This is a genomic window from Pseudomonas sp. BS-2016, from assembly GCF_001806145.1.
Taxonomy (GTDB): domain Bacteria; phylum Pseudomonadota; class Gammaproteobacteria; order Pseudomonadales; family Pseudomonadaceae; genus Aquipseudomonas; species Aquipseudomonas lundensis.
Map to the genome: position 1 here is coordinate 1 of NZ_MLCT01000013.1, position 230686 is coordinate 230686.

A 230686-nucleotide genomic window follows, 5' to 3' on the forward strand; every position below is an offset into this window, starting at 1 on the left:
GTCCGTTTCCGAACGTTATCCCCCACTACCAGGCAGATTCCTAGGTATTACTCACCCGTCCGCCGCTCTCAAGAGGTGCAAGCACCTCTCTACCGCTCGACTTGCATGTGTTAGGCCTGCCGCCAGCGTTCAATCTGAGCCATGATCAAACTCTTCAGTTCAAACATCTTTGGGTTTTGAGAAAACCCTAAACTTGGCTCAGCAATCGTTGGTTACATCTTTGATTTCTCGCGGAGTAACTTGTGATGCTGATAATCTTTTTGACTATCAGCCTGACTCCACAAGCACCCACACGAATTGCTTGATTCAGTTGTTAAAGAACGGTTGGTTAAGCTTTCGCTCAACCGAGGCGCGCATTCTACAGCAGCCCCTGTTGCTGTCAAGCGGTTATTTTAAGATGTTTTCAAAGTTTCCTCTGTAACATCAACCACTTGCGCTTCCGATCTCTCGTTAGCGGGAGGCGAATTCTACAGCGTTACACGCTGCTGTCAACACCTCATTTCCTGCTTCGATGATTTGAAGCTGGCATCGTCAAAACCGTCTAACTCATTGAAACTCAAGGAGTTTTTCGTTTCGACTGCGCCGGAAGTGGGGCGAATTATAGGCCGCTGAAATTCTGAGTCAAGCCCTAATTGAGCGACTCTATCAATTACCCAAAAAAGACTTAAAACCTAACTATATAGAGAGGCACTAGCGCCCCCTCTGCAAAGACCTAAACAACGCCAGACGTGCGCAGCCCTTCCAGCGCCCCCGCAGTCATCCCCAAGACACGCTGCAAGACCTCCTGCGTATGCTCGCCCAGCAATGGCGGCGCATTACGGTATTCAACCGGGGTGGCCGACAGCCTGATGGGGCTCGCCACCTGCGGCACAAGCCCCGCCAACGGGTGAGGCAACGCTATCGCCAAGTTACGCGCCTGCACCTGAGGATCCTCAAATACCTGCGCCAAATCGTTGATAGGCCCGCAAGGCACGCCGACCGCTTCCAACTCAGACACCCATTGCGCCGTCGTCCTGAACACAGTCGTCTGACGAATCAAAGGCACGAGCACCGACCGATTCGCCACCCGCGCGGTATTAGTCGAGAACCTGGGATCGTCAGCCCACTCACTGCAACCCGCCACCTGCGCAAACTTCCTGAACTGACTGTCATTCCCGACGGTAAGAATGAAGTCACCATCTGCCGTAGGAAAATCCTGATACGGCACGATATTCGGATGGGCATTGCCTAAGCGCTTAGGTGAAACACCTGTCGTCAGATAGTTCATGGCCTGATTCGCCAAGCAGGCAACCTGGACATCCAGCAACGCCATATCAATGTGCTGCCCACCCCCATCATGTTGGCGATGAGCCAGCGCAGCCAGAATCGCAACCGTCGAATACAACCCGGTCAGTATATCGGTCAGCGCCACACCTACTTTCACCGGCCCCGCACCCTCTTCCCCCTCAGGCCGCCCAGTCAGACTCATCAGGCCGCCCAAGCCCTGAATCATGAAGTCATAACCGGCACGCTTGGCATACGGCCCCGTTTGACCGAACCCTGTAATTGAGCAGTAGATCAAATCAGGGTTAACGTCTTTTAGCGACGCATAGTCCAGACCATAAGCCTGCAACCCACCCACCTTAAAGTTCTCGATCAAAATGTCGGACTTCGCCGCCAGCTCGCGCACCAGTCGCTGACCTTCTGGCTTGGTGAAATCGATCGTCACAGACTGTTTATTGCGATTAGCAGACAAGTAGTACGCCGCCTCGCCAGTACTCTCTCCATAGGCATCTTTAAGGAAGGGTGGCCCCCAGGCGCGCGTGTCATCTCCATTGCCCGGACGCTCGACCTTGATGACCTCAGCCCCAAGGTCGGCCAGAATCTGGCCCGCCCACGGACCTGCCAGTACCCGCGACAAATCCAGCACCCGCAAATGCGATAAAGCCCCCATGAGCCACCCCCCTCTATTAATAGAACGCCTGAAGACCGGTCTGCGCCCGACCCAGAATCAGGGCGTGCACGTCATGGGTGCCTTCATAGGTATTCACCACTTCAAGGTTGACCAGGTGGCGCGCCACACCAAACTCATCAGAAATGCCGTTCCCCCCCAGCATGTCACGCGCCATGCGAGCGATGTCGAGCGACTTGCCGCACGAATTACGCTTCATGATGGACGTGATCTCCACCGCCGCCGTGCCCTCGTCCTTCATTCTCCCCAGACGCAGGCAACCCTGCAGCGCCAACGTAATCTCAGTCTGCATATCCGCCAGCTTTTTCTGAATCAACTGCGTGGCAGCCAGTGGCCGGCCAAACTGCTGACGATCGAGGGTGTACTGGCGTGCGGTATGCCAACAAAACTCGGCAGCCCCCAGCGCCCCCCACGAAATACCATACCGGGCCGAGTTCAAACAGGTGAAAGGCCCCTTCAGACCACGCACATCCGGAAAAATGTTCTCTTCAGGTACAAACACGTTATCCATAACGATTTCGCCAGTGATCGATGCGCGCAAACCTACCTTGCCGTGAATTGCAGGCGCACTCAGACCCTTCCAACCCTTTTCCAGCACAAAGCCACGGATATCCCCGGCATCATCTTTAGCCCACACCACAAATACATCAGCAATCGGGCTGTTGGTGATCCACATTTTGGCGCCCGTCAAGCTGTAGCCGCCTTCGACTTTGCGTGCACGCGTAATCATCGCACCAGGATCAGAACCGTGATTTGGCTCAGTCAGACCAAAACAGCCAATCCATTCACCCGAAGCCAGCTTGGGCAGGTATTTCTGCTTTTGGGCTTCAGTCCCAAACTCATTGATAGGCACCATCACCAGCGACGACTGCACACTCATCATTGAACGGTAGCCAGAGTCCACACGCTCCACTTCCCGCGCAATCAAGCCATAGCTCACATAATTGAGGCCGCTGCCGCCGTATTGCTCGGGGATCATCGCCCCCAGCAAACCGGTCTCGCCCATTTCACGAAAAATGGCCGGATCAGTCTTCTCATGACGGAAAGCTTCAAGCACTCGAGGCGCCAACTTGCCCTGCGCAAACTGCTCAGCACTGTCGCGCACCATGCGCTCTTCTTCAGTGAGCTGCTGATCCAGCAACAGTGGATCGATCCAGTTGAAGCTTGCCTTACCCGCCATGAGTGAGTCCTCGAGATATAGATCAAATGTCGTGGGCCGATCGTAGGCCGCACCTATATAGAAGGACAAACGAGGATTCGGCACTCTCTTGTGATAATTTCTCACTCCGTGAAGATCAAAAACGCCATATCTGACGACCTTTAGTGAGGAAGCCGTACATGCGCCGCAAGATTCCCAGTACGGCCGCACTCATCAGTTTTGAGGCGGCAGCTCGGCACGAAAGCTTCACCAAAGCTGCGCAGGAGCTTTCTCTGACCCAAGGAGCGATCTGCCGACAAATAGCCAGCCTCGAAGAATTCCTTGGCATCGAACTTTTCAGACGCTCAAAACGCGGTGTGAAGCTGACGGAAGCAGGGCTTTCTTACAGCCGACGTGTCGCAACCCAACTGGATGCCGTCGAGCGTGACACCCTCTCGATCATGGGCCAGCAAGGCGCCAACGTGATTGAACTGGCCGTCGTCCCCACCTTCGGTACGCAATGGCTGCTACCGCGACTCAAAGACTTCCAGCAGCAACACCCCGACGTCACGGTCAACCTCACCAACCGCACGCGCCCCTTTCTGTTTGCTGACACCGACTTTGACGCCGCCATCTATTTCGGCGATGCCGACTGGTCAGGCACTTCGTCCTATCGCTTGATGGGTGAAAATCCCGTTCCCGTATGCAGCCCCCGTCTGCTGCCAGCCGAGAAAACCCTCACCCCAGACGCACTCGCAGAACTTCCATTACTGCAACAAACCACGCGCCCCTATGCGTGGCGGCAATGGTTTAACGCGCAAGGCCTGAACGTCCCCCGCGACATGACCGGGCCACGCTACGAACTGTTCTCGATGCTGGCCCAGGCCGCTATGCACGACATGGGCATCGCGCTGATCCCACCCTTCTTGATTCAACGCGAATTGGCCGAGCAACGACTGGTAATCGCTAACGCTGCAACGCTCGCGAGCACCAAGTCTTATCACTTGATGATTCCTGAACGCAAAATTGAGTCCGCCTCGCTTCAGGCGTTTCGCGACTGGCTCATCCAGAAAGCCCAGCAATACAGCCTTGATTAGCGCATTACATCGTCCAGACGAGTTATGTAGTGACCAATAAAAACACCCTACATATATACGTAAATGTCGCTTTTAAGCAGCCTAAACTTATGTCTATCTGGACAAACCTGTAAGCCAGTAACCACGTGGCTTACAGGGTATTTCTGAAAGTTATGGCCAGATAACTAAAAGAAATGTGAAAAAAACTCTAAAACATCCTTTAATCCCTGAAAGCCACGCCGTTACTGGTCTCCAAAGGAACCTTGCGACATTCGGTCACGGCATGACTTGTAGTAATTATTCCGTCACCCTTCATAAGTTCTTGAAGGGCCAAATAATCGCCTGCATTATGCGGCGCCCCACCCTGATTCCGGTGGGATCGTGCTGATCGGCCGCCCCAGCCGCGCCATCCGAAGTGCGCTGGATTTCTTATAAAAGATCACGCAGGAGATATGACGTGCACATTGGTGTTCCTCTCGAAACCCATCAGGGTGAAACGCGGGTTGCTGCAACCCCGGAAACCATCAAGAAGCTGATCGGCCAAGGCCATAAAGTGACTGTTCAAAGCGGCGCAGGCATTAACGCCAGCGTCATCGACAGCGCTTATGAAGCCGCCGGCGCAACCATTGGCAGTGCCGGCGACGCGCTGGGCGCCGAGCTGATCCTGAAAGTGGTTGCTCCCAACGACAGCGAACTGGCCCTGATAAATCGCGGCGCAGTGCTGATTGGCATGCTCAACCCGTTCAGCGATGAAACCATTGCCAAACTGGCCAGCCATGGCATTACGGCGTTCTCACTGGAAGCCGCCCCACGCACTTCTCGGGCGCAAAGTCTTGATGTGCTGTCGTCCCAGGCCAACATTGCCGGCTATAAAGCCGTGCTGCTGGCCGCTCACCATTACCCGCGCTTCATGCCGATGCTGATGACCGCCGCAGGCACTGTAAAAGCTGCCCGCGTGCTGATCCTCGGCGCAGGCGTTGCTGGCCTTCAGGCCATTGCAACCGCCAAACGCCTGGGGGCCGTGATCGAAGCGTCTGATGTGCGCCCTGCCGTAAAAGAGCAGATCGAGTCGCTGGGTGCCAAATTTGTCGACGTGCCTTACGAAACCGACGAAGAACGCGAATGCGCCGTAGGGGTTGGCGGCTATGCGCGTCCTATGCCTGCAAGCTGGATGCAGCGTCAGGCACTGGCCGTTCACGAACGTGCCAAGCAGGCCGACATCGTCATTACTACCGCACTCATTCCGGGCCGCAAGGCGCCAGTGCTGCTCAGCGCTGAAACCGTGGCACAGATGAAACCGGGCTCAGTCGTTATCGACCTCGCCGCTGCCCAAGGGGGCAACTGCCCGCTGACCGTCGCGGACCAAGTGGTGGTCGAGCACGGCATCACCATCGTGGGCCATACCAATCTGGCCGCCATGGTTGCCGCAGATGCCTCCGCACTGTACGCCCGCAACCTGCTGGACTTCCTCAAACTGGTCTTCACCCCTGAAGGACAGTTCCAGATCAACCTAGAAGACGACATCGTCGCCGCGTGCCTGATGTGCCGCGACGGTCAAGTCGTGCGCAAAAACGGCTGAGGATAAAAACAATGGAAGAGCTGATCTCCCCCGGCGTCTACAACCTGATCATCTTTGTGCTGGCTATCTATGTGGGCTATCACGTGGTCTGGAACGTCACACCTGCCCTGCACACGCCGCTGATGGCGGTCACCAATGCCATTTCGGCCATTGTGATCGTAGGTGCCATGCTGGCCGCTGCACTGACGGTCACCCCACTGGGCAAAACCATGGGCACCCTGGCGGTGGCCTTGGCCGCCGTTAACGTATTTGGTGGATTTTTGGTCACCCGGCGCATGCTGGAAATGTTCAAGAAGAAAGCACCTAAAGCCAAAGAAGAGGTGCGCAAGCCATGAGCATGAACCTGGTCACCGTTCTGTATCTGATCGCGTCAATATGTTTCATCCAGGCCCTCAAAGGCCTGTCGCACCCCACAACCTCACGTCGTGGCAACTTCTTCGGCATGCTCGGCATGGCGCTGGCGGTCATCACAACCGTAGGACTGGTCTTCAAGCTAGGCGCTGAAATAGCTACAACCGGTATCGGCTATGTGATCGTAGGCCTACTGGTCGGCGGCACGGCGGGGTCGATCATGGCCAAGCGCGTTGAAATGACCAAAATGCCAGAGCTCGTCGCCTTCATGCACAGCATGATCGGTCTGGCGGCGGTATTTATCGCCATCGCCGCCGTGGTCGAGCCGCAATCGCTGGGCATCGTCAAGCAACTGGGCGATGCCATTCCTGCGGGCAACCGCCTGGAACTGTTCCTGGGCGCTGCGATTGGTGCCATCACGTTCTCCGGCTCTGTGATCGCCTTCGGCAAACTGTCAGGCAAATACAAATTTCGCCTGTTCCAGGGCGCTCCCGTGCAGTTCAGTGGTCAGCACACGCTGAATCTGGTGCTCGGGCTGGCCACCCTCGGGCTGGGCATCACCTTTATGCTGACCGGCAACCTCAACGCCTTCGCACTCATGCTGGCACTGGCGTTCGTGCTGGGCGTGCTCATCATCATCCCGATTGGCGGGGCGGACATGCCGGTTGTCGTATCGATGCTCAACAGCTATTCGGGCTGGGCGGCAGCCGGGATCGGCTTCTCGCTGAACAATTCGATGCTGATCATTGCCGGTTCGCTGGTGGGCTCGTCGGGCGCGATCCTGTCTTACATTATGTGCAAGGCGATGAACCGTTCGTTCTTTAACGTGATCCTGGGCGGCTTTGGCGGTGCCACGGATGCGGGCGGCCCGGCGGGTACGCAAGAAGCCCGTCCGGTCAAATCAGGCTCGGCTGACGATGCCACCTTCCTGCTGACCAACGCCGACACGGTCATCATCGTGCCGGGATATGGCCTGGCGGTTGCACGTGCTCAGCACGCCCTGAAAGAACTGACCGAAAAGCTGACCCACCGCGGCGTCACGGTGAAATACGCGATCCACCCGGTGGCAGGTCGTATGCCCGGCCACATGAACGTCCTGCTTGCCGAGGCAGAAGTGCCTTACGACCAAGTGTTCGAGATGGAAGACATCAACTCCGAATTCGGACAGGCTGATGTCGTGCTGGTGTTGGGTGCCAACGACGTGGTCAACCCGGCCGCGAAAAACGATCCGAAATCGCCGATTGCGGGCATGCCGATTCTTGAGGCTTATAAAGCCAAGACCGTCATCGTCAACAAACGCTCGATGGCCAGTGGCTACGCCGGACTGGATAACGAACTGTTTTATCTGGACAAAACCATGATGGTCTTCGGTGACGCCAAGAAAGTTATTGAAGATATGGTCAAGGCGGTCGAGTAACATCCCCCGCCACTGCCACACCGAGAACCCCGGCGCTGAATTGACCGGGGTTTTTTATTTCAGCAAAGATCCCGACCAAAGGGTCTAAATCGCCGTCAGGCATTCGACCATGGTAGCGGGACGCCAGCCTTTGAAAATGAATAGACTGCGCATCTTGCTTCCGTTGCCCGAGATAACAATCCATGTACCGTGAACGTATTCGCCTAAATTCCCTACACGATAAGGTCATGAGCGCCGAAGAAGCCGCCGCCCTTATCCAAGACGGCATGACCGTTGGCATGAGCGGTTTTACCCGTGCCGGCGAAGCCAAGGCCGTTCCGCACGCGCTGGCCGAACGCGCCAAACTGGCGCCGCTGAAAATCACCCTGATGACAGGCGCCAGCCTGGGCAACGACCTGGACAAGCAATTGACCGAAGCCGGCGTGCTGGCGCGTCGCATGCCGTTCCAGGTAGACAGCACACTGCGCAAGGCGATCAACGCCGGCGAAGTCATGTTCATCGATCAGCACTTGTCCGAAACCGTAGAGCAACTGCGTAACCAGCAGCTCAAGCTGCCGGACATCGCGGTGATTGAGGCCGTCGCGATTACCGAGCAAGGCCATATCGTGCCGACCACCTCCGTCGGCAACTCGGCCAGCTTCGCGATTTTTGCCAAACAGGTGATCGTTGAGATCAACCTGGCGCACAACCCGAACCTGGAAGGCCTGCACGACATCTACATCCCGACTTACCGCCCAACGCGCACGCCTATCCCGTTGGTAAAAGTCGACGACCGCATCGGCAGCACTGCAATCCCGATTCCGCCGGAAAAAATCGTTGCGATCGTCATCACCAACAAGCCTGATTCGCCGTCCACCGTTTCGGTACCGGACAGCGAAACCGATGGCATTGCGTTCCACCTGATCAACTTCTTCAAACAAGAAGTGGCAGCCGGGCGTATGACCAACAAGCTGGGTCCGTTGCAGGCCGGTATCGGCAACATCGCCAACGCCGTGATGTGCGGCCTGATCGACTCACCGTTCGAAGACCTGACCATGTACTCCGAAGTACTGCAGGATTCGACCTTTGACCTGATCGACGCCGGCAAAATGAGCTTCGCATCGGGCAGTTCGATCACCTTGTCGGAACGTCGCAACTCGGACGTGTTCGGCAACCTGGAGCGTTACAAGGACAAACTGGTCCTGCGCCCGCAAGAAATCTCCAACCACCCTGAAGTCGTGCGTCGTCTGGGCATCATCGGCATCAACACCGCCCTGGAATTCGACATCTACGGCAACGTGAACTCCACCCACGTCTGCGGCACTCGCATGATGAACGGCATCGGCGGTTCGGGCGACTTCGCCCGTAACGCTCACCTGGCGATCTTTGTCACCAAGTCCATTGCCAAGGCCGGTGCGATCTCCAGTGTGGTGCCAATGGTCAGCCACGTTGACCACACCGAACACGATGTGGACATTCTGGTAACCGAACAGGGTCTGGCCGACCTGCGCGGTCTGGCGCCACGCGAGCGCGCCCGAGTGATCATCGACAACTGTGTGCACCCGGACTTCCGTGAAGCCCTCAATGACTACTTCAGCAAAGCCTGTGCAATCGGTGGCCACACCCCGCACATTCTGCGCGAAGCGTTGAGCTGGCATATCAACTTGGAAGAAACCGGCAAAATGCTCCCGTAACACGCGAGCTAGACAGCCGCCGATGAAAACACTGTTTTCTCGGCGGCTTTTTTATCGCCGCAATTTCAAAAACTGTACTGCTGTACTGGTCATTTCCTACCCTTACAGCCGCCTTTTCACACAAAAATGGCTAAAAATGCACCAACTTAGTGCCTACCGGTACAGTTGCAGTCATTTGCGCCCGTACAGCCCCCATAAACAGTTAACTGGCTCTGCACAATACAGATGAACTGTATCTAGAGAGTCTCGACGCACAAGAGGATCATGGGCACCAGTTAAACCACTAGCCAATGCCGCCACAAGCGGAAGGATGCCATCATGGAACGTACCCTCAGTTCCGATTTGTTCACTGAAAGCAACACTGTTAACAACCAGGCTTCGATGCCTTTGCGCGTACTTGCCAACCTCATGTTGTGGCAGCGCCGTATTTCCAGCCGCCATCAACTGGCTCGCCTGGACTCGCGTCTTCTGGCTGATGCCGGGATTAGCGAAGCACAGCGCTACGAAGAGCTGAGCAAGCCGTTCTGGCGCTAACAAGCGCTCGCTGGCCTTGATTCACGATTTACCGCCAGCACCCAGAATTTGTAAAACAGAACCCGTCGCGGGAAACCGCTGACGGGTTTTGTCGTTCTGGAAGAGCATTTTGTATTCGCAGACCGTCACAGGTACAGTTTTAAAAATAATCGAAACATACAGGTACAGTTTGCGCATTCCTTGGCCCAATGCCTCAAAACGGCGTGTCACCGCAAAACGTTCTTTGCCATACGCGACGCCGGGCCTACTATTCGGCTTATAAACGTCTAACTTATAAGCTCATGCCAAGGAGTATCACCATGTCCACTCTTCGCCTACTTAGCGCGGCGGCGCTGCTGACTGTTGCGGCCAGCGCCCATGCTTCCAGCTTCATCGCGACCACCGATGCCATCGTAGGCACGCTCAAGGCCACGACCGACCTGACGTCCGACGCCACGAACTCCATCCGCGACAACAAAATCGTGCGCGCCGCCCGTGACGACGCCGCCAGTTTTGTCGCCAGCGAAGGCAGCATCCGTGGCGTCAAGCTCGAAAGCGCGCTGGACTTCATTCGTCAGCAGGCGCCACAGCTGCAAGCGTCCGATGCACAACTGGCCCAGGCGATCCTGACCCTCTGATTTGCCGTGTCATCGCTGCCGGGTAGTGCGAGGCTATGTGCGACGTAAGCCGAGCACAGCTTCGCCCCCGGACAGCGGGCACATCCGCTTTGCCCTGCCCCGCCCATTACGCTAGCCTTGGCCCTCGCTCAATTAACGTCGAGACCCATGCGCTTTCTCTCAATTGCCCTACTTGCCTTTAGCTGGACTCAAACTGCAGCCGCCTTCGACACGAGCACACAAACCACCGTGCTCTCTGGCTATGTCACCAGCAAAGTGACCTCAACACCGTTCGAAAACAAACTGATTCGTGCCGCTCAGGATGACGCTGCCGCATTTATCGCCAGTGACGGCCAACTACGAGGCTCACAGCTGGAATCGGCCTTGAGCTACCTGCGCCACGACCAGCCAAAATTGACTGCCAGCGACCTTGAACTGGCACAGGCAATTCTCGTCCAATAAGCACCCGCGTTTTCTGGAGAATATTCATGCGTAACCCGTTGATTGTCGCCACCCTTGGCCTGCTGTTGCTGGCCGATGTGGCTCAGGCACAAACCCTGGTGCAGACCAGTAACATCATTGTTCGTGCATTCGGACGCGCCATTGACTTCACTTCCGACACCACCACGTCGATCCGTGACTCTAAAGTGGTGCGTGAAGCCCATGATGACGCCGCCACTTTCGTCGCCAGCCAAGGCGACATTCGCGGCGCCCAGTTGGAATCCGCTTTCAATACCTTGCGTGAGCGCGTGCCAGAAGCCCGCAGCGCCAGCGATCAGGAACTTGCCGAAGCCATCCTCGCACTGTGAGGCCGCTCGCGCGTTGGCTTGCCGCCTGCGGCCTGCTGCTGATCGGCAGCAGCGCCCAGGCCGCGTTGCATCTGCAACTCAAGACCGAAGGCTTGAGCCCGGCTGAACAGCAGGCCAGTCAGGCGCTGCTGGACGAGGCCATGCGCAAGCTGCCACCGCGCTTTATCGAGCAACTGGATCGCCAGATCCTGGTGGGCTGGACCGATGACATGCCAAGCAATGCCTACGGGCAAGCGTCGCTGGTCTCCGAGCTGGACCTCAACCGCAAACTGCTGGCGAGCTTGACCGACGGCTCGGCCGCGACCGAGCAAACCAACCGCCCCCACGGCACCGTGCGCCGGGAAATGCTCGCCACCGTCCTGCACGAACTGACCCACATTTATGACCGCGCCCGTGTGTGGCCGCACGCCCAACGCGCCCTCATCCAGCGCTGTACACGTCAGCACAACAGCGCCGGGCTGATTGGCCTGCCGGACGAGTGCCGGGGCCAGACCGAACGCCGTTTCACCCTCAGCGATGACCCGCGCCTGCTCGACCTCGCCGGCTGGCAACAATATGTCGGTCGACGCGGTGAACGCGAACAAGACAACCACCAGATCGTGCGCAGCCCCGATCTGTACGAAGTCACCAACCCCAGAGAGTTTGTCGCGGTCAACATGGAGTACTTCCTCCTCGACCTGGCTTACGCTTGTCGGCGCCCTGCCCTGTATCGCTACTACCGGGATCACTTCGGCTGGGCCCCGGCTGCCCGGGATGAATGCCCCACAGGCTTTGCCTTTCTGAACGCCGGTAACGATTTCGCCAAACAGCCCCTCGGCACCGTCGACCCCGAGCGTGTGTACGCCGTTGATTACCTGCTTGCCGAGGCCAATCAGGAATGGGCAAGCCGCTGGGGGCACAGCATGTTGCGTTTGGTGATTTGCGCGCCCGGACGTCCGCGCGGGCCCGATTGCCGACTCGACCTGCAAGAACACTTGGTGTTGTCTTACCGGGCATTCGTCAACGACGTACAGCTATCAAGCTGGGACGGGCTGACCGGCGCTTACCCCTCGCGGCTTTTCGTCTTGCCGCTGGCTCAAGTGATCGATGAATACACCAAAACCGAACTGCGCAGCCTGGCCTCCGTGCCCCTCACCCTGAGCCGCCCGGAAATCAAAGAAGTGGTCGAGCACGCGGCAGAAATGCACTGGAGTTATGACGGCAACTATTACTTCATCTCCAATAACTGCGCGGTCGAAACCCTGAAATTACTGCGCAGCGGCAGTGACAACGCACAACTCAAAGGTCTGGACAGCATCATGCCCAATGGCCTGCTGGAAGTGCTCAAGGCACGCGGGTTGGCCGACACCCGTGTGCTGGACGACAAAAAAGAAGCGCTGAGGCTCGGCTATCGCTTTGACTCATACCGTGATCGCTATCAGGCGATGTTCGATGTACTCAAGACCCGTCTGCCGATCCAGCAGGCCAGCGTCGAAGACTGGCTCGCCCTCAGCCCGGATGCACGGCGCCCCTGGATCGAGCAGGCCGACCTGCGCGCCAGCGCAGCGTTGTTGCTACTTGAGCAGGCCGCCTTTCGCCGCCAATTGCTGCTGGCCCAGGACGAGGTCAAACAGAAGTACTTGAAAGTGCGCGGGATCGAAGGGGCCGGCATGGACAAGGCCAACAAGACGTTGCAAGAAATTCTCGCCAGCAGCGGCTTTCTCAGTCGCCCGGCTGAATTGCTGGGCAGCAGCGGTTATGGCCTGCCGCAAGCCAAAGAATGGGAAATGCTCGAATCCGAAAGCAGTCAGCGCCAGCAACAGTTACTGCGCCTGACCGGGGACCTGGACAAGGAAGTGCGCAGCTTGCTGGAACCCGCCCGCGCCGCCGAGATTGCCGCGACCGAAGCCAACGTCAAACAGATCGGCGAGCATTTGCGGGCGATTCACAAGGCTTCCGGCGGCCTGCAATTGCCGTAAGCCTGTGTTCGGGTGTTACGCACCCGGCACAAAGTGTTTCTGGGCGGTGCCATGGGCAATCAGGCGCGAGAGGTAGCCCATTTTCGCGGCATCCTGATCGACAAAGCGGAAGGTCAGTTGCAGCCAGTCGCTGTCGGGCTTGGGCTCGTACGCCACGATAGCGTGCAAATAGCCATTAAGGCGCGCCACCTCGGCGCTCTCGCCCTGCTCAAGGTCAAGCACGGCACTTTCCAGTACCTGCGGCAGCACGTCGCCACGGCGCACCACCAGCAGCGCTTCCTTGAGGCTCAAGGCCTTGATGACACACGCCTGGGTGCCGCTGGACAGACGCAGTTGCCCTTGGCCCCGGCCAGCCGGCGCATGGGCTTTTGCCGCAGGTTTGGCGGCCGCCACCGGGCGGGCAACCGGCGCAGCGGCTGGCGTTGGCGCTACCACTTGAGCCTTGCCGCCGGTCAACGCGCTAAGCGAATCATTACCGAATGCCGAGTTCATCCGCGTCGGCGCACTGGCCAGGAGGGTTTCAAGTTTGCCGGCCTTGTTCAGGGCGTGTTTGACCTTGGTCAGCAACTGTTCGTTAGTGAACGGCTTGCTGACGTACCCCGACACACCGGCCTGAATCGCCTGCACCACGTTCTCTTTGTCGCCACGGCTGGTGACCATGATGAACGGCAGGGTTCTCAGGTGATCTTGCTCGCGGCACCAGGTCAGCAGCTCAAGGCCGGACATTTCAGGCATTTCCCAGTCACACAGCACCAAATCGAAGGTTTCGCGGGCCAGTATGGCCTGGGCTTTGCGACCGTTAACCGCGTCTTCGATCTTGATGCCCGGGAAGTAGTTACGCAGGCACTTCTTGACCAAATCGCGAATAAACGACGCGTCATCCACCACCAACACACTGACCTTGCTCATCGACTGCTCCTCTGAAATCTTGACTAGCATGCGCCGAATGATGGCCATGTGCCAAATCTTGGGGGCACCCCGAATGACTTTACGTTCGCAGAGCGCCTGAATGTGAACGCCGAAACGCAAAACGCCCGGCCAAAGCCGGGCGTTTTTAATCTCGGGCAGTCTTATTTATCGTCAGGCACCTGCGGAACATTAGCGTTATCGGCACCGGTGCCTTCAACTTCTTCGCGCATGCGCTTAAGGCCCATGTGGCGCACATCCGTTCCGCGCACCAGGTAGATCACCAGCTCCGAAATATTGCGGGCGTGATCGCCAATGCGCTCCAGTGAACGCAGTACCCAAATGATGCTCAGCACCCGCGAAATTGAACGCGGATCTTCCATCATGTAGGTGGCCAACTCGCGCAGCGCCGTTTTGTATTCGCGGTCGATGATTTTGTCGTACTGCGCCACAGACAGCGCCAGGTCAGCGTCGAAGCGGGCGAACGCGTCCAGCGCATCGCGCACCATGTTGCGCACCTGATCGCCGATGTGGCGCACTTCGACGTAACCGCGTGGCGCTTCGCCCTCTTCACAGAGCTGGATCGCCCGGCGAGCAATTTTGGTCGCCTCGTCACCGATGCGCTCCAGGTCGATCACCGACTTGGAAATGCTGATAATCAGCCGCAAGTCAGACGCCGCAGGTTGGCGACGGGCCAGAATGCGCAGGCATTCTTCGTCGATGTTGCGCTCCATCTGATTGATCTGTTCGTCGATCTCGCGCACTTGCTGCGCCAACCCGGAGTCGGCCTCAATCAACGCCGTAACCGCGTCGTTAACCTGCTTCTCGACCAGTCCGCCCATGGCCAGCAAGTGGCTGCGCACTTCTTCGAGTTCCGCGTTGAATTGCGCGGAAATGTGATGGGTGAGGCCATCCTTTGAAATCATGGTTCTGCTCCGCAAAATCTGTGAGCGGCACGCGCCAGGCGGCCAGCCAAATGTGTCATTACGCCAAGCGGCAGAGGCCGCGCCAACTAGCCGTAGCGCCCGGTGATGTAGTCTTCGGTCTGCTTTTTGGCCGGGTTGGTGAACAGCGTGTCGGTGTCGCCGTATTCAACCATCTTGCCCATGTACATGAAGGCGGTGTAATCCGACACCCGCGCCGCCTGCTGCATGTTGTGGGTCACGATCACGATGGTGAACTTGGACTTGAGCTCGTAAATCAGCTCCTCAACCTTCAGCGTCGAGATCGGGTCAAGTGCCGAGCACGGCTCATCGAGCAGCAATACTTCAGGTTCGACCGCGATGGTACGGGCAATCACCAGACGCTGCTGCTGACCACCGGACAAGCCGAGTGCCGAGTCGTGCAAACGGTCTTTAACCTCATCCCACAACGCCGCGCCTTTGAGGGCCCACTCCACGGCTTCGTCGAGGATGCGTTTTTTGTTGATGCCCTGAATGCGCAGGCCGTAAACCACGTTTTCGTAGATGGTTTTGGGGAACGGGTTAGGCTTCTGGAACACCATGCCCACGCGGCGACGCAGCTCGGCAACGTCTTCGCCCTTGCGGTAGATGTTATGACCGTAAAGGTTGATTTCACCTTCAACGCGGCAGCCGTCTACCAAATCGTTCATGCGGTTGAACGTACGCAGCAGGGTGGACTTGCCGCAACCCGACGGCCCGATGAACGCAGTCACGCGTTGTTTCGGAATGTTCAGGCTCACGTCGAACAGCGCCTGCTTTTCGCCGTAATAAAGATTCAGCCCCGGGACTTCAATGGCAACTTCTTCATTGGCCAGGTTCAAGCTTTGTTTGGTGCGACCCAAGGCGGACATGTTGATGCCGTGGGACGTGGATTCATGCTGCATGGGTTGCTCCATACGCTAAAAATTCGTTCCGGTTGTCTACAACCGGGCTTCTCGTGGGCGGGAGGGCCCATGGGCCGCTCCTGCCGTCAGTGTTCGTTATCAGCTTTCCAGCGCCTTGTACTTCTCGCGCAGGTGGTTACGAATCCACACCGCCGACAGGTTCAGGGTCGCGATCACCAGCACCAGCAGCAGCGCCGTGGCGTATACCAGCGGCCGCGCCGCTTCAACGTTCGGGCTCTGGAAGCCCACGTCATAAATATGGAAGCCCAGGTGCATGATCTTCTGGTCCAGGTGCAGGTACGGGTAGTTACCGTCCAGCGGCAGCGAAGGTGCCAGCTTGACCACACCCACCAGCATCAACGGTGCCACTTCGCCCGCTGCCCGCGCCACGGCGAGGATCATGCCGGTCATCATCGCCGGGCTGGCCATGGGCAATACGATCTTCCACAAGGTCTCGGACTTGGTCGCACCCAGCGCCAGCGAGCCTTCGCGCACCGTACGCGGAATACGCGCCAGGCCTTCTTCCGTGGCCACGATCACCACAGGAACCGCCAGCAGCGCCAGCGTCAGCGAGGCCCACATCAGGCCCGGCGTGCCAAACGTCGGCGCGGGCAGTGCCTCGGCAAAGAACAGACGGTCAACCGAGCCGCCCAGCACGTACACAAAGAAGCCCAGACCAAACACGCCGTACACAATCGCCGGCACACCGGCCAGGTTATTCACCGCAATACGGATCACCCGGGTCAGGGTGTTCTGCTTGGCGTATTCACGCAGGTACACCGCCGCCAGCACACCGAACGGCGTGACGATCACGGCCATGATGAGGGTCATCATCACGGTGCCGAAAATCGCCGGGAAGATCCCGCCCTCGGTGTTGGCTTCACGCGGGTCTTCGCTCAGGAATTCCCAAATATTGCTGAAGTACATCGCCAGTTTCTGCCAGCTGTTCATGGCGTTCGGCTGGTAGGCCTTGACCACTTTGCCGATGTTGATTTCGAGTTCTTTGCCGTTGGCATCGCGGGCCGTCAGGCTGTCGCGATTGAACTGGGCATGCAGATCACCCAAGCGGTCTTCAATCGCTTTGTAGCGCGCATTCAGCTCGGCACGTTCGGCTTCCATGTCCGCCTGGGCTTGCGGTGTCAGTTTGCCTTCCAGCTCCAGCTTGCGACCCTGCAGACGGATCCGTTCCAAGCCATAGTTGATGGCGCCAATGTCTTTCTTTTCCAACTGGCTGAGTTGCTTGGCCAGATCGTTGACGCGCTTGACCCGCGCTTGCAGCTCAGGCCACGCCGCTTCACCTTCGGCAATCACCTTGCCGTTTTCTTTCACATTGACCAGGTAGCCGTAGAAGTTGCCCCACTCACGGCGCTCAATGGCCAGTAACTCGGGCGGGGTCTTCAGGTCAGTCAGCCACTCGCCCACCACCCAGGAAAAGTCGTTGCCGTTCAGGTCGCGGTTGCCGACCTTGATCAGCTCGCGGGTCATGAACTCCGGGCCTTGCTCCGGCACCGGCAAACCGGCGCTTTTCAGGCGCTCGCGGGGTACTTCTTCCTTTTGCACCACTTCGCCCAGCACCACGTGATGGGCAGAACCCGGCACGTTGTACTGCGCCAGCACCAAATCAGCTGGCCAAAAGTGGCCCAACCCGCGCACCGCAATCACGGCCAGCAAACCAATGGTCATGATGACCGCGAGCGACACTGCGCCACCGCTGATCCAGACGCCCGGGGCGCCGCTCTTGAACCAACCTTTGAGGGAATTCTGTTTCACAGACTTCTACCTTCCTTAAAGCGACGAATATTTCTTGCGCAGACGCTGACGGATCAGCTCAGCGAGAGTGTTCATGATGAAGGTGAACAACAGCAGCACCAGCGCCGAGAGGAACAGCACACGGTAGTGACTGCCGCCCACTTCGGACTCCGGCATCTCCACCGCTACGTTCGCCGCCAGGGTACGCAAGCCTTCGAACAGGTTCATTTCCATGACCGGCGTGTTGCCCGTGGCCATCAGCACGATCATGGTCTCGCCCACCGCACGGCCCATGCCGATCATCAGGGCCGAGAAAATCCCCGGGCTGGCGGTCAGGATCACCACGCGGGTCATGGTTTGCCACGGCGTGGCACCCAGCGCCAGCGACCCCAGCGTCAGGCCGCGCGGCACGCTGAACACGGCATCTTCAGCAATCGAGTAAATGTTCGGGATTACGGCAAACCCCATCGCCAGCCCGACCACCAGAGCGTTGCGCTGGTCATAGGTGATGCCCAGGTCGTGGGAGATCCACAGGCGCATGTCACCGCCGAAGAACCAGGCTTCCATGAACGGGCTCATGTACAGCGACAACCAGCCAATGAACAGAATCACCGGGATCAGAATCAGGCTTTCCCAGCCATCCGGTACGCGCAGGCGGATCGAGTCCGGCAGACGGCTCCAGGTGAAGCCCGCCAGCAAAATCCCGATCGGCAGCAGCATTAACAGGCTGAAAATCCCCGGCAGATGCCCCTCGACATACGGCGCCAAAAACAGACCGGCGAAGAAGCCCAGAATCACTGTCGGCATCGCTTCCATCAGTTCGATCACCGGCTTGACCTTGCGGCGCAGGCTCGGGGCCATGAAGTAAGCGGTGTAGATCGCGGCGGCCACTGCCAGCGGTGCAGCCAGCAACATCGCGTAGAACGCCGCTTTCAACGTACCGAAGGTCAGCGGTGCAAGGCTCATCTTCGGTTCGAAGTCGGTGTTGGCCGCGGTCGACTGCCAGACGTATTTCGGTTCGTCGTAGTTCTCGTACCAGACCTTGCTCCACAGCGCGCTCCAGGACACTTCCGGGTGCGGGTTCTTCAAGGTCAAGGGCAGCAGCTTGCCGCCCTCTTCCACGATGACGCGGTTGGCACGAGGCGACAGCGCCATGATGCCCGGGCCTTCAGCGACCTTCTCGACCAGCAGGGTGCGATGCGCGGTGCTGTGGAACACACCGATGTCACCGGCAGCGTCCAGCGCCAGGAAACCCTTGCGGCGTTGTTCGGCGGTGATTTCAACAATCGGAGAGTCGCCCATCTTGAAGCTGCGGATGTGCTTGAAGCGCTGTTCGCCATCAGGGTCGCGGGCCATGAACCACTGGCTCAGGCTGCCGGTGGAGTCACCCAGGATCAGCGAAATGCCACCCACCAACTGCGTACTGGCAGTGATTTCAGTGGTGGCGTCTTCGGCCAGTTTGTAACGGCCATTCAAGCTTTTGTCGCGCAGGCTGAACACGTCGGCCTGAGCGCGGCCATTGATGACATACAGCCACTGCTGACGCGGGTCGATGTACAGCGCTTTGACCTTCTCGGTCATCTGCGGCAGCTCGATGCGGGTCTCGGAGTTCGTGACCTCACCCGTCATCATGTTTTCTTCACTGGCCAACGACAGCACGTGCAATTGCGCGCCGGTCGAGCCCGCCAGCACCAGCGTCGAATCGTTCACGCTGAGGTTCACGTGATCCAGCGCACGCCCTTGAGGGTCAAGCGCGACGGGCGCCTCGCCGTACGGGTATTCGATGGCCGGGCTGATGGTCTTTTTGCCATCCGGGTAGCTGACTTTATACTTGTGGCGAAACACCAGCGCCTGGCCGTTGGACAAGCCCAAGGCCACCACCGGGTTACCCGGCTGATCCTCGCCCAGCGACGTCACATGGGTGTCGGCGGGCAGCGGCAGGTTCACGCGGGAGAGTTCTTCGCCGCTCTTGGCATTGAAGAACAGCACCATGCCCTGATCGGACACGCGCATACCCACCTGATTTTGCTCTTCGACCGACAGCATCAACGGCTTGCCTGCGTCCTGCATCCACACGGGCGTAATCGCCTGTTTGGCATTCAGGTCGGCGCCCTGGAACAGCGGCAGCACCACATAACCGAGGAAGAAGAAAATCAGTGTGATCGCGCCGAGCACGGCGAGACCGCCGATAAATACATACCAGCGGGTCAAGTGATCTTTGAGCGCACGCATGCGGCGCTTGCGTTGCAGTTCAGGCGTATTGAAATCAATGCGCTTGGGAGCGGATGTCGTAGTCATTGGGGAATTGGCCAGATCATTCATGCGCACACCCTAGCGGTCCTGTATGACAAAAAGATGACAAAGCAGTGACGCAAAAAAGCCGCTGCCCAGTGGTGCTGGCAGCGGAATGGAAAATTGAGTAGTTACCGGGCCCACAACCTGTGGTCGCTGGCGCAGGCTGCGCGTCGTGCTCGCAGCCTGCGCCAGCCGTTACAGGGTTATGCGCCTTCTTTCAAACCCAGGTCAGCCAAGGCTTTGGCAGCGACTTTGGCTGGCAGCGGGATGTAGCCATCCTTGACCACGACCTCTTGACCTTGCTTGGACAGCACCAGCTTGATGAACTCGGCTTCCAGCGGGTTCAGTGGCTTGTTCGGTGCTTTGTTCACGTACACGTAGAGGAAACGCGACAACGGGTATTTGCCGTTCAAGGCGTTTTCTTCGGTGTCTTCAACGAACTCCGTGCTGCCTTTCTTGGCCAGCGGTACGGTTTTCACGCTGGCGGTTTTGTAACCGATGCCCGAATAACCGATGCCGTTGAGCGAGCTGCTGATCGACTGCACCACCGAGGCCGAGCCCGGCTGTTCGTTCACGTTTGGCTTGAAGTCACCTTTGCACAGGGCTTCTTCCTTGAAGTAACCGTAGGTGCCGGACACCGAGTTACGACCAAACAGTTGCACCGGCTTGTTGGCCAGATCGCCGGTCACCCCCAGGTCACCCCAGGTTTTGATGTCCGATTTGCCGCCACACAGACGCGTGGAGGAGAAGACAGCGTCAACTTGCTCCATGGTCATGTGCTTGATCGGGTTGTCTTTGTGCACGAACACCGCCAGGGCATCGACAGCCACCGGGATAGCGGTCGGCTTGTAGCCGTACTTCTGCTCGAAGGCCGCCAGTTCGTTGTCTTTCATCTTGCGGCTCATCGGGCCCAGGTTAGCGGTGCCTTCAGTGATCGCCGGTGGCGCGGTCGAAGAACCGGCAGCCTGAATCTGGATATTGACGTTCGGGTATTCTTTTTTGTAAGCCTCAGCCCACAAGGTCATCAGGTTCGCCAGGGTGTCGGAACCAACGCTGGAGAGGTTACCCGACACACCGGTGGTCTTAACGTACGGCTGGATTGCCGGATCAACACCCGCGGCAACCGCATTCGCAGTTGCAACGCCTGCGGCGACAAAAGTCAGGGCCGCCATCACACGCTTCAGTCTCATGCCTTACTCCTAGCAAACGGGGTTAGATGAATCGGGGGCCAGTATCTGCAGGCCATGTGACTACTCTATGAACCGATTGTGACAATTAGATGAAAGGCCAGCATTCGCAATGAATGGCTGGCCTTTTAAAGAGAAGTGTTGTGATGCGCAAACGCTATAGCCTGCGGGTCAGCGCCCTTTCTTCCAAAGATAAGCACCCACCAGCAACCCCATCGTACAAATGATTGCAACGTAATACGCCGGGCCCATCGGGCTTTCTTTGAGCAATAAGGTCACGGCCATCGGGGTCAAACCGCCGAAAATGGCATAGGCCAAGTTGTAGGAAAACGACAAACCGCTGAAACGCACAACCGGCGGGAACGCCTTGACCATGACATACGGCACGGCGCCGATGGTTCCTACGAACAAACCACTCAACGCGTACAACGGAAACAGCCAATCCGGGTGTTGCAACAGGCTGTGGTAGAAGGTCCACGAGGTGATCAACAGCGCAGCACACCCGAAGACAAACACCTTGCCCGCCCCAAACCGATCCGCCAGCGCACCCGACGCAATACACCCCAGGCTCAAAAAGACAATCGCCAGGCTATTGGCTTTCAGCGAAACCGTGGCCGAGAAGCCATAAATGGTTTGCAGCACGGTCGGGGTCATCAAGATCACCACGATGATCCCGGCCGACAGCAACCACGTCAGCAGCATCGACACGGCGATGGCGCCACGGTGATCGCGCAGTACGGTTTTGAGCGGCACTTCTTCTGCCAATGCCTTGCGCAGTTGCAACTCGGCAAACACGGGGGTTTCGTGCAACCAGCGACGCAGGTAGACCGAAAACAAACCAAACACACCGCCCAGCAGGAAGGGAATACGCCACGCGTAGTCCGACACCTCCACCGGGGTATAAATCGTGTTGATGGCCGTAGCCACCAGCGAGCCCAGCAAAATACCCGCCGTCAGGCCGCAGGTCAGCGTGCCGCAGGCATAGCCCACATGCCGTGGCGGCACGTGCTCGGCCACAAAGACCCAGGCCCCCGGCACTTCACCCCCAATGGCTGCGCCCTGAATCACTCGCATCAGCAGCAACAGGATCGGCGCCCACATGCCAATCTGCGCATAGGTGGGCAACAACCCCATGATCAGTGTCGGCACAGCCATCATGAAAATGCTCAAGGTGAACATCTTCTTGCGCCCCAGCAGGTCGCCAAAGTGCGCCATGACAATGCCACCTAGCGGCCGCGCCAGATAACCGGCCGCGAAAATACCGAAGGTCTGCATCAACCGTAGCCACTCGGGCATGTCGGCCGGGAAAAACAGCTTGCCGACCACCGTGGCAAAGAACACAAAAATAATGAAATCGTAAAACTCCAGCGCACCACCCAAGGCGGACAGCGACAAGGTTTTGTAGTCATTACGGGTCAGGGGACGCGAGGGAGGCGCAGCACTGGAAGGCTCGGTGATCATCGGATTTGGGCATCTCTTATTAGGCTAGGCAAAAGCAGCAACACCGCCGGCATCGGCCGGGCGGTCCCGAACGATAACAAATTGTCTGCAAAAGCACAGAGGTAGACGTGTCGGCCTTTTAAAAAGCAGAATCAGACGGTCGTCGACGGCGTTGCCGACCGATATACTCGCGGACCGTAAGCAACGACCTACGGATGGTGAGTGGCTGTACGAAACGCCCTAATGCGTCCCTTCAGCCGATACATCGACGATGTTTCCCCTTGGTGCGGCTTGGGAAGAACGTGACGAACGGAGTATGTTCGGGCTGAATCGTTTTTCTAAAGACGCTTTTTCACCCGCAATACACATGATGAATCACGGGTCAGAGGCCCTTCGGCATGCTAGAGCTCGAACAAGAAGATCCAATCCCGCAAGGCGACCTGGCCTTGCAAATTACTGCCCTGCCACGCGAAACCAATGGTTTTGGCGATATTTTCGGCGGTTGGCTGGTGTCCCAGATGGACCTCGCCGGCACGGCCATGGCCAGCAAAGTGGCGGGCGGACGTGTCGCCACCGTCGCCATCGACCGCATGGCGTTTCTGGTCCCGGTCGCCGTCGGCGCGCAATTGTCCTTCTACACCCAGGCCCTGGAAATCGGCCGCAGTTCGATTCAGATGATGGTCGAAGTGTGGAGCGACGACCCGCTCTCCAGCGAATGGCGCAAAGTGACCGAAGCGGTATTTGTGTTCGTCGCCATCGATGGCAGCGGCCGCACGCGCTCAGTGCCGCCACGCCGTTAAACCTGACGGCGTTTTGCCGGTCTACTGCTGCCCCTGTCCTGTCATAGAGAGCCTGTCATGCCCAGCCACACGTCACTCCCGAGCACTTCACTGAAATTGGGCGAGCTGGACTGCTGGCACTTTATCCACGGGCACGCGCAACTGCTGATCGCCAAACAGGGCGCACAGGTGCTCAGTTATCAGGTCGGCAAGGACAAGCCGGTGATCTGGCTGAACGAAAAAGCCCAATACACCCACGGCAAAGGCATTCGCACCGGCGTACCGATTTGCTGGCCCTGGTTTGGCAACCTGGCCCTCAACCCGCCCAGCGTGCAAGCCATGCGCGTCAGCGCAGAACCCGCCACGGCCCATGGTCTGGTGCGCACGCGAGAGTGGGAGCTGCACGATTACGATGACGCCGGCGAGGCGCTGCATATAGCGCTGCGTTTGCCTCAGGTTGAGGGCGGCCTGCCCGGCTGGCCGCACGACGTGACCCTGACCCTGCACATCCGCCTCGACACTCAACTGCACCTGAACCTCGTCAGCCATAACCGCAGCGACACCGCCGTGAGCATCAGCCAGGCGCTGCACAGCTATTTTGCGGTCAGCGATGTGCGCCAGGTGCATGTCGAAGGCGTGGAGGGGCTGACCTACATCGAAACCCTGGATGACTGGAAACGCGTCAAGCAGTCAGGGGATTTGACCTTCAGCGGCGAAACCGACCGCATCTACCTCGACACCCCTGACACACTGAGCATCGTTGACCCTGAATGGGAACGTCGCATCACCCTCAAGAGCTGTGGTTCACGCAGCGCCGTGATCTGGAACCCGTGGATCGACAAGACCGCGCGTTTCAACGACATGGCCGCCGACGGCTGGCAGCGCATGCTGTGCATCGAAACGGCCAACGTGATGGACGACGTGATCACACTGGAACCCGGCGCCAGCCACACGCTGGGCGTCAGTATCAGCGCAAACGCGCTTTAACCTCTGCAGTCGCTGACGCGCAGCCGCGATCACTGCGCGGCCCGTCAGCGACTGGCAACAGCCTTACAGATCCTCTTCCTTCACCACCCGCACCTGCCCGGCGTCCAGCGCATACGCCGCATCGGCCAGATCATTGCTGACCTTTTCAACCTTCAACGTCCCCGTGACCCACAGCGGTGTGTAAATGTCATCCAGCTTCAAGCCTTTTGGATAACGCACCAGCACCAGTTGATTGGGAGGCGGCGGCGGAACGTGGATACAGGCACCCGGATAAGGCACAAGGAAAAACAGCGTGCTGCGCCCTTTCGCGTCGCTTTCCAGCGGCACCGGATAGCCGCCCAGACGGATGTGCTTGCCGTTCATGCTGGCCACTGTCTTGGTGGAATACATCACGGCCGGCAGGCCTTTGCTTTGTTTCAGGCCACCCTTATCGGTAAACGTCCCCTGAGCTTCAGGCGAGTCGTGGTCGATTTCAGGCATCTGTTCAAGGGCCATTTGATCCGACTTGGGCATCAGGTCAAGCCAGTCGGTTTCCGGCAGGTCTGCCGCGTGTACCAGGCTTGCGCCCAGCAAAAGAAAGGTCATTACAAGACGGCGCATGGCGGACTCAATTAAGAAAGACGTAAGACGCCGCGCATTCTAGCGCTCTCTGCGCCGGGCGCAGAGAGCACCCACGTCCAATCAGCTCTTTTTTGAGACCAGGCCGTAAATGACCAGCAGAATCACGGCACCGACCACGGCACCAATAAAGCCGGCACCTTCGCCCGCCTTGTAGATACCCAGCGCTTGGCCGCCATAGGTGGCTGCCAACGAACCGCCGATACCCAGCAGGATGGTCATGATCCAGCCCATGCTGTCATCGCCCGGCTTCAGGAAACGGGCCAGCAGGCCAACGATCAAGCCGATAAAAATGGTTCCGATAATGCCCATGGACGCTTCCTCTCTTTAAATGGCGTTAAACCAAAGCCTAGTCAGCACTTTGGCATCACGCCATCAGAGGGCGGCGGCAACCGAATGGTTCCCGCCGATGTACCGCTCAGGCTTCGTCGATCAGCGCTTCGACCCGCAGGATCTGCGCTTGCAGGGTCGCCATGTCCGCACAACGCAGGTTGGCGTGACCCACTTTGCGGCCCGCCTTGAACGCCTTGCCATAGTGATGCAAATGGCAGTCGGCAATCGCGATCACCTTCTCAACCGGTGGCACCGTGCCAATAAAGTTGAGCATGGCGCTCTCGCCCACTTTGGCGGTCGAGCCCAATGGCAGCCCGGCAATGGCACGCAGGTGGTTTTCAAACTGGCTGCACTCGGCGCCTTCGGTTGTCCAGTGGCCCGAATTGTGAACGCGGGGCGCGATTTCGTTGGCCTTGAGGCCACCGTCGACTTCAAAGAACTCGAACGCCATCACGCCCACGTAATCCAGCTGCTTGAGGACCCGGCTGGAGTAGTCTTCAGCCAGTGCTTGCAGCGGGTGATCGGTGCTGGCAACCGACAGCTTGAGAATGCCGCTGTCGTGGGTGTTGTGCACCAACGGGTAGAACCGGGTTTCGCCATCACGACCGCGCACGGCAATCAGCGACACTTCACCCGTGAAGGGCACAAACCCTTCCAGCAGGCACGCGACGCTGCCCAGCTCGGCAAACGTACCCACCACATCGGCCGGGTTGCGCAGCACTTTCTGGCCCTTGCCGTCGTAACCCAGGGTGCGGGTTTTGAGCACGGCTGGCAGGCCAATACTGGCCACCGCTGCATCCAGATCCGCCTGGGACTGAATGTCGGCAAAGGCCGGGGTAGGAATACCCAAGTCCTTGAACAGGCTTTTTTCGAACCAGCGATCACGGGCAATGCGCAGCGCATCGGCACTCGGGTACACCGGTACGAATTGCGACAGGAACGCCACGGTTTCGGCTGGCACGCTTTCAAACTCAAAGGTCACCAGATCGACTTCGTCCGCCAACTGGCGCAGGTGATCCTGATCCCCGTAGTCCGCACGGATATGCTCGCCCAAAGGCGCCGCACAGGCGTCGGGCGCCGGGTCAAGGAAGGCGAAGTTCATGCCCAGCGGAGTGCCCGCCAGAGCCAGCATGCGACCCAACTGGCCGCCACCGATTACACCGATTTTCATCGTCAGAAACCTCAGGCCAGGCGCGGGTCTGGATTGTCCAGCACGCTGTCAGTCTGTTCAGCACGGAATGCTTTCAAAACGGTATGGAATTGCGGGTGTTTGGCGCCCAGGATGCTGGCGGACAACAACGCGGCGTTGATCGCACCGGCCTTGCCGATGGCCAGCGTCGCCACCGGAATGCCCGCGGGCATTTGCACGATCGACAGCAGCGAGTCGACACCCGACAGCATCGACGACTGCACCGGCACGCCGAGTACAGGCAAATGGGTTTTAGCCGCACACATGCCTGGCAAGTGGGCTGCGCCACCGGCACCGGCAATGATGACCTCGATTCCGCGGCCTTCGGCCTCTTCGGCATACTGGAACAGCAAATCCGGCGTTCGGTGGGCAGAGACCACTTTCACTTCATAAGGGATGCCGAGTTTTTCCAGCATATCGGCGGTGTGGCTGAGGGTGGACCAATCGGACTTGGAGCCCATGATCACGCCTACCAGTGCACTCATCGTCGCGCCTCTTCTCTTGGGCGCCCGCAGGCGCGTCAAAAAACAACAAGCCACGTGGGGGATCCGACGTGGCTTGTTATAGGAATTAAGGCCGGTCAAGCCAGCCGAAGGCCGCGCAGTATACCCCAAAGAAGTGCGTTAAAAGCACCTTTGACGACCATCTGTCCGCGGCCGTTTAAATCCGGCAAACACCCGGTTTTACTGACCCTTGGGTCAGGCCACAGGCATGCCCGCGATCCCGCCACCACGCCGGCAAACAATCGAAAAAGCCTACGGCTACAGGCGAAATAAACAGGTCGACTCACAGACACCCCCGCGTCGTTAAAACCACCCACTGAGCCTTAACTGATGAAGTCACCTTGAAAACTGACATGACACCGCGTTCCGCACCCGCTGCGAGGCGCTCTTCATACATAAAAGGATTTATCGATGAAGCCCATCACGTTTCATATTTTTGTTCACGACGATGTCACCCTGAGCGACCGCGTTCTCGGCCTTCAATATTTCAAAGCCTTCACTGAAGAAATCTCCGCCATCACAGGACGCACGTTCGAATTCAACATGCTCAGAAACATCCCGGGCGTCACGAACTTCAAATACGCCTCTCAAAATGCCCAAGCCGTCGCTGACCGCTGGATGGCGGTGGCGGCCGACTATAGAAACACCCACAACTTGGGCTGGACCCGCACCGACCGTTACATTCTGGTCACCCAGGGCAAAATTAATGACCAGGTATTAGGTGCGGCCCTCCCGCGACAACCCGCCCTGATTGCCAGTGTCAGCAGCTATCAAGTGATTGCCCATGAAGTTGGGCACAGTTTCACAGCGACCCATGAAGATGCCGAAATCGGCTGGAACGCGTGGGGTTTGCCGTGTGAAACCTATGTGTACCCCGAGGTGAGTAAGGGCCGCGCCAATTGCTATCGCTATACACCCAAAAACCGTGAGCACATTGTTAATTACCTGAGGGACGCCCCTTAAAAAGACACGGGCTGTCTTTCCATCACGCCTAAAGCGGGCACGACACATTCAAGTGAACGCGCGCTACGTGCAGGTTAACCGGCTAACTAACGGCGTTTTTTAGCCCGTCTACACGGCTGGAAAAAGCGGCCAATTAACACCCCTACGTTTTTTCACGATTGCGCTCACGCAGTGAACGACACAACTGAAATACCCCGTTGTGTGGAGGGGCAAAGCCTGATCCAGAAGCCTTGCCCTTCACGTCGCTGCAGGCGCGGCGCCACCTTCAAGCTTGCGCCACAACAACCGCACGTTGGCCTTGCGCACCAAGGCACAGCGGTACAAGCGAATCTCCAGCGGCACGTGCCATTGCGGCCCGCCACACACCACCAGTTCGCCGCGTGCCAGCTCGGCGCGCACACTCAAATGCGGCACCCACGCAATGCCCAACCCTTCCAGCGCCATGCTTTTGAGGCTGTCCGCCATGGCGGTTTCATAAATAGTGGTAAAGCGCAGGCTGCGCTGGCGCAGCAACAAATTGACCGAACGGCCTAAAAACGCCCCCGCGCTGTAGGCCAGCAAGGGCACGCTTGCATCGCCTTCCAGGTCGAACAGCGGCTTGCCGTCCGCATCCGCGGCGCACACCGGCAACATCTCGGTATTGCCTAAATGCAGCGACGGGAAAATCTCCGGGTCCATCTGCAACGCCGCGTCCGGGTCGTAAAACGCCAGCATCAAATCGCAACCGCCCTCACGCAATGCGTGCACGGCGTCTCCGACGTTAGTCGCAACAAGACGTGTCGCAATGTTCAGCCCTTCGTTACGCAATTGGGCGATCCAGCGCGGGAAAAACCCCAGCGCCAACGAGTGAGCGGCAGCCACTTGCATGACCTCACCCTGGCCGCCTTCGAGGTGATGCAGGTGACGCAACACCTCCCCAAGCTGCTCGACCACTGTGCGCGCCGTGACCAAAAACAACTGACCGGCCGCGGTCAACTCCACCGGGGTGCGGGAACGATTCACCAACGTCAGCCCCAAGGCCGCTTCGAGGCTGCGAATACGTCGACTGAAGGCCGGTTGCGTCACAAAACGACGCTCAGCCGCTTGAGAAAAACTGCGCGTGGCGGCCAGGGCACTGAAGTCCTCCAGCCATTTACTTTCGAGATTCATCGAGCCTCCCAGAGGCGCACCAAATTGGGTCACACGTTCGACGCGCCCGTCGCGTCACGTCGGCATTATGCCGTTTCTGCATAGGATAGTGTTTAAAGGCATTGGCCCAAAATACCCCGCAAGCCTAGGATTCGCAGCGTTCCGGCCTATACCGGGTCCTTATCGAGATGATTTCTATCATGTCCTCCGCTGCATCTTTCCGCACTGAAAAAGACCTGCTTGGCGTACTCGAAGTACCCGCTCAAGCGTATTACGGCATCCAGACCCTGCGAGCGGTGAATAACTTCCGTCTCTCCGGCGTTCCGATTTCGCATTACCCAAAGTTGGTTGTGGCCCTGGCCATGGTCAAGCAAGCCGCGGCAGATGCTAACCGCGAACTGGGCCACCTGAGCGCGCCAAAGCATGCGGCCATCAGTGAAGCCTGCGCCCGTCTGGTGCGCGGCGACTTCCACGAAGAGTTCGTGGTGGACATGATTCAAGGCGGCGCTGGCACTTCAACCAACATGAATGCCAACGAAGTCATCGCCAACATCGCGCTGGAGGCCATGGGCCACCAGAAAGGCGAATACCAATACCTGCACCCTAACAACGACGTGAACATGGCGCAGTCCACCAACGACGCCTACCCGACGGCCATCCGTCTGGGCCTGTTGTTGGGTCACGATGCGCTGTTGGCCAGCCTCGACAGCCTGATTCAAGCGTTCGCGGCCAAAGGGGTTGAATTCAACCACGTCCTGAAAATGGGCCGTACCCAGCTGCAAGACGCCGTGCCGATGACCCTCGGCCAGGAATTCCACGCTTTCGCCACCACCTTGGGCGAAGACTTGGCTCGCCTGAAAACACTGGCGCCAGAGCTGCTGACCGAAGTGAACCTGGGCGGTACTGCCATCGGGACCGGCATCAACGCCGACCCGCGCTACCAGAACCTGGCCGTGACCCGTCTGGCCACCATCAGCGGCCACCCGCTGGTGCCGGCCGCCGACTTGATCGAAGCCACCTCGGACATGGGCGCATTCGTCCTGTTCTCCGGCATGCTCAAGCGTACCGCGGTCAAACTGTCGAAGATCTGCAACGACCTGCGCCTGCTGTCCAGCGGCCCACGTACCGGCATCAACGAAATCAACCTGCCAGCGCGTCAGCCCGGCAGCTCGATCATGCCTGGCAAGGTCAACCCGGTTATCCCGGAAGCCGTTAACCAAGTGGCGTTCCAGATCATCGGTAACGACTTGGCACTGACCATCGCCGCCGAAGGTGGCCAACTGCAATTGAACGTGATGGAGCCCTTGATCGCCTTCAAGATCTTCGACTCGATCCGCCTGCTGCAACGTGCCATGGACATGCTGCGCGAACACTGCATCGTCGGCATCACCGCCAACGAAGCGCGCTGCCGCGAACTGGTCGAACACTCGATCGGTCTGGTGACTGCACTGAACCCGTACATCGGCTATGAAAACGCCACCCGCATCGCCCGTATCGCCCTCGAAAGCGGCCGCGGCGTGCTGGAACTGGTGCGCGAAGAAGGCTTGCTCGACGACGCCATGCTCGACGACATCCTGCGCCCGGAAAACATGATTGCTCCGCGTCTGGTGCCTCTGAAGGCCTGATGCGGTAACACGATCACCAGGTCGAGGGACTAGACACCTCTCACCTTTTGAGGACTTGCAGATTTATCTGCAGGTCCTTTTTTTTTTGCTCGCCTGTCGTTGCACCCAACAGGGGTTTGACGCGCCTGTCGCCAAGCAGGCGCGTGCGGCTTAGTGCGCCACCAGACAGTCCAGCGATTTGTCGACGTACGCCTTGGCCAGCTCCGCCAAATGCACAATCGACAACACCACATCGCGCGGCGACCCGTTCAATCCATTCCCCGCCTCGCTCGCCGTTGCTCCCATGCAGCGCAACAAGTCTGACGCCTGGGCCAGGGCCGCTTCTAAATTGACACTGTCGGGTATGGCATACGTGGCAGTGCCCACGGGGCGAGCAGGCTGATGGTCGTTAAGGTAGTAATTGAGCGCGCGCTCGGCGGCCGCACGGTCAAGTGACAGGGCAAGGCACTCAGCCGCATCCGGCAGGCCGGACGAAGGGGGATCTGGAACAATTTTTTTCATGACATGACTCCCGGTTTCGATAAAGGAGCTGTCACCGGTCGCGACTAAACGATGGGTGGCAGCCGTACGCAGGTTAGTCGACCGGAGAAACCAGGAACCCGGCGCGCTCGAAGGCGCCCTGCGCACGGCCACCATAAAACGTGAGGCCGAAAAAAAGCGCCTCGCGGAGGTGGCGCCTTGCGCCTGGTTTCATATCGGGCGACTAAACCCGACCGCTGAGTGTGCAGCGGTGGGCCGAGACTAGTCCCCGAAATTGGCAGGCGCAAGCGAACGGGATTTTCAAGGAAGTTTCTGCGGAATGAAAGGGAAGCATCGTACGAAAACCCTGATTTTCAGCGGTTTTCAGCCACGCTGGCGTGGCCTTGAGCAGCGTTCTGCGGGCCTCATGCGGCCTGCCGCAGCTCTCGGGTGAACAATGCCCGTCCATCCGATGTTCAACCCCCTCCACACGAAGGTTGCGGCCGGTGCTCGCACCCTCTGAATCGCGGTTAATTCCTACATCTAAGCAGCGCTTTTCAGACGTATGCAGATGAAAAATCAATGGCTTATGCAGACGCTTCCACTGCGCCTAGGTATAGTGCCCGCCCTCTTGCCATGCATCGGCCCCGCAACAGCGGCCAGTGGCACTGCGCAAACAGCATCGTAAACCAAGCAGCAACATGGCCAGGGTCGCCTTGATCGCCTACGTTTTCGCCCTGCACACACGGGTGTAACGCGATATTTCGATCCGGCCGTATTGCCATCAGATAAAAACAGCGAGGAATAATCCATGCTTGAAGTCATCAATGACTTCCTCTCAGGGAAAGTGCTAATCGTGCTCATGGTTGGGCTCGGTGGCTACTTCACGATCCGCTCGCGTTTCGTTCAGTTTCGTTACTTCCTGCACATGTTTGCGGTGTTCAAAGACAGCTTGCGCAGCAGCGCCGGTCAACTGAGCTCGTTTCAGGCATTGATGCTGAGCCTGGCGGGCCGCGTGGGCGCGGGCAACATCGCCGGCGTCGGCATTGCCGTGACCCTCGGCGGCCCCGGCGCCGTGTTCTGGATGTGGGTAACCGCGCTGGTCGGCATGTCCAGCAGCCTGATCGAATGCTCGCTGGGCCAGCTGTACAAACGCCGCGATGCCGAAGGCCAACTGCGCGGCGGTCCTTCCTTCTATATGAAGCACGGGCTGGGCAAAGCGTGGATGGGTAAATTGATGGCAGTTTTGCTGCTGATCACCTTCGGATTTGCCTTCATGGGCCTGCAAGCCCACGCCGTGACGCACTCGCTGCAAGACGCGTTCGGGTTCCAGGTCAACTACACCGGGTTTGCCATCGCCGTGCTGCTGGGCCTGGTGTTCATCGGCGGTATCAAACGCATCGCCTCGGTGGCCGACCTGCTGGTGCCGGTCAAAACCCTCGCCTACATCGCCGTGACCCTGTACGTGATCGTGCTGCAGTTTGACCAAGTGCCAGCCATGCTCGGCCACATCGTCAAAAGCGCCTTCGGCATGGACCCGGTGTTTGGCGGCCTGATCGGCAGCGCGATTGTGATGGGCGTCAAACGTGGCGTATTCGCCAACGAAGCAGGCTTGGGCAGCGCCCCGAACGTGGCCGCCGTGGCAGACGTTGAGCACCCGATCGCACAAGGCGTGGTGCAAGCGTTCAGCGTGTTCCTCGACACCTTCGTCATCTGCACCTGTACGGCGCTGCTGATTTTGCTGTCGGGCTTTTACACGCCAGGCTTTGAAGGCGACGGCATTGCCCTGACCCAAAACTCGCTGGCCGCGGTGGTCGGTGAATGGGGCCGCATTTTTATCAGCGTGGCACTGGCGTTGTTCGTGTTCACCTCGATGCTCTACAACTACTACCTGGGCGAAAACAACCTGCGTTTCCTGGTCGGTGAAAACCGCAAGGCGCTGATGGGCTACCGCGCACTGGTGCTGGTGTTGATCTTCTGGGGCTCGATTGAAAACCTGCAAACGGTCTTCGCCTTCGCTGACATCACCATGACCATGCTGGCGTTCGTGAACCTGATTGCCTTGGCCATGCTGTTCAAAATCTGCATGCGCGTGCTCAAGGATTACGACGACCAACGTCGCGCCGGGATCAAGACACCGGTGTTCGATTCCAGTAAATTCCCGGACCTGGACCTGGACTTGAAGGCCTGGCCGCCGACACCGGCCGCCAAGGTCGAAGACACAAAACGCTGACACTGACGCGGCGGTTCTGAACAGAACCGCCGCGTTTTTGCTTATGGGGACTCCACATGACTGCTGCCACTTCCTACCCTGCCAAACGCGTGATGGTGCTGTACACCGGCGGCACCATCGGCATGCAAGCCAGCGCCAACGGGCTTGCACCCGCTTCGGGTTTTGAAGCGCGCATGAGCGCGTTTCTCGCCAGCCAGCCGGACCTGCACGTGCCGCAATGGCGCTTTCGCGAGATGAGCCCACTGATCGACAGCGCCAACATGACGCCCGCCTACTGGTTGCGCCTGAGCGCGGCCATCGTCGAAGCGGTTGAGCAGGAGGACTGCGACGCCGTCTTGGTCCTGCATGGCACAGACACGTTGGCCTACAGCGCGGCAGCAATGTGCTTTCAACTGATCGGCCTGCCGGCGTCGGTGCTGTTCACCGGTTCCATGCTGCCTGCGGGCGTGCCTGACAGCGACGCCTGGGAGAACGTCAGCGGTGCGCTGTCGGCGTTGGCCGAGGGTCAACCGTTCGGGGTTCAGCTGTACTTCCACGGCCAACTGATGGCCCCGACGCGCTGCGCCAAAGTGCGCAGTTTCGGGCGCCACCCGTTTGTAACCCTGGCCCGCAACGGCGGCGGCACCCCGGCCGCTGACATCCCCGGCCAGCTGTTCTATACCCGGCCCAAGCACGTGGCCAGCGTGGGTGTGCTGCCCCTGGTGCCGGGCATTGGCGCGCCGCAGCTCGAGGCGCTGCTCAACAGCGGCCTTGAAGCCCTGGTGCTGGAATGTTTTGGCAGCGGCACCGGCCCCAGTGACGACCCGGCTTTCCTTACCAGCCTGCAACGGGCGCAGGAAAACGGCATCGTGATTGTCGCCATCACCCAATGCCATGAAGGCGGTGTGGAGCTGGACGTGTACGAAGCCGGTAGCCGCCTGCGTGAGGCGGGTGTGCTCTCGGGGGGCGGCATGACCCGCGAAGCGGTGTTCGGCAAGCTCCAGGCGTTACTGGGCGCCGACCTGTCATTGACCGACGTGCGCCGCCTGATTGAACTCGATCTGTGCGGGGAGCTGGTGTAACGCCGGTCATCACTGCGCGACTCGGCACACAATTTGCTCCCTTCCAGCATCCCCCCGCTGGAAGCGAGCATGCTGCATTCCCATCTCACTACCCTGAACGCAGTTTCGTTGGTGCTCAGCACCTTCCAGGCCGAAGGCTGGTCGAGTGAGGCGCTACTGGCCGGCAGCGGCATACGCGCCGCCGACTTGAGCCGCGCCGACACGCGCATCACCACCAATCAAGAAATGCGCGTCTGCGCCAACGCCGTGGCCCTTCGTCGCGAAATCGGGCTCGAATTGGGTCAGCGCATGCACGTGTCGTCCTACGGCATGCTGGGTTACGCCTTACTCACCAGTGCCACCTTAGGTGACGCTTTACGCCTGGCTTTGCGCTACCCGGCGTTGCTGGGAACACTTTTTGAACTGAGCCTGGCCCTTGAAGACGACGTCGTCTGGTTCTGCGCAACGGGTTATCGCGAAAGCCCGCACCTGGCGGTGTTCAACGCCGAGCTGTGCCTGACGTCGCTCAAGGTCATTTGTGAGGATTTATTGGGCTGCTCGCTGCCCCTCGTCGGGGCACGCTTCGCTCACCCTGCCCCGGATTATCACGCCCATTACGCCCACAGCTTTGACTGCCCGCATGCCTTCCAGGCCTGTGACAACGCGTTCGGCTTCGACTCGCGCTGGCTCGATGAGCCCTTGCCGCTGGCCGATGCCGTGACCCATCAGGCCATGGCCGAGCGCTGCCGCAAACAGAACCTGGAGTTCACGGGCCGCCAGTCGTGGCTCGATCGCATCCGCCAGCTGTTGACCGCGCAACTGCAGGCCGCCCCGGGGCTTGAGGGCCTGGCCGAGCAAATGAACTGCTCGCCGCGCACGTTGCGCCGCCACCTGCACGACATGGGGTGCAGCTATCAAACACTGCTCGACGACCTGCGCTTTGAACGCGCCAAACGGCTGCTCAACGACACGGAATGGCCGATCTACCGGATCGCCGAACACCTGGGCTTCAGCGAAACCGCCAGCTTTCGCCACGCGTTTGTGCGCTGGAGCGGCGTTTCACCCAGCCAGTTTCGCGCGTAAACACCCCGCCATGCCCTGCCCGCTGAGGGTGATGCCTGCAAATGGCGCACGCCCGCGCCGAAAAGGGGCGAATTCAGGTCAATCATATTGGCCATATCCATCCCCTTTTGGCCGCTCCTGCCGTTCTCTGAAACGTTCAGGGCCGCAAAACTGTAGGTCACCGATCAAGCCTGCGGAGAATAAGAAAAATGCTGACGATCTATTCAGACGATCACCACCTGCATCACGGCCGTTGCGAGTTGATGGACGGGCAACTGATGCCTTGCTTCGAAATGCCTTCGCGTGCCGATCACATCTTGCAACGGGTGCACACCCGCGAACTGGGCCCGGTGCAGGCCCCGCAAGACTTTGGCCGCGGCCCCCTCGAACGCATTCACACCCCGGCCTATCTGGATTTTTTTCAGGGCGCCTGGGCGCGCTGGACCGAGCACGGGCGCGACGGCGACCTGTTGCCCTACACCTGGCCTGCCCGCACCTTGCGCGCCGTGATCCCCACCAGCCTGCATGGGCAATTGGGTTATTACAGCTTCGACGGCGGCGCACCCATTACGGCGGGTACGTGGAAAGCGGCCTACAGCGCGGCGCAAGTGGCGCTGACAGCACAGGCAGAAATCCAGCGCGGCGCACACAGCGCGTTCGCCTTGTGCCGGCCACCGGGCCATCACGCCGCCAGCGATTTGATGGGCGGTTATTGCTACCTCAACAACGCCGCCATCGCGGCGCAGGCGTTCCTCGATCAGGGTCGCAGCAAAGTGGCCATCCTTGACGTGGACTACCACCACGGCAACGGCACGCAGTCGATTTTCTACGCACGCAGCGACGTGTTGTTCACCTCGATCCACGGCCACCCTGAAGCGGAGTTTCCGTTCTTTCTGGGCTACGAAGACGAAGTGGGTGAAGGCGCGGGCGAAGGCTTCAACTTCAACTACCCGCTGGCCGCAGGCTCGGCCTGGGATCGTTGGAGCGCTGCACTGGAAAAGGCGTGTGCTGAAATCGAGCGCTACGACGCCGAGGTGCTGGTGATTTCGTTGGGCGTGGACACGTTCAAAAACGACCCGATTTCCCAGTTCAAACTCGACAGCCCGGACTACCTGCGCATGGGCGAACGCATTGCGCGCTTGGGCAAGCCAACGCTGTTCGTGATGGAAGGCGGGTACGCGGTAGAAGAGATTGGCGTCAATGCCGTCAACGTACTTGAAGGCTTTTTGAGCGCTCAATAAGGATTTAATAACAATGAAAGCTCTTACGCGTTTATTCGCTCCCGCGCTGTGTGCCGCGGCGCTGGCCAGCGCCGCCGTCCATGCCGAAGAACGTACGTTGCGGGTGTACAACTGGTTCGACTACATCACCCCGCAGACCTTGGTGGATTTTAAAAAAGACACCAAGGTGAAGCTGATCTACGACATTTTCGACACCAATGAGGCCCTGGAAGCCAAGCTGCTCACCGGCAACTCTGGCTATGACGTGGTAGTGCCGTCGAATGTGTTTTTGGCCAAACAGATCGAGGCGGGCGTGTTTCAGCCGCTGGATCGCAGCAAACTCCCGAACTGGAACCATCTTGATCCCAAGCTGATGAAGCTGATCGAGGCCAACGACCCCGGCAACCAGTTCGCCGTGCCGTACATGTACGGCACGATTTTGATCGGGTTCAACCCGGACAAGGTCAAGGCGGCGCTGGGTGAACAGGCGCCTGTGAATAGCTGGGATCTGATTTTCAATGAAGAGAACATCAGCAAACTCAAGCAATGTGGTGTGGCGTTACTGGATTCGCCGTCTGAAATTTTGCCGCTGGCGCTGCAACATCTGGGGCTTGATCCCAACAGTACCAACCCAAAGGACTACGCCAAGGCTGAAGCCCTGCTGCTGAAGATTCGGCCGTACATCACGTACTTCCACTCCTCCAAGTACATGGCCGACATCGCCAATGGCGACATCTGCGTGGCGGTGGGGTATTCCGGCAGTTTCTCGCAAGCAGCCAACCGGGCGAAGGAAGCCAACAATGGCGTAACCGTGGACATGCGCTTGCCTAAAGAAGGCGCACCGATCTGGTTCGACATGCTCGCGATCCCGAAAGGCGCTAAAGATAAAGAAGACGCCTACACCTTCATCAACTACTTGCTACAACCCCAGGTCATTGCACCGATCAGTGATTTTGTCGGGTATCCCAACCCGAACAAAGATGCGACCGACCTCGTGGCCCCGAGCATCCGTAACAACCCGAACCTGTACCCGACGCAAGCGGCAATGGAAACGCTGTACACCCTGACCCCATTGCCCCGAGAAGCCGAACGCGCCCGCACGCGGGCCTGGACCAAAATCAAGTCGGGCACCTGAGTCGACCTGCTGCCGCTGGCGCCACCTGCGCCAGCGGCGACGGGCTTTATCGCCACACGTGGCTGAGGCGCGCGAGTGCGGCTTTGATAGCCACCTCGGGCACGGCTGCAAACCCCAGCACCAGACCGGCGCGGTTATCCACAGGCTCGGTGGAATCACGCAGCCAGTAGCGGCTCAGCCCATTGATTTCTACGTCCACCTGACTGGCCAGCGCCAGCAAGGCCTGTTCACGTTCAAGGCTGCTGACCGCAACGGTCACATGCAGGCCCGCGACGATGGCCGGCAGTTCTCCAAGCCCTTCTACCCCCTGTGGCCAGTGCGCCAGCAACGTATTGCGACGGCTCAAGGCGGCACGCCGCATGCGCCGGATATGGCGTTGAAAATGCCCGGATGCCATGAATTCAGCCATGACCGCCTGAGTGCTGACTTCAGAGTGACGCATGTCCAATGAGCGGCGCTGGGCAAACGGTTCGATCAGGGCCTTGGGCAGCACCAGATACCCCAGGCGCAGGGCCGGAAACGCCACCTTGCCGAAGGTGCCGACATAAATGACTCGCCCTTGACGATCCAGCGCCGCCAGTGGCGACAAGGGCGCGCCACTGTAGCGGTACTCGCCGTCGTAATCGTCCTCGACGATCCAGCCCTGGGTGCGCTCGGCCCAATCGAGTAACGCCAGCCGCCGTGCCAGGCTCATGGTCACGCCGGACGGGTACTGATGGGACGGCGTGACATAGGCCAGGCGGCAATGGGGCAAACCTGCCAGTGCGTCGCATTGCATGCCCTCTTGGTCCACCGGTACGCCCAACACTTGCGCCCCCGCAATAGCAAAGGCTTGAGCGGCAGCGTGGTAGCCGGGGTTTTCCACAGCCACCCCTTCGCCCAGCTCCACCAGCAACTGTGCACAAAGGCTAATTCCCTGCTGTGCGCCGCAGGTGATCAAAATTTGCTCAGGCGTGCACGCCAAACCCCGCGAGGTACGTAAATAGGCGGCAATCAGCCCACGTAATCGCGCATCCCCTGCCGGATCGCCATAACACAACTGCTGCAAATCCGGTTTTCGCCAGAAACCCGCTTGCAGCTTGCTCCATACATCAAAAGGGAATAAGTCGAAGGCCGGAACACCCACCCTAAAAGCACGCGGCGGACCACTTGGCGGGCTGTCCAGTGAGTGTCGGGCGACCTTGTGCAGCGCGCTGCTGTGGATAACTTTACTGGATGTAATCACAGGTAAAACAGGCGTTTTTGTGGATAAACCTGTGGGTAAGCCTGTTGAAAACCCTGTGGACAAGTTGGTGGACAACTTTTTTGGCGGCGAGGTTTTTTCAGGTAATTGCGTCACGTAGGTGCCATCCCCGATACGCCCTTCGATAAAGCCTTCGGCGTACAACTGATCGTAAGCACGTACCACGCTGTTGCGCGAAATACCGAGCGCGGCCGCCAGATCGCGGCTGGCCGGTAAACGCGCCCCGCCACTCAGCCGCCCGTCCAGCACGCGCGCACGCAGGGCGTGATAGAGCTGACGGCTCAGCCCTTTTTTAGGATCAAGGAGGATACCCGCAGGGTTGAAGGCGATGGGCAGCGGTGAATCCGACATGCATTGGACCTACGAAATTGACCAAGAGTGGCTCTTACAACGAACCAATAGCCTGCCTAGGATGCAGGCATTCGCCAAGGAATTCTTCCATGTACGTACCTCGCGCATTTGCTGAAAACGACCTTGAAGCCTTGCAGGCCCAGATGCTCGCCACCCCGCTGCCCGTGCTCGTGACTCAGGGCGAGTGCGGCCTGATCGCCAGTCATATCCCCTTGTTGCTGAACCCGGACGAAGGCAGCCACGGCACACTCTACGGGCATTTAGCCCGTGCCAATCGGCAGTGGCAGGCGCTGGCCGAGGGGGCAGAAGCGATGGTCATTTTTGCCGGGGAACAGGCGTATATCAGCCCGGCGTTCTACCCCAGCAAAGCCGAACACGCCAAGGCTGTTCCGACCTGGAACTACGTTGCCGTCCATGCTTACGGCCACGCCACCGTCTTTGATGACGCGCCAGGGCTGTTGCGGGTGGTCACTCAATTAAGTGAGCGCCATGAGGCCAATCGACCCGCGCCGTGGGCGGTCAGTGACGCGCCCCGCGACTACATCGACAGCCTGCTCAAGGCGATTGTCGGCTTCAGCCTGCCCATCAGCCGCCTGACAGGTCAGCGCAAACTCAGCCAAAACCGCAGCGCTGCCGATCAGGCTGGCGTGCGCGACGGCCTGTTGGCCAGTGACAACCCGTACGACCACGCACTCGCTCAATTAATCGCCAAGGAATAGCCCCATGACCCAGCCCCTTCAAATCAAACCCGCTACCGCCGCCGATCGTGATGCCTGGATGCCGCTCTGGCAGGCGTACCTGACGTTTTACAACACCGAGCTGGGCGACGACGTGAGCGAGAGCACATGGCAGCGCTTCATGGACCCGTCCGAACCGACCCATCTGGCACTTGCCTGGCAAGGTGATAAGGCGGTGGGCATGGTGCAGACGGTGATTCATCGCTCCAACTGGAGCGTGGGTAATTCGTGCTACCTGCAAGACCTGTATGTCAGCCCACAGGTACGCGGCACCGGGGTGGGCCGCCAGTTGATCGAACATGTGTACGCCCAGGCCCGCGCCCTGGATTGCGCCAAAGTGCACTGGCTGACGCAGGAAACCAATGCCACGGCTATTCGCCTGTACGAACGCATCGCAGATCGTCCAGGCTTCATTCAATTTCGCAAAGTCTTGTCGTAATCAAGGAGCGCGCCATGTCCGAATATCTACAACACTGGCAACCGGCCAAAACCCCGGATAACCGAACACTTGAGGGGATTTACATTCGCCTCGAAAAACTCGATCTGGCCCGGCATGGCGACGATTTGTGGCTAGCCTTACAAGGGCCCACGAGCGATCCCAAGCTGTGGGATTACTTGCCGTATGGGCCTTTCAACGAACGGTCTGCATTTGATCAATGGCTGACCAAAAACGCCGCCAGCCGCGACCCGCATTTTTATGCGGTCATCGACAGCGTCGCTGAACAGGCACAGGGTTTGCTGAGCCTGATGTGCATCGTGCCGGAACATGGGCGTATCGAAATTGGCCATGTGGCATTTGGCGCGCCGATGCAGCGCTCGCCCAAAAGCACCGAGGCGGTCTACCTGCTGGCCAGAGAAGCCTTCCACTTGGGCAATCGTCGGTTGGAATGGAAATGCAACAACGACAACGCTCGATCAAAACGTACCGCAGTACGATTGGGATACACCTTTGAAGGCGTTTTTCGCCAGCATATGGTAGTCAAAGGCAAAAATAGGGATACCACGTGGTACAGCATTATTAGTACGGAATGGCCAGCTGTCGCGGCAGGCTTCGAAAAATGGCTGGCACGTGATAACCAGCCAAAAACCGGCCAAATCAAGACGCTGGAAGCCTGCAGAGCATTAGCTGTATAAAAAATGATCAGAACGCCCAACAAGGACTGTCGGGCGTTTTTGCGTTGAGAAAGGATTAAAACGGGCGCGGTAATCGAACGACGCCCATTTGCAGCCGATGGGTTTGTTGATGCAGCGCTGGAATGCACACGGAGCGCGAGCACATTTGAATCCAGCTTCCTGTCCTCTTCGCCATTGCTTTTAAGCCCGTTCATTCAGCCTCGTAAACGCCCATACGCAAACACTACGTAAATAGTCTTTTCCGCGATTTTCATGCGTTATTTTTTAGCCTCACATGAAAAGTTTGTTTAACGCTAAAGGACTAAAGAATGAAAACCCCAACAGTTAATACTGCACTGATCTGGCTGCTGTGTGGCTGGAGTGTCATGGCCGCGAGCTTCGTACATGCCAATTCAGTCACGGTGAATGTTCAAAATGCCACGCCTGAAGTGCTCCTGCTTGTATCCAGCTACCCTCCTGGCCATTTTCCAATGAGCATTGCCCCGGGCCAGACGAAACCTGTGAGCTTTGATATCGGGGGCACTTCATCTGAAGTGACGGCAACCTACAGACGCGCACGCGCGGGCACTGCCTGCAGGTTTTCAGCGTCGCATGTCGTGCATGTTTCAGGCCCGCGCTTTAATAAAAGTGCCGTTTCCACAGGCACCACTTCGGCAACGTGCCTGACCTTTCAATCGCCAACGTGGAGAATCCCCTACAACTACACGGCAACTTTCGCGTTTTATCATTAATGAATAACGCCCCTTATTACGTATCAATGTAAGACGCTTCTTTAAATCAATTAAACCCGCGCAATGACTTAAAGTTAATAAAACCGGCTGTCGATGTACTGCTCGAACAGGCATTTACTCACTGTACGTTTTAACAACCGTTGCAGACTGCCGCTGTCTGCCACTCTGAGAGGCGTCATGATGAACCCACTTCGAGCAGACTTTCTGATGACCCATCGGGCCATTGCTGCGGGTGCCACCTTAAAGTGGCCCGATAAACCCCCAACCGACGCCTCAGACGCAGCCGCGACCAAGGTGCTACCCACCCAGGCGGGTATCCAGGTGACGTTGTCTGCTGCCGCAATGGAAATCAGCGCTCTGCTGCGTCGTACATCGGTGACGGATCCTGGCGCCACGGCGCAGTTCGGTTGCTTGACTCAAGACCTTCATCAGCAACTTTCAATGCACGGCAAGGAGGCAAGTGCGCTACAGGAATTACCCGAAGAGCGCACACCGCAGCGCGTCATCATGTCTATGCAGGCCAGTAACTATCTTCTGACGTCGCTGTATGACAAAGAAAAACTGCATGACAATGTGGCCACAACCAACCCATTCAAAGGCATGGACAGGCTTTCGCTTTCCCATATCGCCTTTGAGGGTGGCCAGGCATTTACAGCCATTGAACGCCAGGTGGCGTTTATGACGTTGACCGACCGCGATCTCGAATTTCGTAACCAGACCTTTGACCTTTCAGACCCCTTGAACCCAGGGGACGAGAATGCGTTGTGGGGCATTCTGGCCAGTTACTTGAGAGACGCCCAAATGGCATCCGGGATGAGTGAAAGTGAGCGCGCGTGGCGGGGCTGGATGCCCGCCGATGCGCTGCATGCACAGGCCCGGTCAATTCTGGATCGGCATGGGCAAAAGACCGTGGATTTTCCCGCTTACTCAAACCTCAAGGGCGCAAGCGACACGGTGCTGGTGGCGATGATTGATCAAGACGGGATCAGCGGTTGGGTCAATGTGCCGGTTGAGATGCTGAAACCACAAGGGTTGTCTCTGCGCCTGATCGAAGCAGCAACGAAACAAAAGAACAGGACGTTTTAACCGCATCAGCCCTTGATACGTGGTTGAACGCGAGCAGCCGCGACAGGCAGGGTGAACAGCGCGGTATAGGCGCGCAAAAAAAAAGGGGAGCACGTGCTCCCCCGAGGTTTAAAGCGTTTGAATCAAAGGCGTATCAGGCTTCGATTTCGATCAGGATTTCGCCCGGGTTGACGCGGTCGCCTTTGACTACATGGATGGTGATGATTTTGCCGGCAATGGCCGCCTGTACTTCAGTCTCCATTTTCATGGCTTCGGTAATGAGCACCGATTGGCCTGCCTTGACGGTGTCGCCGACGCTGACCAGTACATCGACGATGTTGCCCGGCATGGTGGTGCTGACGTGGCCCGGTTCGCTGGCTTGCTTGCGCTTGCCAATCGCGCTGCCGACGAATTCGTTGAGCGGCTCGAACACCACTTCTTCCGGCATGCCGTCGATGGAGAGGTAGAAGTGACGCTTGCCTTCGGCTTTGACGCCCACTCCGGTGATGTCCACGCGGTAGCTTTCGCCGTGTACGTCGATCACGAACTCGGTCGGTACGCCTTCGCCACCGGCCTTGGTCACGCCGCCCGCTTCCGGGATCGGCAGCAGGGCTTCAGGCACCAAGGCACCCGCCGCACGCTCTTCAAGGAATTTACGGCCGATGTCCGGGAACATGGCGTAGGTCAGCACGTCTTCTTCGGACGTGGCCAGCGCGCCAATTTCACCGCGCAGTTTGACCATTTCCGGCTTGAGCAAATCGGCCGGGCGCACGTCTATCAGCTCTTCGTTGCCGATCGCCTGACGACGCAGCTTTTCATTCACCACGCCCGGCGCCTTGCCGTAGCCACCTTGCAGGTAAAGTTTCACTTCGTTGGTGATGGTTTTGTAGCGCTCGCCTGCCAGTACGTTGAAGAACGCCTGCGTCCCCACGATTTGCGAAGTCGGGGTCACCAGCGGCGGGAAGCCCAGGTCTTCGCGCACCCGCGGGATCTCGGCCAGCACTTCGTTCATGCGGTTCAGTGCGCCCTGCTCTTTGAGCTGGTTGGCCAAGTTGGAGATCATGCCGCCCGGCACTTGGTTGACCTGCACACGGGTATCAACGGCGGTGAATTCGCTTTCAAACTGGTGATATTTCTTACGCACGGCGTAGAAGTACAAACCAATTTCCTGCAACAGCGCCAGGTCCAGGCCGGTGTCGTATTCGCTGCCTTTGAGGGCTGCAACCATCGATTCGGTGCCAGGGTGGCTGGTGCCCCACGCGAAGCTGGAGATCGCGGTGTCGATGTGGTCGGCGCCGTTTTCCACTGCTTTGAGCTGGCACATGGCTGCCAGACCGGCGGTGTCGTGGGAGTGAATAAAAATCGGCAGGCTGATTTCAGCTTTCAGTGCCTTGACCAGATCACCCGTGGCGAAGGGTGTCAGCAGGCCGGCCATGTCTTTGATGGCGACGGAATCGCAACCCATGGCTTCCATCTGCTTGGCTTGCGCCACGAACGCTTCGGTGGTGTGAACCGGGCTGGTGGTGTAGGCGATGGTGCCCTGTGCGTGCTTGCCAGCCGCCTTGACCGCTTCGATGGCGACCCGCAGGTTACGCACGTCGTTCATGGCGTCAAAGATGCGGAATACGTCAATGCCGTTAACGGCAGCCTTGGCCACAAACGCTTTAACTACGTCGTCGCTGTAGTGGCGATAGCCCAGCAGGTTCTGGCCGCGCAGCAACATTTGCAGGCGGGTGTTGGGCAGTGCCGCGCGCAGTTGGCGCAGACGCTCCCACGGGTCTTCCTTGAGGAAGCGCACGCAGGCATCAAACGTCGCGCCGCCCCACACTTCCAGCGACCAGTAGCCGACTTTGTCGAGCTTGTCGCAGATCGGCAGCATGTCTTCGGTGCGCATGCGGGTCGCCAGCAGCGACTGGTGGGCGTCACGCAGGATGGTGTCAGTTACAAAAATCTTCTTGGACATTCTTATGTTCCTCACAGGCCTGCGTGGGCGGCGATGGCGGCAGCGATGGCCAAGGCCAGCTCTTCGGGTTTGCGCTTGATCGAGTAGTTGGTCAGTTCGGGATGGCTTTCGACAAAGCTGGTGTTGAACTGGCCGCTACGGAATTCCGGATTACGCAGGATTTCCTGGTAGTACGCGGCGGTGGTTTTGACCCCTTGCAGACGCATGTCGTCGAGAGCGCGCAAACCACGGTCCATCGCTTCTTCCCAGGTCAGCGCCCACACCACCAGCTTCAGGCACATGGAGTCGTAAAACGGCGGAATGGTGTAGCCGGTGTAGATCGCCGTGTCTGTGCGCACGCCGGGGCCACCGGGCGCGTAGTAGCGCGTGATCTTGCCGAAGCTGGGCAGGAAGTTGTTTTTCGGGTCTTCGGCGTTGATCCGGAATTGCAGAGCAAAGCCGCGGTGCTGAATGTCTTCTTGCTTGATCGACAGCGGCAAGCCGGAGGCGATACGGATTTGTTCGCGAACGATGTCGATGCCGGTGATTTCTTCGGTGATGGTGTGTTCCACCTGCACCCGGGTGTTCATCTCCATGAAGTACACCTCGCCCTCGGCGAGCAGGAACTCCACGGTGCCAGCATTCTCATAGCCCACGGCCTTGGCTGCGCGCACAGACAGGTCGCCGATGTAGGCGCGCTGTTCCGGGGTCAGCTGGGGGCTTGGAGCGATTTCGATGAGCTTCTGGTTACGGCGCTGAATCGAGCAGTCACGCTCGAACAGATGCACCACGTTGCCAAAGCTGTCACCGAGAATCTGCGCTTCGATGTGCTTGGGGTTGACGATGCATTTTTCGAGGAACACTTCGGCCGAGCCAAAGGCTTTGGTGGCTTCAGAGATCACCCGGGGGAAGGCTTGCTCCAGCTCTTCACGGCTGTTGCAACGGCGAATGCCGCGACCGCCACCGCCCGAGGTGGCCTTGAGCATGACCGGGTAGCCAATGCGCTCGCCTTCGAGCAATGCTTCGTGGATATCGGCCACGTTGCCTTCGGTGCCTGGCGTGACCGGCACACCGGCTTTGATCATGCTGCGGCGGGCTTCGGTCTTGTCACCCATGCGGCGAATGACTTCAGCGGCCGGACCAATAAACTTGATGCCACGCTCTGCGCAGATGTCAGCCAATTCAGCGTTTTCTGACAAGAAGCCGTAACCGGGGTGCAAGGCGTCACAGCCGGTTTCGACCGCCAGGTTCACCAGTTTGCGCGGGTTCAGATAACCGGCCAGCGGGTCTTCACCAATGCTGTGCGCTTCATCGGCGCGCTTGACGTGCAAAGCATGCCGATCCGCTTCGGAGTAGACCGCGACAGAGCGAATGCCCATCTCGGCGCAGGCACGCACGATGCGCACAGCAATTTCTCCGCGGTTGGCGATCAGGATCTTTTTTATCACTTGGATTTTCCTAAAGCCCATGGAACAAACGACCTGCTAGACCAGGTCGGCACGTGTCCAAATGTGTCTGAACCGTTGTGTCGTCACACTAGACCTGCGCATTGATAAACAAAAATCAATAATTCTTGGGTCATGCATAAGTAACGACTTATAGTCAGCCCACCCCCTGCGCTCGGAATAAACGTCAAAAATGCGTAAGTCATTGATGCGTATCACTTTTCGACAACTTCAAGTGTTCAATGAAGTGTGTGACCTGCGTTCTTACAGCCGTGCGGCAGAAGAAATGTCGCTGACGCAACCCGCCGTAAGTCTACAAATTCGTCAGTTAGAAGAGCTGATCGGGCAGCCGTTGTTCGATTATGTGGGCAAAAAACTGTACATGACCGAAGCCGCTGAAGCGCTTCAGCGCGCCAGTCGCGATATTTTTGGCCGCCTGGAAAACCTAGATATGCAGTTGTCCGACATGCTCGGTTCGCTGCAAGGTCAACTGAAATTGGCGGTGGAATCCAGCGCGAAGTATTTCGTGCCACACCTGTTCGCGGCGTTCAAGCGCCAGCACCCGGAAGTGAATTTGCAGCTCACGGTCGTCAACCGCGCACAAGCAGTGCGCAGGCTGTCGGACAACCGCGATGATCTGGTGATCATGTCGATGGTGCCGCTGGACATGGGGCTGGAATTTTTGCCGTTTTTGAATAACCCGATCGTGGCCGTCGCCCCGCCCGACCACCCGCTGAGCCAGCGCGAAACCTTGCATTTGCAGGACCTGGAACCCTTCACGCTGTTAATGCGCGAGCAAGGGTCGGGCACGCGCAGGGCGTGTGAGGAGTATTTCAAGGAGAAGCGCGTGCACTTCAATCAAACGCTGGAGGTGGCCTCGACCGATGCCCAGCGTGAGTGCGCCGTGGCCGGGCTGGGCGTGGCGCTGTTAACGCGCCACGCCGTCAGCCTGGAGTTGGCGACAGGCTTGCTGCGCGAGCTGCCTGTCGAGGAGTTGCCGCTGTACCGCAGTTGGTGCGTGGTGCAGGCCAAAGCCAAGCGCCTGTCACCGGTGGCGCATGCATTTCTGGGGTTTATCCGCAGCGAGCGTCTGCAAATCAGCGCGTTGGTTGAGCGCTTCGACGGCCACTTGCCGACGAGGCTTGCCAATAATTGATGGCGCTCAGGTCCGGGTAGTCGGCTGTTTCCAGGCGCAATTGGCGCTGGTCCGTATGGTCTTCAATCGCACGTCGGAAGGCCATGCGGCGCTGATCTTCCTGTTGGCGGCGGGTTTTGACGGCGCTGTTGCGTTCTTCGTAAGGCTGAGCCATTTCGAGTCTCCCAAGGCGTGTACGGGAGCTTTACGATGGACCCGATTTATGACGAATTAGGGAAGTCGAGATGACAGATGCGTGAAACGCGCTGGGTGCGCCCGCTCTCCCTGTTGAGAAGGGAGAGCGCCAGGGGCTGTTAGTCTTCTATGTTTTTCAGCGATTTAGGCGACAGGCGCAGGCTGCGCAAGCTGCGTTTGACGCTTTTCAGGTGGTTGACCAGGCTCGGGCCGCGCGCCATGGCCACGCCCATGGCCAGCACATCGATCACCACCAGGTGCGCAATGCGCGAGGTCAGCGGCGTATAGATTTCGGTGTCTTCGTGCACATCAATCGCCAGGTTGACGGTCGCCAGTTCCGCCAGCGGCGTTTGGCTCGGGCACAAGGTGATCAATGTCGCACCGCTTTCACGCACCAGGTTGGCGGTAATCAACAGGTCCTTGGAGCGCCCGGACTGGGAAATGCAAATCGCCACGTCAGTGGGCTTCAACGTGACAGCCGACATCGCCTGCATGTGTGGGTCGGAGTACGCCGCTGCCGTCAGTAACAAACGGAAAAACTTGTGCTGAGCATCCGCCGCCACGGCACCCGACGCACCAAAGCCATAAAACTCGACGCGCTGGGCCTGAGACATCGCTGTCACAGCGCGCTGCAAAGCGACTGGGTCGAGTTTTTCGCGCACGTCCATCAGGGTGTGGAGTGTGGTGTCGAAAATTTTCAGGCTGTAGTCAGCGACCGAGTCGTCTTCGTGGATGGCGAACTGGCCAAAGCTGGCACCCGCCGCAAGGCTTTGCGCCAGCTTGAGTTTCAGGTCCTGAAACCCCGAACAACCAATCGCCCGGCAAAAGCGCACGATGGTGGGCTCACTGATACCCACGCTGTGGGCAAGGTCGGCCATGGAACTGTGCATTACAGCCGCAGGATCAAGCAGCACGTGATCGGCGACCTTGAGTTCCGATTTACGTAACAAGTGGCGTGACTGGGCGATATGTTGCAGCAAGTTCAAAGGGCAGGACTCGGTCTGAAAGGGTTGGATGGCCGGGATGTAGCAATCTTGTAGTTATACTACAAGAATTCGTTTTCTGCCCAACCAATCCACGACTAAAACCGCGGCTTCCTCCCCTATTCAGGCCGCCCGCGCTCTATGTAGCCATTTTGAGCACTACAAAAAGACTACATCGCTGCGCAATAAATCGCCCAAAGCGGCCGCGTTAATCGGACGACTGATCAAATACCCCTGCACTTCGTCGCATTGTTGCGCCTTGAGAAAAGCCAGTTGCACGTCTTCTTCCACGCCTTCTGCCACAACCATTAATTCAAGGCTATGAGCCATCGCAATGATTGCCTTGGTGATGGCTTCGTCTTCAGCGCAGCGCCCTACGCCACGAATGAAGGTCTGGTCGATTTTGACGTAGTCCACGGCAAACCGTTTGAGGTAACTGAGGGAGGAATACCCGGTGCCAAAGTCGTCAATCGCCAGTTTGACGCCCAACTGATGCAACTGCTCAAAGGTCGAAATAATGGACTCAACGCTGTCGAGCAGCTGGCTTTCCGTCAATTCAAGCTCCAGATACTGCGGCGCCAGCCCGGATTCTTCGAGCACCTGACGCACCAGACTGACCAGCTTGCCCTGCCGTAATTGGTGCACCGATAAATTGACCGACACCCGTATCGGCGCCAGCCCTTCGCGCTGCCATTGGCAGGCCTGCCGACACGCCTCGCGCAACACAAACTCACCGATGGGCCCGATCAGCCCGGTCTCTTCGGCCAGGCCGATGAAATCGCCCGGCGGCACGCTGCCCAACTGGGGGTGATCCCAGCGCACAAGTGCTTCGGCTCCGTTCATACGGCCCGTCGCCAGGCACATCTTGGGTTGATAGAAGACGGTCAGTTGCTGTTCGGCAATCGCTTTGCGCAATTGGTTTTCCAGCTGTAAGCGCTCCAGGGTGCTGTGCTGCAAGCTGTGGCTGAAGAATTGAAAACTGCCGCCGCCCAAGTGCTTGGCCTGGAGCATGGCCTGATTCGACTGACTGACCAGCGTGGCGATGTCCCGCGCACTGTCGGGCAGCAGGCTGATCCCCATGGACGCGCTGATGACCAGTTCATGGCCCTCAATCATAAGCGGCCGGCCCAGCTTGGCCAGCAGCCGCGTCGCGACCCGCGCCAGACTGGTCAGGCTGGCGTAGGAGTCGAACAACACCGCGAACTCATCCCCTGACAACCGCGCGATGGTGTCGGCTTCAGGCAGCGCTTTGGTCAGGCGTCTGGCGACTTTGTGCAGGACCTGATCGGCCAGTTCTGATCCAAGACTGTCGTTCAACAGCTTGAATCGATCCAGGTTGATGTACAGCAGGGCAAGGTTACGCGCGCCTTGGCGAGCCCGTTGATTGGCCTCTTCAAGCCGCTCTTTGAACAACAGGCGATTGGCCAGCCCGGTCAGTTCATCGAAGTGGGTAAGGTGGCGAACACGGGCTTCGGAGCGGCGCCGCGCCGACAGGTCACTGACAAACGCCACGATATGACTGATGTGCCCGTCATCATCACGCACCACTTTCAATTGCAGCCACTGCGGGTACAACTCGCCGGTTTTGCGCGTTTCAACCAACTCACCCTGCCAGCGGTCCTGCTGCTCCAAAACAGGCTGGATGACCGGGAAGTGGCGCAGCGCATCGCGGCTGCACGCCAGCTCGCTCACGCGGCGGCCGACCAGTTCTTCGACCGCATAACCGCTGAATCGACTGAATGCCTGATTCACCGCCAACATGCGGTAATCCGGGTCGAGGATCACAATGCCCTCGCTGGCCGCTTCAAAGACGGTGGCCGCCAGGCGTCGCTGCTCAGCCTCGCGTAAACGCTCCGCAGCCGGGGACTGCGCCTCTGGCAGTGTCGGCAAAGATTGAGATTTCCCACGACGGCGCTGATTGACTTGCCAGCCGGCAACCCCCAGCACAGTCAGAAAAAAACCGAGCCCGGTGCCGATCAACACACCCGACGCACTAAGACCCTGAATCATTGGCAATATTCTTATCAGTGGATGAGCCAAAAAAGTCGCCCGAGCATACACAAGCAATGCTCACGACCAAACTGAGACACGTCATTAAAAAGACGAAATAACGCCACGCAATTAACAGATGCGCGGCCTGCCTTTTCAAAGACGTGTGCCGAAGCTGCGACAGACGGCCCGCGGGAACAGGATTGGCGTTTGCCCGGTTTGAGCCAGCACCCTAGAATGCCCCGATGCGCGAAGATCTCTCTCTCTTATTGAATTCCCTCAACGATGCCCAACGTCAGGCCGTCACGGCCAGTGTCGGGCGTCAGTTGGTCCTGGCCGGCGCAGGTTCCGGCAAAACCCGTGTGCTGGTGCACCGTATCGCCTGGTTGATCCAGGTCGAGAACGCCTCACCCCACTCCGTCCTGTCGGTGACGTTCACCAACAAGGCCGCTGCCGAGATGCGTCATCGCATCGAACAGCTCATGGGGATCAACCCGGCCGGCATGTGGGTCGGGACGTTCCACGGGCTGGCGCATCGCCTGCTGCGGGCTCACTGGCAAGAAGCCGGGCTGAGCCAGACCTTCCAGATCCTCGACAGCGACGACCAGCAACGCTTGGTCAAGCGTGTGATTCGGGAACTGGGGCTGGACGAACAGCGTTGGCCAGTGCGTCAGGCGCAGTGGTTTATCAACGGTCAAAAAGACGAAGGCCTGCGTCCGCAACATATTCAGGCCAGCGGCGATTTGTTCCTGGCCACCATGCGCAGCATTTATGAGGCCTATGAGGCCGCGTGCCAGCGCGCAGGTGTGATCGACTTCTCCGAGTTGCTGTTGCGTGCGCTCGATCTGTGGCGCGATAACCCGGGCCTGCTGGCGCACTATCAAAAGCGTTTCCGGCACATTCTCGTGGACGAGTTCCAGGACACCAACGCCGTTCAATACGCCTGGTTGCGCTTGCTGGCCAAGGGTGGCGACAGCTTGATGGTGGTCGGCGATGACGATCAGTCGATCTACGGCTGGCGCGGCGCCAAAATTGAGAACATCTACCAGTACTCCACAAACTTCCCCGACGCCGAAACCATTCGTCTGGAGCAAAACTATCGCTCCACGGCGGGCATCCTCAAGGCCGCCAACGCGCTGATTGCCAATAACACCGGGCGCATGGGTAAAGAGCTGTGGACCGACGGCGGCGATGGCGAAGCGATCAATCTGTACGCGGCATTCAACGAGCACGATGAAGCCCGCTACGTGGTTGAAACCATCGAAAGCGCGCTGAAAACCGGGCTGGCGCACAACGACATCGCCATTTTGTATCGCTCCAACGCCCAGTCACGGGTATTGGAAGAGGCGTTGTTGCGCGAACGCATTCCTTATCGAATTTATGGCGGCCAGCGCTTCTTCGAACGCGCCGAGATCAAGAACGCCATGGCCTACCTGCGTTTGCTTGAAGGCCGTGGGAATGATGCTGCACTGGAGCGGGTGATTAACGTCCCGGCTCGCGGTATTGGCGAAAAAACCGTCGAAGCGATTCGTGAACACGCACGTCACAATGATGTGTCGATGTGGGAAGCCATGCGCCAGCTGATCGCCAATAAAGCGCTGCCCGGCCGTGCGTCGGGTGCCATTGCCGGTTTTGTCGAATTGATCGAAAGCCTCGCGGCAAAAGTCATGGAGATGCCTTTGCATCTGATGACCCAGACCGTGATCGAGCAAAGCGGGCTGATTGCCTACCACCAGGCTGAAAAAGGTGAGAAAGGCCAGGCCCGGGTAGAAAACCTTGAGGAACTGGTCAGCGCCGCGCGCAACTTCGAGAACACGGAAGAAGACGAAGAACTGACACCGTTGGCCGCATTCCTCGGCCATGCGTCGCTGGAGGCCGGCGACACCCAGGCGCAAGAGCACGAAGACGGCATCCAGTTGATGACCCTGCACAGCGCCAAAGGGCTGGAATTCCCCTACGTATTCCTGGTGGGCATGGAAGAAGGCCTGTTCCCGCACAAGATGAGCCTTGAAGAGCCCGGCCGTCTTGAGGAGGAGCGCCGACTGGCGTACGTGGGCATCACACGGGCCATGCAGAACCTGGTGATGACCTATGCTGAGACCCGACGTCTTTACGGTAGTGAGACCTACAACAAGGTTTCACGCTTCGTACGCGAAGTACCAAAAGGGCTGATTCAGGAAGTGCGTTTGTCCAACAGCGTCAGCCGCCCTTTCGGCGGCGGTCAACAGCAGAGCGCCAGCACCCTGTTTGGGGGTTCGGAGATTCCGGAAACCGAATTCAAACTGGGTCAGATGGTCAAGCATGCGGTATTCGGTGAAGGTGTGATCCTCAACTTCGAGGGCGCCGGTGCGCAGGCGCGGGTGCAGGTCAACTTCTCTGAAGGCAGCAAGTGGCTGATGATGGGCTACGCCAAACTTGAGGCGGTCTGACAGCAACCCGACAGCCATCGGACGATAAGGTAGGCAACATGGGCTCAGGCTTTTTTTCTTCCTGGACATTCTGGGCCCTGTTGTCAGCCACGTTCGCTGCGCTGACGGCGATCTTTGCCAAGGTCGGAATCGAACACGTCAATTCCGACTTCGCGACGTTGTTGCGTACCGCAGTGGTGCTGGCCAGCCTGGCGCTGATTCTTTACGCCACAGGCCAGTATCAACCGCTGAGTTCGATCTCCCTACGCAGTTACCTGTTTTTAGCGTTGTCGGGGTTGGCGACCGGGGCATCCTGGCTTTGCTACTTCCGCGCCTTGAAACTGGGGCCCGCGTCACTCGTCGCACCGGTGGACAAGCTCAGCGTGGTACTGGTGGCGATCATCGGTGTACTGCTGCTGGGCGAAAAACTCGACCTGCGGCAATGGGGCGGAATCGGCTTGATCACGGCGGGCGTGGTGATGCTGGCGCTCAAGCGCTAGAGACGCCGTACCGTGGGTCCAACTGAGTCGACAATCGTGTCTTTTCAACGTGAACTACAGAATACAAAGAAACGTCTTACTCTAAATTAGGCAAAAACCCGAAACACTTCACCGCTAGCCAGTCACACCTCACCTGTGCACCATGGCGCGCGTGTCATCCACAAATGGGAATTCCCTTTATGAAACGTTTTCTTAGCATCGCCATGGCGTTGTGCATCGGTTTGACGATGAGTCTCGACGCAAATGCCAAGCGCTTCGGCGGCGGCAAAAGTTTTGGTTCGGCGCCTAGCCACCAGACTCGCCAAGCCGCTCCTGCCTCTCCAGCCGCAGCCCCTGCCGCTGCTGGCGCAGCTGCCAAGGCCGGTGGTGCTTCACGCTGGCTTGGCCCTCTGGCCGGTATCGCTGCCGGCGGCCTGTTGGCTTCCATGTTCATGGGCGACGGCTTCCAGGGCATGCAGATCTTCGACATCCTGATCATGGCGGTCATTGCGTTTGTGATCTTCCGCTTCATCGCCGCGCGTCGTCGCAAGCAACAAGCTGACCTGGCCCCGGCGGGTCACGCACCGATGCAGCGCGAAGCGTTCGACGCCAAGCCAGCCACTGCGTCGATCTTCGGTGGCGGTTCTTCTGCCGCGGCGCCACGCCCGGTCATCAACGCGCCCGCCTGGTTCAACGAGCAGAGCTTCCTGGAAGCCGCGCGCAACCATTTCCAGTCCTTGCAACAGCATTGGGACGCTAATGAAATGGACAAGATCGCTGAGTTCGTCACTCCGCAAATGCTTGAATTCCTCAAGCGCGAGCGCGCTGATCTGGGTGATGGCTTCAACTCGACGTACATCGACAACCTGACCGTTCAGCTGGACGGCCTGGACGATCGCGCCGATAAAACCATCGCCACACTGACGTTCAGCGGCCTCTCCAAAACCTCGCGTTTTGATCAGGGTGAAGCCTTCAGCGAAAGCTGGAACATGGAACGCGTTCAAGGTGAAAACCAGCCTTGGCTTGTAGCCGGTATCCGTCAGAACGGCTGATCGATTTCGCTTAACAGGTTGTAACCAAAGCCCCGGACTTGTCCGGGGCTTTGCATTTCACGATTGCACTTATAACGAGCTACTGTATAAAGCGCGTCATATAAAACCGCGCCATTAGAGTATGAGGATTGAGGTCGTGGAAGAGATCATTGAACAATTGCGTGAGGCAAATGAACCCGTCCCGGTTCCTCTGGAACTGCCTGACGAAGATTTGCTGGTGGAAATCGAAGAACAGCTGTTCATCGATATTCCCTTTGTTTTCCGAGAGTTTTTGCTGACAGTCAGCGACGTGGTGTATGGCAGCCTGGAGCCGGTCACTGTGACCGACCCGCAATCGCATACCTACCTGCCTGACGTCGCGGCCAATGCATGGGATGCGGGCGTTGACCGCAGCCTGATCCCTATCTGTCAGGACGGCGACGACTACTACTGCGTCGAGGAAGACGGCACGGTCGTGCTGTGGTCCGCCGAAGAAGAGCTGGTTACCGAAGAGACATGGGAATCGGTCTGGCACTGGGCACGGGATGTCTGGCTGGAAAGCTGATACACCCGCCAGCTGCTTTGCAGGAGTGAGCGTGCGCGAGAGGGGCTGAGCACCATACCCATCACGAGGCAAGCTCGCTCCTGCAGAAGATAAACCAGGCCGCTAGTGGCCCACATCCTTGTGGTTGTCGAGGGTTTCCAGCAAGGCCACTTGCATGCGCGTGTGAATGCGCACGAACCAGCGCCACAACACCGCCGCGACCCCGGCTGCAACCACCGCAATCACGATCAGCAGTTCATTGGTCGGCAAGATGCTGGCGGACAAGGCTGACAGCAGCAAGAAGATCACCAGCAACGACAGAATCGGGATCACTTCAGCAATCACGCGACGGACGCGCTGTGTGTGCCGCCCCGCCATCTCGGGTTTAACCCCCATCTCTGCCAAGAGCATCGACAGTGCCTTGAGTTTGCGATACGCCGCGATCAGAAACGGCAACGACAGCAATAACGCGGCGCCCCAGATCAAGCCGTGCTGCCAGCTCGATTTCATCACCCACCCCTGCAAATACACCGCAATGCGAGGGGCGAAATACCCCCCGGCAAAGAAAATGGCCATCACCAGAGCCAGATTGACACCCACTTGCAGCAAGATCTTGCGAATCATCGCCGCCAACCGTGCCCCTTCGCCCTGGGGCTGAATACTGCTCAGCCATTCGCCATAGAGTCCGAATACGCGCGACACCCGGTTGGGCATGATCTGCGCCAGCTTGAGCGAGAGCGGATCAGCGGCGCGAATCAAATACGGGGTCATCAGGGTGGTCAGCACCGATACAGCGACCGCTACGGGGTACAGGAAGCTGCTGGTGACCTGCAAGGTCATGCCCAGTGCCGCGATGATGAATGAAAACTCTCCGATCTGAGAGAGCCCCATCCCGACTCTCAGCGAGGTTCGTCCATCATTGCCTGCGATAAACGCACCCAAGCCACAGGACAACATCTTGCCCAGTACCACCGCACAGGTAATGACGACTATCGGCAGAGCGTATTCCCACAAGATGGCAGGATCGAGCATCAAGCCGATGGCGACGAAAAAGATCGCACTGAAGAGGTCACGCACTGGCTCGATCAGCCTTTCGATTTTCAGCAGCTGCCGGGATTCGGCCATGATTGCGCCGATCAAAAACGCCCCCAGCACCATGCTGTACTCCAGCTTGACCACGAGCAGACAGAAACCAAAACACAGCCCCAGCACGGTAATCAGCAGCATCTCATTGCTTTCAAACCGGGCTACATAAGCTAGTACCCGGGGTACCAGCAAAATGCCAATGACCAACGCCACGATCATGAACAACGAGAGTTTGCCGACGGTCGAGAACACCTCTTCCGGGCTCACGCTGCCACTGACGGCGATGCTGGAAAGCAGGGCAATAATCCCGATGCCCAAAATGTCCTCGACGATCAGCACGCCAAAAATCAGCTGTGCGAATCGTTCGTTTTTCATTTTCAGGTCGTTCAGCGCCTTGACGATGATCGTGGTCGACGAGATAGCCAAGATGGCGCCGAGGAACAACGCGTCCATGGTGTTCCAGTCGAACCAGCGGCCAATCTCGTAGCCGATCCAGATCATCAGGGTGATTTCCATGAACGCCGCGATAAACGCCGTGGCGCCCACTTTGAACAGTTTGCGCAGGCTGAACTCAAGCCCCAGGCAGAACATCAGGAATATCACCCCCAACTCCGCCAGGGTTTTGATGGTCTGTTCGTCGTGAATCAGGCCAAACGGTGGCGTATGCGGGCCAATGATGAAACCCGCCACGATGTACCCCAAGACCACGGGCTGCTTGAAACGGTGAAATAGAATGGTCACCACACCTGCGACCAGCATGATGACTGCCAGATCCTGAATAAAACTGATGGCATGCATGACGTGTCGCCTCCTTGTGTGAGTGCTGTCCAGAAACAAAACGACAGACACAGAGGATTACTCTGTGCGTAGCGGACGCTTGAAGTGTAGGAAATACCCGGCAAACGGGCGTTTGCAGGTTAACACCGGGATTTACCGCAGAAAGGCAGCGCAATATGTGGAAACATGTGCGCCAGAGCGTGACGGCAGCCCGTGCGGCAGCGTCCCGTTGTTGAAGCTTTCAAAAACGCGAAAAGTATCCACAGAGATACCTTTTTCACTGCTGCAACATTACCGCGAGCCTGCTGCTATGGAACCCGGAAACGCCCAACTGTCGATGACGGTCTTGATGACCCCGGACATGGCCAATTTTTCTGGCAATGTTCACGGCGGAACCCTGCTCAAGTACCTCGACGAAGTCGCCTACGCCTGTGCTAGCCGCTATGCCGGGCGCTATGTCGTGACCCTGTCAGTCGATCAGGTTATTTTTCGCGAGCCGGTGCATGTCGGTGAGCTGGTGACCTTTCTGGCCTCGGTCAACTACACCGGCACCACGTCGATGGAAGTGGGGATCAAGGTCGTCACTGAAAACATCCGTGAGCGCTCCGTGCGTCACACCAACAGCTGCTTCTTCACCATGGTGGCGGTGGACGATGATCGCAAGCCGGCGGCTGTACCGCCTTTACAGCCCGTTAACAGCGAAGACAAACGTCGCTTTATCCAGGGTAAACAGCGTCGTCAGATCCGACAGGAACTGGAAAAACGCTATCAGGAATTGAAAGACGAAACGCTGTAAACCTCAGCCGCTCCTGTAGGAGCATGCGTGCTGGCGATTCAGCCCATTCCGTCATTTTTGAATGACCGGGAAGGTTTTATCGCCAGCAAACGGGGTTTACAGGTGGATCGGCATCGCCTCAAACCGCACTCGCGGGTGAGCAATGCGGTCCTGGGCACGCACCAGTTGCAGTTCGTAGCTGGTGCACGCCTGGGTTTCCAGCAGCACTTCATGCACGGCCGAAGCGGCAAATTCGAACGCGGCGACCAGGCTATCTCCCAGCAATACCCGCGCCAGGAACAAGCCGGACGTCAAGTCGCCCACACCGACGGGCTGACGGGGAAACGCCAGTAATGGGCGGCGCAGGTGCCAATTGCCTTCAGGGGTGACCAGCAGCATTTCGAAACTTTCTTCCGGCTTGCCAGGGTAGGACAAGTGCTTGACCAGAACGGCCTTGGGGCCGCGTGCCAACAGGCTGCGCGCCATCGCCAGGCAATCGAACAGCGACTGCGGGTGACGACCACAGAAGCTGTCCAGCTCCAACTGGTTGGGGCACAGAAAGTCGGCCACGGCGGCCGCTTCATTCAGCAGAAAATCACTGACTTCGTACGGCACAATGCAGCCTTTCTCCGGGTGCCCCATGACCGGGTCGCACAGGTACAGCGCGTTGGGGTTAACGGCCTTGATCCGCGCGACCCCACTGAGAATGGCTCGCCCTTGCGCAGCGCTGCCCAAATAGCCGGATAACACGGCGTCGCAGTTGCCCAGCTCACCGATGGCGGCAATCCCGTCAACCAACGCCGGAATTTGGTCCGGGGCCAGCACTTCGCCAGCCCATTGGCCATACTGAGTGTGGTTTGAGAACTGCACGGTATTCAAAGGCCATACATTGACGCCCACGCGCTGCATGGGAAAAACGGCCGCGCTGTTGCCGGCATGGCCGAAAACCACGTGGGATTGGATGGCGAGTAAGTGAGGCGTACGTTTCATGCCGGCTTCCAGACTGCGTGTGGATTCAAGCCACGCAGTATGCGACGAAAAGCAACCTGTACGACAGGCTGAAGACGCAGTTAAGCTGAGCCCACTCTGTTGGAGCACATGTGATGCTGACCCTTGGAAATATGTTTGTGCTGATGTTATTGGCAACAGGCGCTGCCTGGCTGTGGCACAACCACGGCATGCGCGAGCGGGCGTTGGAGCGCGTCAAACAGCACTGCAACAAACTCGACATCGAGTTACTCGATGAAAACGTGGCCCTGAAGAAAATCGCCTTTATCCCGGACGCCAAGGGCAATCGCCGCCTGGCCCGTGTGTATAACTTTGAATTCACCGTCACCGGTGATCAGCGCCATGCGGGCACCATCACTCAATTTGGAGCCCACAGCGCCAAAATTGAACTGGCCCCCTACCCGTTCAAGGCTGAGCCAGAGCCTGAACAACGCGATATCCCCAGCGCTCAAGTCATCGAACTCAGCCAATGGCGCCAGCAACACACCAAACCCCGCCAATAGTGCCGAACCCAGGAGAAACTTGATCCTCTCCTGGGACGCGGCAGCCTTCTCTGCGCGTTTTAGTCGGCCTGTGGATAACTTTCTTGCAGATTGCACTAAAACCGCCTGAAACCCCCTAAATAGACGCTTTCCAGTGGATATTTTCAGCTCAACTTTTTCGCAATCAGCACGGATTGTAGGACAACTTTACCAGTACAGATTGGCACTTTTCAGAGGAAATTCAGTGCGAAAGGCATTGTTGCAGGCCTTCTGTCAGGGTATTCAGGTCCTGCGGGGCGTCGAAGATCAGTTCAATACGTGAATCTTTGCGCCATTCAGCGTTTTTCCAGGGTTCCAGCCGATTTTTCAGCGAATTTGAGGACATCCAGCCCGCAGATCCATGAACAACCAGCTTTGCACGCAGCCAATTCAGGCCTTCAAGCCATCGGTTCAGCGCTTGCAGATCAAACTGGCGCGAGGGATGCCATTTCCAGCCGGCACTCCACCCTTCTGGCTGCTGACTGAACACAATAATGGGCGTCTCAGGCCCGGAAAAAATGCTGCCCATTGAATTAAAATCCTTATAAATCAATGAGTTACCCACAGCATGAATATCGCTAATAGTGGCTACAGGCAGCGTATTTAGCGGGATGTAGCCCTGTTCGGTCCATAGCAGAGGGCACTTTGGCAGGCATGATGCAATCTGCTCACGTTGCTCTTTTTCCACACTATTAGATTTATTCATGACCAATAAACCGGCCATTTCCAGGGCTTCGCGCTGGCTTTGCGGCAAGGGTTTTCCCTGAGCGAGCGCTTCGGTATCCAAGACCATGACGCAGGGTTGTAACGCCAAAACACCCAGCCAGGGCGTCACGCTTAACTGCTGGAGGATGCGCGCAGGATGGCCAAGGCCAGAGGGTTCGATGAACAGGCGGTCAGGTTTTGCCTTGCGCAAAAGGCGGCTCAAGCCAATTTGAAAAGGCGCGCCGTTCACGCAACACACGCACCCGCCCGCCACTTCAGCGATCGCGATTTGATCATCTGCCGAACTCATCAAGGCCGCGTCGAGACCGATTTGCCCGAACTCATTCACCAAAACCGCCCAGCGCTCGTGTGCAGGCTTCTGTGCCATCAGGTGCTGAATCAGACTGGTTTTACCTGCACCGAGCGGCCCGGCGATCACATGAGTAGGAATGTTGTGCAACATCATCGCCCGCTTCTTTAGGAATCCAAGGCTGCAATATGCCTCAGGCGAGCCAGTCGAGGGTCAAAATCAGCCGTCGCTCCCCGGTTTTCAATGCCGGTGAACGATGGATCAAACCCGCCCCCTGATTGCCCTGCCACTTTTCGCCTTTAAGCAGCGCGACGTCTCCCGCGCTCATCTGCTGAATGAACGTCCTGTCGGGGCCCTCAGCCTGATCATTGCCTAAATGCTGACGATCCATCACGCCTTCTTCTACCCACTCGCTGCCCGGCCCGGCATAAGTCGTCACCAGTCGTACGGGCACATGGTCCACATGAAAGCGCGGACACATGGCTTTATCCAGGGCTCTGAGGCGCAGCCCAACACGCTTGGCCCCAAGCAGGCACGCATAGGCACTGACTAGCCAGCAAACATCTGCCATGAAGCCCGTATAGCCTTCCAGGTCGCAGAATCGCTGCGCCAGCCCTTGCAGATTGGGCGGCGTATTTTCATCGGGTAATTCGAAGCTCAAGGCTTGCGCCAGGGGTTCATCGAGTGACAACAACAGCGCACAGAAGTCTGCGATATGGACCGGCAATGCGCGTTGCCACACGGCCATGTTTACGCCTTCCTCGTGGATGCGCGTCAACACCTGCGGGGCTTTCCCCTGCGCATGTTGAATAAGGCGTGCGTCAGCCTTCATCACGCGGCCACCTCGCTGTACCAGTCGCCAAACGGGTCGCTTAGCTGTAGCCAGGCTTCAGGGCCCATTGCGACTTCAGCATCGGTCAGCAAGCAGGCATCTAGTTCGACGGTGAGTGCGTTGAAGTCGATGTGCTGACCGATAAACACCAATTCCTGACGACAATCTGCTGTCTCAGGAAGCCATTTTTTAAAGATTTCGGCGCGAGTTTCTGCATCTTCAGGCCATTGATTCTGGGGTACAAAACGCCACCAGCGGCCCGCGTATCCATACCGCATCAAGCCCCCTGCCTGAGACCAGCTACCGGCCTCCTGGTACTTGCTCGCCAGCCAGAAAAAACCTTTGGAGCGCAGCAATTTACCGTTGGTCCAGGGCCGGTCGATAACGTTAAAAAAACGCTCAGGGTGAAAAGGCCGAACCGCACGATAGACCGTCGAAGCGATGCCGTACTCCTGGGTTTCAGGTACATGTTCCCCGCGCATTTCCTTCAACCAGCCCGGCGACTGGGCAGCACGCTCAAAGTCGAAGCGGCGGGTATCGAGGATTTTTTTCAGCGCAATTTCTCCCATCACCATTGGGAGAATTTCTGCTTCTGCGTTGAGTCGCTGAAGAATGGCCTTTAGTTCTTCACGTTCGGCCCGGCTGATGAGATCTATCTTGCTGATCAAAATGACGTCTGCAAATTCGACCTGTTCGATCAGCAAGTCGGTGATTGAGCGCTCGTCGTCTTCTCCCAGGGTTTCACCGCGAGCCGCCAACTGCTCGGCGGCCTGAAAATCGCGCAGAAAGTTAAGCCCATCCACGACCGTCACCATGGTATCCAGACGTGCGATATCCGCCAGGCTTTGACCCGCGTCATCTCGAAAGGTGAATGTTTCAGCGACAGGCAAAGGCTCAGAAATACCGGTGGATTCGATCAATAAATAATCAAAGCGGCCTTCCTTGGCCAATTTGCTGACCTCCTCTAAAAGGTCTTCGCGCAAGGTGCAGCAGATACACCCATTGCTCAGTTCCACCAATTTTTCTTCCGCACGGTTCAGGGTGACATCGCGCTGAACCTCAGCTCCATCGATATTTATCTCACTCATGTCATTGACGATGACGGCCACGCGCAAATCGTCACGATTGCGCAAGATGTGATTCAACAGGGTGCTTTTGCCTGCACCGAGAAAACCTGACAGCACTGTTACGGGAAGACGTTTGGGCATGGTGATTCCTCATCAGGGTGAGCAGGTCAAAACGCCCGCTTGTGAGAGCGACCGACGCAAGCGACGCAATTGATACACTATAACAATACAAAGCCATATTTGTTACTGTGTAACACAAACACATTCCCGTAATGGAAAACACACATGACCTCTCTCACTTTGCCTGACATTGCCTCACAAACTGCGCTTCACGACATTCCCTTGGATTGGGTCGGCATGTGCGGCATTGCGCTGCCAGTTGTCATTAATGGGCAACGCTTAGCAGCGACAGCCGATGCGGGGGTCAGCCTCGATGATGGCGAAGCGCGCGGAATTCACATGTCACGCTTATTTTTAGCGCTCGAAGTTTTAGATTCGCAGGCCGTGAACCCCGCACTTTTGAAGAAAATTTTGCAGCGTTTTTTAGACTCGCATGACGATTTGTCCACGTGCGCCTACCTGAATCTCAACACTCAAATGCTCTTGAAGCGGCCGGCATTGATCAGCCCATTGAGTGGTTGGAAGAGTTATCCCGTGGAAATAAAAGCATCCCTGGAAAACGGAATGTTCCACGTGGAACTAAATGTTGAAGTGGAATATTCATCAACGTGCCCCTGCTCAGCAGCCTTGGCACGACAACTCATCCAGCAGAAATTTGTCGATGACTACGCAAATAAAACACTTCAGCACGCCGAGGTTTTAGCGTGGCTCGGCAGTACGCGAGGGATTGTAGCGACCCCCCATAGCCAGAGAAGCACAGCTCACTTGCAAATGCACATCCGCGAAGACGGAGACAATTTCCCTATTGAGCACGTCATTGATAAGGCCGAAAAGGCACTGGGCACCACCGTACAAACCGCTGTGAAACGCGAGGACGAGCAAGCCTTCGCGTTAGCCAATGGACAGAATTTGATGTTTTGCGAGGATGCAGTGCGTCGGTTGCATGTGGCACTGAAGTCCACTTCAACGGTGAAAGGTTTCAATCTGAAGGTGGTGCATGCAGAGAGTTTGCACAGCCATGATGCTGTAGCGAAGAGTCGTTGGAATTGGCGTAGATGAGCATTGCAGTGTTAACCGCGCGCTGACGGTGCAGCGCGCGGCATATCGCTTTAGGCGCGAGGTTTTACGGTTCCACAATCAGCACCCAACCAGACAGCCTGGGAATCCATGCTCCCCGTTTGCTTAAGGCCTGTGGCATTGAAGGTGCCCGTAACATGGGTCGTGAATTCACGATCACTGGCAAAAGTGGCCACACCTGCCCCCTGAGCTTTTGGACAACTAAAGCGAAACTTCCACTGATTTCCACTACGCTCAGTGATCTGCTGCTGACATCCCGACTGGGGATCAGTCAGGGGGATGGAATCGGATTTCACCTGTTCAGGGGTCAGGCATACCCGAACACCTTTACCGCCCATGTTGATGCCTTGCTTCTCCAGTTGAGCCAATTGCTCAGGGGTCAGCATGGTTTTGAGTTGACCCATCATCATTTGAAAATCGGGGAGTTGATTACCGTCCACCTGCATATTGCTCGACGTCAGCTCCCACAGACCGGGTTGCAACATTTGGGCTTGAGCCACAGGGATCGATAAACCAAAGGCCATGACAAGCCCAAGCAAACGAACATTCATCAAGCAGCTCCTATTGATAAGTCAGCGTTAGACGTCACAAAACAGCGGGTGTTGCATCAGCAAACAATTAGGGACATTCATACCAGAACGTGGTCTTTTACGTACTTGGCGTTAAACATTGAGGAGCAAGGATACGCATGGATTATCTCGGCCCGCACGTTTTCGGTTATCTGATTTTATTGATCCACACCCTGGGTTTGATTGCCGCGGTGCATGCGGTATTAACCGTGAGAACCGCTCAAGGTGCAATTGCCTGGGCCATGTCGTTGTTCTTCATCCCCTACTTCACCCTGATTCCTTATTTGATTTTTGGGCGCAGTACGTTTGACGATTACATCAAGGCGCGTCGACAGGCCAACCAGGAAATGCGTGAAGCCATTGCCAATCTGGACTGGAGACCTTGGGTAGAAGAGGCACTGGCAGCCCGTAATTCAAAAGCGTATACCTCGCTGCGCGCAATGCCGAAGTTAGGACGCATGCCCTGCCTTGCCAACAATCAAGTACGGTTGCTGATTAATGGCACCGCCACCTTCGATGCCATTTTTGCCGCCATTCGAGCTGCCAAAGAGGTGGTGCTCGTTCAGTTTTTTATCGTCCATGACGACGACCTGGGCAAGAAACTGCACGCCTTGTTGCTGGAAAAAGCCGCCCAAGGCGTACAGGTGTATTTGCTATACGACAGCATCGGCAGCCACTCCTTGCCCGGGAGTTATGCTGAAACCCTGGGAGCTGGCGGTGTTCAGGCAAAGGCTTTCGCGACACGCGGGGGCTGGATCAGTCGCTTCCAGGTCAACTTTCGCAACCACCGTAAAGTCGTCGTGGTCGATGGGGTTAAAGGGTTCGTCGGCGGGCATAACGTCGGGGATGAATACTTGGGCGCCAAGCCTCCCTTGTCCCCATGGCGCGATACCCACGTGGAAGTAAGTGGCCCCGTGGTGGCCTGCTTGCAAGAGTCATTTGCAGAAGACTGGTTCTGGGCGGCCCGTAAGTTGCCGCCCCTCATCTTGCCTCAGACCTACCCGGAGGGTGGCGTGCTGTGTCAGTTTTTGGCCAGTGGCCCTGCCGACTCATACGAAACCTGCTCGTTGTTTTTCGTCGAAGCCATCCATGCTGCTAACGAACGCGTATGGATTACGACGCCCTACTTCGTACCCGACGAGGCTGTATTTTCGGCTCTTAGACTCGCCGTGTTGCGCGGGGTAGATGTACGGATTCTGATTCCCTCGCGCCCGGATCACAAAATTGTGTACGCCGCTTCAAGTCTGTATGCCTTCGAAGCGGTCCGGGCCGGGGTAAAAATATTCCGTTATCAGCCAGGGTTCGTCCATCAAAAGGTCGTGTTGGTCGACAACGAAATCAGCGCCATCGGCAGCGCCAATATGGATAACCGTTCGTTCCGTCTCAACTTTGAAGTGATGTTATTGACGGTCGATGAATCCTTTGCCCGAGAAGTCGAACACATGCTGCATGACGACTTCGCACTGGCTCGGGAAATCACCGAAGACGACATCAAAAGCACCCACCATTTACAGCAACTGGGGATGCGCATTGCGCGCCTGGTTTCGCCCGTTCTATAAAAAAAACCGTGTCACTCAGTGGCACGGTTTTCATCAAATCTCAGGGCCATGCATCGCTCAGCGATAGATATCCGCACGTGTTGGGGGTAATTCAATTGAGCCATCCGCATGGGGTTTGGTGGCCAGAATCTGATGAATGTTTATCCAGCCACGGGTAAAGGCATAAGCACAACCTGCCAGATAAAGTCGCCAAATACGCAAAATCTGTTCGGGTACTTCGTTGGCCGCGGCATCAAGGTTCTGCTCCAGGCGCTGACTCCAATGCTCCAGCGTACGCGCGTAATGCAGGCGTAAACTTTCGACGTCGACCACTTCCAGCCCGGCTTCACTGATCTCGGCACTCATCATCGACAGGTGCGGCAACTCCCCGTTGGGAAACACATAGCGCTCGATGAACTCGCCCGCCCCGCGTCCCACCTGACGACCGTCGGTGTGCTTGGCGGTAATACCGTGGTTCATCACCAAGCCGCCTTCACGCACGGCATTAAACAAAATCTGGCAGTACTCTCGCAGGTTGGCGTGCCCGACGTGTTCAAACATGCCCACGCTCACAATCTTGTCGAAACGTCCGTCCTGAGGCAGATCCCGATAATCCAACAGTTGCAGGTCGACCTTATCTTGCAGGCCTTGCGCCTTAACGCGCTCTTTAGCCAAGGCAAGTTGTTCCTTGCTCAAGGTAATACCGAACACTTTGACCCCGAACTCCCGGGCAGCGAAGCGTGCAAGCCCGCCCCAACCACATCCAACGTCCAGCAGGTATTCGCCCGGCTTAAGTCGCAACTTACGGCACAGGTGACGAAATTTTGCCTGTTGCGCCTCCTCCAGACTTTCTTCGCCCGTCTCGAAATACCCACAGGAGTAAACCATGTCGCGATCCAGCCAGAGCTGATAAAACGCGTTGGACACATCGTAATGGTAGGAAATCGACTCGGCATCTGTCGCCTTGTCGTGGTGCTGGCGCGGGGGCGTGGCGTCATCGTCCTCAACCAATAGCGCCTGGCTGAGCTCATCGCACACCCGGATGACTTCACTGATAGAACCTTCAGCCAGCTCCAGGCGCCCTTCTACAAAAGCGCTGCCTAGCAAGTCGAGCGTGGGGTGGGTGATTTCTGAAACGATGGTTGGATCCTTAACCACGATCGTGACACTGGGCGTTGGGCCCAAGTCGAATTCGAGACCATCCCATAGCTTCAGGCGAAGTGGAATTTTGAGATTCTGTAAAGCTGGTGGCAGTTGCGCAAGCATCAGTAGTCCTCCCTCATTTCAGACGTCAAAAAATAAGGGTAGTCGATTAACTGAAACTGTCAGGCTCACGGGCCAGAAGGTTTGATCTAGAGCGGATGAAACCTTTTTTAAGTTTCACCGCCCCAGACGTTGAATCATTCAAAACGAAGCGCAAACCGGATAGTCACGCCTTGCAGTATCAGGGGTGAGCGATTAACTGTTTGGCCAACGCTTCGAACGCAGGAATGGTCACCGGGTCATTGGCCGAATTACTGGCAATGGGGTTTGAGGCGAAACGCACAATCACCATCTCAGCTTTAGGGTCGATGTAGATGCGCTGCCCATATACGCCGCGAGCCATGTAGGCACCGTCGGCGTTATGCGTCACCCACCACATGTTGCGGTAGCTGCCACCTTTAAGTTGGTCGTAGCCTGCCTTGGCAAAGGCTGCTTTATCCCCACCCGCCCGAATATCATCCACCACCGCTTTGGGGACAATTTGTTGCCCCAAATATTGACCATCGTTGCGCATTAACTCGCCGAACCTCGCCATGTCTCGCAGCCCGGCATTGAAGCCGCCACCGGCAAACGGTGTACCGATGGAGTCCACCGTAAAGTAGGCATCTTGCTCGGCCCCCAGACGTTGCCAGATTTTCTCCGACAGCAACTGCGCCACATTGCGCCCCGTTACGCGGGCAATGACCCAACCCAAGACATCAGAGTTCACGGTCTTGTACCCAAAGGCTTTGCCATGTTCGCCCAGAGGTTGAACCGTTTGCAGGTATTCCATGTAGGTTTGAGGTCCGGTGTAGCCTGCCGGCTTGGGCAGCGGGTTACCGGCCATTGCGTGCTGCCAGACTTCCGCCTTGGGGTCGGCGTAGTCTTCACTGAATTTAAGCGCGGTGGTCATGTCGAGTACCTGACGCAGCGTGGCCGTGGCAAACGCTGAGTTGGCCAGTTCAGGCACGTAATCGACAATTTTTTTATTGGCATCCAATGTGCCATCCGCCACCAACATCGCTCCCATTGTCCCGACCACCGATTTGGTCACCGACATGGCGGCGTGCTCACCTTCAGGGTTCAACACACCAAAATACCGTTCGTACACCACCTTGCCGCGATGCAACACAACAATGCCGTCGGTGTAGTTGGCCGCCAGTGATTGCTCCCAAGTCATGGGTTCTGTGCTGCCAGTCGGGATAAACGTCAGTTGATCGATGTCGGTGCGCAACGCACGTGCTAACGGTACTGGAGCGCCCAAACCACGGGATACGTTAGTGGTCGGCATCAATTGGCGGAAGTTGGACACGCTCCAGCGCATGGCCGGAAACTTGAAATAACTGCCATCAGCGAAGCGAATGATACGGTCAGGCGGTGGCGGAGCCCCCACCATCCAGCCCATTTTTGCAGGATCGCTGGCAGCCGCATCCGGATAAGGGGTATCGGCGGCACTGGCGACAGAGGCGGCCAGGGTTGAAAGACAAAAGAGACAGATGCGCGCGGGTCTGGATAAACGCTTGAACATGAAGAGGCCTCTGCAGAGGAACAAAACAATGGCCAAGTGCTGAAACGAATGTTCCTTGTCCGATTCATGGCCGCACACCACCTTGCGCGAAAAGGGGTGAGTTTGCATAGCCTGAACAGAGGTTAATCAACGGGTGACGCGTTTTTTATAGCAGCGTGGACAGGCGGCCGCTTTCCACCCTGTTAAGTCTCCAGACGTGAACCACCCACAAACCCGAGGCATGATTGCTCACGTTCTTAGATCGATTCGGCATTACTCACGATATGTCTTAACATAGCCGGTTGCCGAAAGAACCAGCATGGTCATCGCCATGACAGGCTTTCATCCTTTACAAATACGTGTGGTGAAGATGAACAAGCCTTTCATTTCGCTGTGCCCTGAAGTAACTCGGGCGCACGCGCTGACGTTGATGGATTGGTTGGAAGATGAACGTGTCACCTGCTACCTGAGCGATTCGCGTGATGTCTCACGCACCCTCGAACACGCGATCGACCGGACTCAATTGCCGATCCTGACCCACCTGTTCAACCGGGGCGGCCGATTTTTTATGGCCTATGACCGGTATGACGACCCGGTGGGCTTTGTCCGATTAATCAAGACCGGCTCTGAGTGCGAGATCGTTCTGGCCATTGGAGACAGCGAAAAATGGGGCCGAAACCTCGGCGCCCGCACGATCCGCGAGGGCATGAAAATGGCCTTCCTCGACATGCGAGCCAAGAAGCTCATCGCCAAGATTCATCCGGATAACGCGCGTTCACTCAAAGCCTTTCTGCGCAGCGGCTTTAAGCTTGAGAGCGAAACGCCGACCTTGAAGTCGTTCTCCATGACAGCGGGACGTTATCTTAAGTTATTGCGCGAAGGGGCCGTTGACGACGCCACCCGGATCTACATCACTGAAATCGACAAGGCCAGGCTCGAGAGTCTAATCGCGCTGGAACAAGGCCCAGTTGTTGTGGAACTCGAACATGAGTTAGAGCGCGCGGTTGTCGTCAACCCGCAGCAGGTGGCGAGCAATGTCGTCACGATGAACTCCAGGGCCTTGCTGCAGCTGGATGGCGAAGAGATGGAAGTGGCCTTGGTCTACCCTGAAGACGCGGACAGCGACGCAGGCAAATATTCCGTGTCATCCGACATCGGCGCCGCGATTCTGGGTTATCAAGAGGGGGACGCCATCAACTGGCGAATTTCAGATCGCACGCGCCGCATTGAGATCAGGAAAGTGCTGTACCAGCCGGAGGCTGCGGGCGACTTCCACCTTTAATGGCGTTGTTCACTGAGTGTTTGTCTATCCGTTGCGAGGATCCCCCGAAGAACGGGGGTCACGCTTTACGGGCCTGAGCGGCCCGTTGGGAAAGGCAGGAGGCGGCAAGGCAGACCTGCCGACTCCTGCGACAATTTTAATTGTCTAATACCAACGACTTTTATCGTCGGGGCACTTATTCAACAGTGACGGATTTCGCCAAGTTGCGCGGCTGGTCGACGTCCGTTCCTTTGAGCACAGCGACGTAGTACGACAACAATTGCAACGGGATGGTGTAGAGGATGGGCGCCAGTACGTCATGGATGTGCGGCATGTTAATCACATGCGTGCCTTCCCCATTAGTCATGGCCGCTTGTTCATCCGCGAAAACAATTAACTCGCCACCGCGTGCACGTACTTCCTGCAAGTTGGATTTCAACTTTTCCAGCAATTCGTTATTCGGCGCGACGGTCACTACCGGCATGTCGTTATCCACCAGCGCGAGCGGTCCATGTTTCAACTCACCGGCCGGATAGGCTTCTGCGTGGATATATGAAATTTCCTTCAGCTTGAGTGCACCTTCCATCGCCACCGGGAACTGAGCACCGCGACCCAGGAACAGGGTGTGATGTTTGTCAGCGAACAACTCCGCGACTTTTTCGACGGTCGCATCCATCGCCAGTGCTTCTCCCAGACGGGCAGGCAAGCGACGCAGTTCTTCTACCAGTTGGGCTTCAACCCCCTCCTCCAACGTCCCGCGTACTTGCCCCAACGACAGCGTCAGTAGCAACAGCCCCACCAGTTGGGTGGTGAAGGCTTTGGTGGAAGCCACACCAATTTCTCGACCCGCCTGGGTCAGCAGCGTCAGGTCAGACTCACGTACTAGCGAGCTGATGCCAACGTTACAAATGGCCAGACTGCCCAGGAAGCCCAGCTCTTTAGCGTTGCGCAGAGCGGCCAACGTGTCAGCGGTCTCGCCCGATTGCGAGATGGAAACGAACAAGGTGTCTGGCTGGACCACCACTTTGCGATAACGGAATTCACTGGCCACTTCGACCTGGCAAGGAATGCCTGCCAAAGACTCCAGCCAGTAACGCGCAACCATGCCAGCGTGGTAGCTGGTGCCACAGGCGACGATCTGAACATTGCGGACCTTGGCAAACAGTTCGGCCGCGTGTGGACCAAAAGCCTGGACCAAGACGTGGTCTTGACCCAAGCGGTTTTCCAACGTGCGTTGAACGACCGAAGGCTGCTCGTGAATTTCCTTGAGCATGTAGTGACGAAACTCGCCTTTGTCGGCTGCTTCGGCGCCGTCGCTGTACTGCACGGTTTCACGCTGAACGCTGTGGCCGTTCACATCCCAGATCTGAACGCTGTCGCGGCGGATCTCAGCGATGTCGCCTTCTTCCAGGTACATGAACCGGTCAGTGACCTGGCGCAGGGCCAGTTGATCAGAGGCCAGGAAGTTTTCCCCCAGACCCAGGCCAATCACCAGTGGGCTGCCGCTGCGAGCAGCAACCAGACGGTCCGGTTGTTTGGCACTGATAACTGCCAAACCATAAGCCCCGTGCAACTCTTTGACGGTCGCTTTGAGGGCCGCCGTCAGGTCGTTGTTATCTTTGAGCTTATGGTTAAGCAGGTGTGCGATGACTTCAGTGTCAGTGTCCGAGGTAAATACGTAGCCCAGTCCCTTGAGTTGTTCGCGCAGGGCTTCATGATTTTCGATGATGCCGTTGTGCACGACTGCCAGATCGGAGCCCGAAAAGTGCGGATGCGCATTGCGCTCGCAGGGAGCGCCGTGTGTAGCCCAGCGGGTGTGAGCGATACCTAGACGCCCCACCAACGGTTCGCCGGCCAGCGCTTGTTCAAGCTCTGCCACTTTGCCGTTGCGACGCATGCGCTCCAGCGTGCCGTTGTTCGTGAAAACAGCGACACCGGCACTGTCATACCCGCGGTATTCAAGACGCTTCAGGCCTTCGAGCAGAATGGCCGTGATATTACGTTCAGCGACTGCGCCAACAATTCCACACATAACGTTCTCCTAACTAAGTGCCGCGCATAACAAGGTTATGCCTCGGGCCTGAATCTGTTCGCGCGCTTCTTGAGGCAAGCGATCATCAGTAATAAGGGTATGGACGCTGCTCCAGGGCAGTTCCAGATTGGGTATTTTGCGACCGATTTTGTCGGCCTCCACCATCACGATCACTTCGCGCGCGACGTCTGCCATGACCCGGCTCAGCCCCAACAATTCGTTGAACGTGGTGGTGCCGCGCTGCAAGTCGATGCCGTCAGCGCCAATGAACAATTGATCAAAGTCGTACGATCGCAGCACCTGTTCGGCCACCTGGCCCTGAAAAGATTCCGAATGCGGGTCCCAGGTTCCACCTGTCATGAGCAACACCGGCTCGTGTTCCAGTTCACTCAAGGCATTGGCGACATGAAGTGAATTGGTCATGACCACCAGGCCCGGCTGCAACCCGAGTTGAGGAATCATGGCAGCCGTGGTGCTGCCACTGTCGATGATGATGCGCGCATGTTCTTTGAGCAGATTGACGGCCGCCCGGGCAATGGCTTGCTTATACAGTGACACCGGTTGCGTCGGGTCTATCACTAACTCTTGCGGCAAGGTGATAGCCCCGCCGTAACGGCGCAAAAGCAGCCCATTACTTTCGAGGGCGGCTAAATCCTTGCGAATCGTAACCTCTGAAGTTTCGAAGCGTTTGGCCAGCTCATCCACACTGACTTCGCCTTGCTCATTGAGCAGGCCAAGGATGTTGTGTCTACGCTGTGGAGTATTGCGCTTTGACATAAACGCCTTAAGTTTCGTTTCGAAAGATAACGAAAGCAATGAGACCTGATCTCGAATTCGACGTCAACGGAATTTTTGAGGTTTTTGCTGTGCATAACTCTTCAAATCCTGATAACCAGAGGTGATTCAGGATCGTTCGGTATGAATAAAAAAAGCCCTTATCCACAGCCAGAGGATAAGGGCTTTTATAACTCATTGATTATTAAGCAATTTGTAAAAATAGAAATTTACCCACATTGCTCGCATTTAGCGTGTGGATAACACTGCTTTACGCCTTTGGCTGCTTAACCGGGCGCTTCCAACCTTCGATGTTGCGCTGCCGTGCCCGACCAACGGCAAGGTGTTCAGCCGGGACGTTTTGATTGATGGTCGAACCGGCGGCCGTGGTTGCTCCGTCTAAGATATCCACAGGCGCTACCAGTGAGTTATTGGAACCAATAAAGACATCAGCGCCCAGCACGGTTTTCCACTTGTTGGCGCCATCGTAATTGCACGTAATGGTGCCAGCACCAATGTTGGTGCGTGCGCCAACCTCGGCATCCCCAAGGTAGGTCAGATGGCCGCATTTGGCGTCTTCACCCAGATGGGCGTTTTTCAATTCGACGAAGTTACCCACATGGGCCCGGGCATCGAGCACGCTGCCTGGACGCAGGCGCGCAAAGGGGCCGGCATCACTGCCCTCGCCCATCACCGCACCATCGAGATGGCTGTTGGCTTTGACCACGACGCCTTTACGCAAGACGCTGTCTTTGATCACGCAATTGGGCCCAATGACCACATCGTCTTCGATGACCACGCGACCTTCGAGGATAACGTTGATGTCGATGAGCACATCACGTCCCACGGTTACGTCACCTCGAACATCGAAGCGTGCCGGGTCGCGCAGGGTGACCCCCAACGCCATTAAACGACGCGCTTCACGTTGCTGATAATGACGTTCCAGCTCCGCCAGCTGCTTACGATCATTGGCGCCCTGCACTTCCATCGCGTCGTGCGGTTGTTCCGTGGCGACGATCAAGCCATCGTTCACGGCCATGGCAATCACGTCAGTCAGGTAATACTCACCTTGCGCGTTGTTATTGGACAACCGGCTCATCCAGTCACCCAGACGGCTGGCCGGAACGGCGAGGATGCCGGTATTGCCTTCAGTAATGGTGCGCTCGGCTTCAGTTGCATCCTTGTGCTCAACAATCGCACTCACCTTGCCGGCTGCGTCACGCACGATGCGGCCGTACCCGGTTGGATCATCCAGGTTGACGGTGAGCAAGCCCAACTGTTGCGGCGTAACGTGCTCGAGCAACCGCTGCAACGTGTCGACTTCAATCAACGGTACGTCGCCGTACAAGATCAGGACATTTTCTGCCGTCAAAAAGGGTAGCGCTTGGGCCACTGCGTGACCGGTGCCCAATTGCTGGTCTTGCAGCACAAAGTTCAAATCGTCCGCGGCGAGGCGCTCGCGGACCTTGTCCGCCCCATGACCGATAACGACATGAATCCCGTTTGGCTTCAGTTGGCGGGCGCTGTGGATAACATGACCCAGCATGGAGTTGCCGGCCACCGGGTGCAGAACCTTGGGCAAGGCCGAACGCATGCGGGTGCCCTGACCTGCGGCGAGAATTACGATATCGAGAGACATGACTGGCTACCAATCCTGGGTGGTCAGCGGATGCGACCAAAAGTATTTCGCGGAAAAAGAAAAAGGGTAGCCGAGGCTACCCTTTTTAATCAATCACACAATGAAGCAGGCAGCTTAGCCGCCGAACTTCTTGCGGATCTGCTGGACGGTGCGCAGCTGAGCTGCGGCCTCGGCCAGTCGTGCAGCCGCAGCTCCGTAATCGAAGTCTGCGCCTTTTTCGTTCAGGGCCTTCTCGGCAGCCTTGACGGCTTCCTGAGCGGAGGCTTCATCCAGGTCGGCAGCACGTTGCACGGTGTCGGCAAGCACCTTGACCATGTTCGGCTGAACCTCGAGGTAACCACCGGAGATGTAAAACACCTCGGCTTCCCCACCCTGTTTGATCAGGCGGATCGGACCTGGCTTGAGTTCAGTGATCAGCGGAGCGTGACCCAGAGCGATACCAAGATCCCCCAGGCTGCCGTGCGCAATCACCATCTCAACCAGACCGGAAAAGATTTCTCCTTCCGCGCTGACGATATCGCAATGGACTGTCATAGCCATCTGATTGCCTCAACCTAAATTAGCGCCCGTTGCCGGGCGCCGGGATTACAGTTTCTTGGCTTTCTCGATCGCTTCTTCGATGCCGCCGACCATGTAGAACGCTTGTTCTGGCAGGTGGTCGTAGTCACCGTTGAGGATGCCTTTGAAGCCAGCAATGGTGTCTTTCAGGGAAACGTATTTACCCGAAGCGCCAGTGAAGACTTCAGCCACGAAGAACGGCTGAGACAAGAAACGCTGGATCTTACGAGCACGGGATACCAACTGCTTGTCGGTTTCCGACAGCTCGTCCATACCCAGGATCGCAATGATGTCCTTCAGTTCTTTGTAACGCTGCAATACGTACTGAACGCCACGAGCGGTGTCGTAGTGTTCCTGGCCGATGACGTTCGGATCCAGCTGGCGCGAAGTGGAGTCCAGTGGATCAACCGCCGGGTAGATACCCAGGGAGGCGATGTCACGGGACAGTACAACGGTCGCGTCCAAGTGGGCAAACGTGGTTGCAGGCGACGGGTCAGTCAAGTCATCCGCAGGTACGTATACCGCCTGGATGGAGGTGATCGAACCGCTTTTGGTCGAAGTGATACGCTCTTGCAGAGTACCCATCTCTTCGGCCAGGGTCGGCTGGTAACCTACTGCGGAAGGCATACGGCCCAGCAGTGCGGATACTTCAGTACCGGCCAGGGTGTAACGGTAGATGTTGTCAACGAACAACAGTACGTCGTTACCTTCGTCACGGAACTTCTCGGCCATGGTCAGGCCGGTCAGTGCTACGCGCAGACGGTTACCCGGCGGCTCGTTCATCTGACCGTAAACCAGTGCCACTTTGTCCAGTACGCTGGAATCCTTCATCTCGTGGTAGAAGTCGTTACCCTCACGAGTACGCTCACCCACACCAGCGAACACGGAGTAACCGCTGTGTTCCATGGCGATGTTACGGATCAGTTCCATCATGTTTACGGTTTTGCCTACACCGGCACCACCGAACAGACCCACCTTACCGCCTTTTGCAAACGGGCAAACCAGGTCGATAACCTTGATGCCTGTTTCCAGCAGATCGTTGCCGCCAGCTTGTTCAGCGAAGGACGGTGCAGGACGGTGAATGCCCCAACGCTCTTCGGTGTCAATCGGGCCAGCTTCGTCGATCGGGTTGCCCAGTACGTCCATGATCCGGCCCAATGTCGCTTTACCGACCGGTACGGAGATGGCTGCGCCAGTGTCGATGACGTCCAGACCGCGCTTCAAGCCTTCGGTGGAACCCATCGCAATGGTACGAACAACGCCGTCGCCCAGCTGTTGCTGAACTTCCAGAGTTGTTTCCGCGCCTTGTACTTTCAGCGCGTTATAGATGCTCGGTACGTTTTCGCGTGGAAATTCCACGTCGATCACGGCGCCGATGATTTGAACGATACGTCCGCTACTCATAGCTGGATCCTCTGAATATTTGAACCGTTAAACCGCGGCAGCGCCGCCGACGATTTCCGAGATCTCTTGGGTGATCGCAGCCTGACGCGCCTTGTTGTAGATCAGCTGCAAATCGCTGATCAAATCACCGGCGTTGTCAGTGGCGTTCTTCATTGCGATCATCCGCGCAGCTTGTTCAGCTGCACTGTTCTCGACCACCGCCTGGTATACCTGCGATTCCACGTAACGCACCATCAAGCCGTCAAGCAGCTCTTTGGCGTCTGGTTCGTAGAGGTAGTCCCAGTGGTGCTTGAGTTCTTGATCCGGGGTCGCCACCAGTGGAATCAATTGCTCCACAGTCGGCTGTTGCGTCATGGTGTTGATGAACTTGTTGGACACCACGGACAGGCGATCAATACGGCCTTCCAGGTAAGCATCCAGCATCACCTTAACGCTGCCGATCAAATCATTGATCGACGGTTCTTCACCCAGATGGCTGATGGCAGCGACGACGTTACCGCCGAAGTTACGGAAAAAAGCCGCACCCTTGCTGCCGACCACGCACAGATCAATCTCGGCGCCGTTTTCGCGGTTTACCGCCATGTCCTTGACCAAAGCCTTGAACAGGTTGGTATTCAAACCACCGCACAAACCACGGTCACTGCTCACTACAACATAACCAACACGCTTAACAGGGCGGTCGATCATGAAAGGGTGGCGGTATTCCGGGTTGGCGTTGGCCAAATGCCCAATAACCTGGCGGATGCGCTCCGCATAAGGACGGCTAGCAGCCATGCGCATTTGTGCCTTGCGCATTTTGCTGACCGCCACTTTTTCCATGGCGCTGGTAATTTTTTGCGTGCTTTTGATGCTCGCAATCTTACTGCGAATCTCTTTTGCGCCTGCCATGTAACACCTATCAGGTTAGCAAGCGGGAGCCTTGCGGCTCCCGCTGCGGCTTACCAGGTTTGGGTGGCCTTGAACTTCTCGATACCGGCTTTCATGCCAGCGTCGATGTCGTCATTGAAGTCACCCTTCACGTTGATCTTCGCCATCAAATCGGCGTGATCGCGGTTGAAGTAAGCAATCAGCGCTTGTTCAAAGCTGCCGACCTTGGTGATTTCGACGTCAGTCAGGAACCCACGCTCAGCGGCATACAGCGACAGCGCCATGTCAGCGATCGACATTGGTGCATATTGCTTCTGCTTCATCAGCTCGGTAACGCGCTGACCATGCTCAAGTTGCTTACGGGTCGCTTCGTCCAGGTCAGAAGCGAACTGGGCGAATGCCGCCAGTTCACGGTACTGAGCCAGAGCGGTACGGATACCACCGGACAGCTTCTTGATGATCTTGGTCTGAGCGGCACCACCCACACGGGATACCGAAACACCGGCGTTCACTGCAGGACGGATGCCCGAGTTGAACATGGCCGATTCCAGGAAGATCTGACCGTCAGTGATGGAAATCACGTTGGTCGGAACGAACGCGGAAACGTCGCCAGCTTGTGTTTCGATGATCGGCAGTGCGGTCAGGGAACCGGTTTTGCCGGTCACTGCGCCGTTGGTGAACTTCTCTACGTATTCTTCCGAAACGCGGGATGCGCGCTCCAGCAGACGGGAGTGGAGATAGAACACGTCGCCTGGGTAAGCTTCACGGCCTGGTGGACGGCGCAGCAGCAGGGAAATCTGGCGGTAAGCCACTGCTTGCTTGGACAGATCGTCATAAACGATCAGCGCGTCTTCACCGCGGTCGCGGAAGTATTCGCCCATGGTGCAACCGGAGTACGGTGCCAGGAACTGCAGCGCTGCGGATTCGGAAGCACTGGCAGCCACGACGATGGTGTTAGCCAGCGCGCCGTTTTCTTCCAGCTTGCGAACCACGTTGGCGATGGTCGATTGCTTCTGACCGATCGCTACGTATACACAGAAAATGCCGCTGTCTTTCTGGTTGATGATCGCGTCGATCGCCAGAGCGGTTTTACCGATCTGACGGTCACCGATGATCAGCTCACGCTGGCCACGGCCGACAGGAATCATGGCATCGACAGCCTTGTAGCCAGTCTGTACAGGCTGGTCTACCGACTTACGCCAGATCACGCCTGGAGCAACTTTCTCGACCGCATCGGTCTCGGTGTTGTTCAGCGGACCTTTGCCGTCAACTGGGTTACCCAGTGCGTCGACAACGCGACCCAGCAGTTCCTTACCAACCGGAACTTCCAGAATGCGGCCGGTGCACTTGGCGCTCATGCCTTCAGCCAGAGTCGTGTATGCGCCCAGTACTACGGCACCTACAGAGTCTTGCTCAAGGTTAAGCGCCATGCCGAAGACGCTGCCCGGAAACTCGATCATTTCGCCGTACATTACGTCGGCCAGACCGTGAATCCGCACAATGCCGTCAGATACGCTGACGACAGTGCCTTCGTTGCGGGCTTGAGAGGTCACATCGAGCTTTTCGATGCGGCCCTTGATAATTTCACTTATTTCGGAAGGATTGAGTTGCTGCATTGCTCTGCTGCCCCTTCAAACTCAAGATTTCAATGCTTCGGCAAGGTTTGCGAGTTTCCCGCGAACCGAGCCATCGATAACCAGGTCGCCGGCGCGAATGATGACACCACCTATCAGGCTGGCATCCTCCGCAACTTGCAGGCGCACTTCCCGGTCGAGTCGTGCACTGAGAACCTTGGCGAGTTTGTCTTGCTGTTCTTGGTTCAATGCAAAAGCACTGGTCACTTCAACGTCTACCGATTTCTCTTGTTCGGCCTTGTACAGGTCAAACAGAGCGGCGATCTCCGGCAATAGCGGGAGACGGTCGTTTTCGGCAACGACATGGATGAAGTTCTGTGCTTCTACAGTGAACTTGTCGCCGCACACATCAATAAATGTGGCGGCCTTTTCTGCGCTCGTCAGTCGCGGGGCCTTGAGCACGCGCTGCATAGTGTCGTCTTGCGACACTGCTGCAGCCAGGCCGAGCATGGCTGACCAAGAGGCCAGTTGCTGGTGGGCCTGGGCGTGCTCGAAGGCTGCCTTAGCGTAAGGTCGGGCCAACGTGGTCAATTCTGCCATGATCGCCCTCGCTTAAATTTCAGCAGCCAGTTTATTAACCAGCTCCGCGTGCGCGTTTTGATCGATTGTGGCACCCAGGATCTTCTCAGCACCTTCAACAGCCAAGCCACCCAATTGGGTACGCAGGGCGTCTTTGACGCTGTTCAGTTCCTGTTCGATCTCGGCCTGAGCCTGAGCCTTCACACGGTCAGCTTCAACGCGAGCCTGTTCACGGGCTTCGTCTACGATCTGAGTACCGCGTTTCTTGGCTTGCTCAATGATTTCAGCTGCTTGAGCCTTAGCTTCGCGCAGTTGCTGACCCGCTTTATCTTGGGCCAACTCCAGGTCGCGAGCTGCTCGGTTAGCAGCGTCCAGTCCAGCCGCAATCTTCTTCTGACGTTCTTGCAATGCCGCGATGACCGGAGGCCACACGAACTTCATGCAAAACAGTACAAAAATGAAGAACGCAACGGACTGGCCAATCAGGGTTGCATTAATGTTCACGCCAACACCTCGCTCGTTCGTTGTCCATCACTCTAATCAACTCGAAAATTCGAGTGATTAGCCAGCGAGTTGACCAACGAAGGGATTAGCGAAGGTGAAGAACAGTGCGATACCAACACCGATCATGGTTACGGCGTCGAGCAGACCGGCAACGATGAACATTTTAACTTGCAGCATTGGAACCATTTCTGGTTGACGCGCAGCGCCTTCCAGGAACTTGCCGCCCAACAGGCCGAAACCAATTGCAGTACCCAGTGCGCCCAGGCCGATCAACAGTGCAACAGCGATAGCGGTTAGACCAACTACAGTTTCCATCTTTCCTCCCGACTTTTACGTCGTATGGTTTAGGTTTTTAGATTAAAGCGGTAAAACAAAATCATTTTGCGACACCCTCTCACCGAAGCGAGAGGGGCACCAGGCTCGCCGAAACGGACCTTAGTGGTTCTCTTCGTGCGCCATCGACAAGTAAACGATGGTCAACATCATGAAGATGAACGCTTGCAAGGTGATGATCAGGATGTGGAATACAGCCCACGCCCATTGCAGCACCACGCCCAGACCGCTAAGCCAAAGCAGGCCGCTGCCGAACATTACGGCGATCAGGATAAACACCAGCTCGCCAGCGTACATGTTGCCGAACAGACGCAGTGCCAGCGAGATTGGCTTGGCAATCAACGTCACGAATTCGAGCAGGAAGTTCACCGGAATCAGCAGCGCCTGAACAAAAATGTTCTTGCTGCCAAACGGGTGCAGGGTCAGTTCGCCGATGAAGCCGCCGATGCCCTTGATCTTGATGCTGTAGAAGATGATCAGCGCGAATACCGACAGGGCCATGCCCAGGGTAGCGTTCGGATCAGTCGTTGGTACGGCACGGAACGGGAAGTGCTCATCGCCAGTGATCAGGATGGCCAACTGAGGAATCCAGTCCACCGGGATCAAGTCGATGGCGTTCATCAGGAACACCCACACGAAAATGGTCAGCGCCAGCGGAGCAATTACAGCGCTGCGGCCGTGGAAACTGTCTTTGACGCTGCCATCAACGAATTCCACCAGCACTTCTACGAAGTTCTGCAGTGCGCCTGGTTGACCGGAAGTTGCCTTCTTGGCCGCCATGCGGAAAACGAGGATAAAGATCAGGCCTACAAACAGCGACCAGCCGAGTGTATCGACGTGGAATGCCCAAAAGCCCATTTCTTTAGCTTCTGCAACGGTGTGAGCAAAGCCCCAGCCGCCATCAGGTAGCTGCCCGAAGGTCAGGTTCTGTAAGTGGTGCTGGATATAGCCCGAAGCGGTTGTTTCTGCCATGGTTGCCTCAAACGCCCTAAGGTCTCGAAAGTGTTGTTCTCATTAGCAGGGGAGCGAACCAGCTGACCAGTTGGGTCAGCACGAAGACGCCAAATACTGCTAACGGCGCCAATGGCTTCACACCTGCAAACGTCAGCGCGAACAGCACTGCCGTCAAAATTAATTTGCCCGCCTCGCCGGCGTAAAACGACCGCACGATGGCTTGCGCTGCTCGAGCGCCGGAAAACCGGAAAGCTCTGTGAGCAAAATACACATTGGGTAGCAAAGCAATCAGGCCTCCGCAGAGTCCCGAATATCCGGCGACGACTCCATGCCATTGCCAGAGCCCCAGAGCAGCCAGCAATAAAACGACAAATTGAGCCAGTAAAACCGGAAAAACCGCCAGGCGATGGAACGGCAAGCGGTTTGGCGTGCGTGTTTCCATCACATCTGCTCCTCAAAGGTCGGCTGCCAAAAGTAATAACTTGGCATAATTTGTGCCGACAAAATGCGCGCAGAGTATAGGGGCGCTTAATCCCCTATTCAACTGTCAGGTAGTGATTTCCGACTGCGCGCTACACGAGGAATTGTTTCAGCGGATGTGTGCAAGCACACCCTGGAGCTCATCCAGAGAATTGTAACCAATTACTAATTGGCCCTTTCCCTTCTTTCCGTGGCGGATCTGCACCGCAGAGCCTAGGCGTTCAGCCAGTCGCTGTTCCAGACGCGCAATGTCCGGATCAGGTTTAACCGGTTCGGCAGGCTCCTGTTTGCCGCTCAACCACTGACGCACCAGCGCTTCGGTCTGACGTACGGTCAGTCCGCGTGCGACAACGTGTCGCGCCCCTTCAACCTGCTGAATTTCCGGCAAACCGAGCAACGCACGGGCATGACCCATTTCAAGGTCACCGTGCGACAGCATGGTTTTAATCACCTCAGGCAGGGAAATCAAACGCAACAAGTTAGCCACAGACACGCGGGACTTACCCACCGCATCAGCCACTTGTTGTTGAGTCAGTTGAAACTCTTGCTGCAAACGCTGCAAGGCAATGGCTTCTTCGATCGGATTGAGATCTTCGCGCTGAATGTTCTCGATCAATGCCATCGCGATGGCGGTTTCGTCCGGTACATCACGCACCATCGCCGGGATGGTCTCTTTGCCCGCCTGTTGGCTGGCACGCCAGCGACGTTCGCCCGCGATGATTTCAAAGCGGTTGCCATCAATCGGGCGCACCACGATCGGCTGCATCACGCCCTGGGATTTGATCGAGTTGGCAAGTTCTTCGAGGGCTTGCGGGTCCATGTCACGGCGCGGTTGATATTTACCGCGCTGGATCAGGTCCAGTGGCAAATGCTGCAATTCACTCTGATCAACCTTGACCGCTTGTTCTTCCAGCGAGCTGACCGTAGGACCACTGAGCAGTGCATCCAGTCCGCGTCCTAGACCTCGTTTCTTGACGGCCATGGGATTTCCTTAAGTTGGCTGAACAGGGCGGGAGCTACGACGTTGACGACGAACCAACTCGCCCGCCAGGGCCAGGTAAGCAATCGCGCCACGGGAATTTTTGTCATACGCCAGCGCCGGCATTCCGTAACTCGGAGCCTCGGCCAAACGAATGTTGCGCGGGATCACCGTGTCATAGAGCTGACCGCCGAAATGCTCTTTGAGCTGGGCAGATACATCGTTCATGAGGCTCAGGCGCGGATCGTACATGGTGCGCAGCAGGCCCTCGACCTTCAGGTTAGGGTTCAGCAGTTCTGCGATGCGCTTGATGTTATCCACAAGGTCGCTCAACCCTTCCAGCGCAAAGTATTCGCACTGCATGGGGATAATTACGCCATCGGCAGCCACCAGCGCGTTCAAGGTCAGCATCGACAGTGACGGGGGGCAATCGATCAGGATGTAATCGTAACTTTCTCGAACCGGTGCCAACGCTGTACGCAGACGGCTTTCTTTCATCTGCATCTCAAGCAGCACGACTTCCGCCGCGGTGAGATCCCGGTTGGCCGGCAGCAACTGGTAACCACCGTGCTCGGAATAGTGCATGGCCTGGGCCAAATCGCACTCACCGATCAACAGGTCGTATACCGAATTTTCAAGACCATGCTTATCCACACCGCTACCCATGGTGGCGTTGCCTTGTGGATCAAGGTCGATCAACAACACCCGACGCTTGGTAGCGACCAGCGATGCCGCGAGGTTGATACAGGTGGTGGTCTTACCCACACCACCCTTTTGGTTCGCTATTGCGAATACCTTAGCCATTCTTGCGTGCGTTCCCAATCATGCCGTGCGGCGCAGTATCAGCAGATGGCGTTGGCCTTGGCAACCCGGTACGGTCAAGGCGTGTTCGCTATCTAGACGAAAATCAGTGGGCAATGCTACCAGCTCATCAGCAGGATGAACGCCCTTCATGGCCAACCAGCGTGTTTCGCTGGCGCCCAGATGGCGAGTCCAATGAGTGAAGTTCTCCATGCTGCTGAAAGCTCTGGACACAATGCCATTGAACGGCAGCTCAGGTTGATATTCTTCAACCCGACTGTGGATAACCTGAAGATTGCCCAGCTGAAGCTCAAGTTTCACTTGGATCAGAAAACGGGTTTTCTTGCCGTTGCTGTCCAGACACGTGACTTGGGAGTCCGGGAACAAAATCGCCAGAGGGATGCCGGGCATGCCGCCTCCGCTGCCGACGTCCAGCCAACGGCCGTTTTCGATGAAAGACATCACGCTCAGGCTGTCGAGCAAATGGCGCGACACCATCTCGTCAGGGTTACGCACAGCCGTGAGGTTGTAAGCCTTGTTCCATTTGATCAACAGGGCCAGATAACCCAGCAGTTGCTGATGCTGGGTTTCGGTCAGATTGACGCCCAGCAGGCGTGCACCTGTGGATAACTCTTCGGCATGTTGTGCAGTGACCAGCGAACTCAAGCGTTTAGCTCCAACGTGCGGCCTGCGCCGCGTTTTTTCAGGTGAATCATCAACAGGGAAATCGCAGCCGGAGTGACGCCGGGAATCCGCGAAGCCTGACCCAGTGTTTCGGGGCGTGTGGCACCCAGCTTGCTCTGGATCTCTTTCGACAGACCGGAGATGGTCGTGTAATCGATATCCACAGGCAATTTGGTATTTTCACTGGCCCGCAGCCGGGCTATTTCATCCTGTTGGCGATCAATGTAGCCCGCGTATTTGGTTTTGATTTCAACTTGCTCAGCAACCAGCGGGTCAATAGCGCCCTGCCCAGTCACTTCAACCAAACCGGCGTAGTCGATCTCAGGACGGGTCAGCAAATTCAGCAAGTTGTACTCATGGGTAAGCGGCGTACCGAATTTGGCAGCAATGGCGTCGCCTTGTTCCGTGCCTGGACGAACCCAAGTGCTTTTCAAGCGCTGTTCTTCGCGCTCAATGCTTTCGCGCTTGTCGCAAAAAGCTGCCCAACGAGCGTCATCGACCAGCCCTAACTCACGGCCTTTCTCAGTCAAGCGCATGTCGGCGTTGTCTTCACGCAGGATCAAACGGTATTCCGCCCGGGAGGTAAACATCCGGTACGGTTCCTGAGTGCCCAAGGTGATCAGGTCATCGACCAAGACGCCGATGTAGGCTTCATCGCGACGCGGGCACCAGCTTTCTTTGCCTTGTGCGAGCAACGCGGCGTTGGTTCCCGCCAATAAACCCTGGGCGCCGGCTTCTTCGTAACCGGTAGTACCGTTGATTTGACCGGCGAAGAACAAACCGCCGATCACTTTGGTTTCAAGGCTGTATTTCAGGTCTCGCGGATCGAAATAGTCGTACTCGATGGCATAACCCGGACGCACGATGTGGGCGTTTTCCATACCGCGAATCGATTGCACGATCTGAATTTGCACATCGAACGGCAAGGAAGTGGAAATCCCGTTCGGGTACAGCTCGTGGGTGGTCAAGCCTTCCGGTTCGATGAAGACCTGATGGCTTTCTTTGTCGGCAAAGCGATGGATCTTGTCTTCGATGGAGGGGCAATAACGCGGCCCGATACCTTCGATCACCCCCGAATACATCGGTGAACGATCAAGGTTGGCGGCAATGATTTCGTGAGTCCGCGCGTTGGTATGGGTAATCCAGCAACTGACCTGCGCCGGGTGCTGTTCCTTGTTGCCCATGAACGACATCACCGGAATCGGCGTATCCCCAGGCTGTTCGGTCATGACCGAAAAATCGACAGAGCGGCCATCGATACGCGGCGGCGTGCCGGTTTTCAAGCGTCCCACCCGCAAAGGCAACTCACGCAGGCGTTGAGCCAAGGCGATAGACGGCGGATCACCCGCGCGTCCGCCCGAATAGTTCTGCATACCGATGTGGATAAGTCCGCCCAGGAATGTGCCGGTGGTCAACACCACGGCATCGGCCATGAAACGCAGACCCATTTGGGTCACAACGCCACGTACCTGATCCTGTTCAACGATCAAATCATCAGCGGCCTGTTGAAATATCCACAGGTTGGGCTGGTTTTCGAGGATTTCACGTACTGCGGCCTTGTACAGGATGCGGTCCGCCTGAGCACGTGTTGCCCGCACCGCAGGACCTTTGCGGCCATTGAGTACGCGGAACTGGATACCGCCTTTATCGGTAGCCGTCGCCATCGCGCCGCCGAGGGCGTCGATTTCTTTAACCAGATGACTTTTGCCGATCCCGCCGATTGCAGGATTGCAGCTCATTTGCCCGAGGGTTTCCACGTTGTGGGTCAGCAACAGGGTTTTTACGCCCATGCGCGCTGAAGCAAGTGCAGCCTCGGTTCCGGCGTGACCGCCGCCGATGACGATCACTGCAAAACGGGAAGGGAAATTCACCACGCACCTCGTGCCTGTTTCTAGGGAGTTTTGGATAGACCGCGAAGTATAGGGACTTCGCCCTTCTTAAAGAACCCTTTGCACAAAATTTAACCAGCTGTGGATAAGGCAAGATAGAAAAATAAATAAAGAAGAAATTTATTAAAGCTTTGTTTTTATGTTTATTTCTATGCAGCTACTTTTCTGTGGATAGATCTTTGAAGGCCTTATTTTACGTACTGTACAGAGAATCAAAAGTCTGTGGTCATGTGGCCATGAGGGGATGGGATAAGTGCCGTAAGCCTGTGGATATTACAGTGGCTTATCCACAGGCGAGGTTATCTTCAGTTTTGAACCCTACTTACCCACCGAGCTGTGGCCCAGTTATACACAGGGCTTAATCCACAGAAAATAGCCATTCTTCTGTCTTTCAGGCAGCAGAAAACCGTCTGTCCCCATCAGAGTCAGACGATTTTTGAATGCAAGGTCGGGTTTGGTGATGAAGGGGTTATCAAGACTGTGCGATTTGCCAGCCGTTAGCGATGCGCTTCAGCGTGTGAGTGACCTCTGACGCACGGATAAAGTGGTGGTCATGTGAGGCGATCACCAAGGTGCCCGTGTAGTGCTTGAGCATGACTTCCAACGCCTGGATGGAAGCCAAATCCAGATGGTTGGTGGGTTCATCGAGCAATAACAGCGATACGGGCTGAGCCCTGTAAAACACACATGCCATGGCTGCTTTTAAACGCTCCCCCCCACTGAGTTGCGCACATGGAAGGTGGATTTGGTGTGCGCCCAGACCCAGCTGCGCCAGCCATGTGCGCAACTCCCCTTGGTGGATGGCAGGGTTAAGGGATTGCAGCTGCTCAAGGCTGGAACGCCGTGGCGACAGGCATGACAGAGTCTGGTCAAGGTAAGCGGTGTGTACAAACCTTGTGCATACCCCCGAAATCAAGGGCAAATGCCCCGCCAGCACCTTCAACAAGGTCGACTTGCCGCAACCGTTAGGCCCGGATACGGCTATTCGTTGCCCGCGAGTCAACATCAGGTTGAGGGGATCTTCATCGGCCGCTGCAAAAGGCAAGCGCGCCTCGATCAATTCGGCACTGCGCACAGGAGCATTTGAACGTGTTTTGGCCGGCTGGATAAAGATGCTGTGAGGTTCTTCCACCCCTAACGCGGCTGTCTTCACCTCCGTGGCCAACGTTTGATGGGTTGCGTCTTGCTGCTTAAGCACCTTGCCGTGGGTTAGCTGGCTTCTTTGTTTCTGTCGACCCAACAGGATGTTTGCCTGGTTGGAGTCACTGGCCTGTTTTTGACCCCGGGCCTGTTTGCGTTCGAGATTTTCTCGTTGCGCACGCAATGCCTGTGCTTCACGTTTTTGATCAACCTTGGCCCGCTCCAACCTCTGCTGAGCACGCTTTTGTTGTAAATCCTTGGCCTGTGCATAACTCGAATAGCCGCCGCTGTAGCGAATTAGCCCCTGGGACGATAACTCGATAATGCACTGCATGGACTCCAGTAAAACGCGGTCATGACTGATGACCAGCACCGCTGTTGGCCATTTATCGAGCTGCTCGCTCAACAGCTGTCGGTGACAGGCATCCAGATGATTGGTCGGTTCATCAAGAATCAACAGATCCGCTTTAGACGCAAACGCCCCTAGTAGAGCCACCCGCATGGCTTCGCCGCCACTCAGTGAGGCGACTGGCGTGTTCAGTGTGAGGTGTGACAAGCGCGCGTTGGCCAACGCATTCAGCAGGTGTTCACGCAGCATCCACTGATCACCGATGAGGTCGAGATCAAGCGGTGAGTAATGGCCCTGCTCCATGCGTTCCAGCGCTTGGACCACTGGTTTGACGCGCAACAGATCCGCGACTGTGCAACCAGGTTCTTCAGTCATGTACTGACTCAGGTAGTACACAGAGCCTGCTCGCAGGCAGCGCCCGGTTGTGGGCAAGATGGCCCCGGCGATCAAGCGGGCCAACAGACTTTTCCCCACACCATTGCGCCCCACCAGCGCCATGCGCGGTTGGTCCAGCTGTAGGTCAAGTTGCGAGAAGAGTGGTCTGCCATCGGGCAGATGTAACGAAACGCCTTCAAGCGTCACATAGGTGGCGTGAGTCATATGTACTCCAAAGATGCGCAGAACGGCCCCTGCCAGGAGGGGAACAAGAACTGGCCGCTAACATCGCGGCGGCATCAATGGCGCATTGGACTAATACCTCTGTAGGAATGCAAAAACTCTAGCAGTTGAAAAGGCATAAGGATGCCTTTTATTGAGTCGGTTCAACGGCGGCTGCGTGAGTTGACTGACACAGCCGCTATCCGCATCACTTGCCGATACAGAAACTGGAGAAAATCCGGCCCAGCAGGTCATCTGAACTGAATGCGCCTGTGATCTCTCCCAATGCGTGTTGGGCCTGTCGCAAGTCTTCAGCCAGCAGTTCCCCGGCGCCGGCCAGGGTCAGTTGTGCCCGACCATGCTCCAACGCAGCACTGGCATGCCCCAGGGCCTCAAGGTGCCTCCGACGGGCGCTGAAACTGCTCTCCGAGGTTTGTTCGTACCCCATGCAGGCTTTCAGATGCTCACGCAATAAATCCAGACCTTCAGTGGAACGTGCGCTCAGGCTGATGGTGACATGGCCATCTTCGCTGACTTCCAGTGCAATGGCTTCCCCCGTCAGGTCGGCTTTATTACGAATCAGCGTGACCTTCGACGGATCGGGACGCTGTTCCAAAAACTCTGGCCACAGTGCAAACGGATCATCGGCTTCCGGAGCCGTCGCATCGACGACCAGCAACACGCGGTCGGCTTCACCAATGGCTTTGAGGGCACGCTGCACACCGATTCTCTCAACGTGATCTTCGGTATCGCGCAAACCCGCCGTGTCCACCACGTGCAGCGGCATGCCATCAATGTGGATATGTTCGCGCAACACATCGCGTGTCGTGCCGGCAATTTCAGTCACGATGGCCGCCTCACGCCCTGCGAGGGCATTGAGCAGGCTGGATTTGCCCGCGTTTGGCCGCCCCGCAATCACAACCGTCATCCCGTCGCGCAGCAAGGCACCCTGCCCGGCTTCGCGCTGAACGGTGGATAACTCGTCGCGAACCTTGTCCAGCATGCCAAGGACATGACCATCGGCCAGAAAATCGATTTCTTCTTCCGGAAAATCAATCGCGGCCTCAACGTAAATCCGCAGACTGATGAGTTGCTCGGTCAAGTTATGCACACGCTGCGAAAACGCGCCCTGCAACGATCGCAGTGCATTGCGCGCGGCCTGTGCAGAACTCGCCTCGATCAGGTCGGCTATGGCTTCGGCCTGGGCCAAGTCGAGTTTGTCATTCAAAAAAGCGCGTTCGCTGAATTCCCCCGGACGGGCCAGCCGACAGCCCAGCTCAATGCAGCGTTGCAAAAGCATATCGAGCACGACAGGCCCGCCATGTCCCTGCAATTCCAGGACGTCTTCGCCTGTGAATGAGTTGGGCCCCGGGAAGTACAGGGCAATACCTTCATCCAGCACTTCGCGGTTTGCACCATAAAACGGCCCGTAATGGGCATAACGCGGTTTGAGCTCGCGTGCACTGAACGCTTGTGCAGCCTTGCTCGCGAGCGGACCGGAAATGCGCACGATCCCCACACCACCTCGCCCTTGGGCGGTTGCCACAGCGGCAATGGTTTCAGCCGGAACACTCATAAAACGGGCCTCGAAAACAAAAGTGTCAGATAGCAAAACGCCCCACTAGGGGGCGTTTTGAGTGGTGCTTACCAGAGTAAGTTACTCGGCGACTTTTTTGGTAGCCGCTTCGACTTTACGCGTGATGTACCACTGTTGAGCGATGGACAGGCAGTTGTTCACAACCCAGTACAGCACCAGACCAGCCGGGAACCACAGGAAGAAGAAGGTGAAGATGATCGGCATCAACTTCATCACCTTGGCCTGCATCGGGTCCGGAGGTGTCGGGTTCAGACGCTGCTGGATGAACATGGTTGCGCCCATGATGATCGGCAGAATGAAGAACGGGTCTTTGATCGACAGGTCGGTAATCCAGAGCATGAACGGCGCCTGGCGCATTTCAACACTTTCCAGAAGTACCCAGTACAAGGACAGGAAGACAGGCATCTGCACCAGAATCGGCAAGCAGCCGCCCAGTGGATTGATCTTCTCTTTCTTGTACAGCTCCATCATTGCTTGCGACATTTTCTGACGGTCATCACCGAACTGCTCTTTCAGAGCGGCCAGTTTTGGCGCCACAGCGCGCATGCGAGCCATCGACTTGTAGCTGGCGGCCGACAGCGGGAAGAAGATCCCTTTGATCAGCATGGTCAGGAAGATGATCGACCAACCCCAGTTACCCACGATGCTGTGGATATGTTGCAGCAGCCAGAAAATTGGCTGGGCAATGAACCACAGGATGCCGTAGTCGACTGTCAGTTCCAGACCTGGGGATAACTCTTTGAGTACACCCTGGCTCTTTGGACCTGCATACAGGGTGGCGCTGGTTTCAGCGGTTTTACCCGGTTCAACGGTCAACGTCGGGCCAGTGAAACCGATGATGTAGTTGCCCTGGTTGTCTTTGCGGGTCTGAACGACGTTGTTATCGCCTTTCTGAGGAATCCACGCCGTTACAAAGTAGTGCTGCAGCCAGGCGACCCAACCACCTTCAACGGTCTCTTTAAGCTGACCCTTGTCGATGTCTTTCATCGACACTTTTTTGTACGGTTCTGCACTTGTCCACAGGGCAGCGCCCAGGTAAGTAGCAGTACCGGTCGCAGTGCTGGACGAAGGATCGGAGCTGGCGTCACGTTTCAATTGCGCGAACAGGTTACCGTTCCACGGCTTGCCGCTCTCGTTATCAATCAGATAAGTGACTTGTACATCGTAAAGGCCACGCTTGAGCGTGAAACGTTTGATGTAGTTGACGCCGTTTTCGCTGAATTTGAGATCAACAACCAATTGATCCTGGCCTGGGGCCAGCTCATAGGTTTTTTTCTCGGTGCTGAAAACCGGGCGACCGGTAGAACGTGCATCCGGGCCATCCTTGCCTGTCAGGCCGCTTTGCGCCAGATAGGTACGCTCGTTGCCGTTATCGAACAACTGGAATGGAACATCCGGGTGGTCCTGACGGCGCGGGTACAGTGGCAAACGCAATTGGGCAATGTCGCCGCCCTGTGGATCAATTGCGATGTCCAGTACGTCAGTCTTTACGTGGATCAAGTCTTTGCTAGCAGCAACCGGTGTTTCGGTCGGCGTGCTGGTATCAGCCGTGGCGCTAGGGACATCAGCACTGTTGGAAGCGTTGTTACCTGGAACCGTGTCGGGCAAAGCCGGCGCGGTGGTACTGCTGGCGGCAACATTCTGAGTCGGCAGAGCAGCCTGACCATAGTCCTGGTTCCATTTGAGAACCATAACGTAGGACACGACTGCCAGGGCGACGATCAGGATCGTGCGTTTAATATCCATGATTACTCGGCCATCGAAGAAGAACGGGAGGTAGGGATAGGTGGAACCGGGTCATAACCACCGGGATTCCACGGGTGACAGCGACCTAAACGACGAAAGGTCAGCCAGCCGCCGCGAAGAACGCCATGATTTTCGATGGCTTCCAACGCGTAGCAGGAACAACTGGGGTAGAAACGGCAGTGGCTGGCCATCAAAGGACTAATGGCATAACGATAAAACTGGATCGGAACGAGTGCCAGTTTACGCATCAGGACTGCCTACCCCTACAGTTTCGGAGTTAACCGCTGGAACTGGCGAATTACGCGCCAGGCGCTTCCAGAGTTTGCCGAAATGCTGAATCAATTCGGGGTTCTCTACGTCACCCAAACCTTTGCGCGCGACGATAACGATATCCCAACCGACCAGTGAATCCTGGTGGAGACGAAACGATTCACGCATCAAACGCTTAAGGCGATTGCGCTGAACGGAGAGCTTTACGCTCTTTTTACCGATCACTAACCCCAAGCGGGGGTGATCGAGACCGTTGCTGCGCGCAAGGAGCAGGAGATTTTTCCCCGGTACCTTGCCGGTGGGGGAGTCAAAGACTGCCTTGAAATGCCGGGGAGTGAGTAACCGCTTTTCCCGACTGAAGTCCTGACTCACCACCATTGTCTGATTATCAAACTGCCAGACGCGCACGGCCTTTGGCGCGGCGACGCGACAGGACGGCACGGCCGTTTTTAGTAGCCATGCGTGCACGGAAACCGTGAGTGCGGGCGCGTTTGATAGTGCTTGGTTGGAAAGTACGTTTCATGTCGTGCTACCTGGTTCGTCCACAACGGGCCGGAATGGCCCCCGTTTTAAGAGACCGGCGATTCTAGAGAATGCAAGCCAATAGGTCAATTTCCAACCAACCTTTCCTGGTAAATAGATGTGGGCTTTTTTACACAGCGCTCTCACGGCGTAGCTATAGAAATTAAAAAACGTTTTATTTAAAGCTCTTTTAAAGAACTAACTACTCTTACAGAGCCCGGTATCTGTGGATAAAACGCTGTAGGCCATATGGGAAAAGGGTTTCAGCGATTCAAAAGGTTGTCCACAAGCCGTGCTCTGCCTGTGCCGCACCGTCGGAAAAGCTGTGCATGAAAGGGCTCTTTATCCACAGGCGGCTTATGCACAACGTTTCACCCCCACTTGTGCAACGGGCTTAGGCCCGCTTATCCACAGACCTTATGCACCTACCATTTGTCGCTTTATTCAGGGATAAAAACCGAATCCTTCCTTATAGACAGGCAACCTACATGTGGATAAGTGAACGCGTGGTCGCTACAATGGCGCCTGTTTTTGCCTCACCGGCTTTCAACTTAGGGGATATCCGTGTCAGTGGAACTTTGGCAGCAGTGCGTAGAGCTTTTGCGCGAAGAGCTGCCTGCCCAGCAATTCAACACCTGGATCCGTCCACTACAGGTCGAAGCCGAAGGCGACGAGTTGCGCGTGTATGCACCCAACCGTTTTGTGCTGGACTGGGTGAACGAGAAGTACCTGAGCCGTCTGCTTGAGCTGTTGAATGAGCACAGCAATGGCATGGCGCCTGCGTTGTCCTTATTAATAGGCAGCAAGCGCAGCTCGGCGCCTCGCGCTGCACCGAATGCGCCGTTGGCGGCTGCTGCCTCGCAACAGGCCCCCGCCCCCTCCGTAGCCCCGAGTGCTCCTGCCCAGGCCGCTGCAACACCTGCGCCTGCGCCCAAGCCTGCAACGCAGACGAGTGAAGAACCGTCGCGCGACAGCTTCGATCCAATGGCTGGCGCCAGTTCGCAACAAGCGCCGGTTCGCGCCGAGCAACGTACCGTTCAAGTTGAAGGTGCGCTCAAGCACACCAGTTACCTGAACCGCACGTTCACCTTTGAAAACTTTGTCGAAGGTAAATCCAACCAACTGGCCCGCGCTGCGGCGTGGCAAGTGGCGGACAACCCCAAGCACGGTTACAACCCGCTATTTCTATATGGCGGTGTAGGTCTGGGTAAGACTCACTTGATGCATGCCGTGGGCAACCACCTGCTCAAGAAGAACCCGAATGCCAAGGTGGTGTACCTGCATTCCGAGCGTTTTGTAGCGGACATGGTCAAAGCCCTGCAGCTCAACGCGATCAATGAGTTCAAGCGCTTCTACCGCTCGGTGGATGCGTTGCTCATCGATGACATTCAGTTCTTTGCGCGCAAGGAGCGGTCACAGGAAGAGTTCTTCCATACCTTCAACGCCCTGCTTGAAGGCGGTCAGCAAGTGATTCTGACCAGCGACCGTTACCCGAAAGAAATCGAAGGCCTTGAAGAACGCCTCAAATCACGTTTCGGCTGGGGCCTGACAGTGGCCGTCGAGCCGCCGGAACTGGAAACACGTGTGGCGATCCTGATGAAGAAGGCCGATCAGGCCAAAGTCGATTTGCCCCACGATGCTGCCTTCTTTATTGCACAACGCATTCGCTCCAACGTGCGTGAGCTTGAAGGCGCACTCAAGCGGGTGATTGCTCACTCGCACTTTATGGGCCGCGACATCACCATCGAGCTGATTCGCGAATCCCTTAAAGACTTGCTGGCGCTGCAAGACAAGCTGGTCTCTGTGGATAACATCCAGCGCACTGTCGCGGAGTACTACAAGATCAAGATCTCGGATTTGCTGTCCAAGCGCCGTTCGCGCTCGGTGGCGCGTCCACGTCAGGTCGCAATGGCGTTGTCCAAAGAGCTGACCAACCACAGCTTGCCGGAAATCGGTGACGTGTTTGGTGGCCGCGACCATACGACGGTCTTGCATGCGTGCCGCAAAATCAACGAACTCAAGGAATCCGACGCGGACATCCGCGAGGACTACAAGAACCTGCTGCGTACACTGACCACCTGATGACACCAGCGCAGCTTATTAAGGCAAGGGACTAGACCATGCATTTCACCATTCAACGCGAAGCCCTGTTGAAACCCCTGCAACTGGTCGCAGGCGTCGTTGAACGCCGCCAGACCTTGCCGGTATTGTCCAACGTGCTGTTGGTTGTCGAAGGCCAGCAACTGTCGCTGACCGGTACCGACCTGGAAGTCGAGCTGGTGGGGCGCGTGCAACTGGAAGAGCCGGCTGAGCCCGGCGAAATCACCGTACCTGCGCGCAAGCTGATGGATATCTGCAAAAGTTTGCCCAACGATGCGCTGATCGACATCAAGCTTGATGACCAGAAGCTGGTGGTCAAGGCCGGACGTAGCCGCTTCACGCTGTCGACCCTGCCTGCCAATGACTTCCCGACGGTTGAAGAAGGCCCAGGTTCGCTGACCTGCAACCTGCAACAGAGCAAGCTGCGTCGTTTGATCGAGCGCACCAGCTTCGCCATGGCGCAACAAGACGTGCGCTACTACCTCAACGGTATGTTGCTCGAAGTGTCGGCCGGGATCATCCGTGCCGTAGCCACCGATGGACACCGTCTGGCCATGTGTTCGATGAAAGCCGATATTGGCCAGCCTGATCGCCATCAGGTCATCGTGCCGCGCAAGGGCATCCTGGAGCTGGCTCGCCTGCTGACGGAACCGGACGGTGAAGTCAGCATCGTGCTGGGGGCTCACCACATTCGCGCAACAACCGGTGAATTCACCTTCACCTCCAAACTGGTGGACGGTAAGTTCCCGGACTACGAGCGCGTGCTGCCTAAAGGCGGCGACAAAACCGTTATCGGTGATCGTCAGGCCTTGCGTGAAGCGTTCAGCCGCACTGCGATTCTGTCCAACGAGAAATACCGCGGTATTCGTCTGCAACTGGCCAATGGCCAACTGAAAATCCAGGCCAATAACCCGGAACAGGAAGAAGCGGAAGAAGAAGTGGGCGTTGACTACAACGGCGGCTCGCTGGAGATCGGCTTCAACGTGAGCTATCTGCTGGACGTGCTGGGCGTCATGACCACTGAGCAAGTGCGTCTGATCCTGTCGGACTCCAACAGCAGTGCGTTGGTGCAAGAATCGGACAACGACGATTCGGCCTACGTTGTCATGCCGATGCGTCTGTAACTTATGCACAGCCTGCACTAGATGTCCCTCAGTCGTGTCACAGTCACCGCGGTGCGTAACTTGCACCCGGTGACGTTCTCCCCTTCCCCCCGCATCAATATCCTGTACGGCGACAACGGCAGCGGTAAAACCAGCGTGCTGGAAGCTATCCACTTGCTGGGGCTGGCCCGTTCGTTCCGTAGCGTGCGCCTCAACCCCGTTATTCAGCATGAACAACAGACCTGCACCGTCTTCGGCCAGGTTGAGTTGGCTGAAGGTGGCCACAGTGCGCTGGGCATCTCACGCGACCGGCAGGGGGAGTTTCAAATCCGTATCGATGGCCAGAATGCGCGCAGTGCGGCGCAATTGGCCGAGATATTACCGCTGCAATTAATTAACCCGGACAGCTTCCGTCTACTGGAAGGCGCCCCGAAGATCCGTAGGCAGTTTCTGGATTGGGGAGTGTTCCACGTCGAACCGCGCTTCATGTCGACCTGGCAGCGGCTACAGAAGGCCCTGCGGCAGCGGAACTCATGGCTGCGGCATGGTACACTCGACGCCGTTTCACAAGCGGCCTGGGACCGGGAACTGTGTCTGGCCAGTGCTGAAATCGATGAATACCGACGCGCCTATATCAAAGCCTTGAAACCAGTCTTTGAGCAGACCCTGAGCGAGTTGTTGGAGCTCGAAGGGTTAACGCTGAGTTATTACCGTGGGTGGGACAAAGACCGTGAGCTGAGCGCTGTGCTCGCCGCATCCGTCCACCGCGATCAGCAAATGGGTCATACCCAGGCGGGACCGCAACGTGCTGATTTACGCCTGAAGCTGGGCGGCCACAACGCCGCAGAAATCCTCTCGCGCGGGCAGCAAAAGTTAGTGGTCTGCGCTTTGCGAATTGCTCAGGGGCATTTGGTCAGTCAGGCACGGCGCGGCCAATGTATTTATCTGGTGGACGATTTGCCGTCTGAACTCGACGAGCAGCATCGCCACGCACTGTGTCGCTTGTTGGAAGACTTACGCTGCCAGGTGTTCATCACCTGTGTAGATCACGAATTATTGAGGGAAGGCTGGCAGACGGAAACGCCAGTTGCACTGTTCCACGTGGAACAGGGCTGTATCACCCAGACCCACGACCATCGGGAGTGAAGGCATTGAGCGAAGAAAATACGTACGACTCAACGAGCATTAAAGTGCTGAAAGGCCTGGATGCCGTACGCAAACGTCCCGGTATGTACATTGGTGACACCGACGATGGCAGCGGTCTGCACCACATGGTGTTCGAGGTGGTCGATAACTCCATCGACGAAGCGCTGGCTGGCCATTGCGACGACATCACCATCACCATCCACCCGGATGAATCCATCACCGTGCGCGACAACGGTCGTGGCATTCCGGTCGATGTACACAAAGAAGAAGGCGTTTCCGCAGCTGAAGTCATCATGACGGTGCTGCACGCTGGCGGTAAGTTCGACGACAACTCCTATAAAGTCTCCGGCGGTCTGCACGGTGTAGGTGTGTCGGTGGTTAACGCCCTGTCCGAAATTCTGGTGCTGACCGTACGTCGCAGCGGCAAAATCTGGGAACAGACCTACGTTCACGGTGTGCCTCAGGCGCCGATGGCCATCGTCGGTGAGAGCGAAACCACCGGTACCCAGATCCACTTCAAGCCGTCGGCAGAAACCTTCAAGAACATTCACTTCAGCTGGGACATCCTGGCCAAGCGAATTCGTGAACTGTCGTTCCTCAACTCCGGTGTTGGCATCGTCCTGAAGGATGAGCGCAGCGGTAAGGAAGAGCTGTTCAAGTACGAAGGCGGTCTGCGTGCATTCGTTGACTACCTGAACACCAACAAGACACCCGTCAACCAGGTGTTCCACTTCAATGTTCAGCGTGAAGACGGCATCGGTGTAGAAATTGCTCTGCAGTGGAACGACAGTTTTAACGAAAACCTGTTGTGCTTTACCAACAACATTCCGCAGCGCGATGGCGGTACGCACTTAGTGGGCTTCCGCTCTGCCCTGACGCGTAACCTGAACACGTACATCGAAGCTGAAGGCCTGGCCAAGAAGCACAAGGTAGCCACCACCGGCGATGACGCCCGTGAAGGTTTGACCGCGATTATTTCGGTAAAAGTGCCTGACCCGAAGTTCAGCTCCCAGACCAAAGACAAGCTGGTCTCTTCCGAAGTGAAGACCGCTGTTGAACAGGAAATGGGCAAGTACTTCTCGGACTTCCTGCTGGAAAACCCGAACGAAGCCAAGCTGGTTGTCGGCAAAATGATCGACGCCGCCCGTGCCCGTGAAGCGGCGCGTAAAGCCCGTGAGATGACGCGCCGTAAAGGTGCGCTGGATATCGCCGGTTTGCCGGGCAAGCTGGCTGACTGCCAGGAAAAAGACCCGGCGCTGTCCGAACTGTACCTGGTGGAAGGTGACTCTGCTGGCGGCTCCGCCAAGCAGGGACGTAACCGCCGCACTCAAGCGATCCTGCCGTTGAAAGGTAAAATCCTCAACGTTGAGAAAGCTCGCTTCGACAAGATGATTTCTTCGCAAGAAGTCGGCACCTTGATCACGGCGCTGGGCTGCGGGATTGGCCGCGAAGAGTACAACATCGACAAACTGCGCTATCACAACATCATCATCATGACCGATGCTGACGTCGACGGTTCGCACATCCGTACCCTGCTGCTGACCTTCTTCTTCCGTCAGTTGCCGGAGCTGATCGAGCGTGGCTACATCTACATCGCTCAGCCGCCGTTGTACAAAGTGAAAAAGGGCAAGCAAGAGCAATACATCAAAGACGACGACGCCATGGAAGAGTACATGACGCAGTCGGCCCTTGAAGACGCCAGCCTGCACTTGAACGAAGACGCCCCGGGCATCTCCGGCGAGGCACTGGAGCGTCTGGTCTACGACTTCCGCATGGTGATGAAAACCCTTAAGCGTCTGTCGCGCCTGTACCCTCAGGAGCTGACGGAGCACTTCATCTACCTGCCGGCCGTGACCCTTGAGCAATTGGGTGATCACGCTGCCATGCAGGCGTGGATGGCCAAGTTCGAAGAGCGTCTGCGTCTGGTTGAGAAATCGGGTCTGGTGTACAAAGCCAGCCTGCGTGAAGACACGGAGCGCAATGTCTGGTTGCCGGAAGTCGAACTGATCTCCCACGGCCACTCGACGTTCATCACCTTCAACCGTGATTTCTTCGGCAGCAACGACTACAAAACCGTTGTGACCCTGGGCGCGCAGTTGAGCACCCTGCTGGATGAAGGCGCCTACATCCAGCGTGGCGAACGCCGCAAACAAGTCACCGAGTTCAAGGAAGCACTGGACTGGCTGATGGCTGAAAGCACCAAGCGTCACACCATTCAGCGCTACAAAGGTCTGGGTGAAATGAACCCGGATCAGCTCTGGGAAACCACCATGGACCCAAGCGTGCGCCGCATGCTGAAGGTCACCATTGAAGACGCGATCGGCGCTGACCAGATCTTCAATACCTTGATGGGCGACGCAGTTGAACCGCGTCGTGAGTTCATCGAGAGCAACGCATTGGCGGTGTCCAACCTGGACTTCTAATGCGGATGTAAACGCACCACGAAAAAGGCCAACGCTCGCGTTGGCCTTTTTTTATGCGCGCTGAAAGCGCTGTCGTCAGAACTGCCAGCTCAGGTTCAACCCTACCCCGTGCGTCTTGTCCTTGTTGCTCAACTGCCCGTTGTAATCCAGTTCCAGGCGCGTGTCTTTACCCAGCGCCACGCCCACTTGGGCACCCACCACCGCTGCATCGCGGGCCAATGAAACACTGTGAACGCTGAAGGGCGTGCTGCCCGCTACGAAGCTCAAATCCTCATCCGAACCCACGGCATTCAAGTTGTGTTGCCAACCCAGGCTGCCCGCCACGTCCATTTTTTGGTCACTGTTTAAGGTGAAGGTTTTGGCAGCCCGCAGGCCGAGGGTCGATAACACGGCTTCGCGATTATCGCGGCGTCCCTTGAGTGCTGCGGCCCCGCCCTTTTCATGGAAGCTGTCGCTGCTCACGTGTACATACGCCAGGTTAGCGAAAGGCTCCAGCGCCAGCGACGGGAGTTGGATGCGGTAGGCGGCTTCGGTGAAGACCTGCGCAGTGCCAGCATCGCGTTTGGTTTTTTGTTTGGCATCGATGTCGGCAAATTGCACATCACGTTTCACGTCGGTCCGGTTCCAGCTATAAGCGCCACCCGCACTCAGGCGCAGGGCATCGATTTCATGCCCCACGTAGGCGCCGAGGTGGTAGCTGTCGGTCGACGCGTTGGCGTGCGTGCCGTCTCCCATGTTCAGGCCGCTGTGGCTGTAACCGGTGAACAGGCCGACGCGGGTGGCCTCGGTGATAAGCCCGTCCGCGCCAATCAGCATGCCGCCCAACGAGGTGGTGTACTGCGCGTTGGATGAGCCGGCATCGGTTTTACCCCACGCACCGAGGGCCTTGACCCACACAGAGTTCTGGCCAGCCGCCTCTGAACCGGCGGTGTACAGGTCATGCTGGCGCAAACGATCACCCACGGCGTCGCGTACGTGGCGACTGTCGTTAATCAGTTGGGTGGCAATGGCAGGGTGAATTTCACCACTCAATTGCTGATACGCCTGACGCGCACTGGTCACCGAAGGGGACAGCAAAATCCCTTCATACACCGCATTACCAGCGCTTAGACCTTCCGCAGCGGCGGCCACGGCACGTTGGTTAGGGGTTAGCGCGACACTGGCGAATGATGCAGCCGTGCGCTCGATGCCCAATTGCACCGCCGTGGCTGAATAATCCAGCTGCCCCCCGATGAACAGGTAATTGGGCAAGACGCTGGCGAACTGCCCCTCTACCCCGCCCGCGGCCTGGAGAATGCTGAACTGTTGGCCCAACAGGCTGCCGGCTTGCTGGCGACTCAACAGCGCAGGATTGTTTTCCAGTGCCAGGGTCACTGTGCCGCCCTTCAATGTGGCTTTACCACCCGCCACAATTCGGTCGCTTTGGGTTGGGGATAACTCAACGGCGTAGGTGGCGCCCGGCTCGAACGTCACGTTACCCGCCACATTAAGCGTGCCGATCGAGTTGCCCGGCGCCACCGTACCGCCCGTGTTGGCAGTCAGTGCGCCGACCTGGCCGCTGCCACCCAGCACGCCGTTCTGGTTCACCGTGACGGCGGAGCTGAGCGAGCCATTCACCGCCAGCAGGCCCTGATTGATCGCCGTTGGCCCACTGTAGGTATTGGCGCCAGTCAGCACCAACGTACCGATGCCTTGTTTGGTCAGCCCGCCGTGGCCGCCAATGTCGTTACGCCAGACATCCAAACCGCAGCTGGCATCCGTGCAGCGTCGCTCCGTGGGTTTTCCGGCATCTATCAGCGCGCCCACGCCCGGCAGGTCTGCCACAAACTGGCCGTCGCCGTACGAGCCTGCTACGCGCAGGGCTTGTGGGATATCGGCATCAGCGATGAACATGCCGGGGCCGTCGATGGCTTTATGCAGATTGATCATGCCCCAGCCATACAGCTCGTCCACACCCGCCGCGCCCAGGTCGGTTGCCGTGGACTTGAGCACGCCTGCCACCTGTGCCCCGGTCATGTACGGGAAGCGCTCCATCAATACGGCTGCACTGCCCGCCACATGGGGGGCGGCCATTGAGGTGCCACTTTTATTGCCGTAACCGACCGTCATGTTGTCCAGCGTGGTGCCACCGATCACGGCGCTGTAGATCCCGGTGCCCGGTGCGGACACGCAGAAACTGGCCGCATACCCGCACCGGGATGAGAACGTACTCAGGGTGTAAGGGATGGCGCTGGTGGTGTCAGGGTTTTGCTGCAAGCTGGCCACCGTGATCCAGTTGGGGGCGATGTCCGGGACGAAATGCGCCAGCCCTGCAATGGCGTCCGGGTTGTTGAGGTTGTAGTCATTACCGGCGGCGAAAATGGTCACGATGCCACTGCGCGCCGATTCGATGGCGCCGCTGTAAGCGCCACCCGCCTTGGTGTCGAGCAGCGGCACAATCTGATCGAACTGCTTCTGCGCGTCGTCCACGGTGAAGTGCGGGTAAGCCGGGTCGCGCCCGCCCAGGCGAAACTTGTCGGTGATACCAATGCCCCAACTGTTGTTGATGATCCGCGCCCCGCTGGCGGCCAGCGCATCCCAACCGGCTTTGTAAACCGCGCCGTCATTGCCACGAATAATGCCGTCTTCCGGGCCGGGGTCGCCGTTGTCGGCCATGATGACTTGCGCGTCATAGGCCACGCCGTGCATCGGGCCGCCATCGCGGTTGCCCCCTGCAATGCCGCCGACGTGGGTGCCGTGGGAGCCCAATTTGCCGTCCGACCCGGCCGAAGGGCTGCCGTCGTAGATGAACGCGTCACCGGCTTTGACCGGAATGTACGGGTCGGTGTATTCGCGAATGCCGGAGGTGGTCAGGGTGATGACTTTGTTCGGGCTGTTGAACTCAGGGTGCTGCGCGTAGACCGGCTGATCGAAGATCCCGAGTTTGACGCCCTTGCCGCTGTACCCCGCGGCGTAGGCATCTTGCGCATTGATCGCGCCCAAGCCCCAGTCCGCCTTGAACTCCGGGCTGCGCCAGCTATCGGGCTGCCCTGCCCGTCCGGCCTCTACATAAGGAGCAGCGTGCAATTGTCCGATCATGCCCACTGATGCCATGCCCAATGCCAATGACATGACCCGTTTTTTAAACGGCAGCTTTCCTACAGGCAGGAGTTGCCCACGTGTTACGTCCATTTAATGACCTTCCCTGGTGACGTGCTGAAGAGCCCTGTGCCCAAGGCACAGGGTGTTTACGAAAGCCGTGAAATCAGAACTGCCAATTGAGGCTCAGGCCCACGCCGTGGCTTTTTTCCCGATTGGCCAGTTGGCCGCTGTAATCCAGGTTGACGCGCAAGTCGCGGTTGATCGCGAGGCTGGCGTGCGCGCCGACCAGGGCGGCATCCCGTACCAACGGCGAACTTTCAACGGTGAAGCTCGGCCCGCCCGAGGCGAATCGCACATGGGTGTCCGAATCGACTGCGCTGAGCGTGTGCTGCCAGCCCAGGCTGCCCGCCAGATCCAGTGGTTGCCGGGCGATATGCACCGTTTTCAGCGCCCGCAGACCTAATGTGCCGAGCACCGCGTCGCGTTGATCGTGACTGCCCTTGAGTGCGGCGGCGTCCCCTTTTTCGGTGAACCCCTCACTGTTGACGTGGATGTACGCCAGATGGGCGAACGGCTCCAGCCCCACCGCTGGCAAGTCCACGCGGTAGGCCGCTTCGGTCAAGACCTGCACCGTTTGCGCGTCACGTTTGGTTTTTTGTTTGGCGCTGCTGTTGTTGTACTGCAAGTCGCGTTTCACATCGGCACGGTGCCAGCTGTAGGTTGCACCGCCGCTGACCCGAACCGCCCCCAGCGCGTGGCCGATGTAGGCGCCTACGTGATAGCTGTCCACCGTGGCCCGCGAATGCGTGCCGGTGCCCATATTCAGCGAACTGTCGCTGTAACCGCCCAGCAGGCCGAGCCGTGTTTCGTCATTGAGTGCGCCATCCACGCCGGCCACTGCACCGCCAATCGAGGTCGTGTAATCCGCCGTGTCATGGCCTGAGTCGGTTTTGCCCCACGCGCCGAGTGCCTTGAACCACACCTCGGGCGCTGCGTGCGATGACTGCCAGGCGTCTGGCGAATTGAGGCGTTCACCGACTGCCTCCCGTAATTGACGGCTGTCGTTGATCAGCATCGTGCCCAGTGCCGGATGAATTTCTCCCGACAACTGCTGGAATGCGCGTTGAGCCTCGGCGATCGACGGAGCGCTTAATACGCTTTCATACACCGCATTGCCCGCGCCCAATTGTTCACTGGCGGCGGCGACAGCGCGCTGGTTCGGCGTGGCGCCGACGTCGGCAAAGGCGGTGGCCGTGCGCTCGATCGCCATCTGCACGGTGCTGGCCGAGTAGTCGAGGTGTGCGCCGATAAACAGGAAATTGGGCATGACGCTGGCGAACTGCCCTTCAATACCGCCCGCCGCGTGCAGGATCTGATACTGGCGGCCTAGCAGGCTGCGCGCTTGCGGCTGGGTAAGCAGATCAGGGGTGTTTTCCAGCGCCAGTGTCACAGTGCCGCCCTCCAGCGTGGCCTTGCCGCCCGCGACCAGTTGGTCGCTTTGGGTTGGGGATAACTCCACGGCGTAGGTCGAGCCGGCCTTGAAGGTCACGTCGCCCGCGACGTTCAGCGTGCCGATGGAGTTACCGGGCGCCACACTCGCCCCTGTGTTGGCGATCAAACCGCCGACACTGCCCGATCCGCCGAGTGTGCCGCTGTCGTTGATCGTCACGTTCGAGGTGATCGAGCCGTTCACGTTGAGGGTGCCGCCATTGACCGTGGTGGCGCCGCGATAGGTGTTGACGCCGGTCAGCGTGAGGCTGCCTGCACCGGACTTGATCAGACTGCCCTGGTATTCGCGTTGGGCAGCGGCTGCATCGCGGGCCATGCCAATGGCGTAATCGGTGTGTTCCTGTTGGCTGGCGCCGCTCGCAAGGCCCTGGGTCCACCCGTTGTCGATCAGGGTGTGTTGCCACGCCAGATGCTCGGCCGCGTCTTCCTGCTGACGAGCGGCCAGCGCGGTATCCGTCAGGTTATTGCTCCACACATCGTGTTGCCCGTTGTTGAGCTGCACATCAAAGGTCCTGAGCAACTGCCCCGGCCCCTTCATTGCCCGGGCCAGATCCGGCACGCCCCAGCCCACCCGTTCACTCGGTGCCTGAGTGAGCGAGCCGTCCAGTTGGGTGGAGGTCGTCAGCAAGACGTTGAGGGCTTGCTGGTTGTTCAGGTACGGGTAGCGCTCCATGACCAGCGCCAGAGCCCCCGTGGCGTGCGGGGCCGACATGGAAGTGCCGGACTTCACCCCGTAGCCATCGCCCGGGATGGTGCTGTTGATCAATGCGCCGGGGGTGGCGATGCACCAGTACTTGGCGATGCCGCACTGGTTGTACTTTTGCTGATTGTTTTTATCCAGCCCGGAGACCGCCAGCCAGTGTCCTTCAAGGTCGGGTTGAAAGTACGGCAACGCTGAACGCACGCTGGCGTTGGCCACCCCGCTGTTACCGGCGCTGAACACATTGATCACCCCACGACGCGACACGTCGGCAGCCGCATCCAGCCAGGTGTTTTGGTTGTAATGCTGTGCATACGCCGCGTGCAGACCCTCAAGGGTTTGATAGTTCACGTCTTTGGGCTGGCTGCCCCAACTGTTGTTGATCGCTCGCACGCCTGCATCCGCCAATGCGTTATAGGCGGCCTTGAAATAGAGCGCATCCGGGTGGGGGCCGAACAAAAAACTGTCGTTCTGGTTGGTATTGGCCACATACAGATCGGCATTGAAGGCCACACCGTGCATGCCAACGCCATCACGGGCGGCGGCGATGGTGCCGGTGACGTGGGTGCCGTGGGAATCGTTACGCGGGTTGAGCACGCCGCTGACCGAAAAGGGCGTGCCGTCTGCGGACTGACCGCTGGCCGTAACGGCCTGGAAGCGGGCGGCTTCGGGATGACCCGGGTCGAACCCCGAATCCATGACGCCGATCTTGACCCCGGCCCCGGTGACACCCGCCGCGTACGCCGCATTGGCCGACAGCCGCTCAAGGCCCCAATCCTGCCCATACTCGGCGGAGCGCCAGCTGGCCGCATCGCCTGCGGTGCCCTGTTCCTGATACACCGCCCGGGCCGGGGTAGAAAGCACTACCAGCAGGCTGGCGCACACAATAGGCGCGGCGCTGCCACGACGAACGTCCCTGTTCATAAAAGCTCACTTCTTATCGTTATTAGAGCGCGGGCTTCTATCGCGAAGTCCCCTTTAAGGGCGTGACTTTAGAACAGGGTTTTATGTGCTGCCGAATTTATGCACAGGGTGTGGGCTGTTTCGCGTTTTTTGTTTTTTAAACGTTATCCACAGGCCCACGCGCGCGGGGGCCGGTCAGGGGGCCATCAACACGGGTTGTTCGGCTGTGCATAACGCCAGCAAAAAATCCCACACCACGCGCAACCGCACAGACTTGTGCAGCTCGCGGCGGGTGCTGATCCAGTAGCTGCGTTGCACCGACTCCTGCGGCAAGACCCGCACCAGCGCCGGGTCGTGACGGGCCATGTAATTGGGCAGCACGGCAATGCCCAACCCGGCGCTTGCCGCCTGTTGCTGAGCGATCACGCTGGTGCTGCGAAACGTCACGGTCGGGGTGCGGCAGAAGGTATTCAGGAACAGCAGCTCCTGGCTGAACAACAGGTCATCGACGTACCCGATCCAATCGTGCTGGCCAAGGTCATCGCGATCATTGAGCGCGGGTGCTCTTTCCAGGTACGTGGGGCTGGCATAAAGCCCTAGGGTGTAATCCGTGAGTTTGCGGGTGATCAACAGGTCGGCATTGGGTCGCTCCAGATGGATGCTGATTTCGGCCTCACGGTTGAGAATGCTGACAAAGCGCGGTACCGCCACCAGCTCCACCTCCAGCCCCGGATAGCGCTCAAACAGGCCGCGCAGACGGGCGGTAATGAACATGATGCCGATGCCTTCAGTGACCCCCAGACGAATCTTGCCCAGCGGCGCCATGGCCTGGGTGATTTCTTCCTGTGCCAGCAGCGCAACGTTTTCCATCGCCTCGGCGTGCTTGAGCAGCGCTTGCCCGGCCGGGGTCAGTTCGTACCCTTGCGCATGCTGCACGAACAGCGCCGTGCCCAGATGGTGTTCGATGGTCTCAATGTGCCGCGCCACCGTGCTGTGGGTGGTATTGAGGCGTTTGGCGGCGGTCAGCAGGCGACCGCTGCGCTGCAACTCCAGAAAATACCGCAGGTCATTCCAGTCGAACATGAGTGTCCTCGGGCGCAGCTGTAGGAGGTGTTGTGCAAAAACGCACAGGCCATGGGCGAAATCGCGCGTTTTCAACTCGAAATTAATCAATACGATGGGGCAGGACAATAAAAATAAATACAGGCGCGAGGTGCTTCATGCCATCAGCGACTCAGGTCTATGACTACATCATTGTGGGCGCAGGCCCTGCCGGTTCTGTGCTGGCCAACCGTTTGTCGGCCAACCCTGCCCACTCGGTGCTGCTGCTGGAAGCGGGCGGCCGTGATAACTACCCATGGATTCACATCCCTGTGGGGTATCTGTACTGCATCGGCAACCCGCGTACCGACTGGTGTTTCAAAACCGAAGTGCAGGCCGGCTTGCAAGGCCGCAGCCTGAGTTATCCACGGGGCAAGGTGCTGGGTGGCTGTTCGTCGATCAACGGCATGATCTACATGCGCGGTCAGGCAAGTGACTACGACCGTTGGGCCGAACAGGGCAACCCGGGCTGGGCCTGGAAAGACGTGCTGCCGCTGTTCAAACGCAGCGAAAAACACTACGGCGGCAATGCCGATATGCACAGCAGTGACGGCGAATGGCGGGTTGAGCAACAGCGATATGCCTGGCCCATACTCGACGCTTTTCGCGCCGCCGCTGCCCAAAGCGGCATCCCGACCGTCGACGATTTCAACACCGGCGACAATCAGGGTTGTGGCTACTTTCAGGTCAATCAGCGTGCCGGGGTGCGCTGGAACGCCTCCAAAGCATTTTTACGGCCGATCCTCAAACGGCCGAATTTGACCGTGCTCACCGACGTTCACGTCAATAAAGTGCTGTTAGACGACGGCCGCGCCACCCATGTGCGCGCCCGTTGGCAAGGCACGGAACAGGACTTCAACGCGCAGCGTGAAATCATTCTGTGCGCAGGCGCGATAGGCTCGCCGGGGATTTTGCAGCGCTCGGGGATTGGCCCGCGACCTTTACTCGAAAGCCTGAACATCAAGGTCGAGCACGAGCTGCCCGGTGTCGGCGGCAACTTGCAGGACCACCTGCAACTGCGCCTGATCTTCAAACTGAGCAAAGCGCGCACCCTCAATCAGGTGGCCAATAGCCTGTGGGGCAAACTGGGCATGGGCCTGCGTTACGCTTACGACCGCAGCGGCCCGCTGGCCATGGCGCCCAGCCAGTTGGGGGCGTTTGTAAAGTCAGACCCCGCGCAGCCTTCCGCGAATTTGCAGTACCACGTGCAGCCCTTGTCGCTGGAACGCTTCGGTGAGCCGTTGCACACCTTCCCCGCCTTCACCGCATCGGTGTGCAACCTGCGGCCTAAGAGTCGCGGCCGCGTGGATATCCGCTCTGCCAACCCGGACGACGCGCCGTTGATCGATCCTAATTACCTCAGCCACCCCGACGATTTAAGCGTGGCGGCGGATGCCATCCGGCTGACGCGCCACATTGTCGCCAGCCCTGCCCTGCAAGGCTTCAGCCCCGAGGAATATCTGCCTGGCCCTGAACTGCACACTGAGCAACAGTTGTATGAAGCGGCCGCCCGCATCGGTACGACGATTTTCCATCCCGTGGGCACCTGCCGCATGGGGCAGGATTCAGACGCCGTGGTGGATGCCCAATTGCGGGTTCACGGCGTCGTGGGATTAAGGGTGGCCGATGCGTCGATCATGCCCGATATCGTGTCGGGTAATACCTGTTCGCCTACGCTGATGATTGGCGAAAAAGCTGCGCAACTGATTCTTGAACCACCCGTCAATCGGGCAGAAAAAGCGGTGGATACGTCTCGCGTAGCAGCAATACCGGTCGCCTGAAGGTGATCGTGGTTCCGGTCGCAGTCATCCGGAACCGACAGTGGACAACAACAATAATCACTGTGGCCCCAAGGGCCGAGGACATTGAACATGTCAGACTCAATCGCACAAACGGCTGGCGTCGCGAAAGCGCCGACAGGTCGAGAAGAACGAAAAATCATTTTTGCGTCATCCCTCGGGACCGTTTTCGAGTGGTATGACTTTTTCTTGTATGGCGCGCTGGCGACGGTCCTCAGCAAGCAGTTCTTCGCCGGGGTGAATGACACCACTGCGTTCATTTTTGCGCTGATGGCCTTTGCTGCCGGCTTCTTGGTGCGTCCGTTCGGGGCGCTGGTGTTCGGCCGCTTGGGCGACATGATCGGGCGAAAATACACCTTCCTCATGACCATCGTTCTGATGGGCCTTTCGACCTTTGCCGTCGGTTTGCTGCCCACCTATGCCAGCATCGGCATTGCGGCCCCGATCATGCTGGTGCTGCTGCGCATGCTCCAAGGGCTGGCGCTCGGCGGCGAATACGGCGGTGCTGCCACCTACGTGGCGGAGCACGCGCCGCCCGGCAAACGCGGTTTCAACACCAGCTGGATTCAATCCACCGCGACCCTGGGCCTGCTGCTGTCGCTGGTGGTGGTGCTGGGCTGTCGCTACCTGACGGGCGACGAGTTTGAAGTGTGGGGCTGGCGCCTGCCGTTCCTGCTGTCCATCGTGCTGTTGTGCATCTCGACCTAGATCCGCATGAGCATGCATGAGTCGCCTGCCTTCGTGAAAATGAAGGCCGAAGGTAAAAGCAGCAAGTCGCCGATCCGCGAGTCTTTCGGCAAATGGGAAAACCTCAAAATCGTGCTGATTGCGCTGTTCGGCATCAACGCCGGTCAAGCCGTGACCTTCTATACCGCGCAGTTCTACGTGCTGTTCTTCCTCACGCAAATGCTCAAGATGGACCCGGCACAGGCCAATACGCTGCTGATTATCAGCGTGGTGATTGGCGCGCCGTTCTTCATCTTTTTTGGCTGGCTGTCGGACCGCGTCGGGCGCAAGCCGATCCTGATGATGGGCTTGTTGTTGGCCACCGTGCTGTACTTCCCGCTGTTCAAAGCCCTCAGCCACTACGCCAACCCGCAGATCGACGCGGCAAGCCGCCAGTCACCGATTGTGGTGATGGCCGATCCTTCGACCTGCACGTTCCAGTTTGACCCGGTGGGCAAGGCGCGCTTCGACAGCCCGTGCGACAAGGTCAAAACCTTCCTGGTGAAACAGGGTTTGCCGTACACCTCTGTGTCGGCAGCGCCCGGCACGCCCGTGCAAGTGTCGGTGGGCGAGCAGCAGATCCAGGGCTTCGACGAAGCGGCCATGCGTGCCGCCATCTCGGCCGCCGGCTACCCGGCCAAGGCTGACCCAAGTGCCGTCAACCAGCCCATGGTGGTGCTGGTGATGGTCATGCTGACGTTGATTGCGACCATGACCTACGGCCCGTTGGCCGCGGTGATGGTGGAACTGTTCCCGACCCGCATTCGCTACACGTCCATGTCGCTGCCATACCACATTGGCAATGGCTGGTTTGGTGGTTTTCTGCCCACCGTGTCGTTCGCGCTGGTGGTGTACACCGGGGATATCTTCTACGGGCTGTGGTATCCGGTGCTGATTACCGGGGTCAGCCTGGTGGTGGGCATGCTGTGCCTTAAGGAAACCCGGAACGTGAACATTGATAAGGTGTAAGAGGCTGTATAAGCGGCACAAAAAAACCGGCGAAAACGCCGGTTTTTTTAAGCCTTAGAAAAACTTATGCACGTTTTACGCTAAAAAGTCATACCGAGAAATAAGTATATAAATCATCGACTTACGAGCGTTTTTACGAAGAAATCCAAAACTTGTACACACGTTATCCACAAAACGCCTAGCGCTCAATCGCTTCAACCGGTTCAGCCACTGGCGGCAGCGAACCCATGGCGCGTTGAGCCTGTTCGTTCCAGGCTTGAACCCGGTCGTTCAGCTCGGCAATGGCGCGCGGCCCGGTGCCATTGGCGTACATCGGCTCGCCAATCACCACCTCAATGGTGCCGGGTTTTTTCGCCCAACCCACTTTTGGCCAGTACTTGCCCGCGTTATGGGCAATCGGCAACACCGGCAAATCAGCATTGACCGCCAGCGCCGTACCGCCTCGGGAGAATTTGCCCACCGTGCCGTAAGGCACGCGCGTGCCTTCCGGGAAGATCAGCACCCAAATGTTGTCCTTGAGCAGCTCGTCGCCCTTCTTGGCGATGTGCTTGAGTGCCGCTTTCGGGTTATCACGGTCGATGGCTATCGGGCGCAGCATGGCCATGGCCCAGCCGAAAAACGGCACATACAACAGTTCACGCTTGAGCACCTGGCTCAGCGGCTGAAAGTAAGCGGAGAGGAAAAACGTCTCCCAGGTGCTTTGGTGGTTGGCCAGAATCACGCACGGACGCTGCGGGACGTTTTCTGCGCCCTTCACTTCAACGTGAATGTTCAGGAACACCCGCGTCAGCCACAGTGCACAACGGCACCAGTACACGTTGATAAAACGATAACGCGCACGAAACGGCAGAAAGGGGGCGACAAAAAAACTCAGCGAGCACCACAGCAGCGAGCTGGTGCCCAGCAGCAGGTAAAAGAAAAAAGTTCTGATGGCCTGCAGGATCGACATAGAGGCTTTTACCGTTGCGGATAACGCATTTGTGAACAGGCCTGGGCAACGGAAGTCAGCAGGTGTTCAAAAATGCCTTATGTGTGGATAAGTTTTGCGGCAACTGCCGCCAGATCGTTAAAAATCAGGGTAGTAGCCGGAAGATTTTTTTCGAGCGTTTTTTCGCCTTTTCCGGTTTTCACCAAAACTGGCTGTGAACCGACGGCTTTTGCAGCCTGCAAGTCACCCAAACTGTCGCCAACAAACCAACATTCATGTAAATCGGCGCTGTAATGCTCGGCAATCGTGCGCAGCATGCCGGGTTTGGGTTTTCGGCAGTCGCAGCCTTCATCAGGCCCGTGCGGGCAATATTCAATCCGGCCAACGTCGCCGCCCTGCTCGGCCACAAGCGCCCGCAAACGGTCGTGCATGGCGTTCAGGGTGGCGATGTCGTAGTAGCCGCGTGCAATGCCGGACTGGTTGGTGGCGATGGCCACTGTCCAGCCCGCCTTGCTCAACTGCGCGATGGCCTCGATCGCGCCGGGGAGCGGGATCCACTCCTCGACAGACTTGATGTAAGCGTCGGAGTCGTAATTGATCACTCCGTCCCGATCGAGAATCAGCAGTTTCAACAGCAGCCCCTTAGCCCAGCAACGAGATGTCGGCAACGCCGAGGAACAGACCGCGCAGGCGCGCCAGCAATGCGTAGCGGTTAGCCCGCACGTTGGCGTCGTCAGCGTTGATCATCACGGCTTCGAAGAATGCATCCACCGGCTCGCGCAACGCCGCCAGACGGGTCAGGGCCTCGTTGTACTGACGGGCAGCGGCCATGGGTTGCACCGCTTCATCGGCCTTTTGAATGGCCGAGTACAGCGAGAACTCGCTGGCATTGTCGAAGAACTTGGCTTCAACGTGGGTCGACACGGTGCCGTCCACTTTGCTCAACAGGTTCGACACGCGCTTGTTCACGGCTGCCAGGGCAGCGGCTTCCGGCAATTGACGGAACGCCTGAACGGCTTGCACGCGTTGATCGAAGTCCAGCGCCGAGGTCGGTTGCAGGGCACGTACCGAGAGGTAAGTGGCCACGTCCACGCCTTCGTCTTCATAACGCGCACGCAGGCGGTCGAAGATGAATTCCAGCACTTGATCCGCCAGCCCCGCCGACTTGATCTTGGCGCCGAACGCGGTCACCGCGAAATTAACGGCTTCAGTCAGGTCGAGGTCGAGTTTTTTGTCGATCAGGATGCGCAGGATACCCAGCGCTGCACGGCGCAGGGCATACGGGTCTTTGCTGCCGGTGGGCAACATGCCGATCCCGAAGATGCCGACCAGGGTGTCGAGCTTGTCAGCGATGGCCACGGCCGCACCGGTCAGGGTGCCTGGCAGTTCAGCGCCTGCGCCACGTGGCATGTACTGCTCATTGAGCGCCAGTGCAACGTCTTCCGGCTCGCCGTCGTTGAGGGCGTAGTAGTAACCGGCAATGCCTTGCATCTCCGGGAACTCGCCCACCATTTCAGTGGCCAGGTCGCACTTGGACAACAAACCGGCACGGGCAGCACGCTGGGCGTCGCCGCCAATGCGTGGCGCGATGAACGCAGCCAGTTTGGACACGCGCTCGGCTTTGTCGAACACGCTGCCCAATTGGGCCTGGAACACCACGTTTTGCAGGCGCAGGTTGAAGTCTTCGAGCTTCTGCTTCTTGTCTTGCTTGAAGAAGAACTCGGCGTCCGTCAGGCGTGGGCGCACGACTTTCTCGTTACCCGAGATGATCTGCTGCGGGTCTTTGCTCTCGATGTTGGCCACGGTGATAAAGCGCGGCAGCAACTTGCCATCCACGTCCAGCAGGCAGAAGTACTTCTGGTTGTCCTGCATGGTGGTGATCAGCGCTTCTTGCGGTACATCGAGGAAGCGTTCTTCGAACGAGCACACCAGCGGCACAGGCCACTCAACCAGTGCGGTCACTTCGTCGAGCAGGCTTGGCGGCACGATGGCGGTGCCTTCCTGCAGGGTCGCCAGCTCGGCCACGCGCTTGGCAATTAGCTCGCGGCGCTCGTTGAAGTCGGCCAGCACATAGGCTTTGCGCAAGTCTTCGAGGTAGTTGGCCGGCGAGGTGATACGCACGCTTTCAGGGTGATGGAAGCGGTGACCACGGGAGTCGCGACCGGCTGTTTGCGCGAGGATCGTGCAGTTGACCACTTCATCGCCCAGCAGCATGACCAGCCATTGGGTCGGACGTACGAACTCTTCCTTGCGGGCGCCCCAGCGCATGCGCTTTGGAATCGGCAAGTCGTTCAACGAATCTTCAACGATGGTCGGCAGCAGGCTGGCGGTCGGCTTGCCGACAATCACCTGGCTGAAACGCAGTTTCGGGCCGCTCTGATCGATTTCGCTCAGTTCAACGCCGCATTTTTTGGCGAAACCCAGAGCTGCCTGCGTCGGGTTGCCTTCAGCGTCGAACGCGGCCTGACGTGGCGGGCCGTCGATGTTGATGCTGCGGTCCGGTTGCTGGGTGTCGAGCTGCGTCAACAGCACGGCCAGACGACGCGGCGCGGCGTAGACTTTTTTCGCGGTGAAGTTCAGGCCAGCGTTTTGCAGGCCTTTTTCGATCCCGGCCAGAAAGGCGTCGGCCAGCGTGTTGAGGGCTTTGGGTGGCAGTTCTTCAGTGCCCAGTTCAACCAGAAAATCTTGAGCACTCATTGTGCAGCCTCCAACTTAGCCAACACTTCATCACGCAAATCAGGGGGTGCCATCGGGAAGCCCAATTTGGCGCGCGCTTCGAGGTACGCCTGAGCCACCGAACGCGCCAGGGTACGCACACGCAGGATGTATTGCTGACGGGCCGTCACGGAAATGGCGCGGCGCGCATCCAGCAAGTTAAAGGTGTGCGATGCCTTGAGCACCATTTCATAGCTGGGCAACGGCAGCGGCTGGTCGAGTTCGATCAGGCGCTTGGCTTCGCTTTCGTAGAAATCGAACAGCTCAAACAGTTTGTCGACGTTGGCGTGTTCGAAGTTGTAAGTCGACTGCTCGACCTCGTTCTGGTGGAACACGTCGCCGTAGGTCACTTTGCCGAACGGGCCGTCAGTCCAGACCAGGTCGTAGACGGAATCCACGCCTTGCAGGTACATCGCCAGTCGCTCAAGGCCGTAGGTGATTTCGCCGGTTACCGGGTAGCACTCAATGCCGCCGACTTGCTGGAAGTAGGTGAACTGGGTGACTTCCATGCCGTTGAGCCAGATTTCCCAGCCCAGACCCCAGGCGCCCAGTGTTGGCGATTCCCAGTTGTCTTCAACGAAACGGATGTCGTGCACCAGCGGGTCGAGGCCGATGTGTTTCAGCGAGCCCAGGTACAGCTCCTGGAAATTAGGCGGGTTTGGCTTCAATACCACCTGGAACTGGTAGTAGTGCTGCAAACGGTTCGGGTTTTCGCCGTAGCGGCCGTCAGTCGGTCGACGACTGGGCTGCACATAAGCGGCGTTCCACGTTTCTGGGCCCAGGGAGCGCAAAAAAGTGGCGGTATGGAATGTGCCGGCGCCCACTTCCATATCGTAGGGCTGAAGCACCACACAACCTTGCTCGGCCCAGTATTGCTGGAGGGCGAGGATCAAGTCTTGGAAGGTACGCACTGCTGGCGTAGGCTGGCTCACAAATTCACCTGTTTCTTGGGCTGCGATTTAAAGAGCGGGAGTATACCCGATTCGGTCGCGCCTCCACCTCCTGGAGCCTTTATGGCACGTTGTTTCTGGTGTTCGGATGACCCTCTGTACATGGCCTATCACGATCAGGAGTGGGGCGTACCGTTGCGCGATGCGCACGGGTTGTTCGAGTTGTTATTGCTCGAAGGGTTCCAGGCCGGCTTGTCATGGATCACGGTTCTGAAGAAACGCGAGCACTATCGCAAGGTCATGTTTGGCTTTGATGCCCAGCGTCTGGCGGTGATGAGCGACGCCGAGATAGAGACGTTACTGCAAGACCCGGGGATCATTCGCAACCGCCTGAAAGTGGCGGGCGCCCGGCGTAATGCCCAGGCCTGGCTGGCGCTGGACAACCCGGTGGCGTTCTTGTGGTCGTTTGTGCAAGGGACGCCCAAGATCAATCACTTCACCGAACGGCATGAGTTTCCGGCCGTCACCCCCGAGGCCGAAGCCATGAGCAAAGGCCTGAAAAAAGCCGGGTTCACGTTCGTCGGACCGACCATTTGCTATGCCTTCATGCAAGCCAGTGGCATGGTCATGGACCACGCCACCACCTGCTACCGCTACGCGGAGCTGGCAAACGGCGGTTAGAATGCTGGCCACTCTTGAACCCTGTGGTCGCCGCCTCGTGCTTGGTCAGCGACGACAAACGCTGTTTTTGTATTGAATGGGAACCCCCTGTGGAAAAGTTTAAAGGTGCCTTGCTGGTCGGGGCGTTGCGCGTGTTTGCCATGCTCCCGTGGGGCGCGGTGCAACGTGTGGGGTCGGCCATCGGCTGGCTGATGTGGAAACTGCCGAACCGTTCGCGGGAAGTGGTGCGCATCAACCTCGCGAAATGTTTCCCGGAAATGGACCCGGTTGCCCGCGAGCAACTGGTGGGCCAAAGCCTTAAGGACATCGGCAAAAGCCTGACGGAAAGTGCCTGCGCGTGGATCTGGCCTGCCCAGCGCTCCATCGACCTGGTGCGTGAAGTCGAGGGGCTGCAGGTGCTCAAGGACGCGCTGGCCTCCGGCAAGGGCGTGGTCGGGATCACCAGCCATTTGGGTAACTGGGAAGTGCTCAATCACTTCTATTGTAGCCAGTGCAAGCCGATCATTTTCTACCGTCCGCCCAAGCTCAAGGCGGTGGACGAACTGCTGCGCAAACAGCGCGTGCAACTGGGCAACCGCGTGGCCGCGTCGACCAAAGAAGGCATCTTGAGTGTCATCAAGGAAGTGCGCAAAGGCGGTCAGGTCGGTATCCCGGCCGACCCCGAGCCCGCGGAATCGGCAGGTATTTTCGTGCCGTTCCTCGGCACTCAGGCCCTGACCAGCAAATTTGTGCCCAACATGCTGGCGGGCGGCAAAGCCGTGGGGGTGTTCCTGCACGCCCTGCGCCTGCCTGACGGCTCGGGCTTCAAAGTGATTCTGGAAGCGGCGCCCGAAGCCATGTACAGCACCGACACCGAAACGTCGTGCAAAGCGATGAGCCAAGTGGTGGAAAAGTACGTGCGGGCTTACCCGAGCCAGTACATGTGGAGCATGAAACGCTTCAAAAAGCGTCCGCCGGGCGAGGCGCGCTGGTACTAACGCGCCCGCCGACCGACCTTGTAGTGGCTGCCGCAGGCTGCGGCGGCGACTACTTGTCGAGTTTTTTCAAAAACACGGTCATTTCTTTTTCGGCCTGTTTGTCGCCATGGGCCTGCGCTGCCGCTAGCCCTTGCTCCCACGCCGAACGCGCTGCGCCCCGATCCCCGGCCGCCAGGTGCGCCTTGCCCAACAACTTCCACGCGGCAGAGTACTTGGGATCAAAGGTCACGCAGCATTGCAGGTGCTGCACCGCCTTGAGGTGATCCCCAAGGTCGAGATAACCCTTGCCCAGCCCAAAGCGCAGCAATGCGTTATCCACACCCTTGGCCAACATCTTTTCCAGTGAATCCAACATCCGTCTGGCTCCTTAGAAAAAGCTCAGTCCTACGTGGAACAGCTTCTCGACGTCGCGAATATGCTTTTTATCCACAAGGAACAAAATCACATGGTCCCCGGCATTGATCACCGTGGCGTCGTGGGCAATCAGCACTTCTTCATCGCGAATGATTGCGCCGATGGTGGTGCCGGGTGGCAGGTGGATTTCACCGATGCGCCGCCCGATCACCTTGCTTGACTTCGAATCGCCGTGAGCGATGGCCTCGATGGCTTCGGCCGCGCCGCGGCGCAGTGAGTGCACGCTGACGATATCGCCGCGCCGCACGTGGGCCAGCAAGGTGCCGATGGTGGCCAGCTGAGGGCTGATGGCGATGTCGATTTCGCCGCCCTGAATCAGGTCCACATACGCCGGGTTGTTGATGATGGTCATGACCTTCTTCGCCCCCAGCCGCTTGGCCAGCAGCGACGACATGATGTTGGCTTCGTCGTCGTTGGTCAGCGCCAGGAACAGGTCGGCATCCGCGATGTTTTCTTCCAGCATCAGGTCGCGGTCCGAAGCGCTGCCTTGCAGCACCACGGTGCTGTCGAGCGTGTCCGACAGGTAGCGGCAACGGGCAGCGCTCATCTCGATGATCTTGACCTGATAACGGCTTTCGATGGCTTCGGCCAGCCGCTCGCCGATCTGGCCGCCGCCAGCAATCACGATGCGTTTGTAGCTTTCATCCAGGCGGCGCATTTCGCTCATCACGGCGCGAATGTTGGCGCGGGCGGCGATGAAAAAGACTTCGTCGTCGGCTTCGATCACCGTGTCGCCGCGGGGCGTAATTGGCCGATCACGTCGGAAAATCGCCGCCACCCGTGTATCCACATTCGGCATGTGCTCGCGCAGTTGGCGCAATTGCTGACCAATCAACGGGCCGCCGTAGTACGCCTTGACCGCCACCAATTGCGCCTTGCCTTCCGCGAAGTCGATCACCTGCAAGGCACCGGGGTGTTCGATCAGGCGCTTGATGTAATTGGTCACCACTTGCTCGGGGCTGATCAGCACATCGACCGGAATCGCGTCGTTGTCGAACAGCTCTTCGCCCCGGCTCAGGTAGGCCGATTCACGCACGCGGGCAATTTTGGTGGGTGTGTGGAACAGCGAGTACGCCACTTGGCAGGCGACCATGTTGGTCTCGTCGCTGTTGGTCACTGCCACCAGCATGTCGGCATCGTCGGCGCCCGCCTGACGCAGTACATTGGGCAGTGAAGCGCGGCCCTGAATGGTGCGGATGTCGAGGCGGTCACCGAGGTCGCGCAGGCGTTCGCCATCGGTATCGACCACTGTGATGTCGTTGGCTTCGCTGGCCAGATGCTCTGCCAGGGTGCCACCGACCTGGCCTGCGCCGAGGATGATGATTTTCATGCCGTCATTTCCTGTTCTCGATTAGCCGCGAGCGGCTGCGATCTTGATCAACTTGGCGTAATAGAAGCCATCGTGCCCGCCTTCCTGGGCCAGCAGTTGGCGCCCGTGCGGTTGCTTGAGACCGAACTGCCCGGCGATGTCCAGCTCTCGCGCACCCGGTGTGCGGGCAAGGAATGCTTCAATCACCTCGGTGTTCTCGGTCGGTAGCGTTGAGCACGTGGCGTAGAGCAGGATGCCACCGACGTCGAGCGTCGGCCACATGGCGTCCAGCAACTCACCTTGCAAGGTCGCGAGGGCGGCGATGTCGTCTGGCTGACGCGTCAGCTTGATGTCCGGGTGGCGTCGGATAACGCCCGTCGCTGAGCAAGGCGCATCCAGCAAAATGCGCTGGAACGGTTTGCCGTCCCACCATGTGGCCGTGTCGCGGCCGTCGGCAGCAATCAGTTCGGCACTCAGGCCCAGTCGCTCAAGGTTCTCGCGCACGCGCACCAGACGCTTGGCTTCGAGATCCACGGCCACCACGCCGGCGAGGTTGGGTTCAACTTCAAGGATGTGGCAGGTTTTGCCACCCGGCGCGCAGCAGGCATCCAGCACACGCTGGCCGGGTGCCAGATCGAGCAGGTCGGCCGCCAGTTGTGCGGCTTCGTCCTGCACGCTGATCCAGCCTTCGGCAAAGCCCGGCAGGTGACGCACGTCGCAGGCTTCGGCCAGCACGATACCGTCCCGGCTGAAGGCACAAGCCGTCGCTTGGACGCCCGCGTCCGCCAGCAATTGCAGGTAGGCGTCGCGGCTGTGATGACGACGATTGACCCGCAGAATCATGGGCGGATGCGCGTTGTTGGCGGCGCAGATGGCTTCCCATTGCTCAGGCCAGAACGCTTTCAGGGATTTTTGCAACCAGCGCGGGTGGGCAGTGCGCACCACCGGGTCGTGTTCCAGTTCGGCCAGTAGCGCCTCGCTTTCGCGCTGGGCATTGCGCAACACGGCATTGAGCAACCCTTTGGCCCACGGCTTTTTCAGCTTGTCGGCGCACCCCACGGTTTCACCGATGGCGGCGTGGGCGGGAATGCGGGTGTAGAGCAGTTGATACAGGCCGACCAGCAGCAACGCTTCAACGTCAGCGTCTGCCGCTTTAAAGGGCTTTTGCAGCAGTTTGTTGGCCAGCGCCGACAGCCGTGGCTGCCAGCGCGCCGTGCCGAATGCGAGGTCTTGGGTCAGGCCGCGATCGCGGACTTCGACTTTATCCAGCTGTAATGGCAACGAGCTGTTAAGCGACGCTTTGCCGTTCAGAACAGCTGTCAGTGCCTTGGCGGCGGCCAGACGCGGGTTCATTGGGCTTTTTCCGTTTCACCGAGGGTGGTGCCGATAGCGAATTTCTCACGGCGGCTGTTGAAAAAGTCGCTGAAGTTCAGCGCTTTGCCACCGGGCAATTGCAGGCGGGTCAGACACAACGCGCCTTCACCGCATCCCACGATCAGCCCGTCCTTGCTGGCGGCGAGGATCTGACCGGGCGTGCCCTGTGCCTGCGCAACCGTGCCAGCCAGCACTTTCAAGGCTTCGCCGTTCAGGGTGCTGTGGCAGATCGGCCACGGGTTAAAGGCGCGGATCAGACGCTCCAGCTCCACCGCCGGACGATTCCAGTCGATGCGTGCTTCGTCTTTGTTCAACTTGTGGGCGTAGGTCGCGAGGCTGTCGTCCTGCACGTCGCCCACCAACGTGCCGGCTGCCAGACCGGCAATGGCTTCGATCACCGCAGGCGGGCCCAGCTCGGCCAGACGATCATGCAGGCTGCCGCCGGTGTCTTCACGCGTGATAGGGGTAAAGGCCTTGAGCAGCATCGGGCCGGTGTCCAAACCGGCCTCCATGCGCATCACGGTCACGCCGCTTTCGCTGTCGCCCGCTTCAATTGCCCGCTGGATCGGCGCCGCACCGCGCCAGCGTGGCAGCAGCGAAGCGTGGCTGTTGATACAGCCCAGACGCGGAATATCGAGCACGGCTTGCGGCAGGATCAGGCCATAGGCCACGACCACCATCAAATCCGGCTTGAGCGCGGCCAGTTCGGCCTGGGCCTCAGGCGCACGCAGGGTCGGCGGCTGCATCACGGCAAGGTTGTGTTCCAACGCGAGTTGCTTGACCGGGCTTGGCATCAACTTTTGCCCGCGCCCGGCCGGACGATCCGGTTGGGTGTAAACCGCGACGATCTCGTAAGGGCTGTCGAACAGTGCCTTGAGGTGTTCAGCGGCGAATTCTGGGGTGCCGGCAAAGACGATGCGCAGTGGCTCAGTCATGGATTACTCACTTGGAATGGGGGAATGCGCGGGAATAATCCCGGGAACTACCGATAGCCCCCGGTGGCGGGGGCTTGAGGCCTATCGGTGTTGCCCGGATCAAAGCCGCGTCGCGCGGGATCGCCGCCTCGTGCGGGGGCGGCGGTTACTGGGCCGGTCAGGCGTTCTGGCGGTGCAGTTTTTCCAGCTTCTTCTTGATCCGGTCACGCTTGAGATTAGACAGGTAATCGACGAACAGCTTGCCGTTGAGGTGATCGCACTCGTGCTGGATGCACACGGCCAGCAGGCCTTCGGCAATCATTTCGAACGGTTTGCCATCACGGTCCAGCGCGTTGATCTTGACGCGCTGCGGGCGGTCCACGTTTTCGTAGAATCCCGGCACCGACAGGCAGCCTTCCTGGTACTGGTCCATCTCGTCGGTCAGGGTTTCGAACACCGGATTGATGAAGACCATCGGCGCGCTGCGGTCTTCGCTCAGGTCCATGACCACGATGCGCTTGTGGACGTTGACCTGGGTCGCTGCCAGACCGATGCCCGGCGCTTCGTACATGGTTTCAAACATGTCATCGATCAACTGACGCACTTCGTCGTCCACAACCTCCACGGGCTTGGCGATGGTGCGTAGTCGCGAGTCTGGGAATTCGAGGATGTTCAAGATGGCCATAGGCGTAATTGCTGCACTGTATGAAAGATTAATAACGGTTGTCAGGTGGGTCCTGAGGACTCGGGCAACCTGTGCAAAACGTCTCTTTCAGAGAGAACCCGCTCGGGCTCAAGCGTTTCACGCGAGCGCACATAATAAAGGGATTCCCCCGCGGATGAAACGACTAGCTGCCGGGCTGCACGGTACGCGCGCCTTGCGGTCTGGCGCTTGTAGCACTTTGTAACCTGCCGCCGAACGCTCGTTTGTCAGCAGGTATGACACCCGCTGTCGCGTTTTGCCGCTGCCATTTTGCGCTGAAACTCAGGCCCCGCCTGCGTTGATTGTGAGTCGGATGCGTGCAGGGCCTGAGGGGTAATGCCCACTTCTCATGCGATTCGGCCAAGTGGCCTTTTGCCTCTTCGCTGTCTGGCTGAATCGTTCTACTAAGGTGGGGAATGCCGCTTGTATTTCAAGGGTAGCGAGCCGCCCTGCCGTCCCGGCGGGCGATTTTCCCAAACAACTTGTTAACAGAGTTATCCACAGGTTGTTGACTTCGTAACGCTGGTGAAACAGATCAAGGATGATCCTATGTCGCTGTCTGAATGTTCGCGTATTTCCCCGGCAGAGCTGGAAGCGCGTCTGCGTCTTCACCGCTTGCCTGAAGTTGGCCCGCGTCGTTATTACACCCTGTTCAATGCCTTTGGCTCAGCCAGCTCGGCGCTCAGTGCGCCTGCCAGTGCGTGGCGGTCGCTGGGCTTGCCGGCGGTGTGCGCCGAAGCCCGGCGCAGTGTTGAGGTGCGCGACGGCGCAAGCGCTGCATTGCGCTGGCTTGAGGGCTGCAACCAGCATCTGCTACTCCACGACCAACCCGATTACCCGGCCTTGCTGGCTGAACTCAGCGATGCGCCGCCCCTGTTGTTTGTGGCGGGCGCGCCGTCGATTCTGGAAAAACCACAGCTGGCCATGGTCGGCAGCCGACGCGCTTCGCGGCCGGGGCTGGACACCGCCAGTGCGTTTTCCCGCGCCTTGGCGGGCGCCGGATTTGTCATCACCAGCGGGCTGGCGCTGGGGATTGATGGCGCCGCGCATCAGGCCGCGCTGGACATCGGCGGGCAGACCGTCGGGGTGCTCGGCACCGGTCTGCAAAAACTTTATCCACAGCGCCACCGGGCCTTGGCTGAGGCCATGATTGCGAGCGGCAGCGCCGTTGTTTCAGAGCTCCCGCTGGACGCCGGGCCACACGCCAGCAACTTCCCCCGTCGCAACCGCATCATCAGCGGTTTATCCCTGGGGGTACTGGTCGTGGAAGCCAGCGTGGCCAGCGGCTCGCTGATAACGGCGCGGCTGGCGGCCGAACAGGGGCGAGAGGTGTACGCCCTGCCCGGTTCCATCCACCACCCCGGCGCGCGAGGCTGTCACCAATTGATCCGCGACGGGGCTACGCTGGTGGAAACCGTTGAGCACATTCTGGAAGGGCTGCGCGGCTGGCGCTCAATGCCGGTGTCCACCGGTGGATTGTTCACGCCAAGTTGTCATCCGCTCGTGCAATTGTTGCAGGCATCGCCCTACACCAGCGAAGGCCTGGCCCGTGCCAGCGGATGGGCATTGCCCACCCTGCTCGCCGCCCTGACCGAGCTGGAGCTAGAAGGCCACGTGGTCCTGGAGGGCGGACGTTGGTTTGCTCGCGCCAGCTAAGTACACTTGCGCACAGCACATATCTGGAGACATTCAATGATCAGCACCTGGCGCGTACAGCAAGCCGCAACCGCCATTCGCGCGGGCGCGGTGATTGCCTATCCCACCGAAGCGGTCTGGGGTTTGGGTTGCGACCCATGGGATGAAGACGCGGTAGAACGGCTGCTGGCCATCAAGTCGCGGCCTGTGGATAAAGGCCTGATTTTGATTGCCGACAATATTCACCAATTCGACTTTCTGTTTGAGGACTTCCCCCAGGACTGGCTCGACCGCATGGCCAGTACCTGGCCGGGGCCGAACACCTGGCTGGTGCCGCACCAGGGCTTGTTGCCCGAGTGGATTACCGGCGTGCACGACACCGTGGCATTGCGTGTGAGCGATCACCCGCTGGTGCGCGAACTGTGTTCATTGGTGGGCCCGATCGTCTCGACGTCTGCCAACCCGGCGGGTTTGCCGGCTGCGCGGACGCGGCTGAAGGTGGAGCAATACTTCCGGGGGCAAATCGACCATGTGTTGGGCGGCAACCTGGGCGGGCGGAAAAACCCGAGCCTGATTCGCGATCTGGCGACGGGCAAGGTGGTCCGCCCGGCCTGATTCAACGCGGGGCCGCTGTCGCAGGCCGAGAGGCCTTCGCCAGCGGCTGCCGGCGGGTTGAGATCAAGGCACCAGAATGGTCGAGCCGGTCGTGCGGCGTGCTGACAGTTCGGTCTGTGCCTTGGCGGCGTCTTTCAAGGCAAAGCGCTGGCTGATGTCCACCGTAATGTTGTCGCTGCGGATCATCTCGAACAGCTCGTCTGCCATTTTTTGCAAGTTCTCGGGGGTATTGGCATACGACGCCAATGTTGGCCGTGTGACATACAACGAGCCCTTCTGCGACAAAATCCCCAGGTTTACACCCGTCACGGCGCCTGATGCGTTGCCGAAGCTGACCATCAGCCCCCGCGGCGACAGGCAGTCCAGAGACGTCAGCCACGTGTCTTTACCGACGCCGTCGTACACCACCGGGCATTTCTTGCCGTCGGTCAGTTCCAGAACCCGCTGGACCACATCTTCGTGGCTGTAGTCGATGGTTGCCCACGCGCCCAGCTTTTTGGCCAATGCTGCTTTTTTCGGGGAACTGACCGTGCCGATCAATTTCACGCCCAGCGCCTTGGCCCATTGGCAGGCAATCGAACCCACACCACCGGCCGCCGCGTGGAACAGAATGGTTTCGCCGCCTTTGAGTTCATAGGTCTGACGCAACAAGTACTGGACCGTGAAGCCCTTAAGCATCACGGCGGCGGCCTCTTCATACGAAATGTCATCGGGCAGCTTCACCACATTCGCGGCGGGCAACACGTGCAACTCGCTGTAAGCCCCCAGCGGGCCGGTGCCGTAGGCCACGCGGTCGCCGACCTTGACGTTGTGCACGTCGCTGCCGATGGCATCCACCACCCCCGCCCCTTCATTGCCCAGCCCGGACGGCAGCTCGGGCAGCGGGTACAAACCGCTGCGGTAATAGGTGTCGATGAAATTAAGACCGATGGCCTGATTGCGCACCCGCACCTGCTGCGGGCCCGGCTCGACGGGGGTGTAGTCAACAAACTCAAGCACTTCTGGGCCGCCGTGGGCCTGAAACTGAATACGTTTAGCCATCTGCACTGTCCTCGCTGGTTCACGAAGGCTACATCCAACGCTTAAGCGTGATCTTCGTCAACTGCGAGGAGGCGGGACGCGGTGGTATGCTAGCGGCCCTTTGCCGCCGGCCCCGCTCTGACGAAGTGCCGCGTAGCTTTGACCTATTCAAGGTGATGTCATGACTACCCGCACCGAGGCTGTGAAAGCCTATCTGCTTGACCTTCAAGACCGTATTTGCACCGCTCTGGAAACCGAAGACGGCGGCGCGCGCTTCGTTGAAGACGCCTGGCAGCGTCCGGCAGGCGGTGGCGGTCGTACCCGCGTGATCGAAAACGGTTCGGTGATCGAAAAAGGCGGCGTCAACTTTTCCCACGTCTTCGGCAGCGGTTTGCCGCCGTCCGCCAGCGCGCATCGCCCTGAACTGGCGGGCCGTGGTTTTGAAGCGCTGGGCGTGTCGCTGGTGATCCACCCGCACAACCCGCATGTGCCGACTTCCCACGCCAACGTGCGCTTTTTCATCGCTGAAAAAGAAGGCGAAGAGCCGGTCTGGTGGTTCGGTGGCGGTTTCGACCTCACGCCCTACTACGCCGTCGAAGAAGACTGCGTGCACTGGCACCGTATTGCCGAGCAGGCATGCGCGCCGTTTGGCGCCGAGGTGTACCCGCGTTACAAGGCCTGGTGCGACACCTATTTCCACATCAAGCATCGCAACGAGCCCCGTGGCATCGGCGGCCTGTTCTTTGATGACCTGAACGCGTGGGACTTCGACACCTGCTTCGCTTTCATTCGTGCCATTGGCGATGCGTATATCGACGCTTACCTGCCCATCGTTCAGCGCCGCAAGGCGGATGAATACACAGCACAGCAGCGCGAGTTTCAAGAATTCCGCCGTGGCCGCTACGTCGAGTTCAATCTGGTCTACGATCGTGGCACCTTGTTCGGCCTGCAGTCCGGGGGCCGTACCGAGTCGATCCTGATGTCGTTGCCGCCACAGGTGCGCTGGGGCTACGACTGGAAAGCCGAGCCTGGCAGCCCGGAAGCGCGTCTGACTGACTACTTCCTGCAAGACCGAGACTGGCTGGCCAACGCCTGACATTGCCCGAGGAATTTGCCTGATGGACCGTTACGTCGTTTTTGGTAACCCGATCGCCCACAGCAAATCGCCGGTGCTGCACCGTCTGTTTGCCGAGCAAACCGGGCAGGCCATGCAGTACGACACCCTGCTGGCGCCGCTGGATGATTTTACGGGTTGCGCCACCGCGTTTTTCACACAAGGACGCGGGGCAAATGTCACCGTGCCCTTCAAAGAGCAGGCCTACCGCTTTGCCCATCAGTTGAGCGCTCGTGCGCAACGGGCTGGCGCGGTCAACACCCTGAGCAAACTGGCCGATGGCCGTGTGCTGGGTGACAACACCGACGGCGCCGGGCTGGTGCGTGATTTGACGGTCAATGCGGGGTTCAGCCTCAAGGGCAAGCGCATCCTCATTCTGGGCGCAGGCGGCGCGGTGCGTGGCGCGCTGGAGCCGATTTTGGCGCAAGGCCCGGCCTCAGTGACCATCGCCAACCGCACGGTCGAAAAAGCCGAACAACTGGCCGAACTGTTCAGCGACCTTGGCCCCGTGGCCGCCAGTGGTTTTGACTGGCTGCGTGAACCGGTCGATCTGATCATCAACGCGACATCGGCCAGCCTGGCCGGTGAAGTCCCGCCCATTGCCAGCAGCCTGATCGAGCCGGGCAACACCCTGTGCTACGACATGATGTATGGCAAAGAGCCAACGCCGTTTTGTGCGTGGGCCACCGAACACCGCGCGGGGCAGGTCATGGACGGCTTGGGAATGCTGGCCGAACAGGCCGCAGAAGCCTTCTACCTGTGGCGCGGCGTGCGCCCGGACACGGCCCCCGCACTGGTGCAATTGCGCCGGTTGCTGGCGCTGTAAAGCAGCACACCTCAAGCCTTGGCATCGTCTTCGACAGGTACTCATGCAACGCATCAAGGGCTATCACGCCCACCTCTACTTCGACGCCACGACCCTCGACCAGGCGCGCGCCCTCGCTGAAGAAGCCACGCGCCTTTTCAAGCTGCAAATGGGCCGCGTCCACGAAAAACCGGTCGGCCCGCACCCCGATTGGAGCTGCCAGTTGGCATTTGGCCCTGAGTTGATCGGCGTGGTCTTGCCGTGGCTGGCGCTGCATCGCAACGGGCTGGTGGTGTTTCTACACCCCGAAACGGGCGACGACCTGCTGGATCACACCGAGCATGCGATCTGGATGGGGGCGATTCGGCCGCTGGATTTGTCTGTTTTTTGATCGATATGCCCCGGAGGTAAATTTTTTTCCATTTTTTTTCAGCGGCGAAAACGCGTCCCTTCCTGAGGCGCCCGCATCGCGCTGATAGGCCCTTGGGACAACGGCTGAACGTTGATCATGGCCATGTGTCATACCTTGCCACGCGCTAACGTATTAGACGTGAAGCCGTAGGCAGCGATTAGTTCTAAAAGGCCATCCATGTTTAACTTGAATACTCGTTCAACTTAAAACGGTGGTCCGCTGCCCGCTCACAACAGGAGGCTTACCTTTGCCGAACCCGCTCTTTTTGCTCACGTTTTACCTCTATAAGGTGCACATCCGATGAGTGTACCGCTGACGTCCGAGACGTCCCCCATCCGCATGAACCCGCCGGTTTTCTACTTCGCGGCGATCTTTATCCTGATCTTTGGCGTGGTGGTGATTGCCATGCCCGCCGCGGCCGGTGAATGGCTGCTGGCAGCACAAAACTGGGCGGCCAATACGGTCGGCTGGTACTACATGCTAGCGATGACCCTGTATCTGATCTTCGTGGTCGTCACCGCCTTGTCCGGCTACGGCAAGATCAAGCTCGGTGCCGACCACGACGAACCTGAGTTCAGTTACCTGTCCTGGGCGGGCATGCTCTTCGCCGCCGGGATCAGCATCACGCTATTTTTCTTCTGCGTTTCAGAACCCCTGACGCACATGCTCAACCCGCCGCAAGGCCCGGCCGGTAACGCCGAGGCTGCGCGTCAGGGCATGCAGTTGCTGTTCTTGCACTGGGGCTTGCACGGCTGGGGTGTGTTTGCGTTTGTCGGCATGGCGCTGGCGTACTTTGCGTACCGCCACAACCTGCCGCTGGCGCTGCGCTCGGCGCTTTACCCGCTGATTGGCAAGCGTATCAACGGGCCTATCGGCTACGCCGTGGATGGCTTCGGCATCATTGCCACGGTGTTCGGTCTGGGCGCCGACATGGGCTTTGGGGTGCTGCACCTCAATTCTGGCCTCGACTACCTGTTTGGCATGCCACACACCCAATGGGTGCAGGTGGGCCTGATCACGCTGATGATGGGCGCTGCCATTTTGGTGGCGATTGCTGGCGTCGATAAAGGCGTGCGGGTGATGTCCGACATCAACATGCTACTGGCCTGCGCCCTGCTGCTGTTTGTGCTGTTTGCCGGGCCGACCCAGCATTTGCTCAACACCCTGGTGCAAAACATCGGTGACTACCTCGGCTCGCTGCCGACCAAGAGTTTCGACGTGTACGCCTACGACAAGCCAAGCGACTGGCTGGGTGGCTGGACCGTGTTCTATTGGGCCTGGTGGATCGCATGGTCGCCGTTTGTGGGCCTGTTCATTGCGCGCATTTCCCGTGGCCGGACGATCCGTGAGTTCGTGTTTGGCGTGCTGCTGATCCCGTTGGGCTTCACCCTGGCGTGGATGTCGATCTTCGGCAACAGCGCCATCGACCAAGTGCTCAACCACGGCATGGTTGCCCTAGGCCAGTCGGCCATCGACGACCCGTCGCGCACCCTGTACTTGCTGCTGGAAACCTACCCGTGGAGCAAAACCGTGATCGCCGTGACGGTGTTCATCAGTTTTGTGTTCTTCGTGACCTCGGCCGACTCCGGCACCGTGGTGCTGTCCACCCTGTCGGCCCGTGGCGGTAGCGCGGACGAAGACGGCCCGAAATGGCTGCGCGTGTTCTGGGGGGCGATGACGGCGCTGGTCACCAGTGCGCTGTTGTTCTCCGGCAGCATCGATGCACTGAAGTCGGCGGTGGTGCTGACCTCCTTGCCGTTCTCGTTGATTCTGTTGCTGATGATGTGGGGCCTGCACAAGGCGTTCTATCTGGAGTCGCAGAAGAAAATCGCGCAAATGCACTCACTGGCACCGGTCTCGGCTTCGCGCCGCGGGCGTGGCGGCTGGCGTCAGCGCTTGAGTCAGGCCGTGCACTTCCCGTCCCGTGACGAGGTGTACCGTTTCATGGACACCACCGTGCGCCCGGCGATTGAAGAAGTGAGCGCGGTGTTCCTTGAGAAAGGCCTCAACGTGGTCACCCAGCCCGACCCGGCCAACGACAACGTCAGCCTTGAAATCGGCCACGGTGACGAACACCCGTTCGTGTACCAGGTGCAGATGCGCGGCTACTTCACCCCGTCGTTCGCCCGGGGTGGCATGGGGCCCAAAGAGCTGCGTAACCGCCGTTACTACCGCGCCGAAGTGCACTTGAGTGAAGGCAGCCAGGACTACGACCTGACGGGCTACACCAAAGAGCAAATCATCAACGACATCCTCGACCAGTACGAGCGCCACATGCAGTTCCTGCATTTGGTGCGTTGATGGTCATAAGCCCGCCCGCCCTGGGCGGGCTTGTCCTCGTTGCTCATCAGCCGGCAACGCGGGGTCGGCCAGCTCTACGGACCTTTCCCTGACTGTTGTGGGATCAGGCTTGCTCGCGTTTGCCCCCATTGTGATGGCCGTTACGGGCTGCCTATAGTCCGCGCCGTCGCTGAATTTTCAGCGTCCGGGCGTGCAAGCCCGATTATTGGATTTCAACTTGTCATATCGCTTGGTAGGCTCCGCGCCTGCACCTGCGTTATGGCAGTTGTGCGCGGGAGATCTTAGGGTCTGCCGGGTCCCAATAACCGGTCTTGCACACCCGCGCACAGCTGCCACCCTCTTTCTGCGTGCAAGCTGATTGAAGTGGCTCCTCACCCTATTGGAGCTTCGCCATGTCGCACTTTCTTCCGCAAACCGACAACCCTGTCGGCTCCGACGTTCTTCTGATTGATACCCGCGCCTCTGTGTCTGCTCTGCTTTGTTGTGCCGAGCAGCGCTTTCAGGCGGCCAAGAATTTGTTGCGCAGTGTGTCCTGCTTGAGCGCCACCAGCAGTGCCCAGCAGGACTTAAACGCCGTGTGTGAAGCGACTTCGCTGTTGTTGCAAGAGGGCTGCGATGTGCTGGGGGTCGTGGTGCTGCGGTCTGACTGAAAGCCCGTCCGCCATGGGCGGGCTTGTGGTTGTGGGCGTGCTTGGCCTTGTTGCTCGTCAGCAGGTAACGCGGGGTCGGCCGACTCTACGGACCTTTCCCTGACTGTTGTGGGATCAGGCTTGCTTGCGTTTGCCCCCATTGTGATGGCCGTTACGGGCTGCCTATAGTCCGCGCCGTCGCTGAATTTTCAGCGGTCAGGTGTGCAAGCCTGTCCCTACCGATTCCAACGTTCCATTTCGCTTGCTAGGCTCCGCGCCTGCAACTGGCGTTATGGCGGTTGTGCGCGGGAGACCCCAGGGTCTGCCGGGTGGGTAGGTAACCGGTCTTGCACACCCGCGCACAGCTGCCACCTTCTTTCTGCGGTAGCGGGTTGGGGCGTTGGCCCCTCCTTAGGCCTCGCGAACACGCCCCCTGCCTCGATTATTTGGCGACCGGGCTTGGCTCCTTCGACTCCTTGATTTTGTACCAGGCCACGTACAGCGCGGGCAGGAACAGCAGGGTCAGCAAGGTGGCAGAGATGATGCCGCCAATCATGGCGTAGGCCATCGGCCCCCAGAACACTTCGCGGGCAATCGGGATCATGCCCAGACTGGCGGCCGCAGCGGTGAGCAAGATCGGCCGACGACGGTGTTCAGTCGCTTGCACCACGGCGTGCCACGGGTCGTAGCCGTCGCGCTCGAACTGGTCGATCTGTGTCACCAGAATCACCGAGTTACGAATGATGATGCCCACCAGCGCCAGCACCCCGAGGATCGCCACAAAGCCCATGGGCGTGCCGGTCGGCACCAGCGCCAGCACCACGCCGATCAGCCCCAGCGGCGCGACGCTGGCCACCAGAAACATCTTCTGCACGCTCTGCAACTGGATCATCAAAAAGGTCGCCATCAAAAACAGCATCAACGGCACCACGTGCGCGATCGGGCCTTGCGCCTTGGCGCTTTGCTCCACCGTGCCGCCGGTTTGCAGCGTGTAGCCACGCGGCAGGTCGGCCGCAAACTTATCAATCGCTGGTTTGAGGTCGGCGACCAGATCAGTCGGCTGCATGCTGCCGCGTACCGAAGCCTTGAGAGTCAGGGTCGGGATGCGGTCACGGCTCCAGATCAACGGTTGCTCCAGTTCGTAACGCACTGAGGCAAAGGCCAGTAGCGGGATAGAGGTGCCGCTCGGGGTGGTGATTTGCAGGTTAAGCAGGGTTTCCGGGGAATCGCGCTCGGTGCCCACCGCCCGGCCGACAATGTTGATCAAATAAATGTCGTCTTTGACCTGACTGACCGCCGCGCCGCTGACGATGCTGTTCATCACGCGCGCCACGTCTTCGGATGACAAACCGTACTGGCGCGCTTTGTCCTGAGCAATGTCGATGCGCAGGACTTTGCCCGGTTCGTTCCAGTTGAAGTTGATTTCGCCCACGTTCGTGTTGGCATCCAGCACCGTGGCCAGATCAATCGCGTGTTTACGCACTTGATCGATGTTCGGGCCGCTGACCCGGTATTGCAGCGGCTGCCCCACGGGAGGCCCCAGTTCAAGGGTGTGGACGAAGGTGCCGACGCCCACAAAATCGTCGCGCAGGCGTTTTTCCAGTCGCGCCATCAACGCATCGCGGCTCTCAAGCCCGGTGCTGACGATCACCAGTTGCGCAAAGAACGGGTTTTGCAATTGCTGGTCCAGCGGCAGGTAGAAACGGATCGCCCCTTCGCCGATGTAACTGCTCCAGCGCACGATGTCCGGGTCGCCCTTGAGGGTTTCCTCAAAGCGCTGAGTGACCTTGAGGGTTTCAGCGATGGACGCGTTTTGCGGCAGGTTCAGGTCCACCAGAATTTCAGGTCGGTCCGACGACGGGAAGAACTGGTTCTGCACCAGCCCCAGGCCGAACACCGACAGTACGAACATCAGCACGGTGGCGCCAATGGTGAGCCACCGATGGCGCATGCACCACAGCAACCCTGTATCAAACGCGTGGGCCAGACGGCCTGGCTTCTCGGGCTTGGGTTTGACCTTGGCGCTGAGGATGTGCACGCCCAGCACCGGCGCGAACAGCACCGCCACCACCCACGAGACCAGCATGGCGACGGCAATCACCGCGAACAGGGTGAAGGTGTATTCGCCCGCCGAGCTGTTGTTGAGCCCGATGGGCACGAAACCGGCGACCGTCACCAGCGTACCGGTGAGCATCGGGAAGGCGGTGGAGTGGTAGGCAAACGTGGCCGCCTCCTCCTTGCTTTCGCCCATTTCGAGCCGCGTAATCATCACCTCCACGGTAATCATCGCGTCGTCCACCAGCAGGCCGAGGGCGATAATCAGCGCACCCAGCGACACCCGCTGCATGGCAATGCCAGCAAACTCCATGAACACAAACACCAGCGCCAGCACCAGCGGGATGGAGATGGCCACCACCAGGCCAGCGCGCAGGCCGAGGCTGATAAAGCTCACGCCCAGCACGATAATCACCGCTTCGAACAGCGCACTGGTGAAGCCGCCCACGGCCACTTCAACCACCTGGGCCTGGTCCGACACCATGTGTACGTCCACACCCAGCGGCAGCTCGGCGGTCAGGTCTTCGATGCGTTGTTGCAGTTGCTGCCCGAACTCCTGAATGTTGCCGCCATCGTTCATGGCGATGGCCAGGCCGATGGCGGGTTTGCCGTTGTAATGAAACATCGGCTCGGCGGGGTCAACGTAACCCCGGCTGATTTCAGCAATGTCCGCCAGGCGATAGAACCGGTCATTGACCCGCAGGTTGACGGCTTCGAGGTCTTCTGTGGTGTGGAATTGCCCGGAGGTGCGCACCGACATGCGCTCCGGCCCCGCCTCGATCACCCCGGCCGGGGTCACGGCGTTTTGGGCTTGCAGGCTTTGCAGCACTTGCTGCTGATCCAGCCCCAGCGCTGCCAGTTTGCGAGTCGAGAAGTTCAGGTAGAACGTTTCGTCCTGTTCGCCAATGGTCATCACCTTGCCGCGATTGGGCACGTCGCGAATCCCGGTGCGCACGTGCTCGACGTAGTCGCGCAGCTGGCGCATGGTGAAGCCGTCGCCGGTGAAGGCGTAAATCGTGCCGTACACATCCCCGAATTCGTCGTCGAACCCCGGGCCTTGAATGCCTTGGGGGAAGTCGCCGCGAATGTCGTCGATCTTCTTGCGCACCTGGTACCAGATCTGTGGGATCGCCTTGGCCTCGGTGGTGTCCTTGAGGAACACGAACACCGTGGATTCACCGGGTCGGGTGTAGCTTTGTACGTAGTCGAGGGAGTCGAGTTCTTCGAGTTTTTTCTCGATCCGGTCCGTGACCTGCAGCATGGTTTCATCGACCGTGGCGCCCGGCCAGCGGGTCTGGATCACCATGGTTTTGATGGCGAAGCTCGGATCTTCGGCGCGCCCCAGGTTCATGTACGAAAAGATCCCGGCAAGCACCGAGACGAACATCAAATACCAGACAAACGACTGATGCTTCAGGGCCCACTCGGACAGGTTGAACTTCTTCCCATTCATTGCGAGCTTTCCTTATCCAGTCTGACGTTCTGTCCGGGCGTGAGGCTGTTGACCCCGGCGATGACCACTTTGTCGCCGCCTTTAAGGCCGCCGCTCAACAGCGCCGTGTGCGCGTCGCGGCGCAGCACAGTGACCTCATGCGGGCTGACGGTGTGCGAGGGCGTGTCAATGATCCATACGCGGGTTTTGCCGTCGGTTTCTTGCAGGGCGGTGACGGGCAGCTCGAAATGCTCGGCAATCGGGCTGCTGACCGTCACGCTGACCGAACTGCCCAGGCGGAACGCGAGTGGCGTCTGGTCCAGTGTCAGGCGGGTACGCCGGGTACGGGTGGCGCTGTCGGCCTGTGGGGCGATTTCCCGCACACGGGCGGTGGTTTTCACGTTGGGATCGAGCTGCCCTGCCACTTGAAATTCGATGCCTTTGGGCAACGCCTCGGCCAATGGCCCCGGCAGGTCGATCACGGCTTCCTTGATTTCGGGGCGGGCCAGCGTGACGACCTCTTCACCGATGCTCACCACTTGGCCCGCTTCGGCCTTCCAGTCGGTGATGACGGAGTCATGGTCAGCGCGCAGGTTGCAGTAACTGAGTTGGTCTTGCGCCTGATTGACCGCCGCCACGGCCTGTTGCATCGACGCGGCGGTGGTTTTCAGGTCGGCCTGGGCGGTGTCGAGTTGCGCTTGGGCGCCGACGCCACGGTCGAACAGTTCTTGCTGGCGCCGGGCGTTGGCCTGCGCGTTGATGAGCTGTGCCTGCACCTTGGCCAGATCGCCTTGCGCCGAACGCAGTTGGTTCTGCTGATCGGTGGGGTCGAGGTTGGCCAGAATATCGCCCTGTTTGACCACCGCGCCCACGTCGTAATACCGCCGCACAATGCGCCCCGGCACACGAAAGCCCAACGTGCTTTCGTAGCGGGCTTCGATCGTGCCGGCAAAGCGGCCGAAGTGTTCCCTCAGCTCGGGCTGGACCACCACGAACAGCGCGGGGCGCACCGGCTCGGGGGCTTTTTCTTCAGAGCAACCGACCAGCAGGGCGGCCGCCAGGGGCACCATCCACAGAGGCTTCATAGTTGAGTGCCTCCGGCTGGCGTGGGGGCAATTTCGACCTGCATGCCGGGGTGCAACAGTTGTCCGCCTGCGACCACCACCTGCTCTCCGTCTTTGAGGCCTTCATTGATGATCACGCTGCCGGTCAGGTAACGCCCGACCTTGACCCGTTGCAGGCGCACGTTGTTAGTGCCGTCCACCAGCCACACGGCGGGCTCGCTGACGTCTTTGGTCAGCGCCGACCAGGGCAGTTCGATGCTGCGGCTCGGCGGCGGGGTCAGGTTGACGGTAACAATCGAGCCCAAATCCATGCCCTTGGGCAGTTCATCGAGCTGCACCTTGATTTGCAGGGTGCCGCTTTGGGCGGCCACGGTGGGGGTGATTTCGCGGATCTGGCCCTTGACCTTGATCTGCGGGTTGCTCAACAGCGTGACCTGCACGGTCGGGTCTTTGGGCGGTTCGATAAACAGCGACTCGTAGACGTTGAACACCGCATCCCGGGCGCCGTCGCGGGCCAGGGTGAAAATCGGCATGGTGGCCTGTACCACTTGCCCCACTTCGGCCTGCCGCGCCGTGATGACGCCCGGCGCTTCGGCTTCGAGGTTGCTGTAACTCAACTGTTCGCGGGCGTTGGCCAACTGCGCCTGAGCGGCGGCCAGCGCACTTTGCGCGCTCTGCTGCGCGGCGTTGGCGGCATCGTATTCACTTTGGCTGGTATAGCCTTTTGGCAGCAGTTTTTGCTGACGAATAAATGCGGCGCGGGTCTGCACCACTTGCGCCTGCTGGGCACTGACGCTGGCCTGAGCCGTGGCGACCTGGATTTTCAAGTCTTTGGGGTCCAGGCGTGCCAGCACTTGATGGGCCTGAATGTGATCGCCAACGTCCACGCTGCGCTCGATGATCTTGCCGCCCACGCGGAAGGAAAGCTGGGTTTCGACCCGCGCCTGAATGTCACCGCTGAGTTGAATCGGGGGAGCAAATTCACGTGTGTTCACTTGCTGTACATACACCCGTGGCGACAGAGGCTCTTTGGGGGCTTCTTTACCGCACGCGGTCAGCAATACCACCAGGCTGACGCCCAACATACCCATACTTCGTGGACCAGCCATGCAGGCTCCTTTGCGTGATGCTGTTTTAGCTGACGATACGACTGACAGCGTAGAACAGGGTTCAGTGTCCGTGGGATTCTATGTGTGGTGACAGGTAATCATGTCTGTTTCTTTGTGGGAAGTTGCGCATATGAAAGCCGCTGGCGTTGGCCCGTTAGCGCGTTATCCATCGATGGGAACACATGATGGGGTGGGTCGTTCGTAGGGAGGCGGGACTTTCCGGGAGGGCAGTGCGCAGATTACAGGGTGCTTCGTCTGATCTTTCCAGCGGTCGTCTGGATCTTGGCCAGCTCTTTTAACACATGATTTTGTCTTTCCAGGTTTCTGACAGAGTCCTGAAAAACCTCCTCGGGGGGCGGTGCTGAAGGCTCAGGGCGAGCCCCTGCTGACGAAGAGGATCTGGAGACGTTTGCTGATGAGGCGGGCGTAGCGCGGTTAGTCACGGGAGATTGGATTCTGGAACCCTGTGGGAGGCTGTTAAGAAAATCGTGGGTTTCCACGTAGGCTGCATTGGCTTTTGCCTGTCTGGCCTGGAGGCGCATCGCTCTCCAGCCGAACGCGTTAGCACCAATACCTGCCGCTAAACCCAGCGCCGAGAGGACCAGCATTGACCAAGCAAATGCATTATCGTTCTGCCCCTCTCCCTGGGATGCCGCCAGTTGCCGGCTCAAACCGACGGCACTGGCTGTGATGCCCACTCCTGTACCGGCGACTTTCGCCACGGCAGCGATCGAGATGGGTTTCTTTTTCAGGCTTTTGAGCGCGCCCCAAAACCCGATACCGGGCACGGCCCCATTGATACCGTTAGCCAAAGCGAGTGTTCCGAGTGCTATAGAAAGAATAGCGTCCAGGGGTAATCGCCCGCTGGGGTCCACCCGATTCACCGGGTCCCCTTTGCAATAGGCATAGGTGTTGATCCCCCCCGCGCCAAACGGGCTTAATCGGTCCGGGCTGTTGAAGCGCATTAACACGGGGTTGTATGCCCGATAGCCATTACCGAGCAGATAGTGACCGGTAACAGGGTCAGGCAATTCTCCGTTAAACCCCAACAGACTCTGCTGGGCATGTTGAGCGCACGGATAGCCATAGGGGCCATACCCTGACGCGTGACTGCCGCTAGCACTGAGCGTGTGCAAAACGCTGCGTTGCAGGTTAGTCGCCAGCAGCTGTGCGCTGGTGGTGTCTGTCGTTGCCAAGAGTTGGTTTTGATAGTGAAAGACCGACTGACCCTGATCACCGTGCAGCCGAGTGCTTAAACGCTCACGGTTATAAAAGTGCTGCACGGACGGGGTGGTGTCCACTTGGTTGGCGATCAGGCGATCCAGTGGATCGTAGCGATAGCGCACGCAGGTCATAGGGTGTGCAGGCTTGTTTTAAAGACCTGCAGCATTCACCTTAAAACGCACGTCGCCTACCTATCGATGTTGCTAGGTCATGTGACAAACCATAAAAAACGCCGACGCTGTGCAAGCCGTCGGCGTTTGCGATGACGCAGCCCGGGTTAAAACGCTGGCAGCACGGCACCGTTGTATTTCTTCTCAATGAACGCTTTGACTTCAGGGCTGGTCAGGGCTTTGGCCAGCTTCTGGATCGCTTCGCTGTTCTTGTTGTCAGGGCGTGCCACCAGGTAGTTCACGTAAGGCGAGTCTGAACCTTCAATCAGCAAGGCATCTTTAGCCGGGTTCAGGCCTGCTTCCAGTGCGTAATTGGTGTTGATCATGTCCAGGTCGACCTGATCCAGCACCCGCGGCAGCATGGCGGACTCAAGCTCTTTGAACTTGAAGTTGTGCGGGTTTTTGGCGATGTCTTTCGGCGTCGCGACGGCGTTGGTCGGGTCTTTGAGTTCGATCAAACCGGCCTTTTGCAGCAGGATCAACGCACGGCCGCTGTTGCTGCCTTCGTTAGGGATCGCGATGGTTGCGCCGTCTTTGAGTTCGGCCAGCGATTTAACCTTCTTCGAGTAACCGCCAAACGGTTCAACGTGAACGCCGATCACGGTTTCAAGGTGAGTGCCTTTCCCTTCGTTGAAGCTCTGCAAGTACGGCAGGGTCTGGAAATAGTTGGCGTCCAGACGCTTCTGATCGACCTGCACGTTGGGTTGCACGTAGTCGGTGAAGACTTTGATGTCCAGGTCCACGCCTTCTTTGGCGAGGGCCGGTTTGATCAGTTCAAGGATTTCGGCGTGGGGAACCGGGGTTGCAGCCACCACCAGTTTCTCGCCAGCCTGTGCCAAGCCTGCCGTCAAAGCAGCCGCCAATGCGGTAAACAACAGAACCTTTTTCATGCAATGCCCCTACGTACGTGGCCGTTCGAATGACGGCTTGATTTGGATGACGGAGCCGACAATACCGAGATTCTTTATTCCCTAATAATAATTTTTAATCTGGCGCTTATATCAATTGGTTATTTACAGTCTCGGTTGAGGCACACGGCGGCACTGGCCTTACCGCAGCCACTCTTTGAGCGCCGCCCGTTCCTGTTCGGTGGCGCCCTTGATGAACCGTTCGATCTGGCTCAGCGCATCTGGCAGGTTCAAATGCTCGGGCTGGATCTCCTCACCCGCACTCACCAGCAACGCAAAATGGATCACGTTCTCCAGCTCGCGGGTGTTGCCCGGCCAACTGTGGCGCTCCAGTACACGCTGTGCGCTGTCGCTGATAAAAGGCACGCTCAGGTTCAGCCGCTGGCTGTAGATGCCTAAAAAGTATTCGGCCAGCGACAAAATATCCCCCGGCCGTTCGCGCAAGGCCGGCAAGTCCAGCCGGCCTTCGCTCAAATAGTGATACAGCCGTTCATGGAACTTGCCCGCCGCGACCGCCTGCGCCAGATCGATGCTGGTGGCGGCCACCAGCCGCACATCCACCGGGTTGGGTTGATGCGCGCCCACGCGGGTGACTTCGTGGTTTTCCAGCGCGGCCAGTAGCTTGATCTGAATCGCCAGCGGCAAATCCCCGATCTCGTCCAGGTACAAGGTGCCGCCATTGGCCGACCCGAACCAGCCTGCGCGACTGCTGGCAGAACTGCTGTGGGCCCCGGCAGCGTAACCAAACAGCTCGGCGTCGGCGTAGGTCGGGCTGATCGCGCCGCAGTTCACCGACACGAACAAACCGGTGCGGTCGCTGGCGCGATGAATGTGGCGGGCCAGCAGTTCCTTGCCGGTGCCGGTCTCGCCCCGGATCAGCACGGGCAGCGAACGCGGCGCCAACAGTTCGAGGTCGTTGCGCAATTGGCGTGAGCGCGGGTCGACAAACACCAGCGCCTTGGCGCGAATGCTCAGCGGGCTTTTTTCAGCGTCGGGAAACGTCAGCAGCGGCTGACCGAAAGTTTCATGCAGGCTCATGGCAGGCTCCCGCCCGCCGCCGCAGGGAGGGCGCGGGCGTTACAGAAAAATCATGCGCGGCGCAGGGCGTCGTGCTCTATGCGGGTTTGCAGGCGATACAAAAAGGCGAAACCTTGCTCCCAGCGCTGATGCCCGGACTTGACGTTGATGTGCCCGGCGCCGCTGATGATCCCGATCTCCGCGCCCCACTGGCGGGCAAACTCCATCGCCCTGGGTGCGCTCACGGCCGGGTCGTTATCGGAACTGACGATCTGGCTCGGGAACGGCAAAGGCCGCGTTGGAATCGGTGCAAAGTTACGCAGGGCTGGCGCACAGGCCGGGCGTTCGACATCGGCCGGCGCCACCAGCAGCGCGCCACGCACCTGGCTCAACAGGCTGGCAGGTGCCCGCTCGGCCCAATGCGCCACGGTGATGCAGCCCAGACTATGGGCAATCAGAATCACCGGCGTGCTGTCGGCGGCAATCGCTTCGGCCAGGGCCGCGATCCAGTCTTCGCGACGTGGCGTCAACCAGTCAGCCTGTTCCACACGGGCACCGTTGGGCAGGCTGTTCTGCCAGTGGGTTTGCCAATGATCGTCGGACGAACCTTGCCAGCCCGGCACTATCAGATAGCGAATCGACTCGTTGCCCATGGGTGTGCGCCTCCTGCTTGGGTGTGTTACCGGGTCAGTATAGGGACGGCTTTTAGATTCGCTAAGGAATAAGAAGCTATTTATTAATAACTAAAACTGATTAGCAGGCGCGTTCTGCTGCGCTGTGCACGGATTTCAGCGCGCCGTTATCACCGACACTTTGGTAATGCCCGCCCGTTCAATGGAGGCCATGGCCCGCGCCACTTCGCCGTAGTTCACCCCTTCATCGGCCTGTAACTGCACGCGGATGTCAGGGTCTCGGGCCTTGGCGCCTTGCAGGTTGAACGCTAACCGCGCGGGCTCAACCGGGTCTTTGTTGATGAACAGTTGCCCCGCGCCATTGATGCTCACCACCACCGGGTCTTTTTGTGGCGCCGGGGCCACGGCGTCGGTCTTGGGCAGGTTGATCGGGATGGCGTTGGTCAGCATGGGCGTGGTGACGATGAACACCACCAGCAGCACCAGCATGACGTCCACCAGCGGCGTGACGTTCATCTCGCTCAGCACTTCGTCGTTGTCCTGGGTTGAAAAAGACATGTCAGGAGGCCTCCTTCACAGGGTGCGCGGCCGTTTTGCGGGCTGCCGGATGGATCAGCACCCGGAACGCACTTTTCTGCGCCAGGCTATAGAAGTCGTGCGCGAAGTCGTCGAGGTCGGCCGCCGTCAGCTTCAGGCGTCGCAAAAAGTAGTTGTAAACCAGCACCGCAGGCACGGCGACGGCAATCCCCACGCCGGTCGCCACCAACGCCGCACCAATTGGCCCGGCCACGGTTTCAAGGCTTGCCGAGCCCGCGATGCTGATGCCTTTCAAGGCTTCCATGATCCCCCACACGGTGCCGAACAACCCCACGAACGGCGATGTGCTGCCGATGCTGGCCACTATCGCCAGGCCGCTTTCCAGCGAGCGCCGTTCACGCACGATTTGTTGGCGTAAGGCGCGTTCCAGGCGGTCCTGATGGTTGATCGCGTGGCTCAGGTCGTCGACCTGAGCGCCCTCGCCCACCTGAATGGCCGCATAACCGGCCTGCGCCACGCGGGCCGCCGCGCCGGGATAACTCTCGCTCAGTTCGGCGGCCGCCTCCAGGCTTGAAGCGGCCCAGAATCGCTTATGGAACGCGCGGTCCTGGGCCTTGAGCCGCGAGAACTGCACGCCTTTAATCAACGCCAGCCCCCACGTGGCCAGCGAAAAAATCACCAACAGCCAAATGACGGCGCTTTCAATCGATGCGAGGGGGGATGCCAATAAGGTCATGGTCGATACGCTCTCTAAAAAAGGGGGACAGGCAATCAATGAATCTTGAAATCAATCGGCACGCTGACCCAGCCAACCTGAGCGACATCGCCCTGCTTGGCCGGGACAAAGCTCCAGCGTTTAACGGCGTTCAGCGCAGCGTCATCGAGCTGTTGGCGCCCGCTGCTTTTCTGAACCTGAATCTCGCCCGGTTTTCCGCTGGCCAACACCTGAACCCGTAGCAACACCGTGCCTTCCCAGCCACGGCGCAACGCCAGCGAGGGGTACTCGGGCGCCGGGTTTTTCAAATACCCGGCGTTGGCCGAGGCCGGCGTGACCGGTGCAGGCGCCGGGGGAGCGGGCGGTGATGGCGGCGCCACAGGCTGTGGTGTGGGCGGCGCGGGCGTTGCAGGCGCAACAACGGGTTTGGCCACCGGTTTGGCGACTGGTTTGGGTTTGAGTTTGGGCTGAGGGGTTGGCAGCGGTTTGGGCGGTGGCGGTTTGCTCGCCAGTGCGTCTTCCACCGGCGGCGGTTCAACCACCGGTGTCGCGGGCGCGGGCGGTGCTGGCTCTACCACCGGTGGCGCCGGTCGGGAAAATTCAATCGTCATCGGCGGCACCTCGGGCGGCACAATCGGCAGCGCAGGCGCGGGGTTCAGGCTGACCCACAGCAGCACCCCGCCGTGCAGCAACAGCACCACCACCGCCAGGGCCCATGCTTCACGACGGCGCAGCACTGCCGTGGGCGCACGCTGCAAACGCAACTGGCCCAACGGCCGCCGGTATGCCCGACCCAGGTTCAGCAGCTCGGCGCCGGGCACCGTTGGCCACGTCTGTTCGGCGGTCTGGAGATTGCCCATGGTCTGACTCCTGCGCGCTTAGCGACTGGCGTTGGTCGGTTGCAGCACGGCCGAGGGCGCAAGCACGGCGGTCTGCTCGCGCGGTGTGCCCTGTGGCACCCAGTCGTAATTCACCGGCAAGGCGCGGTACACCCAGTTACTGATCGCTTCGCTGCCCGGTGCCTTGCCCAGGTAAGGGCTCACGTACTCCCAAACGATGTCCCCGTGGCGCGTGACCTGAAAGAACCGCCCGTTCATGCCCTCATCAATCAACGTATTGCCGTTGGGCAAGCGACGCGCGCTGCTGATGAACGAGCTGTAAAACGCCCAGCCCGGCTGCGTGGAATCGGCCGCGGTGTATTGCCAGACGATTTCTCGGGTTTGAGGATCGATTTCCAGCACCCGCGAACCGCTGATAAGGCCCAGCGTGGCAGACGGGTAACCCGCCGATCCCTGGTTATCGAACACCAGCACATTGCCCGCGCCGGGCAGACCGGCCGGGATGATGTGCGCGTCATGCTGGCCGACGAACTGGTCCACCGGGCGAGGCAGTGCCTGACTGGTTTTGGGGTTGATGGCAGGCAGGTTCGGGCCGAGACTCCACACCACCTTGCCGCTGGATTTATCGAGGATGGCGATGAAGTTGGCGTTGCGTGAGTCGATCAGCAGGTTATCGGGCGCGAAGCGCTTGTCACCGGCGTCGAACCACTTGTTGGGGCCTACGACACTCAGGTTATTGATGTGCAGGTAGTCCGGGTTTGGGGTGGCGTACACCAGTTTTAACTGTTCGGGAGTGAAGCCAAACTCGTTCAAATGCTCGGACGCCAGCCATTGCCAGGTCACTGCCCCGTCGGGGCTGACTTCATAGATCGCGTCGTCAATCACCTGTGGCACCTTGAACCCGGCCACCGCATGCACCTTGTTTGCCAGCACCAGCGTGTTGCCGTTGCTCAAGCGCCGTTGATCGTGATGCTGCTGCGCCGCGCCACCGGGGGCCTTATCGCCCCACTGCCAGATCACGTTGCCGTGCCAGTCCAGCTCGCCCACGCTGCGGTTGCCCAGCCCGTTGCCGGCCGAGCCCAGCGGGCCGGGGGCCTTGTCGCTCAGTTGCAACAACACATGGCCGCGCTCGCCGCCCACCAACGTCGGGTCGATGATCGCAGAGGGAAAGCCCGCGTGTGGCCACGTTTTCACGGCGTTGCCGTTCATGTCGATCAGGTGCGTTTGCTTATCCGCACCGCTGAAAATGACGTACTGGTTGTAGGCTTTGGCCGGGTCATAACGGGTTACGCCGGTGGGGTACACGCTGGGCGCGGCGTGCGCGACAGCACTGAGCAAGCTGCCGGCAATCAACCACGACACCACAGAAGGGAGGGTTTTCATCATGAATATCCTGAGTCAGTTAGAAGTCGTAACGGCCGGTGACGCCCAAGGTGCGCGGCGAGCCCAGCAGGCCTTCATAGCCGCCGTTGCCTGCGCTCCACAGGGTGGTGTAATAGGTTTTGTCGAAGGCGTTTTTCAGCCACAGCGAAACGTCCCACTGCCCTTGGTGGAAATCGCCCCGCAGGCCTGTGGATAAGTTGACGACGGCATAGCCAGGGATTTGCGCGTAGGCCGAGTCTTCAACGGTGCCCACGGCTTTGGAGCGATAGGCATAGCTGGCGGTGACGTACTCTTCGAGTCCGTCGTTGAGGTCCCACTTGTATTCGCCGTTCACGTTGCCGATCCATTTCGACGCGCCGACCACCTGATGCCCGCTCAGGTCGCAGGACGCAGGCGCCCCCGGACGCAAGCTCACTTCTGGCGGGCACGGGGCGTCCTTGTACGAGAGGTAGCGCACGTCGTTGTAAGAACCGTTGACGTTCAATGTCAGCCCGCGCACAGGGATCAATGTGCTTTCGAACTCGACCCCGCGTGAGCGCACCGACCCGGCGTTGGTCAGGTATTGCGCCCGCGTGGCGTCGTCATAGGCCGTGGTCTGGTAGCCGTTGACCTGCGTCCAGAACAGGTTGGCGTTGAGTTGCAGGCGGCGGTCCCACAGCGTGCTCTTGAGACCCAGCTCGGCATTGTTGGCGCGTTCGGCACCGATCAACAGCGAATCGGCCCCGGCCGTGGGCGCAGAACCCACGGTCAGGTTGACCCCGCCGGATTTCTCGCCGTGGCTCAGGGTCGCGTAACCCAGCAGGTTGTCGTTGAAGTGATAACTGAGGTTGAGCAAGCCTGACGGGCTGGTGCTGTACTGGTTCAAGCCCCCGGAGTCGTAAGCCCCGACCCTCGCCCGGCGGGCCGTGGCAGCGGCCCCGGTCACGGCGACCCCGCCCACTGGCGCGTTGCGTTCCACCGAGGCGCTTTTCTCCTCATAGGTGCCGCGCAGCCCGGCGGTGAAATCCAGCTTGGGGGTCAAATGCCAGGTGCCTTGGGCAAACAGCGCAAAACTGTTGGTGTCGATATGGCCTTTGCCCAGGGTCGAGACATTGGCCAGCGCGCCCGTCGGCGTACCGTTCCAGATGTCCGCCTTGGGCCCGTAGTAGCTGAAGGATTTGTTATCCAGATCAGAGCCGAAGTAGTACGCGCCGACCACGTAATCGAAGAAGCCGCCGGTCGGCGACGCGAGGCGAAATTCCTGCGACCACTGTTTGTCCTTCACCGAAACGCCAGCGTTGTAGGCCACCGGCACATCGAGGCCGTCATCGTTGCGGGGGGTGAAATCCCACCAGCGGTAAGCGCTGACCGACGTCAGGGTGAAGTCGTTGGGCAGTGTCCAGTTGGCTTCCAGCGAGGTGCCGCCCTGAAACACGGTCACGGCTTGTTGGCTGTCGAGGTTGACCTTGCGGTGTGAACCGTTGACCAGGGTCGCGCCCACGGCGGCCGCCCGCGCTGAGTAGGGGTTCACCCCATTGATGGTCGGCCCGGTGCTGAACAGCGTACGGGTACCGGCGCTGGAGTCTTCTTCGTTGTAATCACCGATCCAGCGCAGGTTGAAATTATCGTTCGGTTTGTAGAGCAGTTGCCCGCGAAAGCCCTCACGGGAGCCGCCGTTGAGCTTGTTGCCGTCGAATTCGTTTTTGATGTCGCCGTCACTGCGGGTGCGGTACGCCGAAAAGCGCCCGGCCAGCTCATCGGTCAGCGGCCCGGAAATCGTGCCCTTGGTCTGAAAGTAACCCTGCTCTCCTACCGACGTTTCGATGCTGCGTTCCGGGGTGAAGGTCGGTGCCCCGGTGCTGATGTTGATGACCCCGGCGGTGGTGTTCTTGCCGAACAGCGTGCCTTGCGGGCCGCGCAGGACATCCAGTTGTTCAATGTCCATCAGGTCGAACACGGCCATGCCGGGACGCCCGAGGTAGACGTTGTCGATGTACAAACCGACGCTGCCCTCCAGACCATCGCTGGCCGGGTTGTTGCCCAGGCCGCGGATCGACACGCTGGACTGGCGGGCGTGCATGTAGGCTACGTTCACGCTGGGCACCAGTTGCTGCAAATCCTGAATGCGGTAGATGCGCTGCGCCTCCAGGGTCTGGCCGCTGATCACACTCATCGGCGTGGGCACGTTTTGCGCGCTTTCCTCGCGGCGCCGCGCCGTGACCGTCACCGTTTGCAGCTGGCTGCCATCGGCGTTGGCAGGGCTTGCCTTGATCGCAGGCGAGGCGTCTGGCGCAGGGGTTTCATCCGCCGCCCAGGTCATCGAGCCGCTGGCACAGCCCGCCATGAACAACGCCAGCGGCAAGCGCTTGAAAGGCCTCGAAGGTAACGGCAGGGCGAGTGGAGATGGGCGCATGGACGGCTCCTGTGGGGCGAAATACACACAACTGCATATTCCTAAAAGTTATTTGTTTATGTTTTGACAGATATTTACTGCATAAGAGATTGCCTTTATAAGGAACCGACCTAATGCATAGCCAATGCATTTCCCGGATATTTTTGATGTGAAAAATGCATATCGACCTGCGCCAACTTCGTCACTTCATTGCCCTCGCTGAGCAGCGCAGTTTTGTTGCGGGTGCGCAGGCGGTAAACCTGTCGCAATCGGCGTTCAGCCGTAGCATTCAGGCGCTGGAACACAGCGTCGGTTGCCCGTTGGTGGATCGCGGGCGTAAAGACCTGGCGCCCACCAAACAGGGTCAGGTGTTGCTGGAGCACGCCCGCAGACTGGTCAGCGGCGCACGGCAAATGGCCAATGAGATCAATCAGTTCAATGGGCTGGAGGCGGGTGAGCTGCATTTCGGCTGCGGCCCGGCGCCAGCGTCTGGCCTGGTGCCGCGCGCCATCGGACGCTTCATCGGGCGTTATCCCAAGGCGCGGGTGCATTTTCAGGTGGACGACTGGCAACGCCTGAGCAAGCGCTTGCAGGATGAAGAGTTTGAGTTTTTCGTCGCGGATACGCGCAATTTCGAGGCTGATCCGGCTTACATCACCCAGCGCTTACGGCCGCGCCGCTGGCATTTCTGCTGCCGGGCGGGTCACCCGTTGGCCGGGCGCCACAGCGTCAGTGCCGCCGAGCTGTTGAGTTATCCACTGGCGGTGACCATCCGCCCGCCAAACCTGCGCAAAGTGCTGGTGCAACTCAGTGGCCGTCTCGACTACGCACCGAATGTGGAATGCGAAAGCCCGTTCAGCCTGATGAGCGTGGTGCTGAGCAGCGACGCCATCGGTATTTGCGGTGCGTACAGCGATGTTTTTTTGTACGCCAAAGGCGATCTGGTGCGTATCGCCGTCGATGAGCTGGCAGACGATCAGGACGCGCTTTACACCCGCTACGGCATCGTCAGTCGTGCGGCGGTGCGCCTGTCGCCACTGGCCCAGGCCATGATCGAACAGATCAAGGCGCTGGATGACAGCGACGACCATGATGTGTGCGGCTTGGAGAATTTCGCCATCTGAGCCCGCCGGGGCATGCGCGCCGTGCATCAATGCCATTCACCAAATGCGCTTGTCGCTGGCGCCGTGCTCGCGCGAAATCGGTCACCTGATCTGTCAAAAGGTGAACCCCCATGCCACAGCTGCAACCTGTCAAAAACGTGCTCTACATCATGTGCGACCAACTGCGTCGCGATTATTTGTCGTGCTACGGCCACCCGCACTTGCACACGCCCAACATCGACCGGCTGGCCGCGGCGGGCGTTCGTTTCAGCCGTGCCTACACCCAGGGCACGATCTGCGGGCCGTCGCGCATGTCGGCCTACACCGGGCGCTACGTCAGCAGCCACCAAGTGGCGTGGAACGCTGTGCCATTGCCTCTGGAAGAACTGACGCTAGGGGATTACCTGCGTCCGCACGGCATTCGCACGGCTCTGGTGGGTAAAACCCACGCCACGGCCAATGTCGATGCCTTACAGCGGCTGGCTATCGACCCTGACAGCCAGCAGGCAGAAGCCTTCAATGAGGTGGGCTTTGAAGCCTACGCCCGCCATGACGGGATTTACCCTGATAGCCCCCTGTTCGATGACAAGCGTGACGCGGCGCCGTACACCCATTACCTGCGCGATCTGGGTTACGACGGTGCAAACCCGTGGCATGACTGGGCCAATGCCGGGGCCGGGCCCACGGGCGAGATCCTGAGCGGCTGGAAAATGCGCAACGCCCACCTGCCGGCCCGTGTGCTGGAGCAACATTCCGAAACCGTCTTCACCACAGACCGCGCCATCGACTTCATTCAGGAGCAAGGTGAGCAGCCGTGGTGCCTGCATTTGTCCTACATCAAACCGCACTGGCCCTACATCGCTCCGGCGCCTTATCACGCGCTGTATGGCGCTGCGCAGGTGCTGGCGCCGATCCGTGCTCAAACGCCCAGCGATCACCCGGTCTACACGGCGTTTCGACAGCACGAGGAAAGCCTGAACTTCTCCCGCGAGGACGTGCGCCTGAACGTGATTCCGACCTACATGGGCCTGATCAAACAGGTCGACGATCAACTGGGACGCCTGTTCGACCTGCTGCACAGCACGGGCCGCTGGGACGACACGCTGATTGTGTTCACCAGTGACCACGGCGACTTTTTGGGTGATCACTTGTTAGGCGAAAAGGAGTTTTTGCTGGAGCCCGCGGTGGGTGTGCCGTTGATTGTGCGCGACCCTCGGGCCGCCGCAGATGTCACGCGGGGCACGGTGGACGCGCGACTGGCTGAAACCATCGACGCGTTGCCGACCTTTTTGCAGGCGCTGGGGGTGAGTGGAGCGGAGCATCGTCTGGAGGGGCGTTCGTTGATTCCGTTGTTGCACGGCCAGAACCCCGCATGGCGCGACTATGCGATCAGCGAATATGACTACGCGTTTCAGGCACCGGCCCGCGAACGGCTGGGTCAGCCGATCGATCGTTGCCGCATGACCATGGTGCGCAGCGAACGCTGGAAGTACTTGGCGTATGACGGCTTTCGAGCGCAGTTGTTTGACCTGGAAAACGACCCGCAGGAGCTGAACGACCTGGGGGCTGACCCGGCGTATGCGGCGGTGCGTGAACAGCATGCGGGGTATTTGTTCGACTGGCTGCGCGGGCTCAAGCGCAGGACCACCATCAGCCATCAGGAAGTGGACCGTCGCGCGGAGAGCTTTCGGTATGGCGAACCTCAGGCGCAGAAGGTGGTGCAGATCGGCGTGTGGTAACGCCGGGCAAACAAAAACCCTCTCCCATCGGGAGAGGGTTGGAGGAATGGCAACGGGTCAGGCGCCTTTAGTGGTCTGGCTGCGGTGCCCTTGTACGCTCACCGGCACATCCCCTTGCAGGGTCACGCGGCGCACGATGCGCTCTTGAGTGCCGTAGTCGTCAATGGCGTAGTGCTGCGTAGAGCGGTTGTCCCAGATGGCCACGTCGCCGGTGTTCCAGCGCCAGCGCACGGTGTTTTCCAGACGGGTCACGTGGCTTTGCAGCAAGTTGAACAGGTGCGCCGAGTCGGCTTGTGAATACCCTTTGATACGTTTCACGAAATGCCCCAGCACCAGACTCTTCTCACCGCTCACCGGGTGAACGCGCACCACGGGGTGTTCGGTTTCATACACGGTCGAGGTAAAGACCTTGCGATAACGTTCGAGCTTTTCTGCCGAGACATCGGGTTTGGCGCTGGCGTAGTCGTATTCGTTGCTGTGAACCGCCCAGAGTTTGTCAGCCAGTTCTTGCAGGTCTGCGGGCAGCTTGGCGTAAGCCGTGGCGGTGTTGGCCCACACGGTGTCGCCTCCCGACGCCGGGGCCAGTACCGAGCGCAGCACCGAGGCTTTTGGGTAGGCATCCACGAAGGTGACGTCGGTGTGCCAGGAGTTGGCGCGTTGTCCTTGAGCGCCATCCAGTTCCATCAGGTATTGGGTGCCGTCACGCACCGGCACGGTGGGGTGGGCAATGGGTTCACCCAAGAGGTGGGCGAAGGCTTCCTGGCGTTGATCGTCGAGGTGGGTCTGGTTGCGGAAAAAAATCACTTTGTGGGTCAGCAGCGCCTGTTGAATGGCGTCCACGGTGGCCGGGTCGAGGTCGCCGGACAGTTTTATCCCGCGGATTTCAGCGCCGATGCGCCCCGCGACCGGATGGATGTCCAAGGCGTGTACGTCAGTTTTCACAGCTAATGCGGCAGTGCTCATCGTAAGAACCTCATCGTGTTTGACGGTGGTGGGGCGAAGGGATTAGCGGGTGGCGGCGGCCAGCGGCGGGGCAACCCAGTCGCTGACGTGAAACGCTTTGCGGATCAGCCGCTGTTGAGCGGCCAGGGTGACTGAGTCTTGCAGGGTGGCCAGGAATACCGGGTCCAGTTGCGACGGGAAAACCTCGCTGAAGGTTTGGTCCTTGAGGTCTTGCTCAAGGATCTGCGGCGGGTAGCTGGCCAGCCCCGAAACCAGTTGGATGTAGGCCGGTTTGTTGGCGTCGTTGGTCAGCCATTGCACCGCTTGCTCCTGGGTTTTGAGCAGTTTGGCCACGGCTTGCGGGTGCGCATCGACAAACGCGCCCGCGCCTACCAGTACGCTTTGGACGCTGCCTGCGTTGTTTAAATCTTTGGTGGTCAACGGGATTTCGGCCAGGCCTTTGGCCTGCAGCGAGCTGAGGTTGGAACCGCCCCACGAGGCATCGATCTGTTGGGCGGCCAGGGCTGCCACGGCGGCGTTGAAGTCCAGGTTGATGACTTTCAGGTCCTTCTCACTCAGGCCCACGCTGGCCAACGCGGCGTCGAACGACAGTTGGGTCGCGGTGCCACGGAACAGGCCGACACGTTTGCCCTTGAGGTCGTGCAGGGTTTTGATCCCCGAGCCCGGCACCACGGCCAGGTATTGCTTGTTGCCTCGTGCCGCCGCGCTCAACAGGCGGGTGTCCAGACCATTGGCTTTGCCGATGATGGCCGCCAGATCGCCCAGGTAAGCGAAGTCGACTTGGCCATTGGCGAACGCTTCGTTGATCACCGGCCCTGCGCCTTTGAAGTATTTCCAGTCGATGGTGACGCCGTCTTCGGCAAAGGCTTTTTCCAGCAGTTGCTGGCTGCGCAGGACGTCGCTGATACCGCCTCCACTGTGTTGCGCGCCAGCGCTCAGGTCGGGCACGGCGATGCGGATGTGTTTCAGGTCCTCAGCCTGCGCCAGCCAGGGCAAGTAGCCCAGCAAGCCAATGAGTGTGGGGGCGGCGAGGCGGCGCAGAGCACGTTTGAACGGGATGGGCATGGTGCAGCTCCTGAAGGCGGCGGGCAGTGAGGAGCAAAAAGTAGGCAGAAGATTTTCAGGACAATAAATACTAAGAGTTCACAACTTATTAACCAAAAGGAATAAGCGTTGCAGCCTGCGGGTGCTGGCCCGGTATGCATGAATCGCACTGAAAATATTCATGCATTGCATTGGAAGCCTGCGCAAAGACAGGCCATAAAGAGCAGTGCTTATCACCGATAGGCAGCTTTTTATCGTTTTATAGATCAGACGGAAATATCTACAGCCGGTTTGATAACGCCCGCACAGCCGACAACGGAGGTCTGCGATGACTAAGGCTTCGCTGCTCAATTCACCGATGACCGCCCCGCCGCTGAGGTTCAAGGTGTGGTCACCCCCTTTCAATCAACGGGTATTGCCCTGGATTGTGCCGTTCAGCTTGCTGGCGTTGTGGTGGCTGGCGAGCCGCAATCAATGGATGAGCGAGCAAATCCTGCCGCCGCCTTCGCTGGTGTGGCAAAGCGCGCTGGAACTGGGTTCCGGCGAGCTGTGGGCACATTTGGCCATCAGCTTGCAGCGCCTGTTGGTGGGGTTGCTGGCGGGGGTGAGCATCGGTGCCGTGTTGGGGGCGGCGATGGGATTGAGCCGCCGCGCCGAGCGCGTGGTGCTGCCGACCTTCAGCGCACTGGCGCAAATCCCGACGTTGGCGTGGATTCCCCTGTTCATGGTGTTTTTCGGCATCGGTGAAGTGCTCAAACTGGTGGTGCTGATCAAGGCCATCGTGGTGCCCGTCACGCTGCACACGTTGATCGGCGTGCGCGATGCCCAGCCTACGTTGCGCGAGGCCGCGCAGGTGTTGCGCTTGCCGCTGACGCTACGGTTGCGGCGCCTGATTATCCCGGCGGCCCTGCCCGGCTTCATGTCCGGGTTACGGCTGGCGCTGGCCACGGGCTGGACGTCGTTACTGGCGGTGGAGTTGCTGGCGTCCAGCGAAGGCATCGGCTACCTGATGGTGTATGCGCGGCAGCTGTTTATGCTCGACATCGTGTTTGTGTGCATCGCGGTGATCGGGGTGATGGGCGTGGCGATGGACCGCGGTATCGGCTGGCTGGATAAAAAATGGGTGCACTGGCCCCATGCGGCCACTGCCCAATTGGCACGTGGTCCCCGTGCTCAAGGCTGGCAGCGCCTGGAGTCCTGGTGGTTGCCGCTGGGGTTGTTCGGGGTGTGGCAACTGGCAGTGGCGTTGCAGTGGGTCGACCCGCAGATTTTGCTCAGCCCGCTGGCGGTGTTGCAGAGCACCTGGATCGGGCTGGTTGACGGCAGTTTGCCCACGGCGCTGGCCTTGAGCCTGAAACGCACGCTGGGTGGCCTGGTGATGGGGGGCGGTTTGGGGTTTGGCCTGGGCGTGCTGCTGGGGATGACGCGTGTCAGTGAGCGGTTGCTCGGGCCGAGCTTGTCGGCCTTGCGCCAGATTGCGATTTTCGCGTGGGTGCCGCTGCTCACGGCATGGTTTGGCCTGGGCGAGTTGTCGAAGTGGGCGTTCGTTGCTCTGGCTGCTTTTTTTCCGCTGTTTATTGCCACTCAGCGCAGCGTGGCGACGCTTTCGCCCCTGCTGCGGGAGGCCGCGCAGGTGATGCGCCTGAGCCTGTGGCAGCGCGTGCGCGTGCTGGTCTTGCCGGGGGCCGCGCCGGGGATCTTCGCCGGACTGCGCCTGAGCCTGATCTATGCATGGCTCGGCACCATCGGCGCGGAATATTTCATGCCCTCCAACGGCGGCATCGGCAGCCTGATGATCGGTGCGCAACAACTGCTGCGCATGGACACGATCTTCAGCGGCATGCTGCTGGTCGGCCTGACCGGCGCCGCTTTGAACCTGATTGGCCAACGCCTGGAACGTCGCGCAACGCGCTGGAGACACGCATGAACGCACCGATTGTCAGTTTTAACCACGTGGGCAAAACCTTCGAAGTGGATGGCGCGGCACTGGAAGCCATCCGTGATTTCAACGTGCAAATCGCTGAAGGTGAGTTTGTCGCCATCGTCGGGTCCAGTGGCTGCGGCAAGTCGACGTTGCTGCGCCTGCTGGTGGGGCTGGACACCGACTTTCAGGGCACGATTGAAGTCGATGGCAAGCCGGTCACGGGCGTGGGCAGTGAACGCGGGATTGTGTTTCAGGAGCACCGGTTGTTCCCGTGGCTCAGCGTGGAGGACAACATCGGCCTGGGGCTGGTCAACGAAGCGCTCAGCCCCGTGGAACGCCGTCAGCGGGTGGCGGCGTTCATCGAATTGGTGGGTTTGACGGATTTCGCCCGCGCCCTTCCGCATCAGTTGTCGGGCGGCATGGCGCAACGCGTGGCGATTGCTCGCGGGTTGGTGGCCAGCCCACGGATTCTGTTGCTGGACGAGCCGTTCGGCGCGCTGGATGCCCTGACCCGTCAGCACATGCAGGATGAGCTGCTGGCGATTCGGGCACGGGCGAAAATCACCACGGTGCTGGTGACCCACGACGTGGAAGAAGCGATCTTTTTGGCTGACCGCGTGGTGGTGCTTGAGCCGCGTCCGGGCCGGATCAAACAGATAGTCAACGTTGACCTGCCGCACCCGCGTCAACGCGCCAGCTTTGCGTTTCATCAACTGCGCGAAGAGCTGCTGCATGAGCTGACCCACGCGGATCACTACACGCCGGTTGCGCCCATTCAGGTGCGTGATGTGCCCTTGGCCTTTATCGCGGTGTGAGGCAAGCGCCTACACTGGGTTGATCGTTCATCCCAAAGGCGGCGCCATGAAAACCCTCGTCGAGCATTTGAGCCAGTACGCCGCGTATCACCGCGATACGCGCAATATCCTGAGCCACTTTGTCGGCATTCCGCTGATCGTGATTGCGGTGGCGACGCTGCTGTCACGCCCGCAGTGGGCCGCCATCTCGCCAGCGTTGGTGCTGATGGTGGCCTGCGCGGTGTTTTATCTGCGACTTGAGCGACGGCTCGGGTTGCTGATGACGGTATTGATGGGGTTGGCGGTGTGGCTCGGTTATCGGCTCGCCGCCCTGAGCACGGGGCTGTGGCTGGGCTGGGGCGTCGGCTTGTTTGTGCTGGGGTGGGTGATTCAGTTCGTGGGGCATTACTACGAAGGCCGCAAACCGGCGTTCATCGATGACGTGACCGGGTTGATCGTCGGCCCTTTGTTTGTGGTGGTGGAAGTGGGCTTTTTGCTGGGCTGGCGCAAGGATTTGCAGCAGGCGATCGAGCAACGCAGTCGCTGATGCGTTGAGCGGGGCCTGACCCCCGCCCAACCTCGGCAGCGCCTTTACCTGAACGCCTGATGCAGTTGCGCCAGGGTCTGGAAGTGGTACGTGGGCGCGAACGCGCTCAGCTCCTCAAAGCTGCCAAAGCCATACCCCACGGCGGCGGCATCCAGGCCATTTTCCCGGGCGCCGATCAGGTCGTGCTTGCGGTCGCCGATCATCAAGGTCTGGGCCGGGTCGAGCCCTTGCTCGGTCAGCAAGTGGCGGATCAGCTCGACTTTATGGGTGCGCGTGCCGTCCAGCTCGCTGCCGTAAATCACCTTGAAGTGGCGGGCGAAGTCAAAATGACGCGCGATTTCGCGGGCATACACCTGCGGCTTGGAGGTGGCGATAAATAGCTGCCGACCTTGGCCGACCAGCTCTTCCAGCAACGGCGTCACACCGTCAAACACGTGGTTTTCATACAGCCCGGTCACGGCAAACCGCTCGCGGTAAAAGCCCATGGCTTCCCAGGCACGGGCCTCGTCAAAGCCATAGGTGGCCATGAACGCTTGCAGCAAAGGCGGGCCAATGAAGTGTTCCAGTTTGCTCAGGTCAGGTTCGTCGATGCCCATTTTGCTCAGGCCGTACTGAATTGAACGGGTAATGCCTTCTCGCGGATCAGTCAACGTGCCATCAAGGTCGAACAATACGTTTTGGTAATGCATGCAAGGCTCCTAAGCCGTGATCTTGAAGAGGCTCAAACGGGCTGGTGGTAGCCTTCGGCCAAGTGTTGGTCCTTGAGTTTGACGTAGTTGCCAGCGCTGTAGGTGAAGAAGGCCTTTTCCTTATCGGTCAGCGCACGCACTGGCCTGACCGGGCTGCCAACGTACAGAAAGCCGCTGTCCAGACGCTTGCCGGGAGGCACCAGGCTGCCTGCGCCCACGATGACATCGTCCTCAATGACGGCGCCGTCCATCACGATGCTGCCCATGCCGATCAGCACGCGGCTGCCCACGGTACAGCCATGCAGCATGACTTTGTGCGCGATGGTCACGTCGTCCCCGATCAGCAGCGGGAACCCGTCGGGGTTGAACGGCCCGGCGTGGGTGATGTGCAGCACGCAGCCGTCCTGCACGCTGGTGCGCGCGCCGATACGGATGCGGTGCATGTCGCCGCGAATTACGGTCAGTGGCCAGACGGAGCTGTCGGCGCCGATCTCGACATCGCCGATCACCACGGCCGAACGGTCAACGAAGGCGCGTTCGCCCAATACGGGGGTGTGCTGCTGGAACGGACGGATGGACACAAATAGCTTCCTTCTTTAGCAGTAATAGGGCGTCACAGGGCTGCGGACTGCGGCGATTGTAATTAAGATGGCCCAATGTTTCTTCCAGCCAAGGTGCTTAACGTGAGCGAGAACAACCCTCTATTGCAGCCCTACGACCTGCCGCCGTTCTCGGCGATCCGTCCTGAGCACGTGCAGCCGGCCATCGAGCAGATCCTCGCTGACAACCGCGCCGGCATCGAAAAAATTCTTCAAGACCAAGGCCAAAACCCGACATGGGAAGGTCTGGTGCTGGCCATGGATGAGCTGAACGACCGGCTGGGCGCTGCCTGGAGCCCGGTCAGCCACCTCAATGCCGTGTGTAACAGCGCCGAACTGCGGGCTGCCTACGAGGCATGTTTGCCTGCCTTGAGTGCCTATTCGACCGAGATGGGCCAGAACCGCGAGCTGTTCCAAGCGTTCGAAGCCCTCGCGCACAGCCCGCACGTCGCTGACTTCGATCAGGCGCAACTGACCATTCTGGAGCACTCGCTGCGCGACTTCCGTCTGTCGGGTATCGACCTGCCGCACGACAAGCAAAAGCGCTACGCCGAGGTGCAGAGCAAGCTGTCCGAGCTGGGCAGCAAGTTCTCCAACCAACTGCTGGACGCCACGCAAGCCTGGACCAAGCACATCACTGACGAAGCGGCCCTGGCGGGCCTGACCGAGTCGGCCAAGGCGCAAATGGCGGCAGCGGCTCAAGCCAAAGGGCTGGACGGCTGGCTGATTACCCTCGAATTCCCGAGCTACTACCCGGTCATGACCTACGCCGAAGACCGCGCGCTGCGCGAAGAAGTCTACGCAGCGTACTGCACCCGCGCATCGGATCAAGGCCCGAATGCCGGTACGTTCGATAACGGCCCGGTGATGGAAGAAATCCTCGACCTGCGCCAGGAGTTGGCGCAGTTGCTGGGCTTCGGCAGTTTTGCCGAGCTGAGCCTGGCCACCAAAATGGCCGAGACCCCGGACCAGGTGCTGACCTTCCTGCGTGATCTGGCCAAGCGCAGCAAGCCGTTTGCCGCGCGTGACCTGGAGCAGCTGCAAGCCTATGCCGCCGAACAGGGCTGCCCGGAACTCAAAAGCTGGGACAGCGGTTTCTTCGGCGAGAAGCTGCGCGAGCAGCGCTACAGCGTGTCTCAGGAAACCCTGCGCGCTTACTTCCCGATCGACAAAGTGCTCAAGGGCCTGTTCGACATCGTGCATACCCTGTACGGCATCGACATCGTTGAACTCAAAGGTTTCGACACCTGGCACCCGGACGTTCGCCTGTTTGAAATCAAGGAAAACGGCCAGCACATCGGGCGTTTCTTCTTTGACCTGTACGCCCGCGCCAACAAGCGCGGCGGTGCGTGGATGGACGGCGCCCGCGACCGTCGCCGCACGGCGGCTGGCGTGTTGCAAAGCCCGGTGGCGAACCTGGTGTGCAACTTCACCCCGGCAGTGGCGGGCAAGCCTGCACTGCTGACACACGACGAAGTGACCACCCTGTTCCACGAGTTCGGTCACGGCTTACACCACATGCTGACCGAGATCGAACACTCGGGCGTGTCCGGCATCAATGGCGTGGCGTGGGATGCGGTCGAGCTGCCGAGTCAGTTCATGGAAAACTGGTGCTGGGAGCCTGAAGGCCTGGCGCTGATTTCCGGTCACTACGAAACCGGCGAAGCCTTGCCGCAAGACTTGCTGCAAAAAATGCTCGCGGCCAAGAATTTCCAGTCCGGCCTGATGATGGTTCGCCAGCTGGAATTCTCGCTGTTCGACTTCGAACTGCACGCCACCCACGGTGACGGCCGCAGCGTGGCTCAAGTGCTCGACGGTATCCGCGATGAGGTTTCGGTCATGCGCCCTCCGGCGTATAACCGCTTCCCGAACAGCTTTGCGCACATCTTCGCGGGCGGTTACGCGGCGGGCTATTACAGCTACAAGTGGGCCGAAGTGCTGTCGGCGGACGCGTTCTCGCGCTTTGAAGAAGAAGGCGTGTTCAACCCGCATACCGGCAAGGCATTCCGTCAGGCGATTCTGGCCCGCGGGGGTTCCAAAGCGCCGATGGAGCTGTTCAAGGATTTCCGTGGCCGTGAGCCATCGATTGACGCGCTGTTGCGTCACAGCGGCCTGACCGAGGGTTCGGCAGCATGAGCGATGCACCCGTGATCAAAACCAAAAAACGCTTTATCGCCGGGGCGGTTTGCCCGGCGTGCAGCGAGCCTGACAAATTGATGATGTGGAATGAAAACGACGTGCCGCACCGCGAATGTGTGGCATGCGGTTATTCGGACACCTTGAATGAGCAAGGCCTGTCGATACCCAAGGAATTGGGGACGCGGGTCAATACCTCGGCCTTGAATAAAGCGCCTGATCCCAAGGTTCAGGCAGTGCAATTCTTCCCCAATCCGAAGTTGAAAAAGCCTTAACGCCAAAAACGCCCTGTGGTCGCTATTGCGGTGCGACCACAGGGCGGCTTTCAGGCCGAGAAGAAGTAGCGTGTCAGGTGAAAGAAGATCGGCGCTGCAAAGCAAACCGAGTCCATTCTGTCGAGCATCCCGCCGTGGCCTTTGATCAATGTGCCCCAATCTTTGGCGCTCAGGCTTCGCTTGATGGCTGACATGACCAGCCCGCCGACAAACCCCATGACCACGATCACAAAGGCCATCAACAGTGATTGCCAAAAATTGAAGGGGGTCAGCCAAAACATGCCCCCGCCAATCAGGGTCGCCGCCAGACCGCCGCCCACCAGCCCCTCAACGGTTTTTGAAGGACTGACCTGTGGCGCGACTTTGTGTTTGCCAAAGAGCTTGCCAAACACGTACTGCAGGACATCACTCATCTGCACCACAAACACCATGTAGAACAACAGCAACGCGTTTTGCCCCTCAAACCCCTCCAGATCCAGCATTAACAGCGCGGGTGCGTGGCTAATGCAGAAAATGCAGATCATCACCCCCCACTGGATTTTTGCCGTGCGCTCCAAAAACCCGTCGGTGTCCTGACTCAGTACCGCAATCGCGGGTAGCAGTAGAAAGGCATACACCGGGATCAATAGCGTAAACATCGAATACCAGTGGGTAGCGATCAGCACATATTGCAGCGGTATAAGGATGAAAAAGGCGACAAACAGCGCGTTATGGTCGCCTCTTTTGGTGGGGGCCAACGTAATGAACTCTCGGAGCGCTAACAGAGAAATGAAACCGAAAAGAATGACGGTTGCATGACTGCCGAGCAGGTAGGAGGTAAAGAAAACAATCACCATCCCCCACCACGCATTCACACGCTGATTCAGGTTTTCGACCGTTTCCACGCCATGCTCGGTGGTCGCGCGCCTGGCCAGTACATGACCGATGATCGAGGCGATGACCAGCAGACTGGCAAGCCCGGCAAAGAACCACAGAAACTTGGTTTCAAATGTCATTTGGATAACCTCACGATGGCATCGCGCGCGCGCTCAAGGAATTGCTGTTTCTCTTCGCCAGCGATGGTGGGCAGCGGATTGCCGATCCTGATGGTGCAGATAATGGGCAGGGGGAAATGTTTGCCTTTAGGCATTGAGCGATGAAGGTTTTCCAAATAAACGGGCACCAGGTCGACCTCTGGGAACGTTTCGCTCAACCGGAACAGACCCGATTTGAAATCGCCCGGCAGGGCCTGGCAGGAGCGCGTTCCTTCCGGAAAGAAAATGATTGAGTGCCCGGCGTGCAGCACGTCGAATATGGGCTCCAGCGCGGGTTTACCGGCGTCTGGCTTACGCTCAATCAATACGGCATTCAGCCCTTTTTTTGAAATGTACGAAAGAAATGCGTTCTTGCCCCAATAGTCGGCTGCGGCCACCGGCTTCACATTAAGGCGAGCCTCTTGCGGGAGGGCCGCAATAATGGCCAGTGTGTCCATATGGCTGGTGTGGTTGGCGAAATAGATACGCTGGCGGGTCAGGTCGGGAGGGCTCTCCCAGCGGGCGTTCACACCAATCAGGACACGAAGCACTGAAATCAGAGCGTTACTGATCCACATGGGCGTTTTCCTTTAGCTGTCTGACGATAGCGAGCGTTCGTGTGCCGCAGGTGATAAGCGAGCCGATAACGATGATGAACAGGGTGGCCACTAGCGCGAGGTGCGTGCCATAAACGGCCGTTTCAATCGCATTCAATAAGAGGGCGCCCGTCATCAGAGCCATCCGGTGCTGTTTGGCCATGGGCCCTTTAAAACACTGAGTAAGGCCAATCGATCCGCCAAAAACCCTGACATAGGCGGTCAGGGCTGCGGCCAGGGCGCCAAACCATCCAAGGTCTGAATAACCGATGGCATACCCAAGCCCGACGATGAGCACACTGTCGGCCACGCGATCCGGAAATTCGTTGTAGAGACTGCCGAGGCTGGATTGTTTTCCACCCTCTATCGCCACCATGCCATCGAGCAGATTGCACAGCAGGCGCAGTTGAATAAAGAGCGCACACGCGATCGACCCCATGACCCCGTTGTCCACGATCAACAGGCTGGCACCGGCTAACGCAAAGACCACACTGGCGATTGATATCTGGTTGGGGGAGATATTTCTTTTGAGCAAGGCATCTGTGATGCCCGTCGCCCATTTGGAGGCGCGTGCCTTGATGGGCCTTCGGTTTTCCTTCATGCGAATCCTTGCATCTTGCTGTGAGAGAAGAGGCGGACTTTAAGTGCGAAAGTCGGATAGCTATGTCGGGGCCGATGGGTAACTTGCGAGAGAAGTAGCCGATAGTTTTGTAGGTGTTCAGGTGCAGAAGTAGTGTTCAAACGCCTAAAAAAAGCCTGAGCGTCGAGAGACGTCAGGCTTTGGTGGGGCGTGCGAACGTTACAGGCTAGAGTGTTTCTGCCACACCTTCGGTTTGAAGAACAACGTCTCGCCACGGGTCAGATCGGTCAGGCTGTCATGGTCTTTGACCACTTCCACTTCGATCAACTCGCTTTGCCCCTCAACCTTCAAGGTCACGCGAGTGGTCGCGCCCAGCGGACGGATGTCGCGTACCTGGGCGGCGTGGTGTTCTTCAATCTCATGGCGTGACAACGACACTTCGTGCGGACGGAACAGGACGTGTTGGTCTTCACCGATGTGCAGGCGGTTGGAGTCGCCCAGGAAGTGGTACACAAAATCGCTGGCCGGGTTTTCGTAGACGTCACCCGGGGAGCCGATCTGCTCGATCACGCCTTTGTTCATGACCACGATGCGGTCCGCGACTTCCATCGCTTCTTCCTGGTCGTGGGTGACGAACACCGATGTCAGGTTGATGTCTTCGTGCAGGCGCGCCAACCAGCGGCGCAGCTCTTTGCGCACCTTGGCATCCAGGGCGCCGAAAGGTTCGTCCAGCAACAGCACTTTAGGCTCAACCGCCAGGGCGCGGGCCAGGGCAATACGTTGACGCTGGCCGCCTGACAGTTGCTCCGGGTAACGGTCGGATAACCAGTCCAGTTGCACCATGTTCAGCAGTTCGTGGACTTTTTCGGCAATCCGGCTTTCGCTCGGGCGTTCCTTTTTTGGCTTCATGCGCAGGCCGAACGCGACGTTGTCAAACACCGTCATGTGGCGGAACAGCGCGTAATGCTGGAACACAAACCCGACGTTGCGATCACGCACGTCATGGCCGGAGACGTCTTCGCCGTGGAACACGATGTTGCCTTCGTCCGGGGTTTCCAGGCCGGCAATGATGCGCAGCAACGTGGTTTTGCCGCAGCCCGACGGCCCCAGCAAAGCCACCAGCTCGCCACTCTGGATGTCCAGATTGATGCGGTCCAGCGCCTTGAAGGCGTTGAAGTTTTTGCTGACGTTACGAACTTCGATCGACATGCTTTATTCCTCTGCGGCGCTGGCGCGCAGGCGGTTAATACGGGATTCGCTCCACTGCTTGAGCAGCAGGATGAAGAGCGCCAGGATCAGCAACAGGGTGGCCACGGCGAAGGCGGCAACGTGGTTGTATTCGTTGTAGAGAATCTCGACGTGCAGCGGCAGGGTGTTGGTCACCCCGCGAATGTGCCCGGACACCACCGACACTGCACCGAATTCGCCCATCGCCCGCGCGGTACACAGCACCACGCCGTAGATCAGGCCCCATTTGATATTGGGCACCGTGACGTGCCAGAACATCTGCCAGCCGTTGGCGCCCAGCAGGCGTGCGGCTTCTTCTTCTTGCGTGCCCTGCTCCTGCATCAGCGGGATCAGTTCGCGCGCCACGAAGGGCACGGTGACAAAAATGGTCGCCAGCACGATGCCTGGCAGTGCGAACACGATCTGGATGTCATGGTCTTGCAGCCACTCACCGAAGAAGCCCTGCGCACCGAACATCAGCACGTAGACCAGACCGGCGATCACTGGCGACACCGAGAACGGCAGGTCGATCAGGGTGACGAGGATGCTTTTGCCGCGGAAGCTGTATTTGCTCACGCACCAGGCCGCACTGACGCCGAAGACCACGTTGAGCGGCACCGAAATCGCGACGGCGATCACGGTCAGTTTCAGGGCCGACAGGGCATCGGGCTCAAGGATGGCGTCGAAGAACGCGCCGAAGCCCAGTTTCAGGCCCTGAGAAACCACGATCAGCAGAGGCAACAGCAGGAAGACGACGAAGAACAACCAACCAAAGGCAATCAGTACCCGACGCGACAGCGGGCTGCCACGGCGGGCGGCGTTGGCGACGGAGGCTGCGTTCAAAGTGGCATTGGACATGGTGACGCCTCCTTCAAGGGGTTTCGATGCGGCGCTGAATCAGGTTGATCAGCAGCAGCAAAATGAAGGAAACCACCAGCATCATCACGCCAATGGCCGTGGCACCGGTGTAGTCGTATTGGTCCAGCTTGACCATGATCAGCAGCGGCAGGATCTCGGTTTTCATCGGCATGTTGCCGGCGATGAAAATCACGGAGCCGTACTCGCCAACACCGCGGGCGAAGGCCAGTGCGAAGCCGGTGAGCCAGGCGGGCAACAACGCGGGCACCAGAATGTGGCGGAACACTTGCAAGGGTTTGGCGCCCAGGCACGCGGCAGCTTCTTCGACCTCACGCGGGATATCAGCCAGCACCGGCTGGACGGTGCGCACCACGAACGGCAGCGTGACGAAGGTCAGTGCCAGGGTGATACCCATCGGGGTGTAGGCGATTTTGAAACCCAGGTCGGTGGCGAACTGGCCAATCCAGCCGTTGGGGGCGTAAAGCGCGGTCAGGGCGATACCGGCGACCGCGGTCGGCAGCGCGAAAGGCAGGTCGATCATGGCATCGATGACCTTGCGCCCCGGGAAGGTGTAGCGCACCAGCACCCAGGCCAACACGGTGCCGATGATGCCGTTGATCAGTGCTGCAACAAAGGCAGTACCGAAGCTCAACTTGAGCGCGGCCAGTACGCGAGGGGCGGTGACGATGGCCCAAAACTGGTCCCAGGTCAGCTGCGCGGCATGCACGAACATGGCGGCCAGGGGGATCAGCACAATCAGGCTGAGATACACCAAGGTGTAGCCCAGTGTCAGCCCGAAGCCGGGTATGACGGGGGAGATACGACGCGACATAAAAGTCCTTGTTTAACGCACGAAGCCCGCAAACCGATTGCGGGCTTAATGTTCTAGCTTTCAGCGATACCTAAAAGGCCCGCCCCACAGGTTATTGCGCCTGATAGATCTGGTCGAACACGCCACCGTCATTGAAGAATTTCGGTTGGGCAGTCTTCCAGCCACCGAAGTCTTTGTCGATAGTCACAAGGTCCAGCTTCGGAAACTGTTGTGCGTATTTGGCCGCGACCTTCTCATCACGCGGGCGGTAGAAGTTCTTTGCAGCAATTTCCTGACCGGCCGGGCTGTACAGGTGTTCGAGGTAGGCTTTTGCGATCTCGGCGTTGCCTTGTTTGTCCGCGTTTTTGTCGACCACGGCGACCGGAGGCTCGGCCAGAATCGACAGCGATGGCACGACGATGTCGAACTTGTCTGCCCCGCCATCTTCTTTGAGCGCCAAAAAGGCTTCGTTTTCCCACGCCAGCAGCACGTCACCCTGACCGTTGTTGACGAAGGTGATGGTCGAGCCGCGCGCGCCGGTGTCCAGCACAGGCACATGCTGGAACAGTTTTTCTACATAGGCCTTGGCTTTGGTTTCGTCGCCACCATTGGCCTTGAGGCCGTAGGCATAGGCCGCGAGGAAGTTCCAGCGTGCGCCGCCACTGGTTTTGGGGTTCGGTGTAATCACCGACACGCCGTCTTTGGTCAGGTCGTTCCAGTCCTTGATGCCTTTAGGGTTGCCCTTGCGCACCAGGAACACGATGGTCGAGGTGTACGGGGTGCTGGCGTCCGGAAGGCGGGTTTGCCAGTTATCCGGCAGGGTTTTACCCAACTTGGCGATTTCGTCGATGTCGCCTGCCAACGCCAGGGTCACCACGTCAGCGCGCAGGCCATCGATCACGCCACGGGCCTGTTTGCCCGAGCCCCCATGGGATTGCTGGATTTTGACTGTGTCGCCGGGATGGCTTTGCTGCCAGAACTGAGTGAATTCAGCGTTGTAATCCTGATACAGCTCACGGGTTGGATCGTAGGAAACGTTCAACAACTCGTAATCTTTGGCCACGGCAGAACCCGCAAAAATGGCACTGGCCAGCGCGGCCAAAGCGTAACGGCGTAGGGACATAGGTGAGGCTCCAGAGCAGCGTGTATTTTTAGTTTTTATAAGCGCCCCAGACAGGGCGCCTGCGGTATTCAGCTATTTTTTTGGCCGGGGTTCTGCAGACGAAACTTCTCTTTACGTTCGATCTGGACCACTTGCGCGTTATGCACAGTGATTTCCACGGCACCGAAGCGCAGGTCACGTAGCGCGCTCTGGATTTCCCGCAGAATGGTGGCTTCGTCCTGGCCGTCAACGCTACGCAGAGATGCGCTCATGGTGCTGCTCCTGAAAAAAGGGGGTGCCGAGGGTTCGTGTCGGCGTGGGGGCAATAGTAGTGAGGCGCGATTATTCTTAAAAATACTATTTAAGAATGTTTATATAACTGAAATACGATTTACGGCCTGCCCGGTCTCCGCTGCCCGGCCATGCAGGCTGATCGGGGCCGTGAAGTGGACGTTCACGGGGGCGGCAGACCGCCCGGCCACACCGGCCAGCACATTGTCATACGCGGTCTACACTCCAACTGCCTCGCCCGTGCACCACGCGGGGCAGGTGCGGCAAATGGCTCGGGCCCGGCGAGAACTGTTACTGGACAGTCAGGCTAATCAGGCTCACCTTAGGGCCGTTGTCGTCTTTTCCTGCATAGTCTGGAGTCCTTATGTCGTTTACCCCTGAGTTGGTTGCCGAACTGGAAGTCCTTGCACTGTTCGATCTGAACAGCACTCAAGAAGGGCTTAAAGTCCATCAAGAAGCTGACAAAAAGCTGATCGCTGCCGCCAAGCGGCTCCATGAAAAAGACCTCATCACCCAACCTGACGGGGGCTACCTCACTAGCCTGGGCCGTGATGCTGTAGAGCACGTGCAAACGATACTGTCGATTCTGACCACCAAGCCTCTGGTGGCCGTGAAGTTGGCAGAACTTGCCTGACGCCACTGATCGCCTTCGGAATCTCTTCGGTGAATGAGGGATTCCGCGGGCTTACCGTCTCCTCCCCGCAAAAAATCTGACGTCAAAAGCGCTTTCGTCCTAAGCCTTTTCATACTCTCGCTGTAGACTCCCCCCTACGTTGCCTCCCTTCTCTTTCTCGCCTAGCGAGCCGGTTTGAGTTTGATATGACGCGCACCCAGGAAATTCAGATAGATCTGAATGAAGGTATTGACCGACAGACACTCACTCATTTGCGTGAGCGGTTTCTTCACGTCAATCGCGCACGCCTGCTGCGGGCAACGGAGGGCCTGACCCCGCGTCAGCAAACGGTGCTGAGCCTGCTGCCGTTGTTTTTTCATGTGAATCACCCGCTGTTGCCCGGTTATGTGTCGGGCAGCACGCCTGCCGGGGTTGCCGGGTATGAGCCCGACGGCCCTGCCCTGACCGAAGCCCAGCGCCTGACCCGCTCGTTTTCCTACAAGGCGCGCACGCCCACGGCACAGTTGCCGATCCACGGCCTGTTCCTGATGGGCAGCCTTGGAACTTTGGCACAGACCGATCAGAGCGACATGGATGTGTGGATTTGCCATGCTCCGGACCTGAGTGAAGTGGCCCTCGAAGAGTTACGCAAGAAATGCCAGTTGCTGGAAGCCTGGGCCGCCGGTTTAGGCGCCGATGCGCATTTTTTCCTGATTGATGCGCCCCGCTTTGCCCTTGGCGAACGCGATGCCCGCCTGAGCACGGACGATTGCGGTACGACGCAGCATTATTTATTGCTGGATGAGTTTTATCGCACCGCCATTTGGCTCGCGGGGCGTACGCCGATGTGGTGGTGGGTGCCGGCGAATGAAGAGGCCAACTACGCCGAATTTACCCACACCCTGCTCTCCAAGCGTTTTATTCGGGCTGACGAAACCGTCGACCTGGGGCATCTGGCACACATCCCGCCCGGCGAATTCGTGGGGGCCGGGTTGTGGCAGTTGTTCAAAGGGATTGAGTCGCCCTACAAGTCGGTGCTCAAACTGCTGCTGATCGAGGTGTATGCCAGTGAACACCCGAAGGTGCAGTGCCTGAGCCTGCGCTTCAAGCAGGCGGTGTATGCCCATCAGCTGGACCTCGATGAACTCGACCCGTATGTGGTGGTGTACCGGCGCATTGAGCAGTACCTCAAGGCGCGGGGCGACGTCGAGCGGCTGGAGCTGGTGCGCCGCAGTTTGTATCTGAAGGTTAACCGCAAGCTGACCGGCACCCTCGCCCAACGCGGCACGCAATGGCAGCGCCAGTTGTTGGAGCGTCTGGCGCGGGAGTGGGGCTGGGATGAGCGACAGTTGGCCTGGCTCGACAGCCGCCCGGTATGGAAGGCCGAACAGGCGGTCCATGAACGCCGGGCGCTGGTGCACGAACTCAATTACAGCTACCGCTTTTTGAGCCAGTTTGCCCGCGATGAGCAAGCCGCCGGGCTGACCAACAAACGTGACTTGAATGTGCTGGGGCGACGGTTGTACGCCGCGTTTGAGCGCAAGGCCGGCAAGATCGACCACATCAACCCCGGCATTGCGCCCAATCTGGCGCAAGACCTGCTGACACTGGTGCACTCGCCAAACAAGAAAGAACCCGGCGAGTTTCATTGGGGCGTCTATCGCGGCAACCTCGCGGTGCACGAGTGGGAGCACACGCCGGTCATCAAGCGCAGCCCTGCGCTGCTTGAGTTGCTGGCCTGGTGCCATCGCAACGGGGTCATCGACAACAGCACCCGTCTGGCCCTCAACCCCGGCACGACGGATGTCAGCGAGTACGAACTGTTCAACCTGCTGGGGTGTTTGCAGCAACTGATTCCGTTGCCGCTGGGGGCGGTGGACGAAACGCAGTTGTTGCGGCCCAGTGTGCCGGCGCAGGTGCTGATTGTGGTCAACGTCGGAATTGACCCGCTCAAGCATCACCGTGAAATGAATATCCTGATGACCACCGAACGCACGGATTCGCTGAGTTACGCCGGGGTGCGCGAAAACCTGGTGCTGACCCTGGACCAAGTCACGCTCAACAGTTGGAACGAGGTCATCGTCAGCCGTTTCGATGGCGAACATGCGCTGTTTGAATGCCTGGCGGACTACCTCAATGCGCAACCGACCGGGCGTGAAGCCCCGCAGTTGCGCGTGCGCTGCTTGTGCCACAACCGGGCGCAATTTATCGCGCATCGGGTGGAAGGGATTTTCAATACGGCACAGGCGCTGCGTGCCAGCGGGCAAGCGCTGCGGTATGTGGTGCAAGTCGAGCAGCGTTTACATGTGCTGGAGCTGACCAAAGAGCACGTACACCACGTGGCCCTGGCGGACCGCAGCGCACTGGCCGGCTATCTGAGCCAGAGTCTGGCAACGTATCGGCCGGTGCATCTGGACCCGATGGCTTTAGGCGAGGATGACCTGGGGCTGATCCTGCCCAAAGGCAAGCCGGGGGCCATTCAAGTGTTTTATCGACTCAATGACGGTGAGGCCGACCTCAGCGTGCTCGACGAGTGCAATGTGCTGTGGCAGCAGACCGTTTCGTTTCATGACGAGATGAGCCTGTTGGTGCCCTTGCAGCGTTTTTTGCAGGCGTCGTTGTTTCGTCGGGAAGCGTGCCAGCCGTTGGAAGACGAGAGCCCCGCCCCGCCACTGGACCTGTTGTATTACCAGCTATTGCCGTCGGGCAAGGGCCGGGCGCGCAGCGTTGAAGCGCGGCGCATCCCCGCCAGTGCGGCGTTGACGCCTTACTACGAGGTGCAAGCGGTGGTCGGTAAAGGCGCGCATGGTGGCCAATGGGTCACGCTGTTCTGCAACCAGCGTGAGTTCAGCCAGATGGACCATGGCGATCAGTTATACGCAGCGGTGGCGCGGGAAATTGTCGGGCAGCGCCGTGAAACCGAGCGCTACCGCTGTTACATCACTGATCTGGATTTATCGGGGCTGTTGGGCGAAAGCCACAGCCCGAGCCATCTATGCCTGCGCTACAAGGCGGATCTGGAGCAGGCGCTCAACGAGGCGCTGGCGCAGGTCTGAGGCTTAAAGGTCGTAATTGCCAGCGGCTTCAGGCTGGTATTCAACTTCCAGCAGTTCCAGCTTGAGGGTTTTGCCGCCCGGTGCTGGCCAGTTGATATGTTGGCCGACCTGAAGACCCAGCAAGGCACTGCCGACGGGTGCAAGAATCGAAATCTTGCCTTCGTCTGCGTTCGCGTCTTTGGGGTAAACCAGTGTCAGGTGGTAATCCTTGCCGCTGCCCTGTTCGCGGCAGTGCACACGCGAATTCATGGTGACAACGCCTGCAGGCACTTCGGTATGGCCTACAACCGATTCGGCACGATCAAGTTCTTCTTGCAGCGCGACGACGCCTGGCAACGAATCGTCGAGGGACTCAATCAATTGCTCCAGACGCTGGACGTCCAGGCGGGTGAGGATGATGGAGGGTTGGGGTGAAGTGGTCATGACCTGGCAGACTCCTTTTTTCTGCACGAAAAAGCAAAACCCCGCCAGAAAATGGCGGGGTTTTGACCAACCTCGTTAGTGCGAGGCGAACCCGGACACTACCACAGCAAAATAAATACACAAGCCAGCGGCCGATGCCGTTGCAGCCTGTAACCGTGATTACGGGGCGCGCCTGAGACGCGCCTGTTCACAAATCACCCGGCGCCGCTGGTCGTCTGCCGAACGCCACTCGCGGATGTCTTCGACATGCCGAAAGCAGCCCAGACACACTTTGTGTTCATCCAGCCGGCACGTGCTGATGCAAGGCGACGGCACCGCCGGGCTGACGTTGCTGTACAGCGGTTTTGCAGGTTTAGCAGGGGCAGTCACAGTTAAATCTCGTCAAAATCCAGCTCGACGCCGGTGTATGCCTGCGTCAGGCGCTGGACCATTTCACTCAGTAACTCGTCAGAGCTGTCGCACTGCCAGCGTGACTCCTCCTCGTCGTAATCGAAGTGGAAACCGCCCTCCCGTGCCGCGAGCCAAAGCTGTCGCAAAGGCTCCTGGCGGCTGAAAATAAGCTGCTGGCCCCCTTCAAATGTGGCTGTCAGTACACCGGCCGAATTCTCCAGGTCCATGTCCAGACCGCTATCGTCAAAAACGTCTTCCAGGACTTGCTGGGTTGCATCGACCAGATCGTGGAAACGGGCTTCAGTCAAACTCATGGTGGAACCTCGTAATGTCTAGTCATGCTCGGAGATCGCAAGATACGGGCGCTCCAGACCGATTGCAAACCCCAACCGACCCGCAGCTGGCACAGGACTGATTATCCGCACAGGTGCTTTTGCGCGACCGCTCTGCTGCATAGGCAAGCCGGTGGGTGCTCGGTATACTCGGGCGCAATTAAAGCTTTTCAAAGGATTTCGCCATGAAGCGCCTGATCTCTTCCATTGCTGCGCTCGTCGCGGTTGCTTGCCTTGTTTCTGCCTGTGGTCAAAAAGGTCCGCTGTACCTGCCCGATGACACCAAGTCCCCTGAAGACCAAGCGAAGTCGTCGCAACCGCACAAGCACTGATAAGGGAACACCATGGACGCTTTTAACTACCGGGACGGCGAGTTATTCGCTGAAGGTGTTTCGCTGACGGCCATCGCCGAGCGTTTTGGTACGCCCACGTATGTGTATTCCCGGGCCCACATCGAGGCGCAATACAACGCGTATGCCGACGCATTGAGCGGCATGCCGCATCTGGTGTGTTTTGCGGTTAAAGCCAACTCCAACCTGGGTGTACTCAATGTCCTGGCGCGTTTGGGCGCCGGTTTTGACATCGTGTCCCGTGGCGAGCTGGAGCGTGTGCTGGCCGCAGGCGGCTCGGCTGACAAGATCGTGTTTTCCGGTGTCGGCAAGACCCGCGATGACATGCGTCGCGCACTCGAAGTGGGCGTGCATTGCTTCAACGTCGAGTCCACCGACGAGCTGGAGCGCCTGCAGGTCGTGGCCGCCGAGATGGGCGTGCGTGCGCCGATCTCGCTGCGGGTCAACCCGGATGTGGACGCGGGCACCCACCCGTACATCTCCACTGGCCTCAAAGAAAACAAATTCGGTATCGCCATCGCGGACGCAGAGGATGTGTACATCCGTGCTGCGCAGTTGCCGAACCTCGAAGTGGTCGGCGTCGATTGCCACATCGGTTCGCAACTGACCACCCTTGACCCGTTCATCGATGCGCTCGACCGCCTGCTGGCGTTGATCGACCGGTTGGGCGACTGCGGGATTTACCTGCGCCATATCGACCTGGGCGGTGGATTGGGCGTGCGTTATCGCGATGAAGAGCCTCCGCTGGCGGCCGACTACATCAAGGCGGTGCGTGAGCGCATCGAGGGCCGTGATCTGGCGCTGGTGTTCGAGCCGGGCCGTTTCATTGTGGCCAACGCGGGCGTACTGCTGACACAGGTCGAGTACCTCAAGCACACCGAACACAAAGACTTCGCCATCGTTGATGCGGCGATGAATGACCTGATCCGCCCTGCGCTGTATCAGGCCTGGATGGACGTGACGGCGGTTCGCCCGCGCGACACTGAAGCCCGTGCCTACGACATCGTGGGTCCGATCTGCGAAACCGGCGACTTCCTGGCCAAAGACCGCCCGTTGGCGCTGGCCGAAGGTGATCTGCTGGCGGTGCATTCGGCCGGTGCCTATGGTTTTGTCATGAGCTCTAACTACAACACCCGTGGCCGTGCGGCCGAGGTGCTGGTGGACGGCGATCAGGCGTTCGAAGTGCGTCGTCGCGAGACGGTTGCCGAGCTGTTTGCTGGCGAAAGCCTGCTGCCGGAGTGAACCCATGTTGCTGCGTTTTACCAAAATGCACGGCCTGGGCAATGACTTCATGGTTCTTGACCTGGTCAGCCAGCACGCGCATATCCTGCCCAAGCACGCCAAGCAATGGGGCGACCGGCACACGGGCGTCGGCTTCGATCAATTATTGATCGTTGAAGCGCCCAGCAACCCGGAGGTGGATTTCCGTTACCGGATCTTCAACGCCGACGGTTCCGAGGTTGAGCAGTGTGGCAACGGTGCCCGCTGTTTCGCCCGTTTTGTGCTCGACAAGCGCCTGACCACCAAACGTCAGATCAAGGTCGAAACCAAAAGCGGCATCATTGAACTGAACGTGCGCAGTGACGGCCAGATCAGCGTGGATATGGGCCCGCCGCGTCTGGTGCCGGCCGAGATTCCGTTTGTGGCGGATGCGCAGGCGCTGAACTATGACGTGGACGTCGATGGCCAGACGGTCCAGTTGGCCGCCGTCTCCATGGGCAACCCGCATGCGGTGTTGCGCGTCGACGACATCAATGCCGCGCCGGTTCATGAGTTAGGCCCGAAAATTGAACACCACCCGCGCTTCCCGGCCCGGGTCAATGTCGGCTTTTTGCACGTCATCGACCGTCACCGCGCGCAATTGCGTGTCTGGGAACGTGGCGCCGGGGAAACCCAGGCCTGCGGCACAGGCGCGTGCGCTGCGGCGGTGGCTGCCATCCTTCAGGGCTGGATGCACACCCCGGTGACGCTGGATCTGCCCGGCGGTCGTTTGACCATCGAGTGGGAAGGTCCGGGTCATTCAGTGATCATGACCGGCCCGGCGATGCGTGTTTACGAAGGACAAGTCCGTTTATGAGCGAGCGCACACGATGACCGACCAGCCACAGTCAGCAGACCTCGATGTCCAGGATCAAAGCCCCGAGGCTGCGGCCGTGGCGGCTTATCTCCAGGCCCACCCCGACTTCTTCAGCCAGCGTGAAGAACTGTTGTTGACCCAACGCATTCCTCACCAGCGCGGCGATACGGTGTCGTTGGTGGAGCGCCAGCTTGAGCTGTTGCGTGGCCGCAATATCGAGATGCGCCATCGCCTGTCACAACTGATGGATGTGGCCCGCGACAATGATCGCCTGTTTGAGAAAACCCGTCGCCTGAACCTGGCCTTGATGGACGCCACCAGCCTTGAAGAACTGGTGATCGCCGTCGAAGACAGCCTGCGACAGGATTTTCAGGTGCCCTTCGTCAGCTTGGTGCTGTTTGGTGACAACCCGATGCCGGTGGGGCGCTGGGTCAATAGCGCGGACGCCCAGCGTGCCCTCGGGGGGTTGCTGGCCGAAGGCAAGGCCGTGAGTGGCAGCCTGCGCCAGCATGAACTGGACTTCCTGTTCGGAGAAGCGCAGCGCAAGCAAATCGGCTCGACCGCTGTCGTTGCCCTCAACCATCTGGGCCTGCACGGCGTACTGGCCGTCGCTAGCCGCGATCCGCAGCATTACAAAAGTTCGGTGGGCACCCTGTTCCTCAGCTACATCGCTGAAGTGCTGGGTCGCGTGTTGCCGCGTTTCACCAACGCCCTGCGCTCGGTGCGCTAGGCATGCAACGGCAACTGGACGCTTACTGCATTCACCTGCGCAGTGAGCGCCAAGTGTCGCCCCACACGCTGGAAGCCTACCGCCGCGATCTCGGCAAGGTCGTGGCGTTTTGCAGCAAAGAAGCCATCCCCAGCTGGGCGGCCCTGGATATTCAACGCCTGCGTCAGTTGGTGGCGCGCCTGCATCATCAGGGACAGTCTTCGCGCAGCATTGCGCGGTTGTTGTCGGCCGTTCGCGGGTTGTATCACTACCTCAACCGCGAAGGTCTGTGCGATCACGACCCAGCCAACGGTCTGGCGCCGCCTAAAGGCGAACGTCGCCTGCCCAAAACCCTCGACACCGACCGCGCCCTGCAACTGCTGGAAGGCGCCGTGGAAGAGGATTTCCTCGCGCAGCGCGATCAGGCGATTCTGGAATTGTTTTATTCCTCCGGGCTGCGCCTGTCGGAGCTGACGGGGTTGAATCTGGATCAACTGGACCTGGCTGACGGGCTGGTGCAAGTGTTGGGTAAAGGCAGCAAGACGCGTGTGCTGCCGGTCGGGCAAAAGGCCCGCGAGGCGCTACAGGTCTGGCTGCCTTTGCGGGCGCTGGCCAACCCTGAAGACGACGCGGTGTTTGTCAGCCAGCGCGGGCGCCGTCTCGGGCCTCGCGCCATTCAACTGCGCGTCAAGGCTGCGGGCGAGCGCGAGTTGGGGCAAAACCTGCATCCGCACATGCTGCGCCATTCGTTTGCCAGCCATTTGCTAGAGTCCTCTCAGGATTTGCGCGCGGTGCAAGAGCTGCTCGGGCATTCGGACATCAAAACCACGCAAATCTATACCCATCTGGACTTCCAGCATCTGGCGACCGTCTACGACAGCGCCCACCCACGGGCCAAACGCAGTAAGGGCAGTGAATGACGATTGAACTGATTACCTTCGATCTTGACGACACGCTGTGGCACACCGCCCCCGTGATCATGCGGGCCGAAGAGACCTTGCGGCAGTGGCTGGCTGTAAACGCACCGGATGTGGGCGCTCTTGAACCTGGAACATTCCAGGCGATTCGCGAGCAGGTTTTAAGTGAAAACCCACACCTCAAGCACCGAATCAGTGCACTGCGTCGGCACGTACTGTTCCACGCCCTGCGGGAGGCGCAATACGCTGACGCACACGCGTTGGCAGACGCGGCGTTTGAGGTGTTCATCGAGGCCCGCCACGCGCTGGAGGTTTTCCCGCAGGTCGAGCCAATGCTGGCGGTACTGGCGCGCGATTACGCACTGGGGGTTGTCACTAATGGCAATGCCGACGTGCGGCGCATCGGTTTGGGGCATCACTTCAGGTTCGTGTTGTGCGCCGAAGACATCGGCATCGCCAAGCCGGATGCACGTTTGTTCCACGAAGCCTTGTCGCGAGGCGGCGTGAAGGCCAGTGCTGCCGTGCATGTGGGCGATCATCCGGGCGACGACATCGCTGGCGCCCAGCAGGCCGGCTTGCGCGCCGTCTGGTTTAACCCCGGTGGCAACATCTGGGAAGGCGACACGCGTCCTGACGCTGAAATCGGCTGCCTGAGCGAGTTGCCTCAGGTGCTCAAGCACTTTGGTTAAAGCTGTTTATCGCCGCTGAGGGGTGGTGCGGGAGCCGGGTTACGGCTTCGTGCCTCGGCAACTGGCCCGGATCCATTCCCGGCACTCGCAAAAAAGCCCGCAGCGACGGCGGGCTTTTTTTTCAAGCAAACAACAGACCTTAAATAGGACGGCTGCCGTACTTGTTGTCAGGCTTCTTGGGTGGATCTGCCACCACATTGGCCTCGACTTCCTGCACCTTGCCGCCACGGGAAAGAAACTCTTCCATGGCGCGAGCCAGAGCGTCACGCTCCTTGTTTTTGGCTTCTACGCTGGGCAGGTCATCGACCGACACCGCTGCCTTGGATTTGCCTTTGGCCACGGGGACCGGCACATCGTCGCCACCGTCGTCGTCAGCCACGTCATCGGCGGCTGCTTCAAGACCTTCTTCGGTTTCGTCTTCGTCACCTACTTCGAGGTCATCATTTTCCAGATCATCGTCGCTCATGTTCTACCCCATGACTTACGTAAAGCAGATTAGTTATAGACCAGCTACGCCCACCGTGGACCGCCGCTGGTGAAAAAGTAGCCCCGGATTACCCGCGGCTTACGCCTCTTCGCCTTGGAAGGCGGTAGGACTTTACGAGTGCCGTTGAGGGCATTCGCTCATTAAATAAACGCGTGTCAGGTACCTGGCGCGGGGCCTTGGTACGCTGACCTTGAAAGCCTGAGGAGATGATCCGTGCCTTCGTGGTTTTCGGGCGCTTAACTCCGCCCTTCGGCGCGCATTCTAGCGTGCTGAAGAAAAAAGCAAAGCAGCTAATAGTCGAGTTGTGATGTAAGTGTTCGTCTTACATTTCATCGTAGATCTGATAACTGCATAAAGGTGTAGGAAAAATCATTCTCTTGATGCGAATGGCGCCACATTCCGGGCAAAAAAATACCCGGCAGGCCGGGTATTTTTTTCGAGGGGCTGCTTACAAGTTGTAGCCGCGCTCGTTGTGTTGCGCCAGATCCAGGCCTACGGCTTCCTCTTCCTCCGTCACCCGCAGCCCCATCACGGCATCCAGTACTTTCAGGATGATGAAGGTCACAATCGCGGTGTAGATGACAGTGAACGCTACGCCCTTGCACTGAATCCAGACTTGGGCCGCGATGTCGGTCACCGTGCCGAAGCCGCCCAGTGCCGGGGCGGCAAATACGCCGGTGAGGATGGCGCCAACGATACCGCCCACCCCGTGTACACCAAAGGCGTCCAGCGAGTCGTCATAGCCCAGTTTGCGCTTGAGGCTGGTGGCGCAGAGGAAGCAGATCACGCCCGACGCCAGGCCGATCACGATCGAACCCATTGGGCCTACGGTGCCAGCCGCCGGGGTGATGGCCACCAGACCGGCCACCACGCCTGAGGCAATGCCCAGCGCGCTTGGCTTGCCGTGGGTGATCCACTCGGCAAACATCCAGCCCAGCGCCGCGGCGGCGGTCGCAATTTGGGTCACCAGCATCGCCATGCCGGCCGTGCCATTGGCGGCTGCGGCAGAACCTGCGTTGAAGCCGAACCAGCCGATCCACAGCATCGCGGCACCGACCAGCGTGTAACCAAGGTTGTGCGGCGCCATGGGGGTGGTCGGGTAGCCTTTGCGCTTGCCCAGCACAATGCACGCCACCAGGCCCGCGATACCGGCGTTGATATGCACCACGGTGCCGCCCGCGAAATCGAGCACGCCCCAGTCCCACATCAGGCCGCCGTTGCCGCTCCACACCATGTGCGCGATGGGCGCATACACCAGGGTGAACCACACGCCCATGAAGATCAGCATCGCCGAGAACTTCATGCGCTCAGCAAAGGCGCCGACGATCAGCGCGGGGGTGATGATGGCGAAGGTCATCTGGAAGGTGATGAACACGGCTTCCGGGAACAGTGCGGTGGGCGATGTCAGGCTGGCGGGCGTGACGCCTGCCAGGAACGCTTTGCCGAACCCGCCGATGAACGAGTTGAAGTTGGTGACGCCCTGCTCCATGCCGGTGGTGTCGAACGTGATGCTGTAGCCATAAATGACCCACAGAATGCTGATCAAGCCGGTGATGGCGAAGCACTGCATCATCACAGAAAGAAGGTTTTTGGAGCGCACCATGCCGCCGTAGAACAGGGCCAGGCCGGGGATGGTCATAAACAGCACCAGGGCCGTTGCGGTCAGCATCCAGGCGGTATCGCCGGAGTTGAGGACTGGAGCGGCCACTTCGTCTGCCGCCATGGCCAGGCCGGGCATTACGACAGACAACAGGGCTCCGAGCCCTGCGAATTTACGCAGAGTCATAGTGTTTTCTCCTGGGGCGTTGGGGTTTGGCGGCTTAGATGGCGTCGGTATCGGTTTCGCCGGTACGGATGCGGATAGCCTGTTCCAGATTGACCACAAAAATCTTGCCGTCACCGATCTTGCCGGTGTTGGCAGCCTTGGTTATCGCCTCGATAACCCGGTCAAGATCTTTGTCGTCGATGGCGACATCAATCTTCACCTTTGGCAGAAAATCGACCACGTATTCAGCGCCGCGGTACAGCTCGGTATGGCCTTTCTGCCGGCCGAAGCCTTTGACCTCAGTAACGGTAATGCCCTGCACGCCGATCTCGGACAGCGACTCGCGCACGTCGTCTAACTTGAACGGCTTGATAATGGCGGTGACTAGCTTCATGAAACTTCTCCCGAATTGGTGGACTTGCCCCAGGAAAACAAACCCGGGCCAAGTCTAAGCGCAGTGTCTGGCTTTGTAACGCGTCGTCAGCCTTCTTCAGGCCGTTCAACCTCAGTTAACTGCTGGTGACGAAAACATCCCTTGATCCGCCTGCCGCACTGCCTTCGTCACAGCAACTGCATCAGTGCATGAGTCATTACTGCCTTAGCAGAAACCTTGCCATGTCTGGAAAAGTCAGAAATTACAGCGACTTATCAGGTGTAGAGAAAGCACAGCCGGAAGAAGTACGGTTTTTGTGCACAAAAACAGTGCGCGGGAGGGGGATGGCATGCTCATAAAATGTGCAACGGCCCCCGGCGCCGTTAGGGTTGAAACCCCGTGATACACTCGCCGCCATCAGTGTTAAGGACCTATTCCATGCTCGCGCCCAAAGATTTTCTCGATGCCCTGAGTGGCCAGGCTGCTCGTTTGTTCAATGGCGACACCGCCTTGCCGCGCAATGAAATCGAAAGCCAGTTCAAAGCCCTGCTGCAAAGCGGCTTCAGCAAGCTGGATCTGGTCAGTCGTGAAGAGTTCGACAGCCAGATGGTGGTACTGGCGCGCACCCGTGCCCGCCTTGAAACACTGGAAGCCAAAGTGGCCGAAATGGAAGCCCGATTGCTGCCACCTGCCGAGTAATCGCGCACCCGTGCCTGTGGGCAACGGACGTGTTTGCATGACGCCCTGAAGCCCGTGGGTGTCCGGCGGCTGGGTTGCCAGCACGTGACGCAGCGCCTGTTCACATTCCGTATCCATTCAACCTCCTCCCATGAGCGTCAATTCGCGCAGGATGCGTTTTTTGCGAACTCAAGGAGTGAGTCATGTCTCTGGCGATTGTTCACAGCCGTGCCAAGGTGGGCGTTGAGGCGCCTGTAGTCACCGTCGAAGCGCACCTGGCCAATGGCCTGCCTGCGCTGACACTGGTCGGTTTGCCTGAAGCCGCCGTCAAAGAAAGCAAAGACCGGGTGCGCAGTGCGATCCTCAACGCCGGTTTTGACTTCCCGGCTCGCCGCATCACGCTCAATCTCGCGCCCGCCGACCTGCCCAAGGACGGCGGGCGTTTTGATGTGGCCATCGCGCTGGGGATCTTGGCGGCCAGTGGGCAATTGCCTGCCGTGGCGCTGGAAAACGTGGAATTTCTCGGTGAATTGGCGCTGTCGGGGGCGATTCGTCCGGTCCAGGGCGTTCTGCCCGCTGCTTTGGCTGCCCGGGCGGCGGGGCGTGCGCTGGTGGTGCCCGTGGCCAATGCCGAGGAAGCCTGTCTGGCCTCCGGGTTGACGGTGATTGCGGTCGAGCATTTGCTGCAAGTGGTCGCGCACTTTGCGGGCCGCACGGTGATGGAGCCTTACATCGCCAGCGGCCTGCTCCAAGTGAGTAAGCCGTACCCCGACCTGAGCGATGTACAAGGCCAGCAATCGGCCAAGCGCGCTCTGCTGGTCGCCGCCGCTGGCAGCCATAACCTCTTATTCACAGGCCCGCCCGGCACCGGTAAAACCCTGCTGGCCAGCCGCCTGCCCGGTTTACTGCCGCCGCTCGATGAACAGGAGGCGCTTGAGGTCGCGGCCATTCAGTCCGTGGCCAGCCATGAGCCGCTGAGCAGTTGGCCGCAACGCCCCTTTCGTCAGCCCCATCACTCCGCGTCCGGCCCGGCATTGGTGGGCGGAGGTTCCAGGCCGCAGCCGGGTGAAATCACGCTGGCCCACCACGGCGTCTTGTTCCTCGATGAGTTGCCTGAGTTTGACCGCAAGGTGCTGGAGGTTTTACGCGAGCCAATGGAGTCGGGCTTTATCGTGATAGCGCGAGCGCGAGACCGCATGCGTTTTCCGGCGCGCTTCCAGCTGGTGGCCGCCATGAACCCCTGCCCCTGCGGTTTTCTGGGAGAGCCCACCGGGCGCTGCCGCTGCACGCCGGAGCAGATCCAGCGATACCGCAACAAACTGTCCGGTCCGCTGCTGGACCGTATCGACCTGCACCTGACCGTGGCCCGTGAAACCACCTCGCTCAATCCGCTCGCGCAATCGGGCGACAACACCGCAACGGCTGCCGCCTCGGTGGCGTTGGCCCGTGGGCGGCAAGTTCAGCGCCAGGGCTGCGCCAATGCGTTTCTCGACTTGCCCGGCGTGCGCCGCCATTGTCAGTTGACGGCTGTGGATAACACCTGGCTGGAAAACGCCTGCGAGCGCATGACCTTGTCGTTGCGCGCGGCGCATCGCCTGTTGAAAGTGGCGCGCACGCTGGCGGATCTGGAAGGGGCTGGATCGATAGAACGCCGGCATCTGGCCGAGGCGTTGCAGTATCGGCCGGTCAGTGGCTGAAGCCACACCGCGCGCCATCCTTCACACCCTGCGCCGTACGCTTTAGGGCGTCACGGCCCTTTGCCTTGCGCCTGCTTGCCTGCCAAAGCGTTGAAAATGACAGGCATCAGTTAATGGCTAATTGACTCCGATATCGTTTAGCCAGTACTGTCACGCGCTTAATCAGGGAAGCGGTTCGGGCACACGTCCGGGTTTAACCGCGCGAATTTAAAAAGATGGAGCTCGGATGCGCGGCGCACTTCTACGCAGTGGTAAAAGCGGTGATTTCACAGCCCTTGGTGAAACCGGACAGCCGGTTTACCGGGCAGCACTGCAGTTACGCGAAGCCATTCGCCGCAAAAATCCAGAGATGGCTCAGCACCTGGCCATCCCGCAAAGTGATGAACTGGGCGACAACATTGACTGGTACAGCGAGCTGCCGGGCGATGTGATCCCCTGGAGCAGCGCCACCCCTGATGAGCGCGCCCATGCCGTCGGCGAGCTGGAAAAGCTCCAGGCGTTCCTCAATCAGCTCAGTGCCACCTACCTCGACCCGAACAGCGATACCAAGCCATCTGTCGACCGCACCGTGTTCGGCAAACTGCTGGGGCACGTGCTGCCTTTCCCTGACGAACATTACGTGTACCTGGTCAACGGCAAACCCGTGTTGACGTTCTGGGGGTTCCGTCGCCCCGGGGCCGATCACAACATGGACCCGTTGCACTGCTTGCGCCCGCAGGCCGCGCCGCTGGTCACGCCTGCGCCCGTGGTGCCGCCGATTGCCGAACCCGTCCCGGCGCCTGCACCGTTGCCGGTGGTGGCGCGGCCATGGTGGCGTCGTTGGTGGTGGCTGTTGCCGCTGCTTTTGCTGTTGTTGCTCCTGCTGCTGTTTGGCCTGCGCGGCTGCGCGCCACAATTGGGCTTGCCCGCGCAGATATGGCCCACCGTGCCGGATGTGAACGTGCCTGACGTGAGCGTGCCCGCCCCTGACGTCAACGCTAACCTGTCGTTGCCCAATGGTGGCCCCACCGTGCCGGGCGCAGGTCTGGGGGCTTCGGTGCCCAATGCTCAGGTGCCCACCGTGCCGGATGCGCAGCCCGCTGCTGAGCCTCAGCCTCAGCCCGAGCCCGAGCCCGAGCCGCAACCGGAGCCTGACGCCGCGCCGCCTGCCCCTGCAGACGAGCCGTCAGCGCCGGATGCAGCCGAGCCAGCCGAGGCTGCCGACCAAACGCCACCTGCCCCGCCGCAGATCCCGGATGAGCCGCAAGCGTCGACGCCACCGCCAGCGCCGAATGTACCCGGCGAACCGCTGACCATCCCGGCACAAAGCCCTGATGGTCAGGCGGACTTCCTCAATGGCCATTACCGCGCAGGTGCGGGCATTCAAGACAAAAACACCGGCAAGCCACTGCGCCTTGAATACCAGTTCAAGGACGGCAAAGGCGACGTGATTGTGCGCAAGGCCAATGGCATAAACTGCACCGGCCCGGTATCGGCTGCGATGCAGGGCGGCAGTCTGGCGATCAATAGCCAGGGTCAGGCGGCGTGCAGCGACGGCAGCAGTTACGAGATGCCGCAGATCGATTGCCGCCAGGGTGCCCGCAGCATTGCCGATTGCACCGGCGTTTACGAAGACAAGAAATTCCCCATCTCCATGCGCCAGACGGGCGAATAATGACCGGAAGACTCTGACATGCTGCCTCAAGTTACCCAATTTGAAGACACCGTCATCCTCGTGGGTGACACCGGCGTCCAGTTCATGGATTTCGCCCTGCGACTGGACCCGAAAAAGCTGCCCTCCGGTGACTTCGCGCCGTTGACCAACGGTTTGCTGTGCCGCCTTGAAGAAGGCGAACGCAATGGCCTGACCAGCTACTTTTACGAAAGCGAGCCAGGCAAAACCGTCGAAGCGCGCAGCACCCTGAACATCAGCATGGACAGCAGCCTGCAGCTCTACGACGGGCTTTGGCTGCCGATTCCGGTGTTCCGTCACCGCCCGCCGTACACCTTTGATCAAGGCCCGACCAACTGGTCGCGCATGCGCCTGGTGCGCCTGGCCGAGCCGGATGTCGATGGCAATACCCATCGCCTGACGCTGGCATTCGACACCCGCACCATGGACAAGCACGACACCAGCCTCTACCTGGGCCCCAACAAGGACGACGCCAGCTCGGGCGTCACCTTCAAACTGGCGTGCAAGCCGCAGCAGGCGCGCTGGTTCCTCGACCAGATCTGGGTCAAGGAATGGCTGCTGGAGGTGTTCAAGGAAGGCAACGCGAAAACCCCGCGTGACGAGCTGGAAAAAGACATCAAGGAAGGCTGGCCCGAGGCGCACTACCTCAACCTGCTCAGCCTGTTCATGGAACCGTGCACCACGCGCGACAACACCACCCCGCCGCCGCAGGTCAAAGTGCCGGAACTCAAGGTCGTGGCCAGCCACGGCAGCGGTGTCACGCCGCCGATTCCGGTGGACCTGGTCCTCGACGTCGGCAACTCGCGCACCTGCGGGATCCTCATCGAAGACCACGGCCAGACCGGTTCGGGCCTCAAGGACAACTATGTGCTTGAGTTGCGTGACCTGATTACCCCCGAGCACACCTACAACGATGCGTTCGAAAGCCGCGTCGAGTTTGCGCAAGCCTCGTTTGGCAAGGACCATTGCTCGGTCAAGAGCGGCCGTCACGATGCCTTCCAGTGGGCCACTATCGCCCGCGTGGGCAAAGAAGCCGGGCGCCTGGCCAGCCGTCGCCGTGGCACCGAAGGGTCGACCGGGCTGTCGAGCCCCAAACGCTATCTGTGGGATGAGAACACGTACGACCACGGCTGGCGCTTCAACTGCGCCTACGTCAAGACCGACAAGGAGCCGTTCGCCACCGCCGCGCCGTTTTCGCACCTGATTAACGAGACCGGCGACGCGCTGTACAGCCTCGACCCTGACGAACAGCTGCCCGTGTTCATGCCGCGTTACTCACGCAGCTCGCTGATGACCTTCATGCTGGCCGAAGTGCTGGCGCAGGCGCTGATGCAAATCAACAGCCCTGCCCAGCGTTCGCGCCAGGGTCATACCCGCGTGCCGCGTCGCCTGAACAGCATCACGCTGACCGTGCCGCCGGGCATGCCGCAGGCCGAGCGCAGCATCCTTGAGAAACGCATGCGCCACGCCATCGGCCTGGTGTGGAAAAGCCTGAACTGGCAAACCGATGAACTGGACCCTTACGATCAGGACGCCGCGCCGTCCACCACGCCGCTGCCTAAAGTGCGCGTGGAGTGGGACGAGGCGTCGTGCGGGCAACTGGTGTACCTCTACACCGAAGTGAACGAAAACTTCGCGGGCCACCCCGAAGAGTTCTTCGACGCCATTTCCCGCCCCGGCAAGACAGACCGTGAGCGCATCACGCTGGCCACCATCGACATCGGCGGCGGCACCACTGACCTGGTCATCACCGACTACCGGCTGGACCGTGCGGGCAACGCCACCAGCGGCAGTAACGTGCACATCGTGCCGGAACAGCGTTTTCGGGACGGCTTCAAGGTGGCGGGCGACGACATCCTGCTTGACGTGATTCAGGAATTCATCCTGCCCAGCTTCGAGAAGGCTTTGCAGGACGCGGGCGTAAAAGCCCCGGCTTCGCTGATGTCGCGCCTGTGCGGCGCCGAGTCCGGCAGCGCGCAAGACATGGTGCTGCGCCAGCAACTGAACTTGCAGGTGTTCACCCCGCTGGGGCTGGAGCTGCTGCGCCAGTACGAGCTTTACAACCCGGAGTTCCCGGTCGTTGCCAGCACCCACACCTACCTTGAGTTGCTGGGCAAAGACGCCATCAGCCAGAGCGTGCTCGATTACGTGAACAGCGCGGTACGCCGCGAGCTGGGCGGCCAGACCGATTTCGACCTGTGCAAGACCCCCATCACCTTTGACCTGCAAGTGATGCATGGCGCGTTCCTCAACGGCCAGATCAACATCACCAAAATCCTCGGTGCGCTGTGTGAAGTGATCGCCCACTACCCGTGCGACATGTTGCTGCTGACCGGCCGCCCGTCCCGCTTGCCGGGCATTCAAGCGTTTATCCGCAAAATGCTGCCGCTGCCACCGGGGCGCATTCTCGCGCTGCAAAACTACCGCACCGGCGGCTGGTACCCGTTCCACAAGAACGGCCTGATCGACGACCCGAAAAGCACCGCCTCGGTGGGCGCCATGCTGTGCCTGCTGTGCGCCAATCACAGCGTGCCGAACTTCTACTTCCGTTCTTCGGCACTCAAGCCCTATTCGACCATCAAGCACCTGGGCGTGATCGACCTGAGCAACATCATCACCGACGCCGACGTGCTGTACCGCGACCTGAAGTCGGCGGACGGGCGCATTGTGCTGCCTGAAATCGGTGAGGGCCTCGACGCCCGCACGCCTGCGCTGGAAATGCGCGGTGACATGCGGTTGGGCTTCCGCCAACTGGCAGCCGAACGCTGGTCCGCCTCGCCGCTGTACACCCTGAGTTTCACGCCGTCGGGGCGTCAGCGTTTCTCCGAAGCGCGGCCGGTGGTGGCAGGCGAGATGCCGGTGGTCAAGGTCACCTTCAAAGTGCTTGAGCCAACCACGCAAATGAAGCGTCAGGAACAGCTCAGTGACCTGCTGAGTATCGACCAGGTGGAATCGAACACCGACAAGCAGTTCCGCAAAAGTGACTTGCTGCTGCAACTCAACACGTTGCTGGTGGCGGGCTTGAGCGACAACAAGTATTGGCTGGACAGCGGGAGCGTAAAACGCAAATGAGCAACCTGACCCCTGAGCAACAAACGCTGCGTGACAGCTGGGCCGCGGTGTATGAAGGTGCCGGTCAGGCGCTGGACTGGGTTGAGAAAACCCGTGTCACCGCCCCGCGCCTGGACAGCGAAGCCGACGCACTCAGCCTGGAACTGCACAAGGCGCGCAATCAGGCCAAGAGCCTGAGCCGTGTGGCGACCACGCCGATGACGGCCGGGTTTTTCGGCTTGTCGCAGGCGGGCAAGTCCTTTCTGATTTCGGCACTCGCCGCAGGCCCCAAAGGCACGCTGGAAACCGACTTCGGCCCTCAGCGCATGGACTTCATCGAGCACGTGAACCCCGGCGGCGGCGGTAAAGAAGCCACCGGGCTGGTCACGCGTTTCAGCCGTCTGGCGAAAAAGAGCGAAGACGATAACTTCCCGGTCGAGCTCAAACTGTTCAACGAAATCGAGCTGGCGAAAATTCTGGCCAACACCTGGTTCAAGGATTTTGATCAGGAAAAGGTCAATTACGTCATCGACGAAGAGTGCATCCGCAAAGCGCTCAAGCCCTTCGAAGGCCGTGAAACCGGGCCTTTGCAGCCGGGTGTAAACGCTGACGACGTAGTCTCGTTGCTCGATTACCTGAACAAGAGCTTCGAAAAATCCCTCAAGGCCCTGACCCATCACTACTGGCCCAAAGTGATCAAGCTGGCCCCGCGCCTGAATTTCCAGGAGCGTGGCGAGCTGTTTTCGATCCTGTGGGGCGAGCAAAGCGCGCTGACCCGTGTGTATCAGCAATTGGCGGGTTCACTGAACCGCCTGGGCATGCCCGCCACCGTGTTCGCGCCGCTGTCGGTGCTGGTGGAGCGTCAGGGCGAGGAATACAGCCGCCGCAACAGCATCATGAGCGTCGACATCCTGGAGCGCTTCGGCGGCCCGCAGGATCTGCCGGTCGAAGTGCGTCCGTTCACCGACGGCCGCCTGCAGAACCCCAACTCCCTGCCGATCGCCCAGCTGGCGGCGCTGACGGCGGAAATGACCTTTCGGCTGGTTGAAACCCCGAACGCGAAAATCGTTGAACAAGTCGACCTGCTCGACTTCCCCGGCTACCGCGGGCGACGTCAGATCAGCAGCATCTCCAGCGAAAACGGTCAGGAAAACTCGGTCTCGCAATTGATCCTGCGGGGCAAGGTGGCCTACCTGTTCGAACGCTACACCGACGATCAGGAAATGAACGCGCTGGTGGTGTGTACCGGTTCCACCAACCAGAGCGACGTGAATGACGTAGGCCCGGTGCTCAGCCGCTGGATTGAAGTCACTCAGGGCAAGACCGCGCAAGAGCGTGCGGGCCGTGCAACCGGCCTGATCTGGGCCCTGACCATGTTCGACAAGTGCATCGCCCAGTCCCTGCAAAAATCCGCGCTTCAGTTGGACGAAGAGTGGGAAGGCATGATGACGCGCACCATGCTGGAGCGCTTCAAGAGCTTCCCGTGGATGGCCAACTGGAAGAACGACCAGGCGTTCAACAACACCTATCTGGTGCGTAAACCGCGTATGCCGACGCCGTTTATCAACCTTGTGGGCAAGGACGAGCAGCAGTTCTCCGACAGCTGCGGCGAGCAGTTGACGCTGATGCGCAAGACCTTCGCCAAGGCGGAGCTGGTGAGCAAGCACGTCAAAGACGTCGATCAGGCGTGGGACGCGATGCTGACCCTCAACGATGGCGGCATCACCCGGTTCAGCGAAAGTTTCAGCGAACTGGCGGGACTGGAGTTCAAACTCAGCCGCATCCGCGAACAACTGCAACAGACGCTCAACGGCGACACGCTCAAGGCCTTGAGCCGCTTGTACCGTGCCGATGGCGATGACGCCAGCGCCGCCAAGCGCGAGCAGGCGCAGATGATTCTGGCCCAGCTCAAGCGCCGCGGCCCGGTGTTGGGCGAGCTGATCAACACCTTGCAATTGCCCAACGAAGACATCCGCGAGCTGTACCTCAACGGCGTGTATGACGAGGACGACAGCGAACCGGCAGACGATGCCGACCAGGTGGTGGAGAAAAAGCCGCAGCTCTACGCGCCGAGCAGCGACTTTGATTTCGGTGACAGCTTCGGGGATCTGTCGGTGGACTTCGATGCGCCGGTCGCCGCGGCGGCCGAGGCCAACCAGGCCCCGGAACTGCAAAGCAACGAGCACAAATTCGCCCGTGCGGTGTTCAAGGACTGGATTGCCTACCTGCGTGCGATCCCGGGCCGTCAGGGCCTGATGGACGTGCTGCAACTGGACAAACCGTCGATTGAGGCGCTGGTGGATGAACTCATCACCAGCGGCTATCGCCTCGATCTGCCCGGTCAACTGCGCGACGCCGTGCTCAAACGCGCGCAAAGCGGATCACGCCGCGATCAGATGGTTGAACGTCAGGTGCTGGAAGTACAGCGCGTACTGAGCGACTTCGTGGCCTGGTTCGGTTACACCCAAAAGCCTGTGGCCGAGCGCCCGAAAAGCCATGCCGGAAATCGCGAGGCGTTGTTTGCCTTTTACGGCGACGTGGCCCCGGACCAGCTGCCGATTCTGCCTGCGCAACCGGCGAATCAGGCCCAGCAATTTTTGGGCGACTGGCTGAGCGGCGTGGCCTACATCACGATGGAAAACGCCGGGCATGGCTCCGGTAATGAAATCACTCCAGAACAAAATGAACGCTTGGGCCACGTGCTCAAGATGTTCCCTGCGAGATAAGCAATGACCATTCGAGTCGACTTGTTCAAGTTGCAACCCCACATCGCCGGTCAGGGCTGCCTGTCGGTCAAAAAATGGCAAGGCGGCCATGAGTGCCTGGAGTTTTCGATCCAGCGCAATCAGGACGGCCACTTCCTTCAGGGCGACCAGCACTGGAGCAACAGCCCGTACTGGTTCAAGGTCGCGCATTTCAGCGTGGGGGCCACTGAAGAAGAATTGGAAACCGTGGTCGGCCCGCAACTGATCGACCCGGTGCTCGAAGGCGGGGCAAATGCCCAGTTCATGATCGAGCTGCGCGAACAGGGCGGTGGCGGGTACAGCGACCGTGGGGTACTGAAACCGGCGGTGGGCTTGCAACCGTCGTCAGCGAACACCGAAGAAAAGCTGCCCGAGCACAAGGACACCGGCGAGCTGCCGCCTCCGCCCGCCCCGGCGCAGCCTGAACCGGCGCCCGTGGTTGAGCCGGAGCCGGTCGTCGAACCCGTCACCCCGCAACCAGACCCTGAACCCGCCCCGGCCCCGCCTGCGCCGCCCCCTGCTGCGCCTCGCAAAAAAGCCTGGTTGCTGCCTTTGATCATCGCCCTGGTGGTGCTGGCGGCCATTGCGGTGGGCGCCTGGTTCTGGCTGAACAAAACCCCGGCGGCCCAAGCGCCTGCGCCTGAACCGGCCCCCGTCCCTGCACCGGCAATCACGGGCGCCGAAGCCTGCACGCTGGAGAGCATGAGCACCTTGCCCGAGCTGACGTTTGTGCAAACCTGCATCAAAAAAGCGCCGGGCAGCGCCGAACTGCTGGAAATCATCAACGTCGCCAAGGCCAACAACCACTGCGGCGTCGCCCAGCGGCTGTACGCCAACCGTGCACAGGCCGGTGATCTGCCCATCGCCATGGCCTATGCCCATGAGTACGACCCGAAATTCCATCAGGCCAGCACCTGCTTTGCCGAGCCGGACAAAGCCACGGCCGCTTACTGGTACGAAACCATTCTCAGCCAGGACCCGGACAATGCCGACGCCAAGGCGCGTTTTGAGGAGTTGAAGCCGTGAGCCGTTTTGCTTTGGCCGCCAGCGCCCTGCTGGCCCTGTGCATGGGCAGTTCGCTGGCCTGGGCCGACGACAAGCCGCTGATTCAGGAAGGCAAGAAAACCCTGTTCCAGCGCGTCCTCACCACGCCGGGCTGCGCACTGAGCAGCAGCGCGGGTGGCGCCGCCGGGGCGGTTCAGCCGACATTCAGCCGTTTCTACGTGTACGAGCGGGCCGACGCTGGCAATGCCCAGTGGCTCAAGGTCGGGCCTGACAGCTATGGCAAAACCATCGGCTGGCTGCCGGCCAGTTGCACCACGGACTGGAAGATGCAGCTGACACTGGCCTTCACCAACCCGGCCAACCGTGATCGCCTGATGTTCTTCAAGGACCGCGCCACGCTCGAAGGTATCCTCGACGCGCCCGACCCGGTGAGCAAGGTGGCGCCGCTGCGGGCCAAGCTCAAACAGGGCACGCTGGCGCCGGGTGTGTTGGCCCAGGAGCCGGAATACTTCGTCGACCTGCACAAGCAGTTCTACCTGCTGCCGGTGTTGAGCGGCGAAGAAGTCATGACCGAAGAAGGCTTCCGCACGCGTTTGCTCAACGTCGCGTCGGTGAGCAAGGCCGAGGACACAGCGGTGCAAGCGGCCCCCGCCAACGCCGCTGACGCGGGCGCGGTGAAAACCAGCCAATTGAAAGAATTCAGTGCGGCCGTGGTGTTTGTCATCGACTCCACCATCTCGATGGACCCGTACATCGACCGCACCCGCGAAGCGATTCGCAAGGTCTACAAACAGATCGAAAGCGAGAACCTGGGCAATCAGGTCAAGTTCGGCCTGGTGGCGTTTCGTTCCAACACCCAGGCGGTGCCGGGGCTGGAATACGTGACCAAAATGTACGCCGACCCGAACAAGGTCACCGGCAGTGAAGACTTTTTGGCCAAGGTCGCGGACCTCAAGCAAGCCAAGGTCTCCAGCAAAAGTTTCGACGAAGACTCGTATGCCGGTGTAATGCACAGCATCGAGAAGGTCGACTGGTCACAGTTCGGCGCCCGGTATGTGGTGTTGATTACCGACGCGGGCGCCCTTGAAGGCGATGACAAGCTCAGCAGCACCGGGCTCAGCGCCGATCAGGTTCGCCTTGAAGCGGCCAACCCTGGCGTGGCGATTTACACCCTGCACCTCAAAACCCCGGCCGGGATCAAGGATCACGGCAAGGCCGAGGCGCAGTACCAGAACCTGTCCACCTACCCCGGCACCAACACCTCGCTGTACTACCCGGTCAATGCCGGTGACGTGCAGGCGTTCGGTCAGAAGGTCGATGCGCTGGCCGGTGCCATCACCGCGCAGGTCAAGGCCGCCTACATGGGCGATGACGCCATCGGCAGCGCGTTGAATGCCAAGCAGGACGTGGCCGCCCAGAAAGACCCGGCCGAGCAGAAAATGCTCGATGACGCGGCCTTGATCGGTCATGCCATGCAACTGGCGTATCTGGGTGAAAAAACCAACAGCCAGGCGCCGCCCGTGTTTGAGGCGTGGATCACGGACCGCGACCTGATCAAGCAAAACATCCCCACCACCGATGTGCGTGTGCTGCTGACCAAAGCCCAGCTCAGCGATTTGAGCGACGTGATGAAACAGATTCTGGACGCGGCCAACGAAGGGTTGATCTCACCGACGGAAATGTTTGATCGCCTGCGTTCGGTCGCGGCGACCATGGGCGCCGACCCCAACCAGCTCAAGCAGAACGGCAACGCCAAGTTGGCGGACATGGGCGTGCTCGGTGAGTACCTCGAAGACCTGCCGTACCAGAGCGAAGTGCTCAACCTGGACGAAGAAACCTGGAAGAGCTGGGACGGCCTGGCGCAAGAGCGCTTTATCCGCAACCTGAGCACCAAACTGCGCCACTACCAGCGTTACAACGCGGACGTGGACCGTTGGGTGGCCCTGGCCAAAGACAGCGATGCACGGGATAACGTGTACCCGGTGCCGCTGGAAATGATGCCTTAACGGGACGCCCATGCTCGATATTCAGGACATGTGGGTGCGCCGGGGCAGCGGCGCCCAGGCGCACAATGTGCGTTTGCCGACGTTGCAGGTGAAGCCCGGAGAAATTCTGGCCATCACCGGCGAAAGCGGCTGCGGCAAAAGCACCCTGCTCGAAGCCATCGGCTTGCTGTTGCAACCCGTGGAGCTGGGGCGATTTCGCCTCGGCCCGGCGACGGCTTCGCTGGATATCGCGCAGATGCTTGCCGCGAATGACCAGCCCGGTTTGTCGGCCGTACGCTCGCGGCACTTGGGGTTCATCCTGCAAAGCGGCGGCTTGCTGCCGTTCTTGAGCGTGCGCGACAACATCAGCCTGCCCCGCCGCTTGCTCGGCATGCCCGCCGACAGCGCGCACGTGGATCGGGCCGTGCAGGCGCTGCGCCTCGACGGTTTGCTGGGCAAGCTGCCCCAAGCCTTGTCCATCGGCGAGCGCCAGCGGGTGGCCTGTGTGCGGGCCATCGCCCATGAGCCGCAGGTGTTGCTGGCCGACGAACCGACGGCCGCGCTCGACCCCCACAGCGCCCGGCGCCTGTTCGAATTGTTACTGAGCCTGGTCAATGAGCTGGGCTTGAGTGCGCTGGTGGTGTCCCACGATTGGGCGCTGGTGCGCGACTTTGGCTTACCGCGCCTGGGCGCGATCAGCCGTCAGGGAGAAACGCTGTTTGAAGCCATGGATTAGCCGTCTCGGCCTGCTCGGCAAGCTGGCGGTCGACGACCTCTGGCATGACCGCAAGGTGTCGTTTTGCATTGCTGCCTCGCTGGTGGCAGTGATTGCGCCGCTGTTGCTGCTGTTTGGCCTCAAGCACGGCGTGGTCAGCCAGTTGCAGAACGAACTGCTCAGCGACCCGCGCAACCTCGAAGTGAAAATGCTCAGCAGCGGCAATTACGACGCGGCCTGGATCGCGCGGTTGCGTGAGCAACCCGAAGTCGGCTTTGCCATTGGCCAGACCCGCTCGCTCAACACCCAGGCAGATTTGCTGGTCGGCCTGCAGCGCTTTGTCGAAAACGCGGAAATTATCCCCAGCGAGGCCGCTGACCCGTTGCTCAACCTGCCGCAGATCCACCTGAGCGGCCAACAAGTGATCCTCAGTGACCGCGCCGCGCAACGCTTGCAGGCCAAGGTCGGCGACAGCGTGCGTTTGCGCGCAACCCGGCGTCTGGACGGCATCAACGAACGCGGCGAGCTGACCTTGCAGGTGGTCGCGGTGCTCGACGCCGCCCGTTTCGGCCGGGCCGCGGGGTTTGTCGCGCCACCGTTGCTGCTGGCGCTGGAGCGGTTTCGCGACGGTTATCAGGTGCCCGCGTTCGGCCTCGACACCGGTCAGCCACTCGGCCACCTGCAACCGCTCTACGCCAGGGCGCGGGTGTACGCCCGCGACGTGGATGGCGTCGCGCCGCTGGAGCGCTGGTTGAACGGGCAGAACATTGAAACGTCCAGCCGCCTGGCCGACATCGACAACGTCAAAGCCATCAACCACGTGCTGGGCCTGATTTTTGGCGTGATCGCCGGGGCGGCGTTGATCGGCTGCATTGCGTCGATGATCGGCGCGTTTCTGGCCAACATCGACCGCAAACGCAAAAGCCTCGCCGTGCTGCGGCTGCTTGGTTTCAGCAGCCCGGCAGTGGCGGGGTTCGTGATCGCCCAGGCGATGCTGTTAAGCCTTGCCGGGTATGTCGGCGGGCTCGCGTTTTACGGGGTTGGCAGCCTGCTGTTCGACCACCTGCTCGGCAGCAGTCAGGCCACGGGCACCTTTGTTTGTCACATCACTGTCTGGCACGGGCTGGCGGCCCTGCTGATTGCACTGTTGGTCGCTGCACTGGTCGCCGTGATCGGCGCGCTGCGGGCCATCAGCATCCAACCTGCGGAGAGTTTGCGTGAGCTATAAACGTGTTGTGTTGCTCGCATCCCTGAGCTTCGGCTACTTGCTTAACGCTTCGGCGGCAGGCTGGGACGAGAAGTATTTCAACCCTGTGCCCGACGCCAGTGACGTGGTGCTGCCGATGCCGTGCGACGGCTCGATGGTGTTTCGCAAGGTGTTCATCCCGGTCACCGGCCCGCTGGACGATTACCCGATCAACATTGGTCAGGACAGCCCGGACTGGGGCTATGTCGAGCAAAAGCGCCCGGCGTTCATTGCGGGCAGCTTCACCGGCGCCAAGAACGACAAGTCCCGTTACTACCTGATGGCCAAGTACGAGATGAGCCAGTTGCAGTACCAGGCGCTGACCGCCGAGACCTGCCCGACTCCGTCGAACAAACTGCGCCTGCCGCAGGTGGCGGTGAGCTGGGTGCAGGCCATCGATGCCGGGGACAAGTACAACCTGTGGTTGCGTAAAAACGCCGCCGACAAGCTGCCGAAAGAAGATGGTGCGCTGGGCTTCCTGCGCCTGCCCACGGAAACCGAGTGGGAATTCGCGGCCCGTGGCGGGCTGGAAGTCGGCGCGGCCGAGTTCAGCGACACGCGCTACCCGATGCCCGACGGCCTGAATGCCTATGAGTGGTTTGGCGGCGCGCAGTCGTCCAACGGCAAGCTGCAACTCTCAGGGCTGCAAAAGCCTAACCCGCTGGGCCTGCACGACATGCTCGGCAACGCCGACGAAATGATGTTTGAACCCTTCCGCCTGAACAAACTGGACCGCCAGCACGGTCAGGCCGGTGGTTACGTGGTGCGCGGCGGCAACTACCTGACGCCGCAGGCCGATCTGCGCACCGCGTTGCGCAAGGAAGAGCCGTACTACAACGCTGACGGCCAGGTGAAAAACAAAACCACCGGTTTGCGCCTGGTGCTGGTGTCGCCCACCCTGACGTCCCGCGAGCGCGTGGGCAGCATCGAGAAGAGCTGGAAAAAACTCGGCACGGGCGCCCAGCAAGGGGACGCGTCGCAGGACAAAGGCACGGTTCAGGAGTTGAACAACCTCGCTTCCGCGGTGGAAGACAAAGCCCTCAAAGAGAAGCTGCAAGCGCTGGAAAACCAGCTGCGCGCCAGCAACCAGCAGCAGGAAGAGACCCGCGACCAAGCCATTCGCGCCAGCCTCAACCTGGGCGCGTTCCTGTGCACCAAGATGCTTGATGACGGCCGCTACCTGGATTTCTTGCAGAAAAACTACGCGCTCAACTGCGAATCCGAAGACAAAGACCCGAGCTGCGACATGCGCAAGGGCAAGCTCGACGAGCAAAAGGACCGCCTGCACAAACTCAGCCGCTATTACGCCAGCAGCCTGGTGGAGTCCGCGTCCTTGTACGGCCAGCCGTTGCTGGAGCCGCAAGTGCCAGTGATGGAAGAAATCATCAGCCAGAACAAACAACTGCAAGAACTCAAACCGTACCTGCGCACCCACTGGGCCAATCAGAAGACCTACCTGCAAAAGCAGAAGATCGACACTGACGCCTGGCTGAGCAGCTGCAAGTCCGTCACCCAATAAGCCCTGAAACCCGCTTCAACAAGGAGAAATACAATGATGCGCCGCCTCTGGTCCTCTTCGAAGTTACTGGTCAGTTTCATGCTCACCGCCAGCGTGCTGCTGACCGGTTGCGCCAGCACTGGCAGTGGCATGTTGGGTTCGGGCGCCCCGGCACCCGATCCGCGCCTGACCCAGGGCACCGATGCCGAGTTTTTCAGCAAGTCGGGCTATCAGGCGTGCGCCATGGGCGCGGGGGCTGCGGTGTTGACCTGTGCCCTGAGCAACTCCGGGAATAAAGCGGTGTGCATGATTGCCGCAGGCGTGGCGGCGTGTGGCGTGGCGATGGGGGCCAACTACTACGTGGATCAGCGTCGTAGCGAATACGCCAACACCACCCAGCGCTTGCAGAAGTACAACAGCGACGTGCAGCTGGACACGCAAAAGGTCGTCACGCGTACCGCTACGGCTCAGCAGGTGATTAACGATGACAAGGCGCAGATCGCCCAGATCAAACGCGACCTGGCCAGCAAAAAAATCGACAAGGCCCAGGCGCAACAACAGATTGCCGCGATCGACAGCAACATCGATCAACTGCGCAGCGAAGTGAAAAACATGCAGACCAAAGTCGCGGGCTACAACGACGTGGTGAAAGTCGAGCGCGCCCAGGGCAACGCCCCTGAGTTGAAGCAGATCGACGCCAACATTTCGAAGATGAACGAGAAAGTGGCGAGCCTGCAAAAAGAAGTCGATGGCTTGTACAGCCAGCGTTCCGCGATCACGTTGGGTTGAAACCATGAACGTACGATTGATGCTAGGGGTGGGCGCGTTGCTGGTGTTGTCCGGTTGCGCCACCCAACCGGGTGAATGCGATGCCACGAACCGTGATGCCAGCCTGTTCACCAAAGTGAACTGCGACGCGGGCGGCGGTTACAGCGAGCAAATCCGCCAGAACGAGGCGGCGCTGGCCAAATCCCAACAAGAAAACGCGATGTTCCATCAGGTGTACCAGGACATTGCCGCGCAACAGGCGGCGTCGCGCAATGACTTGCTGGCGCAGCAGAAGTCCCAGGCGGCGCTGAACCAGTCCCTGAGCCAACTGCTGGGTTCGCTCAAGACCCGCAGTGGCAACAAGGCGCAGGTGCAGCAGCAAATTGCCGCGCTTGAGCAGCAGCTCAAAGCCGCGCAAGCCAAGCCCGCCAGCACCGGCAACGCCAAGCAAATGGCGGCCAAACAACAGGAACTCAAGGCGCTGCAAAAGAAGGTCAACCAGCTGCAATTCAGCCTCGGTTACGAATAAGCCCTTCTGCTTGACCCGGTCGGCAGCCTGGCGCTGCCGACGTCTTTTTCAGGAATTCACCCCATGCAGCGCATTACCCGGGACGAGCACGCCACGCCACACGGACTGGACGCGCTAAAAGACAAAATCGCCCTGATCCTCAAGCACTTCCCGCCGTCGGTGGCCAGTGTCTACGCGATCCCGCGCATTGGCAGTGGCGACGTGGTGGAGTGGTGGACCGAGCTGGGCGGCCAGCCCACGCGCTTTCATGACTTGAATGACGACCAGCAGGCGGCGCTGCTGGAGCGCTATCGCCAGCGGCAGGAAACCCTCGGGTTACTGGCCGATGAACTGGTCACCCGCGGCCAGCCGGAGCAGGCCGCCAGTTTGCGTACCCTGATTGGTGCGCCCGATCTGAACAACCTCTACAGCATCAATGGCGACCCGGTGGTGGTGCGCTGGGGGTTGCAGGCACCACCCGCGGTGGCGACCCCGGCGCCTGCGCCCGTAGCCGCACCCGTTGTGGTGCGGCGCCCACGGCGTCTCTGGCCGTGGTGGCTGCTGGCGCTGTTTCTGCTGCTGGGCCTGTTACTGTGGGCGTTATGGCATTGGCGCTTGCCGCCGATGAACCTGTTGCCGGTGCAGAGCACTCCTGTGTGCCGTGCCAGCACGCCGCAAGGCAGCGAGTTGCCGCCTGAGTTTGTGGTGATCCTCGACACATCGGGTTCGATGAACCTCAACATCAACGCGACCAAGGACGATGAGGACTGGTACTTCAAGAGCCGTCCCCAGCCCGAAGACAATGACCCGCGCACGGTGAAAATCTTCGCCCCGCAAACCCGTCTCGACGTCGCGAAAACGGCGCTGACCGGGATCATCAACAACCTGCACCCCGACATCGACACGCGGCTGATGACCTTTGCCGGGTGTTTCCGCCAGCCCGACCACGGTGTCTTCAGCGCGGCGCAGCGCCCGCAGTTGATCGCCGGGATTCAGGGGCTGAACGCCAACGAAGGCACGCCGCTGGCGTCGAGCCTGAAAAAGGCGGCCCGGCAGGTCAATGGCCGTGATCGCGACGCGGTGATCGTGATGTTTGTGGACGGCGACGACGGCTGCAATGAAAACGTCTGCAAGGTGGCGCAGCGCATTGCTGTCGAACAACCGCGGCTGCGGGTGAATGTGGTCAATATCGGTGACAGCTCGCTGTCCAACTGCATTGCGGAAAACACCGGCGGCAGCATCTACTCCAGCCGTAACGCCAGCGACTTGGCCAACGCCCTCAAACATGCCACCCAGGCTGTTTCAGAGTGCGAATGACCCTGTCGTAGCGTGAGGCCGGGCGCGCCAGCCTCACGTCCGCCTCACGCCAGCCGCCGCACGTCGGGCAGTTCCATGGCGGCGACTTCTTGCTGCAAGAAGTCGCTCAGGCGGCGTAAGCGCTCGCCGCCGGGCCGGGTTTTTGGCCACACCAGGTAGTAGTTTTCGCCGCTGGCCACGGCGGTTGGAAACGGCAGGCTCAACCGCCCCTGTGCCACGTCCTCGGCCACCATCAGCAAGTCACCCATGGAGATGCCATACCCGCGCGCCGCCGCGATCATCCCCAGTTCGAGGGTGTCGAACACCTGCCCGCCCTTGAGCGACACCTGCCCGGTCAGGCCCTGACAGTCCAGCCAGCGGCGCCAGTCGCGACGGTCAGGCGTAGGGTGCAGCAACTCGGTGCCCGCCAGCCGTGAGACATCCCACGGTTGCTCGTCGAGCAGGTTGGCCGCGCCCACCGGGATCAGCATTTCCGGGAACAGCAAGGTGCACTCCCAGTCAGGCGGGAAGTGGCCGTTACTCAGCAACACCGCGCAGTCGAACGGCTCCTGATTGAAATCGACATGGTCGATGTCCATCCACGCGCTGGTCAGCTGGACTTCGTTGCCCACCTGCAAGTGGCGAAAGCGGCTGAGTCTGGCCAACAACCAGCGCATGGTCAGGGTCGACGGTGCCTTCATGCGCAAGATGTCATCTTCAGCGCGCAAGGTGGTGCAGGCACGCTCCAGTGCGAGGAACCCCTCGCGTACGCCCGGCACCAGCAAGCGTGCGGCTTCGGTCAGTTGCAGCGTGCGGCCATTGCGCTGGAACAGTCGACAGGCAAAGTGCGCTTCCAGGGTTTTGATGTGGCGGCTGACGGCGCTTTGGGTGATGGATAACTCATCGGCCGCACGGGTAAACGAGCTGTGACGGGCAGCGGCTTCAAACGCGCGCAAGGCATACAGCGGAGGAAGGCTACGAGACATGAGGAATATTCCATGTGTACGAGAGGTTTATGCGGGCATAAAGGCATTTGATATGAGTTTTAATCATGCCATGGATCGTTTTTATCCCTTTGCTTAAATCACTGAAGGCGCCGAGAATCCAGCCTTTCAACGTATCTTAAGAATTCATACCGATGACCAAACAGCATTCTGCACGTATCGAACTCGGCGCCATCATGCGGTTGGCTGGGCCGCTGATTGCTTCGCAGTTGGCGCACATGCTGATGGTGCTCACCGACACCCTGATGATGGCGCGCCTGAGCCCCGAAGCACTGGCGGGCGGCAGTTTGGGGGCGGCCAGTTATTCGTTCGTGTCGATTTTCTGCCTGGGGGTGATTGCCTCCGTGGGCACGCTGGTGTCGATCCGCCAGGGCGCGGGCGACATTGAGGGCGCGACCCGTCTCACTCAGGCTGGCGTTTGGCTGGCGTGGGGGCTGGCGCTGGGCGCCGCATTGATCCTGTGGAACATCAAGCCGGTGTTGCTGCTGTTCGGGCAAACCCCGAGCAACGTCGAAATGGCTGGTCAGTTCTTGTTGTTACTGCCTTTTGCACTGCCCGGCTACATGACGTTTATGGCTTTGCGCGGCTTTACCAGTGCAATGGGTCGCCCGGTGCCGGTGATGGTCATTAGCGTCATCGGCACCGTGGCCAACTTCCTGCTCAATTACGCGCTGATTACCGGCATGTTCGGCCTGCCTAAACTGGGGTTGATGGGCATCGGCCTGGTGACGGCGATTGTGGCCACGGGCATGGCGCTGGGGCTTGCCTGGCATATTCATCGGCACCCGGCCTACGACGCCTATCCGCTGCGCAAAGGCCTGTCGCGGCTTAACGTGCCTTACCTGCGCGAACTGTGGCGCCTCGGCTTGCCCATCGGTGGCACCTACGCGGTGGAAGTCGGGTTGTTTGCTTTTGCGGCCTTGTGCATGGGCACCATGGGCAGCACGCAACTGGCCGCGCACCAGATCGCGCTGCAAATTGTGTCGGCCGCGTTCATGGTGCCCGCGGGCATGTCGTATGCGATCACCATGCGCATCGGTCAGCATTACGGCGGTGGCGATTTGTTGCGCGCACGCCTGGCGGGACGGGTCGGGATCGGCTTTGGCGCGGCGACCATGCTGTGCTTTTCGGTGGTGTTCTGGTTCTGGCCCAAGGAGCTGGTCGGCCTGTTGCTGGACTACGACAATCTGGCGTTCCGCCCGGTGTTCGAGCTGGCGATGAGCTTGCTGGCGGTGGCGGCGTGGTTTGAGCTGTTCGACGGTGCGCAAACCATCGCCATGGGCGCGATTCGCGGGCTGAAAGACGCCCGCACGACCTTTCTCGTCGGCCTGTTCTGCTACTGGGCCATTGGCGCGCCGCTGGCCTGGTTGCTGGCGTTCACCTTCGATTGGGGCCCGGCGGGTGTGTGGTGGGGGCTGGCATTGGGGCTCGCGTGCGCGGCCATCAGCCTGACCCTGGCGTTCGAGTGGAAGATGCGGCGCATGCTCAGGCGTGCGCACAACGCCACGATCCGCCTGTAGGCGTAACCGAGCCTCGCGCCGTTAGCGCGAGGCCGCCTCGCGCTTGCCCATGGCCTGGCTCAAGAAGGCCACCAGTTCGGTCAGTGGCAAGGGCTTGCTGATGAAATAGCCCTGCACCTGATCGCAGCCAAAGCTACGCAGCAGGGCCAGTTGCTCGGGGGTTTCGACCCCTTCGGCGACCACTTCCAGCTTGAGGTTGTGCGCCAGGTTGATCATGGCGGGCACCAGCTTGCGGTTTTCTTCGCGACTCTCCATGCCGCCGACGAAACTTTTGTCGATTTTCAACAAGGCGATCGGCAGGCTGTTGAGGTGCACGAAAGAAGAAAACCCCGTCCCGAAGTCGTCCAGCGAAAACCTCACGCCCAGCCGCCCCAGCGCATCCATCGTCTGCTTGACCAGGTCGCTGCGCCGCATCACGGCGGTTTCAGTCAGTTCGAATTCCAGCCATTGCGCCTCGACCCCGCGCTCGCTAATCAAGCGGCTGAGGGTGGAGAGCAACTGGCTGTCCTGAAATTGCCGGAACGACAGGTTGACCGCCATGTGCAGCGGCGCAAACCCGTGTTCGCGCAGGGCTTGCATGTCGCGCAGCGCCCGGGAAATCACCCAATAGCCCAGCGGCACAATCAACCCGCTTTGTTCGGCCAGCGGCACAAACTCGCTGGGGGCCAGCAGGCCACGTTCGCCGTGACGCCAGCGCACCAAGGCTTCAAGGCCGACAATCTGCCCGGTGCCCAAATCCAGGCGCGGCTGGTAATGCAGCTCCAGCTCGTCGCGGCGCAGGGCACGACGCAGTTCGCTTTCAAGGTCTGCCAGGCTGCGGGCGTTGCGGTTGATGCGTTCATTGAACAGGTGAAACGTGCAGCCTTGCGTGCTCTTGGCCTGCTGCATGGCGATGTGCGCATGCCACATCAGCGGATCGGCCCCGGCGTTGGCGCGCGCATGGGCGATACCGAGGCTGCAACCGATCAACAGGCTCTCGCCGTCAATCCAGTAAGGTTCGGCCAGCGCTTCGGTGATGCGTTCAGCGATCTGCTCGGCGCGTTCGGGGGCGCGGCGGGTGTCGATCAACAAGGCGAATTCGTCGCTGCCCAGTCGGGCCAGTTGATCGCCCGCCTCCAGCTGGCTTTTGAGCCGGGCCACCACTTGCAGGATCAGGCGATCCCCCGCCTGGTGCCCAAGGGCATCGTTGGCGTGGCGAAAGTTGTCCAGGTCCAGATGCCCGAGGGCGATGCCGCGGCCTTCGCTTTCCGCCAGACGCACGGCCAGCAGGGTCTGAAAGCCCTGGCGGTTGGCGATGCCGGTCAGCGGGTCTTCTTCGGCCAAGCGCTGCAAGGTGTGTTCGAGTACGCCGCGCTCGCGTACATGCCGCAGGCTTCGGCGCAATAAATCGGTCGTCAGGTTGGACGCCACGAACCAGTCGCTGACCCCTTGCGGCGAGGCATCGGGTTCAGCCTCCAGCAGCAGAATGGTCGATAACCGGCAACGGCCCGGTGCGGGTTGTAGCGCGGGGGTGGTGAGCAGCAACGCATTGCGGTCGTTTTCGAACAGATAACTGACCGACTCCCAATTCGGCGCACACACAAGAACGGCAACGGTTTTTATGGGCGCCAGACACTCGCGCAACAACGCTGCCCAAGAAGGCTCTTCGGCCAATAGCAGCAAACGCAAGGGTTCGACAGGCGTAGACAAGCTGGCTCCCTAGACTCTGCAGTAATTTCAGGCGGTGGGCATTATGACGCGCCGACGACCAATGGCAAATGACATTGGTTATCAAATACATATTTGTGGTCCACCTCTCACGGTAGCCTCAAATCCGCCCGGCATCCTGCGCGAAAGTAACAAAAGCAGCAAATTTAGACAGAGTGCTACGTCACACTGTCGCAGAGTGGCAGCAATATTTGCTCAGCCTGTTAAAATGCCCGCCCTTTTCAGATACGACCCCCTGACTCGTCATGTCCCGACTCAATCCCCGGCAGCAAGAAGCCGTGAGCTACGTCGGCGGCCCTCTTTTGGTGCTCGCCGGCGCGGGCTCGGGCAAAACCAGCGTGATTACCCGCAAAATCGCGCACTTGATCCAGAACTGTGGCATCCGCGCCCAGTACATCGTCGCCATGACCTTTACCAACAAGGCGGCGCGCGAGATGAAGGAACGGGTCGGCACATTGCTCAAAAAGGGCGAGGGCCGTGGCCTGACAGTGAGTACGTTTCACAACCTGGGGCTCAACATCATCCGCAAGGAGCATGCGCGGCTGGGCTACAAGCCGGGTTTTTCGATCTTTGACGAAGCGGACGTCAAAGCGCTGATGACCGACATCATGCAGAAGGAGTACTCGGGCGACGACGGGGTCGATGAAATCAAGAACATGATCGGCTCGTGGAAAAACGACCTGATCCTGCCCGCCAAGGCCCTCGAAGACGCCCGCAACCCCAAGGAACAGACGGCCGCCATTGTCTACACCCACTACCAGCGCACGCTCAAGGCGTACAACGCGGTGGACTTTGACGACCTGATCCTCTTGCCCGTCAAGCTGTTCGAAGAGCACGCCGACATCCTTGAAAAGTGGCAGAACAAGGTGCGTTACCTGTTGGTGGACGAATACCAGGACACCAACGCCAGCCAGTATTTGCTGGTCAAGTACCTGATTGGCACGCGCAACCAGTTCACCGTGGTGGGCGACGACGACCAGTCGATCTACGCCTGGCGCGGCGCCCGCCCGGAAAACCTGATGTTGCTCAAGGACGATTACCCGTCCCTGAAAGTGGTGATGCTGGAGCAAAACTATCGCTCCACCAGCCGCATCCTGCGCTGTGCCAACGTGCTCATTTCCAACAACCCGCACGCGTTCGAGAAGCAACTGTGGAGCGAGATGGGCCATGGCGACGAAGTGCGGGTCATTCGCTGCCGCAACGAAGACGCAGAAGCCGAGCGCGTGGCGGTTGAAATCCTCACGTTGCACTTGCGCACCGACCGGCCCTACAGCGACTTTGCGATCCTCTATCGCGGGAACTATCAGGCCAAACTGATTGAGCTGAAATTGCAGCACCATCAGATTCCGTATCGTCTGTCCGGCGGTAACAGCTTCTTCGGACGTCAGGAAGTCAAAGACCTGATGGCCTATTTCCGCTTGATCGTGAACCCGGATGACGACAACGCCTTCCTGCGGGTGATTAACGTGCCGCGCCGGGAAATCGGTTCCACGACGCTGGAAAAACTCGGCAACTACGCCACCGAACGCAAAATTTCGATGTACGCGGCCACCGACGAAATCGGCCTGGGCGAGCACCTCGACACCCGTTACACCGACCGACTGGCACGCTTCAAGCGCTTCATGGACCGCATCCGCCAGCAGTGCGCGGGCGAAGACCCGATAGCCGCGCTGCGCAGCATGATCATGGACATCGACTACGAGAACTGGCTGCGCACCAACAGTTCGAGCGAGAAAGCGGCGGACTACCGCATGGCCAACGTCTGGTTTTTGGTCGAGGCGTTGAAAAACACCCTCGAAAAAGACGAAGACGGCGGCATGACCATCGAAGAGGCCATCGGCAAGCTGGTCTTGCGCGACATGCTCGAACGTCAGCAAGAAGAGGAAGACGGCGCCGAAGGCGTGCAGATGATGACCTTGCACGCGTCCAAGGGCCTGGAATTCCCCTACGTGTTCATCATGGGCATGGAAGAAGAAATCCTGCCGCACCGTTCCAGCATTGAAGCCGACACCATTGAAGAAGAACGGCGCCTGGCCTACGTCGGGATTACCCGCGCACGTCAGACGCTGGCGTTTACCTTTGCCGCCAAGCGTAAACAGTACGGCGAGATCATCGATTGCGCGCCTAGCCGCTTTCTGGATGAGCTGCCCCCGGACGACTTGGCCTGGGAAGGTAACGACGACACCCCTACCGAAGTTAAAGCGGTTCGCGGAAATACTGCATTGGCCGATATACGCGCCATGCTTAAACGCTAAAATCGACTATTTTTCACTCTACCTTCAGCGCATAAGCGCTATTTGAGGACGTTACGTTGGAAGCACTGCACAAGAAAATTCGCGAAGAAGGCATCGTGCTTTCCGATCAGGTTTTGAAGGTCGACGCCTTTTTGAACCATCAGATCGATCCGCAATTGATGAAAGAGATCGGCGACGAGTTCGCGCGTTTGTTCAAAGATGCGGGCATCACCAAGATCGTCACCATCGAAGCGTCGGGCATTGCGCCTGCGGTGATGACGGGTTTGAACCTGGGCGTGCCGGTGATTTTTGCCCGCAAGCACCAGTCGCTGACCCTGACTGAGAACCTGCTGACGGCGACCGTTTACTCGTTCACCAAGCAGACCGAAAGCACCGTTGCGATCTCGCCGCGTCACCTGAAAAGCACCGACCGCGTGCTGGTCATCGATGACTTCCTGGCCAACGGCAAGGCTTCGCAGGCACTGATTTCGATCATCAAGCAAGCGGGCGCCACGGTTGCAGGCCTTGGCATCGTGATCGAGAAGTCGTTTCAGGGCGGCCGTGCCGAACTGGACGCTCAGGGTTATCGCGTTGAGTCGCTGGCTCGGGTCAAGTCCCTGGCCGACGGCAAAGTGACCTTTATCGAGTAAGGCGTTGCCTCTTTAACCGCTGGCCACGCCGTGCGCCGCCAACGGTTAAAGCACGTGCGTGCCTGTGTTTCAGTGCGGCTTGGCGGTTGCCTGTAAACCCGCCAGCAGCAAGCGCTGATACAACTCTTCGCGCAGGCCAGTGGGCTTTGCCAGTTGCATGCGCGCCAGGTGCTCCGGGAAGGCATGGGGCGCGGGTGCGTCCAGCGTGGCCTTGCCCAGTTCATAGATCTGCGTGAGTTTGAATTTGCTCTTGAGCCAGTTCAGGGCTCGCAGCAGGTCTTGCTCCTGCGCGCTGAAATCACAGCCCAGCGGGTACTCCGGGAACAGGTGCGGATGGCGCGCGGCGATGGCGTGCAAGCGCTCCGGGCTGTTGTTGGCAAAGCGCGGATCCAGGCAAAAGTCTTTGGGCAGCTTGCCGATGTGCTGAGCCTGCTCGATGAGCGCGGTCTGAAAGCGTGAGTCCGTGATGTTGAGCAAGGCTTCGATGACCTTGCGGTCTGTCTTGCCGCGCAAATCAGCGATGCCGTATTCGGTGATCACGATGTCGCGCAGGTGGCGCGGGATGGTGCAGTGGCCATATTCCCAGACGATGTTGGAACTCACCTCCCCGCCCGACTCACGCCAGCTGCGCAGGATGATGACCGAGCGCGCGTCATGCAGGGCGTGCGCCTGCGCGACAAAGTTGTATTGCCCGCCCACGCCGCTGAGTACGCGGCCGTCTTGCAGTTGATCGGCCACCCCGGCGCCAAGCAGGGTCATGGTGAACGCGCTGTTCACAAAGCGCGCGTTGCGGCGTTGCAGGCGTTTCAATGCTTCCTGGCCGTACAGCTCGTTGATAAAGCTGATGGCGGTCATGTTGAATTCGCTGCGTTTGCTGTGAGGCACCTCCCGCAGGCGTTGGTAAAAACTGGCCGGGCCGAGGATGAAGCCGCCATGTACGCACACCCCGTCAGTGTGCAGGCTCTCGTCAAGCATGCCCGCGTTGGCGAGCGCCTGACGTTCGGCGTCCGGGTACACCTTGCGCCGCACGATGCCCGCGTCCACCAACACCATGAGCCCGTGGACAAACATTTCACTGCAACCGTACAAGCCTTGGGCGAAGGGCACGATGCCGCCTTCTGCCTCAATCAGGGGGTGCCAGGGGCTGATGTCCAGGTCGTCGAGCAAGGCGCGATAGCCTGCGTTGTCGGCCTGACGTGCCAGTAATGCCGCCACCAGCGCATCCCCCATGGCACCGATCCCGATCTGCAAGGTGCCGCCATCGCGCACCAGGGTGCTGGCGTGCAGGCCGATAAAGTGGTCTTGCAGGCTCACCGGCATATTGGGTGTGGAGAACAGCGTGGTGCGCTCATCCTCCTCGATGAGCAGGTCAAAATCGTCGGCTGTCATTTCGGCGTCGCCGGGCATGAACGGCAGGTCGCTGTGGACGTGGCCCAGCATCAGGATGGTCTCGCCCGCGGCCCGACGCTTGGCGATCATCGGCAGCAGATCCAGGGTGATGTCGGGGTTGCAGCTCAGGCTCAGGCGATTGGCATCCTGCGGATCACGGGCGATGAGTTGCGCGACCAGATTCAAGCCATTGGCATTGATGTCGCGGGCGGCGTGGCTGTAATTGCTGCTGACGTAGTCTTGTTGGGCCGACGGGCTGTTGAGCAGGCTGCCCGGCTGCATGAAGAATTGCTCGACGTGGATGTTGTCCGGGAGGCTGTTGCGGTGCAGGTCTGCGAGGTAGTCCAGCTCAATGTAGTCGCCAAACACCCGCTCGATGAACGGTTCGAGAAACTGCCTTTGCAGCCCTTCGCCCAGGGGCGGGCGGCCAAGGCTGAGGGCGGTGTAAATCGTCAGTCGGCGTTCGGGCAGTTGCCTGATGCGTTGGTAGAGCGCGTTGACGAAGCGATTGGCCTTGCCCAGACCCAGCGGTAAACCCAGGTGAATATGCGAGGGAAGCCGCGCCAATACGTCATCGACTGCGCGCTCGATTGAACAGGACTGCACCATCTGATCCTCCAAAACCATCCATGTGTAGAGATGTGACTGAGAGTGACGGGTGTTGGTTGCACTGACCAAGACTAACCCCGACCGGCCTGCCCGGAACAGGAACAGCGTGTTTAACCCACGCTGTGGATTTCGCCGGTTTCCGGCAAGCGCACGTTGATCGAAACATACACAGGCGCTCGGTGGGCAAGGCCGGGAAACCACACAATGGCGTCTTGATAGTCAGGCGGGTAGACGGGGTTGACCAGCATCGTGTCGGCCTGATCGGAGGGCGGGAACACCCAGGCGGCCGGTTTGAGGGATGCCCCTTCGAGGGGCGCAAGGGGGGCGATGGCCGACGGGTCGGGTGCGGGTTTCCAGCTTATTTCAAGGCCGTTGCCCACGCGGGCGACCCGTTGTTCAGCGTGCGCGTGTGCGGCGATGACGGGGACTCGCTGCCATTCTCTTTTGGTGCCGGTATAAAAACCGTAGGCGCTGATGGCGCCGTCGTGCAGATGTTTGACGGTCAACCTCACACGCGTGTTGCCTTCCGTGAGTTGGCCATATTGCTCGTGACGGTAGAACGCGCTGTCGCCCGAATTGGTGCTGGGCATCAGCACGGTGACGACGACCCGACTTCGCGGTGGGGCCTTCACGGCCAGGCTGCCCTGCAGGCGGGCGGCGAACAGCCTGGCGCTGAGAGAGCCGCCAATCCAGTGCAAATCCGTATGGTCACCGGCAATGTGGGTGTCGGTGCCCAGCACGGCAAATTCGCCGTACTGGGTCAGTGCCTCCACGGGGACGAACTCGTTGTAATTGCTGAAGTCCATCAGCCCGTCTGGCAGCGCACACGACTTGGCGAACACGCTGCCACGTGCCATCCCTGGCGGGCTTGCAGGTGCATTGAACGCCGGGACGGCCTTGCGCTGCCGGGTGCAGGCGCGACAGGGGCAAGGGGAATGAGATGAGGCCACACACGTTTCGTACACAGGCATGAGTCGCTGGATGGGTGTGTGGTGATGCTAGCGACATGCCGGTACGGGACACGTAGGAGAATTCTGAATTTTCTGAACGGTTTGTAACTTTGTCTTTCGGCTGCGCGGCGTAAGGGCCGTGGGCGGGGGTGAAACGGCAGGCACAAAAAAGCCGCCCATCAGCGGCTTTTTTGCAGGAGATCGGTTTATTTCAAACCGGACATCTTCTCGATGGCGCCTTTGAGGTCTTCATCGGAGCAACTTGTGCACGTGCCTTTGGGCGGCATGGCGTTGATCCCGGTGATGGCCTTGGCCAGGATGCCGTCAAGGCCGCCCTGGTGATCTGCGCGTTCTTTCCAGGCGGCGGTGTCACCGATTTTCGGTGCGCCCAACAGGCCTGTGCCATGGCACGCGTTGCAATGCTTGGCGATGATGTCGTCTGCCGACATACCGCCGCCGCCGACCGAGGCTGCAACTTCCATTCCTTTGCATTCTTGGCCTTCAATACACACTTTACCCACAGGCTCAAGACGTTTTGCGATGTCATCGTTCGTCGTTGCTTGAGCGTTGACTGCCCAAAGGGCCACTACTGCTGCTGGTACGGCCAGCATTTTCATAATTAGGTTCACGCGTTCACCCTCAATGGTGGCTAGTCACGCCCACAACCACGGTTTCGCGGGCGGGCGAAAGTATAACGGTTAGCCCGCCACTCTGAAACAACCCTAAAGTAGAAGGGGTCTTATAAGTGGCGAAATGCAACGTGGGCCGCCTCTGCAGGGCCTGCAGGGCGCCTCTTTTATTAGAAGTTCGCCGGGGTCGCTGCGCTGATTAGTCGCGCTGCGACGTCGAACGGATTACGAAAACGATGCGGCTTCGAACTCTCGAAATAGTAGCTGTCACCCGCCTCCAGCACGAACGTCTCAAGACCTACGGTCAATTCAAGACGACCTTCGAGCAAAATGCCGGTTTCTTCACCGTCGTGGGTCAGCATTTCGTCGCCGGTGTCGGCGCCCGGTGGGTAAATTTCGTTCAGGAAGGCAATGGCCCGGCTGGGGTGCGCGCGACCGACCAGTTTCATGGTCACGGCACCGTCGGAAATGTCGATCAGCTCATTGGCTTTATAGACAATCTGAGTCGGTGTTTCTTGAAGGATTTCTTCGGAAAAGAACTCGACCATCGACATCGGGATGCCGCTCAGCACTTTTCTCAACGAACTGATCGAAGGGCTGACACTGTTCTTTTCGATCATTGAAATGGTGCTATTGGTGACGCCCGCCCGTTTGGCGAGTTCACGCTGAGATAGCCCTTTCAGTTTGCGGATGGATTGCAGTCGTTCACCGACGTCCAATGCGGGAGCCTCCTGGGGTTCAGATTTAGGTCGAATGGGCGCCATCATGGCGATAGCGTTCAGTATTTACAACACTTCGACTTCAAACCTGCGCAACCGTTTGGCTCCTTATTTGGACGGTCTGCCATCAGCTCCCGGAATAGAGGCGTGGCACGCGTTTGAGGTTGCAAAAAATCTGGTAAGGAATGGTTTCAGCATGTGCTGCCACTTCACTGGCAAGGATGTGTTTACCCCACAGTTCAACGGTAGACCCCAGACCCGCCTCTGGCACATCCGTCAGGTCGATGCACAGCATGTCCATCGACACGCGCCCCAGCAATTGGCTGCGTTGCCCGCCCACCCAAACCGGCGTGCCCGTGGGGGCGTGGCGTGGATAACCGTCGGCGTAGCCCATGGCCACAACGCCAATGCGCATGGGGCGGTCGGTGATGAAGCGGGCGCCATAGCCCACCGGTTCGCCGGCAGGCAATTCACGCACGCAAATGACCTTGGACTCCAGTGTCATCACCGGCTGCAAACGTTCAGCCAGCGCATGGGCTTCTTCAAACGGGGTGCTTCCATACAGCATCAGGCCAGGGCGTACCCAGTCGCTGGGCACACTCGGCCAGCCAAGCACCGCGGGCGAATTGCGCAGGCTCACTTCAGCGTTCAATTGAGCGCGGGCCGCTTCGAACACCGCCACCTGTTCTTCGCTGCGGCCGCATCCCAGTTCGTCTGCGCGCGAGAAGTGGCTCATCAACACCACCTTCGCAACGTTGGGGCTGGCGAGCAGGCGTTGGTAAGCCGTCTGAAAGTCCGCCGGATGCAGCCCGACGCGGTGCATACCGGTGTCAAGCTTGAGCCAGACGTGAATCGGTCTGGCGAGCGTGCTGGCGAGGATGTCATCGAGTTGCCACAGCGAGTGCACCACGCACCACAGGTCGTGCTCGACGATCAGCGGCAGTTCATCCTGGGCGGTGAAAAAACCCTCCAGCAGCAGGATCGGGGCACGGATGCCCGCCTCGCGCAGCTCCAGGGCTTCTTCAATGCAGGCGACAGCGAAGCCATCCGCCTCGCCCTCCAGCGCCTGGGCGCAGCGTACGGCGCCATGGCCGTAGGCATCGGCCTTGATCACGGCGAGGGCTTTGGCCCCCGTCACTTCGCGGGCCAATTGGTAGTTATGACGCAGGGCTTGAAGGTCGATCAGGGCACGGGCTGGGCGCATGGCGGGCTTCTAACGGCTAATGAATAAAAAAACGGCGCTACCCGCAGCGTTAACTGCGAGCTGCGCCGCAAGAGGGACTGTTACAAGGAGCAGAACAGTTAAGGCAGAGCTGCAATCACTGACAGCTCAACCAGAATTTCGGGTTCGCACAGCTTGGCTTCAACGGTGGCACGGGCCGGTTGCACACCTTTGGGCAGCCATTGGTCCCACACACGGTTCATGCCGGCAAAATCAGCATCGATGTCCTTGAGGTAGATGGTCACCGACAGGATGTGATGCTTGTCGGTGCCTGCCAAATCCAGCAGGCGCTCGATGTTAACCAGCGTTTCACGGGTTTGCTGCTCGACACCCGCATTCATGTCATCGCCGACTTGACCGGACAGGTACACCGTCCCGTTGTGGACGACGATCTGGCTCATGCGGTCATTGGTGAGCTGGCGCTGGATTGCCATGTTTAGCAGTCTCCTGGTGGTTGCCGTAACGCGAAATATCGAGGCCTTCGGTGCTGATTTGTGGCGTTTTCTTGGCCATCACATCAGCCAGGTAACGACCGGAGCCGCACGCCATGGTCCAGCCGAGTGTGCCGTGGCCGGTGTTCAGGAACAGGTTCTTGAACGGGGTCGCGCCGACAATCGGCGTGCCGTCTGGCGTGGTAGGACGCAAGCCGGTCCAGAAACTGGCCTGGCTCAAGTCACCGCCGCGAGGATAAAGGTCGTTGACGATCATCTCCAGGGTTTCGCGCCGACGCGGATTAAGCGAGAGGTCAAAACCGGCAATCTCGGCCATGCCGCCGACGCGAATACGGTTGTCGAAACGGGTGATCGCAACCTTGTAGGTCTCGTCGAGAATCGTCGAGGTCGGGGCCATGTCCGGGTGGGTGATCGGAATGGTCAACGAGTAACCCTTGAGCGGGTAAACCGGGGCCTTGATGCCCAGCGGCTTGAGCAGTTGTGGCGAGTAGCTGCCCAGCGCCAGCACGTAACGGTCGGCCGTTTCGAGCTTGCCGTCGATCATCACGCCGTTGATGCGGTCGCCCGCGTAGTCCAGACGCTGAATGTCCTGGCCGAAGCGGAATTCCACGCCCAGGTTCTTCGCCATTTCTGCCAGGCGGGTGGTGAACATCTGACAGTCGCCCGTCTGGTCATTCGGCAAGCGCAAAGCCCCGGCCAGAATGTCAGTGACGCTGGCCAGTGCAGGTTCGACGCGGGCAATGCCGTCGCGGTCGAGCAGTTCGTAAGGAACGCCTGATTCTTTGAGGACGGCGATGTCTTTGGCGGCGCCATCGAGCTGCGCCTGGGTGCGGAACAGTTGAGTCGTACCCAGGTTGCGAGCCTCGTAGGCAATGCCGGTTTCGGCGCGCAGTTCATCCAGGCAGTCGCGGCTGTACTCAGACAGACGCACCATGCGCTCTTTGTTCACGGCATAACGGCTGGCGGTGCAGTTGCGCAGCATCTGCGCCATCCACAGGTATTGATCGATATTGGCGGTGGCCTTGATGGCCAAAGGCGCGTGGCGTTCGAGCAGCCATTTCATGGCTTTGAGCGGCACGCCCGGTGCAGCCCATGGTGAGGCATAGCCGGGTGAAACCTGGCCTGCGTTGGCAAAGCTGGTTTCCATTGCAACGGCGGGCTGACGGTCGACCACGACCACTTCAAAGCCGGCTCGGGCCAGATAATAGGCGCTGGCAGTACCAATGACGCCGCCACCCAATACCATAACTCGCATATTTATATCCCTCATCGCGGCCAGCCGCAGACGTTTATTGTTCAAAGCGAAGATGGGCGCAGTATATGAACCATTGGCTAGTGGAATTCACTGTATAAATGGCTATATTTGGCGACAATTCTCGGCTTAAACGCTTTTGACAAAGGAGATTCTCCTATGCGCACAAATCACCAAACAAAGCGTGAACTGGACAAGATCGATCGCAATATTTTGCGCATTTTGCAGGCCGACGGCCGCATCTCGTTTACTGAACTGGGGGAGAAGGTCGGGCTGTCGACCACGCCCTGTACCGAGCGGGTGCGCAGGCTGGAGCGCGAAGGGATCATCATGGGTTACAACGCCCGGCTCAACCCGCAGCATTTGCAGGGCAGTTTGCTGGTGTTCGTTGAGATCAGCCTCGACTACAAGTCAGGCGACACCTTTGATGAGTTCCGACGTGCCGTGCTGAAACTTCCCCATGTGCTGGAGTGCCATCTGGTGTCAGGGGATTTTGACTATCTGGTGAAAGCGCGCATCAGCGAGATGGCGTCTTATCGCAAGTTGCTGGGGGACATTCTGTTGAAACTGCCCCACGTGCGCGAATCCAAAAGTTACATCGTGATGGAAGAAGTCAAAGAAAGCCTGAACCTGCCGATCCCGGATTGAACCTGAGGGTGCTGCCGCGAGCGTTCAGACCAGCACTTGCCGGGTGGTGGCGATGTATTCGTGCACCAGCTTTTCGGCGCTCGGATGAATCATCTCCACAGGGCGTCGGCCATTGGGGCACGGCAATGTCGGGGTGGTGCCGAACAGGCGGCAGATCAACGGACGCTCTTCATACACCGTGCAACCGTTCGGCCCCAGGTGTACGCAATTGAGCTCGTCCATGGCCGCCGCCTGTTCGGCTGCTGTTTTGCGCGGCAGACGCGCCATTTCTTCGGACGAGGTGGTCACGGGCCCGCAGCAGTCGTGGCAACCCGGTACGCATTCGAACGACGGGATTTGCTGCCTGAGAAAGCGGATTTTGTGACTGTTACAGCTCATTCAGCGCGTACCGATGTTGAAAAGGCCACAGAGTCTGCCTGAAAACCCCTGCCCTAGACAGCGCCGTCCAGCTGTTCTTGCCCCACGGGAAGGGCACGGCTTATGCTCCGTCAAATTTTCCAAACACAAATAATCAGGATCCCGCACATGAACGCCCCTGTTCAGCGCAGCCAGCACACCGCTTCTTATTACGCCGCCAGCAGCTTGCCGCAGCCCGACCATCCGGTGCTGCAAGGTGAGTATGTGGCGGATGTGTGCGTGGTGGGCGGGGGCTTTTCGGGGCTGAACACGGCGCTGGAGCTGGCTGAGCGCGGCATGAGCGTGATCGTGCTCGAAGCGCACAAGATCGGCTGGGGCGCCAGTGGTCGCAACGGCGGGCAGTTGATTCGCGGCGTAGGCCATGGCCTTGAGCAGTTTGAAGGCATCATCGGCAAAGACGGCGTGCGCCAGATGAAGCTGATGGGGCTTGAGGCGGTGGAAATCGTTCGCCAGCGCGTGGAGCGGTTCAATATCGCTTGCGACCTGACCTGGGGGTACTGCGACCTCGCCAATAAGCCGCGCGACCTTGAAGGTTTTGCCGAAGAGGCTGAAGCGTTGCGCGCGCTGGGTTATCGCCATGAAACCCGTCTGCTGCAAGCCCATGAAGTGCGCAGCGTGGTCGGGTCTGACCGTTATGTGGGTGGGTTGATTGACATGGGGTCTGGCCACCTGCACCCGCTCAATCTGGCTTTGGGTGAAGCGGCCGCCGCCGTGCAATCAGGTGTACAGCTGTTTGAGCATTCAGCGGTGACGCGCATTGATTACGGCCCTGAAGTGCGGGTCCACACAGCCCGGGGGACCGTGCGTGCCAAGAGCCTGGTGTTGGGCTGCAACGCTTACCTGAAAGACCTCAACCCACAATTGAGCGGCAAGGTGCTGCCCGCAGGCAGTTACATCATTGCCACCGAGCCGCTGAGCGAAGCGCAGGCCCACGCGTTGTTGCCGCAGAACATGGCGGTCTGCGATCAGCGCGTGGCCCTGGACTACTACCGTCTGTCCGCCGACCGACGCCTGCTGTTTGGCGGTGCCTGCCACTATTCAGGACGCGACCCACAGGACATCGCGGCTTACATGCGCCCGAAAATGCTGGAGGTGTTCCCGCATCTAAAAGACGTCCGCATCGATTACCAGTGGGGCGGCATGATTGGGATTGGCGCGAACCGTTTGCCGCAGATCGGCCGCTTGCCAGATCAGCCGAACGTGTACTTTGCTCAGGCGTATTCCGGGCATGGCGTGAACGCCACGCATTTGGCGGGCAAGCTGCTGGCCGAAGCCATCAGCGGACAACACAGCGATGGCTTCGACCTGTTCGCCAAGGTGCCGCACATCACCTTCCCGGGTGGCAAATACTTGCGTTCTCCCCTGCTCGCACTCGGGATGCTGTGGCACCGTCTCAAAGAGCTGCGTTAAACCTCGGCGTTACGAGCGCCAGAACGGCTTGCAACCTTCGTGTTGCGCCATGGTGCGGCTCAGCCCTATGTCGCGCAATTGCTGATCGTCCATCGACAGCAATACGCGACGGGTGCGTGAGCGGTGCCAGAACAGGCCCCAGCGACTGAGACCGGCCGGGGAGCTGGGCCGTTGATAAACCTCCCGCTCCTCTAGCAGTTGCGGGCCGTGCAGTGTCAGACGTACATCGCTCAAACCATTCATCTTCAGGTTCCTTTTGCCTCGGTGGCTACGAGTCAAAAGGATGGCCCTGATCGCGAAACCATGACAGATTCACCGAACTGTTTTTGCGTGCATACAGATGCGGCTTTGTGCCGCTGAATTCCTTAAATGGGCAGCATCTGTACTGGTTTTTAACGTTCGAACCCTTGCCGGGAGTACTGTCATGACCCTTTACGTCAACCTCGCTGACCTGATCGGTACGCGGATTGAGCAGGGCTTTTATCGACCGGGCGACCGCCTGCCGTCAGTGCGCGCACTGAGCGCCGAGCATGGGGTCAGCTTGAGTACCGTCCAGCAGGCCTACAGGTTGCTGGAAGACAACGGACTGGCCTCGCCGCGGCCAAAATCCGGGTATTTCGTGCCGATGGAGCGTGAGCTGCCTGCGTTGCCGGGGATGGGCAAGCCCGCCCAAAGGCCGGTGGAAATTTCCCAGTGGGAGCAAGTCCTGGAGCTGGTCCGCTCGGTGCCGCGCAAGGACGTGATTCAGTTGGGCCGCGGCATGCCTGACGTCACCACGCCGACCATCAAGCCGTTGCTGCGTAGCCTGGCGCAACTGAGTCGCCATCAGGACTTGCCCGGCCTGTATTACGACACGGTGTATGGCGTGCTGAGCTTGCGTGAGCAATTGGCGCGTTTGCTGCTCGACTCTGGCTGCCAGTTAGGGCCTGACGAACTGGTGATCACCACGGGCTGTCATGAGGCGCTGTCGTGCAGTATTCGCGCCGTGTGCGAGCCGGGGGATATTGTGGCCGTGGATTCGCCGAGCTTTCATGGCGCCATGCAGACCCTCAAGGGGTTGGGCATGAAAGCGCTGGAGATTCCCACCGACCCCTTGACTGGTATCAGCCTGGAGGCGCTTGAGCTGGCGCTGGAACAGTGGCCCATCAAGGCCATTCAGGTTACCCCCAGTTGCAATAACCCCTTGGGGTACATCATGCCCGAGCCCCGCAAGCGGGCTTTGGTGGCATTGGCACAGCGCTTCGATGTGGCGATCATTGAGGACGATGTTTACGGCGAACTGGCCTACACCTACCCTCGCCCGCGCACGATTAAATCCTTCGATGACGAAGGACGCGTCCTGCTTTGCAGCTCTTTTTCAAAGACGTTGGCACCGGGCTTGCGCATTGGTTGGGTCGCGCCCGGCCGCTATCTGGAACGGGTGCTGCACATGAAATACATCAGCACCGGGTCCACGGCGCCGCAGCCGCAACTGGCGATTGCCGATTTCTTGAAAAATGGACATTTTGAGCCACATTTGCGCAAGATGCGCGCGCAATACCAGCGTAATCGCGACCTGATGCTGGGTTGGGTGAGCCGTTATTTTCCGCCGGGCACTCGTGCCAGTCGGCCGCAAGGCAGCTTTATGTTGTGGCTCGAACTGCCAGAGGCATTCGACACCTTGCGGCTTAATCGCGTGTTGTTGGAGCAAGGCGTTCAGATCGCAGTGGGCAGCATCTTTTCGGCTTCGGGCAAGTACCGGAACTGTTTACGAATGAACTACGCAGCCAAGCCTACGTCCCAGATCGAAGACGCTGTACGCAAGGTCGGCATGGCAGTCAGCCAGTTGTTGTCAGAACACCCCTTTTAACCTTGCGATGATTGGATTGAGGTCTTGCCGTTGAAATCACTGTGCGCAGTTTTGCTGAGCGTCTTGCTGGGAGGCTGCGCCACGTTGGACGTGCCCCGCGGGCCGAGTCAGGCCATCCCGGCGGCGAAATCCTCCTTCGGGCGTTCCATTGAACAACAGGCAGCGCCCTATCAGGGGCGTTCGGGGTTTCGCCTGCTTCCCAACAGCGGCGAAGCCTTTCGCGCGCGGGCCGAGTTGATTCGCAACGCGCACACCAGCCTCGACTTGCAGTACTACATCGTGCATGACGGTTTGAGTACGCGGATGCTGGTCGATGAGTTGTTGAAGGCCGCCGATCGCGGCGTGCGGGTGCGGATTCTGCTAGATGACACGGCCAGCGACGGGCTCGACGAACTGCTGGCGACGCTCGCGGCGCACCCTAATGTGCAAATCCGGCTGTTCAATCCCTTGCAGCTTGGGCGCAGCACCGGCGTGACGCGAGCCATGGGGCGGCTGTTCAACCTGTCGCGTCAGCACCGGCGCATGCACAACAAGCTGTGGTTGGCCGATAACAGCGTGGCCATTGTGGGCGGGCGCAATCTGGGCGATGAGTACTTCGACGCCCAGCCCGACCTGAACTTCACCGACATTGATTTGTTGAGCGTCGGGCCGGTCGCTGAACAGCTCGGGCACAGTTTCGATCAGTACTGGAACAGCGCGTTAAGCCAGCCCATCGGGGATTTTGTCTCGTCGCGCCTGTCCCGGCGCGAGCTGTCCAAGGCCCGAAAAGAGCTGGAGGCGTCACTCAGCCAGGCGCAACGGCGCAACCCGGCGCTCTATGAGCAGTTGGCGTCGTATGAAACCAACCCGCAGCTGGCGGTCTGGCGCAAAGAGTTGATCTGGGCCTGGAACCAGGCCTTGTGGGATGCCCCGAGCAAGGTGTTGGCCAAGGGTGAGCCCGACCCGCATTTGTTGCTGACAACACAGTTGGCGCCGGATCTGGCGGGCGTGGGGCAAGAGCTGATTTTGATTTCTGCCTACTTTGTGCCGGGCGAGACCGGGCTGGTGTACCTGACCGGCCGCTCCGACGCCGGGGTCGATGTACGTTTATTGACCAACTCGCTGGAAGCCACTGACGTCCCTGCGGTGCATGGCGGCTATGCGCCGTATCGCAAAGCGCTGCTGGAGCATGGGGTCAAACTGTACGAGTTGCGTCGCCAGCCGGGCAGTACAGGCGGCAGCGGCCCGCATCTGTTCAAGACCAGCCTGAGTTCCGATTCGAGCCTGCACAGCAAGGCGATGATTTTCGATCAGCAAAAATCCTTTATTGGCTCATTCAACTTCGACCCCCGTTCCGGGCTGTGGAATACCGAAGTGGGTGTGTTGGTCGACAGCCCTGAATTGGCGGCACAGGCCCGTAAGTTGGCGTTGCAGGGGATGTCGCCCGCCTTGAGTTATCAGCCGGTGCTGGAGGACGGAAACATCGTCTGGCAGACCGAAGACAACGGGCAATTGCACACCCTGAAGCGTGAGCCGGGCAATTGGTGGCGCCAGCTTAATGCGTGGTTCAGCAAGCGTGTCGGCCTGGAGAAGATGCTCTAGGCGGCCGACTGTTCGGCGCCAAACGCGCCCTGGCGCAACACCAGAATCACCAGCCCGAACGCCCCGGCCGCCATGAACAAAGGCAGCGCATGGCCACTGACCCATTGGCTGCCCGCCCCTGCCGCCAGCGGGCCGATCAGGCAGCCGATGCCCCACAGCTGGGCCACGTGGGCATTGGCGCGCACCAGCGCATCGTCGCGGTAACGCTCGCCGATCAGGATCAGCGACAACGTGAACAACCCCCCGGCACTGGCGCCGAACATCACCCACACCGGCCAGATCAACAGCGTATCGATCAGGAGCGGCACGGCGAGGCTGGACAGCATCAGCACGGCGGCGCATGCCGTGAACAAGGAGCGGCGCGACAGTTTGTCGGCCAGCGCACCAATGGGCAGTTGCAGCAAGGCATCTCCGACCACCACGGTACTGACCATCGCCAGCGCGATGTCGGTGGTGAAGCCTTGGCGCAGGCAATACACCGGCAACAGCGTCAGAATCATCGCCTCAAAGGCTGCAAACAGCGCGACAGCCCACGCGATGGCCGGCAAGCCGCGACAAAAACCGAGTAGATCGTTGAAGGTCACGCTGCAGGATTGCGTCACGGGGGCGCCATCGCGGCCCATCAGCAGCAGCGGCGAGAGTGTCAGCAACGCGACGCCGATCCAGAAGCCGTAATCGTTTTCAGACCCCACCACCCCCAGAAGCAAAGGCCCGGACAGTTGACTCAAGGCATACGCGCAGCCGTACAAGGCCACGAGGCGGCCTCGCCATTGCTCGGTCACCAACTGGTTGATCCAGCTCTCGCCGAGGATAAAGATCACGGTGAGCACCACCCCGATCAACAGCCTCAACACCAGCCATACGGGATAACTGGGCAACAAGGCCAACAACCCGATGGACAGCGCGCCGCACCACAGGCACAAACGCATCAACCCTGGCGTGCCGAAGCGTGCCGCGAGCTTGCTGGCAATGCTGGCGCCGACCAGTACCCCAATGGCGGGCATGGCTGCCATCACACCGATGGCAAATCCGCCGTAGCCCCAGCTTTCGAGGCGCAGCGACACCAGCGGCATGCTGACGCCGAGCGCGAGCCCGACGCTCAGGACCGAAGCCAGCACCGCAAAATAAGTCGCCCAACGCATGGGGGTGCTCCTGTGGATCACGGGGTTTCTGTGTGTTCAAGCAACTGTGGGAGCGGGCAGGTCTGCGATGGGTCTGCCGTTGGGCAGGGTCATCGCGAGACTCGCTCGCTCCCACAGGGGGGCGACGGTAAGGTCGGGTGTGTTACAGCTTGATCCAGGTGGATTTCAGTTCGGTGTATTTGTCGAACGCGTGCAGCGATTTATCGCGACCGTTGCCCGACTGTTTGAAGCCACCAAACGGTGCGGTCATGTCGCCGCCATCGTATTGGTTAACCCAGACGCTGCCGGCGCGCAGTGCCTTGGCGGTCAGGTGAGCCTTGGAAATATCGGCGGTCCACACCGCTGCTGCCAGACCGTAAGGCGTGTCGTTGGCGATCTGCACCGCCTCTTGCGCCGTGTCGAAGGTAATAACCGACAGCACCGGGCCGAAGATTTCTTCCTGGGCGATTTTCATCGCGTTGCTGACACCGTCGAAGATGGTCGGCTCGACGTAGGTCCCGCCGGTCTCTTGCAGGATCTGGTTACCCCCGGCGACCAGTTTGGCGCCTTCGGTATGGCCCGATTTGATGTACGACAGCACGGTGTTCATTTGCTGTGTATCAACCAGTGCGCCGACGGTGGTGGCCGGGTCCAGCGGGTTGCCCGGCTTCCAGCCTTTGAGGGCTTCGATCACCAGCGGCAGGAATGTGTCTTTGATCGAGCGCTCGACCAGCAGGCGCGAGCCCGCCGTGCAGACTTCGCCCTGGTTGAAGGCAATGGCGCTGGCAGCCGATTCGGCGGCCGCTTGCAGGTCAGGTGCGTCGGCGAACACGATGTTGGGGCTTTTACCGCCCGCTTCGAGCCAGACACGCTTCATGTTGGATTCGCCGGAATACACCATCAGTTGCTTGGCGATTTTGGTGGAGCCCGTAAACACCAGGGTGTCGACGTCCATGTGCAACGCCAGCGCCTTGCCGACGGTGTGGCCGTAACCCGGTAAAACGTTGAGCACGCCAGCCGGAATTCCCGCTTCGACGGCTAGTGCGGCAATGCGGATGGCTGTCAGTGGCGATTTTTCGGACGGCTTCAGGATGACGGAGTTGCCGGTGGACAGCGCAGGGCCGAGCTTCCAGCAGGCCATCATCAGGGGGAAGTTCCACGGCACAATGGCGGCAACCACGCCGACGGGTTCGCGTGTCACCAGGCCCAGTTGATTGTGCGGAGTCGCGGCCACTTCGTCGTAAATCTTGTCGATGGCTTCGCCGCTCCAGCTCAGCGCGTTAGCGGCGCCGGGGACGTCGATGCCCAGGGAATCACTGATCGGCTTGCCCATATCGAGGGTTTCAAGCAGGGCCAGTTCTTCAGCGTTTTGCTTGAGCAGGCCCGCGAAACGGATCATGGTGGCTTTGCGCTTGGCCGGTGCCATGCGTGACCACACGCCCGAGTCGAAGGTTTTGCGCGCGTTTTCAACGGCGCGTTCTGCATCTGCGGCATCGCAGCTGGCAACCTTGCCCAGCAAACGGCCATCGACCGGGCTGAGGCACTCGAACGTTTCATTGGAGACCGCGGCGGTGTATTCACCGTTGATGTAGGCGCGACCTTCGATTTTCAGCTGTTGGGCCCGTTGTTCCCAATCAGCACGCGTCAGGGTGGTCATTCGAGTGTCCTCCTCTTATTGATATACATGCACCACGGTTTTCACGCGGCACCTCAGGCATGCTGTCCAATTCACTCATGTGATCGGCACAAGACATGCGCCACCCTAAACCAGTGGCTGTGAGACTTTCAATATATTTGACACGCGTGTCGTAAAGGGCGTGGCTTGTTCGTTTTAATAAACATAGACTTTGGCCTTTCTGGCCACACACACCGCAATTTCGGGGGGACAAGCACCATGAGCATCGAAACGATCGTCGATTTCAACACCGCCAATACCGAGGCTGAACGCTTTCGCCCGGCACCGGAGAAGGTGCTCAAAGGTGACCCGGAGCAAGTTATCCACAACCATTACGACAGCCCCTGCGGGCAAATGAACGCGGGTGTGTGGGAAGGGGCGGTGGGTCAGTGGACGGTTAAATACACCGAACACGAATATTGTGAAATCTTGCAGGGCGTTTCAGTTTTACGTGACGGGGAAGGTAATGCCAAAACCCTGAGAGCAGGCGACCGGTTTGTCATACCGGCGGGGTTTGAGGGCACGTGGGAAGTGCTTGAGGCGTGTCGGAAAATTTACGTCGTGTTTGAGCAAAAACGCTGAGAGTGACGAGTTAGAGCGTTGCCCAAAGCCTTGCCATCGATAATGGCAGGGCTTTTTTGTGTTCGATTGAATGGGGAGGCAGGACGAATTCAGTTACAGCTCGACGCCCGCCCTATTGGAAAATACATCCAGACTTTTAAGTGTGCAGCGGTTGATTATATAAACCGGCACGTGGGCTGAATTCGCCCCCTAACTTATCTCAATAAGGAACTACTATGAACGCGTTAACGGTAACGAAAAACACGGCTTTAGCGGCCATTATTACCGCGGTCTTTATGTCTGCGCCGGCCATGGCTGCGGAGGGTGGCAAGTGCAGGACTGATATTGCCTACAATTCTGTCGTGCCCCTTGATGCCACGCCGGAAAACTTCGAAATGTTGCGCAAGGTCTATGAAGCGAAAGACATTCGCGTCGAGCGCAAGGGCGTCGCCTATACAACGGAGTTCAATGAGAATCGTCTGAGAATCGGCGTGGGTGCGGATAATAAAGTGAGTTATTACCGCTGCGGGTAATGGGTGTGAGTCAACGTTTATCAGGATTAATATTTTTGTTGAATTTTACAAGGAAGTGAAATGAACACGTTATTCAATATGAAAAAAGCAGCCATTGCGTGCTTGGTCGTTTTGGGTGCAGGAAGCGTCCAGGTATCGGCTTCAGAAAGGGAGCCGGGAAAATGCAGCCTGGACTTCGCCCTGACCTATATCCTGCACGCTGCAACTCCGGAGTTTGTAGAAAGCATGCGTCAGCGCTCCGGCGCGACGGTCGTTCGGGTTGAGAGGCCCGGCGAGGGCTACACGAAGGAGTACAACGCAGATCGGCTACGCGTCATCGTCAACAAAAACAACATTATTCAAGGTTATCGGTGCGGTTAAGGGTGACGTATGAAAAGCACACTGAAGGCGGAAAATTGCTTTTGTGCAGATGTTTACTGGAAGGGTAAAGACCAGGTACTGCATAAAGTTGCTGCCACCATGAATAATCAGACCGTGTTTAAAAATAACGACGGTTGGTTGTTTGCTGGCAAAGATAACTATACAAAGCGCTTAAGTAATGGAATGGTCTGGGATCGTTACTTGGTGCAGTTAAGTTTTTGGTTTGGTTGTTATGTATTTGAGGATGGTCGGCACTTGTATCGTATCGCCGCCTTTACTCGCCACCTTGAACAGCCTGATGCCAGAAATCACCGTTTTAATGGGCATCATGTTGATATCAGTAAAAACGGGTTTTTAGGTTTGTATGACGTTCATCCCGACTATATTGACGGCGGGGAGTATTTAAACAAATTGTTGTTCCAACTTGATAACCTCGGTACTGAGGCTTTAAACATGGGGCAAGTTGTTGAGCATGTGCAGTTGACCAGCCCTTACGGGCGTCAGGTTAAAGTAGTGGACGATGAGGGTTACCCTTTGCTGAGTGAAAGCGGGGCGGGAGAAGCGGGTTCGTTTACCCTCAAAGTGCTTGAGGTGGGGCAGGGGTTACCGTTTTCAGGTTGAGGTTTTCAACCTCAAGGGCTGACGCTACCTGTCACCACTCATGCTGAGGTTTGCTTTGGCATGAGCCACAAAAAAGGCCCGTATCGTGAGATACGGGCCTTCTTTGTAAAGAAGAAAAATCAATTACTTGATTTTGGCTTCTTTGTAGATCACGTGCTTGCGAACCCGCGGATCGAATTTTTTGATTTCGATTTTGTCCGGAGTGGTGCGCTTGTTCTTATCAGTGGTGTAGAAATGGCCTGTACCAGCGCTCGACACCAAACGGATCAATTCACGCATGATTAGCTCCCTTAGATCTTGCCATCGCGGCGGATTTCAGCAAGTACGACATCAATGCCGCGCTTGTCGATGATACGCATGCCTTTGGCAGATACGCGCAGACGCACAAAACGCTTCTCGGACTCGACCCAAAAGCGGTGATGCTGCAGGTTCGGCAGGAAACGACGACGGGTTTTGTTATTTGCGTGGGAAATGTTATTCCCAGTCACCGGACCCTTACCGGTAACTTGACAGACTCTCGACATGCCTCAGCCCTCTAAAACCACATGCCCAACCCGGCATGGGTTGGCCGCTTAATCTCTCAGTCATTTGGCGCTAGGCGCCGCGTTTCTTTAAGGGTCTTACCGGTTACGCCTACAAACGAAGGAACCGGGCCCCTAGAAAAGAGCGCTGCTTTATACCAGAAAGACTATTGAGCAACAACATGCAGTGTGATTTGCATTGATTGATAAAGGCGGCATTCTAGCGACAATCCGCGCTAAAGCCTATGCCCTGTGGGCCCTTACCGCTCGTCGCTGGGTTAAAGGTTTCAGGTGCAACGGGGGGCGTGTTTACGTTCAAGGCGCAGGTCGAGCCGTGACGCGACTGCGATCGTGAATACAAAAAACCGGTGTCCGGCCAATTTTCCCAGCCTTCTGAGGCTTCACTCGGGAACGAGTTGCGCTTTACAGGAGTCACTTGCGCTATAGATCAGGAGGGTCTGTTTCCGTTTCATGGCCGCTTGCAATGAAACGCGAACAGACCCTAGGGTAGGCCTTTTCCAGACTGCGCCTGCAGATGGGCCAACGACTTGCCAAGGAAACCAACCATGCGCCTCGCTGCCGCCCCTTTATTGTTCTCTTTTTGTTTGGCACCGTTGGCGCACGCCGCCACGTTGAGCGTCTGCACCGAAGCCAGCCCTGAAGGGTTCGATGTCGTGCAATACAACTCGCTCAGCACCACCAATGCTTCTGCTGACGTGCTGATGAACCGTCTGGTGGATTTTGATGCACAGGCCGGCAAGTTAGTGCCAAGCCTTGCGCAAAGCTGGTCAGTGTCCGCTGACGGCCTCGTGTACGACTTTAAATTGCGTCCGGACGTCAAGTTTCACACCACGCCCTACTTCACCCCTACGCGCGCGCTGAATGCCGACGATGTGCGCTTCAGTTTTGAGCGCATGCTGGATCCTGCCAACCCTTGGCACAAAGTGGCGCAAAGCGGTTTTCCTCACGCACAGTCTTTGCAACTGCCTGCACTGATTAAAAGCATCGAGACCCCGGACCCTCAGACTGTCCGCTTCACCCTCACCCATCCGGATTCAACCTTCCTGCCAGCGTTGAGCATGGGCTTTGCTTCGATCTATTCGGCCGAATACGCCGACAAATTACTGAAGGCGGGTACGCCTGAAAAAATGAACAGCCAGCCGATCGGCACCGGGCCGTTCGTGTTTTCGCGCTTTCAGAAGGATGCCGTGGTGCGCTACAAGGCCAATCCTGACTACTTCGCCGGCAAGCCTAAGGTGGACGGGCTGATCTTCGCAATAACTCCGGATGCCAACGTCAGGCTGCAAAAGCTGCGACGCAATGAATGTCAGATTGCGCTCTCGCCCAAACCGCTGGATGTTGAAGCCGCAGCCAAAGAGGCCACGTTGAAGGTGGCGCAAACGCCTGCATTCATGACGGCTTTCGTGGCGATCAACAGTCAGCATCCACCGCTGGACAAACCCGAAGTGCGGCAGGCGATCAATCTGGCTTTTGACAGAAACTCCTACTTGAAAGCGGTGTTTGAAAGCAGCGGGCAAGCGGCCAAGGGTGTTTATCCCGCAACCACCTGGAGCTACGCCAAGGATTTGCCGGAGTATCCCCATGACCCGCAAAAAGCCAAGGCATTATTGGCCAAGGCCGGGCTCAAGGACGGCTTCAGTACAACGATCTGGACGCGTCCGACAGGCAGCGTGTTGAACCCCAATCCGAGCCTGGGAGCGCAACTGTTGCAAGCGGATTTGGCGAAGGTCGGGATCAAGGCCGATATTCGGGTGATCGAATGGGGCGAGTTGATACGCCGCGCCAAGGCGGGTGAGCACGATTTGCTGTTTATGGGCTGGGCGGGGGACAACGGCGATCCGGATAACTTCCTGACGCCGCAGTTTTCCTGTGCGGCCGTGCAGTCCGGGACCAACTTTGCGCGTTATTGCGACAAGACGCTGGACAGCTTGATCAGTGAAGGCAAACGCCTGAGCGATCAGGACAAGCGCAGTGCGCTGTATCAGAAGGCTCAGGCACAGATTCAACAGCAAGCGTTGTGGCTGCCACTGGCACACCCAACGGCTTACGCGCTGACGCGTAAAGACGTACAGGGTTATCAGGTGAGTCCATTTGGCCGTCAGGATTTTTCGTCGGTCAGCCTCAAGCCTTAACCCTCACATCCACCCATGTTCGACCATGGACAGCGGCTCACCGTCGCCGACAATGAAATGGTCGAGCACCCTCACTTCGATCAGGTCCAGCGCCTCTGTCAGGCGCTGGGTCAGCGTTTTGTCGGCTTCGCTGGGTTCCGGAACGCCGGAGGGATGGTTGTGACAAAAAATCACCGCGGCCGCGTTATGCGCCAGTGCGCGCTTTACGACTTGGCGCGGGTACACGCTGGCGCTGTCGATCGAGCCTCTGAACAATACTTCAAACGCCAGCATGCGATGTTTGGAATCCATAAACAGGCAGCCGAACACCTCGTGGTGCTCATGACGCAGCAACGATTTCAGGTAATCGCGCACCGCTTGCGGGCTCTCCAGCGCGGAATCGCGACGCAAGCGTTCGGCCAAGTGACGACGTCCCATCTCCAGCACCGCCTGCAACTGGCTGAACTTGGCAGGGCCTAGCCCAAGTTGTCGGCTGAACGAGCCCAAGTCGGCTTCCAGCAGTGCTCGCAAGCTGCCGAATTCAGCCAATAAGTGACGTGCCAGATCCACTGCGCTTTTGCCGGTGACTCCCGTGCGCAGAAAGATAGCGAGTAACTCGGCGTCTGAAAGGCTGGCTGATCCTTGCTCTAAAAGTTTCTCCCGCGGACGCTCGGCTGCGGGCCAATCCCTAATGCTCATAACACCTCCATGTCAGTGGGCGCCGCTGTTCCATAGCAGGCGCTGTGTTATCTTAGCCCATCATTTTTGCGTGGCATTTGGCCATTTTCCGCGCAGTCATCATTGAACTAAAAAGGCAGGCCTATGCAGCGGCTGTATCGAAAACGCATTGTTTTGGGCGTCGGCGGCGGCATTGCTGCTTACAAAAGTGCAGAGCTGGTTCGCCGTCTGCTGGATCAGGGCGCTGAAGTGCGGGTAGTGATGACCCGGGGTGGCAGTGAGTTCATCACCCCGCTGACCATGCAAGCCTTGTCCGGCCACCCGGTTCATCTCGATCTGCTCGATCCGGCCGCCGAGGCTGCCATGGGTCACATCGAGCTGGCCAAATGGGCCGATCTGGTGCTGATCGCGCCTGCGACGGCTGACCTGATTGCCCGTCTGGCGCAAGGCATCGCCAACGACTTGCTGACCACCCTTGTGCTCGCGACAGACGCTACGGTTGCCATTGCGCCCGCGATGAACCAGGCCATGTGGCGTGACCCGGCGACCCAGGCCAACACTCAACTGCTGCAAACCCGTGGGGTAAAAGTGTTTGGGCCAGCTTCCGGCAGCCAGGCCTGTGGAGACGTGGGTTTTGGTCGCATGCTTGAGGCTGATGATTTGGTGAGCTGCGCCGCCGAATGCTTCCAGCGTCAGGTGCTGACAGGCAAGCACGTGTTGATTACGGCCGGCCCGACCCAGGAAAACATCGACCCTGTGCGTTACATCACGAACCACAGCTCCGGCAAAATGGGCTTTGCCCTGGCCGAAGCGGCTGTGGAGGCCGGTGCCCGCGTCACCTTGATTACCGGCCCGGTGCATTTGCCGACGCCTGATCGGGTCAACCGAATCGATGTGGTCAGTGCGCGAGACATGCTGGCAGCTTGCGAGGCCGCGATGCCTTGCGACATCTTTATTGCCTCGGCTGCGGTTGCGGATTACCGGCCGGAGGTGATCGCGCCGCAAAAACTCAAGAAAGACCCTACAAGTGGTGACGGTCTCTTGCTGCAAATGGTCCGTAACCCGGACATTCTCGCCACCATCGCCTCGCGCCCGGATCGTCCTTTCAGTGTCGGTTTTGCTGCCGAAACCGAGCACTTGCTTGACTACGCCGCGCGCAAGCTCAAAGACAAAAACCTCGACCTGATTGTGGCCAACGATGTGGCTAACCCCAGCATTGGCTTCAACAGCGAGGAAAATGCGTGCAGCGTGATTGATCGCCAACTGCATGCCACCGTGTTTGCTCAGACCAGCAAGGGCAAGATTGCCCGTCAGCTGGTCACATTTATCGCCGAACGTCTGAACCAGGTTTAACTCGTATGCACGCTTTACAAGCCAAAATTCTCGATCCACGCATTGGCAACGAATTCCCGTTGCCGCAGTACGCCACTCCAGGCTCCGCCGGTCTCGACCTGCGCGCCATGCTCAAAGAAGACACCGTGCTGGAGCCGGGGCAGACCCTGCTGATCCCGACCGGTCTGTCCGTGTACATCGGCGATCCGGGCCTGGCCGCGCTGATTTTGCCGCGTTCGGGCCTGGGCCATAAGCACGGTATTGTGCTGGGCAACCTGGTGGGGTTGATCGACTCGGACTATCAGGGTGAGTTGATGGTGTCGTGCTGGAACCGTGGTCAAACCGCGTTCAACATCGCAGTCGGTGAGCGCATCGCTCAACTAGTGCTGGTGCCTGTGGTGCAAGCGCATTTCGAGCTGGTTGAGACCTTTGACGAAAGTCAGCGTGGCGCAGGCGGTTTTGGCCATTCCGGCAGCCTCTGACTATGCTGCATCGGGCCGGGCGCCCTGCCCGGCCTTAATTGATCGCGTGGTAATTCAGGATGAAGTTCGCGCCCGTAGTGTTCCCGTATTCATTACCTGAGCGGATGGCGGCCCTTTGCCACAAGGGCAATGATGCCAATTGGCCTCACGAACTCTCCCGTAAAAACGCCGTCCAACCCTGCAGTTTGCGTTCGATCGCTGACGGTGCGCTGACGTCGACACGTCCGGCCACCGGGTCGGCATTTGTGTGCCTGAGCATTTCAGCGCATGCCCCAAATTCCCTGAAAGTGGAGTACCCCTTGTAATGAGCAGCCCAACTTCGGTCGCCCCTGCATTCCCTGACAGCATTTTTCGTGCTTACGACATACGTGGCGTAGTTCCGGAGACGTTGACCGCTGAAACGGCCTACTGGATAGGTCGCGCAATTGGCGCTGAAAGCCTTGCCAAAGGTGAGCCCAATGTGTCGGTCGGCCGTGATGGCCGTCTTTCTGGCCCAGAGTTGGTCGAGCGTTTGATTCAAGGTGTGGCTGACAGTGGCTGTCATGTCAGCGATGTGGGGCTGGTGCCGACACCCGCGTTGTATTACGCCGCCAACGTGTTGGCTGGCAAGTCCGGTGTGATGCTCACGGGTAGCCATAACCCATCGAACTACAACGGGTTCAAAATCGTGATTGCGGGCGATACGTTGGCCAATGAGCAAATCCAGGCATTGCATACGCGCCTCAAGACCAACGATCTGACGTGGGGCGAAGGCAGCATCGCGAAAGTCGAGATTCTGGAGCAGTACGCGACGCAAATTACCCGTGACATCAAGCTTCAAAAGCGTCTGAAAGTGGTCGTTGATTGCGGTAACGGCGCGGCAGGCGTGATTGCCCCCCAATTGATCGAAGCCCTCAATTGCGAAGTCATCCCGTTGTTCTGCGAGGTGGACGGGCATTTCCCGAACCATCACCCGGACCCGGGCAAGCCGGAAAACCTTGTGGATCTGATCGCGAAGGTCAAGGAAGTCGGCGCTGATCTGGGCCTGGCCTTTGATGGTGATGGCGACCGTGTCGGCGTCGTAACCAATACCGGAACCATGGTCTTTCCAGATCGCCTGTTGATGCTGTTTGCTCAGGATGTGCTGGTACGTAACCCGGCCGCAGAGATCATTTTTGACGTCAAATGCACGCGCCGCCTGATTCCTCTGATCAAGGAATATGGCGGTCGCCCCTTGATGTGGAAGACCGGTCATTCGTTGATCAAAAAGAAAATGAAAGAGACGGGTGCATTGCTCGCGGGCGAAATGAGCGGCCACATCTTTTTCAAAGAGCGCTGGTACGGTTTTGATGACGGCATTTACAGTGCTGCGCGCCTGTTGGAAATCCTCAGTCACCGCCAAGAAAGCGCTGAAGAGGTATTTGCGGCATTCCCGAACGATATTTCTACGCCTGAGATCAATATCGATGTGACGGATGAGAGCAAATTCAGCATCATTAGCGCCCTGCACGATGCCCAATGGGGTGAGGCCGCCGAGCTGACCACCATTGATGGTGTGCGGGTCGATTACCCGCATGGCTGGGGCCTGGTTCGCGCATCCAACACCACGCCGGTGCTGGTGCTGCGATTTGAGGCGGATACCGAGGCCGAACTGCAACGTATCAAGGATGTTTTCCACGCCCAACTCAAGCGTGTGGCACCTGATCTCCAACTACCGTTTTGATCGACTTGTCCTACCGGAGCCCTGAATGACCCTCGAACGTGATGCCGCCTCCAACGTCGCCAAGGTTTTGTCCGAAGCGCTGCCCTACATTCGCCGCTATGTCGGCAAGACGCTGGTGATCAAATACGGCGGCAACGCAATGGAGAACGATGACCTGAAAACCGGTTTCGCCCGTGACATCGTGTTGATGAAGGCGGTCGGGATCAACCCGGTCGTCGTTCACGGTGGCGGCCCGCAAATCGGGGATCTGCTCAAGCGGCTCTCCATCGAGAGCCACTTCATCGATGGCATGCGTGTCACTGATGCGCAAACCATGGATGTGGTTGAAATGGTGCTGGGTGGGCAGGTCAACAAGGACATCGTGAACCTGATCAACCGCCACGGCGGCAGCGCCATTGGTTTGACCGGTAAGGACGCGGAGCTGATTCGCGCGAAAAAGCTGACAGTTACCCGTCAGACACCGGAAATGACGTCGCCGGAAATCATTGACATTGGTCACGTGGGTGAAGTGGTCGGGATCAATACCGACTTGCTGCACATGCTGACCAATGGTGATTTCATCCCGGTTATCGCGCCGATTGGCGTGGGTGCCAATGGCGAGTCTTACAACATCAATGCGGATTTGGTTGCCGGCAAAGTGGCCGAAGCGTTGAAGGCTGAAAAGCTGATGTTGCTGACCAATATCGCGGGGTTGATGGACAAGCAGGGCAACGTCCTGACCGGGTTGACCACCTCTCAGGTGGATGACCTGATCGCTGACGGTACGATCTACGGCGGCATGCTGCCGAAGATTCGCTGCGCACTGGAAGCGGTGCAAGGCGGGGTGACCACGGCGCACATCGTGGATGGTCGTGTGCCGAATGCGGTCTTGCTGGAAATCTTCACCGACACGGGTGTCGGCACGCTGATTACCAACAGCAAAACGGTGTAAGCCGCACCAAATGAAAAGGCCTCGCCCGACGATCTCGGGCGAGGCCTTTTTTATGGGCGGCGGGTTAGATCCCGTACTGCGCCCGATAGGCTTCAACGGCCGGTAAATGCTGTTTGAGCGCTTCATCATCCGCCAGGAACTGCAAAACCTGGGTGAGAGAAACAATGCTGACGACAGGAATGCCGAAGTCGCGCTCGACCTCTTGAATGGCTGACAACTCGCCATTGCCGCGTTCCTGCCGGTTAAGCGCGATCAATACACCGGCAGCCCGGGCGTCTTGAGCACCAATGATTTGCATCACTTCACGGATGGCAGTGCCAGCGGTGATCACGTCGTCGATGATCAGTACATTGCCTTCCAGTGGGGAGCCGACCAGACTGCCGCCTTCGCCATGGGCCTTGGCTTCTTTGCGGTTGAAGCACCATGGCACATCACGGTCATGATGCTCGGCCAGCGCCACGGCGGTGGTCGCTGCCAAAGGAATACCCTTGTAGGCCGGGCCAAACAGCACGTCGAAAGGGATGCCGCTGTCTACGATGGCGGCGGCATAGAAGCGTCCCAGCTGTGCCAGCGCAGAGCCCGTATTGAACAGGCCGGCATTGAAGAAGTATGGGCTGGTGCGCCCGGACTTCAGGGTGAACTCGCCGAAGCGCAAAACGCCGCGATCGATGGCAAAACGGATGAAATCGCGCTGATACGCTTGCATGAAAAAAGCCCCTGAATACCGCGGATTTAGCTAAATAGTAAGACGGCGTGTATCATACACGCACGTGATTTTTGGGGCCATTTATGCGGATCATCAGTGTGAACGTTAATGGTATTCAGACGGCAGTCGAGCGCGGTTTGCTCAGTTGGCTGCAAGCTCAGAATGCCGACGTTATTTGCCTGCAGGACACCCGCGCCTCCGCCTTTGAATTGGACGATCCGGCCTATCAGCTGGATGGCTACTTTCTTTATGCCTGCGAAGCTGAAGTCCCTGCCCAAGGTGGTGTGGCTTTGTACTCGCGGTTGCAGCCGAAAGCGGTCATTACTGGGCTCGGCTTCGAAACCGCCGATCGCTACGGGCGCTACCTGCAAGCCGATTTCGACAAGGTCAGCATCGCGACCTTGCTGCTTCCTTCGGGGCAGAACGGCGATGAAGACTTGAATCAAAAATTCAAGCTAATGGACGATTTCGCACGCTATCTGGATAAACAGCGTCGCAAGCGTCGCGAGTACATCTACTGCGGCTCGCTGTATGTGGCGCAGCAGAAACTTGACATTAAAAACTGGCGTGACAGCCAGCAGTCTCCCGGCTTTCTGGCGCCCGAACGTGCCTGGATGGACGAGATTGTCGGCAACATGGGCTATGTCGATGCCCTGCGTGAAGTCAGCCGTGAAGGCGATCAGTACAGCTGGTGGCCGGATAACGAACAGGCCGAGATGCTTAACCTCGGCTGGCGTTTCGACTATCAGTTGCTGACACCCGGCCTGCGCCGTTTTGTCCGTAGCGCTCGGATGCCGCGTCAGCCACGGTTCTCGCAGCACGCGCCCTTGATCGTGGACTACGACTGGACGCTGACTATCTAAGTATTCAGTCGCCGTCAGAAGAATGCCCGTTTCGAGAGAAACGGGTTTTTTTTGTCAAAAATACGAGAGCGGGTCGACTGATGGCCTGACCTGTCAGGGATTACATGGAGATACGTTTCGAGGGCGCCTTGCGGAAAAAACGATAAATATATACCGCGGAGTGAGCTGGCAAACCCTAGAAAATGGCGTGGTCCAGTAGGACATTTCATACATTTAAGGGATTAAAAAAATGAACAATGAACAAGTTTCCCAGCTCATCAGCCATTTGATTGGCACCCGTTACGTACCTAGCGTCAAAGCCTATATCAGCGAACTGACGGGCCGCACCCGTGTCGTCGGCGTCAACGAAGTGTCTACCAAAGAGTTCGACACTGACCGAATCAACATTAAAGCTGATGACAACAATTGCATTGTGTCCTTTCAGTTCGGTTGATAGCTGATACACGGCCAAACAAGCATTAAAAAACCCGCACCTTTCGGTGCGGGTTTTTTAATGGGAGCGAGGTCAATTCTGCTGAATGTGCTGGCACATTTACTTGATCGGCCGCCACGTGAAGGGATAACGGTAAGCCACGCCATCATTGGCTTTGACTCCGGCGATCACCACCAGCACCACCGCCCCAATCAACACCAGTCCAAGCAACGCGAAACCGATCAGGATAAACATCAGGACGTAACAAATGGCCGAAGCAATCGCTACCGTGATCTGAAAATTCAGCGCCTCTTTGCCTTGATCGTCGATGAACGGATCGCTTTCGCGCTTCATCTGCCACAGGATCAGTGGGCCGATCAGGCTGCCAAACGGAAACCACATTCCGAGGAACGCCGAGAAGTGACAAAACATGGCCCACTGCCGAGCTTCGCGGCTCGGGCCCGGCTCGGTTTTTGACAGGTCCAGCTCACTCATGGCGTTCTCCGAAGGGTTAACGAAAGGGTTATCAGTCTGCCAGTGCGGCGTGTTGCAGTGCAAAAATGTCAGTCATGCCTTTTTGAGCCAGTGCCAGCATGGCGTTCAGCTCGTCTGGCTGGAACGGCGCGCCTTCGGCGGTGCCCTGCACTTCGATGAAGCCACCGGTGCTGGTCATCACGACATTGAGGTCGGTTTCGGCAGCCGAGTCTTCAGGGTAGTCGAGGTCAAGCACGGGCTCGCCCTGATACATGCCAACCGATACCGCGGCGATCATTTGCTTGATCGGGTCGCCGCTCTTCAGGCCGCCACGTTTTTTGATCACTTTCAGCGCGTCGACCAGGGCAACCATGGCGCCAGTAATCGAAGCGGTACGGGTGCCGCCGTCTGCCTGAATCACATCGCAGTCGACATAAAGAGTGATATCGCCCAGTTTGGACATGTCCAGTGCTGCGCGCAGGGAGCGACCGATCAAGCGCTGGATTTCCAGGGTGCGGCCACCTTGTTTGCCACGGCTGGCTTCACGCTGGTTACGGTCGCCCGTGGCGCGTGGCAGCATGCCGTACTCTGCGGTCAACCAGCCCTGACCCTGACCTTTGAGAAAGCGTGGAACGCCGTTCTCGACGCTGACGGTGCAAATGACTTTAGTGTCACCGAACTCGACCAGTACAGAACCCTCTGCGTGTTTGGTGTAGTTGCGGGTGATGCGGATCGGACGGAGCTGATCGGCAACGCGACCACTTGGACGTTTCATGTGGGATACCTGTACGGGACGGAAAACTGGCGAGCATTATAAAGGCCATAGACCGGCAGGGTCACATCTAAAACCTCCCCGCGGTGTGTAGGAGGCAACCGTTTAGGCTTTCAGTTACAGCAATTGAAGACGAATCAGCACAACGTGCAGCGTTTCAATGACCGGCGGGTGATGACGACGTGAGTTTTGCGACAGACGTCATTTGGGGGCATCCCCCGCACTGCGCTACAATCCGCCGCCTTAATGGCCACTTGGCTTCATTCATCAGACCGCGAGGTACCTCCATGGTGCATAGCATGACCGCCTTTGCCCGCGTCGAAAGCGCTGGCACTCAAGGCACCCTTAGTTGGGAGCTGCGTTCGGTCAACAGCCGCTACCTGGAGCCGCATCTGCGTCTGCCCGAGTCTTTTCGGGATCTGGAAGGCGCGGTGCGCGAAGCGCTGCGTCAGGGCATTTCGCGGGGCAAACTGGAATGCACGTTGCGTTTCACTGAAGAAACCACGGGCAAGCCGTTGCAGGTTGATCGTGAGCGCGCCGCGCAACTGGTTGCGGCGGCAGAGACCATCGCCAGCCTGATTAAACAACCCGCTGCGCTGAACCCTTTGGAGGTCCTGGCCTGGCCTGGCGTCCTGGTGGCCGATGCGACCGATCCGCAAGCACTGAATTTGCAGGCACTGGCTTTGTTCAAGCAAGGTCTGCAAGAGCTCAAGCTGGGTCGTGAGCGCGAAGGCGCCGAGCTGGCACGGCTGATCAGCGATCGTCTGACCGCCATCGAAAGCGATGTTGAAACCCTGCGTGAGCTCGTGCCGCAGATGCTGGCAACCCAGCGTCAAAAAGTGCTCGACCGTTTTGCTGACATGAAGGCTGAGATGGACCCTCAGCGCCTTGAGCAGGAAATGGTCATGCTGGCGCAAAAAAGT

Annotated in this window: 207 protein-coding genes, 1 rRNA gene and 3 pseudogenes (1 of these 211 cut by a window edge); 96 read left to right on the forward strand and 115 right to left on the reverse strand. The window is 59.0% G+C overall.

From position 1 onward, the window contains the following. The 3 genes from BKD70_RS02000 to BKD70_RS02010 form a co-directional block, all read right to left on the reverse strand. Positions 1–161, reverse strand: a 16S ribosomal RNA gene (locus BKD70_RS02000); the annotation flags it as partial. A gap of 551 nt (positions 162–712) precedes the next feature. Then, positions 713–1933, reverse strand: coding sequence for a CaiB/BaiF CoA-transferase family protein (locus tag BKD70_RS02005; RefSeq protein WP_047279144.1), 1221 nt, complete (start codon positions 1931–1933; stop codon positions 713–715). A 16-nt stretch (positions 1934–1949) separates the two neighbouring features. After that, positions 1950–3131: an acyl-CoA dehydrogenase gene (locus BKD70_RS02010; protein ID WP_047279141.1), complete on the reverse strand. Its 1182-nt coding sequence runs from the start codon at positions 3129–3131 to the stop codon at positions 1950–1952. A gap of 158 nt (positions 3132–3289) precedes the next feature. On the opposite strand from BKD70_RS02010, the gene BKD70_RS02015 reads away from it, so the two are divergent. The 6 genes from BKD70_RS02015 to BKD70_RS02040 all read left to right on the forward strand — a co-directional run bounded on the left by BKD70_RS02015 (position 3290) and on the right by BKD70_RS02040 (position 9719). Further along, positions 3290–4186, forward strand: coding sequence for a LysR family transcriptional regulator (locus BKD70_RS02015; protein WP_047279139.1), 897 nt, complete (start codon positions 3290–3292; stop codon positions 4184–4186). 436 nt (positions 4187–4622) lie between these two features. Continuing rightward, positions 4623–5744, forward strand: a complete 1122-nt coding sequence (locus BKD70_RS02020) for a Re/Si-specific NAD(P)(+) transhydrogenase subunit alpha (RefSeq protein ID WP_047279137.1) — start codon at positions 4623–4625, stop codon at positions 5742–5744. An 11-nt stretch (positions 5745–5755) separates the two neighbouring features. Then, the gene (locus tag BKD70_RS02025) at positions 5756–6079 is read left to right on the forward strand and encodes an NAD(P) transhydrogenase subunit alpha (protein WP_047279135.1); all 324 of its coding nucleotides are present in this window, start codon (positions 5756–5758) and stop codon (positions 6077–6079) included. Beyond that, positions 6076–7512, forward strand: coding sequence for an NAD(P)(+) transhydrogenase (Re/Si-specific) subunit beta (locus BKD70_RS02030; RefSeq protein ID WP_047279134.1), 1437 nt, complete (start codon positions 6076–6078; stop codon positions 7510–7512). The genes BKD70_RS02025 and BKD70_RS02030 overlap by 4 nt, the downstream gene beginning before the upstream one ends. Positions 7513–7694: 182 nt before the next feature. Beyond that, positions 7695–9185 carry an acetyl-CoA hydrolase/transferase family protein gene (locus BKD70_RS02035; RefSeq protein WP_047279132.1) on the forward strand — a complete coding sequence of 497 codons (1491 nt, stop codon included), beginning with the start codon at positions 7695–7697 and terminating at the stop codon, positions 9183–9185. Between the two features lie 318 nt (positions 9186–9503). Further along, positions 9504–9719: a DUF1127 domain-containing protein gene (locus BKD70_RS02040; RefSeq protein ID WP_047279129.1), complete on the forward strand. Its 216-nt coding sequence runs from the start codon at positions 9504–9506 to the stop codon at positions 9717–9719. Between the two features lie 21 nt (positions 9720–9740). Here BKD70_RS02040 and BKD70_RS02045 read toward each other — a convergent pair whose 3' ends face one another. Next, the gene (locus BKD70_RS02045; RefSeq protein ID WP_047279127.1) at positions 9741–9929 is read right to left on the reverse strand and encodes a hypothetical protein; all 189 of its coding nucleotides are present in this window, start codon (positions 9927–9929) and stop codon (positions 9741–9743) included. A gap of 89 nt (positions 9930–10018) precedes the next feature. Here BKD70_RS02045 and BKD70_RS02050 point away from each other — a divergent pair, with 89 nt between their 5' ends. The 4 genes from BKD70_RS02050 (at position 10019) to BKD70_RS02065 (ending at position 13082) form a co-directional block, all read left to right on the forward strand. After that, positions 10019–10336, forward strand: a complete 318-nt coding sequence (locus BKD70_RS02050) for a DUF2388 domain-containing protein (RefSeq protein ID WP_047279124.1) — start codon at positions 10019–10021, stop codon at positions 10334–10336. Positions 10337–10483: 147 nt separating this feature from the next. After that, positions 10484–10777 carry a DUF2388 domain-containing protein gene (locus BKD70_RS02055; RefSeq protein ID WP_047279122.1) on the forward strand — a complete coding sequence of 98 codons (294 nt, stop codon included), beginning with the start codon at positions 10484–10486 and terminating at the stop codon, positions 10775–10777. A gap of 26 nt (positions 10778–10803) precedes the next feature. Beyond that, positions 10804–11124, forward strand: coding sequence for a DUF2388 domain-containing protein (locus BKD70_RS02060; protein WP_047279113.1), 321 nt, complete (start codon positions 10804–10806; stop codon positions 11122–11124). Then, on the forward strand, positions 11121–13082 hold the full coding sequence (locus BKD70_RS02065) for a DUF4105 domain-containing protein (protein WP_047279111.1): 1962 nt from the start codon (positions 11121–11123) through the stop codon (positions 13080–13082). The genes BKD70_RS02060 and BKD70_RS02065 overlap by 4 nt, the downstream gene beginning before the upstream one ends. 15 nt (positions 13083–13097) lie before the next feature. On the opposite strand, the gene BKD70_RS02070 is transcribed toward BKD70_RS02065, so the two are convergent. The 7 genes from BKD70_RS02070 to BKD70_RS02100 form a co-directional block, all read right to left on the reverse strand. Further along, positions 13098–13991 carry a response regulator gene (locus BKD70_RS02070; RefSeq protein ID WP_047279229.1) on the reverse strand — a complete coding sequence of 298 codons (894 nt, stop codon included), beginning with the start codon at positions 13989–13991 and terminating at the stop codon, positions 13098–13100. Between the two features lie 161 nt (positions 13992–14152). Further along, entirely contained in the window at positions 14153–14914 is a 762-nt protein-coding gene (gene phoU / locus BKD70_RS02075) for a phosphate signaling complex protein PhoU (RefSeq protein ID WP_047279110.1), read from the reverse strand. Positions 14915–15000: 86 nt separating this feature from the next. After that, complete coding sequence (gene pstB, locus BKD70_RS02080) at positions 15001–15834, reverse strand: phosphate ABC transporter ATP-binding protein PstB (RefSeq protein WP_047279108.1); 834 nt, start codon at positions 15832–15834, stop codon at positions 15001–15003. Positions 15835–15933: 99 nt separating this feature from the next. Further along, positions 15934–17604, reverse strand: a complete 1671-nt coding sequence (pstA, locus tag BKD70_RS02085; RefSeq protein ID WP_047279104.1) for a phosphate ABC transporter permease PstA — start codon at positions 17602–17604, stop codon at positions 15934–15936. Between the two features lie 15 nt (positions 17605–17619). Then, positions 17620–19905, reverse strand: coding sequence for an ABC transporter permease subunit (locus tag BKD70_RS02090; protein WP_047279102.1), 2286 nt, complete (start codon positions 19903–19905; stop codon positions 17620–17622). Positions 19906–20081: 176 nt separating this feature from the next. Then, positions 20082–21068 (reverse strand): phosphate ABC transporter substrate-binding protein PstS, encoded by a 987-nt coding sequence (locus BKD70_RS02095; protein WP_047279100.1) that lies wholly within the window; start codon positions 21066–21068, stop codon positions 20082–20084. Positions 21069–21236: 168 nt separating this feature from the next. After that, the gene (locus BKD70_RS02100) at positions 21237–22526 is read right to left on the reverse strand and encodes an MFS transporter (protein ID WP_047279098.1); all 1290 of its coding nucleotides are present in this window, start codon (positions 22524–22526) and stop codon (positions 21237–21239) included. Positions 22527–22903: 377 nt separating this feature from the next. Here BKD70_RS02100 and BKD70_RS02105 point away from each other — a divergent pair, with 377 nt between their 5' ends. Further along, the gene (locus tag BKD70_RS02105; protein ID WP_003438129.1) at positions 22904–23305 is read left to right on the forward strand and encodes an acyl-CoA thioesterase; all 402 of its coding nucleotides are present in this window, start codon (positions 22904–22906) and stop codon (positions 23303–23305) included. Between the two features lie 57 nt (positions 23306–23362). Next, on the forward strand, positions 23363–24271 hold the full coding sequence (locus BKD70_RS02110) for a D-hexose-6-phosphate mutarotase (RefSeq protein ID WP_047279095.1): 909 nt from the start codon (positions 23363–23365) through the stop codon (positions 24269–24271). Between the two features lie 63 nt (positions 24272–24334). Here BKD70_RS02110 and BKD70_RS02115 read toward each other — a convergent pair whose 3' ends face one another. The 4 genes from BKD70_RS02115 to purE form a co-directional block, all read right to left on the reverse strand. After that, on the reverse strand, positions 24335–24871 hold the full coding sequence (locus BKD70_RS02115; RefSeq protein ID WP_047279093.1) for a DUF3299 domain-containing protein: 537 nt from the start codon (positions 24869–24871) through the stop codon (positions 24335–24337). Positions 24872–24952: 81 nt separating this feature from the next. Further along, a complete protein-coding gene (locus tag BKD70_RS02120; RefSeq protein WP_047279090.1) occupies positions 24953–25201 on the reverse strand; it encodes a GlsB/YeaQ/YmgE family stress response membrane protein in 249 nt (82 codons plus the stop codon). Between the two features lie 106 nt (positions 25202–25307). Continuing rightward, entirely contained in the window at positions 25308–26393 is a 1086-nt protein-coding gene (locus BKD70_RS02125; RefSeq protein WP_047279089.1) for a 5-(carboxyamino)imidazole ribonucleotide synthase, read from the reverse strand. Between the two features lie 11 nt (positions 26394–26404). Then, positions 26405–26896: a 5-(carboxyamino)imidazole ribonucleotide mutase gene (gene purE, locus BKD70_RS02130; protein WP_047279087.1), complete on the reverse strand. Its 492-nt coding sequence runs from the start codon at positions 26894–26896 to the stop codon at positions 26405–26407. A gap of 429 nt (positions 26897–27325) precedes the next feature. On the opposite strand from purE, the gene BKD70_RS02135 reads away from it, so the two are divergent. Further along, a complete protein-coding gene (locus BKD70_RS02135; protein ID WP_052892227.1) occupies positions 27326–27877 on the forward strand; it encodes a reprolysin-like metallopeptidase in 552 nt (183 codons plus the stop codon). Between the two features lie 237 nt (positions 27878–28114). Here the strand turns inward: BKD70_RS02135 and BKD70_RS02140 are convergent, their stop codons facing one another. Beyond that, positions 28115–29026 (reverse strand): LysR substrate-binding domain-containing protein, encoded by a 912-nt coding sequence (locus BKD70_RS02140; protein ID WP_047279085.1) that lies wholly within the window; start codon positions 29024–29026, stop codon positions 28115–28117. 179 nt (positions 29027–29205) lie between these two features. Here BKD70_RS02140 and aspA point away from each other — a divergent pair, with 179 nt between their 5' ends. After that, entirely contained in the window at positions 29206–30630 is a 1425-nt protein-coding gene (gene aspA, locus BKD70_RS02145) for an aspartate ammonia-lyase (RefSeq protein ID WP_047279083.1), read from the forward strand. Between the two features lie 150 nt (positions 30631–30780). Here aspA and BKD70_RS02150 read toward each other — a convergent pair whose 3' ends face one another. Then, positions 30781–31131 (reverse strand): DUF6124 family protein, encoded by a 351-nt coding sequence (locus BKD70_RS02150; RefSeq protein ID WP_047279081.1) that lies wholly within the window; start codon positions 31129–31131, stop codon positions 30781–30783. A 769-nt stretch (positions 31132–31900) separates the two neighbouring features. Here BKD70_RS02150 and BKD70_RS02155 point away from each other — a divergent pair. The 5 genes from BKD70_RS02155 to BKD70_RS02175 all read left to right on the forward strand — a co-directional run bounded on the left by BKD70_RS02155 (position 31901) and on the right by BKD70_RS02175 (position 37779). Then, a complete protein-coding gene (locus tag BKD70_RS02155) occupies positions 31901–33322 on the forward strand; it encodes a sodium:alanine symporter family protein (RefSeq protein WP_047279078.1) in 1422 nt (473 codons plus the stop codon). 56 nt (positions 33323–33378) lie between these two features. Beyond that, a complete protein-coding gene (locus tag BKD70_RS02160; protein WP_047279077.1) occupies positions 33379–34383 on the forward strand; it encodes an asparaginase in 1005 nt (334 codons plus the stop codon). Between the two features lie 69 nt (positions 34384–34452). After that, entirely contained in the window at positions 34453–35445 is a 993-nt protein-coding gene (locus BKD70_RS02165; RefSeq protein WP_047279074.1) for an AraC family transcriptional regulator, read from the forward strand. 188 nt (positions 35446–35633) lie between these two features. Further along, positions 35634–36665: a histone deacetylase family protein gene (locus tag BKD70_RS02170; protein WP_047279072.1), complete on the forward strand. Its 1032-nt coding sequence runs from the start codon at positions 35634–35636 to the stop codon at positions 36663–36665. Between the two features lie 13 nt (positions 36666–36678). After that, entirely contained in the window at positions 36679–37779 is a 1101-nt protein-coding gene (locus BKD70_RS02175) for a polyamine ABC transporter substrate-binding protein (protein ID WP_047279071.1), read from the forward strand. Positions 37780–37825: 46 nt separating this feature from the next. On the opposite strand, the gene BKD70_RS02180 is transcribed toward BKD70_RS02175, so the two are convergent. Then, positions 37826–39373 (reverse strand): PLP-dependent aminotransferase family protein, encoded by a 1548-nt coding sequence (locus BKD70_RS02180; RefSeq protein WP_047279068.1) that lies wholly within the window; start codon positions 39371–39373, stop codon positions 37826–37828. A gap of 89 nt (positions 39374–39462) precedes the next feature. On the opposite strand from BKD70_RS02180, the gene BKD70_RS02185 reads away from it, so the two are divergent. The 5 genes from BKD70_RS02185 to BKD70_RS02200 all read left to right on the forward strand — a co-directional run bounded on the left by BKD70_RS02185 (position 39463) and on the right by BKD70_RS02200 (position 43061). Further along, positions 39463–40092, forward strand: a complete 630-nt coding sequence (locus BKD70_RS02185) for an FMN-binding negative transcriptional regulator (protein ID WP_047279065.1) — start codon at positions 39463–39465, stop codon at positions 40090–40092. A gap of 4 nt (positions 40093–40096) precedes the next feature. Continuing rightward, positions 40097–40549, forward strand: a complete 453-nt coding sequence (locus tag BKD70_RS02190) for a GNAT family N-acetyltransferase (protein ID WP_047279063.1) — start codon at positions 40097–40099, stop codon at positions 40547–40549. A gap of 14 nt (positions 40550–40563) precedes the next feature. Then, positions 40564–41244: a GNAT family N-acetyltransferase gene (locus tag BKD70_RS02195; protein WP_047279061.1), complete on the forward strand. Its 681-nt coding sequence runs from the start codon at positions 40564–40566 to the stop codon at positions 41242–41244. A gap of 308 nt (positions 41245–41552) precedes the next feature. Continuing rightward, the gene (locus BKD70_RS24645; protein WP_139047533.1) at positions 41553–41975 is read left to right on the forward strand and encodes a hypothetical protein; all 423 of its coding nucleotides are present in this window, start codon (positions 41553–41555) and stop codon (positions 41973–41975) included. A gap of 177 nt (positions 41976–42152) precedes the next feature. Further along, on the forward strand, positions 42153–43061 hold the full coding sequence (locus BKD70_RS02200; RefSeq protein WP_139047532.1) for a hypothetical protein: 909 nt from the start codon (positions 42153–42155) through the stop codon (positions 43059–43061). A 133-nt stretch (positions 43062–43194) separates the two neighbouring features. On the opposite strand, the gene oadA is transcribed toward BKD70_RS02200, so the two are convergent. Both oadA and BKD70_RS02210 read right to left on the reverse strand, forming a co-directional pair. Then, positions 43195–45003, reverse strand: coding sequence for a sodium-extruding oxaloacetate decarboxylase subunit alpha (gene oadA / locus BKD70_RS02205; protein ID WP_047279057.1), 1809 nt, complete (start codon positions 45001–45003; stop codon positions 43195–43197). A gap of 11 nt (positions 45004–45014) precedes the next feature. After that, positions 45015–46430, reverse strand: coding sequence for an acetyl-CoA carboxylase biotin carboxylase subunit (locus tag BKD70_RS02210; RefSeq protein ID WP_047279055.1), 1416 nt, complete (start codon positions 46428–46430; stop codon positions 45015–45017). 190 nt (positions 46431–46620) lie between these two features. Between BKD70_RS02210 and BKD70_RS02215 the strand changes: the two genes are divergently transcribed. Beyond that, complete coding sequence (locus BKD70_RS02215; RefSeq protein ID WP_047279053.1) at positions 46621–47583, forward strand: LysR family transcriptional regulator; 963 nt, start codon at positions 46621–46623, stop codon at positions 47581–47583. On the opposite strand, the gene BKD70_RS24040 is transcribed toward BKD70_RS02215, so the two are convergent. The 3 genes and pseudogenes from BKD70_RS24040 to BKD70_RS02225 form a co-directional block, all read right to left on the reverse strand. Beyond that, complete coding sequence (locus tag BKD70_RS24040) at positions 47525–47737, reverse strand: PA3496 family putative envelope integrity protein (RefSeq protein WP_047279051.1); 213 nt, start codon at positions 47735–47737, stop codon at positions 47525–47527. The two genes, BKD70_RS02215 and BKD70_RS24040, sit on opposite strands and share 59 nt — an antisense overlap. 139 nt (positions 47738–47876) lie before the next feature. Continuing rightward, positions 47877–48743, reverse strand: a complete 867-nt coding sequence (gene hexR, locus BKD70_RS02220) for a transcriptional regulator HexR (RefSeq protein ID WP_047279049.1) — start codon at positions 48741–48743, stop codon at positions 47877–47879. A gap of 156 nt (positions 48744–48899) precedes the next feature. Continuing rightward, positions 48900–50576: pseudogene (locus BKD70_RS02225) on the reverse strand (putative bifunctional diguanylate cyclase/phosphodiesterase); the annotation flags it as partial. Between the two features lie 398 nt (positions 50577–50974). Here BKD70_RS02225 and uvrD point away from each other — a divergent pair. The 4 genes from uvrD (at position 50975) to BKD70_RS02245 (ending at position 55212) form a co-directional block, all read left to right on the forward strand. Next, positions 50975–53158 (forward strand): DNA helicase II, encoded by a 2184-nt coding sequence (gene uvrD / locus BKD70_RS02230; RefSeq protein WP_047279047.1) that lies wholly within the window; start codon positions 50975–50977, stop codon positions 53156–53158. Positions 53159–53196: 38 nt separating this feature from the next. Next, positions 53197–53637 (forward strand): EamA family transporter, encoded by a 441-nt coding sequence (locus BKD70_RS02235; protein WP_047279045.1) that lies wholly within the window; start codon positions 53197–53199, stop codon positions 53635–53637. 179 nt (positions 53638–53816) lie between these two features. Next, a complete protein-coding gene (locus tag BKD70_RS02240; RefSeq protein WP_047279043.1) occupies positions 53817–54668 on the forward strand; it encodes a Tim44 domain-containing protein in 852 nt (283 codons plus the stop codon). A 136-nt stretch (positions 54669–54804) separates the two neighbouring features. Next, positions 54805–55212: an SMI1/KNR4 family protein gene (locus tag BKD70_RS02245; RefSeq protein WP_014720555.1), complete on the forward strand. Its 408-nt coding sequence runs from the start codon at positions 54805–54807 to the stop codon at positions 55210–55212. A gap of 102 nt (positions 55213–55314) precedes the next feature. On the opposite strand, the gene BKD70_RS02250 is transcribed toward BKD70_RS02245, so the two are convergent. Then, positions 55315–57075 (reverse strand): cation:proton antiporter, encoded by a 1761-nt coding sequence (locus BKD70_RS02250; RefSeq protein WP_047279039.1) that lies wholly within the window; start codon positions 57073–57075, stop codon positions 55315–55317. 289 nt (positions 57076–57364) lie between these two features. On the opposite strand from BKD70_RS02250, the gene BKD70_RS02255 reads away from it, so the two are divergent. After that, on the forward strand, positions 57365–57850 hold the full coding sequence (locus tag BKD70_RS02255) for an acyl-CoA thioesterase (protein ID WP_047279223.1): 486 nt from the start codon (positions 57365–57367) through the stop codon (positions 57848–57850). Positions 57851–57946: 96 nt separating this feature from the next. On the opposite strand, the gene pdxY is transcribed toward BKD70_RS02255, so the two are convergent. Beyond that, positions 57947–58819, reverse strand: a complete 873-nt coding sequence (gene pdxY / locus BKD70_RS02260) for a pyridoxal kinase PdxY (RefSeq protein WP_047279037.1) — start codon at positions 58817–58819, stop codon at positions 57947–57949. A 113-nt stretch (positions 58820–58932) separates the two neighbouring features. Here pdxY and BKD70_RS02265 point away from each other — a divergent pair, with 113 nt between their 5' ends. Further along, a complete protein-coding gene (locus BKD70_RS02265; protein WP_047279036.1) occupies positions 58933–59340 on the forward strand; it encodes a DUF3301 domain-containing protein in 408 nt (135 codons plus the stop codon). 220 nt (positions 59341–59560) lie between these two features. Here the strand turns inward: BKD70_RS02265 and BKD70_RS02270 are convergent, their stop codons facing one another. From BKD70_RS02270 to zigA, 3 genes are read right to left on the reverse strand one after another with little or no spacing between them, the layout of a single operon-like run. Then, positions 59561–60526 carry a GTP-binding protein gene (locus tag BKD70_RS02270; RefSeq protein ID WP_047279221.1) on the reverse strand — a complete coding sequence of 322 codons (966 nt, stop codon included), beginning with the start codon at positions 60524–60526 and terminating at the stop codon, positions 59561–59563. A gap of 40 nt (positions 60527–60566) precedes the next feature. Then, positions 60567–61205: a DUF1826 domain-containing protein gene (locus BKD70_RS02275; RefSeq protein ID WP_047279034.1), complete on the reverse strand. Its 639-nt coding sequence runs from the start codon at positions 61203–61205 to the stop codon at positions 60567–60569. Further along, positions 61205–62413 (reverse strand): zinc metallochaperone GTPase ZigA, encoded by a 1209-nt coding sequence (gene zigA, locus BKD70_RS02280; protein WP_047279033.1) that lies wholly within the window; start codon positions 62411–62413, stop codon positions 61205–61207. Before zigA ends, BKD70_RS02275 begins: the two co-directional genes overlap by 1 nt. 144 nt (positions 62414–62557) lie before the next feature. On the opposite strand from zigA, the gene folE2 reads away from it, so the two are divergent. Next, a complete protein-coding gene (gene folE2, locus BKD70_RS02285; RefSeq protein ID WP_047279031.1) occupies positions 62558–63451 on the forward strand; it encodes a GTP cyclohydrolase FolE2 in 894 nt (297 codons plus the stop codon). Positions 63452–63501: 50 nt separating this feature from the next. Here folE2 and BKD70_RS02290 read toward each other — a convergent pair whose 3' ends face one another. Then, complete coding sequence (locus BKD70_RS02290; protein WP_047279029.1) at positions 63502–64020, reverse strand: DUF3617 domain-containing protein; 519 nt, start codon at positions 64018–64020, stop codon at positions 63502–63504. Positions 64021–64157: 137 nt separating this feature from the next. On the opposite strand from BKD70_RS02290, the gene cls reads away from it, so the two are divergent. Further along, positions 64158–65597, forward strand: coding sequence for a cardiolipin synthase (gene cls, locus BKD70_RS02295; RefSeq protein WP_047279026.1), 1440 nt, complete (start codon positions 64158–64160; stop codon positions 65595–65597). A gap of 57 nt (positions 65598–65654) precedes the next feature. Here cls and cfaB read toward each other — a convergent pair whose 3' ends face one another. Both cfaB and BKD70_RS02305 read right to left on the reverse strand, forming a co-directional pair. After that, the gene (cfaB, locus tag BKD70_RS02300) at positions 65655–66842 is read right to left on the reverse strand and encodes a C17 cyclopropane fatty acid synthase CfaB (protein ID WP_047279024.1); all 1188 of its coding nucleotides are present in this window, start codon (positions 66840–66842) and stop codon (positions 65655–65657) included. A 178-nt stretch (positions 66843–67020) separates the two neighbouring features. Further along, a complete protein-coding gene (locus BKD70_RS02305) occupies positions 67021–68346 on the reverse strand; it encodes a serine hydrolase (protein WP_047279219.1) in 1326 nt (441 codons plus the stop codon). 298 nt (positions 68347–68644) lie between these two features. On the opposite strand from BKD70_RS02305, the gene BKD70_RS02310 reads away from it, so the two are divergent. Continuing rightward, positions 68645–69607 carry a bifunctional GNAT family N-acetyltransferase/nucleoside diphosphate kinase regulator gene (locus BKD70_RS02310; protein ID WP_047279022.1) on the forward strand — a complete coding sequence of 321 codons (963 nt, stop codon included), beginning with the start codon at positions 68645–68647 and terminating at the stop codon, positions 69605–69607. Positions 69608–69782: 175 nt separating this feature from the next. Here BKD70_RS02310 and glmS read toward each other — a convergent pair whose 3' ends face one another. The 22 genes from glmS to rpmH all read right to left on the reverse strand — a co-directional run bounded on the left by glmS (position 69783) and on the right by rpmH (position 91859). Further along, positions 69783–71618 (reverse strand): glutamine--fructose-6-phosphate transaminase (isomerizing), encoded by a 1836-nt coding sequence (gene glmS, locus BKD70_RS02315; RefSeq protein WP_047279020.1) that lies wholly within the window; start codon positions 71616–71618, stop codon positions 69783–69785. Between the two features lie 9 nt (positions 71619–71627). Further along, the gene (locus tag BKD70_RS02320; RefSeq protein WP_047279019.1) at positions 71628–72395 is read right to left on the reverse strand and encodes a DeoR/GlpR family DNA-binding transcription regulator; all 768 of its coding nucleotides are present in this window, start codon (positions 72393–72395) and stop codon (positions 71628–71630) included. A 268-nt stretch (positions 72396–72663) separates the two neighbouring features. Continuing rightward, entirely contained in the window at positions 72664–74031 is a 1368-nt protein-coding gene (gene glmU / locus BKD70_RS02325; RefSeq protein WP_047279017.1) for a bifunctional UDP-N-acetylglucosamine diphosphorylase/glucosamine-1-phosphate N-acetyltransferase GlmU, read from the reverse strand. Between the two features lie 114 nt (positions 74032–74145). Continuing rightward, positions 74146–74571 (reverse strand): F0F1 ATP synthase subunit epsilon, encoded by a 426-nt coding sequence (locus tag BKD70_RS02330; RefSeq protein ID WP_047279015.1) that lies wholly within the window; start codon positions 74569–74571, stop codon positions 74146–74148. Positions 74572–74616: 45 nt separating this feature from the next. After that, positions 74617–75993, reverse strand: coding sequence for a F0F1 ATP synthase subunit beta (atpD, locus tag BKD70_RS02335; RefSeq protein WP_047279012.1), 1377 nt, complete (start codon positions 75991–75993; stop codon positions 74617–74619). Positions 75994–76020: 27 nt separating this feature from the next. Beyond that, positions 76021–76881, reverse strand: a complete 861-nt coding sequence (gene atpG / locus BKD70_RS02340) for a F0F1 ATP synthase subunit gamma (protein WP_019409117.1) — start codon at positions 76879–76881, stop codon at positions 76021–76023. A 50-nt stretch (positions 76882–76931) separates the two neighbouring features. Further along, the gene (gene atpA / locus BKD70_RS02345) at positions 76932–78476 is read right to left on the reverse strand and encodes a F0F1 ATP synthase subunit alpha (RefSeq protein ID WP_047279010.1); all 1545 of its coding nucleotides are present in this window, start codon (positions 78474–78476) and stop codon (positions 76932–76934) included. A gap of 21 nt (positions 78477–78497) precedes the next feature. Beyond that, positions 78498–79034 carry a F0F1 ATP synthase subunit delta gene (locus tag BKD70_RS02350; RefSeq protein WP_047279008.1) on the reverse strand — a complete coding sequence of 179 codons (537 nt, stop codon included), beginning with the start codon at positions 79032–79034 and terminating at the stop codon, positions 78498–78500. Between the two features lie 12 nt (positions 79035–79046). Beyond that, positions 79047–79517, reverse strand: a complete 471-nt coding sequence (locus BKD70_RS02355; RefSeq protein WP_047279006.1) for a F0F1 ATP synthase subunit B — start codon at positions 79515–79517, stop codon at positions 79047–79049. A gap of 57 nt (positions 79518–79574) precedes the next feature. Further along, positions 79575–79832: a F0F1 ATP synthase subunit C gene (gene atpE, locus BKD70_RS02360; RefSeq protein WP_002555987.1), complete on the reverse strand. Its 258-nt coding sequence runs from the start codon at positions 79830–79832 to the stop codon at positions 79575–79577. Between the two features lie 120 nt (positions 79833–79952). After that, positions 79953–80822, reverse strand: a complete 870-nt coding sequence (atpB, locus tag BKD70_RS02365) for a F0F1 ATP synthase subunit A (protein WP_047279004.1) — start codon at positions 80820–80822, stop codon at positions 79953–79955. A gap of 16 nt (positions 80823–80838) precedes the next feature. After that, positions 80839–81246, reverse strand: coding sequence for a F0F1 ATP synthase subunit I (locus BKD70_RS02370; protein ID WP_003437994.1), 408 nt, complete (start codon positions 81244–81246; stop codon positions 80839–80841). Between the two features lie 147 nt (positions 81247–81393). Continuing rightward, positions 81394–82266, reverse strand: a complete 873-nt coding sequence (locus BKD70_RS02375) for a ParB/RepB/Spo0J family partition protein (RefSeq protein WP_047279001.1) — start codon at positions 82264–82266, stop codon at positions 81394–81396. A 9-nt stretch (positions 82267–82275) separates the two neighbouring features. Beyond that, positions 82276–83067 carry a ParA family protein gene (locus BKD70_RS02380; RefSeq protein WP_047278999.1) on the reverse strand — a complete coding sequence of 264 codons (792 nt, stop codon included), beginning with the start codon at positions 83065–83067 and terminating at the stop codon, positions 82276–82278. A gap of 18 nt (positions 83068–83085) precedes the next feature. Then, entirely contained in the window at positions 83086–83730 is a 645-nt protein-coding gene (gene rsmG, locus BKD70_RS02385) for a 16S rRNA (guanine(527)-N(7))-methyltransferase RsmG (protein ID WP_047278997.1), read from the reverse strand. Beyond that, entirely contained in the window at positions 83727–85619 is a 1893-nt protein-coding gene (gene mnmG, locus BKD70_RS02390) for a tRNA uridine-5-carboxymethylaminomethyl(34) synthesis enzyme MnmG (RefSeq protein WP_047279218.1), read from the reverse strand. Before mnmG ends, rsmG begins: the two co-directional genes overlap by 4 nt. Before the next feature lie 490 nt (positions 85620–86109). Continuing rightward, the gene (locus BKD70_RS02395; RefSeq protein WP_047278994.1) at positions 86110–87726 is read right to left on the reverse strand and encodes an ABC-F family ATP-binding cassette domain-containing protein; all 1617 of its coding nucleotides are present in this window, start codon (positions 87724–87726) and stop codon (positions 86110–86112) included. A gap of 205 nt (positions 87727–87931) precedes the next feature. After that, positions 87932–89299: a tRNA uridine-5-carboxymethylaminomethyl(34) synthesis GTPase MnmE gene (gene mnmE, locus BKD70_RS02400; RefSeq protein ID WP_047278993.1), complete on the reverse strand. Its 1368-nt coding sequence runs from the start codon at positions 89297–89299 to the stop codon at positions 87932–87934. 81 nt (positions 89300–89380) lie between these two features. Then, a complete protein-coding gene (gene yidC, locus BKD70_RS02405) occupies positions 89381–91066 on the reverse strand; it encodes a membrane protein insertase YidC (protein ID WP_047278991.1) in 1686 nt (561 codons plus the stop codon). 2 nt (positions 91067–91068) lie between these two features. Next, entirely contained in the window at positions 91069–91314 is a 246-nt protein-coding gene (gene yidD / locus BKD70_RS24045; RefSeq protein ID WP_048402126.1) for a membrane protein insertion efficiency factor YidD, read from the reverse strand. Then, positions 91307–91708 carry a ribonuclease P protein component gene (gene rnpA / locus BKD70_RS02410; RefSeq protein ID WP_202969404.1) on the reverse strand — a complete coding sequence of 134 codons (402 nt, stop codon included), beginning with the start codon at positions 91706–91708 and terminating at the stop codon, positions 91307–91309. The genes yidD and rnpA overlap by 8 nt, the downstream gene beginning before the upstream one ends. A 16-nt stretch (positions 91709–91724) precedes the next feature. Continuing rightward, the gene (gene rpmH, locus BKD70_RS24050) at positions 91725–91859 is read right to left on the reverse strand and encodes a 50S ribosomal protein L34 (protein ID WP_003213577.1); all 135 of its coding nucleotides are present in this window, start codon (positions 91857–91859) and stop codon (positions 91725–91727) included. A 563-nt stretch (positions 91860–92422) separates the two neighbouring features. On the opposite strand from rpmH, the gene dnaA reads away from it, so the two are divergent. Genes dnaA through gyrB form a run of 4 tightly spaced genes read left to right on the forward strand, consistent with a single transcriptional unit; the run spans position 92423 to position 98630 of the window. Next, a complete protein-coding gene (dnaA, locus tag BKD70_RS02415; RefSeq protein WP_047278987.1) occupies positions 92423–93940 on the forward strand; it encodes a chromosomal replication initiator protein DnaA in 1518 nt (505 codons plus the stop codon). Between the two features lie 38 nt (positions 93941–93978). Continuing rightward, positions 93979–95082: a DNA polymerase III subunit beta gene (gene dnaN, locus BKD70_RS02420; protein WP_047278985.1), complete on the forward strand. Its 1104-nt coding sequence runs from the start codon at positions 93979–93981 to the stop codon at positions 95080–95082. A 21-nt stretch (positions 95083–95103) separates the two neighbouring features. Then, positions 95104–96207 (forward strand): DNA replication/repair protein RecF, encoded by a 1104-nt coding sequence (recF, locus tag BKD70_RS02425; RefSeq protein WP_047278983.1) that lies wholly within the window; start codon positions 95104–95106, stop codon positions 96205–96207. A gap of 5 nt (positions 96208–96212) precedes the next feature. Further along, entirely contained in the window at positions 96213–98630 is a 2418-nt protein-coding gene (gyrB, locus tag BKD70_RS02430; protein ID WP_047279216.1) for a DNA topoisomerase (ATP-hydrolyzing) subunit B, read from the forward strand. A gap of 75 nt (positions 98631–98705) precedes the next feature. On the opposite strand, the gene BKD70_RS02435 is transcribed toward gyrB, so the two are convergent. The 3 genes from BKD70_RS02435 to BKD70_RS02445 all read right to left on the reverse strand — a co-directional run bounded on the left by BKD70_RS02435 (position 98706) and on the right by BKD70_RS02445 (position 105906). Then, complete coding sequence (locus BKD70_RS02435) at positions 98706–101741, reverse strand: autotransporter domain-containing protein (RefSeq protein ID WP_047278981.1); 3036 nt, start codon at positions 101739–101741, stop codon at positions 98706–98708. A 133-nt stretch (positions 101742–101874) separates the two neighbouring features. Beyond that, a complete protein-coding gene (locus tag BKD70_RS02440; protein WP_047278979.1) occupies positions 101875–104844 on the reverse strand; it encodes an autotransporter serine protease in 2970 nt (989 codons plus the stop codon). A gap of 174 nt (positions 104845–105018) precedes the next feature. Then, positions 105019–105906, reverse strand: a complete 888-nt coding sequence (locus BKD70_RS02445) for a LysR family transcriptional regulator (protein WP_047278977.1) — start codon at positions 105904–105906, stop codon at positions 105019–105021. Positions 105907–106043: 137 nt separating this feature from the next. On the opposite strand from BKD70_RS02445, the gene BKD70_RS02450 reads away from it, so the two are divergent. Together BKD70_RS02450 and BKD70_RS02455 are read left to right on the forward strand one after the other, a co-directional pair. Continuing rightward, entirely contained in the window at positions 106044–107705 is a 1662-nt protein-coding gene (locus BKD70_RS02450) for a GMC family oxidoreductase (RefSeq protein WP_047278974.1), read from the forward strand. Between the two features lie 90 nt (positions 107706–107795). Then, positions 107796–109418, forward strand: a pseudogene (locus BKD70_RS02455) (MFS transporter). Positions 109419–109596: 178 nt separating this feature from the next. On the opposite strand, the gene BKD70_RS02460 reads toward BKD70_RS02455, so the two are convergent. From BKD70_RS02460 to glyQ, 4 genes are all read right to left on the reverse strand, one after another. Further along, complete coding sequence (locus BKD70_RS02460) at positions 109597–110367, reverse strand: 1-acyl-sn-glycerol-3-phosphate acyltransferase (RefSeq protein WP_047278971.1); 771 nt, start codon at positions 110365–110367, stop codon at positions 109597–109599. Positions 110368–110444: 77 nt separating this feature from the next. Continuing rightward, the gene (gene gmhB / locus BKD70_RS02465; protein ID WP_047278969.1) at positions 110445–110978 is read right to left on the reverse strand and encodes a D-glycero-beta-D-manno-heptose 1,7-bisphosphate 7-phosphatase; all 534 of its coding nucleotides are present in this window, start codon (positions 110976–110978) and stop codon (positions 110445–110447) included. Positions 110979–110988: 10 nt separating this feature from the next. Continuing rightward, positions 110989–113043 (reverse strand): glycine--tRNA ligase subunit beta, encoded by a 2055-nt coding sequence (gene glyS / locus BKD70_RS02470; protein WP_047278967.1) that lies wholly within the window; start codon positions 113041–113043, stop codon positions 110989–110991. Beyond that, positions 113040–113993 carry a glycine--tRNA ligase subunit alpha gene (gene glyQ / locus BKD70_RS02475; protein WP_003437964.1) on the reverse strand — a complete coding sequence of 318 codons (954 nt, stop codon included), beginning with the start codon at positions 113991–113993 and terminating at the stop codon, positions 113040–113042. The genes glyS and glyQ overlap by 4 nt, the downstream gene beginning before the upstream one ends. A gap of 81 nt (positions 113994–114074) precedes the next feature. On the opposite strand from glyQ, the gene BKD70_RS02480 reads away from it, so the two are divergent. Together BKD70_RS02480 and BKD70_RS02485 are read left to right on the forward strand one after the other, a co-directional pair. After that, positions 114075–114632 carry a DNA-3-methyladenine glycosylase I gene (locus BKD70_RS02480; protein WP_047278965.1) on the forward strand — a complete coding sequence of 186 codons (558 nt, stop codon included), beginning with the start codon at positions 114075–114077 and terminating at the stop codon, positions 114630–114632. Positions 114633–114721: 89 nt separating this feature from the next. Continuing rightward, the gene (locus tag BKD70_RS02485) at positions 114722–115609 is read left to right on the forward strand and encodes a lysophospholipid acyltransferase (protein WP_047279215.1); all 888 of its coding nucleotides are present in this window, start codon (positions 114722–114724) and stop codon (positions 115607–115609) included. Positions 115610–115658: 49 nt separating this feature from the next. Here BKD70_RS02485 and BKD70_RS02490 read toward each other — a convergent pair whose 3' ends face one another. The 5 genes from BKD70_RS02490 to def form a co-directional block, all read right to left on the reverse strand. Continuing rightward, on the reverse strand, positions 115659–115964 hold the full coding sequence (locus BKD70_RS02490; RefSeq protein WP_047278962.1) for a hypothetical protein: 306 nt from the start codon (positions 115962–115964) through the stop codon (positions 115659–115661). A gap of 12 nt (positions 115965–115976) precedes the next feature. Continuing rightward, positions 115977–117353, reverse strand: a complete 1377-nt coding sequence (gene trkA, locus BKD70_RS02495; protein ID WP_047278959.1) for a Trk system potassium transporter TrkA — start codon at positions 117351–117353, stop codon at positions 115977–115979. 21 nt (positions 117354–117374) lie between these two features. Then, complete coding sequence (gene rsmB, locus BKD70_RS02500; protein ID WP_047278958.1) at positions 117375–118685, reverse strand: 16S rRNA (cytosine(967)-C(5))-methyltransferase RsmB; 1311 nt, start codon at positions 118683–118685, stop codon at positions 117375–117377. Further along, a complete protein-coding gene (gene fmt, locus BKD70_RS02505; RefSeq protein ID WP_047278957.1) occupies positions 118682–119641 on the reverse strand; it encodes a methionyl-tRNA formyltransferase in 960 nt (319 codons plus the stop codon). Before fmt ends, rsmB begins: the two co-directional genes overlap by 4 nt. Before the next feature lie 157 nt (positions 119642–119798). Next, positions 119799–120305, reverse strand: a complete 507-nt coding sequence (gene def, locus BKD70_RS02510; protein WP_047278956.1) for a peptide deformylase — start codon at positions 120303–120305, stop codon at positions 119799–119801. Between the two features lie 567 nt (positions 120306–120872). Here def and dprA point away from each other — a divergent pair. After that, positions 120873–121979: a DNA-processing protein DprA gene (gene dprA, locus BKD70_RS02515; protein ID WP_047278954.1), complete on the forward strand. Its 1107-nt coding sequence runs from the start codon at positions 120873–120875 to the stop codon at positions 121977–121979. Positions 121980–122015: 36 nt separating this feature from the next. Continuing rightward, positions 122016–122573: an L-threonylcarbamoyladenylate synthase gene (locus tag BKD70_RS02520; protein ID WP_047278952.1), complete on the forward strand. Its 558-nt coding sequence runs from the start codon at positions 122016–122018 to the stop codon at positions 122571–122573. Positions 122574–122636: 63 nt separating this feature from the next. Here the strand turns inward: BKD70_RS02520 and BKD70_RS02525 are convergent, their stop codons facing one another. Then, positions 122637–123614 (reverse strand): NADPH:quinone reductase, encoded by a 978-nt coding sequence (locus BKD70_RS02525; protein WP_047278951.1) that lies wholly within the window; start codon positions 123612–123614, stop codon positions 122637–122639. A 160-nt stretch (positions 123615–123774) separates the two neighbouring features. Between BKD70_RS02525 and hemF the strand changes: the two genes are divergently transcribed. From hemF to BKD70_RS02550, 5 genes are all read left to right on the forward strand, one after another. Beyond that, complete coding sequence (hemF, locus tag BKD70_RS02530) at positions 123775–124689, forward strand: oxygen-dependent coproporphyrinogen oxidase (RefSeq protein ID WP_047278949.1); 915 nt, start codon at positions 123775–123777, stop codon at positions 124687–124689. A 22-nt stretch (positions 124690–124711) separates the two neighbouring features. Beyond that, positions 124712–125533 (forward strand): shikimate dehydrogenase, encoded by an 822-nt coding sequence (gene aroE, locus BKD70_RS02535; protein ID WP_047278947.1) that lies wholly within the window; start codon positions 124712–124714, stop codon positions 125531–125533. Positions 125534–125576: 43 nt separating this feature from the next. Next, positions 125577–125903, forward strand: coding sequence for a DOPA 4,5-dioxygenase family protein (locus tag BKD70_RS02540; RefSeq protein ID WP_047278945.1), 327 nt, complete (start codon positions 125577–125579; stop codon positions 125901–125903). A 360-nt stretch (positions 125904–126263) separates the two neighbouring features. Next, positions 126264–128225 (forward strand): choline transporter BetT, encoded by a 1962-nt coding sequence (gene betT / locus BKD70_RS02545; protein WP_094987340.1) that lies wholly within the window; start codon positions 126264–126266, stop codon positions 128223–128225. Positions 128226–128617: 392 nt separating this feature from the next. Beyond that, entirely contained in the window at positions 128618–128875 is a 258-nt protein-coding gene (locus BKD70_RS02550) for a hypothetical protein (RefSeq protein WP_047278942.1), read from the forward strand. 421 nt (positions 128876–129296) lie between these two features. Here BKD70_RS02550 and BKD70_RS02555 read toward each other — a convergent pair whose 3' ends face one another. The 12 genes from BKD70_RS02555 to BKD70_RS02610 all read right to left on the reverse strand — a co-directional run bounded on the left by BKD70_RS02555 (position 129297) and on the right by BKD70_RS02610 (position 144331). After that, positions 129297–132362, reverse strand: coding sequence for an efflux RND transporter permease subunit (locus BKD70_RS02555; protein WP_047278940.1), 3066 nt, complete (start codon positions 132360–132362; stop codon positions 129297–129299). After that, on the reverse strand, positions 132359–133426 hold the full coding sequence (locus BKD70_RS02560; RefSeq protein ID WP_047278938.1) for an efflux RND transporter periplasmic adaptor subunit: 1068 nt from the start codon (positions 133424–133426) through the stop codon (positions 132359–132361). Before BKD70_RS02560 ends, BKD70_RS02555 begins: the two co-directional genes overlap by 4 nt. Then, on the reverse strand, positions 133423–134514 hold the full coding sequence (locus BKD70_RS02565; RefSeq protein WP_047278935.1) for an efflux RND transporter periplasmic adaptor subunit: 1092 nt from the start codon (positions 134512–134514) through the stop codon (positions 133423–133425). Before BKD70_RS02565 ends, BKD70_RS02560 begins: the two co-directional genes overlap by 4 nt. 239 nt (positions 134515–134753) lie before the next feature. After that, positions 134754–135869, reverse strand: a complete 1116-nt coding sequence (locus BKD70_RS02570) for an RHS repeat-associated core domain-containing protein (RefSeq protein WP_052892226.1) — start codon at positions 135867–135869, stop codon at positions 134754–134756. Between the two features lie 146 nt (positions 135870–136015). Further along, a complete protein-coding gene (locus BKD70_RS02575; protein ID WP_047278933.1) occupies positions 136016–136798 on the reverse strand; it encodes a MetQ/NlpA family ABC transporter substrate-binding protein in 783 nt (260 codons plus the stop codon). 159 nt (positions 136799–136957) lie between these two features. Next, positions 136958–137854 (reverse strand): sigma 54-interacting transcriptional regulator, encoded by an 897-nt coding sequence (locus BKD70_RS02580; protein ID WP_047278931.1) that lies wholly within the window; start codon positions 137852–137854, stop codon positions 136958–136960. Positions 137855–137904: 50 nt separating this feature from the next. Next, positions 137905–138486 carry an alpha/beta hydrolase gene (locus BKD70_RS02585; RefSeq protein ID WP_047278929.1) on the reverse strand — a complete coding sequence of 194 codons (582 nt, stop codon included), beginning with the start codon at positions 138484–138486 and terminating at the stop codon, positions 137905–137907. 135 nt (positions 138487–138621) lie between these two features. Then, positions 138622–139023 carry a biopolymer transporter ExbD gene (locus BKD70_RS02590; RefSeq protein ID WP_047278927.1) on the reverse strand — a complete coding sequence of 134 codons (402 nt, stop codon included), beginning with the start codon at positions 139021–139023 and terminating at the stop codon, positions 138622–138624. Between the two features lies 1 nt (position 139024). After that, positions 139025–139738 carry a MotA/TolQ/ExbB proton channel family protein gene (locus tag BKD70_RS02595; RefSeq protein WP_047278925.1) on the reverse strand — a complete coding sequence of 238 codons (714 nt, stop codon included), beginning with the start codon at positions 139736–139738 and terminating at the stop codon, positions 139025–139027. Positions 139739–139773: 35 nt separating this feature from the next. Next, the gene (locus BKD70_RS02600) at positions 139774–140577 is read right to left on the reverse strand and encodes an energy transducer TonB (RefSeq protein WP_047278923.1); all 804 of its coding nucleotides are present in this window, start codon (positions 140575–140577) and stop codon (positions 139774–139776) included. Positions 140578–140595: 18 nt separating this feature from the next. Further along, positions 140596–141939, reverse strand: coding sequence for an aryl-sulfate sulfotransferase (locus tag BKD70_RS02605; protein WP_047278921.1), 1344 nt, complete (start codon positions 141937–141939; stop codon positions 140596–140598). A 19-nt stretch (positions 141940–141958) separates the two neighbouring features. Then, complete coding sequence (locus tag BKD70_RS02610; protein WP_047278919.1) at positions 141959–144331, reverse strand: TonB-dependent receptor; 2373 nt, start codon at positions 144329–144331, stop codon at positions 141959–141961. A 155-nt stretch (positions 144332–144486) separates the two neighbouring features. On the opposite strand from BKD70_RS02610, the gene BKD70_RS02615 reads away from it, so the two are divergent. Both BKD70_RS02615 and BKD70_RS02620 read left to right on the forward strand, forming a co-directional pair. Beyond that, positions 144487–145434, forward strand: coding sequence for a LysR family transcriptional regulator (locus BKD70_RS02615; protein ID WP_047278917.1), 948 nt, complete (start codon positions 144487–144489; stop codon positions 145432–145434). Positions 145435–145544: 110 nt separating this feature from the next. After that, positions 145545–147152, forward strand: coding sequence for an alkaline phosphatase family protein (locus BKD70_RS02620; RefSeq protein WP_047278915.1), 1608 nt, complete (start codon positions 145545–145547; stop codon positions 147150–147152). Positions 147153–147209: 57 nt separating this feature from the next. Here BKD70_RS02620 and BKD70_RS02625 read toward each other — a convergent pair whose 3' ends face one another. Both BKD70_RS02625 and BKD70_RS02630 read right to left on the reverse strand, forming a co-directional pair. Further along, positions 147210–148115, reverse strand: coding sequence for a TauD/TfdA family dioxygenase (locus BKD70_RS02625; protein ID WP_047278913.1), 906 nt, complete (start codon positions 148113–148115; stop codon positions 147210–147212). A 42-nt stretch (positions 148116–148157) separates the two neighbouring features. Next, complete coding sequence (locus tag BKD70_RS02630) at positions 148158–149180, reverse strand: ABC transporter substrate-binding protein (RefSeq protein ID WP_047278910.1); 1023 nt, start codon at positions 149178–149180, stop codon at positions 148158–148160. A 307-nt stretch (positions 149181–149487) separates the two neighbouring features. On the opposite strand from BKD70_RS02630, the gene BKD70_RS02635 reads away from it, so the two are divergent. Genes BKD70_RS02635 through BKD70_RS02645 form a run of 3 tightly spaced genes read left to right on the forward strand, consistent with a single transcriptional unit; the run spans position 149488 to position 152424 of the window. Beyond that, positions 149488–151086, forward strand: coding sequence for an ABC transporter permease (locus BKD70_RS02635; protein ID WP_047278908.1), 1599 nt, complete (start codon positions 149488–149490; stop codon positions 151084–151086). Further along, positions 151083–151898 (forward strand): ABC transporter ATP-binding protein, encoded by an 816-nt coding sequence (locus tag BKD70_RS02640; RefSeq protein WP_047278906.1) that lies wholly within the window; start codon positions 151083–151085, stop codon positions 151896–151898. Before BKD70_RS02635 ends, BKD70_RS02640 begins: the two co-directional genes overlap by 4 nt. Positions 151899–151944: 46 nt before the next feature. After that, complete coding sequence (locus BKD70_RS02645; RefSeq protein WP_047278904.1) at positions 151945–152424, forward strand: DUF962 domain-containing protein; 480 nt, start codon at positions 151945–151947, stop codon at positions 152422–152424. Positions 152425–152468: 44 nt separating this feature from the next. On the opposite strand, the gene BKD70_RS02650 is transcribed toward BKD70_RS02645, so the two are convergent. After that, positions 152469–153113, reverse strand: a complete 645-nt coding sequence (locus BKD70_RS02650) for an HAD family hydrolase (RefSeq protein WP_047278901.1) — start codon at positions 153111–153113, stop codon at positions 152469–152471. A 32-nt stretch (positions 153114–153145) separates the two neighbouring features. Next, positions 153146–153694, reverse strand: coding sequence for a gamma carbonic anhydrase family protein (locus BKD70_RS02655; RefSeq protein WP_047278899.1), 549 nt, complete (start codon positions 153692–153694; stop codon positions 153146–153148). Between the two features lie 75 nt (positions 153695–153769). Here BKD70_RS02655 and prlC point away from each other — a divergent pair, with 75 nt between their 5' ends. Together prlC and BKD70_RS02665 are read left to right on the forward strand one after the other, a co-directional pair. Continuing rightward, positions 153770–155848, forward strand: a complete 2079-nt coding sequence (prlC, locus tag BKD70_RS02660; protein WP_162493707.1) for an oligopeptidase A — start codon at positions 153770–153772, stop codon at positions 155846–155848. Then, positions 155845–156123, forward strand: a complete 279-nt coding sequence (locus BKD70_RS02665) for a YheV family putative zinc ribbon protein (protein ID WP_047278897.1) — start codon at positions 155845–155847, stop codon at positions 156121–156123. The genes prlC and BKD70_RS02665 overlap by 4 nt, the downstream gene beginning before the upstream one ends. Positions 156124–156173: 50 nt before the next feature. Here the strand turns inward: BKD70_RS02665 and BKD70_RS02670 are convergent, their stop codons facing one another. The 8 genes from BKD70_RS02670 to oscA form a co-directional block, all read right to left on the reverse strand. Further along, complete coding sequence (locus BKD70_RS02670; protein WP_047278895.1) at positions 156174–157118, reverse strand: phosphatidate cytidylyltransferase; 945 nt, start codon at positions 157116–157118, stop codon at positions 156174–156176. Next, positions 157115–157714, reverse strand: a complete 600-nt coding sequence (locus BKD70_RS02675; protein ID WP_047278893.1) for a 1-acyl-sn-glycerol-3-phosphate acyltransferase — start codon at positions 157712–157714, stop codon at positions 157115–157117. The genes BKD70_RS02670 and BKD70_RS02675 overlap by 4 nt, the downstream gene beginning before the upstream one ends. Then, on the reverse strand, positions 157701–158333 hold the full coding sequence (locus BKD70_RS02680) for a CDP-alcohol phosphatidyltransferase family protein (protein ID WP_047278889.1): 633 nt from the start codon (positions 158331–158333) through the stop codon (positions 157701–157703). The genes BKD70_RS02675 and BKD70_RS02680 overlap by 14 nt, the downstream gene beginning before the upstream one ends. A gap of 198 nt (positions 158334–158531) precedes the next feature. Further along, complete coding sequence (locus BKD70_RS02685; RefSeq protein ID WP_047278886.1) at positions 158532–159521, reverse strand: sulfate/molybdate ABC transporter ATP-binding protein; 990 nt, start codon at positions 159519–159521, stop codon at positions 158532–158534. Between the two features lie 3 nt (positions 159522–159524). Beyond that, the gene (gene cysW / locus BKD70_RS02690; RefSeq protein WP_047278884.1) at positions 159525–160397 is read right to left on the reverse strand and encodes a sulfate ABC transporter permease subunit CysW; all 873 of its coding nucleotides are present in this window, start codon (positions 160395–160397) and stop codon (positions 159525–159527) included. 13 nt (positions 160398–160410) lie between these two features. After that, positions 160411–161229 carry a sulfate ABC transporter permease subunit CysT gene (cysT, locus tag BKD70_RS02695; RefSeq protein ID WP_047278882.1) on the reverse strand — a complete coding sequence of 273 codons (819 nt, stop codon included), beginning with the start codon at positions 161227–161229 and terminating at the stop codon, positions 160411–160413. 91 nt (positions 161230–161320) lie between these two features. After that, positions 161321–162331: a sulfate ABC transporter substrate-binding protein gene (locus BKD70_RS02700; RefSeq protein ID WP_047278879.1), complete on the reverse strand. Its 1011-nt coding sequence runs from the start codon at positions 162329–162331 to the stop codon at positions 161321–161323. Positions 162332–162399: 68 nt separating this feature from the next. Further along, positions 162400–162582 carry a sulfur starvation response protein OscA gene (gene oscA, locus BKD70_RS02705; protein ID WP_047278876.1) on the reverse strand — a complete coding sequence of 61 codons (183 nt, stop codon included), beginning with the start codon at positions 162580–162582 and terminating at the stop codon, positions 162400–162402. Positions 162583–162965: 383 nt separating this feature from the next. On the opposite strand from oscA, the gene BKD70_RS02710 reads away from it, so the two are divergent. Both BKD70_RS02710 and BKD70_RS02715 read left to right on the forward strand, forming a co-directional pair. Beyond that, positions 162966–163235, forward strand: coding sequence for a TIGR02647 family protein (locus BKD70_RS02710; RefSeq protein WP_047278875.1), 270 nt, complete (start codon positions 162966–162968; stop codon positions 163233–163235). Positions 163236–163420: 185 nt separating this feature from the next. Beyond that, positions 163421–166270: a class I adenylate cyclase gene (locus tag BKD70_RS02715; RefSeq protein WP_047278873.1), complete on the forward strand. Its 2850-nt coding sequence runs from the start codon at positions 163421–163423 to the stop codon at positions 166268–166270. Between the two features lie 3 nt (positions 166271–166273). On the opposite strand, the gene rnk is transcribed toward BKD70_RS02715, so the two are convergent. From rnk to cyaY, 3 genes are all read right to left on the reverse strand, one after another. After that, positions 166274–166693 (reverse strand): nucleoside diphosphate kinase regulator, encoded by a 420-nt coding sequence (gene rnk, locus BKD70_RS02720; RefSeq protein WP_047278871.1) that lies wholly within the window; start codon positions 166691–166693, stop codon positions 166274–166276. A 159-nt stretch (positions 166694–166852) separates the two neighbouring features. Continuing rightward, positions 166853–167062 carry a DUF1289 domain-containing protein gene (locus BKD70_RS02725; protein ID WP_047278869.1) on the reverse strand — a complete coding sequence of 70 codons (210 nt, stop codon included), beginning with the start codon at positions 167060–167062 and terminating at the stop codon, positions 166853–166855. A gap of 2 nt (positions 167063–167064) precedes the next feature. After that, complete coding sequence (gene cyaY / locus BKD70_RS02730; protein WP_047278866.1) at positions 167065–167397, reverse strand: iron donor protein CyaY; 333 nt, start codon at positions 167395–167397, stop codon at positions 167065–167067. Between the two features lie 203 nt (positions 167398–167600). Between cyaY and BKD70_RS24060 the strand changes: the two genes are divergently transcribed. The 6 genes from BKD70_RS24060 to BKD70_RS02755 are packed head-to-tail and all read left to right on the forward strand — an operon-like array spanning position 167601 to position 172157. Then, positions 167601–167747: a lipoprotein gene (locus BKD70_RS24060; RefSeq protein ID WP_047278864.1), complete on the forward strand. Its 147-nt coding sequence runs from the start codon at positions 167601–167603 to the stop codon at positions 167745–167747. A gap of 12 nt (positions 167748–167759) precedes the next feature. Beyond that, on the forward strand, positions 167760–169007 hold the full coding sequence (gene lysA / locus BKD70_RS02735) for a diaminopimelate decarboxylase (protein ID WP_047278862.1): 1248 nt from the start codon (positions 167760–167762) through the stop codon (positions 169005–169007). A 4-nt stretch (positions 169008–169011) separates the two neighbouring features. Continuing rightward, positions 169012–169842 (forward strand): diaminopimelate epimerase, encoded by an 831-nt coding sequence (dapF, locus tag BKD70_RS02740; RefSeq protein WP_047278860.1) that lies wholly within the window; start codon positions 169012–169014, stop codon positions 169840–169842. Between the two features lie 13 nt (positions 169843–169855). Continuing rightward, positions 169856–170572 carry a DUF484 family protein gene (locus BKD70_RS02745; protein ID WP_047278858.1) on the forward strand — a complete coding sequence of 239 codons (717 nt, stop codon included), beginning with the start codon at positions 169856–169858 and terminating at the stop codon, positions 170570–170572. 2 nt (positions 170573–170574) lie between these two features. Then, positions 170575–171471: a tyrosine recombinase XerC gene (gene xerC, locus BKD70_RS02750; RefSeq protein ID WP_047278855.1), complete on the forward strand. Its 897-nt coding sequence runs from the start codon at positions 170575–170577 to the stop codon at positions 171469–171471. Then, positions 171468–172157 carry an HAD family hydrolase gene (locus tag BKD70_RS02755; RefSeq protein WP_047278853.1) on the forward strand — a complete coding sequence of 230 codons (690 nt, stop codon included), beginning with the start codon at positions 171468–171470 and terminating at the stop codon, positions 172155–172157. The genes xerC and BKD70_RS02755 overlap by 4 nt, the downstream gene beginning before the upstream one ends. 139 nt (positions 172158–172296) lie before the next feature. Here BKD70_RS02755 and sutA read toward each other — a convergent pair whose 3' ends face one another. The 3 genes from sutA to glnK all read right to left on the reverse strand — a co-directional run bounded on the left by sutA (position 172297) and on the right by glnK (position 174803). After that, positions 172297–172623, reverse strand: coding sequence for a transcriptional regulator SutA (gene sutA / locus BKD70_RS02760; RefSeq protein WP_047278851.1), 327 nt, complete (start codon positions 172621–172623; stop codon positions 172297–172299). Positions 172624–173092: 469 nt separating this feature from the next. Next, entirely contained in the window at positions 173093–174430 is a 1338-nt protein-coding gene (locus tag BKD70_RS02765) for an ammonium transporter (protein ID WP_047278849.1), read from the reverse strand. A 34-nt stretch (positions 174431–174464) separates the two neighbouring features. Further along, a complete protein-coding gene (glnK, locus tag BKD70_RS02770; RefSeq protein ID WP_002555808.1) occupies positions 174465–174803 on the reverse strand; it encodes a P-II family nitrogen regulator in 339 nt (112 codons plus the stop codon). A 417-nt stretch (positions 174804–175220) separates the two neighbouring features. On the opposite strand from glnK, the gene BKD70_RS02775 reads away from it, so the two are divergent. The 13 genes from BKD70_RS02775 (at position 175221) to BKD70_RS02835 (ending at position 193666) form a co-directional block, all read left to right on the forward strand. Then, positions 175221–175481, forward strand: a complete 261-nt coding sequence (locus BKD70_RS02775) for an accessory factor UbiK family protein (protein WP_047278846.1) — start codon at positions 175221–175223, stop codon at positions 175479–175481. Between the two features lie 182 nt (positions 175482–175663). Then, positions 175664–177157, forward strand: coding sequence for a YifB family Mg chelatase-like AAA ATPase (locus BKD70_RS02780; protein WP_047278844.1), 1494 nt, complete (start codon positions 175664–175666; stop codon positions 177155–177157). A gap of 226 nt (positions 177158–177383) precedes the next feature. Further along, positions 177384–178811 carry an SrfA family protein gene (locus BKD70_RS02785; protein ID WP_047278842.1) on the forward strand — a complete coding sequence of 476 codons (1428 nt, stop codon included), beginning with the start codon at positions 177384–177386 and terminating at the stop codon, positions 178809–178811. Positions 178812–178829: 18 nt separating this feature from the next. After that, positions 178830–181901 carry a virulence factor SrfB gene (locus BKD70_RS02790; protein ID WP_047278841.1) on the forward strand — a complete coding sequence of 1024 codons (3072 nt, stop codon included), beginning with the start codon at positions 178830–178832 and terminating at the stop codon, positions 181899–181901. Continuing rightward, positions 181898–184606: a putative virulence factor gene (locus BKD70_RS02795; protein ID WP_047278839.1), complete on the forward strand. Its 2709-nt coding sequence runs from the start codon at positions 181898–181900 to the stop codon at positions 184604–184606. The genes BKD70_RS02790 and BKD70_RS02795 overlap by 4 nt, the downstream gene beginning before the upstream one ends. Positions 184607–184609: 3 nt before the next feature. Next, on the forward strand, positions 184610–185650 hold the full coding sequence (locus BKD70_RS02800) for a hypothetical protein (RefSeq protein WP_047278838.1): 1041 nt from the start codon (positions 184610–184612) through the stop codon (positions 185648–185650). 41 nt (positions 185651–185691) lie between these two features. Beyond that, positions 185692–187635 carry a vWA domain-containing protein gene (locus tag BKD70_RS02805; protein ID WP_169859491.1) on the forward strand — a complete coding sequence of 648 codons (1944 nt, stop codon included), beginning with the start codon at positions 185692–185694 and terminating at the stop codon, positions 187633–187635. Positions 187636–187645: 10 nt separating this feature from the next. Then, positions 187646–188350, forward strand: a complete 705-nt coding sequence (locus BKD70_RS02810; RefSeq protein ID WP_047278833.1) for an ABC transporter ATP-binding protein — start codon at positions 187646–187648, stop codon at positions 188348–188350. Then, positions 188334–189557, forward strand: coding sequence for an ABC transporter permease (locus BKD70_RS02815; protein ID WP_047278831.1), 1224 nt, complete (start codon positions 188334–188336; stop codon positions 189555–189557). The genes BKD70_RS02810 and BKD70_RS02815 overlap by 17 nt, the downstream gene beginning before the upstream one ends. Beyond that, complete coding sequence (locus tag BKD70_RS02820; protein WP_047278829.1) at positions 189547–191094, forward strand: SUMF1/EgtB/PvdO family nonheme iron enzyme; 1548 nt, start codon at positions 189547–189549, stop codon at positions 191092–191094. Before BKD70_RS02815 ends, BKD70_RS02820 begins: the two co-directional genes overlap by 11 nt. Before the next feature lie 33 nt (positions 191095–191127). Next, positions 191128–191862, forward strand: coding sequence for a hypothetical protein (locus BKD70_RS02825; protein WP_047278827.1), 735 nt, complete (start codon positions 191128–191130; stop codon positions 191860–191862). A 4-nt stretch (positions 191863–191866) separates the two neighbouring features. Then, positions 191867–192370 (forward strand): lipoprotein, encoded by a 504-nt coding sequence (locus BKD70_RS02830; protein WP_047278824.1) that lies wholly within the window; start codon positions 191867–191869, stop codon positions 192368–192370. A gap of 63 nt (positions 192371–192433) precedes the next feature. Beyond that, a complete protein-coding gene (locus tag BKD70_RS02835; protein WP_047278822.1) occupies positions 192434–193666 on the forward strand; it encodes a VWA domain-containing protein in 1233 nt (410 codons plus the stop codon). A 44-nt stretch (positions 193667–193710) separates the two neighbouring features. Here the strand turns inward: BKD70_RS02835 and BKD70_RS02840 are convergent, their stop codons facing one another. Beyond that, positions 193711–194631: a LysR substrate-binding domain-containing protein gene (locus tag BKD70_RS02840; RefSeq protein ID WP_047278820.1), complete on the reverse strand. Its 921-nt coding sequence runs from the start codon at positions 194629–194631 to the stop codon at positions 193711–193713. Between the two features lie 152 nt (positions 194632–194783). On the opposite strand from BKD70_RS02840, the gene BKD70_RS02845 reads away from it, so the two are divergent. Next, positions 194784–196169, forward strand: a complete 1386-nt coding sequence (locus BKD70_RS02845; protein WP_047278818.1) for a NorM family multidrug efflux MATE transporter — start codon at positions 194784–194786, stop codon at positions 196167–196169. Between the two features lie 21 nt (positions 196170–196190). Here the strand turns inward: BKD70_RS02845 and BKD70_RS02850 are convergent, their stop codons facing one another. Then, positions 196191–197858 (reverse strand): bifunctional diguanylate cyclase/phosphodiesterase, encoded by a 1668-nt coding sequence (locus BKD70_RS02850; protein ID WP_047278816.1) that lies wholly within the window; start codon positions 197856–197858, stop codon positions 196191–196193. 263 nt (positions 197859–198121) lie between these two features. Here BKD70_RS02850 and rep point away from each other — a divergent pair, with 263 nt between their 5' ends. Both rep and BKD70_RS02860 read left to right on the forward strand, forming a co-directional pair. Continuing rightward, positions 198122–200131 (forward strand): DNA helicase Rep, encoded by a 2010-nt coding sequence (gene rep, locus BKD70_RS02855; protein ID WP_047278813.1) that lies wholly within the window; start codon positions 198122–198124, stop codon positions 200129–200131. 56 nt (positions 200132–200187) lie between these two features. Continuing rightward, the gene (locus BKD70_RS02860) at positions 200188–200760 is read left to right on the forward strand and encodes a xanthine phosphoribosyltransferase (protein WP_047278811.1); all 573 of its coding nucleotides are present in this window, start codon (positions 200188–200190) and stop codon (positions 200758–200760) included. Positions 200761–200829: 69 nt separating this feature from the next. On the opposite strand, the gene BKD70_RS02865 is transcribed toward BKD70_RS02860, so the two are convergent. The 7 genes from BKD70_RS02865 to dadA all read right to left on the reverse strand — a co-directional run bounded on the left by BKD70_RS02865 (position 200830) and on the right by dadA (position 207985). Further along, the gene (locus tag BKD70_RS02865) at positions 200830–202758 is read right to left on the reverse strand and encodes an acetyl-CoA hydrolase/transferase C-terminal domain-containing protein (RefSeq protein WP_047278808.1); all 1929 of its coding nucleotides are present in this window, start codon (positions 202756–202758) and stop codon (positions 200830–200832) included. 110 nt (positions 202759–202868) lie between these two features. Beyond that, a complete protein-coding gene (locus BKD70_RS02870; RefSeq protein WP_052892225.1) occupies positions 202869–203615 on the reverse strand; it encodes an S-type pyocin domain-containing protein in 747 nt (248 codons plus the stop codon). A gap of 299 nt (positions 203616–203914) precedes the next feature. Beyond that, entirely contained in the window at positions 203915–204325 is a 411-nt protein-coding gene (locus tag BKD70_RS02875) for a cytochrome c5 family protein (RefSeq protein WP_047278804.1), read from the reverse strand. 182 nt (positions 204326–204507) lie between these two features. Beyond that, on the reverse strand, positions 204508–205056 hold the full coding sequence (locus BKD70_RS02880) for a cupin domain-containing protein (protein WP_047278802.1): 549 nt from the start codon (positions 205054–205056) through the stop codon (positions 204508–204510). 127 nt (positions 205057–205183) lie between these two features. Next, positions 205184–206260: an alanine racemase gene (gene alr, locus BKD70_RS02885; RefSeq protein WP_047278800.1), complete on the reverse strand. Its 1077-nt coding sequence runs from the start codon at positions 206258–206260 to the stop codon at positions 205184–205186. A 98-nt stretch (positions 206261–206358) separates the two neighbouring features. Further along, positions 206359–206712, reverse strand: a complete 354-nt coding sequence (locus BKD70_RS02890; protein ID WP_047278798.1) for a RidA family protein — start codon at positions 206710–206712, stop codon at positions 206359–206361. Continuing rightward, the gene (dadA, locus tag BKD70_RS02895; protein ID WP_047278796.1) at positions 206684–207985 is read right to left on the reverse strand and encodes a D-amino acid dehydrogenase; all 1302 of its coding nucleotides are present in this window, start codon (positions 207983–207985) and stop codon (positions 206684–206686) included. Before dadA ends, BKD70_RS02890 begins: the two co-directional genes overlap by 29 nt. A 156-nt stretch (positions 207986–208141) precedes the next feature. Here dadA and BKD70_RS02900 point away from each other — a divergent pair, with 156 nt between their 5' ends. Further along, positions 208142–208630, forward strand: a complete 489-nt coding sequence (locus BKD70_RS02900) for an Lrp/AsnC ligand binding domain-containing protein (RefSeq protein WP_047278794.1) — start codon at positions 208142–208144, stop codon at positions 208628–208630. Between the two features lie 24 nt (positions 208631–208654). On the opposite strand, the gene BKD70_RS02905 is transcribed toward BKD70_RS02900, so the two are convergent. Beyond that, positions 208655–209008: a YkgJ family cysteine cluster protein gene (locus tag BKD70_RS02905; protein WP_047278792.1), complete on the reverse strand. Its 354-nt coding sequence runs from the start codon at positions 209006–209008 to the stop codon at positions 208655–208657. A 147-nt stretch (positions 209009–209155) separates the two neighbouring features. Between BKD70_RS02905 and BKD70_RS02910 the strand changes: the two genes are divergently transcribed. Continuing rightward, the gene (locus tag BKD70_RS02910; protein WP_047278790.1) at positions 209156–210457 is read left to right on the forward strand and encodes an FAD-binding oxidoreductase; all 1302 of its coding nucleotides are present in this window, start codon (positions 209156–209158) and stop codon (positions 210455–210457) included. 9 nt (positions 210458–210466) lie between these two features. On the opposite strand, the gene BKD70_RS02915 is transcribed toward BKD70_RS02910, so the two are convergent. Then, entirely contained in the window at positions 210467–210700 is a 234-nt protein-coding gene (locus tag BKD70_RS02915; protein WP_047278787.1) for a DUF1127 domain-containing protein, read from the reverse strand. A 181-nt stretch (positions 210701–210881) separates the two neighbouring features. Between BKD70_RS02915 and BKD70_RS02920 the strand changes: the two genes are divergently transcribed. Beyond that, positions 210882–212306, forward strand: coding sequence for a PLP-dependent aminotransferase family protein (locus BKD70_RS02920; RefSeq protein WP_047278785.1), 1425 nt, complete (start codon positions 210882–210884; stop codon positions 212304–212306). A 24-nt stretch (positions 212307–212330) separates the two neighbouring features. Then, the gene (locus BKD70_RS02925; RefSeq protein WP_047278783.1) at positions 212331–213887 is read left to right on the forward strand and encodes a phospholipase D family protein; all 1557 of its coding nucleotides are present in this window, start codon (positions 212331–212333) and stop codon (positions 213885–213887) included. Here the strand turns inward: BKD70_RS02925 and BKD70_RS02930 are convergent. After that, positions 213884–215029 (reverse strand): MFS transporter, encoded by a 1146-nt coding sequence (locus tag BKD70_RS02930; RefSeq protein ID WP_047278781.1) that lies wholly within the window; start codon positions 215027–215029, stop codon positions 213884–213886. The genes BKD70_RS02925 and BKD70_RS02930 overlap by 4 nt on opposite strands. A 142-nt stretch (positions 215030–215171) precedes the next feature. Then, positions 215172–216665 (reverse strand): aldehyde dehydrogenase, encoded by a 1494-nt coding sequence (locus tag BKD70_RS02935; RefSeq protein WP_047278779.1) that lies wholly within the window; start codon positions 216663–216665, stop codon positions 215172–215174. A gap of 237 nt (positions 216666–216902) precedes the next feature. Between BKD70_RS02935 and BKD70_RS02940 the strand changes: the two genes are divergently transcribed. From BKD70_RS02940 to BKD70_RS02955, 4 genes are all read left to right on the forward strand, one after another. Beyond that, positions 216903–217265 (forward strand): cupin domain-containing protein, encoded by a 363-nt coding sequence (locus BKD70_RS02940; RefSeq protein WP_047278777.1) that lies wholly within the window; start codon positions 216903–216905, stop codon positions 217263–217265. Positions 217266–217480: 215 nt separating this feature from the next. After that, complete coding sequence (locus tag BKD70_RS02945; protein WP_047278776.1) at positions 217481–217777, forward strand: hypothetical protein; 297 nt, start codon at positions 217481–217483, stop codon at positions 217775–217777. A 60-nt stretch (positions 217778–217837) separates the two neighbouring features. Next, entirely contained in the window at positions 217838–218137 is a 300-nt protein-coding gene (locus BKD70_RS02950; RefSeq protein ID WP_047278775.1) for an I78 family peptidase inhibitor, read from the forward strand. A 9-nt stretch (positions 218138–218146) separates the two neighbouring features. Continuing rightward, positions 218147–218758: a hypothetical protein gene (locus BKD70_RS02955; protein ID WP_047278774.1), complete on the forward strand. Its 612-nt coding sequence runs from the start codon at positions 218147–218149 to the stop codon at positions 218756–218758. A gap of 123 nt (positions 218759–218881) precedes the next feature. Here the strand turns inward: BKD70_RS02955 and rpmG are convergent, their stop codons facing one another. Beyond that, on the reverse strand, positions 218882–219037 hold the full coding sequence (rpmG, locus tag BKD70_RS02960) for a 50S ribosomal protein L33 (protein WP_003437824.1): 156 nt from the start codon (positions 219035–219037) through the stop codon (positions 218882–218884). A gap of 11 nt (positions 219038–219048) precedes the next feature. Next, the gene (rpmB, locus tag BKD70_RS02965; RefSeq protein ID WP_018927492.1) at positions 219049–219282 is read right to left on the reverse strand and encodes a 50S ribosomal protein L28; all 234 of its coding nucleotides are present in this window, start codon (positions 219280–219282) and stop codon (positions 219049–219051) included. A gap of 563 nt (positions 219283–219845) precedes the next feature. Here rpmB and BKD70_RS02970 point away from each other — a divergent pair. Next, positions 219846–221432 carry an ABC transporter substrate-binding protein gene (locus tag BKD70_RS02970; protein WP_047278773.1) on the forward strand — a complete coding sequence of 529 codons (1587 nt, stop codon included), beginning with the start codon at positions 219846–219848 and terminating at the stop codon, positions 221430–221432. A 3-nt stretch (positions 221433–221435) separates the two neighbouring features. Here the strand turns inward: BKD70_RS02970 and radC are convergent, their stop codons facing one another. Beyond that, a complete protein-coding gene (radC, locus tag BKD70_RS02975) occupies positions 221436–222110 on the reverse strand; it encodes a DNA repair protein RadC (protein ID WP_047278772.1) in 675 nt (224 codons plus the stop codon). Between the two features lie 123 nt (positions 222111–222233). On the opposite strand from radC, the gene coaBC reads away from it, so the two are divergent. The 4 genes and pseudogenes from coaBC to argB all read left to right on the forward strand — a co-directional run bounded on the left by coaBC (position 222234) and on the right by argB (position 226536). Continuing rightward, positions 222234–223442, forward strand: coding sequence for a bifunctional phosphopantothenoylcysteine decarboxylase/phosphopantothenate--cysteine ligase CoaBC (gene coaBC / locus BKD70_RS02980; protein ID WP_047278771.1), 1209 nt, complete (start codon positions 222234–222236; stop codon positions 223440–223442). Positions 223443–223447: 5 nt separating this feature from the next. Next, on the forward strand, positions 223448–223903 hold the full coding sequence (gene dut / locus BKD70_RS02985) for a dUTP diphosphatase (RefSeq protein ID WP_047278770.1): 456 nt from the start codon (positions 223448–223450) through the stop codon (positions 223901–223903). A gap of 316 nt (positions 223904–224219) precedes the next feature. Next, positions 224220–225605, forward strand: a pseudogene (locus BKD70_RS02995) (phosphomannomutase/phosphoglucomutase); the annotation flags it as partial. Positions 225606–225630: 25 nt separating this feature from the next. Next, positions 225631–226536: an acetylglutamate kinase gene (gene argB / locus BKD70_RS03000; protein ID WP_047278764.1), complete on the forward strand. Its 906-nt coding sequence runs from the start codon at positions 225631–225633 to the stop codon at positions 226534–226536. A 64-nt stretch (positions 226537–226600) separates the two neighbouring features. Here the strand turns inward: argB and pyrE are convergent, their stop codons facing one another. Continuing rightward, positions 226601–227242 (reverse strand): orotate phosphoribosyltransferase, encoded by a 642-nt coding sequence (pyrE, locus tag BKD70_RS03005; RefSeq protein WP_047278761.1) that lies wholly within the window; start codon positions 227240–227242, stop codon positions 226601–226603. A gap of 83 nt (positions 227243–227325) precedes the next feature. Here pyrE and BKD70_RS03010 point away from each other — a divergent pair, with 83 nt between their 5' ends. After that, positions 227326–228105: an exodeoxyribonuclease III gene (locus tag BKD70_RS03010; protein WP_047278759.1), complete on the forward strand. Its 780-nt coding sequence runs from the start codon at positions 227326–227328 to the stop codon at positions 228103–228105. 229 nt (positions 228106–228334) lie between these two features. Further along, entirely contained in the window at positions 228335–228538 is a 204-nt protein-coding gene (locus tag BKD70_RS03015; RefSeq protein WP_047278757.1) for a hypothetical protein, read from the forward strand. Between the two features lie 99 nt (positions 228539–228637). On the opposite strand, the gene BKD70_RS03020 is transcribed toward BKD70_RS03015, so the two are convergent. Both BKD70_RS03020 and rph read right to left on the reverse strand, forming a co-directional pair. After that, positions 228638–229012, reverse strand: a complete 375-nt coding sequence (locus tag BKD70_RS03020) for a DUF4870 domain-containing protein (protein WP_047278755.1) — start codon at positions 229010–229012, stop codon at positions 228638–228640. A gap of 31 nt (positions 229013–229043) precedes the next feature. After that, positions 229044–229766, reverse strand: coding sequence for a ribonuclease PH (rph, locus tag BKD70_RS03025; RefSeq protein WP_047278753.1), 723 nt, complete (start codon positions 229764–229766; stop codon positions 229044–229046). A gap of 284 nt (positions 229767–230050) precedes the next feature. On the opposite strand from rph, the gene BKD70_RS03030 reads away from it, so the two are divergent. Further along, on the forward strand, positions 230051–230686 hold the 5' portion of the coding sequence (locus tag BKD70_RS03030; protein WP_047278751.1) for a YicC/YloC family endoribonuclease. 228 nt of this gene lie beyond the right edge of the window; the window shows 636 of its 864 coding nt (coding positions 1–636); the start codon lies at positions 230051–230053; its stop codon lies beyond the right edge, outside the window.

What these genes read in the sequence shown, in the direction of transcription:
- BKD70_RS02005 (WP_047279144.1), bottom strand. Translation starts at nt 1,933, where the DNA reads ATGGGGGCTTTATCGCATTTGCGGGTGCTGGATTTGTCGCGGGTACTG.
- BKD70_RS02010 (WP_047279141.1), bottom strand. Translation starts at nt 3,131, where the DNA reads ATGGCGGGTAAGGCAAGCTTCAACTGGATCGATCCACTGTTGCTGGAT.
- BKD70_RS02015 (WP_047279139.1), top strand. Translation starts at nt 3,290, where the DNA reads ATGCGCCGCAAGATTCCCAGTACGGCCGCACTCATCAGTTTTGAGGCG.
- BKD70_RS02025 (WP_047279135.1), top strand. Translation starts at nt 5,756, where the DNA reads ATGGAAGAGCTGATCTCCCCCGGCGTCTACAACCTGATCATCTTTGTG.
- BKD70_RS02030 (WP_047279134.1), top strand. Translation starts at nt 6,076, where the DNA reads ATGAGCATGAACCTGGTCACCGTTCTGTATCTGATCGCGTCAATATGT.
- BKD70_RS02035 (WP_047279132.1), top strand. Translation starts at nt 7,695, where the DNA reads ATGTACCGTGAACGTATTCGCCTAAATTCCCTACACGATAAGGTCATG.
- BKD70_RS02040 (WP_047279129.1), top strand. Translation starts at nt 9,504, where the DNA reads ATGGAACGTACCCTCAGTTCCGATTTGTTCACTGAAAGCAACACTGTT.
- BKD70_RS02050 (WP_047279124.1), top strand. Translation starts at nt 10,019, where the DNA reads ATGTCCACTCTTCGCCTACTTAGCGCGGCGGCGCTGCTGACTGTTGCG.
- BKD70_RS02055 (WP_047279122.1), top strand. Translation starts at nt 10,484, where the DNA reads ATGCGCTTTCTCTCAATTGCCCTACTTGCCTTTAGCTGGACTCAAACT.
- BKD70_RS02060 (WP_047279113.1), top strand. Translation starts at nt 10,804, where the DNA reads ATGCGTAACCCGTTGATTGTCGCCACCCTTGGCCTGCTGTTGCTGGCC.
- BKD70_RS02070 (WP_047279229.1), bottom strand. Translation starts at nt 13,991, where the DNA reads ATGAGCAAGGTCAGTGTGTTGGTGGTGGATGACGCGTCGTTTATTCGC.
- phoU (WP_047279110.1), bottom strand. Translation starts at nt 14,914, where the DNA reads ATGATTTCAAAGGATGGCCTCACCCATCACATTTCCGCGCAATTCAAC.
- pstB (WP_047279108.1), bottom strand. Translation starts at nt 15,834, where the DNA reads ATGCAGCATGAATCCACGTCCCACGGCATCAACATGTCCGCCTTGGGT.
- BKD70_RS02090 (WP_047279102.1), bottom strand. Translation starts at nt 19,905, where the DNA reads ATGAATGATCTGGCCAATTCCCCAATGACTACGACATCCGCTCCCAAG.
- BKD70_RS02095 (WP_047279100.1), bottom strand. Translation starts at nt 21,068, where the DNA reads ATGAGACTGAAGCGTGTGATGGCGGCCCTGACTTTTGTCGCCGCAGGC.
- BKD70_RS02100 (WP_047279098.1), bottom strand. Translation starts at nt 22,526, where the DNA reads ATGATCACCGAGCCTTCCAGTGCTGCGCCTCCCTCGCGTCCCCTGACC.
- BKD70_RS02105 (WP_003438129.1), top strand. Translation starts at nt 22,904, where the DNA reads ATGCTAGAGCTCGAACAAGAAGATCCAATCCCGCAAGGCGACCTGGCC.
- BKD70_RS02110 (WP_047279095.1), top strand. Translation starts at nt 23,363, where the DNA reads ATGCCCAGCCACACGTCACTCCCGAGCACTTCACTGAAATTGGGCGAG.
- BKD70_RS02115 (WP_047279093.1), bottom strand. Translation starts at nt 24,871, where the DNA reads ATGCGCCGTCTTGTAATGACCTTTCTTTTGCTGGGCGCAAGCCTGGTA.
- BKD70_RS02120 (WP_047279090.1), bottom strand. Translation starts at nt 25,201, where the DNA reads ATGGGCATTATCGGAACCATTTTTATCGGCTTGATCGTTGGCCTGCTG.
- BKD70_RS02125 (WP_047279089.1), bottom strand. Translation starts at nt 26,393, where the DNA reads ATGAAAATCGGTGTAATCGGTGGCGGCCAGTTGGGTCGCATGCTGGCT.
- purE (WP_047279087.1), bottom strand. Translation starts at nt 26,896, where the DNA reads ATGAGTGCACTGGTAGGCGTGATCATGGGCTCCAAGTCCGATTGGTCC.
- BKD70_RS02135 (WP_052892227.1), top strand. Translation starts at nt 27,326, where the DNA reads ATGAAGCCCATCACGTTTCATATTTTTGTTCACGACGATGTCACCCTG.
- BKD70_RS02140 (WP_047279085.1), bottom strand. Translation starts at nt 29,026, where the DNA reads ATGAATCTCGAAAGTAAATGGCTGGAGGACTTCAGTGCCCTGGCCGCC.
- aspA (WP_047279083.1), top strand. Translation starts at nt 29,206, where the DNA reads ATGTCCTCCGCTGCATCTTTCCGCACTGAAAAAGACCTGCTTGGCGTA.
- BKD70_RS02150 (WP_047279081.1), bottom strand. Translation starts at nt 31,131, where the DNA reads ATGAAAAAAATTGTTCCAGATCCCCCTTCGTCCGGCCTGCCGGATGCG.
- BKD70_RS02155 (WP_047279078.1), top strand. Translation starts at nt 31,901, where the DNA reads ATGCTTGAAGTCATCAATGACTTCCTCTCAGGGAAAGTGCTAATCGTG.
- BKD70_RS02160 (WP_047279077.1), top strand. Translation starts at nt 33,379, where the DNA reads ATGACTGCTGCCACTTCCTACCCTGCCAAACGCGTGATGGTGCTGTAC.
- BKD70_RS02165 (WP_047279074.1), top strand. Translation starts at nt 34,453, where the DNA reads ATGCTGCATTCCCATCTCACTACCCTGAACGCAGTTTCGTTGGTGCTC.
- BKD70_RS02170 (WP_047279072.1), top strand. Translation starts at nt 35,634, where the DNA reads ATGCTGACGATCTATTCAGACGATCACCACCTGCATCACGGCCGTTGC.
- BKD70_RS02175 (WP_047279071.1), top strand. Translation starts at nt 36,679, where the DNA reads ATGAAAGCTCTTACGCGTTTATTCGCTCCCGCGCTGTGTGCCGCGGCG.
- BKD70_RS02180 (WP_047279068.1), bottom strand. Translation starts at nt 39,373, where the DNA reads ATGTCGGATTCACCGCTGCCCATCGCCTTCAACCCTGCGGGTATCCTC.
- BKD70_RS02185 (WP_047279065.1), top strand. Translation starts at nt 39,463, where the DNA reads ATGTACGTACCTCGCGCATTTGCTGAAAACGACCTTGAAGCCTTGCAG.
- BKD70_RS02190 (WP_047279063.1), top strand. Translation starts at nt 40,097, where the DNA reads ATGACCCAGCCCCTTCAAATCAAACCCGCTACCGCCGCCGATCGTGAT.
- BKD70_RS02195 (WP_047279061.1), top strand. Translation starts at nt 40,564, where the DNA reads ATGTCCGAATATCTACAACACTGGCAACCGGCCAAAACCCCGGATAAC.
- BKD70_RS24645 (WP_139047533.1), top strand. Translation starts at nt 41,553, where the DNA reads ATGAAAACCCCAACAGTTAATACTGCACTGATCTGGCTGCTGTGTGGC.
- BKD70_RS02200 (WP_139047532.1), top strand. Translation starts at nt 42,153, where the DNA reads ATGATGAACCCACTTCGAGCAGACTTTCTGATGACCCATCGGGCCATT.
- oadA (WP_047279057.1), bottom strand. Translation starts at nt 45,003, where the DNA reads ATGTCCAAGAAGATTTTTGTAACTGACACCATCCTGCGTGACGCCCAC.
- BKD70_RS02215 (WP_047279053.1), top strand. Translation starts at nt 46,621, where the DNA reads ATGCGTAAGTCATTGATGCGTATCACTTTTCGACAACTTCAAGTGTTC.
- BKD70_RS24040 (WP_047279051.1), bottom strand. Translation starts at nt 47,737, where the DNA reads ATGGCTCAGCCTTACGAAGAACGCAACAGCGCCGTCAAAACCCGCCGC.
- uvrD (WP_047279047.1), top strand. Translation starts at nt 50,975, where the DNA reads ATGCGCGAAGATCTCTCTCTCTTATTGAATTCCCTCAACGATGCCCAA.
- BKD70_RS02235 (WP_047279045.1), top strand. Translation starts at nt 53,197, where the DNA reads ATGGGCTCAGGCTTTTTTTCTTCCTGGACATTCTGGGCCCTGTTGTCA.
- BKD70_RS02240 (WP_047279043.1), top strand. Translation starts at nt 53,817, where the DNA reads ATGAAACGTTTTCTTAGCATCGCCATGGCGTTGTGCATCGGTTTGACG.
- BKD70_RS02250 (WP_047279039.1), bottom strand. Translation starts at nt 57,075, where the DNA reads ATGCATGCCATCAGTTTTATTCAGGATCTGGCAGTCATCATGCTGGTC.
- BKD70_RS02255 (WP_047279223.1), top strand. Translation starts at nt 57,365, where the DNA reads ATGGAACCCGGAAACGCCCAACTGTCGATGACGGTCTTGATGACCCCG.
- pdxY (WP_047279037.1), bottom strand. Translation starts at nt 58,819, where the DNA reads ATGAAACGTACGCCTCACTTACTCGCCATCCAATCCCACGTGGTTTTC.
- BKD70_RS02265 (WP_047279036.1), top strand. Translation starts at nt 58,933, where the DNA reads ATGCTGACCCTTGGAAATATGTTTGTGCTGATGTTATTGGCAACAGGC.
- BKD70_RS02270 (WP_047279221.1), bottom strand. Translation starts at nt 60,526, where the DNA reads ATGTTGCACAACATTCCTACTCATGTGATCGCCGGGCCGCTCGGTGCA.
- BKD70_RS02275 (WP_047279034.1), bottom strand. Translation starts at nt 61,205, where the DNA reads ATGAAGGCTGACGCACGCCTTATTCAACATGCGCAGGGGAAAGCCCCG.
- zigA (WP_047279033.1), bottom strand. Translation starts at nt 62,413, where the DNA reads ATGCCCAAACGTCTTCCCGTAACAGTGCTGTCAGGTTTTCTCGGTGCA.
- folE2 (WP_047279031.1), top strand. Translation starts at nt 62,558, where the DNA reads ATGACCTCTCTCACTTTGCCTGACATTGCCTCACAAACTGCGCTTCAC.
- BKD70_RS02290 (WP_047279029.1), bottom strand. Translation starts at nt 64,020, where the DNA reads ATGAATGTTCGTTTGCTTGGGCTTGTCATGGCCTTTGGTTTATCGATC.
- cls (WP_047279026.1), top strand. Translation starts at nt 64,158, where the DNA reads ATGGATTATCTCGGCCCGCACGTTTTCGGTTATCTGATTTTATTGATC.
- cfaB (WP_047279024.1), bottom strand. Translation starts at nt 66,842, where the DNA reads ATGCTTGCGCAACTGCCACCAGCTTTACAGAATCTCAAAATTCCACTT.
- BKD70_RS02305 (WP_047279219.1), bottom strand. Translation starts at nt 68,346, where the DNA reads ATGTTCAAGCGTTTATCCAGACCCGCGCGCATCTGTCTCTTTTGTCTT.
- BKD70_RS02310 (WP_047279022.1), top strand. Translation starts at nt 68,645, where the DNA reads ATGGTCATCGCCATGACAGGCTTTCATCCTTTACAAATACGTGTGGTG.
- glmS (WP_047279020.1), bottom strand. Translation starts at nt 71,618, where the DNA reads ATGTGTGGAATTGTTGGCGCAGTCGCTGAACGTAATATCACGGCCATT.
- BKD70_RS02320 (WP_047279019.1), bottom strand. Translation starts at nt 72,395, where the DNA reads ATGTCAAAGCGCAATACTCCACAGCGTAGACACAACATCCTTGGCCTG.
- glmU (WP_047279017.1), bottom strand. Translation starts at nt 74,031, where the DNA reads ATGTCTCTCGATATCGTAATTCTCGCCGCAGGTCAGGGCACCCGCATG.
- BKD70_RS02330 (WP_047279015.1), bottom strand. Translation starts at nt 74,571, where the DNA reads ATGGCTATGACAGTCCATTGCGATATCGTCAGCGCGGAAGGAGAAATC.
- atpD (WP_047279012.1), bottom strand. Translation starts at nt 75,993, where the DNA reads ATGAGTAGCGGACGTATCGTTCAAATCATCGGCGCCGTGATCGACGTG.
- atpG (WP_019409117.1), bottom strand. Translation starts at nt 76,881, where the DNA reads ATGGCAGGCGCAAAAGAGATTCGCAGTAAGATTGCGAGCATCAAAAGC.
- atpA (WP_047279010.1), bottom strand. Translation starts at nt 78,476, where the DNA reads ATGCAGCAACTCAATCCTTCCGAAATAAGTGAAATTATCAAGGGCCGC.
- BKD70_RS02350 (WP_047279008.1), bottom strand. Translation starts at nt 79,034, where the DNA reads ATGGCAGAATTGACCACGTTGGCCCGACCTTACGCTAAGGCAGCCTTC.
- atpE (WP_002555987.1), bottom strand. Translation starts at nt 79,832, where the DNA reads ATGGAAACTGTAGTTGGTCTAACCGCTATCGCTGTTGCACTGTTGATC.
- atpB (WP_047279004.1), bottom strand. Translation starts at nt 80,822, where the DNA reads ATGGCAGAAACAACCGCTTCGGGCTATATCCAGCACCACTTACAGAAC.
- BKD70_RS02370 (WP_003437994.1), bottom strand. Translation starts at nt 81,246, where the DNA reads ATGGAAACACGCACGCCAAACCGCTTGCCGTTCCATCGCCTGGCGGTT.
- BKD70_RS02375 (WP_047279001.1), bottom strand. Translation starts at nt 82,266, where the DNA reads ATGGCCGTCAAGAAACGAGGTCTAGGACGCGGACTGGATGCACTGCTC.
- BKD70_RS02380 (WP_047278999.1), bottom strand. Translation starts at nt 83,067, where the DNA reads ATGGCTAAGGTATTCGCAATAGCGAACCAAAAGGGTGGTGTGGGTAAG.
- BKD70_RS02395 (WP_047278994.1), bottom strand. Translation starts at nt 87,726, where the DNA reads ATGACTCACGCCACCTATGTGACGCTTGAAGGCGTTTCGTTACATCTG.
- mnmE (WP_047278993.1), bottom strand. Translation starts at nt 89,299, where the DNA reads ATGAGTGTTCCGGCTGAAACCATTGCCGCTGTGGCAACCGCCCAAGGG.
- yidC (WP_047278991.1), bottom strand. Translation starts at nt 91,066, where the DNA reads ATGGATATTAAACGCACGATCCTGATCGTCGCCCTGGCAGTCGTGTCC.
- yidD (WP_048402126.1), bottom strand. Translation starts at nt 91,314, where the DNA reads ATGCGTAAACTGGCACTCGTTCCGATCCAGTTTTATCGTTATGCCATT.
- rpmH (WP_003213577.1), bottom strand. Translation starts at nt 91,859, where the DNA reads ATGAAACGTACTTTCCAACCAAGCACTATCAAACGCGCCCGCACTCAC.
- dnaN (WP_047278985.1), top strand. Translation starts at nt 93,979, where the DNA reads ATGCATTTCACCATTCAACGCGAAGCCCTGTTGAAACCCCTGCAACTG.
- recF (WP_047278983.1), top strand. Translation starts at nt 95,104, where the DNA reads ATGTCCCTCAGTCGTGTCACAGTCACCGCGGTGCGTAACTTGCACCCG.
- BKD70_RS02435 (WP_047278981.1), bottom strand. Translation starts at nt 101,741, where the DNA reads ATGTCATTGGCATTGGGCATGGCATCAGTGGGCATGATCGGACAATTG.
- BKD70_RS02440 (WP_047278979.1), bottom strand. Translation starts at nt 104,844, where the DNA reads ATGAACAGGGACGTTCGTCGTGGCAGCGCCGCGCCTATTGTGTGCGCC.
- BKD70_RS02445 (WP_047278977.1), bottom strand. Translation starts at nt 105,906, where the DNA reads ATGTTCGACTGGAATGACCTGCGGTATTTTCTGGAGTTGCAGCGCAGC.
- BKD70_RS02450 (WP_047278974.1), top strand. Translation starts at nt 106,044, where the DNA reads ATGCCATCAGCGACTCAGGTCTATGACTACATCATTGTGGGCGCAGGC.
- BKD70_RS02460 (WP_047278971.1), bottom strand. Translation starts at nt 110,367, where the DNA reads ATGTCGATCCTGCAGGCCATCAGAACTTTTTTCTTTTACCTGCTGCTG.
- glyS (WP_047278967.1), bottom strand. Translation starts at nt 113,043, where the DNA reads ATGAGTGCTCAAGATTTTCTGGTTGAACTGGGCACTGAAGAACTGCCA.
- BKD70_RS02480 (WP_047278965.1), top strand. Translation starts at nt 114,075, where the DNA reads ATGGCACGTTGTTTCTGGTGTTCGGATGACCCTCTGTACATGGCCTAT.
- BKD70_RS02490 (WP_047278962.1), bottom strand. Translation starts at nt 115,964, where the DNA reads ATGTTGGATTCACTGGAAAAGATGTTGGCCAAGGGTGTGGATAACGCA.
- trkA (WP_047278959.1), bottom strand. Translation starts at nt 117,353, where the DNA reads ATGAAAATCATCATCCTCGGCGCAGGCCAGGTCGGTGGCACCCTGGCA.
- rsmB (WP_047278958.1), bottom strand. Translation starts at nt 118,685, where the DNA reads ATGAACCCGCGTCTGGCCGCCGCCAAGGCACTGACAGCTGTTCTGAAC.
- fmt (WP_047278957.1), bottom strand. Translation starts at nt 119,641, where the DNA reads ATGACTGAGCCACTGCGCATCGTCTTTGCCGGCACCCCAGAATTCGCC.
- def (WP_047278956.1), bottom strand. Translation starts at nt 120,305, where the DNA reads ATGGCCATCTTGAACATCCTCGAATTCCCAGACTCGCGACTACGCACC.
- dprA (WP_047278954.1), top strand. Translation starts at nt 120,873, where the DNA reads ATGTCGCTGTCTGAATGTTCGCGTATTTCCCCGGCAGAGCTGGAAGCG.
- BKD70_RS02520 (WP_047278952.1), top strand. Translation starts at nt 122,016, where the DNA reads ATGATCAGCACCTGGCGCGTACAGCAAGCCGCAACCGCCATTCGCGCG.
- BKD70_RS02525 (WP_047278951.1), bottom strand. Translation starts at nt 123,614, where the DNA reads ATGGCTAAACGTATTCAGTTTCAGGCCCACGGCGGCCCAGAAGTGCTT.
- hemF (WP_047278949.1), top strand. Translation starts at nt 123,775, where the DNA reads ATGACTACCCGCACCGAGGCTGTGAAAGCCTATCTGCTTGACCTTCAA.
- aroE (WP_047278947.1), top strand. Translation starts at nt 124,712, where the DNA reads ATGGACCGTTACGTCGTTTTTGGTAACCCGATCGCCCACAGCAAATCG.
- BKD70_RS02540 (WP_047278945.1), top strand. Translation starts at nt 125,577, where the DNA reads ATGCAACGCATCAAGGGCTATCACGCCCACCTCTACTTCGACGCCACG.
- betT (WP_094987340.1), top strand. Translation starts at nt 126,264, where the DNA reads ATGAACCCGCCGGTTTTCTACTTCGCGGCGATCTTTATCCTGATCTTT.
- BKD70_RS02550 (WP_047278942.1), top strand. Translation starts at nt 128,618, where the DNA reads ATGTCGCACTTTCTTCCGCAAACCGACAACCCTGTCGGCTCCGACGTT.
- BKD70_RS02555 (WP_047278940.1), bottom strand. Translation starts at nt 132,362, where the DNA reads ATGAATGGGAAGAAGTTCAACCTGTCCGAGTGGGCCCTGAAGCATCAG.
- BKD70_RS02560 (WP_047278938.1), bottom strand. Translation starts at nt 133,426, where the DNA reads ATGAAGCCTCTGTGGATGGTGCCCCTGGCGGCCGCCCTGCTGGTCGGT.
- BKD70_RS02565 (WP_047278935.1), bottom strand. Translation starts at nt 134,514, where the DNA reads ATGGCTGGTCCACGAAGTATGGGTATGTTGGGCGTCAGCCTGGTGGTA.
- BKD70_RS02570 (WP_052892226.1), bottom strand. Translation starts at nt 135,869, where the DNA reads ATGACCTGCGTGCGCTATCGCTACGATCCACTGGATCGCCTGATCGCC.
- BKD70_RS02575 (WP_047278933.1), bottom strand. Translation starts at nt 136,798, where the DNA reads ATGAAAAAGGTTCTGTTGTTTACCGCATTGGCGGCTGCTTTGACGGCA.
- BKD70_RS02580 (WP_047278931.1), bottom strand. Translation starts at nt 137,854, where the DNA reads ATGAGCCTGCATGAAACTTTCGGTCAGCCGCTGCTGACGTTTCCCGAC.
- BKD70_RS02585 (WP_047278929.1), bottom strand. Translation starts at nt 138,486, where the DNA reads ATGGGCAACGAGTCGATTCGCTATCTGATAGTGCCGGGCTGGCAAGGT.
- BKD70_RS02590 (WP_047278927.1), bottom strand. Translation starts at nt 139,023, where the DNA reads ATGTCTTTTTCAACCCAGGACAACGACGAAGTGCTGAGCGAGATGAAC.
- BKD70_RS02595 (WP_047278925.1), bottom strand. Translation starts at nt 139,738, where the DNA reads ATGACCTTATTGGCATCCCCCCTCGCATCGATTGAAAGCGCCGTCATT.
- BKD70_RS02600 (WP_047278923.1), bottom strand. Translation starts at nt 140,577, where the DNA reads ATGGGCAATCTCCAGACCGCCGAACAGACGTGGCCAACGGTGCCCGGC.
- BKD70_RS02605 (WP_047278921.1), bottom strand. Translation starts at nt 141,939, where the DNA reads ATGAAAACCCTCCCTTCTGTGGTGTCGTGGTTGATTGCCGGCAGCTTG.
- BKD70_RS02610 (WP_047278919.1), bottom strand. Translation starts at nt 144,331, where the DNA reads ATGCGCCCATCTCCACTCGCCCTGCCGTTACCTTCGAGGCCTTTCAAG.
- BKD70_RS02615 (WP_047278917.1), top strand. Translation starts at nt 144,487, where the DNA reads ATGCATATCGACCTGCGCCAACTTCGTCACTTCATTGCCCTCGCTGAG.
- BKD70_RS02620 (WP_047278915.1), top strand. Translation starts at nt 145,545, where the DNA reads ATGCCACAGCTGCAACCTGTCAAAAACGTGCTCTACATCATGTGCGAC.
- BKD70_RS02625 (WP_047278913.1), bottom strand. Translation starts at nt 148,115, where the DNA reads ATGAGCACTGCCGCATTAGCTGTGAAAACTGACGTACACGCCTTGGAC.
- BKD70_RS02630 (WP_047278910.1), bottom strand. Translation starts at nt 149,180, where the DNA reads ATGCCCATCCCGTTCAAACGTGCTCTGCGCCGCCTCGCCGCCCCCACA.
- BKD70_RS02635 (WP_047278908.1), top strand. Translation starts at nt 149,488, where the DNA reads ATGACTAAGGCTTCGCTGCTCAATTCACCGATGACCGCCCCGCCGCTG.
- BKD70_RS02640 (WP_047278906.1), top strand. Translation starts at nt 151,083, where the DNA reads ATGAACGCACCGATTGTCAGTTTTAACCACGTGGGCAAAACCTTCGAA.
- BKD70_RS02645 (WP_047278904.1), top strand. Translation starts at nt 151,945, where the DNA reads ATGAAAACCCTCGTCGAGCATTTGAGCCAGTACGCCGCGTATCACCGC.
- BKD70_RS02650 (WP_047278901.1), bottom strand. Translation starts at nt 153,113, where the DNA reads ATGCATTACCAAAACGTATTGTTCGACCTTGATGGCACGTTGACTGAT.
- prlC (WP_162493707.1), top strand. Translation starts at nt 153,770, where the DNA reads ATGTTTCTTCCAGCCAAGGTGCTTAACGTGAGCGAGAACAACCCTCTA.
- BKD70_RS02665 (WP_047278897.1), top strand. Translation starts at nt 155,845, where the DNA reads ATGAGCGATGCACCCGTGATCAAAACCAAAAAACGCTTTATCGCCGGG.
- BKD70_RS02670 (WP_047278895.1), bottom strand. Translation starts at nt 157,118, where the DNA reads ATGACATTTGAAACCAAGTTTCTGTGGTTCTTTGCCGGGCTTGCCAGT.
- BKD70_RS02675 (WP_047278893.1), bottom strand. Translation starts at nt 157,714, where the DNA reads ATGTGGATCAGTAACGCTCTGATTTCAGTGCTTCGTGTCCTGATTGGT.
- BKD70_RS02680 (WP_047278889.1), bottom strand. Translation starts at nt 158,333, where the DNA reads ATGAAGGAAAACCGAAGGCCCATCAAGGCACGCGCCTCCAAATGGGCG.
- BKD70_RS02685 (WP_047278886.1), bottom strand. Translation starts at nt 159,521, where the DNA reads ATGTCGATCGAAGTTCGTAACGTCAGCAAAAACTTCAACGCCTTCAAG.
- cysW (WP_047278884.1), bottom strand. Translation starts at nt 160,397, where the DNA reads ATGTCCAATGCCACTTTGAACGCAGCCTCCGTCGCCAACGCCGCCCGC.
- cysT (WP_047278882.1), bottom strand. Translation starts at nt 161,229, where the DNA reads ATGTCGCGTCGTATCTCCCCCGTCATACCCGGCTTCGGGCTGACACTG.
- BKD70_RS02700 (WP_047278879.1), bottom strand. Translation starts at nt 162,331, where the DNA reads ATGTCCCTACGCCGTTACGCTTTGGCCGCGCTGGCCAGTGCCATTTTT.
- oscA (WP_047278876.1), bottom strand. Translation starts at nt 162,582, where the DNA reads ATGAGCGCATCTCTGCGTAGCGTTGACGGCCAGGACGAAGCCACCATT.
- BKD70_RS02710 (WP_047278875.1), top strand. Translation starts at nt 162,966, where the DNA reads ATGTCGTTTACCCCTGAGTTGGTTGCCGAACTGGAAGTCCTTGCACTG.
- BKD70_RS02715 (WP_047278873.1), top strand. Translation starts at nt 163,421, where the DNA reads ATGACGCGCACCCAGGAAATTCAGATAGATCTGAATGAAGGTATTGAC.
- rnk (WP_047278871.1), bottom strand. Translation starts at nt 166,693, where the DNA reads ATGACCACTTCACCCCAACCCTCCATCATCCTCACCCGCCTGGACGTC.
- cyaY (WP_047278866.1), bottom strand. Translation starts at nt 167,397, where the DNA reads ATGAGTTTGACTGAAGCCCGTTTCCACGATCTGGTCGATGCAACCCAG.
- BKD70_RS24060 (WP_047278864.1), top strand. Translation starts at nt 167,601, where the DNA reads ATGAAGCGCCTGATCTCTTCCATTGCTGCGCTCGTCGCGGTTGCTTGC.
- lysA (WP_047278862.1), top strand. Translation starts at nt 167,760, where the DNA reads ATGGACGCTTTTAACTACCGGGACGGCGAGTTATTCGCTGAAGGTGTT.
- dapF (WP_047278860.1), top strand. Translation starts at nt 169,012, where the DNA reads ATGTTGCTGCGTTTTACCAAAATGCACGGCCTGGGCAATGACTTCATG.
- BKD70_RS02745 (WP_047278858.1), top strand. Translation starts at nt 169,856, where the DNA reads ATGACCGACCAGCCACAGTCAGCAGACCTCGATGTCCAGGATCAAAGC.
- xerC (WP_047278855.1), top strand. Translation starts at nt 170,575, where the DNA reads ATGCAACGGCAACTGGACGCTTACTGCATTCACCTGCGCAGTGAGCGC.
- BKD70_RS02755 (WP_047278853.1), top strand. Translation starts at nt 171,468, where the DNA reads ATGACGATTGAACTGATTACCTTCGATCTTGACGACACGCTGTGGCAC.
- sutA (WP_047278851.1), bottom strand. Translation starts at nt 172,623, where the DNA reads ATGAGCGACGATGATCTGGAAAATGATGACCTCGAAGTAGGTGACGAA.
- BKD70_RS02765 (WP_047278849.1), bottom strand. Translation starts at nt 174,430, where the DNA reads ATGACTCTGCGTAAATTCGCAGGGCTCGGAGCCCTGTTGTCTGTCGTA.
- glnK (WP_002555808.1), bottom strand. Translation starts at nt 174,803, where the DNA reads ATGAAGCTAGTCACCGCCATTATCAAGCCGTTCAAGTTAGACGACGTG.
- BKD70_RS02775 (WP_047278846.1), top strand. Translation starts at nt 175,221, where the DNA reads ATGCTCGCGCCCAAAGATTTTCTCGATGCCCTGAGTGGCCAGGCTGCT.
- BKD70_RS02780 (WP_047278844.1), top strand. Translation starts at nt 175,664, where the DNA reads ATGTCTCTGGCGATTGTTCACAGCCGTGCCAAGGTGGGCGTTGAGGCG.
- BKD70_RS02785 (WP_047278842.1), top strand. Translation starts at nt 177,384, where the DNA reads ATGCGCGGCGCACTTCTACGCAGTGGTAAAAGCGGTGATTTCACAGCC.
- BKD70_RS02790 (WP_047278841.1), top strand. Translation starts at nt 178,830, where the DNA reads ATGCTGCCTCAAGTTACCCAATTTGAAGACACCGTCATCCTCGTGGGT.
- BKD70_RS02795 (WP_047278839.1), top strand. Translation starts at nt 181,898, where the DNA reads ATGAGCAACCTGACCCCTGAGCAACAAACGCTGCGTGACAGCTGGGCC.
- BKD70_RS02800 (WP_047278838.1), top strand. Translation starts at nt 184,610, where the DNA reads ATGACCATTCGAGTCGACTTGTTCAAGTTGCAACCCCACATCGCCGGT.
- BKD70_RS02805 (WP_169859491.1), top strand. Translation starts at nt 185,692, where the DNA reads ATGGGCAGTTCGCTGGCCTGGGCCGACGACAAGCCGCTGATTCAGGAA.
- BKD70_RS02810 (WP_047278833.1), top strand. Translation starts at nt 187,646, where the DNA reads ATGCTCGATATTCAGGACATGTGGGTGCGCCGGGGCAGCGGCGCCCAG.
- BKD70_RS02825 (WP_047278827.1), top strand. Translation starts at nt 191,128, where the DNA reads ATGATGCGCCGCCTCTGGTCCTCTTCGAAGTTACTGGTCAGTTTCATG.
- BKD70_RS02830 (WP_047278824.1), top strand. Translation starts at nt 191,867, where the DNA reads ATGAACGTACGATTGATGCTAGGGGTGGGCGCGTTGCTGGTGTTGTCC.
- BKD70_RS02835 (WP_047278822.1), top strand. Translation starts at nt 192,434, where the DNA reads ATGCAGCGCATTACCCGGGACGAGCACGCCACGCCACACGGACTGGAC.
- BKD70_RS02840 (WP_047278820.1), bottom strand. Translation starts at nt 194,631, where the DNA reads ATGTCTCGTAGCCTTCCTCCGCTGTATGCCTTGCGCGCGTTTGAAGCC.
- BKD70_RS02845 (WP_047278818.1), top strand. Translation starts at nt 194,784, where the DNA reads ATGACCAAACAGCATTCTGCACGTATCGAACTCGGCGCCATCATGCGG.
- rep (WP_047278813.1), top strand. Translation starts at nt 198,122, where the DNA reads ATGTCCCGACTCAATCCCCGGCAGCAAGAAGCCGTGAGCTACGTCGGC.
- BKD70_RS02865 (WP_047278808.1), bottom strand. Translation starts at nt 202,758, where the DNA reads ATGGTGCAGTCCTGTTCAATCGAGCGCGCAGTCGATGACGTATTGGCG.
- BKD70_RS02870 (WP_052892225.1), bottom strand. Translation starts at nt 203,615, where the DNA reads ATGGCACGTGGCAGCGTGTTCGCCAAGTCGTGTGCGCTGCCAGACGGG.
- BKD70_RS02875 (WP_047278804.1), bottom strand. Translation starts at nt 204,325, where the DNA reads ATGAAAATGCTGGCCGTACCAGCAGCAGTAGTGGCCCTTTGGGCAGTC.
- alr (WP_047278800.1), bottom strand. Translation starts at nt 206,260, where the DNA reads ATGCGCCCAGCCCGTGCCCTGATCGACCTTCAAGCCCTGCGTCATAAC.
- BKD70_RS02890 (WP_047278798.1), bottom strand. Translation starts at nt 206,712, where the DNA reads ATGGCAATCCAGCGCCAGCTCACCAATGACCGCATGAGCCAGATCGTC.
- dadA (WP_047278796.1), bottom strand. Translation starts at nt 207,985, where the DNA reads ATGCGAGTTATGGTATTGGGTGGCGGCGTCATTGGTACTGCCAGCGCC.
- BKD70_RS02900 (WP_047278794.1), top strand. Translation starts at nt 208,142, where the DNA reads ATGCGCACAAATCACCAAACAAAGCGTGAACTGGACAAGATCGATCGC.
- BKD70_RS02905 (WP_047278792.1), bottom strand. Translation starts at nt 209,008, where the DNA reads ATGAGCTGTAACAGTCACAAAATCCGCTTTCTCAGGCAGCAAATCCCG.
- BKD70_RS02910 (WP_047278790.1), top strand. Translation starts at nt 209,156, where the DNA reads ATGAACGCCCCTGTTCAGCGCAGCCAGCACACCGCTTCTTATTACGCC.
- BKD70_RS02915 (WP_047278787.1), bottom strand. Translation starts at nt 210,700, where the DNA reads ATGAATGGTTTGAGCGATGTACGTCTGACACTGCACGGCCCGCAACTG.
- BKD70_RS02920 (WP_047278785.1), top strand. Translation starts at nt 210,882, where the DNA reads ATGACCCTTTACGTCAACCTCGCTGACCTGATCGGTACGCGGATTGAG.
- BKD70_RS02930 (WP_047278781.1), bottom strand. Translation starts at nt 215,029, where the DNA reads ATGCGTTGGGCGACTTATTTTGCGGTGCTGGCTTCGGTCCTGAGCGTC.
- BKD70_RS02935 (WP_047278779.1), bottom strand. Translation starts at nt 216,665, where the DNA reads ATGACCACCCTGACGCGTGCTGATTGGGAACAACGGGCCCAACAGCTG.
- BKD70_RS02940 (WP_047278777.1), top strand. Translation starts at nt 216,903, where the DNA reads ATGAGCATCGAAACGATCGTCGATTTCAACACCGCCAATACCGAGGCT.
- BKD70_RS02945 (WP_047278776.1), top strand. Translation starts at nt 217,481, where the DNA reads ATGAACGCGTTAACGGTAACGAAAAACACGGCTTTAGCGGCCATTATT.
- BKD70_RS02950 (WP_047278775.1), top strand. Translation starts at nt 217,838, where the DNA reads ATGAACACGTTATTCAATATGAAAAAAGCAGCCATTGCGTGCTTGGTC.
- BKD70_RS02955 (WP_047278774.1), top strand. Translation starts at nt 218,147, where the DNA reads ATGAAAAGCACACTGAAGGCGGAAAATTGCTTTTGTGCAGATGTTTAC.
- rpmG (WP_003437824.1), bottom strand. Translation starts at nt 219,037, where the DNA reads ATGCGTGAATTGATCCGTTTGGTGTCGAGCGCTGGTACAGGCCATTTC.
- rpmB (WP_018927492.1), bottom strand. Translation starts at nt 219,282, where the DNA reads ATGTCGAGAGTCTGTCAAGTTACCGGTAAGGGTCCGGTGACTGGGAAT.
- BKD70_RS02970 (WP_047278773.1), top strand. Translation starts at nt 219,846, where the DNA reads ATGCGCCTCGCTGCCGCCCCTTTATTGTTCTCTTTTTGTTTGGCACCG.
- radC (WP_047278772.1), bottom strand. Translation starts at nt 222,110, where the DNA reads ATGAGCATTAGGGATTGGCCCGCAGCCGAGCGTCCGCGGGAGAAACTT.
- coaBC (WP_047278771.1), top strand. Translation starts at nt 222,234, where the DNA reads ATGCAGCGGCTGTATCGAAAACGCATTGTTTTGGGCGTCGGCGGCGGC.
- dut (WP_047278770.1), top strand. Translation starts at nt 223,448, where the DNA reads ATGCACGCTTTACAAGCCAAAATTCTCGATCCACGCATTGGCAACGAA.
- argB (WP_047278764.1), top strand. Translation starts at nt 225,631, where the DNA reads ATGACCCTCGAACGTGATGCCGCCTCCAACGTCGCCAAGGTTTTGTCC.
- pyrE (WP_047278761.1), bottom strand. Translation starts at nt 227,242, where the DNA reads ATGCAAGCGTATCAGCGCGATTTCATCCGTTTTGCCATCGATCGCGGC.
- BKD70_RS03010 (WP_047278759.1), top strand. Translation starts at nt 227,326, where the DNA reads ATGCGGATCATCAGTGTGAACGTTAATGGTATTCAGACGGCAGTCGAG.
- BKD70_RS03015 (WP_047278757.1), top strand. Translation starts at nt 228,335, where the DNA reads ATGAACAATGAACAAGTTTCCCAGCTCATCAGCCATTTGATTGGCACC.
- BKD70_RS03020 (WP_047278755.1), bottom strand. Translation starts at nt 229,012, where the DNA reads ATGAGTGAGCTGGACCTGTCAAAAACCGAGCCGGGCCCGAGCCGCGAA.
- rph (WP_047278753.1), bottom strand. Translation starts at nt 229,766, where the DNA reads ATGAAACGTCCAAGTGGTCGCGTTGCCGATCAGCTCCGTCCGATCCGC.